The sequence below is a fragment of the Erysipelothrix anatis genome, assembly GCF_009828745.1.
Lineage (GTDB): Bacteria > Bacillota_I > Bacilli_A > Erysipelotrichales > Erysipelotrichaceae > Erysipelothrix > Erysipelothrix anatis.
In genome coordinates this window covers 57,672-288,357 of record NZ_WTSX01000001.1, presented here as the reverse complement: position 1 = coordinate 288,357, position 230,686 = coordinate 57,672, and the positions used below count along the sequence as shown (strand labels likewise).

General features: G+C 38.8%; 186 protein-coding genes, 2 tRNA genes and 1 other annotated feature (1 of these 189 running past the window's edge). Of the genes, 154 read left to right on the top strand and 34 right to left on the bottom strand.

Annotated features, from left to right (window positions below):
* The 3 genes in view from GVV19_RS01235 to GVV19_RS01225 are tightly spaced (at most 48 nt apart) and all read left to right on the top strand, a layout consistent with a single transcriptional unit that may run on beyond the window.
* Window positions 1-1,328, top strand: partial view of a discoidin domain-containing protein gene (locus GVV19_RS01235; RefSeq protein WP_159644945.1) — the 3' end only. It extends 3,730 nt beyond the left edge of the window; only the last 1,328 of its 5,058 coding nucleotides appear in the window; its start codon lies off the left edge, out of view; it ends in the stop codon at window positions 1,326-1,328.
* Between the two features lie 13 nt (window positions 1,329-1,341).
* On the top strand, window positions 1,342-2,235 hold the full coding sequence (locus tag GVV19_RS01230) for an ROK family protein (protein ID WP_159644943.1): 894 nt from the start codon (window positions 1,342-1,344) through the stop codon (window positions 2,233-2,235).
* Window positions 2,236-2,283: 48 nt separating this feature from the next.
* On the top strand, window positions 2,284-3,246 hold the full coding sequence (locus tag GVV19_RS01225; RefSeq protein WP_159644941.1) for a type I phosphomannose isomerase catalytic subunit: 963 nt from the start codon (window positions 2,284-2,286) through the stop codon (window positions 3,244-3,246).
* Window positions 3,247-3,265: 19 nt separating this feature from the next.
* Here GVV19_RS01225 and GVV19_RS01220 read toward each other — a convergent pair whose 3' ends face one another.
* The 3 genes from GVV19_RS01220 to GVV19_RS01210 are packed head-to-tail and all read right to left on the bottom strand — an operon-like array spanning window position 3,266 to window position 6,812.
* Entirely contained in the window at window positions 3,266-4,483 is a 1,218-nt protein-coding gene (locus tag GVV19_RS01220; protein ID WP_159644939.1) for a hypothetical protein, read from the bottom strand.
* Window positions 4,484-4,543: 60 nt separating this feature from the next.
* Window positions 4,544-5,437, bottom strand: a complete 894-nt coding sequence (locus tag GVV19_RS01215) for a carbohydrate kinase family protein (RefSeq protein WP_159644936.1) — start codon at window positions 5,435-5,437, stop codon at window positions 4,544-4,546.
* On the bottom strand, window positions 5,427-6,812 hold the full coding sequence (locus tag GVV19_RS01210) for a glycoside hydrolase family 32 protein (RefSeq protein ID WP_159644934.1): 1,386 nt from the start codon (window positions 6,810-6,812) through the stop codon (window positions 5,427-5,429). Before GVV19_RS01210 ends, GVV19_RS01215 begins: the two co-directional genes overlap by 11 nt.
* Window positions 6,813-6,997: 185 nt before the next feature.
* Between GVV19_RS01210 and GVV19_RS01205 the strand changes: the two genes are divergently transcribed.
* A complete protein-coding gene (locus GVV19_RS01205) occupies window positions 6,998-8,368 on the top strand; it encodes a PTS transporter subunit EIIC (protein WP_159639376.1) in 1,371 nt (456 codons plus the stop codon).
* 70 nt (window positions 8,369-8,438) lie between these two features.
* On the opposite strand, the gene GVV19_RS01200 is transcribed toward GVV19_RS01205, so the two are convergent.
* Entirely contained in the window at window positions 8,439-9,398 is a 960-nt protein-coding gene (locus GVV19_RS01200) for a LacI family DNA-binding transcriptional regulator (RefSeq protein ID WP_159639375.1), read from the bottom strand.
* Between the two features lie 579 nt (window positions 9,399-9,977).
* On the opposite strand from GVV19_RS01200, the gene GVV19_RS01195 reads away from it, so the two are divergent.
* Window positions 9,978-10,553: a hypothetical protein gene (locus GVV19_RS01195; RefSeq protein ID WP_159644932.1), complete on the top strand. Its 576-nt coding sequence runs from the start codon at window positions 9,978-9,980 to the stop codon at window positions 10,551-10,553.
* A 166-nt stretch (window positions 10,554-10,719) separates the two neighbouring features.
* Here GVV19_RS01195 and GVV19_RS01190 read toward each other — a convergent pair whose 3' ends face one another.
* Window positions 10,720-11,370, bottom strand: a complete 651-nt coding sequence (locus GVV19_RS01190; RefSeq protein WP_159639373.1) for a GntR family transcriptional regulator — start codon at window positions 11,368-11,370, stop codon at window positions 10,720-10,722.
* Between the two features lie 131 nt (window positions 11,371-11,501).
* On the opposite strand from GVV19_RS01190, the gene GVV19_RS01185 reads away from it, so the two are divergent.
* The 10 genes from GVV19_RS01185 to GVV19_RS01140 all read left to right on the top strand — a co-directional run bounded on the left by GVV19_RS01185 (window position 11,502) and on the right by GVV19_RS01140 (window position 21,411).
* On the top strand, window positions 11,502-12,404 hold the full coding sequence (locus tag GVV19_RS01185; RefSeq protein WP_159644930.1) for a phosphate/phosphite/phosphonate ABC transporter substrate-binding protein: 903 nt from the start codon (window positions 11,502-11,504) through the stop codon (window positions 12,402-12,404).
* Window positions 12,401-13,174 carry a phosphonate ABC transporter, permease protein PhnE gene (phnE, locus tag GVV19_RS01180; protein WP_159644928.1) on the top strand — a complete coding sequence of 258 codons (774 nt, stop codon included), beginning with the start codon at window positions 12,401-12,403 and terminating at the stop codon, window positions 13,172-13,174. Before GVV19_RS01185 ends, phnE begins: the two co-directional genes overlap by 4 nt.
* The gene (locus tag GVV19_RS01175) at window positions 13,171-14,007 is read left to right on the top strand and encodes a PhnE/PtxC family ABC transporter permease (RefSeq protein WP_159634145.1); all 837 of its coding nucleotides are present in this window, start codon (window positions 13,171-13,173) and stop codon (window positions 14,005-14,007) included. The genes phnE and GVV19_RS01175 overlap by 4 nt, the downstream gene beginning before the upstream one ends.
* Before the next feature lies 1 nt (window position 14,008).
* The gene (gene phnC, locus GVV19_RS01170) at window positions 14,009-14,767 is read left to right on the top strand and encodes a phosphonate ABC transporter ATP-binding protein (RefSeq protein ID WP_159639369.1); all 759 of its coding nucleotides are present in this window, start codon (window positions 14,009-14,011) and stop codon (window positions 14,765-14,767) included.
* Window positions 14,767-15,462 (top strand): tyrosine-protein phosphatase, encoded by a 696-nt coding sequence (locus GVV19_RS01165; RefSeq protein ID WP_159634139.1) that lies wholly within the window; start codon window positions 14,767-14,769, stop codon window positions 15,460-15,462. Before phnC ends, GVV19_RS01165 begins: the two co-directional genes overlap by 1 nt.
* Before the next feature lie 110 nt (window positions 15,463-15,572).
* Window positions 15,573-15,920: a PadR family transcriptional regulator gene (locus tag GVV19_RS01160; protein ID WP_159639367.1), complete on the top strand. Its 348-nt coding sequence runs from the start codon at window positions 15,573-15,575 to the stop codon at window positions 15,918-15,920.
* Window positions 15,917-16,687: a permease prefix domain 1-containing protein gene (locus GVV19_RS01155; RefSeq protein WP_159644926.1), complete on the top strand. Its 771-nt coding sequence runs from the start codon at window positions 15,917-15,919 to the stop codon at window positions 16,685-16,687. Before GVV19_RS01160 ends, GVV19_RS01155 begins: the two co-directional genes overlap by 4 nt.
* A gap of 5 nt (window positions 16,688-16,692) precedes the next feature.
* Entirely contained in the window at window positions 16,693-17,673 is a 981-nt protein-coding gene (locus tag GVV19_RS01150) for a hypothetical protein (protein ID WP_159644924.1), read from the top strand.
* Between the two features lie 181 nt (window positions 17,674-17,854).
* Window positions 17,855-19,969, top strand: coding sequence for an InlB B-repeat-containing protein (locus GVV19_RS01145; RefSeq protein ID WP_159644922.1), 2,115 nt, complete (start codon window positions 17,855-17,857; stop codon window positions 19,967-19,969).
* Between the two features lie 794 nt (window positions 19,970-20,763).
* Window positions 20,764-21,411: a DUF421 domain-containing protein gene (locus GVV19_RS01140; protein WP_159644920.1), complete on the top strand. Its 648-nt coding sequence runs from the start codon at window positions 20,764-20,766 to the stop codon at window positions 21,409-21,411.
* On the opposite strand, the gene GVV19_RS01135 is transcribed toward GVV19_RS01140, so the two are convergent.
* Window positions 21,408-21,659: a hypothetical protein gene (locus GVV19_RS01135; protein ID WP_159644918.1), complete on the bottom strand. Its 252-nt coding sequence runs from the start codon at window positions 21,657-21,659 to the stop codon at window positions 21,408-21,410. The two genes, GVV19_RS01140 and GVV19_RS01135, sit on opposite strands and share 4 nt — an antisense overlap.
* 124 nt (window positions 21,660-21,783) lie before the next feature.
* Between GVV19_RS01135 and GVV19_RS01130 the strand changes: the two genes are divergently transcribed.
* Together GVV19_RS01130 and GVV19_RS01125 are read left to right on the top strand one after the other, a co-directional pair.
* The gene (locus GVV19_RS01130; RefSeq protein ID WP_159639361.1) at window positions 21,784-22,725 is read left to right on the top strand and encodes a LacI family DNA-binding transcriptional regulator; all 942 of its coding nucleotides are present in this window, start codon (window positions 21,784-21,786) and stop codon (window positions 22,723-22,725) included.
* 117 nt (window positions 22,726-22,842) lie between these two features.
* The gene (locus GVV19_RS01125; RefSeq protein ID WP_159644916.1) at window positions 22,843-24,090 is read left to right on the top strand and encodes a hypothetical protein; all 1,248 of its coding nucleotides are present in this window, start codon (window positions 22,843-22,845) and stop codon (window positions 24,088-24,090) included.
* A gap of 29 nt (window positions 24,091-24,119) precedes the next feature.
* On the opposite strand, the gene GVV19_RS01120 is transcribed toward GVV19_RS01125, so the two are convergent.
* On the bottom strand, window positions 24,120-25,139 hold the full coding sequence (locus GVV19_RS01120) for a D-alanyl-D-alanine carboxypeptidase family protein (protein ID WP_159644914.1): 1,020 nt from the start codon (window positions 25,137-25,139) through the stop codon (window positions 24,120-24,122).
* 96 nt (window positions 25,140-25,235) lie between these two features.
* Here GVV19_RS01120 and GVV19_RS01115 point away from each other — a divergent pair, with 96 nt between their 5' ends.
* From GVV19_RS01115 to GVV19_RS00940, 37 genes are all read left to right on the top strand, one after another.
* A complete protein-coding gene (locus tag GVV19_RS01115) occupies window positions 25,236-25,889 on the top strand; it encodes a response regulator transcription factor (RefSeq protein WP_159644912.1) in 654 nt (217 codons plus the stop codon).
* Window positions 25,886-27,232, top strand: a complete 1,347-nt coding sequence (locus GVV19_RS01110) for a sensor histidine kinase (protein WP_159644909.1) — start codon at window positions 25,886-25,888, stop codon at window positions 27,230-27,232. The genes GVV19_RS01115 and GVV19_RS01110 overlap by 4 nt, the downstream gene beginning before the upstream one ends.
* A complete protein-coding gene (locus GVV19_RS10840; RefSeq protein WP_255466684.1) occupies window positions 27,219-27,350 on the top strand; it encodes a hypothetical protein in 132 nt (43 codons plus the stop codon). Before GVV19_RS01110 ends, GVV19_RS10840 begins: the two co-directional genes overlap by 14 nt.
* Before the next feature lie 57 nt (window positions 27,351-27,407).
* Window positions 27,408-27,860, top strand: coding sequence for a hypothetical protein (locus tag GVV19_RS01105; RefSeq protein WP_159644907.1), 453 nt, complete (start codon window positions 27,408-27,410; stop codon window positions 27,858-27,860).
* A 3-nt stretch (window positions 27,861-27,863) separates the two neighbouring features.
* On the top strand, window positions 27,864-28,232 hold the full coding sequence (locus tag GVV19_RS01100; RefSeq protein ID WP_159644905.1) for a hypothetical protein: 369 nt from the start codon (window positions 27,864-27,866) through the stop codon (window positions 28,230-28,232).
* A 240-nt stretch (window positions 28,233-28,472) separates the two neighbouring features.
* Window positions 28,473-30,008 carry a glutathione ABC transporter substrate-binding protein gene (locus GVV19_RS01095; protein WP_159644903.1) on the top strand — a complete coding sequence of 512 codons (1,536 nt, stop codon included), beginning with the start codon at window positions 28,473-28,475 and terminating at the stop codon, window positions 30,006-30,008.
* A gap of 59 nt (window positions 30,009-30,067) precedes the next feature.
* On the top strand, window positions 30,068-30,997 hold the full coding sequence (locus GVV19_RS01090) for an ABC transporter permease (protein WP_159634096.1): 930 nt from the start codon (window positions 30,068-30,070) through the stop codon (window positions 30,995-30,997).
* A 14-nt stretch (window positions 30,998-31,011) separates the two neighbouring features.
* Window positions 31,012-31,893, top strand: a complete 882-nt coding sequence (locus GVV19_RS01085; protein WP_159639352.1) for an ABC transporter permease — start codon at window positions 31,012-31,014, stop codon at window positions 31,891-31,893.
* A gap of 11 nt (window positions 31,894-31,904) precedes the next feature.
* Window positions 31,905-33,344: an ATP-binding cassette domain-containing protein gene (locus tag GVV19_RS10880; RefSeq protein ID WP_159644900.1), complete on the top strand. Its 1,440-nt coding sequence runs from the start codon at window positions 31,905-31,907 to the stop codon at window positions 33,342-33,344.
* Window positions 33,341-34,276 (top strand): ABC transporter ATP-binding protein, encoded by a 936-nt coding sequence (locus GVV19_RS01075; protein ID WP_159639350.1) that lies wholly within the window; start codon window positions 33,341-33,343, stop codon window positions 34,274-34,276. The genes GVV19_RS10880 and GVV19_RS01075 overlap by 4 nt, the downstream gene beginning before the upstream one ends.
* A gap of 117 nt (window positions 34,277-34,393) precedes the next feature.
* On the top strand, window positions 34,394-36,997 hold the full coding sequence (locus GVV19_RS01070; protein ID WP_201288175.1) for a sensor histidine kinase: 2,604 nt from the start codon (window positions 34,394-34,396) through the stop codon (window positions 36,995-36,997).
* Window positions 36,972-37,658 carry a response regulator transcription factor gene (locus tag GVV19_RS01065; protein WP_159639348.1) on the top strand — a complete coding sequence of 229 codons (687 nt, stop codon included), beginning with the start codon at window positions 36,972-36,974 and terminating at the stop codon, window positions 37,656-37,658. The genes GVV19_RS01070 and GVV19_RS01065 overlap by 26 nt, the downstream gene beginning before the upstream one ends.
* Complete coding sequence (gene kdpF / locus GVV19_RS10920; RefSeq protein ID WP_201288174.1) at window positions 37,648-37,833, top strand: K(+)-transporting ATPase subunit F; 186 nt, start codon at window positions 37,648-37,650, stop codon at window positions 37,831-37,833. The genes GVV19_RS01065 and kdpF overlap by 11 nt, the downstream gene beginning before the upstream one ends.
* A gap of 11 nt (window positions 37,834-37,844) precedes the next feature.
* Complete coding sequence (gene kdpA / locus GVV19_RS01055; protein ID WP_159644896.1) at window positions 37,845-39,482, top strand: potassium-transporting ATPase subunit KdpA; 1,638 nt, start codon at window positions 37,845-37,847, stop codon at window positions 39,480-39,482.
* A gap of 9 nt (window positions 39,483-39,491) precedes the next feature.
* Entirely contained in the window at window positions 39,492-41,519 is a 2,028-nt protein-coding gene (gene kdpB, locus GVV19_RS01050) for a potassium-transporting ATPase subunit KdpB (protein ID WP_159644894.1), read from the top strand.
* 9 nt (window positions 41,520-41,528) lie between these two features.
* A complete protein-coding gene (locus tag GVV19_RS01045) occupies window positions 41,529-42,068 on the top strand; it encodes a potassium-transporting ATPase subunit C (protein ID WP_159644892.1) in 540 nt (179 codons plus the stop codon).
* Window positions 42,069-42,182: 114 nt separating this feature from the next.
* Window positions 42,183-42,545, top strand: coding sequence for an iron chaperone (locus GVV19_RS01040; RefSeq protein WP_159639344.1), 363 nt, complete (start codon window positions 42,183-42,185; stop codon window positions 42,543-42,545).
* 321 nt (window positions 42,546-42,866) lie between these two features.
* Window positions 42,867-43,430 carry an alkyl hydroperoxide reductase subunit C gene (gene ahpC / locus GVV19_RS01035; protein ID WP_159639343.1) on the top strand — a complete coding sequence of 188 codons (564 nt, stop codon included), beginning with the start codon at window positions 42,867-42,869 and terminating at the stop codon, window positions 43,428-43,430.
* 2 nt (window positions 43,431-43,432) lie between these two features.
* Window positions 43,433-44,944 carry an alkyl hydroperoxide reductase subunit F gene (ahpF, locus tag GVV19_RS01030; protein ID WP_201288173.1) on the top strand — a complete coding sequence of 504 codons (1,512 nt, stop codon included), beginning with the start codon at window positions 43,433-43,435 and terminating at the stop codon, window positions 44,942-44,944.
* Window positions 44,945-45,161: 217 nt separating this feature from the next.
* Window positions 45,162-46,457 (top strand): hypothetical protein, encoded by a 1,296-nt coding sequence (locus tag GVV19_RS01025; RefSeq protein ID WP_159644890.1) that lies wholly within the window; start codon window positions 45,162-45,164, stop codon window positions 46,455-46,457.
* 36 nt (window positions 46,458-46,493) lie between these two features.
* Window positions 46,494-47,126, top strand: coding sequence for a Type 1 glutamine amidotransferase-like domain-containing protein (locus GVV19_RS01020; protein WP_159639341.1), 633 nt, complete (start codon window positions 46,494-46,496; stop codon window positions 47,124-47,126).
* Entirely contained in the window at window positions 47,123-47,677 is a 555-nt protein-coding gene (locus GVV19_RS01015) for a class I SAM-dependent methyltransferase (protein ID WP_159644888.1), read from the top strand. Before GVV19_RS01020 ends, GVV19_RS01015 begins: the two co-directional genes overlap by 4 nt.
* A gap of 68 nt (window positions 47,678-47,745) precedes the next feature.
* Window positions 47,746-48,165 carry a hypothetical protein gene (locus GVV19_RS01010; RefSeq protein WP_159644886.1) on the top strand — a complete coding sequence of 140 codons (420 nt, stop codon included), beginning with the start codon at window positions 47,746-47,748 and terminating at the stop codon, window positions 48,163-48,165.
* A gap of 528 nt (window positions 48,166-48,693) precedes the next feature.
* A complete protein-coding gene (locus tag GVV19_RS01005; protein WP_159639331.1) occupies window positions 48,694-49,569 on the top strand; it encodes an aspartate carbamoyltransferase catalytic subunit in 876 nt (291 codons plus the stop codon).
* Window positions 49,570-50,826: a dihydroorotase gene (locus GVV19_RS01000; protein WP_159644884.1), complete on the top strand. Its 1,257-nt coding sequence runs from the start codon at window positions 49,570-49,572 to the stop codon at window positions 50,824-50,826.
* A complete protein-coding gene (locus GVV19_RS00995) occupies window positions 50,814-51,215 on the top strand; it encodes a carbamoyl-phosphate synthase domain-containing protein (protein ID WP_159639329.1) in 402 nt (133 codons plus the stop codon). Before GVV19_RS01000 ends, GVV19_RS00995 begins: the two co-directional genes overlap by 13 nt.
* Complete coding sequence (carB, locus tag GVV19_RS00990; protein WP_159644882.1) at window positions 51,212-54,304, top strand: carbamoyl-phosphate synthase large subunit; 3,093 nt, start codon at window positions 51,212-51,214, stop codon at window positions 54,302-54,304. The genes GVV19_RS00995 and carB overlap by 4 nt, the downstream gene beginning before the upstream one ends.
* Complete coding sequence (locus tag GVV19_RS00985; RefSeq protein WP_159644880.1) at window positions 54,295-55,050, top strand: dihydroorotate dehydrogenase electron transfer subunit; 756 nt, start codon at window positions 54,295-54,297, stop codon at window positions 55,048-55,050. Before carB ends, GVV19_RS00985 begins: the two co-directional genes overlap by 10 nt.
* Window positions 55,047-55,970 (top strand): dihydroorotate dehydrogenase, encoded by a 924-nt coding sequence (locus tag GVV19_RS00980; protein WP_159644878.1) that lies wholly within the window; start codon window positions 55,047-55,049, stop codon window positions 55,968-55,970. The genes GVV19_RS00985 and GVV19_RS00980 overlap by 4 nt, the downstream gene beginning before the upstream one ends.
* A 204-nt stretch (window positions 55,971-56,174) precedes the next feature.
* Window positions 56,175-56,915 (top strand): metal ABC transporter ATP-binding protein, encoded by a 741-nt coding sequence (locus GVV19_RS00975; protein WP_159634028.1) that lies wholly within the window; start codon window positions 56,175-56,177, stop codon window positions 56,913-56,915.
* Window positions 56,912-57,751 (top strand): metal ABC transporter permease, encoded by an 840-nt coding sequence (locus tag GVV19_RS00970; protein WP_159644876.1) that lies wholly within the window; start codon window positions 56,912-56,914, stop codon window positions 57,749-57,751. Before GVV19_RS00975 ends, GVV19_RS00970 begins: the two co-directional genes overlap by 4 nt.
* Window positions 57,748-58,659: a metal ABC transporter substrate-binding protein gene (locus GVV19_RS00965; protein WP_159644874.1), complete on the top strand. Its 912-nt coding sequence runs from the start codon at window positions 57,748-57,750 to the stop codon at window positions 58,657-58,659. The genes GVV19_RS00970 and GVV19_RS00965 overlap by 4 nt, the downstream gene beginning before the upstream one ends.
* Before the next feature lie 270 nt (window positions 58,660-58,929).
* Window positions 58,930-72,807 carry a cadherin-like beta sandwich domain-containing protein gene (locus tag GVV19_RS00960; protein ID WP_159644871.1) on the top strand — a complete coding sequence of 4,626 codons (13,878 nt, stop codon included), beginning with the start codon at window positions 58,930-58,932 and terminating at the stop codon, window positions 72,805-72,807.
* A gap of 1 nt (window position 72,808) precedes the next feature.
* Window positions 72,809-80,137 (top strand): cadherin-like beta sandwich domain-containing protein, encoded by a 7,329-nt coding sequence (locus GVV19_RS00955; RefSeq protein WP_159644869.1) that lies wholly within the window; start codon window positions 72,809-72,811, stop codon window positions 80,135-80,137.
* A complete protein-coding gene (locus tag GVV19_RS00950) occupies window positions 80,134-82,605 on the top strand; it encodes a cadherin-like beta sandwich domain-containing protein (protein WP_159644867.1) in 2,472 nt (823 codons plus the stop codon). Before GVV19_RS00955 ends, GVV19_RS00950 begins: the two co-directional genes overlap by 4 nt.
* 9 nt (window positions 82,606-82,614) lie before the next feature.
* The gene (locus tag GVV19_RS00945; RefSeq protein WP_159644865.1) at window positions 82,615-83,103 is read left to right on the top strand and encodes a flagellar basal body-associated FliL family protein; all 489 of its coding nucleotides are present in this window, start codon (window positions 82,615-82,617) and stop codon (window positions 83,101-83,103) included.
* 222 nt (window positions 83,104-83,325) lie between these two features.
* Complete coding sequence (locus tag GVV19_RS00940) at window positions 83,326-84,453, top strand: glycosyltransferase family 4 protein (RefSeq protein WP_159644862.1); 1,128 nt, start codon at window positions 83,326-83,328, stop codon at window positions 84,451-84,453.
* Between the two features lie 67 nt (window positions 84,454-84,520).
* On the opposite strand, the gene GVV19_RS00935 is transcribed toward GVV19_RS00940, so the two are convergent.
* From GVV19_RS00935 to GVV19_RS00920, 4 genes are all read right to left on the bottom strand, one after another.
* The gene (locus GVV19_RS00935; RefSeq protein WP_159644859.1) at window positions 84,521-85,930 is read right to left on the bottom strand and encodes a PTS transporter subunit EIIC; all 1,410 of its coding nucleotides are present in this window, start codon (window positions 85,928-85,930) and stop codon (window positions 84,521-84,523) included.
* A 147-nt stretch (window positions 85,931-86,077) separates the two neighbouring features.
* Window positions 86,078-86,911, bottom strand: coding sequence for a PRD domain-containing protein (locus tag GVV19_RS00930; protein ID WP_159639313.1), 834 nt, complete (start codon window positions 86,909-86,911; stop codon window positions 86,078-86,080).
* 220 nt (window positions 86,912-87,131) lie between these two features.
* On the bottom strand, window positions 87,132-87,677 hold the full coding sequence (locus GVV19_RS00925; RefSeq protein WP_201288172.1) for an NADPH-dependent FMN reductase: 546 nt from the start codon (window positions 87,675-87,677) through the stop codon (window positions 87,132-87,134).
* On the bottom strand, window positions 87,677-88,732 hold the full coding sequence (locus GVV19_RS00920; protein ID WP_159634000.1) for an LLM class flavin-dependent oxidoreductase: 1,056 nt from the start codon (window positions 88,730-88,732) through the stop codon (window positions 87,677-87,679). Before GVV19_RS00920 ends, GVV19_RS00925 begins: the two co-directional genes overlap by 1 nt.
* Window positions 88,733-88,874: 142 nt before the next feature.
* On the opposite strand from GVV19_RS00920, the gene GVV19_RS00915 reads away from it, so the two are divergent.
* The 30 genes from GVV19_RS00915 to GVV19_RS00770 all read left to right on the top strand — a co-directional run bounded on the left by GVV19_RS00915 (window position 88,875) and on the right by GVV19_RS00770 (window position 125,275).
* The gene (locus tag GVV19_RS00915; RefSeq protein WP_159633997.1) at window positions 88,875-89,207 is read left to right on the top strand and encodes a winged helix-turn-helix transcriptional regulator; all 333 of its coding nucleotides are present in this window, start codon (window positions 88,875-88,877) and stop codon (window positions 89,205-89,207) included.
* Window positions 89,208-89,379: 172 nt separating this feature from the next.
* Window positions 89,380-90,849: an LCP family protein gene (locus tag GVV19_RS00910; RefSeq protein WP_159644856.1), complete on the top strand. Its 1,470-nt coding sequence runs from the start codon at window positions 89,380-89,382 to the stop codon at window positions 90,847-90,849.
* Between the two features lie 106 nt (window positions 90,850-90,955).
* The gene (locus GVV19_RS00905) at window positions 90,956-92,059 is read left to right on the top strand and encodes an acyltransferase (RefSeq protein ID WP_328598616.1); all 1,104 of its coding nucleotides are present in this window, start codon (window positions 90,956-90,958) and stop codon (window positions 92,057-92,059) included.
* A 293-nt stretch (window positions 92,060-92,352) separates the two neighbouring features.
* Entirely contained in the window at window positions 92,353-93,804 is a 1,452-nt protein-coding gene (locus GVV19_RS00900; RefSeq protein WP_159644852.1) for an LCP family protein, read from the top strand.
* Window positions 93,805-93,850: 46 nt separating this feature from the next.
* On the top strand, window positions 93,851-94,507 hold the full coding sequence (locus tag GVV19_RS00895; protein ID WP_159644850.1) for a sugar transferase: 657 nt from the start codon (window positions 93,851-93,853) through the stop codon (window positions 94,505-94,507).
* 27 nt (window positions 94,508-94,534) lie between these two features.
* Complete coding sequence (locus GVV19_RS00890) at window positions 94,535-95,581, top strand: glycosyltransferase (RefSeq protein ID WP_159644848.1); 1,047 nt, start codon at window positions 94,535-94,537, stop codon at window positions 95,579-95,581.
* Between the two features lie 8 nt (window positions 95,582-95,589).
* A complete protein-coding gene (locus GVV19_RS00885; protein WP_159644846.1) occupies window positions 95,590-96,873 on the top strand; it encodes a hypothetical protein in 1,284 nt (427 codons plus the stop codon).
* The gene (locus GVV19_RS00880) at window positions 96,830-97,798 is read left to right on the top strand and encodes a glycosyltransferase family 2 protein (protein WP_159644844.1); all 969 of its coding nucleotides are present in this window, start codon (window positions 96,830-96,832) and stop codon (window positions 97,796-97,798) included. The genes GVV19_RS00885 and GVV19_RS00880 overlap by 44 nt, the downstream gene beginning before the upstream one ends.
* Before the next feature lie 21 nt (window positions 97,799-97,819).
* On the top strand, window positions 97,820-98,881 hold the full coding sequence (locus GVV19_RS00875) for a polysaccharide pyruvyl transferase family protein (protein WP_159644842.1): 1,062 nt from the start codon (window positions 97,820-97,822) through the stop codon (window positions 98,879-98,881).
* 354 nt (window positions 98,882-99,235) lie between these two features.
* Window positions 99,236-100,579: an exopolysaccharide biosynthesis polyprenyl glycosylphosphotransferase gene (locus GVV19_RS00870; protein WP_159639308.1), complete on the top strand. Its 1,344-nt coding sequence runs from the start codon at window positions 99,236-99,238 to the stop codon at window positions 100,577-100,579.
* 159 nt (window positions 100,580-100,738) lie between these two features.
* Window positions 100,739-101,932 (top strand): hypothetical protein, encoded by a 1,194-nt coding sequence (locus GVV19_RS00865; RefSeq protein ID WP_159639307.1) that lies wholly within the window; start codon window positions 100,739-100,741, stop codon window positions 101,930-101,932.
* Between the two features lie 11 nt (window positions 101,933-101,943).
* Window positions 101,944-103,557, top strand: coding sequence for a gamma-glutamyltransferase family protein (locus tag GVV19_RS00860; protein WP_159644840.1), 1,614 nt, complete (start codon window positions 101,944-101,946; stop codon window positions 103,555-103,557).
* 423 nt (window positions 103,558-103,980) lie between these two features.
* Window positions 103,981-104,373, top strand: coding sequence for a YxeA family protein (locus tag GVV19_RS00855; RefSeq protein WP_159644838.1), 393 nt, complete (start codon window positions 103,981-103,983; stop codon window positions 104,371-104,373).
* 232 nt (window positions 104,374-104,605) lie between these two features.
* Entirely contained in the window at window positions 104,606-106,792 is a 2,187-nt protein-coding gene (locus GVV19_RS00850) for a SpaA isopeptide-forming pilin-related protein (RefSeq protein WP_159644836.1), read from the top strand.
* 167 nt (window positions 106,793-106,959) lie between these two features.
* On the top strand, window positions 106,960-110,187 hold the full coding sequence (locus tag GVV19_RS00845; protein ID WP_159644834.1) for an endo-beta-N-acetylglucosaminidase: 3,228 nt from the start codon (window positions 106,960-106,962) through the stop codon (window positions 110,185-110,187).
* 123 nt (window positions 110,188-110,310) lie between these two features.
* Window positions 110,311-110,555, top strand: a binding site (T-box leader).
* A 45-nt stretch (window positions 110,556-110,600) separates the two neighbouring features.
* A complete protein-coding gene (locus GVV19_RS00840; RefSeq protein ID WP_159639302.1) occupies window positions 110,601-111,788 on the top strand; it encodes a M20 family metallopeptidase in 1,188 nt (395 codons plus the stop codon).
* A 2-nt stretch (window positions 111,789-111,790) separates the two neighbouring features.
* A complete protein-coding gene (locus GVV19_RS00835) occupies window positions 111,791-112,819 on the top strand; it encodes a methionine ABC transporter ATP-binding protein (protein WP_159639301.1) in 1,029 nt (342 codons plus the stop codon).
* The gene (locus tag GVV19_RS00830) at window positions 112,812-113,492 is read left to right on the top strand and encodes a methionine ABC transporter permease (protein ID WP_159644832.1); all 681 of its coding nucleotides are present in this window, start codon (window positions 112,812-112,814) and stop codon (window positions 113,490-113,492) included. Before GVV19_RS00835 ends, GVV19_RS00830 begins: the two co-directional genes overlap by 8 nt.
* 11 nt (window positions 113,493-113,503) lie before the next feature.
* Window positions 113,504-114,310 (top strand): MetQ/NlpA family ABC transporter substrate-binding protein, encoded by an 807-nt coding sequence (locus GVV19_RS00825; protein WP_159644829.1) that lies wholly within the window; start codon window positions 113,504-113,506, stop codon window positions 114,308-114,310.
* 157 nt (window positions 114,311-114,467) lie between these two features.
* Window positions 114,468-116,732, top strand: a complete 2,265-nt coding sequence (locus GVV19_RS00820) for a glycoside hydrolase family 10 protein (protein WP_159644827.1) — start codon at window positions 114,468-114,470, stop codon at window positions 116,730-116,732.
* A 244-nt stretch (window positions 116,733-116,976) separates the two neighbouring features.
* Window positions 116,977-117,474, top strand: coding sequence for an SWIM zinc finger family protein (locus tag GVV19_RS00815; RefSeq protein WP_159644825.1), 498 nt, complete (start codon window positions 116,977-116,979; stop codon window positions 117,472-117,474).
* A gap of 8 nt (window positions 117,475-117,482) precedes the next feature.
* On the top strand, window positions 117,483-118,721 hold the full coding sequence (locus GVV19_RS00810; RefSeq protein WP_159639296.1) for a M15 family metallopeptidase: 1,239 nt from the start codon (window positions 117,483-117,485) through the stop codon (window positions 118,719-118,721).
* Window positions 118,722-118,850: 129 nt separating this feature from the next.
* The gene (locus GVV19_RS00805) at window positions 118,851-120,335 is read left to right on the top strand and encodes an ATP-binding cassette domain-containing protein (RefSeq protein WP_159644823.1); all 1,485 of its coding nucleotides are present in this window, start codon (window positions 118,851-118,853) and stop codon (window positions 120,333-120,335) included.
* Between the two features lie 37 nt (window positions 120,336-120,372).
* On the top strand, window positions 120,373-120,654 hold the full coding sequence (locus tag GVV19_RS00800; RefSeq protein WP_159639294.1) for a hypothetical protein: 282 nt from the start codon (window positions 120,373-120,375) through the stop codon (window positions 120,652-120,654).
* A 153-nt stretch (window positions 120,655-120,807) separates the two neighbouring features.
* The gene (locus GVV19_RS00795; RefSeq protein ID WP_159644821.1) at window positions 120,808-120,963 is read left to right on the top strand and encodes a hypothetical protein; all 156 of its coding nucleotides are present in this window, start codon (window positions 120,808-120,810) and stop codon (window positions 120,961-120,963) included.
* A gap of 157 nt (window positions 120,964-121,120) precedes the next feature.
* Window positions 121,121-122,266: a hypothetical protein gene (locus GVV19_RS00790; protein WP_159644819.1), complete on the top strand. Its 1,146-nt coding sequence runs from the start codon at window positions 121,121-121,123 to the stop codon at window positions 122,264-122,266.
* A 227-nt stretch (window positions 122,267-122,493) separates the two neighbouring features.
* A complete protein-coding gene (locus GVV19_RS00785; RefSeq protein ID WP_236261755.1) occupies window positions 122,494-122,811 on the top strand; it encodes a thiamine-binding protein in 318 nt (105 codons plus the stop codon).
* Window positions 122,783-123,544 carry an ABC transporter permease gene (locus GVV19_RS00780; RefSeq protein ID WP_201288171.1) on the top strand — a complete coding sequence of 254 codons (762 nt, stop codon included), beginning with the start codon at window positions 122,783-122,785 and terminating at the stop codon, window positions 123,542-123,544. Before GVV19_RS00785 ends, GVV19_RS00780 begins: the two co-directional genes overlap by 29 nt.
* A gap of 10 nt (window positions 123,545-123,554) precedes the next feature.
* Complete coding sequence (locus GVV19_RS00775; protein ID WP_159644816.1) at window positions 123,555-124,529, top strand: ABC transporter substrate-binding protein; 975 nt, start codon at window positions 123,555-123,557, stop codon at window positions 124,527-124,529.
* On the top strand, window positions 124,526-125,275 hold the full coding sequence (locus GVV19_RS00770; protein ID WP_159644814.1) for an ABC transporter ATP-binding protein: 750 nt from the start codon (window positions 124,526-124,528) through the stop codon (window positions 125,273-125,275). The genes GVV19_RS00775 and GVV19_RS00770 overlap by 4 nt, the downstream gene beginning before the upstream one ends.
* A gap of 44 nt (window positions 125,276-125,319) precedes the next feature.
* On the opposite strand, the gene GVV19_RS00765 is transcribed toward GVV19_RS00770, so the two are convergent.
* Complete coding sequence (locus tag GVV19_RS00765; RefSeq protein WP_159639288.1) at window positions 125,320-125,760, bottom strand: putative periplasmic lipoprotein; 441 nt, start codon at window positions 125,758-125,760, stop codon at window positions 125,320-125,322.
* Window positions 125,761-125,919: 159 nt separating this feature from the next.
* On the bottom strand, window positions 125,920-126,333 hold the full coding sequence (locus GVV19_RS00760) for a hypothetical protein (protein WP_159644812.1): 414 nt from the start codon (window positions 126,331-126,333) through the stop codon (window positions 125,920-125,922).
* Between the two features lie 110 nt (window positions 126,334-126,443).
* On the opposite strand from GVV19_RS00760, the gene GVV19_RS00755 reads away from it, so the two are divergent.
* Window positions 126,444-126,998, top strand: a complete 555-nt coding sequence (locus GVV19_RS00755; RefSeq protein ID WP_159639286.1) for a DNA-3-methyladenine glycosylase I — start codon at window positions 126,444-126,446, stop codon at window positions 126,996-126,998.
* 17 nt (window positions 126,999-127,015) lie between these two features.
* Here the strand turns inward: GVV19_RS00755 and GVV19_RS00750 are convergent, their stop codons facing one another.
* Entirely contained in the window at window positions 127,016-127,363 is a 348-nt protein-coding gene (locus tag GVV19_RS00750; RefSeq protein ID WP_159633901.1) for a MazG nucleotide pyrophosphohydrolase domain-containing protein, read from the bottom strand.
* Window positions 127,364-127,527: 164 nt separating this feature from the next.
* Here GVV19_RS00750 and GVV19_RS00745 point away from each other — a divergent pair, with 164 nt between their 5' ends.
* The 9 genes from GVV19_RS00745 (at window position 127,528) to GVV19_RS00705 (ending at window position 140,480) form a co-directional block, all read left to right on the top strand.
* On the top strand, window positions 127,528-128,859 hold the full coding sequence (locus GVV19_RS00745; RefSeq protein ID WP_159633898.1) for a Sapep family Mn(2+)-dependent dipeptidase: 1,332 nt from the start codon (window positions 127,528-127,530) through the stop codon (window positions 128,857-128,859).
* A gap of 22 nt (window positions 128,860-128,881) precedes the next feature.
* Window positions 128,882-130,426 (top strand): YfcC family protein, encoded by a 1,545-nt coding sequence (locus tag GVV19_RS00740; RefSeq protein WP_236262308.1) that lies wholly within the window; start codon window positions 128,882-128,884, stop codon window positions 130,424-130,426.
* Window position 130,427: 1 nt separating this feature from the next.
* Window positions 130,428-130,937, top strand: coding sequence for a GNAT family N-acetyltransferase (locus tag GVV19_RS00735; protein ID WP_159633892.1), 510 nt, complete (start codon window positions 130,428-130,430; stop codon window positions 130,935-130,937).
* Between the two features lie 219 nt (window positions 130,938-131,156).
* Window positions 131,157-131,990, top strand: a complete 834-nt coding sequence (gene licT, locus GVV19_RS00730) for a BglG family transcription antiterminator LicT (protein ID WP_159644808.1) — start codon at window positions 131,157-131,159, stop codon at window positions 131,988-131,990.
* 86 nt (window positions 131,991-132,076) lie between these two features.
* The gene (locus GVV19_RS00725) at window positions 132,077-133,927 is read left to right on the top strand and encodes a beta-glucoside-specific PTS transporter subunit IIABC (RefSeq protein ID WP_159644806.1); all 1,851 of its coding nucleotides are present in this window, start codon (window positions 132,077-132,079) and stop codon (window positions 133,925-133,927) included.
* A gap of 8 nt (window positions 133,928-133,935) precedes the next feature.
* The gene (locus tag GVV19_RS00720; protein WP_159644804.1) at window positions 133,936-135,369 is read left to right on the top strand and encodes a 6-phospho-beta-glucosidase; all 1,434 of its coding nucleotides are present in this window, start codon (window positions 133,936-133,938) and stop codon (window positions 135,367-135,369) included.
* Between the two features lie 170 nt (window positions 135,370-135,539).
* The gene (locus GVV19_RS00715; RefSeq protein WP_159644802.1) at window positions 135,540-139,100 is read left to right on the top strand and encodes a hypothetical protein; all 3,561 of its coding nucleotides are present in this window, start codon (window positions 135,540-135,542) and stop codon (window positions 139,098-139,100) included.
* An 18-nt stretch (window positions 139,101-139,118) separates the two neighbouring features.
* Window positions 139,119-139,718 carry a hypothetical protein gene (locus tag GVV19_RS00710; protein ID WP_159644800.1) on the top strand — a complete coding sequence of 200 codons (600 nt, stop codon included), beginning with the start codon at window positions 139,119-139,121 and terminating at the stop codon, window positions 139,716-139,718.
* Window positions 139,719-139,892: 174 nt separating this feature from the next.
* Window positions 139,893-140,480 (top strand): hypothetical protein, encoded by a 588-nt coding sequence (locus GVV19_RS00705; RefSeq protein WP_159644798.1) that lies wholly within the window; start codon window positions 139,893-139,895, stop codon window positions 140,478-140,480.
* Window positions 140,481-140,547: 67 nt separating this feature from the next.
* On the opposite strand, the gene GVV19_RS00700 is transcribed toward GVV19_RS00705, so the two are convergent.
* Together GVV19_RS00700 and GVV19_RS00695 are read right to left on the bottom strand one after the other, a co-directional pair.
* A complete protein-coding gene (locus tag GVV19_RS00700; protein ID WP_159644796.1) occupies window positions 140,548-141,456 on the bottom strand; it encodes a permease prefix domain 1-containing protein in 909 nt (302 codons plus the stop codon).
* Complete coding sequence (locus tag GVV19_RS00695; protein WP_159644794.1) at window positions 141,443-141,790, bottom strand: PadR family transcriptional regulator; 348 nt, start codon at window positions 141,788-141,790, stop codon at window positions 141,443-141,445. The genes GVV19_RS00700 and GVV19_RS00695 overlap by 14 nt, the downstream gene beginning before the upstream one ends.
* A gap of 140 nt (window positions 141,791-141,930) precedes the next feature.
* On the opposite strand from GVV19_RS00695, the gene GVV19_RS00690 reads away from it, so the two are divergent.
* Window positions 141,931-142,509 (top strand): hypothetical protein, encoded by a 579-nt coding sequence (locus GVV19_RS00690; protein WP_159633875.1) that lies wholly within the window; start codon window positions 141,931-141,933, stop codon window positions 142,507-142,509.
* 19 nt (window positions 142,510-142,528) lie between these two features.
* Here GVV19_RS00690 and GVV19_RS00685 read toward each other — a convergent pair whose 3' ends face one another.
* Window positions 142,529-143,356: a MerR family transcriptional regulator gene (locus GVV19_RS00685; RefSeq protein ID WP_159644791.1), complete on the bottom strand. Its 828-nt coding sequence runs from the start codon at window positions 143,354-143,356 to the stop codon at window positions 142,529-142,531.
* Between the two features lie 81 nt (window positions 143,357-143,437).
* Between GVV19_RS00685 and GVV19_RS00680 the strand changes: the two genes are divergently transcribed.
* Both GVV19_RS00680 and GVV19_RS00675 read left to right on the top strand, forming a co-directional pair.
* Window positions 143,438-145,183 (top strand): ABC transporter ATP-binding protein, encoded by a 1,746-nt coding sequence (locus tag GVV19_RS00680; protein WP_159633869.1) that lies wholly within the window; start codon window positions 143,438-143,440, stop codon window positions 145,181-145,183.
* Window positions 145,167-146,924 (top strand): ABC transporter ATP-binding protein, encoded by a 1,758-nt coding sequence (locus GVV19_RS00675; RefSeq protein WP_159633866.1) that lies wholly within the window; start codon window positions 145,167-145,169, stop codon window positions 146,922-146,924. Before GVV19_RS00680 ends, GVV19_RS00675 begins: the two co-directional genes overlap by 17 nt.
* A gap of 60 nt (window positions 146,925-146,984) precedes the next feature.
* On the opposite strand, the gene GVV19_RS00670 is transcribed toward GVV19_RS00675, so the two are convergent.
* Window positions 146,985-147,779, bottom strand: coding sequence for an ABC transporter permease subunit (locus GVV19_RS00670; RefSeq protein ID WP_159644789.1), 795 nt, complete (start codon window positions 147,777-147,779; stop codon window positions 146,985-146,987).
* Window positions 147,763-148,641, bottom strand: a complete 879-nt coding sequence (locus GVV19_RS00665) for an ABC transporter ATP-binding protein (protein WP_159644787.1) — start codon at window positions 148,639-148,641, stop codon at window positions 147,763-147,765. Before GVV19_RS00665 ends, GVV19_RS00670 begins: the two co-directional genes overlap by 17 nt.
* A gap of 241 nt (window positions 148,642-148,882) precedes the next feature.
* On the opposite strand from GVV19_RS00665, the gene GVV19_RS00660 reads away from it, so the two are divergent.
* On the top strand, window positions 148,883-149,401 hold the full coding sequence (locus GVV19_RS00660) for a DUF308 domain-containing protein (RefSeq protein ID WP_159633857.1): 519 nt from the start codon (window positions 148,883-148,885) through the stop codon (window positions 149,399-149,401).
* A 50-nt stretch (window positions 149,402-149,451) separates the two neighbouring features.
* Here GVV19_RS00660 and GVV19_RS00655 read toward each other — a convergent pair whose 3' ends face one another.
* Window positions 149,452-149,895 (bottom strand): GNAT family N-acetyltransferase, encoded by a 444-nt coding sequence (locus GVV19_RS00655; protein ID WP_159644785.1) that lies wholly within the window; start codon window positions 149,893-149,895, stop codon window positions 149,452-149,454.
* Between the two features lie 233 nt (window positions 149,896-150,128).
* On the opposite strand from GVV19_RS00655, the gene GVV19_RS00650 reads away from it, so the two are divergent.
* From GVV19_RS00650 to GVV19_RS00630, 5 genes are all read left to right on the top strand, one after another.
* Window positions 150,129-150,605, top strand: a complete 477-nt coding sequence (locus GVV19_RS00650) for a GNAT family N-acetyltransferase (protein WP_159644783.1) — start codon at window positions 150,129-150,131, stop codon at window positions 150,603-150,605.
* Between the two features lie 19 nt (window positions 150,606-150,624).
* Window positions 150,625-151,218, top strand: coding sequence for a YczE/YyaS/YitT family protein (locus tag GVV19_RS00645; protein WP_159644781.1), 594 nt, complete (start codon window positions 150,625-150,627; stop codon window positions 151,216-151,218).
* A gap of 277 nt (window positions 151,219-151,495) precedes the next feature.
* Window positions 151,496-154,078, top strand: coding sequence for a calcium-translocating P-type ATPase, PMCA-type (locus GVV19_RS00640; protein ID WP_159644779.1), 2,583 nt, complete (start codon window positions 151,496-151,498; stop codon window positions 154,076-154,078).
* Between the two features lie 129 nt (window positions 154,079-154,207).
* Window positions 154,208-157,231 (top strand): MucBP domain-containing protein, encoded by a 3,024-nt coding sequence (locus GVV19_RS00635; protein WP_159644777.1) that lies wholly within the window; start codon window positions 154,208-154,210, stop codon window positions 157,229-157,231.
* Window positions 157,232-157,456: 225 nt separating this feature from the next.
* Window positions 157,457-157,723 carry a hypothetical protein gene (locus GVV19_RS00630; RefSeq protein ID WP_159644775.1) on the top strand — a complete coding sequence of 89 codons (267 nt, stop codon included), beginning with the start codon at window positions 157,457-157,459 and terminating at the stop codon, window positions 157,721-157,723.
* A 17-nt stretch (window positions 157,724-157,740) separates the two neighbouring features.
* Here the strand turns inward: GVV19_RS00630 and GVV19_RS00625 are convergent, their stop codons facing one another.
* Entirely contained in the window at window positions 157,741-158,493 is a 753-nt protein-coding gene (locus GVV19_RS00625) for an alpha/beta hydrolase fold domain-containing protein (RefSeq protein WP_159644773.1), read from the bottom strand.
* A gap of 158 nt (window positions 158,494-158,651) precedes the next feature.
* On the opposite strand from GVV19_RS00625, the gene GVV19_RS00620 reads away from it, so the two are divergent.
* The 16 genes from GVV19_RS00620 to GVV19_RS00545 all read left to right on the top strand — a co-directional run bounded on the left by GVV19_RS00620 (window position 158,652) and on the right by GVV19_RS00545 (window position 175,344).
* Window positions 158,652-160,283 carry a PucR family transcriptional regulator gene (locus GVV19_RS00620; protein WP_159644771.1) on the top strand — a complete coding sequence of 544 codons (1,632 nt, stop codon included), beginning with the start codon at window positions 158,652-158,654 and terminating at the stop codon, window positions 160,281-160,283.
* A gap of 167 nt (window positions 160,284-160,450) precedes the next feature.
* Entirely contained in the window at window positions 160,451-161,815 is a 1,365-nt protein-coding gene (locus tag GVV19_RS00615; RefSeq protein WP_159644769.1) for a citrate transporter, read from the top strand.
* Between the two features lie 20 nt (window positions 161,816-161,835).
* Window positions 161,836-163,065, top strand: a complete 1,230-nt coding sequence (locus GVV19_RS00610) for an amidohydrolase family protein (protein WP_159644767.1) — start codon at window positions 161,836-161,838, stop codon at window positions 163,063-163,065.
* Window positions 163,066-163,252: 187 nt separating this feature from the next.
* On the top strand, window positions 163,253-165,007 hold the full coding sequence (gene fdrA, locus GVV19_RS00605) for an acyl-CoA synthetase FdrA (RefSeq protein ID WP_159644764.1): 1,755 nt from the start codon (window positions 163,253-163,255) through the stop codon (window positions 165,005-165,007).
* Window positions 165,008-165,018: 11 nt separating this feature from the next.
* Window positions 165,019-166,281 (top strand): YlbE family protein, encoded by a 1,263-nt coding sequence (locus GVV19_RS00600; RefSeq protein ID WP_159633821.1) that lies wholly within the window; start codon window positions 165,019-165,021, stop codon window positions 166,279-166,281.
* 2 nt (window positions 166,282-166,283) lie between these two features.
* A complete protein-coding gene (locus GVV19_RS00595) occupies window positions 166,284-167,093 on the top strand; it encodes a DUF2877 domain-containing protein (protein WP_159644762.1) in 810 nt (269 codons plus the stop codon).
* Window positions 167,094-167,107: 14 nt separating this feature from the next.
* Window positions 167,108-168,040: a carbamate kinase gene (gene arcC, locus GVV19_RS00590; RefSeq protein ID WP_159644760.1), complete on the top strand. Its 933-nt coding sequence runs from the start codon at window positions 167,108-167,110 to the stop codon at window positions 168,038-168,040.
* A gap of 186 nt (window positions 168,041-168,226) precedes the next feature.
* Complete coding sequence (locus tag GVV19_RS00585; protein ID WP_159644751.1) at window positions 168,227-169,249, top strand: metal ABC transporter substrate-binding protein; 1,023 nt, start codon at window positions 168,227-168,229, stop codon at window positions 169,247-169,249.
* Entirely contained in the window at window positions 169,233-169,874 is a 642-nt protein-coding gene (locus GVV19_RS00580; protein WP_159644749.1) for a metal ABC transporter ATP-binding protein, read from the top strand. The genes GVV19_RS00585 and GVV19_RS00580 overlap by 17 nt, the downstream gene beginning before the upstream one ends.
* Entirely contained in the window at window positions 169,864-170,664 is an 801-nt protein-coding gene (locus GVV19_RS00575) for a metal ABC transporter permease (protein WP_159644746.1), read from the top strand. Before GVV19_RS00580 ends, GVV19_RS00575 begins: the two co-directional genes overlap by 11 nt.
* 101 nt (window positions 170,665-170,765) lie before the next feature.
* Window positions 170,766-171,773 (top strand): aspartate--ammonia ligase, encoded by a 1,008-nt coding sequence (gene asnA, locus GVV19_RS00570; protein WP_159639259.1) that lies wholly within the window; start codon window positions 170,766-170,768, stop codon window positions 171,771-171,773.
* Between the two features lie 128 nt (window positions 171,774-171,901).
* Window positions 171,902-173,233 carry a murein hydrolase activator EnvC family protein gene (locus GVV19_RS00565; RefSeq protein ID WP_159644743.1) on the top strand — a complete coding sequence of 444 codons (1,332 nt, stop codon included), beginning with the start codon at window positions 171,902-171,904 and terminating at the stop codon, window positions 173,231-173,233.
* A 196-nt stretch (window positions 173,234-173,429) separates the two neighbouring features.
* Complete coding sequence (locus GVV19_RS00560) at window positions 173,430-173,918, top strand: DUF1307 domain-containing protein (RefSeq protein WP_159644740.1); 489 nt, start codon at window positions 173,430-173,432, stop codon at window positions 173,916-173,918.
* Window positions 173,919-173,965: 47 nt separating this feature from the next.
* On the top strand, window positions 173,966-174,517 hold the full coding sequence (locus tag GVV19_RS00555) for a hypothetical protein (RefSeq protein ID WP_159644738.1): 552 nt from the start codon (window positions 173,966-173,968) through the stop codon (window positions 174,515-174,517).
* Complete coding sequence (locus GVV19_RS00550) at window positions 174,501-175,007, top strand: hypothetical protein (RefSeq protein ID WP_159644735.1); 507 nt, start codon at window positions 174,501-174,503, stop codon at window positions 175,005-175,007. Before GVV19_RS00555 ends, GVV19_RS00550 begins: the two co-directional genes overlap by 17 nt.
* Window positions 175,008-175,268: 261 nt before the next feature.
* A tRNA-Val gene (locus GVV19_RS00545) sits at window positions 175,269-175,344 on the top strand.
* Window positions 175,345-175,833: 489 nt separating this feature from the next.
* Here GVV19_RS00545 and GVV19_RS00540 read toward each other — a convergent pair.
* Both GVV19_RS00540 and GVV19_RS00535 read right to left on the bottom strand, forming a co-directional pair.
* Window positions 175,834-176,796, bottom strand: coding sequence for an ornithine cyclodeaminase family protein (locus GVV19_RS00540; protein WP_159644733.1), 963 nt, complete (start codon window positions 176,794-176,796; stop codon window positions 175,834-175,836).
* A 1-nt stretch (window position 176,797) separates the two neighbouring features.
* Window positions 176,798-178,369 carry a BCCT family transporter gene (locus GVV19_RS00535; protein WP_159644731.1) on the bottom strand — a complete coding sequence of 524 codons (1,572 nt, stop codon included), beginning with the start codon at window positions 178,367-178,369 and terminating at the stop codon, window positions 176,798-176,800.
* 223 nt (window positions 178,370-178,592) lie between these two features.
* Here GVV19_RS00535 and GVV19_RS00530 point away from each other — a divergent pair, with 223 nt between their 5' ends.
* The 8 genes from GVV19_RS00530 to GVV19_RS00495 all read left to right on the top strand — a co-directional run bounded on the left by GVV19_RS00530 (window position 178,593) and on the right by GVV19_RS00495 (window position 189,011).
* A complete protein-coding gene (locus GVV19_RS00530; protein WP_159644729.1) occupies window positions 178,593-179,288 on the top strand; it encodes a TetR/AcrR family transcriptional regulator in 696 nt (231 codons plus the stop codon).
* 43 nt (window positions 179,289-179,331) lie between these two features.
* The gene (locus GVV19_RS00525) at window positions 179,332-179,553 is read left to right on the top strand and encodes a hypothetical protein (protein ID WP_159644727.1); all 222 of its coding nucleotides are present in this window, start codon (window positions 179,332-179,334) and stop codon (window positions 179,551-179,553) included.
* 692 nt (window positions 179,554-180,245) lie between these two features.
* Window positions 180,246-182,903 carry an InlB B-repeat-containing protein gene (locus GVV19_RS00520; protein ID WP_159644724.1) on the top strand — a complete coding sequence of 886 codons (2,658 nt, stop codon included), beginning with the start codon at window positions 180,246-180,248 and terminating at the stop codon, window positions 182,901-182,903.
* Window positions 182,904-182,948: 45 nt separating this feature from the next.
* Window positions 182,949-183,353, top strand: coding sequence for a VOC family protein (locus GVV19_RS00515; protein ID WP_159639244.1), 405 nt, complete (start codon window positions 182,949-182,951; stop codon window positions 183,351-183,353).
* Between the two features lie 221 nt (window positions 183,354-183,574).
* Window positions 183,575-185,362, top strand: a complete 1,788-nt coding sequence (locus GVV19_RS00510; RefSeq protein ID WP_159644722.1) for an EndoS/ChiA family endoglycosidase — start codon at window positions 183,575-183,577, stop codon at window positions 185,360-185,362.
* 253 nt (window positions 185,363-185,615) lie between these two features.
* Entirely contained in the window at window positions 185,616-187,259 is a 1,644-nt protein-coding gene (locus GVV19_RS00505) for a hypothetical protein (protein WP_159644720.1), read from the top strand.
* Window positions 187,225-188,046: a hypothetical protein gene (locus tag GVV19_RS00500; RefSeq protein WP_159644718.1), complete on the top strand. Its 822-nt coding sequence runs from the start codon at window positions 187,225-187,227 to the stop codon at window positions 188,044-188,046. The genes GVV19_RS00505 and GVV19_RS00500 overlap by 35 nt, the downstream gene beginning before the upstream one ends.
* 650 nt (window positions 188,047-188,696) lie before the next feature.
* On the top strand, window positions 188,697-189,011 hold the full coding sequence (locus GVV19_RS00495; protein WP_159644715.1) for a hypothetical protein: 315 nt from the start codon (window positions 188,697-188,699) through the stop codon (window positions 189,009-189,011).
* Window positions 189,012-189,063: 52 nt separating this feature from the next.
* Here the strand turns inward: GVV19_RS00495 and GVV19_RS00490 are convergent, their stop codons facing one another.
* The 4 genes from GVV19_RS00490 to GVV19_RS00475 all read right to left on the bottom strand — a co-directional run bounded on the left by GVV19_RS00490 (window position 189,064) and on the right by GVV19_RS00475 (window position 191,459).
* Entirely contained in the window at window positions 189,064-189,660 is a 597-nt protein-coding gene (locus GVV19_RS00490) for an ABC transporter ATP-binding protein (RefSeq protein ID WP_159644713.1), read from the bottom strand.
* 3 nt (window positions 189,661-189,663) lie between these two features.
* The gene (locus tag GVV19_RS00485) at window positions 189,664-190,317 is read right to left on the bottom strand and encodes an amino acid ABC transporter permease (RefSeq protein ID WP_159644711.1); all 654 of its coding nucleotides are present in this window, start codon (window positions 190,315-190,317) and stop codon (window positions 189,664-189,666) included.
* Window positions 190,314-191,060 (bottom strand): amino acid ABC transporter substrate-binding protein, encoded by a 747-nt coding sequence (locus tag GVV19_RS00480; protein ID WP_159644709.1) that lies wholly within the window; start codon window positions 191,058-191,060, stop codon window positions 190,314-190,316. The genes GVV19_RS00485 and GVV19_RS00480 overlap by 4 nt, the downstream gene beginning before the upstream one ends.
* A gap of 105 nt (window positions 191,061-191,165) precedes the next feature.
* The gene (locus tag GVV19_RS00475; RefSeq protein ID WP_159644707.1) at window positions 191,166-191,459 is read right to left on the bottom strand and encodes a YerC/YecD family TrpR-related protein; all 294 of its coding nucleotides are present in this window, start codon (window positions 191,457-191,459) and stop codon (window positions 191,166-191,168) included.
* Window positions 191,460-191,732: 273 nt separating this feature from the next.
* Here GVV19_RS00475 and GVV19_RS00470 point away from each other — a divergent pair, with 273 nt between their 5' ends.
* The 20 genes from GVV19_RS00470 to GVV19_RS00375 all read left to right on the top strand — a co-directional run bounded on the left by GVV19_RS00470 (window position 191,733) and on the right by GVV19_RS00375 (window position 217,958).
* The gene (locus tag GVV19_RS00470; RefSeq protein ID WP_159644705.1) at window positions 191,733-192,446 is read left to right on the top strand and encodes a response regulator transcription factor; all 714 of its coding nucleotides are present in this window, start codon (window positions 191,733-191,735) and stop codon (window positions 192,444-192,446) included.
* A 4-nt stretch (window positions 192,447-192,450) separates the two neighbouring features.
* Window positions 192,451-194,493: a HAMP domain-containing sensor histidine kinase gene (locus tag GVV19_RS00465; RefSeq protein ID WP_159644702.1), complete on the top strand. Its 2,043-nt coding sequence runs from the start codon at window positions 192,451-192,453 to the stop codon at window positions 194,491-194,493.
* Window positions 194,494-194,577: 84 nt separating this feature from the next.
* Entirely contained in the window at window positions 194,578-195,078 is a 501-nt protein-coding gene (locus tag GVV19_RS00460; protein WP_159644700.1) for a DUF2812 domain-containing protein, read from the top strand.
* A 46-nt stretch (window positions 195,079-195,124) separates the two neighbouring features.
* Complete coding sequence (locus tag GVV19_RS00455) at window positions 195,125-196,114, top strand: LacI family DNA-binding transcriptional regulator (protein WP_159639234.1); 990 nt, start codon at window positions 195,125-195,127, stop codon at window positions 196,112-196,114.
* Window positions 196,115-196,197: 83 nt separating this feature from the next.
* On the top strand, window positions 196,198-197,274 hold the full coding sequence (locus GVV19_RS00450) for a galactose ABC transporter substrate-binding protein (protein WP_159639233.1): 1,077 nt from the start codon (window positions 196,198-196,200) through the stop codon (window positions 197,272-197,274).
* 48 nt (window positions 197,275-197,322) lie between these two features.
* A complete protein-coding gene (locus GVV19_RS00445; protein ID WP_159644698.1) occupies window positions 197,323-198,831 on the top strand; it encodes a sugar ABC transporter ATP-binding protein in 1,509 nt (502 codons plus the stop codon).
* A 1-nt stretch (window position 198,832) separates the two neighbouring features.
* Complete coding sequence (locus GVV19_RS00440; protein WP_159639231.1) at window positions 198,833-199,840, top strand: galactose/methyl galactoside ABC transporter permease MglC; 1,008 nt, start codon at window positions 198,833-198,835, stop codon at window positions 199,838-199,840.
* Between the two features lie 29 nt (window positions 199,841-199,869).
* Window positions 199,870-201,036 (top strand): galactokinase, encoded by a 1,167-nt coding sequence (locus GVV19_RS00435; RefSeq protein ID WP_159644696.1) that lies wholly within the window; start codon window positions 199,870-199,872, stop codon window positions 201,034-201,036.
* Window positions 201,020-201,994: an aldose epimerase family protein gene (locus tag GVV19_RS00430; RefSeq protein ID WP_159644694.1), complete on the top strand. Its 975-nt coding sequence runs from the start codon at window positions 201,020-201,022 to the stop codon at window positions 201,992-201,994. Before GVV19_RS00435 ends, GVV19_RS00430 begins: the two co-directional genes overlap by 17 nt.
* Before the next feature lie 93 nt (window positions 201,995-202,087).
* Window positions 202,088-202,381: a PadR family transcriptional regulator gene (locus GVV19_RS00425; protein ID WP_159633698.1), complete on the top strand. Its 294-nt coding sequence runs from the start codon at window positions 202,088-202,090 to the stop codon at window positions 202,379-202,381.
* A gap of 14 nt (window positions 202,382-202,395) precedes the next feature.
* The gene (locus GVV19_RS00420; protein ID WP_159644692.1) at window positions 202,396-203,571 is read left to right on the top strand and encodes a DUF2812 domain-containing protein; all 1,176 of its coding nucleotides are present in this window, start codon (window positions 202,396-202,398) and stop codon (window positions 203,569-203,571) included.
* The gene (locus GVV19_RS00415; protein WP_159644690.1) at window positions 203,564-204,712 is read left to right on the top strand and encodes a DUF2812 domain-containing protein; all 1,149 of its coding nucleotides are present in this window, start codon (window positions 203,564-203,566) and stop codon (window positions 204,710-204,712) included. Before GVV19_RS00420 ends, GVV19_RS00415 begins: the two co-directional genes overlap by 8 nt.
* Window positions 204,713-204,846: 134 nt before the next feature.
* Window positions 204,847-205,683 (top strand): MurR/RpiR family transcriptional regulator, encoded by an 837-nt coding sequence (locus tag GVV19_RS00410; RefSeq protein WP_159644688.1) that lies wholly within the window; start codon window positions 204,847-204,849, stop codon window positions 205,681-205,683.
* Between the two features lie 125 nt (window positions 205,684-205,808).
* A complete protein-coding gene (locus tag GVV19_RS00405; RefSeq protein WP_236262307.1) occupies window positions 205,809-206,975 on the top strand; it encodes a trans-sulfuration enzyme family protein in 1,167 nt (388 codons plus the stop codon).
* A gap of 45 nt (window positions 206,976-207,020) precedes the next feature.
* On the top strand, window positions 207,021-208,304 hold the full coding sequence (gene celB / locus GVV19_RS00400) for a PTS cellobiose transporter subunit IIC (protein ID WP_201288170.1): 1,284 nt from the start codon (window positions 207,021-207,023) through the stop codon (window positions 208,302-208,304).
* Between the two features lie 148 nt (window positions 208,305-208,452).
* Entirely contained in the window at window positions 208,453-208,998 is a 546-nt protein-coding gene (locus GVV19_RS00395; RefSeq protein ID WP_268891701.1) for a sugar O-acetyltransferase, read from the top strand.
* Between the two features lie 64 nt (window positions 208,999-209,062).
* Window positions 209,063-210,163 (top strand): VOC family protein, encoded by a 1,101-nt coding sequence (locus GVV19_RS00390; RefSeq protein WP_159639226.1) that lies wholly within the window; start codon window positions 209,063-209,065, stop codon window positions 210,161-210,163.
* A gap of 20 nt (window positions 210,164-210,183) precedes the next feature.
* Window positions 210,184-210,789, top strand: a complete 606-nt coding sequence (locus tag GVV19_RS00385; RefSeq protein WP_159644685.1) for an alpha/beta hydrolase — start codon at window positions 210,184-210,186, stop codon at window positions 210,787-210,789.
* 133 nt (window positions 210,790-210,922) lie between these two features.
* Window positions 210,923-212,716, top strand: coding sequence for a MucBP domain-containing protein (locus tag GVV19_RS00380; protein WP_159644683.1), 1,794 nt, complete (start codon window positions 210,923-210,925; stop codon window positions 212,714-212,716).
* An 844-nt stretch (window positions 212,717-213,560) separates the two neighbouring features.
* Window positions 213,561-217,958, top strand: a complete 4,398-nt coding sequence (locus tag GVV19_RS00375; RefSeq protein ID WP_159644681.1) for an endo-beta-N-acetylglucosaminidase — start codon at window positions 213,561-213,563, stop codon at window positions 217,956-217,958.
* A 112-nt stretch (window positions 217,959-218,070) separates the two neighbouring features.
* Here the strand turns inward: GVV19_RS00375 and GVV19_RS00370 are convergent, their stop codons facing one another.
* Window positions 218,071-218,487, bottom strand: a complete 417-nt coding sequence (locus GVV19_RS00370) for a DUF2871 domain-containing protein (protein ID WP_159633675.1) — start codon at window positions 218,485-218,487, stop codon at window positions 218,071-218,073.
* Window positions 218,484-219,401 (bottom strand): Gfo/Idh/MocA family protein, encoded by a 918-nt coding sequence (locus GVV19_RS00365; protein WP_159639222.1) that lies wholly within the window; start codon window positions 219,399-219,401, stop codon window positions 218,484-218,486. The genes GVV19_RS00370 and GVV19_RS00365 overlap by 4 nt, the downstream gene beginning before the upstream one ends.
* A 106-nt stretch (window positions 219,402-219,507) precedes the next feature.
* Here GVV19_RS00365 and GVV19_RS00360 point away from each other — a divergent pair.
* The 3 genes from GVV19_RS00360 to GVV19_RS00350 all read left to right on the top strand — a co-directional run bounded on the left by GVV19_RS00360 (window position 219,508) and on the right by GVV19_RS00350 (window position 221,109).
* Window positions 219,508-219,583 (top strand) — tRNA-Arg (locus GVV19_RS00360).
* A gap of 176 nt (window positions 219,584-219,759) precedes the next feature.
* Window positions 219,760-220,290 carry a hypothetical protein gene (locus GVV19_RS00355; protein ID WP_159639221.1) on the top strand — a complete coding sequence of 177 codons (531 nt, stop codon included), beginning with the start codon at window positions 219,760-219,762 and terminating at the stop codon, window positions 220,288-220,290.
* 66 nt (window positions 220,291-220,356) lie between these two features.
* A complete protein-coding gene (locus GVV19_RS00350) occupies window positions 220,357-221,109 on the top strand; it encodes a helix-turn-helix domain-containing protein (protein ID WP_159644679.1) in 753 nt (250 codons plus the stop codon).
* Window positions 221,110-221,130: 21 nt separating this feature from the next.
* On the opposite strand, the gene GVV19_RS00345 is transcribed toward GVV19_RS00350, so the two are convergent.
* The 3 genes from GVV19_RS00345 to GVV19_RS00335 are packed head-to-tail and all read right to left on the bottom strand — an operon-like array spanning window position 221,131 to window position 223,806.
* Window positions 221,131-222,117: an ornithine cyclodeaminase family protein gene (locus GVV19_RS00345; RefSeq protein WP_159639219.1), complete on the bottom strand. Its 987-nt coding sequence runs from the start codon at window positions 222,115-222,117 to the stop codon at window positions 221,131-221,133.
* A 3-nt stretch (window positions 222,118-222,120) separates the two neighbouring features.
* A complete protein-coding gene (locus tag GVV19_RS00340) occupies window positions 222,121-222,990 on the bottom strand; it encodes a sulfite exporter TauE/SafE family protein (RefSeq protein ID WP_159633657.1) in 870 nt (289 codons plus the stop codon).
* 9 nt (window positions 222,991-222,999) lie between these two features.
* Window positions 223,000-223,806 (bottom strand): TrmB family transcriptional regulator, encoded by an 807-nt coding sequence (locus GVV19_RS00335; RefSeq protein ID WP_159633654.1) that lies wholly within the window; start codon window positions 223,804-223,806, stop codon window positions 223,000-223,002.
* 234 nt (window positions 223,807-224,040) lie between these two features.
* Here GVV19_RS00335 and GVV19_RS00330 point away from each other — a divergent pair, with 234 nt between their 5' ends.
* From GVV19_RS00330 to GVV19_RS00320, 3 genes are all read left to right on the top strand, one after another.
* Window positions 224,041-224,502: an NUDIX domain-containing protein gene (locus GVV19_RS00330; RefSeq protein WP_159644676.1), complete on the top strand. Its 462-nt coding sequence runs from the start codon at window positions 224,041-224,043 to the stop codon at window positions 224,500-224,502.
* A 97-nt stretch (window positions 224,503-224,599) separates the two neighbouring features.
* Entirely contained in the window at window positions 224,600-225,472 is an 873-nt protein-coding gene (locus GVV19_RS00325; protein ID WP_159639216.1) for a diacylglycerol/lipid kinase family protein, read from the top strand.
* A gap of 9 nt (window positions 225,473-225,481) precedes the next feature.
* Window positions 225,482-227,371 carry an LTA synthase family protein gene (locus GVV19_RS00320; protein WP_159644674.1) on the top strand — a complete coding sequence of 630 codons (1,890 nt, stop codon included), beginning with the start codon at window positions 225,482-225,484 and terminating at the stop codon, window positions 227,369-227,371.
* 12 nt (window positions 227,372-227,383) lie between these two features.
* Here the strand turns inward: GVV19_RS00320 and GVV19_RS00315 are convergent, their stop codons facing one another.
* Window positions 227,384-228,361, bottom strand: a complete 978-nt coding sequence (locus GVV19_RS00315) for a hypothetical protein (protein ID WP_159644672.1) — start codon at window positions 228,359-228,361, stop codon at window positions 227,384-227,386.
* A 270-nt stretch (window positions 228,362-228,631) separates the two neighbouring features.
* Here GVV19_RS00315 and GVV19_RS00310 point away from each other — a divergent pair, with 270 nt between their 5' ends.
* The gene (locus tag GVV19_RS00310; protein ID WP_159644670.1) at window positions 228,632-229,903 is read left to right on the top strand and encodes an APC family permease; all 1,272 of its coding nucleotides are present in this window, start codon (window positions 228,632-228,634) and stop codon (window positions 229,901-229,903) included.
* Window positions 229,904-229,914: 11 nt separating this feature from the next.
* Here GVV19_RS00310 and GVV19_RS00305 read toward each other — a convergent pair whose 3' ends face one another.
* Window positions 229,915-230,640 (bottom strand): hypothetical protein, encoded by a 726-nt coding sequence (locus GVV19_RS00305; RefSeq protein WP_159639212.1) that lies wholly within the window; start codon window positions 230,638-230,640, stop codon window positions 229,915-229,917.
* Window positions 230,641-230,686: the final 46 nt, after the last annotated feature.

The following is a 230,686-nucleotide window of genomic DNA, read 5'->3' as shown; positions in this document are numbered from 1 at the left end:
CGACCTTTGAATTTGAGGAACCCTTTGAAGCACGCTACCTTCGAATTTATGGCGATGAGGCAGCTACAAAATATGGATTCTCCCTTTGGGAAGTGGAAGCTTACGGGATAAATATTGACGAAAATCTTGTAGATACGTCCGAACTAGAAGCTTTAATTCATACGTCGATCCTACTGGAATCAAGTAACTATACGACACAATCATTCCAAACATTCCAAAGACATCTGATAGCTGCACAGCAACTTCTAGAAGATGATGTACTCCATCAAGACACAGTGAATGAAATGATTGGCTTACTTTCTAGTGCAATCGATGCACTGGAAGTTAGAGACGATGAAGCACTAAGAATGTTAGTGGCACATGCTCAAACACTAAATCCCCTGGATTATACTGTCGAAAGCTATCAAGAGTTACAAAAGGTTTTGGATGAAGTGATCATACTCATTAAAAATGGCGCATCGACGAATGAGGTTTATGTTATGGCTGTTCAGCAGTTAGAAAACGCCATTGCACAACTAAAAGATTCTGAAGTGAAACAGAATGCTAAGAGTATTGCGGAGCAAATTAAAGGTCTTACCATCCTTGATGGCAAGATAATCCTTCCACAATATGACGGATTTACGATTACGATTGATTCAACATCAAATGTAGACGTGATTGATTCGACAGGTACAGTTACTCAAGGTACCGTAGATGAAATAGTTCAAATTACCATCCAAGTTACTTCACTTAGTGACCCAAATGATAGGGCACTCACAGACGTAATTGAAGTTCCAGTACCTGGATTGCCGTCGGTTAATACGACACAACTTCAGCAGTTGTTGTTGTATGCAAAAACGAAGGAAGCAAAGAATTTCACGAAACAAAGTTATGCGATTTTACAGCAAACAATCGCCAAAGTTGAAATGTATCTTTCTGGATCCAACTATGAACAGATCCAAGTGAATCATCTGTTAGAAGAATTATCAGATGCAATGAGTCAACTAGAAAACCAAGACGAAGTTATCGTGACTAATCCCGAAGTAGAAACTCCTCAAACTGATGAATTTATAGACTATGGGGAATCATTGAATCAGGCAAACACAGCGGATGAGAATTCAGATGTAGACAATTTGGCAACATCTGAATCTGAAATTGAACAGCGTGAATCTAAAGAAACTCTTCAACACGATAATAAAGATAAAACAATAAACGATAAGCACCAAGTCGAAACAGAGACTAACCCAGAACCGAAATCAAAACTAGAGATCCTTCCAATCGTGGCAGGTTTTGGAGTCTTAATAATAATTGGTTATGCAGTATATCGATTTAAAAACTTAAAAAAATAGAAGGTAGAAAAGTATGAAATACGCAATCAGCATTGATATTGGAGGAACAAATACACGTGTAGCGTTAGTTGATGATTCGTTAAAAATCGTTGATAAACAAACTTTCGCAACACATGCAAACAATCCGCAATCAACACTCGATCACATCAAAGTAATTATCGATAGCTTTGCAAAACCCTTAATTGGTATTGGAATCTCATGTCCAGGGCCACTCGATTTAAGGCAAGGTGTTGTGTTAACACCACCAAATCTTCCAGGATGGCATATGTATCCACTGGTAAAATCACTAAAAGACATGATGCAACTTCCAGTATTTCTCGAAAATGACGCCAATCTTGCAGCCCTCGCTGAGTCAACTGTAGGTGCGGGTGTAGATCAGAAGATTGTTCAATACCTGACGGTTAGTACTGGAATTGGCGGCGGTTGTGTAGTTGATGGTGACATTTACACAGGTGCACATGGCTTCGCGCAAGAAATTGCGAATGTCGTTGTATGGCCAAATGGACCTATAATGAATGATTTGAAACCAGGAGCACTTGAAGCAGTATCAAGTGGAACTGCGATAACGTATCGTGCGAAAGCCTTCGGCATGAACGTTGACCATGCAGGAGACGTCAACGATCTCGCAAAAGCGGGGAACGTGGATGCGGAAGCAATCATCAATGATGCCAAAGTCTATCTTGCTAATGCCATTGCAGCGTTATATGCGTTTAATGATCCAAGCATTGTTGTATTGGGAGGAAGCGTTGCCCTAAAGATAGAAGGGTTCATTGAAGATGTGGAAAAACACGTAAAGTCAAATGTTTACGATGTACTTCGTGGCTCAATCCGTATTGTCCCAGCATCATTAAATGATGATAGTGGACTAATCGGCGGTGCAATTTTAGCACTCAAGCACAAAAAATGAAAAACGTCGGCAAGACGTTTTTCTTAATTAAGTAAAAAGGAGTAAAAAATGGCAATATTTAAGTTAAAACCAGCATACAAAGATTATTTATGGGGAGGGCAAAAACTTGGGGAATCATACGGTAAATCGAAAGATTACCCTATTTTAGCAGAAAGTTGGGAAATATCGGTTCACCCAGATGGTCCAAGTATTGTTGCAAGTGGTCCTGACGTCACCCTTACGCTAGAAGGGTATATCGAAAAACATGGTCGAGAAATTTTAGGGACACGTGCTCAAGCATTTGATTATTTTCCCATATTAGTGAAATTTATTGACGCAAAACAAGATCTTTCAATCCAAGTACATCCAAATGATAGTTACGCTCGAGTTCATGAAAATCAATATGGTAAAACAGAAATGTGGTACGTCCTTGATGCGGAACCCAACGCCAGTATTTACTATGGTGTGAAACAAAGCATTTCGAAAGATGCATTTCGCGAAGCAATTGAATCGAACACGATTTTAGAAGTTCTAAATAAAATTACCGTAAAGCCAGGTGATGTAATTTTTGTAGAAGCAGGAACGATTCATGCAATTGGAGCAGGTATCGTTATTTGTGAGATTCAGCAAAACTCAAATGTGACGTATCGTGTTTATGATTTCGATCGTCGTGATAACGAAGGGAATGCACGTGAACTGCATGTCGATAAAGCACTTGATGTGTCTGTTTTGGAACCATTGGATGCGTCATTTGCACCACAATTTGAAACAATCAATCATGAAGAAGCAGCGTCAACAATGTTGGTTAAACATGCTATGTTTAATACTGAACGAATTGATGTTAATGGTGCATACACCTTTCAAGTAGATGACCAAAGTTTCTGTGGTGTCGTGTGTATTGATGGTTCATTGATAGTCTCATCCCCTACAGACACTGTATCTGTGACAAAGGGCGAAAGCATGTTCATAACTGCGAACGAAGGTGAAATTAGGATCTCTGGAAAGGGACAAATTCTAAGTATTCGAATCTAAATACAAAAGCAAACACTGTTTAAGGTGTTTGCTTTTTATGTGATATTTCCTTGGAAATTTTCCACAGGTAAATTGAAATAATACTGCGGTAGGGAGCATAGGGAGAAAGAAGTTGGTTATACTGTGATTCATCAATGGAATCTAATTGGTACCATGTGACAAGACCTCTTCGAAGGGCAACATCAGCGTAACTGGTCATATCCATTCGATCATATCCGTGTAATGCAATCATGCGTGCACTCCAATCGCCAATACCAGGCAAGGCAACCAAAGCACTGATTAGGTCGGCATCATCGAGTGTATCTAAGAACGCCAAGTTAAGTTCTTTTAATTTTATTTTTGTAGCGATAGCATGAATTGCTTTAGCTTTGTTGTTTGTAAGACCAATCTGCTTCAGATTTTCAATACTATCCTTTGCAACAGCTTGATAGCTAGGATACGCATCAAGATAACGCGCGTAGATACTATCAGCAGCTTTCACAGAAATTAGTTGTCCAATAATCGTTGATACGATAGCATCAAAAGGGTCGTTGATTGTAGGGCGTGACACAAAACCATATTGGTTAAAAACTAGAGCGAATCGTTGATCGATTGTGCATAAATGGTCGATGTGATCGGTATTGTATTGAAAGATTGGCTTTGCAAAATGTTCAAGAGGATCAGGGTCACTAACTTTGCGTTTTCCGTAAGCAACGATTAAAGCATGAAATTCTTGATACAAAACGACATCATGGGGAAGATGCGCCATAACGTAGTCTTGGTATTGGTGATATGTGGAAAACTGGGGAAGATGAACGTGCTTGAACAGGCGTTTCAGATAAGTGTCCACTACAAAGAACGGTTGATTAAATGCATAAAGAAGGATGGCATCTGCAGTTTCGAATCCGATTCCTTTTAATGCAAGCAAGTCTTTGCGTAGTACTTCGAGATGGGCGTCATCAAAATCAAAGTTAATGTGCTGAAAATAGTCGACGAGATTTTTAATGGCTATTGATTTGGCACGGTAGAAACCCGCTGGACGAATAAACGTTTGCAGTGTTTCTAGTGACATAGCATCAATCGAAGTAAAGGAAAAATCATTGTTAAAGTTAGACAGTGCTTTCTCAACGTTAGTCCACGAAGTGTTCTGTACGAGTATTGCTCCAAGCATCATTTCTTCACGACTTTTGGCAGGCCACCAGTTTTGAGGACCATAGGCGCTATGTAATGCATTGTAAATATCCATTAATTTCAACATGATTGATACCTCGCTGCCTTAATTATACAAAAAAAGCCCTCCAAGAGGGCATGATTAACATTAATAATTGATATCTGGAATTGCTCCTTGTTTTTGGACAACCTGTGCACTAACAGCACTTGCGTGTGCAATCGCGTCTTCTAGATGAGTTTCTAACCACGTATCAAATGAAACGTTTGAGAGCGATAGCGATGCTAAAATCATCGCAATATAACTATCACCGGCTCCCGTTGTATCGACTTGTTGTGCAATTTCTGGTTTATACGTGATGCGTTCACCATTAGGTTTAAGAATCTCTGACCCTTCAGCTCCAAGAGTACAAATAATTAGCTGCTTGTTAGTTTGTAGCCGTGCCATCCCGATAGTAACGTCTTGAGTTTCCGTTAGCCAAGCTAATTCGGTCTCATTCACTTTGATGATATCTGCATGTGGAACGAGTGCCATGACGGCATCATAAGCAGCGTCTAATGATGGCCACAACCGCTCGCGAAGGTTCACGTCAAAGCTTACAATACCACCTGCGTTTTGACATTGTTGTATTGCGTAATGATGGGCAGCTCGTGTTGTGCTCTCTGCCACAAGTCCCAACGAACAAAAGTGTAAAATATCGGCGGGTTTGAAGACAATAGTGTCAATATCTTTAACGCTTAAAGATAAATCTGCCGTATCGTTACGATAGAATTGGAAACTGCGATCCCCATTTTTATGCGAAACCAAAGCTAAGGCCGTATTCTTGTGACTGCGGGGTAATGGTAGTAAAATATTGTGTTCTTTGAGTGTTGTGTGTAAGAGGTCACCCAAGGTATCCGTACTAATCTTGCCAACAAAGACGGCATCGGCCCCTCGTCGACGGGCATGGGCTGCAACATTTGCCGGAGCGCCTCCTGGATACGGTACATAATGGGAACCTTCTTGCATAAAATCAATGAGCATTTCGCCTAAACTATAGATCATGATTAACATCCTCCAAAGGGTAAAGTATTTTTATTGCTGAATCGTTAAGTGTCTTAATTTTAACATGACCTTCAATATGTTGCGGGAAAAATCGTAGAGACATCGTGTATCGTCCTTGGTTAATAAAAATTTCCAAGGTTGATGTGTCACGGAAAACATGAAGGTCTTTAAGGGGTTCATCGAGGCAAAGTGTTCGGGTTTCGCCACGCTCTGTAGCATATGTGTTTTTAAGTGCACTACGATCGAGAATCAACGTCTGTGTTGCTGTATCATAACGAAGATTAACACACTCATCTTGATAACGATAGAGATCTATGTCCAAAGCACCCTGAATCGTGTCAAGAATCAGCTCGTAGGAGCATAACGAGGAATTAATGGGAACGGCATCTGTACGAAGAGCGACGAGATTAGGGTGGGGTTGTTGATAGAGATGGTTGTCGACCAGCGTGAGTACGCGAGGTAGTGTTAGAACATGAGCCCAGCCATACTTATCGCTTGGATATCCTCCTTCAGCGGCTCCCATCCATGCCATTAGCACCCGCTGACCCTTTTGGTCAATAAAAGTCTGTGCGGCATAAAAGTCGAATCCATAATCGAGTAAATGAGGATGGGTATGATTGCCCATATCAAAATGATCTGTATCATAATTTCCGATAATGTAAGCATTGGGATAGATGTTAGTATTCGATCGTGGTGAATTCATGGCGCCTTGAGGACAAAAAAGCAAAATTCCTTTTTGCTCTAACTCGAAGTAGTCAGGACATTCCCACATGTAACCAAAAGATTCTAATGACGTCGTTAGTTCTTTAGCAAAGTGCCACGCCTTGAGATCTGCTGACGTATATAACAAAGCAGTTCCAGTCATATCTTGGCGTTGTGCTCCGAGAATCATCGCGTATCCGTATGCTGTTGTGAAAACCTTAGGATCACGAAAATGGTCGGTGTATCCTGATGGAATATGGTCAATAATAACTGTTTTGTCCACAATGCCATCTGTTGCTAAGCGTGCGTTGAGTTGGTAAGGAACACGAATATCGTCAGAAGTCCGTGTGTTTCCGGTGTAAAAAAGTTGCAGCGTACCATCGACGACGAGTGCAGATCCTGAATAGGCGCCGTGACTATCATAAATTGAGTCTGGTCGAAGAATTCGTTTATCTGGAGTCCAATGAACGAGATCGATTGATGTAACATGATTCCATGACTTTAAACCATGTGTTGGACCGTCAGGATGCCATTGATAAAAGACATGATAAACGCCTTCATAGTAAATTAGTCCGTTGGGATCGTTAAGAAGTCCAGTTGGTGGCTGAATATGAAATTGTGTGCGCCAATGATTGTTGGTGCTATGATTAAGAGTGTGTTTTGTATTTTTCAATGGATGTACCTCACATGACAATGTATCGTTTTAATGGGAACGATACCGCATATTTAGCCTACCATATCTAGATGGAGAGTGCAATGGCGGTGAAAAAATTGTTGAAAGGGCTTGCTTTATCATAAAAACGGTGGTAATCTGTGGGTGTAAACGTGGTAACGATACCACATTGTAGGAGGAACGATATGAACTATCAAGATATTGCGGCACGCATCCTTGAATCAGTGGGCGGCAAAGATAATATTCAAAATTTTGAGCACTGTGCAACACGTCTTCGTATCATTGTAAAAGATGACACAGCGATTGACGGTGCGAAAGTTGACGCATTAAAAGAAGACATTGGTGGGTACTTTTTCCAGTCGGGACAACATCAATTTATAATTGGAACCGGGAAAGTTAACTATGTCTATGAAGAATTTCAAACGCTCATGGGTAAAAGCCCTTCGGATTCTAACTTTAAAGAAGACGCTTATGCAAATATGAAACCTATGCAAAAACTAATGCGAATCTTCGCTGATGTTCTCATTCCCTTAATTCCTGCCTTAGTTACTACAGGGTTATTAATGGGAATTCGAGGTATGCTTACTAACATGGGTGTCGAAATGTCTGTCGAATTCGCAACCTTGTTTGGAATGTTGACAGATATTGCCTTTGCATTCTTACCGGTATTGATTACTTACTCTGCAACTAAACGTTTTGGTGGAAATCCGATTCTTGGAATCGTTGTTGGATTAATGATGGTTGCACCGCAATTACCAAACGCTTGGGCAGTTGCTACTGGTGGTGCTGAACCAATGGTAGTTTCGATTTTCGGACTATCGATTAATATTGTAGGATACCAAGGTTCCGTGTTACCAGGCATTTTTGCTGGGTGGTTAGTTGCTTGGGTTGAGCGTCATGTTCGTAAATATGTACCTGCAATGATGGATTTGATTATTACACCATTCGTTTCCATTCTCGTATCAATCACAGTCGTACTCTTCGTCGTAGGTCCGCTATTACATGGTGTCGAACAGTATGCTACACATGGGGTTGTATTCTTAACACAAATTCCTTTCGGGATTGGTCAAATCTTCTATGCTGCAATTCAACAAGTGATTGTTATTACAGGAATGCATCATGCGCTTAGCGTTATCGAAATTCAACTGATTACTGAAACAGGTGTTAATATACTACAACCATTGGGTACTGCATCAATGGCCGGACAATTTGGGGCGGCGATTGCTGTAGCAACATTAATGAAGAATAAGAAACAACAATCGAATGCAATATCTGCATCCGCATCAACGTTGTTTGGAATTACTGAACCGTTACTCTTTGGTGTCACCTTGCCCAATCCCAAAGCTTTCGCAATGGGAATGGTTGGTGGAGCAGTTGGTGGGTTCGTAACATATATCCTTGGGGTAGCACCTGCAGGGATGGGTATTACATTCATACCAGGACTTCTACTTTATACACAATCTTTCGGAGCAATGATTGGTTATCTTTTAGTGATTGCAAGTTCATTTGCAACTGCATTTATCTTGACTCGGATGTTTGTGAAAGTAAATCAATAGTAAAAAAAACACCACTCTTTCGAAATGAGTGGTGTTTTAATTTTAATCTTTAAGACCCAATAGGGTCCTTTTATTTACTGGAGTTACGTTCGATCAGTTCCAAATGAACTTGTTCAATCGTGTAGGTGAAGTCTTTTTCTAGCAGAGCTAACATTGCATTCGCTGCATTACGACCTAACGTCTGATAATCAATATGTAGTGTTGTAAGTGTTGGATGGATAAAGTGACTTAAATCATAGTTACCAATTCCCACAACTTTTACAGTTTGAGGAACATTGATTTGTTGATCGTGCAGATAACGCAATGCACCAATCGCAATATTATCTGTTGCTCCAACTATAATATCAAATTTTACAGTTGCAGACTCACGTTGCATAACTTCAAAGGCATCGGTTTGTTGGAATCCCGTAACAAGCGTGCGAACGGGTTTATTTAAATGCTGTAAGAAACCTTGTTTTCGAGATACTCCTACCGCATGATCGCTTTCAGATACAGAGAGGTATAAGACATTTTGAACATCCAATGTATTGACGTATTCAGCAACCTTTTTGCCAATCTCGAAATCTTCTAAAGTAATGGAACGGGTCTGGGGGTGATGCTGTCCCGTAAAGATAATGGGGGTTTGAGATGCTTTCGCAATCGCGACATGATCATCCGTAATGGCATGTGCCATTACAATGATGCCATCAAAGCCTTGGGTTGTAATTCGGCGAAGATATGTAATCTCATCTTCTTCAATCGTATTTTTAGGGACGACAACCATTTGGTAACCGTAATGTGATAAAACAGTATTCATGCCATTAAGTGATTGAATGGATGTAAAGGAATCCAAACGTGGCAAAATAATTGCAATCAATTTACTTCGGTTGGTCTTTAACCCACGGGCAAAAACATTAGTTTGATAGCCTGTTTCTTCGATTGCTCGACGGATTTTTTTACGGTTTTCATCGCTGACATATCCATCATTCAGATAACGAGAAACTGTACTTTTAGATACCCCAGCTACTCGCGCCACATCATTAATTGTCATGCTATCACCTCTTCGTTTAACTCTATTATACGCATCTTATGTTTAAAAAGCGATGTAAAGATATTCAGGTGATCACTTCATTGTGTCCTAATCGACGTCTGAAATTATTGGGAAATAGAGTGCATGCAATGAATATCTATTCAATACTGTCATACGTTTTCAAAAGAGGCCGCCTACAAATTCAATATCGTTAAGTATACGTTCGCAATTCTTAAGAAGGTCTAACTGTCTACCAATAGTTTGTGTTTTACTGTTTAACCTATAGATACCATGTTAATTAATCTTGCATTTTAATTAACGCTATTGAAAGCAATAATATTCATAGTTTATCACGGTTATACATCCTCCGATTGAGAATACTCTAATGAAATGCAATGACCGAGTATTTCTCTTTTGGTCAAAATCCACTATTTCATATTTCAAAAAAGACGCTTATGCGTCTTAAAGGATCATGTAAAGTTACTCATTTTTGCATGTCAAATTTGCCGGCTTCATCTTGAACTAAGTATGTAGAATTCGTATAATTGGCTTATTGAAGGCCGCCTATCCACTAAGCATGATTTTCGAAGGAGACTTTAGATGAAAACAAAAAAAATTTCAAAGCCAACTATTTTAGTAGTTTTAACTTCTGCCGTTATCTTGGTATTAGTTGGAATTAGTATATTCCTTTTTACAAAAAAAGACGCTTCTCATTTTAATTTACAAGTGAATAATAGAATATATTTCGACTACGATGAAGATTATTCAAATAAGCCACAAATAGTTAACCCTATAATATTTAAAAATCTTACTGAATCTGTTTCACGAAATTTAACGTTTGAGTATGATTTTTCTACAGAAACTAAATCATTTAATTATCATTCGAGAGCACAGCGATTAGATTGGGGCAAAAAAGGAAAGGAAATTATTCCAGGGTTTAGAAGCGACGGTACTATTCCCCCTTTTTACGGTACAGTAGACGGAAACAATGTTGTTTTTGATGCTCTAATCGGCGGCAATGAAGCTAAATTTATGCCAAAAGCCCCACACAAGACGGGCCATGTTATAGTTTCTGATGGCGTTAATTCAGAAACCTATGAATTTGACTATTATGTAATTGAAACAACCGAAAGGAATTATCATATTAATGAAAATGACACAAGTCCCAAAAGGTAAATTGGACTTGTGTCATTTATTTTATTTCTTTATCCCCAAAAATAAGAATACGTGTGACTTCAATAACTAAAATTATAAGAAGCCGTGATCCACAATAATATCAAAAGCATGGAAAATCGAGAGTCTCTGTCTTGGTTACTGATTGCCACATTAGGTTGAAAACTGGTTAAATTAGGGATCCAGTTTCTTCAATCTGCGCAAACGCATATGCTTGATATGCATCAAATAACTTCCGGGCACGTTTCGTGTCTTTTGTTTTTAAGGCAGCAATAAACTCAGCGAGTTGTTGAATTGTTGTTTGTGGTTTGGGGTGAATGGTGTTCCGATAAGTTGGGTTAATGTAGACCGCAGATGTCATTGTTTGAAGTGAGACGCGACGGGAGACATTTAAAATGGTTTGGTTATTGAGTGGTTCCATCAATGTAATATAAATTTCGTGGATGGTTTCAGCATAGGCGACGATATCGTTGGCATCGCGATACTGATATCCAAGCGTACATAATTGATTTAGTAATGAAAAGTTAACCGTACCTTTACCAAGAAGTAACGGTTCGATTGCATTTGAAACAAATAGAAGTAGCATTTGAGTCGCATCCTTAACCTCTGAAGGTGTTGCCTGTCGGATGCGAATGCCTTTGTTCCGATGATAAGTTATTAAGCAATCTTGTTCTAACTGTTTTAGTGCATAACGTACGGGTGTACGGCTGATATTTAACTGTTGAGAAAGGGTGACTTCTGAATGATATTGATCCCTTTTTAAATCACCATTTAAGATCATTTGACGTAAAATTTGATAGGTATTTTGTTCAGTATTCATGTATTTTCCTCTTAACTTTCTTTTAACAGAATCATTACGGTGAATCCAAAGACATAGTGTTATGATGACCTCAGTAGTATCCTATTGACAAACAAATACTACACTATTTCCATTATAAACGGGAGGAAAATATGAAGATTTCAAAAATTATTGCGGGTGGTCTTGCACTCTTTGCCCTTGTTGGCTGTAGTTCTCAAGCTCAGGATTCATTTACGATTGCATACTTACCAGTTGAAGACTCAATGGCAGTTCAAGAACTGAACACAGCCTTTCAAGAAGATTTATCGAAAGCAATCAATATGGAAGTTAAATCGTATCAAACAACAAGTTATTCTGCAGCGATTGAAGCTGTTTCAAGTGGCAAAGTTGATATGGTGCAACTTACACCATTCTCATACGTGGTCGCACGAAATAAAGGTGGCGTTTCATTAGTCGCAAATGTGGAGATGCCATCCATGGCTAATGATAATGGATATGTTGCATGCTTCATTACATCTCAAGGTTCGGATATTCAGTCTTTAGATGATGTTAAAGGAAAGACGATTGCCTTTGGTGATCCAGCATCCACAACAGGTCATCTTATTCCTAAATACAAGCTATTGGTTGAATCTGGTGTTCCATTAGAAACATTGGAATCTTCGTATTTTAAACAAATTCAATTTTCAGGTGGACATGATAAAACAGTTATTGGTGTAGCCCAAGGAACATATGATGTTGGCGCAACCTATTGCCAGATGCCACAAATTCTTGAAGAGAATGGCGTGATTGATAAAGATAGCGTGCGGGTTATCGGTGGTGCAGGAAGTGAGCTAGGTGTTGATATTAGTGCAGTACCAGTCGTTGTTCGTGAAGATCTTGATGCCACTGTGAAACAACAAGTTCAGGATTTCTTACTGGCATATTCCAATCCGGATTATTTCAAAAATCTTGGCATGAAAGGTGGTAAGTATGGTGCGCCAAACGATGCATTATATGATGGCCTCGAAACTATGTCGAAAGAACTCAAACTCACTGAAGAAGCGATGTCGCAATGATTCACACACTTAAAGCTAAATGGCAACCATTACTGGGACTGGGCCTCTTTGTAGGGCTATACATACTTGCAAGCCAAGCGATTGATTTTAATCTTGCGGTCTTTCTGACATCGATACCTGGTTTTATTCGCTTTATTATCGTGGAGTTTTTACCACCAAACTTAACCGCATTACCACTTTATGTGGAGCCAATTCTTAATACGATCTTTGTTTCCATTCTTGCAAGTGTCATCGGTGCACTTCTAGCATTTGGATTTGCATTGTTGATTGCGAAACGGACGACACCGTTTCCGAAAGTCGCAATTGTGATTCGCGGGGCTCTTGCCTTTGTCCGAAACATTCCAATGATGGTATGGGCATCATTATTTGTCATCATTGTGGGAATTGGTATAACGGCTGGAGTTGTTGCACTTGTCTTTTTCTCAGTATCGTTTCTTAGTCGTGTCTTTGCAGATGCACTCGACGATATTGATAAAGGAACATTAGAAGCATTGACTTCCAATGGAGCATCCAAGTTAGCATTGATTCATCATGTTATGATTCCGGAGTTTCTTCCAACCTTTTATGGTTGGGTCTTGTTTCTTTTTGAAATCAATATTAAAGCGTCTTCCATTTTAGGATTGGTTGGAGCAGGTGGATTAGGGTACGAACTCAAGAAATCATTGGATTTATTTAAGTACCATGATGCAAGTGCACTCATTCTTGTGATTGTTGTACTCATGATCACGGTTGAAATGATTTCAAACAAAATTAGAAAGGCCATTTTATGAGACCAGAAGACTTAACCTTAACAACATCACAACAGGCCACAGGAAAACGCATTCGCGTGAAGCATGGTCCAACGCAACGGCAAAACCGTCGCTTTATCGTTGGAGCAACAATCCTTGTTATTGTGTCCTTATGGTATGTCAAACTCGATTTCTCTATGTTTGTTGCGAACATTGATAAGACGTATGGGATTATCGGTCGGCTTTTGAATCCAAACTGGACCATGGCGCTTCCGTATTTTACGAGTTTTATCGATACACTTGCAATTGCATTTGTCGCATTATTGACGGCATTATTATTTGCACTCCCCATTGCTTATCTGACAGCATCCAACACTGCACCGTTTCCAAAGTTGGCGCGTGTCTTACTCACACTCTTTTCATTAATTAGAGCTGTACCGATAACAATTTGGGGATTAGTCGGCGCTGCAAGTATCGGATTTGGATCCCAGGCGGGTGTTCTTGGCCTCTTTCTTCCAACGATTTCATACCTTGCACGAATTCTAGCACAGCGTATTGAAGAAGCAGGTTATGACATTATTGAAGCCATGAGTGCCAGTGGAACGCCATGGATTGTAATGGTGTTTCGTGGCCTTACCCAAGAGTTAATGCCGCAATTGATTGCGACCGTTGCACTACGATTCGAATTAACAACATCAGAAACCATTTCACTTGGAATGGTTGGAATTGCAGGCATTGGGTATACCTTAAATATGTCGATAGGAACCTATAACTTCGAGAATGCAAGTATGGGTATTCTAATTATCTTTATGGGAATGTGGATTACTGAATATACGACCCGACGCATGGTGTCGTGGATTAGAAAGGAACGTTAGCATGGAAGCAGTTTTATCAATGCATGATATTTCAATGGTTTATCCGAACGGGACTCAAGCCCTTAGGGATGTAAATCTTACAATATATGAGGGGGAGTTTATTGCGATTATTGGTCCTTCTGGATCTGGTAAATCCACCTTGCTTCGCTCAATTAATCGACTTGTGACGCCAACATCTGGCACTTTAAATGTGAAAGATATCGAAGTGTTAACGGCTTCGAAACAGGAATTACGAAATGTTCGATCACGCATTGGCATGATCTTTCAAAATTACAATCTTGTACACCGATCAAGTGTTCTAGAAAATGTGCTTCATGGCCGTTTAGGTCAGATGTCAACCTTTAAAGGATTTATGGGACTGTATTCCGAAAAAGACAAACGTCATGCCATCCGACTGTTAGAAGATATTGGCTTGGGTGAAAAAGTGTATGCCCGTGCAGATGCCTTATCGGGTGGACAGATGCAACGCGTCGGAATATGCCGTGCATTATCGCAAAATCCCGATTTGATGCTGGCGGATGAGCCCATTGCATCGTTAGATCCGAAAGCATCGAAAGATGTCATGGATACATTAAAACGCGTTAATGAAGCTCAGGGAATTACGACAATCGCCAACCTCCACCAAGTCGATGTTGCGAAACACTATGCAACCCGAATTATTGCACTAAAGCATGGACGCATTGTGTTTGATGACAGTCCGGACAAATTGAGTGATGCACTCATTCATGATTTATACGAAAATATCGAGGAGAAACACTAATGCAAAAACGTTATCGCTTTAAACAGGTTCATAACTTCCGTGATTTGGGAGGTTATCCTTTAGCAGATGGATCTCAAACAAAATGGAATACACTCTTTAGATCTGATGATATGGGTCTTTTAAGACCGGAAGAAGTTATGTATCTTGAAAAGCGTGGCCTTCAAACTGTCATCGATTTGCGTCATCAAGAAGAGCTTGCACAAAGTCCGAATCCTTTTGCGGTTCATGCTACTATTGCATATCATAATCACAGTGTTTCCAACTTGGATTTAAATCCTGATCCAAGTTACAAACTAGGCGATATGTATGTCATGATGATGGATGATCATGCCTTTGTTCGTAATGTTTTTAAAACAATTGCAGAAAGTGATGGACCAGTCGTCTTTCACTGTTCGGCTGGAAAAGATCGCACGGGAATTATTGCAGCAACCCTACTGGGATTAATGGGCGTTGAAACGCGAGATATTATCAATGACTACCAGCAATCTTATATCAACATTAGAGATCGTTTTCAAACCATGGATCCTGAGTTAAATCAACGATACATGAATTTAATGAAATCAGAACCAGAAGCAATAGAACAGTTCCTTCATGCAATTCATGATCGTTATGGCTCCTTTGTATCGTATCTTTCCACTGTAGGCGTGGATGTCAGAGAACAAAATCAAATTGTGAAGAAATTTACCTCAAAATAAGCGAAAGACCACCAATTGGGTGGTCTTTTTTACATCGGAAGAGTCAAAATTGACATACATTGTGAATCTAGGTATAATATACATAGATACACATAGGTAGGAGGGATACGATGAAACGAAATCGAGAATGGTTACGCACGGGTGCAGAATTTATGCTGCTGGCACTCATCCAAGAACAAGATCGTTACGGCTATGAAATCATTAAGGAACTGGAAGCACGTTCTGAGAACACATTCGAAATGAAGGAAGGGACGCTATATCCAATTCTGCACCGAATGGAAGCGTCTGGATATTTAAAATCTTACATGGCAAAAGGGGATAATGAAAAGAAAAGGAAATATTATCGCATTACAACTGCGGGACAGAAACAACTTGAAGAAGAACGCGCTATTTGGGAGCAATTCTCAAATTCCGTCAAACGTGTTGTGAATGCACCGCAAACAATCACGTCGACATGATACCCCGACATGTTTTCTTACAAACCCTTATTGCCCAGGTTAAATATCCATTTGATCGAAAAGCAATCCGTGCTGAGTTTGAAAATCACCTTGATGAATTGACGGAAACTTTTACGGATTTAGGAATGTCTTTAGAAGATGCCGAGCTAGAAGCCGTCCATCAAATGGGGAATCCCGAAACCATTGGAAAACAATTGAATGCGGTGCACAACCCCATCATTGCATGGTTATATTTCGGTTTGAAAATAGCGTTTGTAATATTGATTGTTTATATTCTTACAGCAATTTACCCATCATTAAGTCGCACAGTTGATCTTATTAGAGCACTCAAACCGTCATTAACAGAGGCGTTGGAAAACGAACATCCAAACTTTATCCAGCCGGTCAATGCGTCAATGACAATCGCGAACACGGACTATGTATTTCTTAACTTCGCTCACCTCGATGACAACACGTTAGTCATTACAGTGCGTAAAGAAACGCCACCGTTGACTGTTTTTAGTACGAATATACAATACCTTGATTGGACGATGTCATTCGATGGGAAGCAACTCTATCAAGGAAATCACAGAATCCATACTATGCCAGGAATCCCTGAAGGAGGGTTTGTGGCACTCGATACGCAAGAATCATTGACACTCAAAGTTTACTCGCAAACTGAATTTTATATTATCGTTCGTAACGTGACGGAAGCACCTGAATCCATAAAAATAACGGTTAACCGTGACGATGGCGTTGCGATTTCGACCGTTTTAGAAAGAGAGTAAAACATATGCGCCGAACTCGTAAAATAATAATTATTTTGCTCGTAGGTCTTATCCTATCACTCTCTTATCTCTATTTATCAGGGTGGAAACTATCGGTGAGCGCCTATATCGAAGAATTATGTTTTGGTTTAACGGCACCTCAATGTGAAGTAGTGGTTAAAGAAGACATTAATCAACGTGATACATTATATATAATCGAAACAGAAACGCGATATTTACCCATAATTTTTGAGCAAATGGGTCCTTTGAGTCGTCCAAAAATACTTTCTGGAATGACCTTGTTGGAAGCAAGACCTGTCATTGATTCACTGCGCTTCGCTTCTAAAACCGATACGTATCCCCGAAATGCAATCACATCCCAGCACACACAGACGGTGGCACCTGTACTTGCTTTTCCAGGAGAAACGGATAAATACTACGAAGTCGCAATTAGAAAAGGAGAATACAATTCGGATAATCTTCAACAATTTTCCTTTGATGACATGTACGAACCAGCTCAAACAATCAACAAACATAAGGGATATTACATACATGTACTCCCTAAAAGTTCCGTAAACGGTTCAAGTAACTATGTCGTTACAGAGTATAAAACGGATGGTACAAAGGTAAAGACTACAGGAGATTACTTTATAACTGTGACGGGTACAGTGATGGCATCGAACACCATGGCAAATGGAAAACGCATCACAGAGCCAACCCCCATCTATTTTAATGGACTATTGCAAAACCGTATCCATGATCTAACATTGATTAAAGAGGCTCTTGAAGCCGAACCCCTCACATTGCTTGTATTTGCCGATGCAAAAATTGATGATGTCCCAGTGAATGACTTACAAATAACACGTTATCCACTCAGTGAATGGGAAGCTGTGTTGAAATTGGAATGGACCGACCAGACTACAAATACCAAACAAACAGAATACACTACAACCTGGATTGGATATGATTTTATCAATGAATTATTTGACTTCACGAAAGAAGGATAAGCAAGCATCCTTCTTTTTTTGTGTCGTCATATGTTAACAATATGTAATAAAATCACATAAATGACATAAATTTAACTCTTCGATTTAACACGAATTATCTGAGATGGTAAAGTTTAAGCACATAACATCTTAATGTTGTGCCATTCACGTGTGAGAGCACGTGAGTGACGAGGAGGCAACCATGAAAAAATTAATTACCATGACGGCATGCGCCTTATTATTAATGCCACTATCAGTTCAAGTCACACACGCGGATTCGCAATCCTACAACAATGTGACAAATCCAGATCAAATAAAAGTACCAACACAATTGAGCGATGATGAAATTCGAGCACAGTTAAGCGATGACTTTCTAACACTATATGAAATCGAACGCGATAATCAAATGAGTGGTAACGGTGCAGCAGATTTCACACTGCAAGAGTTTATTGCACTCGAACGCATTGCATTTTACGATGAAAACGAAATTTGGAATTCAACTGAAACAGTTAACGATTATACAGGCGTCTTTGTTGGACGTGATTTAAAAGGAATTGAATTGTTTTCAAATCTTTCTGAGTTTTCATTGATGCTTGTTGGACCACAAGCAAATTACAATTTTGAACCACTGCAAGCAATGACCTCACAAAATGTAAGCTTAACAATTGGTTATGAACCCAAGCTACTATCTGACCATGCAATGGCACCTCATTTTGTAACACAATCCTTCTTGTATGATGAAACGCTAGAACAGGATTTGGTATCATACTTGAACGCAATCAGTGATAACATAATCGAAGGAACGATTACCGATTTACACCTCGGGCATGGTATGAGTCATCTTCCGCGAATGTTTGATTATTCGTGGTTAAAGGGCTTCTTTAATAAAGGAGTCGGCGTAACAATGATGGAACAACGGGGTCCGTTAGCGCCGTACCTTGTTTCTTATACCATTCGCTACATTGAGGCCGATAATAAATATGCATTAGACTTTGAAATGGATAATCCGTATAAAGGCGTCGTGTTATCTGGAAATCAATACGAGACGGTTGATTATTTCCCCAATGTTTATACTCATGAAGCCGATTTGTTTGATACATTAATCGCGATTGATTCAGATGGAAATACATTTGATCTCAAAGCAGATGATGGTCAAGGAATTGATAAGCTAGCCAAGGTACAAGGAACCTTGATTCTTGATGACGTGAAAGATCAATACTACGATGAAGACGGATTACCTTACTCCAGTGGTCCTTACAACATTCTTCCGACACGAATTATGGGATTTGGAATGGATGAAGAGTATATGACGTTGGATGTGGATGGACAACAATCCTTTAGTTTTATCAATTCTGAAGTATCAATGCATATGGACCTACCGTTATACGTAGACTTTGAGAGCAATCCGAATAGCTATAATGTCGATACCAGCGACTTTACAGCACAATCACTTCATCAATTGGTACGTAATGGTGAACTCCTTGAGAAACCTAACGGTAACGAGGTACAGTCTGATTATGTTCTAGAAGGTTGGTATTTTAGTCCAACATTTGAAAGTCAAACCAAATGGGATTTTGACACAGATGTGGTGTCCCACAATGTAACCTATTTTGTCGCAGATGACGCCGATACACCCTATCCAGAAAGAACCCCCGCTACGCTGTATGCTAACTGGGTACCAATTGCCAATTATGCAACGGTTAAATTTGAGAGTAATGGCGGTAGTGCCGTTGAAAATCAATTAATTCTAAAACAAACAGTTGCTATCGAACCCAAAGCACCCACACAATCCGGATATGCATTCGCAGGTTGGTATGCAGATGAAGCCCTCACAACGCCATGGGATTTCACAACACCAATCACTGATGACACAACGCTGTATGCGAAGTGGGACAAAGTAGCCGTAAATTACACGGTATCATTTGAAAGTAATGGCGGTAGCGATATTGAGAGCCAGACGGTGTTAGAAAATACGGTAGCCTTAAAACCAACTGATCCAACACAATCCGGATATACATTCGCAGGTTGGTATGCAGATGAAGCCCTCACAACGCCATGGGATTTCACAACACCAATCACTGATGACACAACGCTGTATGCGAAGTGGGAATATAATGAGAGTGTAACACCGATTGACCCTGAAGACCCAGCGATTCCAGTAGAACCAACTCATCCTGTAGTGCCCGAAACTCTGGAAGCACAATTACCACAAACAGGTATGAATAACATGATGAACAAAGTGGGATTAACAATTCTAACTCTGGGCATTGGCTTGTCAGGAGTCGTTCTAATGAAACGAAAACGTCATCAACAATAATTAAATCGAGAGGGATGAAGGAACATCCCTCTTTTATATGACATTATTAAGTCTATTTCAGTCTGTGAGTCGTCTATTAAGTGTGGGGTGATTGTTTTGAATCAATTTGAAGAGAAGCTGCAACGTTTATTTTGTGCCGATAAACGTGAGTATATTATTCCTAAACGACAGAGTACGAATATTTGGAATAAGATTTTGTTGCTGTATTTGCAACAGGACACAAAGACAATCTCAGAGAAGTCACAACGAAAGAAATGATTCCGCTTCAGTACAGCGATTCATGCTCTGATTACCTTTTAAAATGTGGACTCCCAAGTACTATCGAGGTAAAAACAACGTTGTTTTCTAAAAACTGGATCAGGCACATTTAAAAACTATTCGAGATTTAAAGTTTACTCAGAACGTTGGTTCGAACACTGATTTTAGCCACCTCATTGCAAGGCGTCATTGAAAGACTTGCAGCCACACAAACAATATCAGCTGTTTTGATATAACGATACTTTCTCCATCCCCATTAAGATCAAACCCACGTGGTTCTGATTTGCAACAGGAAGTTATCGTACCGTATTTTGTATCACTACGGGTTTGTGCATAAAATCGACTTTGCAAAACACAGGTTATGCGCACCATGCCGATGTCTATCGAGCACATTAAAAAGGGATCCACATGTGCCAAGGTTATGAGATAACCATGATATGGGCACTGAAAAACACACTCAACGAGTGTGTTTTTTAAATCTAAAGGCGATGGCGTCGTCATGGTATAATGAAATAAATACATGTTAGGGGGAAATTATGGATTCATATATACAATATGTCGACGTCTTTTTGAAGTTAGTAATTGGAATTGCGTATGCCATTCTTGTCATGAAAGTGTCGGGGAAAGCTAATCTTGCACCAATGGGACCGCTTGATCAAATTCAAAATTACATTCTTGGGGGAATCATTGGTGGTGTGCTTTATAACCCTACAATTACGACACTTCAGTTTGTGGTGGTTATGACAATTTGGGCAATTTTATCCATCAGTTTAAATCTATTGCGAAAACATAATATTCTTGTAAAGCGACTTATTGACGGTGATATTATCAATGTCATTAAGAATGGTAAAATTACACGAAAGGGAGTAGAAAAAGCTCGCCTTCCAATCGCTGATTTGTATCTCAAACTTAGACTCCAAGGAATCCAAGATATTGCACATGTCGCTTCTGGACAAATAGAGCAAAACGGTTCGCTCGTAATCACCACGCATGAAAGCGAAACAAAATACCCAATACTTTTAGTTGTTGATAAAGTCATCTATAAAGATAATCTGGAGCGCACTGGGAAAAATACATCTTGGGTATACGAGTACATAAAAGAGCAAGGTTATACTTCATTGGATGATATTGCTGCGATTGAGTATTTTGATGGGAACTATCGAATTATTGAGTGGAACACCTAAATTCCAGGTTTCATTATAAGTGCTAAACGTTCAAGATCATAAGCGATTGAATAGCGAAGTGGATACGAAATCTCAGCATCTTGCGTGTAAACATTACCGTTTGATACTGTGAAAGCAACATCGTGCTTGTTAACGACTTCAAAGTCGTTTACGACATGATATCCATCTTCTTTTAGCCAAGCAACAGCACGTTCAAACCGGTGCATATCTGTGTTGGGTGCGAGTGGTTCAATAACAATATACTTCATAAAATCATCTCCTCTCATCCATACTTTAATGGATGGAACGCGTTTCATGTCAAGTTAAAACTGAAAATGTGGAATCCCTTCCACATGCAAAAATACGATACACTAAGACTAATGGAGGATTACAATGGCAAACATTTATGATATTGCGAAACATGCAAATGTTTCCCCAGCAACAGTTTCTCGAGCAATCAACAAGTCGGGATATGTATCGAAAGAAACCTATGCGATTATTATGAAATCGGTAGAGATTTTGGATTACCGAAAAAATATTCATGCTGTTCACCTTAGTACAGGTTCAACAAAAGTTATCGGAGTGATTATTCCTGATAATACCCACTGTTACGATACATTTGTGAAAGGCGTCCTTCAAGAGGCAATCAACAATGGTTATGAAATCTTACTGATGCCAACCTATTTTGATGCAACCATTGAGCTAGAGCATCTTAATAAACTAAAAGATAAGCGTGTTGATGGCATAATTCTCACATCACGTAGTAATGATATTGAGGTGCTTCAAGCGTTCAATGATGAAGGGTATCGCCTGATTGTTTGCGAGCGAGACCTTCCACAAGGAATTGCCTCCGTGTTTACGAAACGCTATGAAGTCTATCGAGAAATGTTTAAAACATTTCAAGCTAAGGGTAAGAATCGGATAGCGATTACCGTAGCTCGTGAGTCACAGTCACTTAAAGAATTAATGCGAGCCTTTCATGAATTTTATACACCTGAAAACATCGTTTATTATCGCAGTGATGCGCATCATTTCGACGATGGGAAAGCGTGTGCACTTGAGATGTTTCGATCGCAACAAGTACCGGATGCAATCTACACGCACAGTGATGATCATGCAGCAGGAATTATTACAGGAGCATTATCGTTAGGGTATCATGTCGGCAAAGATTACATAATTGTGGGTGAAGATAATTTAACGTTAAGCCAAGTCATGGACTTTTCCACAATTCAATTGAATCTTGATACCGTCGGTGCGACAGCGGTACAAGCATTGTTGAGTGGTGAAACACAATCTGAAGGCATCGAGGCAGAATTCATTCCCCGCAATATTTAAGAGAACCACGCCGAACTCACAAAATGAAAGCGTGTACATTTTCTTGTCATGTGATAAAATAAAGATAGGATAAATAGTTGTTGAAATAATCCACAGTTAGCAAAGGGGGACTAAATTATGGATGACTTCGAAAAACAATTATCACAGAATGAAGAAAAGGCCAAGCAAAAGAAACGTAACACGCGTATCGCGCTTGTCGTTGCTGGTGTTCTTATTGTTGGTATAGGTGTCTGGGCTCTGATGCGAAAGCCTAAACCTGTTGTTCCACCAATCATTGATCCACCAATTGTTGAGCCGCCGGTAGTTGATAATACCGATCCTGTGTATGCGTTCGAGAAACTGTTCGAGCCCATCGCATACAATCAGTTATTCTTCTTTGATCCATCAGGTGGGTCTGTGATTGAAGATAATGGTATGGTAAAAGCAATTGATAAACAAGGGAATGCAACCAATGTAGTTGAAACATCAAAAGTAAATATGTTCAACTACAAGTATGATAATGGTCAGCGTTACCCAACCTTTATACTTAAAGATTTAGAATCACAGTACACTGTAATGTTTAATGATGATGGAACACCACAGGTTCTTGAGGAACCGCTTTATGGTGGTGATTACTATGCAAGTACACAAATATACGCCGTTGAAGATGGTGTTTTGTACCAATACGAATATTCAGTTGACTCGTTGGTTGAAGGCGTAATTCGAACAGAAGTTAATGTTGACTACATTATAGAATATGGACGCTCGAACTTAATACCAATTCATCAAATTGTAGCAACTGAAGGCCAAGCATATCATGAAGACGGCCAAGCGGTTACTTTTGAGTCAATAACTGTCGGCGATAAAGTTGCGATAGCTTTATTACAGGTAGGAACACCTGTCGATATTTCTAAACTAGATTTCAAATATGACATTGTGACAACTCCACGTCATGATTTCCAAGCTGATAATAAAGCTATTGGCGTCATCGAAAATGGCAAGCTTGGATACATCAATACGCAAGGTGAAACAGTTATCGCAAGTGAAATTGATTTACCAAATGGTTATGAAATTGTAGAAAATCAAATTATGCGCTTTAACTGCGATTCAACACCGATCCGTAAGTTTACTTGCTTTGATGGGTTCCCAGAAATTGACGCACGATTTAAAAACTACCGCAAGATTGCGGAACCAGACGTGACACTTTCAACGAATCTGTCATTCCAAACACCATTTATGATTGTTGGGAAATCTGGTAAAACACACCTAATTGATAGAACGGGCAATGTTTCAAAACAAGGTTTCGATAAACTGTATTTACATGATAACTACATTCTAGAGTTCTCTGATACAACGTATACAGTTCATAAAGTTACCGTAAAATAGAGAAAAGGTATCCCTTTGGATACCTTTTTTTATGAATCTTTGAAGACTTTACGGATTAGATACATCAGAAATCCAACCACTGTTGCGAGTGCGCCAATAAGGAAGAGTAAATTTGAGGAAAATAAAGCGGGTTTGTCGGGTGCTTTAACGACAATCGATTCTGAGCGAACATTGGTTGGCGCGGTTTTGCTAGTGGAAGTTGATGCTTCAGGAACGTGAGCATAGAACTTTAATGCATCCTGTACGTTGTAGAAATCAAAAGGACCATAAGGAGCGCCGGCAGAAATGACCATATATGACTTTCCTTGAATTGATGCGGTTGAAGCTAACGCGGAACCCGCCAATTCGGTGTATCCCGATTTTGCACCCGTCAAAGGATTTTGGGGATCAACACGATTCGCAAATTCAAGGTTCTTATCGACCCAAGTATATCCTGATTCTTTGTAATTGGTTGGCGCAGAGTGATACTCAGATGCCGCAAATATTTTTTGAAATGTTGAATTTTTCAGGGCAGCTTCAAGCATGATTCGTAAATCATGTGCAGTTGTTAGATGATTCGGATGATCTAAGCCACTTGTGTTTTCGAAATGCGTATCCTTGAGACCCAATTCATGCGCTTTTTGATTCATCAAGCGTACGAACGCTGCCTCACTGCCACTAATGTAATCAGCAATTGCTCGAGTTGCATCGGCACCTGACGGAAGCATGATGCCATACAAAATATCGATTATTCTAACTGTTTCTCCAGCATCAAACCCTGCGACAGAAGCATCCATCCGGACTAAATCATTAAAGATTTCATGGGTCATCGTATATGTATCTTGTAGTTGTGATTCATCCATCATTTCTAATGCAACATACGTTGTCATAATTTTGGTCATAGATGCGGGATGAAAAGGCTGGTCTGCATTTAACTGTTCTAAGATAGCACCACTTTCTCGCTCAACAAGTAAATAGGTCGTCGAATAATAATTTTGGGATGCATAGACATCTGTTTTCATTTGGAAAAAGACTGCAATAATCAATAAGACAAAACTTAATTTTTTCATAATTGTCACCTCATGCAAGGATGATACCGAAGACTTGTAACCAAAATGTATCCAGCCAGAAAAGACACATGCTATACTAAAACAAAAGGAGCGCTTATGAAGATACTTGTAATTGAAGATGACCCACATATACGTACAATGGTTGTTCAAACGTTAACAGAACAAGGCTATGAAACGGATGGTGCATATGATGGACAGATGGGGGCCGATGCCATCGAGCTTAATGCGTATAACCTAATTATTCTTGACGTGATGCTTCCAATTCATACTGGCTACGATCTCATGCCTATGATTAAAGACTATAATATTCCGGTTTTAATGTTGACAGCATTGGATTCCATCCAAGATAAAATAGCAGCTTATGACCTTGGCGTTGAGGATTACTTGACGAAACCATTTGAGACTCCTGAATTACTCGCACGGGTAAAAGTAATCCTTCGTCGTTATCATAAAGAAGCAGAGCAAATGCAATATTATCATCTCAATATTGATACGTTGGCCAGCACTGTAACAATCGCAGGTGAGGTAATATCACTGACGCCAATGGAATACCGCTTGCTCCTATTTTTAATTGAGAATACTGGAATTGCGCTCTCGCGCGACTATCTGTTAGAGCAGATTTGGGGTGGTGAACATACCGAAACACGAACCCTCGATTTACATATTCAACGGCTGCGTAAAAAACTACAACTCGAAAGGAATATTCGAACGATTTTTAAGTTTGGCTATATACTGGATAAAAGCGTATGAAACCTTATCTTAAAATATTCACAATATTACTGGCGACTTTTGTGACGTTCATTTGTGGTATTGGCCTGGCATGGTTTACAATCGCATCGCAAAGTTTGATGCAACAAGCACAAGAACGTGCTCTCGAGGAACATAAATCTTTGGCATATATAACGACACAACGAATCTCTGACATCGAAAAAGATGCATCTCGAGAACCACTGGAAAACGACCTGCGTCAAACGCTTCAAAGTGAATATGTCATTGGTTCAACTTCGGGTGCGATTTTGCTCAAATCAAAGGACTACGAAGCCTTTGGACATTTAGAGATTATGAATAATGTTCGCTATGATGCGGTATGGGTCAAAACCTACTCGTCATCAGACGAGACAGTGCTTGTAACGCAAGAGTTTATCGAAACAGCATTCAGTCCATTAATAATTAGTTTACGATATGACTTGACCAGCACGATTCAAATTATTGAGACCCTCTTTTTAAATGCTGTCAGTGTTATGGTTTTCGCAGCCATAGGCTCAGCTCTCATATCATGGCTCCTCGCGCGCTATGTCGTCAAACCGACAGAATCGCTAACCCAAGCGATGGCCGAAGTACGCGCAGGTAACCTCGAGACAACGGTACGTGTCGATGCGATAGATAGTGATCGGGTTGCGGCAGTAGCTCATCAATTTAATATTATGATGGCGAGTGTGAATCAACAACTCTCAAGTTTGCATGATACGAATGCCTCACAACAAGAATTCATTAATTATCTGTCTCATGAAATCAAAACACCACTCACCAGTATATTGGGGAATACCAACCGTTTACTATCGCAAAATAAAGACCCAGAAGTAGAAGCAACGCTCGTAGCAATCTACCAGGAAGCATATCGACTAAAATCATTATCAGTGTCACTTCTTAAACTGTATAGCCAAAGTACGGAAGTACTCTCATATGTGACACAGGATACACAGTGGCTATCTGAGTTAATCACCGGTATTGCCGAACCGACCCATCAAGCACTTTCGATTAACCTTGAACCGTCTACACTTGATATTGACGAAGGCCTATTCCATATCGCGATTCTCAATGTGATGACAAATGCGATTGAAGCAACGATGGACCGTTCGATACCGATACATATTTGGGGAATAGATACACCAACGCACTACACGTTACATATTACAAATTCAATCACGCCGATGCGTTCATTCGCATCAAAATCTGAAAACTTTGGAATGGGTTTAGCATTGACAGAAAAAATTATGCACCTTCATAACGGATCACTTACATCCCATCACACAGAAACGCATTATGAAGTGGTACTTACACTGCCACATCGAGGTTACTATGAAACAGTATAGACATTACGTAATCATGCTTTTACTCTTACTTACGCTTTTCGCATTGAGTATTGGTATTCTCAATGAAATTCGACATAAAACAATCGTTGTTGATGAAATTATTACCCGAGTGGAGTGAGCATGTTGCTTGCATGAAATACCGTGGGTGGTATATTTAAAGTCAATGAGGTGACCTATGATACGAAACTACATTACCAACAATAAATACAAATTTTTTGGATTTTTTACTTTCTTTTTACTCGTAAATGTAATTATTGACAATTTAAATACGAGCTATGGTGAAATGCAGTCGCTATATTCACTTGGGCTTGTCATAACTAATATCATCCTAAACATCGTTATGGCAGGTATATCTGCTTACTTAATGATGATTAGTAGTTTGCAATTCAGCATCATCGGTAAAGAGAGTAAAAGTCAAAATTTCAGTTTTGTGTCGATAATTTTTGGCATCTTGACCTATGGCTGTACTCCTTGCGTGATTGCTTTCTTTGCATCTTTTGGTGTTGCATTTTCAGTTTATGCCTTGCCACTTGCGAATTTACCTTATAAAATAATATCATTAGGAATTCTTGCACTGGGTATTTGGTTTACACATCGTGAACTTCATAAAACATGTAAGATTGGGTAAGGTATGAATAAAGATTTAGTTGCTTTTACAGGTGCATATTTCGCAAAGTATATGGATCAACACCAAGATGTTTCAAAAGTGTTTGATAAAACGTATACGACATTTACAGATGCAATTGAGTTTGGGTCGCGGACGTACCGCAATGATTACACATTTTACATTCATGTGGAGATCGTGAACGAAGGGAACGAGATTGTCATGCTGATCCATGATTTCGGTGGTACTGCAGCATACTTTGAGAGCGATGGTTTTTTCGAACTGTTAGTATCTTATTTTAGAGTCCTTAAGAAAATAAGAAACGTGAGCACTGTTCGCTTTACTCAGAACACTGACCATTATTATAGATATGATTTACTTGAAACATTACGCTAATCGGCTTCGGCCGATTTTTTTATTACGATTTTGAATGTGAAAGTTGCTTAACAATTGGTTTGGCTTACAAACTATTGATTGTGAAGAAATCCCCACTGTTCACAGACAAATTCATACTTCGAAATGTAAAACTTTACATTGCCAATATGTAAAACTTTACAATTTGTGATGAAAATGTTTGCAATGGGCTTGCGTTATGTGATAAACTCGAGAAAACCAGTGAAGAGAAGGAGAACAAATATGAAATATCGCAAAAAATTATCGATCATTATGATCGCAGCATTCGCATTATTTTTAACTGCATGTTCAAGTGGATCAAGCCAAGGGGCAAAGGATTCACTGATCATCGCATCTAGTGCTGATGCCGTAACATTTGACATCCAGAATACCAATGACCAAGCAACAACACGAATTGCGCGTCAAATCTATGAAACACTGATTAAACAAAATGAAAAACTTGAGTTAGAGCCAGGACTTGCTGAGTCATGGACAGTCATTGATGATACAACTTATGAGTTTAAACTTCGAAAAGACGTTAAATTCCACAATGGGGAAGCATTTACAGCGAAAGATGTTGCATATACCATGAACCGTGCAGCTGCATCTGAGCAAATTGGACACATTGTCGGTGCCGTTGATCCTGCGAAAGTAAAAGTAATTGATGACCACACGATCCAAATTGGTACGAAAGAACCGTTTGGGCCATTCCTGACACACCTTGCCCACCCAGCAACAGCTATCATGAATGAAAAAGCAGTTACAGATGGTGGTCAAGATTATGGAACACAACCTGTGGGTACAGGACCATACAAATTCACGAACTGGACAGCAGGTAGTGAAGTTAATGTGGAACGCTTTGCCGATTACTGGGGGGAAAAAGGCTTAGCAGAAACCATTACATTTAAAGTTATCAAAGAGAACTCTGTTCGACTCATCGCTTTAGAGAATGGTGAAATTGATATTGCATTTGATGTTGCACCATCAGATATTGCAAAAGTTGAAGAAAATAAAGAGTTAGCACTTTACCGTGACCTTAACTTATCAACAGGATATGTTGGTTTCAACACTCAAAGTAAAACACCAGTCAATGACGTTCGCGTCCGTCAAGCTATTAACTATGCTATAGATGTTGATGCAATCGTTAAAACGGTATATCAAGGTGTTGGTAAAGCCGCACAAGGACCTTTAAACCCACTTGTATTTGGTGCAAATTCAGAATTAGAACCGTACAACTATGATGTAGATAAAGCAAAAGCATTACTTGCTGAAGCTGGATATGCAGATGGTGGATTTACATTGAAACTTTTAGTTGGTGATAACAATGCTGAGCGTATTAAGATTGCGGAAGTTGTCAAAGAAGAACTTTCAAAACTTGGTATTACTGTTGAAATTAGCCAATTAGAATGGGGAGCATACTTAGATGCAACTGGAAAAGGCGAAGGTGATATGTATATCTTAGGATGGACAACTGTCACAACCGATGCTGATTACGGTCTGTATCCATTGTTCCACACATCACAATTTGGTAAAGCTGGAAACCGAGCATTCTATAGTAATCCTAAGGTTGACCAATTATTAGATGATGGTAAAACAACAATTGATCCAGCAGCTCGTGAAGCACTTTATAAAGAAGCACAAGTCATCATTCGTGATGAAGCACCTTGGATTTTCATTCAAGATGGTGAAAACGTCACTGCAACACGTAAAAATGTTCAAGGATTTAAACACCATCCAACAGGTTCATTCTTCTTGAGCCAAGTTAAAGTTGGAGAGTAATTAACACTGAGTGGGGCGACAATCTCCCCACTCTTTTTTTAAAAGAAAGGATGAGTACAATGTACAAATATGTTCTAAAAAGACTTCTGTGGGTCATTCCAATTCTCTTGGGTGTATCATTGATTGTCTTCGCAATCATGCATTATTCACCAGGAGATCCCGCAACCTTAATACTCGGTGAATCTGCAACACCTCAGGCAATTGCTCAATTAAGAAGTGAAATGGGGTTGGATCAGCCCTTCCTCATCCAATATTTCAAATATATTGGAAATGCGTTCTTAAAGTTTGATTTGGGCCGCTCATTTGTCAATAACCGTCCCGTTTTCACTGAAATTATGACGCGTTTTCCAAATACAATGAAACTTGCTGGATATAGTATTTTACTAGCTGCTGCGGTTGGGATCCCATTGGGAGTTCTTGCAGCCCGTAAACCTTATTCAGCTGTGGATAATGGAACAATGTTTGTATCACTTTTGGGTGTGTCGATGCCAACATTTTGGCAAGGACTACTCCTCATCATTGTCTTTTCGTTACAACTAAAATGGTTCCCGTCAACCGGTTTCGAAACCTGGCAGCAAATGGTCCTACCAGTTATTACCCTTGCATCGAGTTCAATTGGATCGATTGCCCGAATTACCCGTTCAAGTATGCTTGATGTGATGGGGCAAGATTTTATTCGTACGGCTCATGCTAAAGGGGTATCTCAACGAGGTGTCATTTATGTCCATACACTACGAAATGCATTACTCCCTGTTGTAACCGTGATTGGATTACAGTTTGGAGCATTACTTGGTGGAGCAGTGTTAACAGAGACCGTATTTAGTATTAATGGTCTTGGAACATTGATGGTTAATGCAATTCGTCAACGTGATCTAATCGTCGTTCAAGGTGGTGTCCTCTTTATTGCCTTTATCTTTACAATTGTGAACTTGAGTGTTGATATTCTTTATGGCTATATTGATCCACGAATTCGTTCACAATACAAATAGAAGGGAGATCCAATATGTTTAAACGTAATAAAAATCAAGACATCGTGGTTGCTCCTGAAGGATCATTTCGCGATATATGGCGTGCATTAATCAAGAATAAACGCGCAGTTATCGGCTTAATCTTTATTGTTGTTCTTGTCTTTGTTGCTATTTTTGCAGACAAAATTGCACCCTTTGGGATGACAGAACAAAACTTATCAAATGCACTTCAACATCCTAACAAAACGCATTTGTTAGGGACTGATGCACTTGGACGAGATGTCCTTAGTCGTATTCTATACGGAGCCCGTGTATCGGTCACCATCGGAATCTCTGCTGTTATTATTTCATTATTCTTCGGTGGTATTTTTGGATTACTTGCAGGTTATTACGGCGGTAAAGTCGATACAGTGATTATGCGCTTTACAGATGTCCTGCTTTCAATTCCATCGATACTACTCGCAATTGCGATTGTTGCCTCGTTTGGTCCGAGTTTGATGAATTTAATTTTAGCAATTGGTATTGGAGGAATTCCGAGTTATACCCGTATCGTCCGATCAGCGGTTATGTCTGTTCGTGAGAAACAATTCATTGAAGCGGCTCATGCGATTGGCTTATCCAATACATCAATCATGATAAAACACATTGTACCAAACGTTTTATCACCGGTTATTGTTCAAGCAACCATGGGTGTTGCTTCCGCAATTTTATCGGCAGCTGGACTTGGATTCATAGGTTTAGGAATCGAAGCATCTGTTGCCGAATGGGGTACCATGTTAAGTTTAGGACGCGAACATATTCGTACACATACTTATCTTACAGTGTATCCTGGACTTGCAATCATGCTAACTATTTTAGCCTTTAATTTATTGGGCGATGGGATACGTGATGCAATTGATCCAAAGATGCGTGATTAGGAGGATTCAAGATGACAACACGACAATTATTTAAAATACAAAACTTACAAAAGTACTACCCTGTCAAAAAATCCAGTGTCTTCCAACGTCACCAAGAGTATGTGAAGGCAAATAAAAATATTTCCTTGGAAATATTTGAAGGTGAAACGTTGGGAATTGTTGGCGAATCAGGGTGTGGGAAATCGACGTTTGGTCGCACACTGATTCAACTTCAGGAACAAACAGGTGGAACAACCATGTTTTATGGCGATACCATCGAAAATCTTATGCCTTCCTACGTCAAGGAAACCTATGATTCAATACCGAAAATATCAGGCTCATATGACAAAGATTTTGCAGAGTTAAAAGCTTTGGAAGTGCAACAAAACGATGAAGCAAGTATCGATATGTACCGTCTTAAGGAAATCGACTTTAATAAGAAGTACGGCAATGTTCTGAAGCTAGCAGGTGGCTTGCTAGTGCATGCTGATCTTAACTTTGTGAGGCAGTTATTGATTAAACGATACAGCGCAGGTTCAAAGTTAGCACAGATTCATCAAGATTTATATATGACACAGGCTCGCTTGAAAATCGTCGGAACCGATGCAAAATTAGAAGCTAATGAAAAACGTCTTCAAGTTCAATTTGATGCTGAAACACAAGTTTTTGAGGCAATCGAAGCTGAAGTTGAAGCTGTGAAAGAAACGTTACGTCATCATGAGCGTTTTGCATACTTTGAATCATTTTTAGATCATGGTATTGACTTAACGTCGTTATCAACGAAAGAGTTACGCGGGTTACGTCATAATATCCAAATCATCTTCCAAGATCCTTACTCATCGTTAAATCCGCGCTTTACAGTCGGAGATATTATCGGTGAAGGGGTGATTACACATGGTGTCTTCGAAAGCAAAAAAAGTGAAGGTTACATCGAATACATTGAAGATGTCATGGAAAAATGTGGCCTCAGCAAATCATTTCGAAATCGTTATCCACACCAATTTTCAGGGGGACAACGACAACGAATTGGAATTGCCCGTGCGGTTGCACTTAAACCTAAATTCATTGTTTGTGATGAAGCGGTTAGTGCATTGGATGTCTCGATTCAATCACAGATCATTAACTTACTTCAGGAGTTAAAAGAGAAAGAAAATTTAACGTATTTATTCATTACTCACGACTTGGGTGTGGTCCGTTATATTAGTGACCGAATCGGAGTTATGTATTTTGGGAACCTTGTGGAGTTGGCGCCTGCAGATGAAATTTTCACCAATCCACAGCATCCGTATACAAAACGTCTCTTAGATGCAATCCCACGCTTAAATGCCGATGAGGCATTGTATGAATCCCGTGAAGATACACGATTTGAATTCTTATTTGATGAAACTGGCGAAGCTGATAAAGATTGGTTTGAAGTATCACCAGGCCACTTTGTCGCATGTCATTTGAAAGAAAGAGGTGAAGCAGCTTGAGTAGCATTTTAGAAGTTAATAACTTGCACACATACTTTACAACCCGTCACGGACTTGTAAAGGCTGTCAATGGTGTTTCATTCAAAGTTGAAGCTGGAAAAACATTGGGAATTGTGGGGGAATCCGGAAGTGGTAAGAGCCAAACTGCGATGTCAATTCTCCAATTGTTTACAGCCAATCAAAAAATTCACGAAGGTACCATAACCTTTGAAGATAAAGCCATCTCGACGATGCCGGAAAAAGAACTCCAACAGATCAGAGGGAATGAAATATCGATGATATTTCAAGAACCGATGACCAGTTTGAATCCTGTTTTTACGGTTGAACGTCAAATTAATGAAGTACTTATCCTCCATCAAGGACTATCAAAAAAAGAAGCGTCGCAGAAATCACTTGAGATGTTGGAAGCTGTCAAGATTCCGAATGCCAAACGCATCTTGAAGTCTTATCCCCACCAACTTTCAGGAGGAATGAGCCAACGTGTTATGATTGCGATGGCCCTTGCATGTAATCCCAAATTATTAATTGCGGATGAACCGACAACTGCATTGGACGTAATTATTCAAGCAGAAATTTTGAAACTGATGAATGATTTGAAACGTGACTTTAAAACATCCATTATGTTTATTACCCATGACTTGGGTGTCATTAGCCAAATGGCGGATGATATCATTGTTATGCACGGGGGAAAGATTGTGGAAGCAGCACCGATTGCGGCTCTCTTCGATAAACCAACCCATCCATATACGAAACGCTTAATTGCGGCATTCTTAAAAACAGATATCGCGGGGAAAAAACATGAACGTCATTCCCTTGACTATTTCTCAGGCGAAACAGATGTGTTTGATTTTAGAGCTTTTAGAGAAGGAGATATCGATCCGGATTGGTATGAAATTGACCCCGGACATTTCGTAGCAGTAACACTTAAATAGTTTATATTTTTCAAGCCTGTACGATGAAGAAGGAACATTGTACAGGCTTTTTATGTGGCGTATCATTTAATACCGTCTTAATACCGTATGTGGTATGTTTGGGTTGAGGTGATACAGATGAAACGTGGAAGTCTAAAAATATTTCTTGGTTATGCCGCAGGTGTTGGTAAAACATATGCGATGTTGGAGGCAGCCCATGCTTTAAAAGAAAATGGGCATGATGTCGTTGCAGGTTACATTGAGCCACACCAGCGTCCCGAAACATCAGCACAAATTAAAAACCTTGAGATGATCGAACCGCAAATAGTGTATCGACAAAACTTAGCATTACAAGAGTTTAATCTTGAAGCTGCATTAGTGCGTCATCCAGAGTATATTCTGATTGATGAGTTGGCGCACACAAATGCTCCAGGGGTTCGTCATCATAAACGATATCAAGATATCGAAGAACTTTTGCATAATGGCATTAATGTGTACACTACGGTTAATATTCAGCACATTGAAAGTCTGAACGATGTCGTTGAAGTTATTACCGGTATCGTTGTTAATGAACGTGTTCCAGATCGAATTTTTGATGAGGCCGAAACAATCGCATTAATTGACATTGCCCCTCGTGATCTTATGGACCGTTTACACGCGGGAAAAATATACCAAACTGAGCAAGCCAAACGTGCATTGGACAATTTTTTTACAGAGGAAAACCTTGTGGCTTTACGTGAAATTGCGTTGCGTAAAGCAGCTGATCAGATTAATCAAAACAGTTATAAGACTTCTCCATACTTTACGAAAGAACATATCCTGGTGTGCCTTTCGGCATCTCCTACGAATGAGAAAGTTATCCGGACTGCAGCGCGAATGGCAGATGCTTTTCACGCAACGTTTACAGCAGTATATGTTGAAGATGAAACCGACGAAATCGATGATGTTTCACGTCAACAGCTCAAGGCCAACATACGTTTGGCGGAAGAGCTAAATGCTCAAGTATCGCTCTTATATGGTGATGATATTGCACTACAGCTTTCAGAGTATGCCAAAATTAGTAATGTATCTAAAATCGTGATTGGCCGCAGTATTCGTAAACGCAGTATCTTTAAAGGACAAAGTATTATTGATCAACTGTCAGAATTTGCGCCAATGATTGACATCTATGTGATTCCTGATCAAGCGTCTTCTTATTACCACCGTCGGTCAAGTATTATCCAAAAAGAATATTTTCAATGGAAAGATGGGTTTGTTGCATTTGGCATCATCGTTCTTGCAACCGCTATGGGTGCTATTTTTGCAGAACAAGGATTCAGTGAATCCAATATTATTGTTGTGTATTTACTAGGGGTGCTCTTCATCTCTATTTTGACGCGGGGTCGTATTTGGTCATCACTAGCATCGGTGGTATCGGTGTTAGTTTTCAACTATTTCTTTACGCAACCACAGTTTTCCTTGCAAGCTTATGATACGGGCTACCCCTTCACCTTTTTGTTTATGTTTATCGCTGCTTTTGTTACAAGCACACTCACGACAAAACTTAAACAGAAAGATATTCAATCCGCTAAGAAAGCCTATCGTACGGATATTTTGCTAGAGACAAGCTTGCGATTACAAAGTGCGTCCAACCGCAGTGAAATCATTGATGCTCTTGGTCACCAAGTGAAGAAACTACTTAACACATCTGTCATCATTTACACTTTGGAAGAAGAACAACTTATTCCAACGGTGTATAGTGATTTGAATTCAGATTATATTCATGATGTGCTCTTAACGCAACAAGAACGTGCCATTGCACAATGGGTATATGAGAATAATAAACGCGCAGGTGCCCAGACTAATACGTTGTCCAATGCAAAAATGACATATCTTGCAATTCGCTCTGTCGACAAAGTTGTCGCTGTTCTTGGTTTTGAGAATCACGAAGAAGGGATGGATCCTTTTGAGAAGAATCTACTTGTATCGTTGATTAATGAAGGGGGTCTTGCTTTAGAGAAAGCTTCGCTCGATGAAGATCAAAATCAGAATGCGTTATTGATTGAACAGGAAAAACTGCGCTCTACAATACTTCGGACGATTTCTCATGACTTACGCACGCCGCTCACTACGATACTGGGAAATATGGATTTGCTCCAACAATCGTCCTTAGATGCAGTTAAAACGCATGCGATTTATGATGATGTCCGAAATGATGCCTTGTGGTTGATTGATTTGGTCGAGAATATTTTAGCAATGACGAAGATTGACCAGGACCACGTGATGTTACATTTGGAGGGAGAAATTCTCGAAGATTTAATTGATGAAAGTGTCCAGCGTGTTCGTACGAAAGCAAAAAACCATGCCATTGAAATTGTGGATTCAGATGTCCTCGCAACTGTTAATGTCGATTCGAAACTCATGATTCAAGTGTTCACAAATATATTGGATAATGCTTTAAAATATACGCCAGATGGTACTTCTATTAAGATAACGACAGAAGTTGTCGATCGTGAATGGGTAGCAGTTCATTTTGAAGATCAGGGCCCAGGGATAGTTGATAAATCGCGGCTTTTTGAGATGTTTTACACGCAAAATCAGGACAGTCGCCGTGGTATGGGTCTTGGTCTCTTCTTAGTAAATGAGATCATTCAAGCCCATAAGGGACGAATTACAGTTCAGGATGTTATGCCCCATGGTGCATGCTTTAGTGTTATGTTAAGGAGGTTTGAAGTCGATGAAACCACAACTATTAATGATTGAAGATGATCCTGTAATACAAAATTTGATGCGGAATACCCTCATCCAAGATGGGTATGCTGTGACCGTAGCGAAAAGTGCTCGCTTAGGTATGAAGTTGTTCCATGAAGCGGTGTTTGATTGCGTGATTCTTGACTTAGGACTCCCGGACAAAGATGGGGTTTGGGTCGTTACGCAAATACGTAACAGTTCGGATATACCCATTATTATTGTGAGTGCACGAGCTGAGGTAAAAGATAAAATTGAAGCGTTGGATGCGGGTGCTGATGATTACATAACGAAACCGTTTCAAGCGGATGAGTTGATGGTTCGAATTCGGGTTTTGCAACGGCGAATGCGTCGTCATGAAGATGAAACCAACATCTATACTAACCGCAATCTTGTAGTTGATAATGATGCGAAAACGGTGAGTGTTTCAGGTCAAGATGTTCACGTAACGCCAACCGAATACAAGTTACTGTTGCTCATGGTTGAAAATATGGGGAAAGTGATTACATATCAAAAAATACTTCGCGAAGTATGGGGAATGTATTCCGACAACATTCCTGCACTCCGTGTTTTTGTAACGACACTTCGTAAAAAAATAGAACAGTATGATCCTGAAACTCGATACCTTCAAACCCATGTAGGGGTCGGATATCGCATGATAAAGTATGAAAAATAAGACCGAAAGTTACGGTCTTTTTTTATGTCAAATTATTAATGTCACCTTAATACCCCTGATGCTAGAATTGGGATACTCAAGAAACGGAGGATTTTCGATGATCTTACTGAGTATTGTAATTATTGCTATTTTTGCATATCTCATTTATGCATTAATTCATCCAGAAAAATTCTAAGGGGAATGGTTATGACCTATACATTATCGTTTTTTATCGTAGCGGCTGCAGGAATTTATTTAAGTGGTCGTTATTTATACACTATTATGAACAATACATCACATCGTGGAAACGTGGTGTTTTCTAAAATTGAAGCGCCACTCCTCTTGTTAAGTGATGGGACCAAGGAGAATATGTCATGGAAGGCATACTTTTGGTCATTGATTAAAGTAAATTTAATTGCTGTTGTGCTTGGTGGTCTTATTTTATGGATAACATCGAACATGAGTTTGACCCAAGTCATTCATACACTATCCAGTTTTATTACGAACACCAACTTACAACATTACACTCCAGAAACAAGTTTGACGTTACTTGGCCAAATGTTTGTCATTATAGTCATGATGTTTCTCTCAAGTGCCTCGGGCATTGCGGTAGGATTTGCGTTTATTCGTGGATTATCCGGACAACCCTTTGGAAATTTCTATAAAGACATGACGCGAGTTCTAATTCGTTATTTAATTCCGGTTGCTTTTGGTCTGGGGTTATTGTTGGTTTGGCAAGGGGTACCACAAACCCTGATTGCAAGCCAAACAGTCCATACAATAAATGGCCAAACTCAAACATTGTATCTTGGTCCAGTGGCTGCATTTGAAGCCATCAAGCATTTGGGAACCAATGGAGGTGGTTTCTTTGCCGCTGGTTCAGCTGTACCGTTTGAGAACCCAACCCTCATCAGCAATCTCATCAATATGGTAACGATGACATTGGTTCCAGGTGGCATGTTATTAGCTTTTGGTTTTAATGTCCGTAAACAACACGGTAAAAAAGGTTGGCTTGAAAGCACACCGATTTTGATTGCATCATTTGTATTCTTCATGCTCGCATTTGTCCTGTTGGTCTATGCTGAGTATCGCGGTAATCCATTGTTTGCGCACTTAGGGTTAGACAGTACCATGAATTTCGAAGGTAAAGAAATGCGTTTTGGAATTGTGCAGTCAGCGCTCTTCACAACTGTATCATCAGCATTTACAACAGGTTCAGTAAATAGTATGTTGGACTCCATGACTCCGTTAGGTGGAATGGTACCAATGGTTCTCATGATGCTTAATGTAGTGTTTGGAGGGTCTGGTGTTGGTCTCATGAATGTGATGATGTATGTGTTCCTAACGGTCTTTATGTGTGGTTTGATGATTGGTCGATCGCCGTCTTATCTTGGTAAAAAAATTGAGAGTCAAGAGATGAAACGTGTTGCGATGGTCATTGTGATTCATCCCTTACTGATTCTCGGGTTTACTGCACTTGCAGTGATGCTTATGCAAGGTTCGAGTACACACCATAGCTTGTCACAAGCCTTGTATGAATTTACATCTGCTGCTGCGAACAATGGATCTGGTTTCGAAGGCTTGGCTGACAATACTGTCTTTTGGAATCTATCGACAAGTTTCGTCATGCTTGTTGGCCGTTATGTCACGATGTACTTGCAGTTAAGTATTGCAGGGCTTATGTTGAAAAAACAAAGTATGAGTGAATCGATTGGAACACTAAACACGAATACACCCCTGTTCACGATTGCATTAATTGTAATTATTGTCTTAATTTCTGCACTTACATTCTTCCCAGCTCTTATTTTAGGACCCATCGCCGAAGCGGTTAGTATGGGATTATAGAGGTATCATATGAATAAAAATATAATCAAACGAGGAATCCTGGATAGTTTTAAAAAATTGGATGTTCGCTACATGATTAAAAACCCAGTTATGTTTGTGGTTGAGATTGGTTTCTTTTTAAGTGTTATTTTAACGGTTGCACCGACAGCGTTTGGCGATCCAGACGCATCGATGCAAACAATTAATGCGATTGTTGCGTTTATATTACTGTTGACATTGCTATTTGCCAACTTTGCGGAATCGTTGGCTGAAGGACGTGGAAAAGCACAAGCTAACACGCTTCGTCAAACGAAGAAAGATATGATGGCAAATCGCATTATGTCTGACGGATCAATTGAGCAAGTTGCTGCAGCGATGTTGCAACGAGGTGATCGTGTCCGTGTCGTTGCTGGTGAAACGATACCGAATGACGGTGAAGTGATTGAAGGTGTAGCAACGGTAGATGAATCTGCAATTACCGGAGAATCTGCACCTGTCGTAAAGGAACCAGGCGGTGATTTTTGCTCTGTGACTGGAGGGACAACGGTTACAAGTGATGCCTTGATTATTGAAATTACGTCAGAACCAGGAGCATCATTTCTCGATAAAATGATTGCGATGGTTGAGGGTGCATCTCGAAAGAAAACACCGAATGAGATTGCATTAAGTACACTTTTGGTTTCTCTGACACTTATCTTTGTGATTGTGATTGTGAGCTTGAAGCCATTAGCAATGTATGTAGGTATCACCATTCCTACGTCAATTCTTATTGCTTTGAGTGTCTGTCTTATTCCAACGACGATTGGTGGGCTGTTGTCTGCAATTGGTATTGCCGGAATGGATCGTGTGACACGCTTTAATGTCATCGCAATGTCAGGCAAAGCGGTTGAAGCTTCGGGTGATGTTGATGTCATGATTTTGGACAAAACCGGAACAATTACCTATGGAAATCGGATGGCACATGAGTTTTTACCTGTGGCAGGTGTTTCCGCTAAGACACTTGCTGAATATGCGATGATTGCATCAATGGATGATAATACGCCTGAAGGAAAATCGATAGTTGCACTTGCTTCTGCACAAGGTATTCACAATGATTCGACTTTACGTGAAGGTGCTACATTTCAAGAATTTACGGCCCAAACTCGTATGAGTGGTTATGAGCGGGATGATCTTACAGTCATGAAAGGAGCAGCAGATGCAATTAAAACGTATGCTCTCAACCGTGGTCAAACAATACCTCAAGATTTAGATGAACACGTTAACGCTATCTCAAAACTTGGCGGTACGCCTTTAGTAGTTATTAAAAATAATGAAATTCTGGGTGTCGTCTATCTCAAAGATACAATTAAAGAAGGGCTTGTCGAACGGTTTGCACGTTTAAGAGCCATGGGTATAAAGACTATTATGTGTACTGGTGATAATCCATTAACGGCAGCAACAATTGCTCAAGAAGCAGGTGTAGATGGTTTTCTCGCAGAATGTAAACCGGAAGACAAAATTGATGTGATCAAGCAAGAACAAGCACAAGGCAAAGTAGTTGCGATGATGGGTGATGGCACCAATGATGCGCCAGCACTTGCCCAAGCTGATGTTGGAATCGCTATGAATAGCGGTACGATTGCAGCGAAAGAAGCAGCGAACATGGTTGATTTAGATTCTGATCCTACCAAAATTTTAGATATTGTTGAGATCGGGAAACAACTACTCATGACGCGTGGTGCTTTAACTACGTTTAGTATTGCGAATGATATTGCCAAATACTTCGCGGTTTTACCAGCTCTTTTTGTGGCCTCAGTGCCAGCGTTGGAAGTCTTAAATATCATGCATTTAAACTCAGCGACTTCCGCAATTCTTAGTGCTCTCATTTTCAATGCTTTAATTATTCCAGCATTAGTACCTATTGCGATGAAAGGTGTAAAGTACCGACCAACGAGTTCAGATGCTTTACTCACACGAAACCTTATAGTCTTTGGATTAGGCGGCATCATTACACCTTTTGTTGCCATTAAACTTATTGACGTAATTATTGCACCCATACTCTTAATAATGGGAATCTAGGAGGGTTGTATGAAAAAAATAATAAAAAATTGGATCTTTGTCATCGTACTTACACTCATGTGTGGGGGTATCTTTCCCTTAGCACTTACTGGTGTTGCGCAACTTACAATGTCGCATCAAGCGAATGGTAGTCTTATGTATGAGGATGGTGTCATTGTCGGATCAGAATTAGTTGGGCAGAATTTTGAAGAATCAACGTATTTTTGGGGACGACCATCCCGCGTCTTCTACAATATGCAGGGCAATGATTTTGGGTCGGGATCGAATAACTACAGTGTTACCGATTCGGAACTGAAAGAGCGCATTGAAACGCGTCTGGTAGCTTTATCACCAGAAAAATTGGTGCCGACGGATTTGGTCACAGAATCGGGATCTGGATTAGATCCACATATTAGTTATGAGGCTGCACGCTTTCAAGTAACTCGGGTGAGCGCGGCAACGGGTTTATCAGAAACGGATCTTCTTGAATTAATCGATACACATACGGATAATCACAAGCTTACGCATGTACTGGCGCTCAATCGGGCTCTATACGAACTGCAAAAATAATAAACATGGTACTATTTCAATGGGCTTTAAAGTATCGAAGTGGTACCGTATTCTAGGGGCATGGTATAATTGGACTATAGATTTAGGCGTAAGCCTTTATAAGGAGATCACCCTATGCATGATGAATTTTTAGCAACAATGGAAGATGTACATCAACGGGAGAAACTGGCGTCAATTCTGACATGGATTCAAACCCGTTATCCACAACTCGAAGCAGTTGTTAAATGGAACCAACCCATGTTTTTAGATCATGGAACATTTATCATCGCTTTTAGTGTGTCAAAACAACACATTGCTGTTGCACCAGAAGTCATAGCGATGAAGCAATTTGAACTCTCCATTAAAGAGGCAGGGTATAAGGCAACAAGCAATCTCTTCCGAATTAAATGGAATGATGCGATTGCATGGGATTTACTTGAAGAGATTATTACATTTAACATCGAAGATAAAGCAACCGTAACATCATTTTGGCGCTAGATTTTCTTAACAAAGCATTTACACAAAAATGATGTCACGAAAACAATAATTATCTATACTTTCAAGGTAGGGATGAACACTACACATTATTCTGGGATCATACCACACGAATCATTGTTTCTCTTCCTTGTTCTCAATTCTGCGTGTGGTTCGAAAAGATTGTTTAATAGCAATCTTTTTTTGTTTGCAAGGAAATCCATGATATTTTCTACGAATCTTACAAAATGTGAGTATTCAATGATAATGATAACTATTATCATTGACTTTGACTAACGAACGCGAGACAATGTTTGTAGCGGGGAAACCCAAGGAGGATAAAGTATGTCATTAATTGGAAAAACAATTGAACCATTCACAGCGAATGCATATCATAACGAAGAATTCATCAGTGTCAGTGATGAAAACTTTAAAGGGCAATGGAGCGTTGTATGCTTCTACCCAGCGGACTTCACATTTGTATGTCCAACGGAACTAGCAGACCTTCAAGATCAATATGAAACGCTTAAAAAATTGGGTGTTGAAGTGTACTCAGTATCTACTGATACACACTTTACACACAAAGCATGGCATGATCATTCAGAAGTAATCAGTACGATTGAATATATTATGATTGGTGATCCATCACATCGTATTTCTCGATTCTTTGATGTCCTTAATGAAGAAGAAGGAACAGCGCAACGTGGTACCTTTATTATCGATCCAGATGGTGTCGTTCAAGCAATGGAAATCAATGCCGATGGTATTGGCCGTGATGCAAGTACACTCATTGATAAAATTAAAGCCGCACAATATGTTCGCAAAAATCCTGGTGAAGTTTGCCCAGCAAAATGGAAAGAAGGAGAAGAAACGTTAACTCCAGGACTTGACCTTGTAGGGAAAATTTAATCATGCTTGATGCCACAATCGTTAAGCAACTTGAAAGTTATGTTGCCTTACTTGAAGGTGATGTTGTCTTAACCCTCAGTGTTGGTAGTGATGAAACGTCTCTCAAATTAAAATCATTTGTGGAAGAAGTTGCTGCATTATCACCACGAATTTCGGTAGTTTCTGATACTTTATCGCGAACCCCAAGTTTTGCGATTGGTGATACAGGTATTGTCTTTGCTGCAATTCCATTAGGTCATGAATTGTCATCGTTTGTCTTGGCATTAATTCAAGCTAGTGGACGTGCTCCCAAAGTTGATGCAAGTCTGATTCAAAGAATTCAAGGTATTACAGATTCATTACATTTTGAAACGTATGTTAGTTTATCGTGTCATATTTGCCCAGATGTTGTTCAAGCGCTCAATATTATGGCAGTACTCAATCCGAATATTAGTCATACAATGATTGACGGTGGTATCTTCAAATCAGAAATTGAAGCGCATAACATCATGGCTGTACCAACTGTCATGTTGAATGGTGAAGAATTCTCTGGTGGTCGTATTACTTTAGAAGAAATTGTGGACAAAGTAGGCGGAAAAGCTGCAATTACTGCAGATTTATCGAAGCCTTACGATATTCTTGTGATTGGTGGTGGTCCAGCCGGAAGTAGCTCTGCTATTTATGCAGCACGTAAAGGACTTCGTGTTGGAATGATTACGGACCGGATGGGTGGTCAAGTCTTAGAGACGCTCTCCATCGAAAACTTAATCAGTGTTCCACAAACTGAAGGACCCAAATTAGCAATGGCTTTAGAAGCTCACGTTAATGAGTATCCAATCGACATTATCAAATCCCGGACGGTTGCGTCCCTTCGTAAAGACGACCTTTCAGTCGCAACGTTAGAAGATGGTACCGAAATACGAAGTAAAATGGTTATCCTTGCGACAGGTGCGCGTTGGCGCAATGTAAATGTCCCAGGTGAACAAGCATTTAAAAATAAAGGGGTTGCTTATTGCCCACACTGTGATGGACCTCTTTTTGAGGGCAAACGTGTCGCCGTTATCGGAGGTGGAAATTCAGGAATTGAAGCAGCAATTGATTTGGCAGGAATTACCAAACATGTAACTGTTGTTGAATTTATGCCTGAATTGAAAGCTGATGAAGTGCTTCAAAAACGTCTTGCAACACTTGAAAATGTAACCGTTGTGACCAATGCTCAAACAATGTCGATTGAGGGTGCGGATAGTGTCAACGGCTTACGTTATAAAAATCGAGATACAGACGTGGAAAGTCATGTTGATCTTGAGGGCGTATTTGTCCAAATTGGGCTAGTACCGAATACAGAATGGTTGGGCGATTTTGTTGAAAAGACAAAACAAGGTGAAATTATTGTAGATAAACATGGTGCAACAAGTGTTCCTGGAATCTTTGCAGCTGGGGACTGTACCGATAGCTCTTACAAGCAAATCATCATCGCGATGGGGTCTGGTGCCACTGCTGCATTGGGGGCTTTTGATGCACTCATTCGCGAATAATTTATAGAGTTCGAAAAGGTGTACAATGTGTGCATCTTCTTTTATTATGTCTAAGTTGTATGTATTGATGTCTAAATGGACAAATATTCTTAAATGCTTGTGAAAATATGAGTTTTATGTGTAAATTATGCATTTATCATCACATTTGGTTTGAAAGACAACGTAACATGAATTAAAATGAAAGTATATGTATATCATGTAACTAGGGGGTAGGAACATGAAGAATTTGTTAAGTGCAAAAACATTACGTTATCTTAAGATTATCGACATCACACGCGAGACCGGTGTTGTGACCTTCGATATGATTCAAACTGTCAATAGTTCTAGTAAAAATACAGTGTATGCCGATTTGGAATTCATGCGTGAGCAATGGGGCGAGTTTCTAGACATTCGCATTAATAAAAATAATATTTTCATAACGAACAATGCAATGCAGGATTTTATTGAGGTGCGAAAGGAACTGTTCCGTAATGAAATCGGAATTCGTTTTTTGCTCAACATTTTTGAAAATCCAACGCATACAATTGTCGATCATGCCCTTGATTTGTCCTACAGTGAATCACATTTGCGAAAAATTGTGATTGAAATCAACAAGTTCATGAAACAGTTTAAAAGTGAAGTGGTTTATAATCAAAACAATGCCCTCGTCTACACGACAACGAGCGAAGGGCATCTTAACTATGCCATCGCAGAGATCATCAAATTTTCGGATTTAGAACCGACGCTTCCTGCAGTTGATCGAAAAGCTTTTGCGGAAGTCCTAAACTACGTTTCGACCTATAAAAATGTAGAGGCAGTACACATTGTTGATAATATTGAAATGATTATTCGCGTTGCGATGTATCGCATTCAAACACATCAAACAACCGAGGCTGCAATTATTGATCAATTCCGTAATACAGTTTTAGCCATTGATCATGAAACGTTCCACCGTGATTATGTTGCCTCAGTCCAACGTAACTTTGATGCCTTATTTGATCGTTCAAAAATTGATGCGGATTCGTACGAAACATTCCTCGAGACCCTCTATATTCTAGTTATTTGGGCACGTACTTTCCCTGTGAAAATCGATACGATCATGAGTCGACATGCAATTTTTTACAAAGAATTTAAACGTCAAAATTCCTACTATGCTAATTATGTTGAATTAGGAACCCAATCGTTAGGAGAAGATTTAGGTATCGATTTGCTACCATTTGTGGATGACATGGTTTTCCACATCTACAACAACATTCCTCATCTGCGCAACTACAAGCGTTTGGACATTGCGATTTACAGTGATTTGGGTTCGCACCATACCCAAGCGATTATTGCATTCTTGACAAAGTATTTTAACACACAACACTTCTTTGAATTTGACCCACACAAAGACTTTGACCTCGTATTGTCGACGACAAGTCGTATTTTCGAAGGTACACCTGTAATCAAGAAGTTGTATCCTATCTCAGATTTACCGAATGATCGTGATATCCAAAATATATTCCGGCTAATTCAATACACGCAAAAAGTTTAAGGTATAATAGGACTAACACCGTTTAAAGGAGATCGCATGAAAAACTTAGTACTCACGTCATCATTTATAGATTTTGCCCCAGAATTAGAAAAACTGGGAATTAAGAGTGGAGACAGGCCCTTACGTGTTGCCTTTATTCCAACGGCCTCGTATGTGGAGACCGTAGACTTCTACGTCGATGACGCAAGACAATGGTTTGAGTCGCATAATATGACACTCACGAATCTTGAAATAGGTGCCTTACAGGAAGCTGAGATTACGTCCATCATTGAGGCAAGTGATATCATTTATGTATCAGGAGGAAATACATTTTACTTACTTCAGGAATTACGTAAGAAAAATATCGATAAGGCGATTGAAAATCATGTTGCACGTGGGAAATGGTACATTGGTGAGTCGGCAGGATCAATTGTATGTACACCGAACATTGGCTACATAACGCTCATGGATAATGAAGCTGCGGCAACAACGCTAACGAGTCATCGCGGCTTAAACTTGGTTGATATTCATATCGTTCCGCATCAAGGGAATGAATATTTTGATGCCGAAGTCGATGAGATTATTGAAACATACAGTGACACTTATAATTTATGTGTTATTGATGACCAACAAGCAGTTGTGGTGATTAATGATGAATTGAATATTATTACGGCCGGTGTTCCAAAGTGAAGGTAATCATTGGCGCTGGAACAACCGATTATCCTGGATGGATTGCAACGAATCACGAAGACTTAGATGTGCTATCATCGGACAGTATGCACGCTTATTTTTCAAATGAAAAGGCTCAAGCATTTCTGGCTGAGCATGTTTGGGAACATTTTACCGAAGCAGAAGGGATTTGTGCTGCAAGGCTTTGCTATGAGTATTTACAACCAGGTGGGTACATTCGCGTAGCAGTACCAGACGGGAATTTGCAAGATGCATCGTTTCTAAAACTCGTTGGGGTCGGCGGTCCGGGTCCCCAAGATCATCCGGCATATACCCATAAAATTCTATATACTTATAAGCAACTTATCGCTGTTTTTGAACGCGCAGGATTTAGTGTCAATCTCTTAGAATATTGTGATGAAAATGGTGATTTTCACTTTAGTTATTGGAACCCTGACGATGGAATGATTGGGCGTTCTTTGCGCTTTGATAGTCGCAACAGTCATGAAAAAATAGGGATGGCGTCTATTATTATAGATGCATATAAGCCGCTAATAATAAAGGCTCGCTAAATAGCGATCTTTTTTTACGGAAAAAATGACTGATGTGTGTATGCTATAATTATTAAAAAGGTGATACTATGTACAAATTCTTCAGTAAACATACAGGATGGCGCACACTATTGGATTGGTGTGTGCTACTCGGATCTGCTCTGGCTATTTTTAGCCTTTTTCCCAATCTAGATTTATCAACCGCATGGTTTGTGCCAATCTATGTTAATCTTTTTGTGATCGTCATGTTTGCGTATGTAGACAGGATCCACGAACCGCCAGAAAATCGCATGGATAGCATCCAATGGCTCAACAATATTCGATGGATAAATGGCATTGCCTTCGTGCTACATATGACTATTGGATTCTACAAGCGGTATACGAATGAGCGTGTTGTTGAACCGTTATGGATGCAAGCTCAGTCAAGTATTGTTGCGACAATAGCAATCTACGTCTGTATGATTGTGGTTCCTTCAGTGCTTATTTATTTTTTAAAACAACATCGTTAGACGCTTGAGTCTCTAACTAAACCGGAAATATCTACACAGCGAGTCCATAAATTTTGGTATGATAATATTTCTTTCCAGTATCTCGTTAGAAATTTTGAAGATTTATATCCAGAACATCGTACGCGATACCAAGCGTTTTAATTTGTACATTTTTATGCAAACCTTTGCTTGTGATTGCTTGACTTAATGCTTCAAATAAATTACGATATTCCTAACAGAAAATCCTTTAAGTAATGTCCAGAGAGGCATTCAAGGAAAGACTTTAAGAAACATCACACGATGAGTCTCTTTCCTTGCACGAAAGAGGCTCTTTTTTGTAAAGATGGAGGCTTAAGATGATGCATCGCTTAGAGACAGTTGATATCAATCTAAAAAATCAAATGCGAATAAAGAAGACATTTTTATTCCACAATAGAGAATATATCAGGTGATTTCACTTTAATTGGATCCAGAGAGACCAAAAGCGAGAACACTTCTTTAAGTCATCTTGCTTGGTCATACGATCAAGCTTTTTTTATGGAGGGACGAATGGGACATTTTGTCAATGTGGAAGATTTATCTTCCAACCAAGTTATGCATTTAATTGATCGCGCTATCGCCTACAAAAAAGGTGAAGTGAAACATGTCACCGGTCATGTTGTGAACATGTTCTATGAAAACAGTACTCGAACTAAACATAGTTTTGAGATGGCACAGTACCGCTTAGGTATGCACATCATTAACTTCGAAGTTCAAACGAGTTCAGTACAAAAGGGCGAATCCTTATACGATTCGTTGTTGACGATGAAAGCATTAGGTGTTGATACAGCGGTTATTCGTCACTTTGATGATAACTACTATGAACCCCTTATGAACCTTGGCATAAATATTGTGAATGCCGGATCTGGTTGTGGATCACACCCATCACAATCGCTTTTAGATATGATGACGATTTACGAAGAATTTGGGAACTTTGAAACGCTAACTGTAGCGATTATTGGTGATTTAGTGCACTCACGGGTTGCTCATTCAAACATGCAACTCTTAAAAGCGTTGGGAGCGCGTGTATTGCTGGTAGGTCCTAAATGGTATTTCAACGAGCGCATGTTGCAATGGGGCGAATATGTAGATATTGAGACTGCGATTGAAATTTCAGATGTTGTGATGATGCTTCGCGTACAACTCGAACGTCATGATGATGTGATGCTCATGTCGGCAGAAGGGTATCATGAAAGTTATGGTTTAAGTCTTGAACGACAAAAACGAATGAAACCACATGCAATTATTATGCATCCAGCACCTGTAAATCGAAATGTAGAAATCGCAGATGCATTGGTTGAATGTTCGCAATCACGAATTGTGCGACAGATGGAAAATGGTGTTTATATGCGCATGGCAATCTTAGAATCAGTGATGGAGGGGTAAATGAGACACATATTAAAAAATGCATGGATAATCACAAAAGGTAATGAGGGCGAACGCCGCGATATTGCGATTGAAAATGGCAAAATTCACGAAATAGGTACTGATTTACACGGGGATGTAGAAACAGATTTAAACGGTCAACTTGTCATGCCGGGTTTAGTTGATGTCCATGTACACCTTCGAGAACCGGGATTTACACATAAGGAAACGATTAAAAGTGGAAGCATGGCTGCGGCATCAGGTGGTTTTACAAGTATTTGTGCAATGCCAAATACAAATCCAGTTCCCGATACTGTTGAAGTGATGAATCAAGTCTGTGAGATTATTGCGCGCGATGCTGTTGTTAATGTGTATCCCTATGCACCCATAACAACTGGATTAAAGAGCGAAACGCTCATTGATTTTGGAGCAATCAATGCTATTGCTTATACCAATGATGGTATTGGGGTTCAAACTGCAGATACGATGTACCAGGCAATGAAAGTTGCATCAGAACAAGATGCGCTCATTGTTGCACATACTGAAGATGAATCCGTGCTTCATGGCGGCGTTATGCATGAAGGAGTCCGAAACAAAGCATTGAAACTACCGGGTATGAGTAGTTTGAGTGAATCAACGCAAATTGCGCGTGACGTGGTGATTGCGAAACATACGGGTGCACGATATCATGTCTGTCATGTTTCGGACACCTTAAGTTTAGAGGCAATTGCGTTTGGGAAACGAATGGGTGCACATGTCACTGCGGAAGTTACTCCACATCACTTAATTCTTAACGAAATGCACATCACAGAAGATAATGCGAATTACAAAATGAACCCTCCATTACGATCTGAGAGAGATCAAATAAATCTCTTAGAAGCACTTCATAATGGAACCCTTGATATGATTGCGACAGACCATGCACCGCATGCATCCGATGAAAAAGCGGGAGGGTTTAGAAACGCACCGTTTGGCATTATTGGAAGTGAATTTGCATTCCCTCTTATGGTCACACATTTTGTAAAGACGGGGAAAGCGACTTACGAAGATTTAAAAAACTGGATGAGCATTCGACCTCAAGAAATCTTTAGGTTACCAGGATGTCAGTTAAGAGTCGGTGATGTTGCTGATCTTGCAGTCTTTAATATAAACGATACGGTAACACTGGGACCTGAACACATTCAATCGAAGTCGCAGAATACGCCATTTCTTGGAGCACGTGTGACCGGAATGTGTACACAAACCTATGTTGGAGGAGAACGCGTATGGAACGCATAATTATACTTGATGATAATACAGAATTTATCGGATTTGGCTTTGGTTCACGCGGAGATGTATCCGGAACGTTCATGATTGACCAAAATGCGTATTCGTATAACGCATCAATGCTAGAAAACGACATAACTATCTTTACGTATCCTGAAATTGGAATTCAAGGAGTTAATGAATCAAAGCTCCAAAAAGGCATAAGTCCATACCGCGCAATTATTGTTTCTGAGTTAAGTGCCGATAGTGCACACTACGAGGCAACAACTTCATTAGAATCATATTGTGATAGGTATCAAGTTATTGGTGTTCGAGGCGTGGATACCCGCGCATTGGTTCGACATATTGAAAAACACAAGAATAAATCATTACGTATTGTTATGAAAGAGGGCCAGGAATGAAACGAATCTTAGTTATAGGATCAGGACCCATTGTAATTGGGCAAGCAGCAGAATTTGACTATGCAGGAACACAAGCGTGTTTAGCTTTAAAAGAACTGGGATATGAAGTTGTTTTGGTTAATTCAAATCCTGCTACAATCATGACGGATGCAGATGTTGCGGACAAAGTGTATATTGAACCACTGACTGTGGAATTTCTAACGCGGATATTAGAACATGAAGCAATTGATGCAATACTTCCAAATTTAGGAGGGCAAACTGGCTTGAATTTAGCGGTATCCTTATATAAAGCAGGAACCCTAGAACAATTCGGTATAACACTTTTAGGAACAAAGGTCGAGGCGATTGAACAAGCTGAAGATCGTGACCTATTCAAACAGTTGATGCTAGAACTTGACGAACCGATTGCGCCCAGTGAGATTGTCCACAAAGTGGACGAAGCAATACAAGCTGCACAACGTATCGGTTATCCAATTATTGTTAGACCAGCCTTTACAATGGGCGGTAGTGGTGGTGGACGGTGTGAGGATGAAGCAGCATTAGTAGATGTTGTGACCCAAGGTCTCTTGCTCTCACCTGTAAATCAATGTTTGATTGAACAAGATATTTCGGGATTCAAAGAGATTGAATATGAAGTGCTTCGAGATAAAGATGATAACTGTATGGTGATTTGCACCATGGAAAATTTTGACCCTGTGGGAATTCATACTGGAGATTCAATTGTCTTTGCCCCTGCCCAAACATTGTCCGGTGACGAACTTGATATGCTTCGCAACTCAGCATTTTCAATCCTTAAAGCCTTGAAAATAGAAGGCGGCTGCAATGTACAATTTGCTTTAGATCCATTCTCCAAACAATACTATGTGATTGAAGTGAATCCACGTGTGTCACGATCTTCTGCACTTGCAAGCAAAGCAACAGGTTATCCAATTGCGAAAATGACTGCGAAGATAGCAGTAGGACTGACACTACCTGAAATTGAACATCCCATTCTCGAAAACACGACGGCATTCCACGAACCGATCGTTGACTATGTCGTCGCAAAAGTACCACGTTGGCCATTTGATAAGTTCCTAAGTGGAAACCGTAAACTGGGAACCCAAATGAAAGCAACGGGTGAAGTTATGGCTCTAGGACGTAATCTTGAAAGTGCCCTACTGAAAGCAATCCGCTCACTCGAACTTGGCATTCACCATATTAAACTCGACAAGCTTGAAGATGTAGATACAAAATCACTTTATGATGGTCTATCCGCTCAAACGGATGAGCGCATTTTCTATATTGCAGAGTTACTACGACGAGCAATCAGCATTGAGACAATTTACGAAATGACACGCATTGATCGCTTCTTTCTGAATAAAGTGGCACATATTGTTGCACTTGAAGCAAGCGAAGATACCCTTCAACAAAAACGTTATGGTTTTAGCGATACAGTCGTCAAAGATCATGCTCATAAACCTGTCTTTAAAGCGATTGATAGTAATGGTGGGAAATCAGAAACAACTGCACCATACTTCTATAGCACGTATGAACATCAAAACGATAGCGTGGTGAGTTCAAGGCCATCCATCGTCGTCTTAGGATCTGGACCAATTCGAATTGGTCAAGGGGTAGAGTTTGACTATGCAACTGTTCATTGTGTCAAAGCCATCCAAGCAAATGGTTACGAGGCGATTGTCATCAATAATAATCCTGAAACGGTATCCACCGATTTTGAGTTAGCAGACAAGCTTTATTTCGAACCACTGACATTTGAGGATGTAATGGCTGTCATCGAGTTTGAAAAACCTGAGGGAGTCATTGTCCAATTTGGTGGACAAACAGCAGTCAATCTCGCCGGTCAACTTGAGCGTGCTGGCGTCAGAATTCTAGGAACACCAGTCCGAGCAATTGATGCAGCCGAAGATCGCCACCAATTTGAACAATTACTCAAAAAACTAAACATTGCCCAACCGCTTGGATCCAGTGCTCAGACTAAAGAACGACTCATCGCAATTGCCCAAGAAATCGGCTACCCAGTGTTGGTCAGACCAAGTTTTGTGCTTGGGGGTCAATCAATGAAAGTTGTTCATACAGAAACTGCGCTTATAGAACATATCGATACTCTAAGCTTTAAATCACCCATTCTTATTGATCGATACATCTATGGTACTGAAATTGAAGTTGATGCCATTTCAGATGGAACTCATGTCATAATTCCCGGCATGATGGAGCACATTGAGAAATCGGGCGTTCACTCAGGGGATTCAATGGCAGTATACCCACCACAATCACTCAGTCAAAAACTTAAAGAAAATATTATTGATATTACAACACGACTCGCATTAGGACTTGAGACGATTGGGTTGATAAATATTCAGTTTATTGTTCAAGATGAAACAGTCTATGTCATTGAAGCAAATCCACGTGCATCTCGAACCGTGCCGTTCTTAAGTAAAGTCACTGGTATTCCAATGACGCGACTTGCTAGTGAAGCAATGCTTGGGAAAATGCTTCCAGAACCCTATGGATATCAAAAAGAAGTTGCGGGTGTTCATGTTAAAGCACCGGTATTCTCGTTTGCGAAACTACGGAGTGTGGATACTGTTTTAAGTCCTGAGATGAAATCAACTGGGGAAGTAATGGGATCGGATTTCGAACTATCACAAGCCCTCTATAAAGCTTTTGTTGCAAGTGGACACACAATTCCATTACGTGGAACGGTCTTAATAACTGTTGCTGATGCAGATAAGCAAGAGGCACTATCACAAGCACGTTTTCTCCAACAACGTGGTTACAAAATCATTGCAACAGAAAGTACAGCGAAGTACTTCAATGAGAACAAAGTCTGTGCAAAAAGCATTGCTAAAATATCCGAGACCTCTGATAAGGGAATCCTTGCAGCAATTCGCAATAAAGAAATTCAAATGGTTATTAATACCGTAAGCGGAGAGTCACAAACAATCACCGACGGTTTCCTTATCCGTCGTGTTGCAACGGAGCAAGGAATTCCACTTTTCACATCATTGGATACATCTCAGGCAATGCTACAAGTCATTGCTTCAAAGATAGTAACGCCTTGGGAATTAGGAGAACGAAGATGGCAATAATCAAAGATATTAGAATTGTTCAAAATCAAGAAATTGCACATAACATTTATGAAATGATTCTTGAGAGCAAGGAACTTGCAGAAACATCAAAAGCAGGGCAATTTCTTCATTTAAAGCTGCATGACCAAGCTAAAACCTTGAGACGCCCAATTAGCATTGCATCAATCGATAAGGAACATCATCGAATCGTGATTCTGTATCGCGTTGTTGGGCAAGGCACATTGGAAATGTCGACGTATACGCATGGAGACTCGATTAATGTAATGGGCCCTTTAGGAAACGGCTTCGATACTTCATCCATTAAAAAAGACTCAAAAGTTTTAATTATAGGTGGCGGTATTGGGGTTGCTCCTTTATATGAATTGGCAAAACAAGTAAGTACGATGACAAACAATGTAACGATGTGCTTTGGATTTACTACACACAGTGATATCTATTATGAAGATGTATTTAAGCAATTTGGTCACGTCATATACACAACTAATGATGGCACTTATGGCCAACAGGGATATGCACTTGATGCTCTGAATAATAAGGAGTCGTTTGATATGATTTACGCATGTGGTCCACATGCGATGAACGTAGCAATTCAAAATCGATTTAAACATCACCAAAATCTATTCTTGTCTTTAGAAGAAAGAATGGCGTGCGGCATGGGGGCGTGCTACGGATGCGAGACCAAAGATAAAAAGCATCGTGTCTGTAAAGATGGACCAGTATTTAATGCGAAGGAGATCCAGTTATGAACCGATTAGAAGTACAATTACCAGGGATAACGTTAAAAAACCCAATCATGCCAGCAAGTGGTACGTTTGGTTTCGGTGAGGAGTTCGCTGATTATTATGATTTGAGCGTATTAGGGGCAATCATGACAAAAGCAGCAACGTTAGAAGAACGTGTGGGAAATGATTTGCCACGCGTTTGTGAAACAACCAGTGGCATGATGAATGCGATTGGTTTAAAAAATCCAGGTTTGGATATTATTATGAAGGAGAAATACCCATTTCTTGAAGAATTTGACGTTCCGCTCATTGCGAATGTTGCGGGATCGACAGAAGAAGAATATGTTGAGGTTTGTCGCCGTGTTGGTAATGCACCAAATGTGAAGGCCATTGAATTAAACATTTCATGCCCAAATGTTAAAGAAGGTGGTGTAGCCTTTGGAACGGATCCAGATACTGCGGCGCGATTAACGCGTAAAGTCAAAGAAGTGGCAACGGTTCCTGTCTATGTTAAACTCTCTCCTAATGTTACTGATATTGTAGCGATTGCGAAAGCAGTCGAAGCAGCAGGAGCAGATGCAATCTCAATGATTAATACATTTACCGCAATGAAAATCGATATTAAAACGCGAAAACCCGTGCTTGCGAATGGAACCGGAGGCCTATCAGGGGCTGCAATCAAACCAATCGCAATCCGAATGATCCATCAAGTTTCACAAGCGGTATCTATTCCAATTATAGGAATGGGTGGCGTTGAAACGGTTGACGATGTGCTAGAAATGATAATGGCAGGTGCGAGTGCGGTGGCCGTTGGAACCGCGAATCTTCATAACCCGATGATTTGTCCGGAATTAATCGAAGCCCTCCCAGATCGAATGGCAACATTGAAAATTGAATCCATAGAACGTTTGATTGAAGAAGTTCGCGCTGCTAAAATCAAATAGAGGACCCGAAAGGGTCTTTTTTTTCGCAAAATTGATTATTTAAAAACAATTGTTGAAAAGTATAAAATGCTTAAATAGAGCGGTTTTGAAACGATGATAACGCTATCAACAAAGGTGCGATAATATATTTTGTTAGGTATACCTAATTTTATATTGAATTGCGCTTAACAAAGTGGTATTGTATAACTACAAAGGAGAGAGATTATGATAAAAATTAAAGATTTGAATGTTGATTATTTCGGAAACCCCGCACTCTCCAATGTTTCAGTAGAGATACCATTTGGATATTCTGTAGGAATTATTGGACCAAACGGTGCCGGTAAATCAACATTTATCAAAGCACTTCTAAATATCGTGAAAGCAAGTTCTGGAGAGGTTACGGTTGATGGAGAACCAATCAAAAACAAACAATCCAAAATTGCATACGTTCCACAAAAAAGTGATGTGGACCTTAGTTTCCCAATTACTGTCGAAGATACGGTCTTAACGGGAACATACCCAAATATTAAACTATTCAGACGCCCTGGTAAGAAAGAACGAGAAATCGTAAAGACAGCCATGGAAATGGTCGATATAACCAATTTAGCAAAACGTCAAATTAGTAATTTGTCCGGAGGACAATTACAACGTGTGTTCATTGCACGAGCACTCGCGCAACAAGCAGATGTATTCTTCCTTGATGAACCTTTCGTCGGAATTGACTTAGTCAGTGAAACGATTATTGTGGATCTTCTCAAAGAACTTCGGGCAGAAGGAAAAACAGTGGTTGTTGTTCACCATGATTTGCACGAAGTCGAAGCATATTTTGACAAACTGATGATTCTCAATAAAGAACTCGTAGCATTTGGTGATGTCAAAGATGTCTTTAATACAGAAAATATTCAGAAAGCATACGGCTCATCACTGGGACGTATCGAAATAAAAGGTTTAGGTGATACATTATGATTGAATATCTATCGCAATTAACCAATATTCCAATCTATATCTTAAATGCTGGACTTTCAGCGATTATTTTAGGTGTTGTATCCGGAATAATTGGTAGTTTTATTGTTTTACGAAAAATGGCATTAATGGGAGATGCCCTTTCCCATGCAGTTTTACCCGGTGTTGCCATCTCATACATGCTTGGTATCAACATGCTCGTTGGAGCATCCATATTTGGATTAATTGCAGCAATCTTAATCCAATTTATCTCGGCACGAAGTACATTAAAAAGTGATACATCGATTGGGATAATCTTAAGTACATTCTTTGCACTAGGAATCATCTTGATTACACGTGCACAAAGTGGTATTGACTTGAACCATGTTCTCTTTGGGAACATTCTTGCAGTACCTAGTTCAGAACTGATGCAATCTTTTTGGGTCATGGTCGGCGTCATTGTGATTGTGGTCATGTTCTATAAAGAATTGTTGATTAGCTCATTTGATCCAATTGTTTCAAAAGCATATGGATTAAATACAACATTCTACCACTACCTATTAATGTTCCTATTATCAATCGTAACAGTGTCCTCCCTATCACAAGTTGGTGTAGTACTTGTTATTGCGATGTTGGTTATTCCAGCAGCAACAGCATACTTGTGGACAAATAAACTGTCGCATATGATTGTTTCAGCATCAGTTATTGGAGCAATTATCGGAATTGTTGGAACATACATTAGTTTCAACTATAACCTTCCTACATCAGCAACAATCGTCCTTGTGGGAGCGACTTTGTTTGCCCTAGCGTTTTTAACATCCCCTAAAAATAACTTCATAAAGAGAGGCGTAAAAGCATGAAAAAAATATTAGTGAGTTTAGTTCTAGCACTGGTGGTGCTAACTGGATGCCAACAAGCATCTGGCATTGAAAAAAGTGATAAATTACAAGTTGTAGCAACATATTCAATTATCGCAGATATGGTAGAGAATATCGCTGGTGATAAGGCAGATGTCTACAGTATGGTACCAATCGGAACAGATCCGCATATGTACGATCCCCTTCCAAAAGATACAGATAAAGTATCTAAAGCAGACTTAGTGTTCTATAATGGTTTAAATCTTGAAACTGGAAAAGGTTGGTTTAATGACCTATTAAAAGTTACAAACAAAGAAGATAAAGCCTTTGCAGTGACTCGTGATGTACAACCAATGTACCTTTCAGAAAAAGGAAAAGAAACTGAAGAAGATCCTCATGCATGGTTTGATGTCCAAAACGCGATTAAATACACAAACGTGATTGCAGAGCAACTCATTAATGCTGATCCAGCAAATAAAGAGACATATGAAGTTAATCATGCAGCTTATGTAAAGGAACTAGAGGCATTGGATACGTATGCAAAAGATCAAATTGCTACATTACCTGTAGATAATCGCACATTGGTAACCAGTGAAGGTGCGTTCAAGTACTTCTCAAAAGCATATGACTTACACGCTGCATATATTTGGGAAATAAATACTGATAATCAAGGAACACCTGAACAATTATCACGTATTATCCAAATTATTAACGATGAAAAAGTACCGGCACTATTTGTTGAAACAAGTGTAAGCCCAAAAACAATGGAAACGGTATCGCGTGAAACAGGTGTAGAAATTTATTCAAATGTCTTTACCGATTCACTTGCAAAAAAAGGTGAACAGGGAGACAACTACATTGACATGATTAAATGGAATGTGGATCATGTTGTTGAAGGACTCAGTCAATAATTATGAAAAGGTGTTGATCTAATCAACACCTTTTTTTTAGTTACATCCTTGCAACGTGATATTACAGATGATTTAAGCTAATTTATTCAAGTATACCCTCAAAAAGCAAATATTCTACCACATTTATATAAATAAACTTAACTATTTGCATAATAACATAGATATATATTAAGTATAGTCATATAATGTTCATTGGAATATCACAATTTCATACAATATATAAAATTTAAACACATTATAAACGTATTTTAACTTTGAGGGAAGATGAATATGACACAATATAAGAATAAACCGCGGAATAGAATCATTCTTTTAACTGCGGCACTCGTACTGACTACTTTAAGTATCTTTACGGTATGGCAGGTTTTTGCTGTAGGAAATCAAAATATATATAATTTCGATTTCACTGGTACTATGGAAACCTTTAAGGTTCCAAAAGCAGGGAAGTATAAAATTGAAGCTTGGGGTGCCGAAGGAGGTACCGACAGCCATCAAGGATCGGGTGGAAAAGGTGGCTATACATCTGGTGAAGTCTATCTCGAAGCCGGTGAAGAACTTTTTGTGACGGTTGGTGGTTTTGGTGACAGTATCGCCCAAGGTTACAATGGTGGTGGAAAAGCCTGGACCAACGTTAGTGGTGGATCTTACGGTGGCGGTGCTACCGATATTCGAGTCGGTGGAACGGGCTATTTTAACCGTATTCTAGTTGCTGGTGGCGGAGGATCAAGTGTCCGCAACTATACTGGTGGCTACGGAGGTGGCGTCATTGGTGCTAGTGGAACGGGTGCTACTGGACAATTCGGAACAGGTGCAAGTCAAAGCGCATCTGGTGGCGGTGGATTATCCGGAAGCTTTGGAGCTGGTGCAAGTGGAGGCCAATCTACTGGCAGCACTGTAGATTATGGAGCCGGTGCCGGTGGTGGTGGCTGGTTTGGTGGCGGAAGTGCTTCCAACTATCGCAATTCGACAGGATCTGGAGCTGGTGGGTCAGGTTATGTCTTAACTGGTGATACGATTAAAGATGGTATCAAAATCAATAAGTCATACCGTCCAACAAACTATGCCCCCGATGCTAAATATGAATTCACGAATACTGAACTCTTATCAGGAAATGTGAGTTTCTTTGGACCCGATGGTGTTCGTGAAATAGGACATTCAAATTCGGGATATGCACGAATCACTTACTTTGGAGAAAATACCCAATCATCAGCGAATCTTGAAGGGATTCGTATTAATGGAAAAGTCATTGATGGCTTTGATCCGGAGGTAACAGAGTATACAATTCCAATTGCCAGCGAATACATAGCGAAAGATGAAATTACAGTTGATAAACGTCACAACAATCAAAAAATTGTGGGCGACGGAAACGTCGAACTTAAATATCACAACTTACAACATAAGGTTACCGTCATTTCAGCTGATGGAACGCATACCCAAGAATATACGCTGAACTTCCAACGTTCTGGAAGTACTAAACTATATAGCCTTTATAGTGATGAGTACACTCATGCATTTACGGAAGCATTTAAGCCTAATGTGTATGAATATGAGTTTAAGTCGTACTTGTATGGTGGGATTAATTTTAAGTTTCAAACTTTTGATTCAGAAGCATCTGTCAAAATCGAAGGGGCTGCAGAAGAAGAACTGTTGCCGGGTGAAAATACAATTCGCATTACTGTTTCAAAACCAGGTCTTGAAAGCACAGTCTATATTATAAAAGCAACACGAAATCGTGATATGGAGTTTAGTTATACTGGTAATATTCAACGTTTCAAAGTTCCTTATACCGGTGTGTATAAATTTGAAGCGTGGGGTGGTGAAGGTGGCACCGACCAGAAAAATGGTACTGGTGGTAAAGGTGGTTACGCTGTTGGAGATGTTTTCCTTGAAGCGGGAACTGAGATGTATGTCACCGTTGGTGGTGCTGGCAATGCTACAAGTCGCGGATACAATGGTGGTGGAAGTGCATGGACCAACGTTAGTGGTGGATCGTACGGAGGCGGGGCTTCTGACATTCGTGTCGGCGGAACCGGTCTTTTCAACCGTATTCTAGTTGCTGGTGGTGGTGGATCAAGTGTTAGGGGATACACTGGTGGCGCCGGAGGTGGCTTAGTTGGAATTAATGGAACTGGCTCTACTGGACAATTCGGAACGGGTGCAAGTCAAAGTGCATCTGGTGGCGGTGGAATGTCTGGAAACTTTGGAACGGGTGCTGGCGGTGGAATTGGAAGCGGTAGCTCAATAGATTATGGCGCCGGAGCTGGTGGTGGCGGTTGGTATGGTGGCGGTGCCGCTGCTAACTATCGCAATTCGACAGGATCTGGTGCTGGTGGATCTGGTTATGTATACAGTGAAAAGTCATATAAGCCAACTAACTATCGACCTTCTCAAAAATACATGATGCATAATGATAAACTACTCGATGGAACCCAATCAATGCCAGGTCATGAAGGGCATACAATCGAAGGAAATGAAGGAGACGGATTTGTACGGATTTCTTTATTGAATAAATACTCATCAGATGCGACTCTCAGTTCTGTGACCTTCAGTGAGGGTACTTTTGATGTGCCGTTCACACCCTCAATTAAAAATTACAATGTTGCGATTGATGCTGATACGACCAAAGTAAAAATCGCAGCAACAACAACAGATCGAAATGCTGTTCATAATTGGGATAATGATCAAGAGATTACGATTCAACCAGGAACTACAGCATACCCAATTACGGTAACAGGTCAGGATGGAACCTTGAATGTCTATACGTTTAATGTACAAAGAAACCCATCAAATAATGCGGATGCATATGCTATATCAGTTAACGATGTAGTACTAGAAGGCTTCAAAGAAAATATCTACGACTATGTCTTAGAACTTCCCTATGATGCAGATCGTGCTGTTGCAATTACGGCAACCACAAATCGTCCCAAACAAACTATAACGGGATTGGGTGATCACATTATTGAAAACGGCAAAACACTAGAAATTAATGTTACATCTGAGGACGGGAACAAACAAAACGTATATCGAATTACACCAAAAATTGAAGATTCAAACCGACTTAAAACACTTGAGTTAGATGAACTAACGTTTGAATTTAATCCGGAAGTTTTCAACTACGATGTGCAAATTCCGAATGCTACCGTTTCGCTGAATATCACAGCAATTCCATTTGATCATGAGGCAACGGTGAGCATCAGCGGTAATGGGTATTTGCGTAAAGGAAAAAATACAGTACTAATTACTGTTGACGAACCAAATATTGGGCAACAGGTTTACACCTTGAACGTTAACCGCGGTGATGCTGGAGATGGCGCCCAAAGCATTGCTACAGATTTTGTTTATACAGGTAAAGCCCAATATTTTACAGCCCCTTATACAGGAAACTATCAACTAGAAGCTTGGGGAGCTGAAGGTGGAAACCGAGGCGGAAGTTCAGGTGGACTGGGCGGATATGCAACGGGTATCGTACCTCTAAAAAAAGGTGAAGAAGTCATAATCTACGTTGGTGGTGCAGGAAATTCGCTAGCGCGGGGATGGAATGGTGGTGCATCATCAGGGACGTCTAATGTCTATGGTGGTGGTGCATCTGATATTCGTGTAGAATCAGATTCACTCTTTAATCGTATTTTAGTTGCCGGTGGCGGTGGGTCTGTTGGTGCAAGTAACAAACCAGGAGGTGCCGGAGGTGGTATCAACGGCGTATCTCGAACAGAATCATATGGTTCGGGTGGTCAAGGCGGAACCCAATCTAGTGCTGGAAACTATGCAAGTTTTGGTGTCGGTGGAGCGGGTAGTTACTACAAAGATGGTCGTGGTGGTGCCGGCGGTGGCGGCTGGTACGGCGGTGGTGGTGTCTATCCGGATTATTCACGTGATGATGATCGTGGAGGTGGTGGTGGATCGGGCTATGTTTATACTGATAAATCATACAAACCGTCCGGTTATGCACCTGCAACACGATTCATGCTAAAAGATACGGTATTGCTAAGTGGAAATCAAAATATGCCGAATAAAGAAAGTGGATTTACACAAGGTAATAAAGGCAATGGATTTGTTCGCGTAACGGCACTTAAAAAAGCTTCGGAAGATAATCATCTATCGCGTCTAGAAGTAAGCAAAGGAACATTAAGTCCTACATTTGTAACAGAAGAGACAGACTACACGCTTCAATTAGGTAAAGATGACACAGAACTAACGATTAAAGGAATTCCGATGGATCCATATGCATCAGTATCCGGAAATGGAACATTTGACATTCCTGCGGGAACGTCGACTTTCAAAATTCCAGTAACAGCTGAAGATGGAACAATCCGGATTACGACTATTAAAGTGAATCGTGATGCGTCTGAAAATTCACTTCCCAAAGATGTTGTGATTAATGGGTTAATACCTTCACTTTGTGGTGTATCTGACGAGTACTGTAAGTTATCACCAACATTTGATCCACATAATGATTTAAATTCGGACGGTGGTCATTATACGATGATCGTACCATCTCGTATTCGTTCACTTGAGTTTTCGGTCATAAAGGATCATGCATACCAAGTCGTTACAGGAGAAGGGGTATTAGAATTACAACCAGGCCCTGACAACACGCAATACATTGATGTTTTAAGTGAGGATGGGTCAAGCTACCATGCATATACGTTCGCCATTGATCGTGATATGACAGGTAATGCAGATTTTGAAGCCTTTGCACTTAACGCGCCGAAACGGGATTTAGAGTTTAACCCAGACATCACTGAGTACTACGTCTCAGTACCTCATGAGTACACAAAATTCTCGGAAATCGATGTCCACTATCAAACGATGGATCCAGAAGCTAAAGTTACCATTTTAAAAGATAAAGATGATTTAGATTTAGGGTTAAATAAAGTTATTTATCGGGTAACAGCAAATAATGGGGAGACGAAAGATTATACTTTAAATATTTACCGTGAGGATAATGCAAATACCTTCTTAAAACAGTTAACTGTGAAGCATAACGATACAATCCTGCCATTGTCCCCGTCTTTCCAAAAAGTAATTTCAAATTATGTGGTAACAGTTGATAATGCTATCGATTTTGTCGAAATTGAGGCATTAGCCGAAGCCGAAGAAACGACAGTTTCTGGAGCAGGAAAGCATACCTTAAGTGTAGGCTCAAATGTTATCAACATTCAAACAAAAGCCCAAGATGGAACTGTACAAACTTACACTCTTAATGTCGTTCGAAAACAATCAAGTAATTCGAAAATAGCGAGTCTTAAAATTTCTGGTGTTGAGATGACCGAGTTTTCATCGGACGCACTTCGTCAAACACTTAGTGTTACAGATACCGTTGTGAAGCCGGAAATTGAGGTAAAACTTCAAAGTGAATTTGCCTCATATTCTATAACTGGAAATACGTCTCGTTTTTATCCAGGAGACAATACCGTGAATGTCCGGGTAACAGCAGAAGATGGAAGTATTAGCCAATATGTAATTACAGTTACAAAACCATTCGCGACAAACAATAATCTAAGTAGTATCACGAGCAGTATGTTTGAAATTGAAGCATTTGATCCAGAGGTAGAAACCTATTCTGTGGATGTACCGTATACAGAAGAAGCTCTCAACCTTGCCGCTACAGCACAACACCCACTCACACGTGTAAGTGGAGTAGGTAAAGTTTATTTGGTTCCAGGTGATAACACCATCAGCATCGTTGCAACAGCTGAAAACTATGAACCTAAAACATATACAGTTCATGTCAATATGGCGAAAAACAGTGATCCATCACTATCCTCAATTACAACAACACCTGCTGCAACATTTGATCCGTCATTCGATGCTCAAACGACAGCATATAAGATTAATGTTGGTAATGAGGTAGAAACGATTACAGTCAATGCAAGTCCGAAGGTTACCTCGACTACGATTCAGGGAACTGGTGAGACGCAATTAGAAGTTGGATCGAATACAATTACGATTCAATCTACTGCAGATAGTGGCGCAAGTGTAGCTTACGTTCTAAATGTTGTTCGGGATGCTTCTACAAATGCTGATTTAGAAACTTTGATTGTTCATGAGGGATCTTTAAACCGCGGGTTTAAACCAGATGTCATTGAGTATGATGTCATGGTACCAAAAGGGACATCGCGAATTAACCTAGAAACAGCAACACAACACCCCGAGGCACAGGTCAGTGTTTTAGGAAATGAGGCACTGAAAACAGGGGCAAATAAAGTAACGGTACGAGTTCACTCGGAGGCAAAAGATACTTTTAAAGACTATACGTTAAATGTATATGTACAAGATGCACCAAGCGAAACAATTCATTTATCAGATTTGACGGTATCATCTGGAAAATTGATACCTGGATTTAGTCCGGATACCCAATTTTATCGTGTTCATGTTGGCAATGACATCGCGACATTCAACGTTAATGCAAAAACAAAAACAGCAGATGTCGTACTTTCGGGTGTTGGGAGTCATCCATTAGAAGTTGGTAATAATTTAATCAATATCCGTGCAACAGCAAAAAACAATATTATACGAGATACGCAGATTTTGGTTTATCGTGCACCATCCAGTGATGCCACATTGAGTCGACTGAATGTGTCAGGATTAAAGAACAACAACATCAATTTTAAACCGAATATATTCACTTACACCGGAACGACTGAAAATACCCAGTTAGGAATCAGTGCAACACCGACACACAATAAAGCGACAGTCGAAATTATTGGTAACCACAGTTTTGTATTTGGTACTAAAAATGTGGTCATCGTTCGTGTAACAGCGGAAGACCGTATTACAGTGGAAGATTACACGTTGACAATCAATAAAGAACCGTCAAAAAATGCAAATCTTCGTAGCTTAACAATTAGTGGTGTTCGTTTGAATCCTAGTTTCTCTGGCAATCAAACAGTTTATAAGGCGAATGTTGGACATGACGTAACGCAAGTTAATGTTGACGCAATCACATCTGATCTAAATGCTACAGCTCAGTATGGACAAGTTCAAACACTCAATGTTGGTGACAACTACGTAGATATCAATGTGGCCAGCGAGTCTGGTCTACGAAAAACATACACAGTAGTCATTCATCGAGAAGGCGCAGATGACAATACATTGACAGATGTATTTGTGAATGATCAACATCAGGAGGATTTCTCAAATGACGTCCGTAGTTATACATACCGTTTCCCTTATGAAGTAGAGACGTTTAAATTGGACGCTCATGCAAATCATGAAAAAGCAACGGTTTCTGGTCTTAAAGAATACCCGTTAACGGTTGGTGAAAATACAATCATCATGAATGTCACAGCAGAGAATGGAGAAGTTGTGACGTTTAAGTATTCAGTGACACGTGATCCAATTAACAGTGCAAAACTGAAACAACTTAAGGTTCAAAATTACCCATTTGAAAATGGATTTGATCCAGCGAGAACCCATTACATGTTGACTGTGGATAATGAAATGACATCCTTACAAATGGATTTTGAGAAAATTGATCCAAAGGCGAAAGTTGTGGTCCGTGGTAATGAAAACTTTATTGAAGGACGTAATGTTGTTGAAATAGAAGTAACTTCAAGTGCTAAAGATAAAGTCGAAACGTATGTATTGGAAGTGTATCGTCAAATCTATGCCAATAACTTCCTTGAGTATCTATCGGTTGATGCTGAGTTGATAACTCCACAATTCTACAAAGGCATCATGGAATATCGTGTTGAAGTTCCTTATGATCAAGAAACAATTACATTTGATGGCGAAGCAACGTTATCAACATCAACCGTGTCTGGTCTCGAAAAATTCGGACTTATGTATGGGGAAAATCGCTTTGTAATTACAGTTAGTTCACGAACCAAGATTGAGCGAAAATATCACGTTGTTGTGAATCGTGCTCATTCAAATGATAACCAACTCACGGACTTGTCGATTCAGCTCAAGGGTGAAAATATGGCATATTCGCCGACATTTGATCCCCAAACTGACGTTTATACCGTGAATGAAGAGGTTCCTGTAGGAACTGAAAGTATCAATATTTCGGCGACAAGTAAAACCGCAACTGTTACAGGTGATGGTCAACAAAAACTTCATGTAGGAGAAAATAGACTACCAATCGTTGTAACTAGTGATTCTGGTATTCAGAAAACATATACGGTTGTCGTGAATCGACCGGCCTCAACGAATAATGCACTTACAAACATTACGCCAAGTAATGGTTCGCTAATACCGAACTTTAATTACACCAAAGACGTCTACAACTTAACGACCGAAAGTACGACGAACTACTTATCCTTTAATGTGAATACAGAAGATCGTAATGCCAAGGTTACAGGTCATACACGTCAATTGTTGGAACCTGGAAAAAATGTTCGTGAAATTGTAGTAACTGCAGAGAATGGTGAAACGAAGACGTACACAATTAATGTTACAAGACCACAAACAGACGAAACGAGATTAAAAAAACTCGCTGTTACTGGCTATGAATTCGAAGAGAACTTTGACGCATCGATTTTTACATACCATCTCAAGGTTCCAAACAGTAAAAAAGTACTCTATGCAAGTGATATTAAATTTGAAACAGTAGACCCTAATGCTCGTGTTGAGACGAGTGGGGATTTAGTGTTGAGTACTACAAATGAAAATATATATGAGTTAAGGGTACGGGCAGTAGACGGTTATACGATTGAAACTTATCGTATCCTGATTGACCGAAGTTCCGGGAATGATTCTACGATTAAAGAATTACAGTTTGAGTCGGGAACCTTGAATCGATCGTTCAATCCAAACGTATTCACTTATGACTTGGAGATGAGTGGTGATGTGAAAACATTTGACCACACTTATATCAAGAAACTTGTTACAGCTGATGATAAAGCAGTCGTAAGCTATGAGCCAAAAGAAGCAATCAACCTCGAAGTTGGAACTGTGAAACCATTTAAAATAAAAGTTACAAGTGAGGATGGAACAACAAGCACTACATACACCTTTAATGTGACTTATGTTCGTTCCCGTAATAACAAGTTATCTTCGATTGAAGTTGACGGAAGTATCTTTAAAATTCCGTTTAACCCAGATGTCTCTGAGTACGAGGTTGGAGTAGAAGCGGGAACAACGTCTGTTGTTATTCGTGCATTTACACAAGATCCTAAAGCGAAAATTCTTTCATCGATTGGAGATAGAGAGTTGATCGGAGATGCAACGAAGGTGACAATTGGTGTCGAGGCTGAGAATGGTGATGTACGTAATTATACGCTTATTATTAAACGTAACTTATCGCGCACACTTGATCTTGAAGATGTAACACTAACTGACTCACAAAATGGTGCCTTAGATCCATCTTATAACAATGCTGCCATTCAATTTGAAGGACAGGTTGCTCGCGAAACAGATCGCGTGGGACTTGTTGTTAAGAAAGGCCATGAATCTCAAACTATTAACGTATATGATCGATTCAACAATCCTCTTGATATAAATAACATTCCGCTTAAAATCGGACGTAATGACATACAAGTTGAAGTTGTTTCACCTTTCGGAACGTCTCGTATCTTTAACATTAAAATAATGCGTGCAGGCAGTGATGATGCAAGTCTCAAATCCTTAAAGATAACAAATCCAAGTATCGAGCTCCCATTCGAATCAGACGTAACAACGTATCGCACAACCGTTGCATCAGAGTTTGACAAATTGGGTATTGAAGCAGAAACAACGGATCCCAAAGCGCGTTATGAGGTACTTAACAATGATTATCTTACTGAAGGAAATAATGACGTAATTGTTCGTGGGATTGCGGAAAATGGGGAGACTAAAGATTACGTCATCCATGTTTTACGTGAGCCGCGTTACAACAATTATCTTCAGACAATTACCGTGAGTGAAGATGGGGTCATTATCAGTAAAGGCGAAGATTTTTCACCTAAATTTAATCGCGCAATGATGAACTACACCGTTAAAGTATCGTCTGCTACGGATAAAGTATTGGTTCAAGGTGTACCCCAAGTTGAAACAACCTTAGTAGCAGGATCATCACCCAACGATACTGGTAATAAGGCAACAAATGGTGTCGAAGTAAAACTCAAACCGGGTATGAATACAGTTAAACTGATGGCAACTGAAGCACAAGAAGGAAATGTCGCAATTTATACGATTTCAATTTTTAAAGAAATGTCAGATGATGCGTCCCTAATTGGTCTAATACCGTTTAGAGAAACACCTTCAGGGCCTGAAAATCTGAATTTCAATGAGGGTTCATTTGATCCACAAAAGCAACACTATTCTATCAGTGTTGGGGAACATGATTCTAAACTGGGTATCAATGCTACACCAGTTTCTCCGAATGCTCGTGTCGTTATTCGCGGTAATGATCCGTTACTGAATGGAAAGAATATGGTAACGATCGTCGTTACGAGTGAAGATCGAACGAAGACTAAAACCTACTATGTCAGTGTGGACAAAAAGTTATCGAACGATACATCACTTGCTTCATTAAGTGCGGAGCATGGCGATATAAGTCATACATTTGATCTGACAGAGAAAAATCTATCCTACACGGTCGACATGGGGGTTGACCATATAAACCTAAAGGCGACATCAATGGATCCTTTAGCAAATGTTGAGGGAATCGGTGAGTATGCACTTGATTTTGGTGCAAATGTCTTTGATATCAGTGTTACAGCACAAAATGGTGACATTGAGAAACGGACTGTCACGATTCATCGTGCATACGATAATCGAATGCAAACGATTCAACTAAGTCATGGTGAACTCATGCCTCAATTTGATATGGAAACGACTGAATACACCGTTTGGGTTCCGGAAAATGTCGAACGGATTTCCGTTAAGGGTGTGGCATTAAATCGTCCAGTCGCGAAGGTGACCGGAGGGGGATGGATTGATCTCGCGCTAGGTGAAAATTCAATTCCGCTCACAGTTGCATCACCCGACGGGTCGTCACGAATTTATACAGTTAAAGTTATGCGTTCAGCGTCCTACAACAACTACTTGTCTGCGCTCGCACTCAGTGAAGGATTACTGAGTCCAGAGTTCGATAAAAATCGTACAGATTATACGACCTATATTTCTGACATTCACGATGTTGTGACATTAACTGTGACTCCAGAAGATGCGAAAGCAACGTATGAAGTTCTTGGATATCCAAGTGTACAAGATGATGAAGGTAATTTAGTTGTCTCTGGTGTTAAACATGGTGAAAATCATTTAACAATTCGTGTCACCGCTGAAAACGGCGATGCACGTGATTATACCTTAAACGTTATTCAACAAGAATCATCAATGTTTAGCAATCGTTTGAAGTCCTTGTCAGTAACGCCAAGTAAAGGTATTGCTCCAAGTTTCAAACCGGATACGACGCGTTATGTTGTAAATGTGGACACATCAACTACTGAAGTTACGATTGACGCTACAAAAGAAAGTGATGATGCGACAATCATTTCAGGACTTGGAACATTCCCAGTTGCATCAGGAAGAAACTCATACAAGGTAGTTGTTCAAAGTAAAGATGGTCTTTTACGAACCTACGAAATTATTATTAATCAAGCATTATCAGGAGATGCGACGCTAAGTAAACTCAGTTTCGAAGAAGGGCTCTTAACACCTATCTTCTCAAAAGGGAGAAAAGAGTATGCATTATATGTAGCAAATGGTGTTAGTACATTGACCCCATCAATTACTCCAAGTGCATTAGGGACAAAATGGGTCATCACGGGAAACGGTATTGATGCACCACTTGGTGATGACAACAATACTGTGACTATTACTACAACTGCTGCGAATGGTAAGAGTACAGATACCTATACAGTAAAAGTATATAAATCTTCACAATCGAGTATTTATCTCGATGCAATTACAGCTAACGTTGGAACCTTCAAAGAACCGTTCGATAAAACAAATGGCGGACCCTATACACTTATGGTTGATCCAAACGTGAAAAGTGTCATGATTGGTGCGAAGCCAGAAGATGAACATGCTATTGCCTCTATTGAAGGTGTTGGAATAGTCGATGTTTCGGACAGTGCTGGAAAGAATGTCGATATTGTAGTAACCGGTAAGTCGGGTGCTTCAATGACCTATACAGTGAAAATTGTAAAGGCACCACGTAACAATGCTCGCTTGTCGTTTATGGCAATTCAACCAGGTAAACTCGAACCTCAATTCAGTCCTTTACGTTCGGCATATGTTGCAAACATTAGTCATGAACAAGAACGTGTTGAAATAAGTGCAAAATCCGAAGATCCAGAAGCGATCATCTCGGGAGCAGGCATCAAGGAAGTTGCCGTTGGCCTCAACGAGTTTGATGTCGTTGTGACAAGTAGTAATGGTGACGTGGGAATCTATGATGTTGATATTACTCGTGAGGCGGAAATCAGTTCAAAAGCAACGTTAATCCGCTTCAAAGAGGCTCTAATCGAAAATCCAAACTTCGACAAAGAAATCGAAAATTATGCACTAACGGTTCCCAACGAAGTAACCAAATTAAATCTGGATACTGTGATTCTTGAAGATCCAACGCGAAGTACTTACGAAATATTTGGAAATACGAACTTAAAAGTTGGTGATAATACGGTTAAGGTTGTTGTCAAAAACAGCGAGAACATTCCGGATACAGTTTATGTGTTTACGGTTAATCGTCAGATTTTTAGTAGTAATTTCTTGAAAAACTTAACGACCAATAAAGGTCATGTCTCACCAAGTTTTGATAAATACATCAACAATTATGATATTACAGTACCTTTTGAGGTTCATGAAATGGATTTAATAGCAACCCCTGAAGATGCGAAATCCATGATAAGTGGAACCGGAACAGTGCGTGATTTAGAAGTTGGCGTGAATGTCCATAAGATTGTCGTAACATCATCGGAAAATGTTTCGCGAACTTATATTGTTCGTATTAACCGCCTACCTAATAGTGACAATACACTTCATGAACTGATCGTGGAGGGCGGGACGCTTGGACAACCATTTGATCCACAAAATATAGGTCCTTACGTGGTTACAGTTGCTGAAGGTCGTGCGACTGTTGAATTTAAAACAGTCTTACCTGAAGGAGCAACAGTTGTTGGAGATGGCATCGTAGAAATTAGTGCTGGTGAAACAAAACATAGAATTACGGTCACTAGTCAAGACGGAAACGAACGTCATTATGAGTTTGTCATTAAGCGACCTGTCGCTCATGATGCATCAATTACGAACATCATACCTCAAACTGGTGTGCTTTCTCCAAATTTTGCTGCAGACATAAGAACATACTATGTTACTGTTCCTGATTCAATTATGGAGATGGGGTTCGATGTCGAAACATCAAATGCGCAAACAACGGTAACAGGTCATGAAGTCCGTACCATACCGTACGGAGAAACTAGCTTCACCGTCGTTGCGACAGCAGAGAATGGGATTACTCAAGAGTCGTATACGATTGTTGTTGTCCGAGAGCGTGATATTCGATCTATTGATGTTGAGTCAGCAACTTTAATTCTTAATGTTGGTGAAGTCAAAGGAATCAAGGCAACTGTAAACCCAGAAGATGCAACACATCAAGGATTGGTGTGGAAAGTATCGGATCCGGAGGTCTTGAGTATTGATCAAAGCGGCGTTGTTACTGCACTTAAGCCAGGTGGTGCAATGATTGAAATAAGCAGTGAAAAAAATCCTGGTATTAAAACACGCATTGGCGTAACGGTGATGAATTTAACTTTATCCAGTGATTCGCTAGATGTTAAACGTATAGATGCAATGGAATCGCCTGTAGAAACACTTAAAGATTTCGTTGTCGGTTCGGAACCATCAACTACGGTTGAATCATACAAACAGATGTTTATTAATGAGCAAGATGCCTTAAAAGTCTATGACAAAAACGGTATTGAACTTACTGATGACAGTCAATTGGTGGGTACGGGTATGGTATTAAAACTTGAATATGGAGAAACCGTGTACGATCAACTTGTCATTGTAGTGATGGGTGATGCGAATGGCGATGGTATTGTTAACGTTTTAGATGAGGGTGATATTATGAACTCTATTCTGAAGATTGTAACATTTGATGATTACCAAGGCATAGCAGCAAACATCAATCATGATGAAGTCGTAAACGTTCTTGATCAAGGATATATCACCAACTATATTTTAAAGAAAATAAGTACATTAAATGGAATAGGAGGATAAGATGAAAAAAGTATTTAAACTGATAATGGTCTTGTTGCTTTTTGGAACGATGTTCGCGGAAAACTATACCGTCTCAGCAGCAACACCTAACAAAGTCAGTCTCAGAACCTATGATGAACAAACTTATCCATATGAAAATATCCAAGATTCCAAGCCGTTACCGGCTGGGTCTACAGTTAAACCTGGAGATGTTTTCCGATTTGACGTTAATATTGAAACGAATGGTGATAATAATATTGCCATGTTTCAATATGAAATCGTTTATGATGATAAATTGGTCGAGCCAATTGTCATCGATAACCAAGAAGTTATCTACCCGCTTGATATTGAAGGTGGTGCCTTTACAACAATCCGTCAAGGTCGAAACGAAATTCTTGGTTGGGTAGTTAATCATAATATTATTGATAGTACGGTCCAGTATACTGGTCAAACAGTTCAGTACCCAGATCGTGCATTAAAAGCAAGTGGGTCAATGATGACCATGTATTTCAAAGTTAAAGCAGATGCTGAAGCTGGAAAAGAAATAAATTTTAAGCTTAACGATTTGATTTTAGCTAATAACTTTTCGAATCAAAGTGTCGTTCCAAGAACACTCGACCCAACATTAAAGCTAACCGTAGCTGGAGAAGCACCCGATTTGGGTGCTACACTCCAATCGGTAAATATTTATGCAGATGGTTCAGATGTAGATGGACATGATTACATGGAGACATCTTTTAAGGTAGAGAACGATAGTTTTGATTTAGTTGTCCCAAGTCAAGTTTCAAAAATTCGTGGTGACATCACCTTGAAAGAAGGGGCACCAAGTGGAATATCGATGGTCCTTGGAAAACAAGGAAATATTAATGATCGAAGTCTTGAACTTGGAAATAATAAATTTGAAGTCGTTATCAAGCACAATGGAAATACGCTAAAAAGTTATGGCGTTAACATTCTCAGACTTTCTGATGATGTGTCCATTAAATCTACGACAGCGATGACGGATGATGGTAGTGTATTAACATTCGATAATACTAATTCAACAAACGTTAAACAAAGCACTAAAACGGTGATGCTCAATACAGTATTGAATGATCCAAATGGAAGCATTAGTTATTTGTCGGAAATTCCTGTAGAAGGAAACATATTGACACTTAATCCAAGTAATGTTCAAAAAACGCAATTGAGTATGAATGTTATGGCACAGTCATCACAACCGCAGTACGCAAAAGTATTTGGAAATAAAGGGTCACAGAAAAAACATGAGTATACATTCAACCGAAACTCTAGTGATGTGACATTGTCTAAATTAATTGTTGGAAATCAGCCAATTGTATTGGAAGAGGGCGTGCGTGATTATACGATTACAGTTGATAATGCAGTGTCAGAAGTTTTAATTGAAGCTACGACTAACTTTGATGCTGCTCGTGTCTACAGTGATACACTCAAAAACACAAGCGAAAACCTTAATACATTTTCGGGATTACTGGAGCTGATACCAGGTTCAAATAAAACAACCCTGGAAGTACGTGCTCAAGACGGAACTCCTGCCAAATATACGATTACGGTAATCCGAGATAGAAAAAAGAACAATGATTTACATTCGCTGAATGCACTTATTAAGAATATGGAGATGATTACTGCTTTTGATGCAAATACGACGTATTATGATTTAGGTTCAGTTCCGTATAGTAAGAATGAGACCATCACAATCACAGCATCAGTAAATCCAGATAATGCTTCCCAAATTGTAAATCAAAGCATGCTCGGAACACATGCATTAGTTACTGGACTGAATTCGTTTGAAATACAAGTTGTAGCAGAGAATGAAAGTATTAAAACATACACAATTCAGGTCACTATGGAAGCAAACACTGCCACGGAGATTACAGATGAAACGGGCGGAACAGACAATCCTTTCACTCCTAAACCAGATAGCGGTATTGAAACGATAAAACCTGATTCAATGGGGCCGGATAATAAACCTTTAGATCCGGATGGTCAAGGTGACGGTATCGCCAAAGATAAGATTATTAGCGATAATACTGCGATATACCGATATACAGTTCACGTGCCCAACGCAGTCACAACATTCGGTCTCGATAACATGGATTTTACAATACCTGAAAATGCGCGAATTGAAGGTGGGGATGCCATCGATTTGAGTACGGGTTTAAATACATTTACTTTTAAGATAGTTTCCAATGTTGAGGGTAGTTTACAATCGCAGTATATCTTTTCAGTGATACGGGCAAAATCTTCAGAAGCAGCACTCAAAACTTTATCAAGTAATGTTGGAACATTGACTCCCGAATTTTCTGAACATACAAACGCATATACATTAAATGTTGGTGCGGATATTAATGCAGTCATCTTTGACGCAACAGCCAAGGCTAATGGTGTGATTCTAGAAACGATTCCGCATACAGTAAATGTCGAGAAGGAAGCAACCCAAGCAACTATTACGGTTTCTTCAGAAGATGGAACGTCACAGCAAGTTTATACAATAATCATTAATCGAGCTAAATCCGATGCCAATGATCTAACGGCGCTTCAAATAGATGGTAAGGACATTTTGAAGAGCATTAAAGACAATGTGTATACGCAAACTGTGGATACATCTCAAGAATCGCTAAATATCTTCGCCGAAAAGCAACATGATGGTGCAATACTTCTAATCAATGGAGAAGTCGTTAACCAGAAAGATGTTGTCTTAGACTATGGTGTGAATACGATACTAGTTGACGTAGTCTCTGAGTCAGGAAAGAAACAAACGTACACCCTGACAATCACAAGGACATTAGATCATAATGCAAACCTGAAGTCTCTCACAATCAATAATGAAGATTTTAAAGGCTTGGATAAGGATGTACTTAGCTATACTCTTGAAGATGTTGAGAATGGAGTGACGCACTTAAATGTAGCTGCACTTGCAGAAAATGCAAATGCAACAGTACAAATTGATGGAACATCAAATCTAAAGGTTGGTAAAAACTACATTACAGTTACTGTCACAGCACATGATGGTAAAACAACTAAAGTTTACACACTTGAGGTATCTCGAAAAGTGATGGACATTGGCGTTGATGGCTTCGTTCCTGGGGATAAAGTTGAACGCATTGAGAACGATGATAGTATTACGAATCCGATTCCTGGAAACTACTATTATGTCGTACATGTTCCAATCAATATGAAAGAATTCAGTAAGAAAGATATTTCGTTGGCCCCAATTGCAATCGAGAGCGGGTATGTGATTTCAAACTATCATAACGATCCCCTCAAACTTTCGCGAACCCAAGACAATATCTACACGTTTGATGTTTCAACACAGAGCGGAGAACTGGCAGGTACCTATCATATCCGCGTTGTTTATCCAGATGTGATGCCACCTCAAATTGAATCACTTAAGATTAATGGAAAAACGGTTCCAGCTTACGCAGGAGAGACTGCATTTACGATTAATCTCGATGATTATCTTGCACATCAAGATACATCTATAACCTTTGAAATTGTACCGGATGTTGCAACAAATATTGCTGAGCCACTTGAGTATACATTTACAATGAAAGGTATTGCTACTAAGCAATTACCAATCACGTTGACTGACTCTGTAACGACATTGGTGAATACATATCAGTTTACCTTTACGCGTTCGTTGTCAAAAGACGTATCGTTGGAATCATTAACAATTGACGGATATAAATCTAATGGAGAAACGCTACCATTAAAACTCAATCATTCGATTCATGATGAACCGTACGACCTCTTTGAAGTTTTAGATGTGCCAGCGGATGTAGATACAATTACAATTCACGCGACTCCAACAAATGCAAATGCACAAGTCCAACAAGGACTCGGTGAATTTGAACTTAAACCAGGTAAAAATGTATTCAGTATTCAAGTTCAGGCAGAAGATCAATCGGTACCTGTGCAGCAGTATCAAATCGTTGTAATACGAAAACTGGGATTGCTTGATTTAAAGGTAGGATCACATGTTATTGATTTATCCAAACCAAGTACTGATTGGGACGGAAGTCAAGTTTACAGAATTAGTGAACCTTTTGATGCGATAGATTTTACGCATGAACTCAAGGCGACGCCAAATCACGCCTCAGTTACGCTCAGCGGTAATATTAATCGTACGTATGAGCTCGAACCTGGGACGCACCGTATTTCGTTCGAGGCTAAAGCTCAAGATGGAATTACGAAGCAACAGTACCACATTGAGTACACCCGAACACCATCTATCGATGCACGATTAAAAACATTGAATCTCAATGATGCAAAAAATAAAATTGAGCCTGCATTCAATCCAGATATTTATGAATATATCATCGATATTCCAAGCTCTAAAGATTTCTGGGATTTAAGTGATTTTAAAGTGGAAGCTATGCATCCTAAAACACGAGTTAAACCAAATGGAATCGTAAAAATCGAAGGTTATGACGAAGTTCTTTATGAAATTCAAACGGAATCCGAAACGAAAGCAACACTAACCTACACATTCAAGATACGAAAGGAAAGTTACAATTTCCTAAGTGACTTGCATATTGGGCAAAATCAAGGACTCATCGAACCAGAATTTAATCCAGAAGTGATGACGTATCAAGCTTCTATTTTCCCAGGAGTGGAAACCTTCAGAGTTTACTACACACTTGATGAACGCTTTGGTGCGACTGTGGAAAATGCAAGTGAGTTGGAATCTATTCCAGTTTCGAGTCTTCCACGTACTGTCGATATCAAGGTTAAGGCTAAAAACGGAGACCGTCGTACTTATCAAATAGATGTTGATCGAGGTTTATCCTCAAGATTGGCATCACTTACATCCGATAGTGCTGACATTCTACCACCATTCGAACCGGGTACTCTTGAATACGATGTTTATGTTCCACAAACAACACATACCATTTCACTGAATCCAACGACAGAGGACCCTAAAGCCACACTAAGTGGGACTTATAAAGATGTTGCACTATTAGATGGCATAACCCCAATAAAAATTACAGTTACTAATGGAAACTACAAAACGGACTACATCGTTCGTGTCCACAAAGTGAAAGACAAGACAGCCCTAGACACAGTTGAAGTTGTATATGGAAGTCAACGTTGGAAAGCATTGTGGAATGAACAAACCCAACAGTATGAGTACACTGTGCCTGCATCGATAGATCTTGAAGCTATCATGATTGCGGCTAAACCACAAGATCAGGAGGCAACGTACGAAGTAAGCAATCCTGTCGATGATGGTGCAATCAAACGCTTCATCATCAAAGTAACGGATTCTTTCAATATTACAAAGACTTACAATGTCGCTGTGGACAAATCATTATCCGAAAACGCGAATTTAAAATTGCTTCAAGTCGATGGTATTGATGTTGTAGGGTTCAATAAAGAAACCCTCTCTTATGCTTACACGATAAACCGTGATACAGCAAATGTTACAGCGATCCCAGAAGATAACAATGCACGCGTTGAAATTACCTATCCAAAATCATTTGCTGATAAGGACGTTATTACAATTACCGTCACCGCATCACAAGGAAATCAGCAAACATATACGATAACACTCGCACGTGATGCAGATAATACTGCGCTCCTGGATAGTTTAAGTGTTCAAGAAGGGGTCATTAGTCCTAAATTTAATCCCCTCCAAACAGATTATTACTTGACGATTCCAAATGAAATTAATCAAGTAACACCGCTTTATACGAATCCTGTAAATAGTCATGTGAGTGTGGAAAATCAGTCAAATATTGAAGTCGGAAACAATCATGTAGTAAACGTTATCGTGACCGCGCAAAATGGTGACAAAAATACGTACCGCATTCATGTTAACCGTCAAGCACCATCTCAAAATTATCTCGAATCGCTGCTTGTAAGTGGCAACAATCACGGCACGTACAATCTCTCACCACAATTTTCAAAGTTCGGAAATACATATCTGATTGATGTTCAAGATGGTGATAGTGAGTTTACATTCGAAGCAACAGCCACGAACAATGCAACTATAACCGGTCTTGGGACAATCCCAGTTGTATCATTCCCATACTCACATGAAATTCGTGTCGTAGGAAAAGACAACTTGCCACGAATCTATACAATCATGTTTCATAAAAAAGCTTCGTCAAATACTGCAATCAGTAATCTATGGACAGATGTTGGTAAATTAGATCCAGTCTTTGACATTAACAAAACTGCGTACAACCTCGATGTTGATGAAAGTGTAGAAACTATCGAAGTATTCGGTACAAAAACAGACGAGAAGCAAGTTATTAAAAATCTTGGAAAACACTCTCTTAAACCAGGGCGTAACACAATTGAAGTTGAAGTAGTTGCTGAAGATGGAACAAAGGTAACTTACACACTGTTTGTAAACAGAGCACAAAGTTCAAATTTTGGTTTAGATACCTTAACTGTAAATGAGGGAACATTGTCTCCATCATTCAGCACAGGTGTCCGCCAGTACTATGTCGATGTTGATGGCAGTGTCGATACTTTAGAGATTAATGCTACATCAGCCTTTGAGGGAGCTTCGGTTGAAGGAACGGGAACTAAAACACTGAAGTTAGGTGTTAACATTTTCGAAATTCATGTAACACGTGAACGAAACGAGAATGCAACATATTTCGTTGTTGTTAATCGTGGAAATACGTCAAGTAATCATCTTTCATACCTTCAATTAGAGGGGCATACAATGGATCAACCATTCGATAAGATGACTCAAAATTACACAACATCAATCATCAATAATGAACCATTAACGCTACCTGTTGTGGCAATATCTGAGGACCCAATGGCGAAGGTCTCAATTTCAGGCAACGAGAACTTGCCCGCTGGTGACCATACCATTTCAATTACAGTTCATCGTGAAGATATGGAAGACAGAATTTACACGATTGCTGTAACAATTCTAGAAATGAAACTTAAGTCCGATATTCATACAGTTGAACCCAAGCATATTCAAACAATTCATGATAACCAATCGGTTCTCGATGTGAAACAACAGATGACGAATCCTCAAGAACACTTGGTCTTCTATCGCAATGGTGCAAAACTTGAAGATACAGATTTAGTTGGAAGTGGCGTTATTATCAAACTAGTTGTGGACAATCAAGAGTACGATGAGAAAACAATTATTGTTAAAGGGGATGTGAACGGTGACGGACGTATTGGAGTTGCTGATATTATTAGCGTCCGTAGCTATGTTCTTGGCGGAACACTTACCGATTGGCAATTACTGGCAGCAGATGTCAACAATGATCAAAAAGTTGGTGTCGCTGATTTAATTGGTATCCGAAGTCATATTCTCGGAAGTAAAAATATATTTGAAAAGAACGAGGATGAACAATGAGAAAAATAGCAACAATGTTTAGAAAAAAAATTAAGGTCATTGCCGTTCTATTCATGGTAGTGACCATGATAACCATGCATTTGGTCATGCCATTATCTGCTAATAGTCCTAAGTTGACTGTCTTACCTTCGACACAGAAGGTAAGTCGGGGTCAGCAGATTACAGTTGAGATTCAAGTCAATCATACGGAATTACTCAAAAGCGGTGTTGATGGCTACTCTGGAACACTAAAATATGATCCATCCGTATTATCGTATGTTGAATCGAAGAATAGCATTAAAGGTTGGGCGTTTTCAAGCACACCTTCAGCAGGTACATTGCGTTTTGTAGGCTACGATGATACTCCACCGTCGCTCGCACAAAAAAGTGATGTAGTTTTATTTGAGGTTGCTTTTGAAGTCCTCGCAGGTGCTCCAGACGGCGATACTGCTGTAACACTGGAAAATGCATCCGTTGCAGACGCTAACTTTAACGAGCAAAATGCAATGGTTGAAGGTGCAACCCTGACAATTGGAGACCCTGAAGTTCCAAGCGAACAATCTAATAACAGTAGTTTGGCGCGGTTAGAAATTAAGAATGGGGAATCCGTAATTCCACTTAATCCAGCTTTTGATCCGAAACATAAAGAATACACGATTACGGTTGGCCAAGATGTTGATACCATTGATATTTCGGCGCTTGTAGATGATGCAAACGGAACAATCTTATCTGGAACAGGTAATCATCAACTCAAAGATGGAGAAAATCTGATTGATATTGTTGTCAAAGCAGAAGATGATTCCACTTCAACGTATACAGTGAAAATTATCAAAGGGAAAAATCCAAATGATAAATCATCGAACATTCAACTGTCGTCACTACTGGTCACAGACAATCAAAAACCTGTCGTTTTAACCCCAACTTTTAAGTCAGATGTCTTTGACTACAAAGCAACGGTCTCTGCAACGACGTCGACTGTAGATATTAAAGCAGTCCCCGTAGATGCTAAAGCAAAACTTATTTCTGGAAATGGCACACATGATCTTAAAGAAGGTATAAACTTGATCAAAGTGATTGTAGAAGCAGAAGATGGTACGCGTCGAACTTATACAGTTGAAATTACAAAAGAGAAGCCAACTGACCCAACAAATCCGATTAAAAAAGACGCACTCATCAATCTTGAAGTATTTAATGCCGACGCAGCGTTACCGCTTAATCCAATTTTTAAATCCGATATAAAATCGTATACTGTCAATGTTGATAAATCGGTTGAGATTGTGACGATATTACCAACCCTTGCAGATAAAGAAAGTAGAATTATCTCAGGTGAAGGGGTTCAAGTGTTAAAAGAAGGAAAGAATACCATTACCGTAGAGATTCTTTCAAAAGAAGGTGTTCGAGATACCTACACTATTGTTGTTAATCGAGAAGTCAAAGGTGACCCAGGAACTGATGGAAACAACGGCAACAACGGAGGCAACACTGGAAACAATGGTGGCAACACTGGAAACAATGGTGGCAATACTGGAAATAATGGTGGCAACACTGGAAACAATGGTGGTAACACTGGAAACAATGGTGGTAACACTGGAAACAACGGTGGTAATACTGGTAACAATGGTGGCAACACTGGAAACAACGGAGGCAATACTGGCAACACTGGAAACAACAGCGGTAGTACCGGTAGCAATGGTGGTAACACCGGCAACAACGGTAATAACGGTTCCAACCCTGGCAACAACAGTGGTAATGCCGGAAATAATGGTAATTCAGGAAATGGTACTCCAGGAGCTAACAACACTGTAAATGTTTCTACAAACAATCATATTAGTGCTATAGAAGGTCTTAATTTAGTGCCTGCGTTTAGTCGTGATGTGACACACTATCAAGCAACTGTTGGAAAAGAAATCGTTAACTTGAATCTAAATGTCATTAGTGAAGATCCAAATTCAAGAATTGTAATCGAAGGTGCAAATAATTTAAAACCTGGTCATAATATCGTAACTATAAAAGTGATTGCAGCAGATCAGTCAGAGCGCTCAATTTCAATTGATGTCATGAAGGGAACCGCAGAAACTAGTGGTAAACTTTCTGCTTTAAGTGTAGGAGCTTACGCAATCAATCCTGGATTCCAAGAAGATGTGTTATACTACACGATGAGTGTTGAAAACTCCGTTACAAGCCTAGCAGTAACGGCAACACCAAAATTTGGAAATACAAGTGTAAATATATCTGGAAACCAAAAACTGTATCCAGGTATGAATTATATTAAAGTTCATGCGACTGGTGCAGATGGTGTGATGAGCACCTATGTTGTGGAGGTAAATCGTGAGGCGTCTCCGTCATCAAATATATCAATACACCCAGCATTTATTTGGTTAGGTTCAGGAATTGTAGTCCTCATTTCTGTAATTATTATATTGGTAGTTACGCGAAAGAGAGAATATTACAACAGTTCGAATCCAGGTGCTAGTAATTCAAAACAATAGGAGAATACAATGAGTAACGAAAATAGCAATGAGAATAAAATTGAAATGAGCAAAAAGAGTAACAAGTTTCAGAAAATTGCAATCACTGTAATTGCAGTACTACTTCTCGTAGTTGGAGGTTTTTCCATCTACAAATTTATGGGCAAACAAGCCAAAGGGAAGGATGCGCTTGAAGCGGATCTAATCAAAATGGGATCAGATTTCTATGAATCATTCTATTATGATAATGTCACGGACGGCAAAACCGATGAAGAAAAAACAACGTTTCTTGAAAAATTTCAAGAAACTGGAATTAAGATTAATTTAGATAACTTGGGTCGTTACAATGACTCCCAAAATGAAGCTGTTATTGCAGGTTTCAAGAACAATAAAACAGATACTATTTGTGATGTAAATAATACACGTGCTGTTATCTTACCGAAAGCACCATTTGGCAAAACTGATTTTGAAGTTAGAGCTGAATTGGATTGTGGATTTGAGGAAGCAGTTACTAATTAAGTAAAGAAAAACTAATGGAGACCATTAGTTTTTTTATGATAAGTCAAATATATTCCTATTATCCAATGTTAAGTGAGTTAATAAAGCACAAATGGTTCGAGATTGAGAAGTAAGGTATCTTCTCAAATAGTAAACTAATAGATGTAAAAACAGTCGCTTGTTTAAGATCAGATGATGCATTAAGATATAAATGTCAATAAATTAATACGAAAGGTGAAATACATGAGTAAAAAAAATGCAAAGAAAGTCTTGTTTGTCGCGAAAGTGGATTCCCATATTAGACACTTCCACTTACCATACCTAGAATGGTTCAAATCCAATAATTACGAAGTTCATGTAGCGAGTGAAGGTAATGATATAATACCTTTCGTCGATGAAAAGCATGATGTTGTATTTGGAACAAATCCGTTCAGCAAAGAAGTGAAAAGAAACAGGTTAAAACTGTCTAAGATTATCGCAGAAAATGAGTACGAAATTATTCATACGCATACTGCTGTAGCAAGTGTACTCGTAAGACAAGTTGTGAAAAAAATGAAAAAAAGACCTAGAGTTATCTATACAGCTCATGGATTCCATTTTTATAAAGGAGGCCCCAAAACAGATTGGATTAAATATTACTTTGTTGAGAAGTACTATTCGAGATTTACGGATGATCTAATACTGATTAACCAACAGGACTATAATCTATCTGTAAAAAAGATGCATGCAAAACGCACTCATTATGTAGAGGGTGTTGGAGTTAATCCAATTATGTTTGAAAATAAATCGTTCGAGAAACAAATGTTGAGAAAAGAGCTTGACATCAGTGACGATACGATTGTTCTTACTTACATTGCAGAATTCAATACCAATAAAAATCAAGAGCTTTTACTAAGGTCATTCAGTAATTTGTTAAAAAATAGAAAAGAGATGCTTGGGAAAATAAAGTTGATTCTGATTGGTGAAGGAAAAACATATTGTTATATAGAAAGCTTATGTATTTCATTAGATTTAACTGATCACGTTGAATTGACTGGGTATGTTACGGATGTTGCGAAATATTTGGCAGTATCCAATATAGCTATATCTACAAGTAAACGTGAGGGACTCCCGATTAACATCGTAGAAAGCATGATGGCAGGGCTACCTATTGTTGGCTGTAAAACACGAGGCATAGAAGAGTTGGTCGTGAATGGGGAAAATGGATTCCTGATCAATCATGATGTTTCTGAGCTTGAAAATGCAATCTATGAGTTGATAACTGATAAAGAAATGAGGTTAAGAATGGGACAACAAAGTAATTTGATGTCAAAGAAATATTCACTGAACAGCGTACTAAAAAAGATGCAAAACATCTATTCAGAAAAGTAAAAAACACAACCGTGAGACGCGGTTGTGTTTTTTGTTTATAAATGTATTAAGAAGAGTTGTTTGGAATTTAATTGTTTTCTACTAAGTCGTCTTTGATAAAGATCATTGTGATAATGAAACCTGCTACATATGAAATAACAAGTCCGATGAAGAAGTTTAACATCATTTGAGGAGATTGCATTAATGGGATAGCAACAAGTCCTGAAGGACCCCATGCTCCAGCCATAACACCTGTTAACATAACCCAAGCTCCACCAAATCCAGCACCAATACCAGCTGTGATAAATGGTTTACCAAGAGGTAATGTTACCCCGTAGATTAATGGCTCACCAACACCCAAGAATCCCGCAGGAAGGGCACCGATGATTGTCTTTTGAAGACGTTCGTTTTTACGACGTTTTGCTTTGATGTAAAGTGCGATAGCAGCTCCAACTTGTCCGGCACCAGCCATAGCAAGTACTGGGAATAGTGAAACACCACCAAGTTGTTCTAGTTGAACAGCGTAGATAGGAATTAATCCGTGGTGTAATCCAAGTAATACCATTGGTAAGAAGAGTGCAGATAAGATGAATCCAGATAAGATACTTACAACTGGGTTTGTTGAGCTAATAAAGATATTTAAGAAGCTTACAAGTCCATCTGATAAGAATCCAGCAATTGGCATAACACCAAGAACAAAGATAATTCCTGTAAGTGTTAGTGTTACAAGTGGTGTAACAATTAAGTCAAGAACATCAGGGACCATTTTACGGACACGACGCTCAATCATTGACATAATCCAAACTCCGAAGATAACACCGATGATTCCACCTTTACCTGTAGTAAGAACAGAATTCAAAGGAACATCTGCATTGTATAATCCGAAGAATGTTGAGATATCAACAATTAAAGGCATGATGCTCATTGCACCAATCATACCACCAAGGGCTTCGGTACCACCGAACACTTTAGCAGAGTTGATACCTGTAAAGATTGCAAAGTAGGATAAGAATGCACCACTGAAAAGTTGGAACATTTTTAGAATTAAGAACCAGAATCCCTCAGTAGGAGCGATTGTTTGACCAATTAAACTTGCAAGACCTGAGAAAAGACCTGCAGCGATGATTGCTGGAATCAATGGAATAAAGATATTTGAGATTGTCTTTAAGCCAGTTTTAAGTTTTGATTCTTTTTGGCCTGATTTCAAGGTTGCTTTGTTATCTTCCCATGAAGAAACATCGCCACCAACAGTTACACCAAAGTCTTCAACGACAATGTCATAGACTTTCTTTGCGCGTCCAGGACCTACAACAATTTGCAATGTGTCACTTTCTACGACTCCCATGACGCCTTCTACCCCTTTGAGAGCGTCAATTTCAACTTTGTCTGCGTCTTTAATGTTAAGACGTAAACGTGTCATACAGTGAGCTGCACGTCCGATATTGTCGGTACCGCCCACGAGATCAATGATATTCTTAGCGAGACCATTGTTATTCATATTGCTTCCTCCTTCTGTGCAAAAGAAAAAGAGCCAAAGCGACATCAAAAAATGTTGCTTTGGCTCTTGCTCCGTTAGATTGCACGCCTAATACAAATATACCACGTTGAAATATAATGTCAATGTAAACGCTTAAAAAACGAAATATTAATTCTCTAAGACATTAACAAGGTGTATTACAAGATATGCTAACTCATCCTCAGCAAGTCCAACTCCAATTTCTTTTTCAATGATTGCGATGATATCTCGTGCATAGTCGGCATAAACAGGATACGTTTCAACAATTGTTGTGCTGACAACTTGGTTCAATGCTTTCTTGTTAGATAATGTTGACTCCACGATAAAGCGAATATGAGTTAGAAGACGGGCATAATGAATAGAATCTTTGTTCAGTTCATGTCCATGCTCAATCAAGTATTGCTCGAGTTCAATAACGACGACATGCAGTTGCTCTAATTGTCGTTTTGCTCCGGCATTTCGTAGATTTTGGATATAAAGTGCAATATAGGCAATTTCCGCATCGGGAATTTCTACGCGATAATTTCTTAAGATGACTTCGCAGAGCTGCTGTGCATGTGCAAATGATTGTGGATAAAGTGCTTTGGTTTCGTGCGAAAAATAAGTAGTTACAGCAACACCACTTTCAATGCGTTGAAACATTGCAGCAAGATGATCTGCTAACGTAATCAATTCTTCAGTTCCAAAACTTCCAAAGTCATGTTTGGTAATCTGCCGAATTGTTTCCATGACCATGACAACAATATCGTCACTATAGCCACTAATAATTCTATGGAACTCATTCTTGTGAATGGTTAATTTGTACGATTTATCGTATTCAGTACCTTTAACTAGTAATTCTCCTGGTTTTTGACCAAAACCAATCCCCCGTCCCATGAAGATGACTTCAAAGAACAAATCCTTGACGATAACAGAACTATTATTTAATACCTTCACGATTGTATAATTTTTTTCGGTCTTCATGTTTCCTCCTCATGTTTAAAGTTATGATACATTAAATTAAGCAATGATGAAACTAAAAAGAGATGAACGTTTGTACTGAACGTTCATCTCTTAGATGGATTGAGCCGCATCGAACCATCAACGCGCTAGCGATTCAACGGCTGTTTTTCTATACTAATTCAAGGGATCATAAGAATTAATTCGGGAAAACATACCAGGAGGTTGGTAGTTGTAATCACCGCTAGAAGTCGTAGCGCGCCTCATATTCTTTTTTTATTTGGTCAACACGATTCTCAACTTGACGTGCAAGATTGCGAAGGCGGAAATGAACATCGTCTTCAATTATATCTTCTTTGAGGAAATCACGTCCTTCGATGAATACATATTTTTCCAACAACGCAGCCTTCATGTATGTTAAGACTGGTTTGAGTTGATATTCTGCAACAAGATAGTGGCGTGGAGAACCAGCAGTTACGACGATTCCGACAACTTTGTCTTTAATCGAATCGACGGGTAAAAGATCAAATACGTTTTTTAAAGCCCCAGGGATAGATGCTTGGAAGACTGGTGTTCCCACGATAATTGCGTCCGCAGCAATAATTTTCTCAACTAATGTTCGCGTATCTCCTTCAAAATCTCGAAAGTCACGTCCATCTGCAAACATGATGTCCAATTCACTCAAGTCAACAATTTCATAATCAACACCATCACTAAATTTGATATTTTGCATAGCGATGCGCGTTTTGGTTCCGAATACAGAACCGAAAATACCTAAAACTTTCATCATTAAGCCTCTACTTTCGCTAATTGACGTTTGGCAATTTCTTCACGTACACGAGGTGCAATGACATTACCAATCACTTCAATGTTGTATTTTACTTGTTCCCAAGGCATGCCCCCAAGATCAAGTTGTAACATGATTCGATCGTTGTTATAAACGTCGTATTGGTACAGTATTTTTTCAATAATGGTTTCAGGGCTTCCAACTAACATTACATTACGTTTATCTAATGCATCAACATATGCTTCGCGGTTAAATCCGTGACCATTTGCACTTAAGAATGTGTGGTTGATGTATTTATAGAAGTTCTTAAACGCTTCTTGATCAGTTTCTGCTGTATGGAATAGATTTGTAACACCAACAATCATATTTTCAGGGTCATGACCTGCTGCGATATAGTTATCGCGGTATGTGCGCACAGAGTGATTAAAGAGCGTTGCTGGACCTCCTAAGGTCGCAAGCATCATTGGAACGCCTTGTTGTCCTGCTAAGACGGCACTGTATGGAGGACCACCGACTGCACGCCAAATTGGTAAACGACCTTTAAGTGGTTTTGGATATAAAACTGCATTTTCTAAGGGTGCACGGAAACGGCCACTCCAATTAACAACACTTTCTTTATTTAGTTGTAATAACATTTCGAATTTTTCTTCAAACAATGCTTCGTAATCACGAACGTTGTAACCTAAGAGACTAAAGAGTCCGATTCTTGATGCACGTCCACCGACAATTTCGGCACGTCCGTTAGACATTAAATCAATTGTGGAAAAGTTTTCGTATACCCGTACTGGGTCAGATGTTGAAACGATTGTTGCAGAACTGGAGATTGTTATGTTCTTTGTTTCGCGCGCTATACCTCCAAGAATAACAGCGTGAGCTTGTGATATAAAATGTTCTTGATGTGATTCACCTAATGCAAATACATCGAGTCCTAATTCGTCAGCAAGTTTAGCTGCTTGGATAATTTCTTCGATGCGTTGTTGCTCCGATACAATCGAACCTGTAGCAGGATCTGATAGATAATCTCCAAGTGAGTAAATGCCAATTTCAAATTTCTTCATAGTGTAGAACCACCTTTCTGATAAGACAAGTATGCTATAATATTTTTAGCTTGTGAAGTAGGCACTTTTAAGTGCACTAGTTCCCAAAAAGATACTATTGACGGTATCAAAAAAGATACTATTAAGTGGAGTGAGGGCGAATATGTCGAAAATTGAAAATGTTGTTTTTTGTAAAGTTGATGATGCTTTATCAATTATTAGTGGTAAATGGAAGCCAGCCATTTTATTGACGTTAATTTCGAAGGGTTCGATGCGTTATGGCGAATTAAAACGTGAACTTGTTGGCATCACGCCTAAAATGCTATCCAGTCAACTCAAGGAACTTGAAGATGAGGGGCTCATTTTGAGGGAGGAATTTCCAGAAATTCCACCTAAAGTTGTTTATTCGATGACACCATATGGAATGACAATCGAACCTATTTTGTCCCAGTTACACGAATGGGGAATCAATCATGTAAAGAACGGTCCAAGATGACCGTTCTTTTTATATGTATCGAATTCGTACCAAACGTAGATCCATTCACAATTTACGCTAATCTTTGTCTAATGTGAAATTAAAGATTGTGAAATTATCGGAAAAACTTTTTGAAACTAATGTTGTGACACGTATTCATGGTAAAATTAAGGTTAAAGTTACGAGGTAACCTATGAAAAGCAAAACAAAAAAAACAAAAGAGTCTATTATAACCCGCAATAAAACGATATTTACAATTCAGCTTATTGTTGGTTTATTTACTGTTGGCTATATTTATTACACAGGCCTATTGCCACTAAAATACAATATCATAATTGCAGTAATACTTTTAGGTGCAATCGCAATCAGTGGTGTTGTGCTATTCAAGTCACGTGGTTGGTTTAATAATTTCGTGAAGATCATGAATATGGCGCTAAGTTTAGTTCTGGTCATTGGCTGTTTCTATGCAAGTAAAGGTGTGTCATTCATAGATGCAATTACCGGAGCTGAATATGAAACGCACGTGGTATCAGTGATTGTTGATGCGAACAGTCAATATATGAAGCTTGAAGACGTTAAAGCATTTCCATTCAGTGCAAATACATCTCAAGATAAAGTCAATGTGGATAAAGCGGTCGAACTATTCGAAAAAGAACACAAGTTCACGCCGTCTATTGATCCTTATGAAACCTACGAAGGACTACAAAGAGACTTATTAAATGGAACGACACAAGTTATGCTTCTCAGTGAGAACCATCGAATGATGGTTGAACAAGTGAATCCTGAGTTTAGTAAACAAACACGCATTATCGAACAGGTAAGTTATACACAAAAAACAAATGTACGAAATACGGGCGCGAATGTTTTAAAAGATACGTTTACGATTCTAATCTCAGGAATTGATACGTACGGACCAGTATCAACCGTCGCGAGTTCTGACGTAAATATGTTAGTTACAGTTGATCCAAAAACAAATCAAATTCTGCTAACAAGTATTCCACGTGATTATCATGTTGAGTTAGGAACAATTGGAGAGATGGATAAACTCACATATTCAGGAATATATGGTATTAATGAGACCGTGACGACTGTCGAGAAATTATTGGACATCGATGTTGACTTCTATGTCAGAGTAAACTTCAGTTCGGTTGAGACGGTTGTGGACGCACTCGGTGGGGTTACGGTTGAATCTAAATTCAACTTCAATTCTACCGTGGATCCATCACTGCACTACAATGTTGGGAAAAATGACTTAAACGGCTATGAAGCGTTAATGTTTGCGCGTGAGAGAAAAGCCTTCCCGCGAGGAGATGAGGATCGTGTCGTGCACCAACAAGAATTGATGAAAGGAATTATTAATTCATTAACGTCGCCATCATTTTTATTGAACTATACTCAGGTATTATCAACAATTGGGGATAGCATAGAAACAAATATGAGTGACGATGACCTCACACGTTTAATCCGAATGCAAATCGACAAGAACCCATCATGGGACATTCAACAAAATCAGCTAGTTGGAACGGAAGCATACAGTATGACGACACATTCCATGACAGGTTGGAACCAATATGTATTTGAACCAATTCCAGAATCAGTCGCTCAAGCGAAAAAATATATTGAAGATATGGAAGCGCACAAAAAAATAGAAGTAAAACGATAAATTAATTCGCATCAATCAAAGTGATGTAAGATACTAACAAATCAATTAATGCAGTAATACTCGCCTGGTTTGGCTTGCAAATTAGGCGAGTATTTACTGTGGATAGATACAGGGAGAATTAAGTGAGAAAAAGAGAAACAGTTCAATCGATATCATTCGATTGGTAGCTTTATTTGGAGTCGTAGGTGTGCATTTTTTCCTAAATACTGGGTTTTATGAAATCCAAGTTTCGGGTGCAAAGTTATTCTTTGCAATTACAGTTAGATCGTTTTTTATGTACTGTGTTCCATTGTTCATAATGATCACGGGTTACTTGATGAATAAAAAGACACTCAGTCGGAAATATTACAAAGGTATCATTCATACTTATATTACATACGTCGTAATTTCGATAATCTTACTAATATTCTCCAATATTTACTTCAAAACGAATTATTCAATTGAAGATGGTTTTTTCAAAATATTAGATTTCTCAGCAGCAAATTATAGTTGGTACATCGAGATGTACCTCGGATTATTCTTACTTATTCCATTTATTAACCTGATGTACCACGGACTTGAAAGTAAGAAACATAAGCAAATCTTGATTTTAACATTTATCGCATTAACAGCACTTCCGTTATTGCTTAATTATAATGAATACAGAAATTGGAGTTGGTGGCTACAACCCGCTAAATCTTATGACTATGATAAAATTGTTCCTCAATTTTGGGAAATTCTTTACCCACTAACATACTACTTTATTGGAGCGTATATCTGCGAGTACCAACCAAAAATTAAAAGAAGTACAAACATCATGCTCCTAATTCTTGCTACTCTAGCAGCAGGAGCAATTGGTTATTATAGAAGTTTTGGGGGCGCATTTAGTAATGGTCAGTATCAAGGATGGGGCTCCATTCAGTATATTCTAATTGCTTATTTTTTATTTGTTCTGCTACTCAATATTGACAGTTCAGGATTGTCACAAAGATTTAAAAATATTTTAAGAATGCTAAGTAACGCATCATTGGGGGCGTATCTAATTTCATACATGTTTGATAAACTCGTTTATACGCAACTCAATAGTGTTGTAACGAATGTAAATCAAAAATACATGTGGTTTCCAATAACGACATTATTAGTATTCTCACTCTCACTTGTATCAGCCTTAATTATAGATTTAGTCATAAAGCGGTTATCTACAATTAATGAAAGAAATAGGATTCAGTAAGACAAAATAGAATGATATTGAAATGGGTTTATCCGAGTGCTTGTTTCCCCTGAAATTGTGTCTAGAATTGAAGTAGTATTTTTAATAATATGGGTTGGATCTAGCTGACAGAGTAGTAATATTGTATGTACGTAAGTTTTTGATTTTGTATAACGGAAATGAAATACATGCGTAATATGTGCGTGCGAATCTATCACGCAAGTCACGCAAGCAAATATTTGCATTTTATGGTATTATTATTAGAGCTAATTTAAAGCAAATATTTGCATTGTAATAGAGAGGTATTTAATTTTATGAAAAACAAAGAATTCATTTTGAGTCGAAAGTGGTTCATTCTCTTGGTTCAGTTTGTTGCGACTGCGGTCACTGTATATTTTATTTATACTATTGGTTTATTACCTATGAAGTTCTTTATACCAATAACAGCGTCGTTATTGGTATTATTTCTATTTATGTCAATACTGGTTTATAAGACTAAAGGAAAACTTCAAGTTTTTTCGAAAATACTTAGTCTGGTACTAAGCTTGTCATTGGTGCTAGGAAGCCGTTATTTGATGAAAGGAGGTAACTTTGTAAATCTAATTACAGGTGCGAATAAAGACACGCATGTAATCTCAGTAGTTGTAGAAAAAGATAGTCCATATAATTCACTCACTGAATTAGCGGGTAAAAAAATAGGGGCAAATACACAAATGGATTCCAAAAATATAGAAAAATCCAAAGCTCTATTTTTAGAAAAAAATCTAAATCTTGATTCTCTTGAAAATTATACTATGTATGATTCTCTTCAAAAAGATTTAATTTCTAATGATTTAGATGCAATTTTACTTAGCGAATCTCATAGAAGTTTAGTTGAAGAAATTAACAAAGATTTTACAAGTCAAACTAGAGTTGTAGGTTATGTTACTTATGAAGTTGAGTCGACTGTCCAAAAAGCTAACGTAGATGTGCTAAATGAAACTTTCTCTATCTACCTAACTGGTATTGATACATATGGTCCCGTGTCATCAGTTTCTAGATCAGACGTAAATATGATAATGACGGTAAATCCAAATACAAATCAAATATTGTTAACCGGAGTACCTAGAGATTATCACGTTGAATTGGGAACTATAGGTGCTATGGATAAACTAACCCATGCTGGAATTTATGGTGTAGGTGAATCAGTTGCTACGTTAGAGAAATTGTTGGATATTCAAATTGACTATTATCTTAAAGTAAACTTTAGCTCTGTAGAAAAAATTGTAGATGCCATGGGAGGGGTCGAAGTTTACTCAAATCAATCATTCAAAACCACAACTAAGCCATTCCCTTACATAAATCAGGGCCAAAACACACTAGATGGTGCCGAGGCGTTATCGTTTGTAAGAGAAAGATATAATCTAAGTGATGGAGATAATGGTAGAGTAAGGAATCAACAAGAATTAGTAAAAGGACTTCTGAATCGTGCACTTTCTCCTTCAATTTTAATCAATTTTGATTCAATACTAGCTTCTGTTGGTGACAGTATGCAGATGAGTATGTCCGACAAGGAGTTCAAAGCATTGATTAGAAATCAGTTGGATACTGGAAATTCATGGGAAGTGCTACAGTATCAACTCGAGGGATATGGAGGAACAAGTAACTCGACATATTCAATGCCTGGTTGGGACCTATATGTTATGAATCCAAACTACGATACTGTAAATAAAGCAAGTGGCATGATTGATTCAATGGAAAAAAATGAACGTATAAGCATGCAGTAAAATGGATAGGGGAAAATAGGGGGAACAGAAGAGGAGATTTATGTTGATGGGTAATAAACAAGAACTAACGAGCACAAATGAGGAAATTTCAAAACTGAATAAAAATAGAGTTAAGGAAAAAAACTTGTACTCGTTTATTAAACCAGTATTAGATTTTGTAGTCACTATTCTATTCAGCCCGATAATTTTAGCAATAATTATTATATTTGCTATTATTGTGAGGTTAGATTCAAGTGGATCACCATTTTATACGCAAACCAGAAGTGGGAAAAATGGGAAAGAATTCAAGATATACAAGCTGAGATCCATGTATACAGATGCTGAAATGGCCACGGGTATGGTGTGGGCAGAAGTTAATGATCCGAGGATAACGCGAGTGGGTAAATTTATAAGAAAAGTACGCATTGATGAATTACCGCAGTTTCTAAATGTAATCAAAGGAGATATGAGTATTATTGGTCCAAGACCAGAACGCCCTGAATTAATTGAAGAATTTGAGAAAACGTTCCCGGGATTCAAAGAAAGGCTTGAAGTTCGTCCTGGTATTACGGGACTAGCCCAAGTAACTGGGGGATATGATAATAAACCGAACGAAAAATTAGTGTATGACTTAGAGTATATAGATACTTTATCGTTTTGGACAGACATAAAAATAGTTGTTAAAACGCTAGGGGTACTAGTTACAGGAGAAGGAGCTCGTTAATATGCCAGTAGTTAAAGAGGTTTTAGTTTGAAAATTCTACATTTATTAAAGTCAAACGAGTATGCTGGCGCAGAGCAAGTCGCACTAACACTAATTGATGAATCGGTGAAACGCGGAAATGATGTTGTGTACTGCTCACCAAATGGTGCAATTAAATCTGTTCTAGTAAATAGAAACATTAAGTATTTGCAAATTAATAAATTTACGCTTAGTGAAGTCAATTCTATCATAAGTGATTTTAAACCTGATATCGTACATGCCCATGATTTTAGTGCTAGTATCATGGCTACATTAGTATCGGTATTTCACAAGTTTAGAATTGTTAGCCATCTTCATCAAAACCCGAAATGGTTACAAACCGTCAATTTTAAATCAATACTACATAGTATATTTTTAAAAAAAATCGATCTAACTCTTGTTGTTTCCAATGCAGTAATAAGGGGTTCTAAATTTCTAAAGAAAACACCAAAAGTAAAAGTCATTTCAAATCCACTTCGTCCAGAATTATTTGAATATTTTCAGCGGGACGAAAATACTGAAAAGGTCTATGATTGCATGTTTGTTGGTCGATTCGAAAGAGAGAAAGATCCCTTTCTGTTTATTGATGTTGTGAATGAGCTCAAAAAAATTGATCCAGATGTAAAGGCAGCAATGATCGGTTCGGGTTCTTTAGAGGAAGAAATGAGAAAACGCATTAGTAAACTAGATTTAACTTCTAATGTTTCTTTACTAGGTTATTTAGAAAATCCGTATTATTTAATGAGTCAAACTAAAGTCGCTTGTGTAACATCTGATTATGAAGGATTCGGTCTAGCTGCTGCAGAATTTGCGGTTCTAGCAGTCCCAATAGTAACCACCGAGAATGTCGGATTTATAGAGTTTATAGATGATAAAAGTTATTTAATAAGTACGAAAGAAGATTTTGTCAAGAGTGTAGTTAGAATTCTAGAGGATGAGAGCACTTATAACGAAATGCTTGCTGCGTCAAAGAAGAATTATCAAAAACTAAGTGGGAAAAATATTGGCGAAGAAATGCAATCTTTATATTTAAATGTAATTGGGAGTAAATTATGAGAAATTTCATGTTAAATAAATCAACTCTAAAAAAACTATTTGTTGTTTTTTTAGCATTCTTCGTGATATATACGCCTAGGTTTAGCGAACTTTTTTTTAACATACCTACGGAGTTATTCGAGGCAATAATTTTCGTCTGTTTAATTTTATACACACTATTCGTAAAAAAAATTAAAGTATCTAGATCAATACTTATTTATTTTCTGGTTGTTATATTTGCGAGCATGTATTTTACAGTTATTGCGTTATTGTCAGATAATCCGCTAAGAATTGTTCAAAATGTATTCATACTCATTAAAGTATCTAATTTACTTTTAGTAGTTAAATTATACGGTGAAATTAGTGGAAAATCCGGTGTAGAGACTCTCGATATTTTCTTTATTACCGCAACCCTTCAGTTTGTGTTTGTTCTAATAACGTTAATTAGTCCTAGTGCTCATAGATTCGCGTTGGATTTATACTATTTAGGAGGCCCAGAAAACCAATATATTTCTAGATCAAGAATATATGGAGTAAGTGGGGACTACACCTTTTTTACACCAATTTACCATGGTATGTTAGTTACTCTGGCTACATTTCTGTATATTTTCAAAAGCAGATTTACGTTGGCGACTTTTGGTGCACTTGTTATATTTCTGCTAACATCAATCTTAACGAACGGTAGATTCGGATTAATAATCGCTCTACTCGGGTCAAGCGTTGTAGGGTTGTACTACGTTATTAAGAATAAAAAGTATAAAATTTTCTTGCTCTTTTTGATTTACAGTGTCTTGTTTTTATTGTGTATCACAATAGTGTTATATTTTTTAAGTCCATATACATTAAGGTGGATATATTTTGGTTTTAAAGAAGTAATATCTGTTTTTACTGGAAATGCTGAAACAACAGGTGGATCGATAGGTGTACTTATTAATGAAATGATACACTTTCCAAAGGGGTTAGATTTAATCTTCGGTGCTGGTCACAGAGTCTACGGTATTGCATTGGCTACATCTCATGGCCTACCTCAATCAGATATTGGATTCGTTAATGATTTGTATATGGGTGGGTTAATCTATGTCTCAGTTCTTTACATAGGAAGTTTCTATGTGATTATAAATAGACTAGGTATTAATAATCGAATTTTGGCAATTGCTTTTATTTTGATATTGTTAGTGGCTAATGGAAAGGGTGAAGTGATGAGAAGTGGTTTGCTCATTCAGTCTATAATTGTGATTTCTGATATCATTGGTGACGGAGGTAATGAAAATGTCGGAAAAAGTTTTAATAAGTATAGTTATTCCAGTTTATAATGTTGAAGGGTATTTAGATCGTTGTTTAGAATCAGTAGTTAAACAAACATATGAAAATCTCGAAATATTGGTTATTAATGATGGTTCACTTGACAATAGTCGAGACATTGCAAAAAAATACGAACAAATTGATGATAGGATTAAGGTTTTTGATAAAGAAAATGGTGGTCTTTCTGATGCGAGGAACTATGGAATTAGCAGGATTAAAGGTAGTTTACTATTTCTTTTGGATAGTGATGATTTTATTGCTCCCACTACTTTAGAAGACTTGTACGACATATATAAGAAATCAAATGCACAAATAGTTGTTGGTAACTATGTAAATCATTATGGGGAGCAGGGCATATCAGTTTTTGACAATAACCCCGGTTTAGACTATCAGGTGTATGAAACTGAAGATGCATTGGAAAAATTACTATATCAAAAGGGAGTGACAACAAGTGCGTGGGGGAAACTCTATGAGTCGAGTCTTTTCACAGATATACAATATCCGTATGGAGCAATTTGCGAGGACCTAGATGTCACTTACAGGTTATTCTCTAAATCAAAACATGTTGCAGTGTCCCCAAATGTATATTTGTTTTATCAGCAACGTGAAGGAAGTATTATTAGATCTAAATTCAATATGAAAAGATTTGAAGCTTTGGATTTTGCAAAAAAGCAGCTTGATTTTATCAATATTAATTTTCCAGCATTATCTGATGCTGCGGTAAATCGATTGATGATGGAAGCGTTCTATATTGCGATTCAATTACCAAAAAATGAATTCGATGATGTGAGAAAAGAAGTGGAAAACGTAATTGAATGGACCGCAAAAGTAGTTTATAAAGATAGTAGCGCAACAAAAAAACAAAGGCTAATCGCGATGGTTTCTCTAATAAGTCCCAAGCTAGGAATAATTGGATATAGGATAAAAGCAAAATAAATAATTTTTAAAGGAGATAATATGAATTTAAAACACAAACTTATACCACTCTACGAGGTTACTAAAACGGCAACATCTAGAAAAAAACTGACCTTATCCTCAAAGGTACCTAATATTATTTTATTTCTAGCTCCCGACTATGGAAATATAGGTGATCAGATGATTCAATCTGCAGAGGTAGATTTCATAAAGGAAATATACGACGACAAAGTCAATGTTATTCAGATTAGAGTATCTGAAACTTATACCTATTTGAAATCGATAAAAAAACAACTAAAAGAAACTGATGTTATCTGTCTAGTTGGTGGAGGTAGTTTTGGTGACCTTTATCCTAAAGCTTACTTTGGTAGAAATTTTTTAGTTAAATACTTTAGTAATCACAAAATTGTTCAATTTCCTCAATCATTAATCTTTACAGATACTGATTATGGAAGTACATTATTGAATAAATCAATTTCTATTCTGGGTGAACATAAAGATCTTACTATGTCAGGTAGAGAATCGAAAAGCTACTTGGAGATGAAAACTTTGTTTGAAAAAAACAATGTACTAAATAATCCTGATATAGTTTTCTTCTATAAAAATAAAATAGATAAATATTTCAACCTTGACGTAAATGTAAAAAAATATGATGTTATGTTTACGATTCGAGAGGATGATGAAAAGAAAATTTCGAATGATAAGATTGCGTCCTTGAAGGAACTTGTTCGTAGTGAAGGACTTACGACAATTGATAAAGATAGCACAGTAAGTGCTGAGATTTACAAATATGAAAACAATGATATGTATATGAAAGAGCATATGAAAATGGCAAGTGAAAGTAAGGTTATAGTTACAGATAGATTACACGGCATGATATTTGCATATTTGGTTGGAACACCTTGTGTAGTGCTACCAAATACAAATCACAAAATTTCTGGAACTTTCAATGATTGGTTATCTAGATCCACTAACATAAAATTTGTTGATGATTTTAATGTTCATCAAGTCAAGCTCTTAATTGATAGTCTGATGGGAGTTGCAGATACTTCAAATATTGAATTTGATTACTCTACACTCGAAAATGCAATAAAAAACAAATGATACATCCGACGGTATTTGTTGATAGTTTTTAACAAATACCGATTTTTTTTATATATTGAACTTATATGCTATAAAGAACTTTAAGTACACAAGGTTGGTCTAGATAATTGACAAATCAGATAATCTTTTCTTAGTAGGAAGAAAATGAATCAAGTTCTATTTGTTAATCCGCTGATAGAATCGTCAGGAGATACTAGACGCTATTTCTACATATCTGTAATTGAAAACTATTTAATGTTAATCCACACATAATTTCTATATTGATATAAAGTATGGTAAAATATAGAATGATTGTAGAACCCATCTACAACGTAGAATATAAAACGTAATGTAACAAACCCGGAAGGATTATTTATGAAATCAAATATTAATAAATTGATAATTGTAGGATTAAAAGCAGTATTGTATGTCTTGTTAGGATATACATTTTTTGAAGTGTTCGCACTTCAAAATGTCGGACTGAATTATATCTCACGAACATTAGGGACAACAATGATGACGTTTGCTGTAGTTGGAACCTTGATGCTCACAGTATATGGTAACTTTGAGATTGGAAAAAAGAAAAGTAAACCCATTATTTTCTCAACAACTGTTGCTGTAATGTTTACTGACTTTGTCTCATACTTACAACTTATGATTATGAACACGAATCCCAACAACAATCATTCATTCCGGTTGGAACAACTCGATCTCTTATTGATTGTACTATTGATTCAAATTATTGCGATAATCATCTTTGCTTATTTAGGAAACTGGATTTACTTCAAAATTAATGATCCAGTGAATGCACTAATCATTTATGATGGGAATCACCCTGAGGTAAGTGTACGAAAAATTCAACGCTATATTTCACGCTTCAAACTTCAATATCGAGTGATTGACACAATTGATGCTTCACAATGCGATTTAAGCAAATATGTGGATAAAGTGGACTATGTTATTTTTTCGGATTTACAAGAGTCAGTGCGTAAACCATTAGTGGATGTTTGCTACGAGCATGCAATTAATTTTACCTTTGCGCCATCAATTACAGATGTTATTCAATTAAGTGGAGAACATATTACCTTTGATGATAAACCAATGGTAGACGTTAATGTATCAGGGCTTACTATGGAGCAACGTTTCTTCAAACGAGTTCTTGATATTGTTGCAGCGCTCGCGGGTATTGTCATTTCATCACCAATTTGGATTGTATCAGCGATTGCAATTAAGCTGGGTGATGGTGGAAAAGTACTGTTTACGCAAGATCGATATACCATTGATGGCAAGATCTTTAAAGTTTATAAATTTAGAACAATGAAAGAAAATGTGGAGAATTTCTCTTCCACAGAAAATGATGATCGAATCACTAAGGTTGGACGTGTTCTACGTAAAATCCGTATGGACGAACTGCCACAACTAATCAACATTCTTAATGGTGACATGAGTCTCGTTGGTCCTCGTCCTGAAATGACGGAAAACGTAGATAAGTATGAATCAGAATTACCTGAATTCCGTTACCGTCTTCGTGTTAAAGCTGGACTTACAGGTATAGCACAAATTGAAGGTAAGTATAATACAAGTCCTTATGATAAATTACTTATGGATCTCGTATATATTGAAAACTACAGCGTTTGGTCTGACATTCGCCTCATTTTAAGAACAGTCATTGTTCTCTTCAAATCAGATAGCACAGAAGGTTTTGAAAGTAACGATTAGCTTAAAACATCACTTAAAAAGTGATGTTTTTTTATGCGTAATTTTAAATAGTCTTCATATAAAACAGTCGGGCAGAAACATTTTCAATTAGTTCCTGTAAATAGTTACATAATGTGTGAAACTATGTTACAATCATACACATTACAAAGGAGAAAGTGTATGCAACAGATTATAAGTAGCTTTACAGAAAACAATAGCTTATTCTATTTTTTTATAATAATGCTAGTGTTTGGGTTCGCCGATTTTATGGGCGTTTTTACGAAGGCTAAGGTATCCTCAGTCTTCGTTGTTATGGTTGTTTTCTTGGTTGGATTTATGACGGGAGTATTTCCAACCGACATCGTTGAGCAAGCGTTTTTGACACAGTTTGCATCAATGTCAGCAGCAATCTTAATTTTCCATATGGGAACAATGATTAACTTAAAACAACTGCGTGACGAATGGAAAACAGTGGTTACAGCCGTCGCGTCAATGATCGTTGTAATTGTGACGTGCTTCATCTTAATACCCATCATTGGAAAAGAAAATGCGATTGTCGCCATTCCTGTTCTAAATGGGGGAATTATCTCAACACAAATTATGAGTAGCAAAGCTGCAGAATTGGGACTCGTAGTTCCTGCCGCTTTCGCAGCCATCCTCTATGCAGTCAAAAAATTTGCAGGATCATATCCAGCATCGTATGTCGGTATGCAAGAAGCGAAAACAGTTCTAGCGGCATATCGTGATGGAACCTATGAATCTAAACAAACGCAAGGTGCTGATAAGAAGCGAAAAGGACTTGCAACCAAGCACACTAAATATTTTACAGATTTTGTATGTTTGATGATTGCAGTTTGCTTTGCTTGGATTGCAGTTTCGCTAGGGAAACTTATACCAAGTATTAACTATTCAATTTGGTCATTGTTATTTGGAGCGATTCTAGGTTATTACGATGTTGTACCAACACGTATTCTTGAAAAAGGAAAAGCATCAGGTGTCTTCTCAATGCTCGTTTATGTCACCATTATTCCATCTTTGGGAAAAGTAACATTTACAGATCTTATGGCGTTGGGCATGAATATCGTTGTGACGTTAGGTGTAACCATTGCGGTTCTATATGTCGTATTTGCTATTTTACCGGGATGGAAACTACTAAAATCTAAACATCTAGCTTTTGGTGTTGCTTTAGCACAGTATCTTGGATTTCCAGCAACATACCTGGTCTCACAAGAAATTTCAAAAGCAATTACTGATGATGAAATAGAACAGCAAATTGTCTTTGACCACATCATGCCAAGTTATGTGGTAGCGGGAATGACAACTGTAACGACACTTTCAATTGTTGTTGCGGGAATCTTTGTCGCATTCTTATAGGAGGAAACATTATGATTAACTTTGATCCATATATGCATCGTTATCCATCGCGTCGTAATCTAATTTATGGGCGCAAGGGAATGGTTGGAACGGCAAGTCCGTTAGCGTCACAAATTGGTTTAGAAATTCTTAAGCTCGGAGGGAATGCGATAGATGCAGCGATTGCGACTGCTGCGGCACTAACTGTAGTTGAGCCTAGTGGTAATGGTTTGGGCGGTGATTGTTTTGCTATTGTATGGCATGAAGGTCAGATGTATGGACTGAATGCAAGTGGTGCAGCTCCTGGACTGATGACGAAAGATGCCATCACTGCGAAAGGGGATGAAGCAATTACATTATTTGGCTTGGATCCAGTGACGGTACCAGGGATTCCCAGTGGATGGGTGGCTTTATCTCAAAAATTCGGTAAACTTCCGCTTGAGACGGTTTTAGAGCCAGCAGCGCGTCTTGCGGAAGAAGGGTTTCCTGTTGCCCCGAATGTCGCACGGTTGTGGGAAAGATACTATAAAATTTATTCCAAAAACGTTGATAAATATCCGGTCCTTAAAACATGGTTTGATACATTTTGTCCTCATGGTCGAGCAATGCGTGTGGGAGAGATTTTTCATGCCCCTGGTCATGCCAAGACCATTCGCGAGATAGCACGCACTGAAGGTGATTCTTTCTACAAAGGAGAGATCGCAGACGCGATAGATGCATTCTCAAGAGAAAATGGTGGATTTATTCGTAAAGAAGATTTAAAGAAACATCAGGTTGAGTGGGTAAGCCCAATGTCCGTCAATTATAAAGGATATGACGTGTGGGAATTACCGCCTAATGGAATTGGTATTATGGTACTTATGGCATTAAATGTACTCGAGAATCTTCCGCTAACGGGTAAAGATGAAGTAGATACGTACCATAAACAAATTGAATCATTAAAACTGGCATTTACTGACGGCATGAAGCACATTGGTGAGCCATCATTCATGCGCAAGGACTGGGAGCAGTTACTATCCAAAGAGTATGGTGCTAAGCGAGCAGCAACTGTAACGGATAGTGCAATGGAACCAGCACCAGGGGAACTTGATAATGCAGGGACGGTTTATTTTGCGACTGCTGATAAAGATGGGAACATGGTTTCATTCATTCAAAGTTGTTATACAGGGTTCGGATCGGGAAGTGTCGTCCCAGGATACGGGATTGCATTGCATAATCGGGGGTCACAATTTACACTTGACGAAGACCATCCGAACTGCTTAGAACCGGGAAAGCGTCCTTTGCATACGATTATCCCAGGTTTCATTACCAAAGATGGCAAGCCAGTAGGACCCTTCGGAGTTATGGGAGGACCATTACAACCGCAAGCACATATGCAAGTCGTAAGTAGTATGATCGACTTTCATCTTAACCCACAAGAAGCATTGGATGCACCCCGTTGGCAGTGGACTCATGGTAAAAAAGTTCAAGTCGAGAATACGTTACCGTTCCATATTGCAGAGGGCTTGATGCGAAGAGGTCACGAAATTGAAATTCTAAACGAGACTATTATGCTTGGTCGCGGTCAAATAATTCTTCGTGATGAATCGGGTGTTTTAATTGGAGCAACAGAGTCACGATCCGATGGTCATCTTGCTGTGTGGTAGCATTTGAAATTATTTACATTTTAGGTTGAAAACAGTTCCATACTCTGTGAAAGTATGTTACAATCTAACAAATCGGTGGGAATCGTTTTGAACAGATTCTAGACTCTACACGATTGCGTCAATTTGTATTTGTAAAATGCATGAAAGGTCGTAGTGTCACTACTCCTTATCATCAATACAAACATCAAACAATTACGGCCTTGCTGAGCACATGTACGGTACGAATGATGGAGGAACAAATTGATAATGTGTGCTATTTTGTAGAGTCTTCTAGATGTAATGAGCGATTGATTAAGGCAGTGTACACATTCACTGCTTTTTTTATTTATCTTACGAAAGTGTAACCCTAGTGTTAGATTATCTGTATTGTTCGTATGATACAATGAGTGTGTTACACGAGGCATACAGCCAAGGAGGATACACATGAAAAAGAATAAATCAGGCGTGTTTTTAGCCGTAGTGGTACTTGCCGTGGTAGGAGTCGGGGGATTCTTCCTTAAAGACTATTATGATGGTCGTTATAAGAAATCCGATACATTTTACGTACTTGTACCCCAATCACAAGAAACAACCGTAATCGATATTAAAGATAGCAACGGAAAAGTTGTGGATCGGGGTCGAGATTATACATTCACTGGATATAACGAAAAAGGGAATACGCGTGAAGTCAGTTTCTCATATCAGACAACCGATGCTTCAAAATTACTGCAACCAGGACAATATCTAGCAGTTGATGTGAGCAAGACAATTGTAATCGGCCAGGAAGTCGTTTCTGAAAGTAGTGTTCCTGAAGCGGTCAAACCATTCTTAAAATAATAAATCAAGGTATGAGTGTGCTCATACCTTTTTTAATGTAAATGTTCATATATTCACAAAGTCATTATAAATAAAATTGTATTTCTTAATTTTAAGGGAAATATCGATTAATTATTTCGGGATTGCCACTTCAAAAAAGTAGAAGTGCTACACTATTAGTATACGAATACAAGGCGAAAGGAGGGGGGGTTCTTGTATTCATACTCACTATATCGAAGAAAAGAGGCATAAAATGAAATACAATAAATTATTAACTGTGATATTAACTATTGCTATGTCGTTTGTTTCTTTTGGAGTTGGACCAAGCACTTATGCAGATACACCAGAGGTTCAAACCGCAGGAAACTTCTATGAAGACTATCCGGAGGCAAATAATCATGTTTTAGGAGCTGCGGGATACTTTCATCTATTTGCACGAGACGTCGTCGCAAATTCACATACAAATGGAAACATTGCTGCAATTCATTTTACAGGACAAGGAGATATTGGTACAAAGCAGTATAACACGACAGGAAACATCGACGTGTCATATCTTAGAAGCTATACTCACTTGCAAAGTGGTTCATTTCCAACACGTGACAAAACGAAATTTGTCGTTGGAAGTGGTATGAGTGTTGATTTAAGCAATGCAAATCAACCACGAATTAATGGTAGTACATTAGATAATCTCAGTGCGGATACAATTTTTCAGGATCCGGCAGATCATTTCTACATTGATATTGAATCAGAACTAAATGCTCTCGCAACTACGAGTGCAGCACTATCTCGTGAAGTTGCAGATCTTACAATTACAAATGATTCATTTCCTGACCGTAATAATCGAGTTATAGATGTAACGGCTATTGATAAAAATCAAATTCTCGTTAATCTTGATGGTAGTGTATTGGACCTTGAAACACCAATCGTTGTGAAAGGTCTTGAAAAAAATACGGGTGGTTCATTCAAGCAGGTATTTATAACCGTTGACTATAAAGGGGCACAATCTGCAACGATTCAGTCAACAGTCTTACTGGAATATGCTGATGGGTCACGTCGTGGTAATAAGGAATCTGTCGATTTTTCGGACAGTACTTTATTATGGAATTTCACAACTAATGGCGCGCCGATGCCAGGAACAATTACATTTAGAGGAACGTGGATTGGTTCAATTCTTGCTCCAAAGGCGCATGTTGTTAATGAAAAGAATATCGACGGATCAATTATAGTTGATTCCTTTACGAGTACTGGAGAAACACACCGTTGGGATTTTCAAGACCCAGAGCCACTCTTGATCCGTTTACGAAAAACAGACGCTGCAGAATCAAGTAAAGTTCTCAAAGGTGCTATATTTAAACTCGTGAATGCGGCTGGAACCGTCATTTACGATAATTTAACGACAGACGTTCTTGGCGAAATCAAAGTGTCGGTTCCTAAAGCAGGAACGTATTGTTTTATAGAGACTCAGGCACCAGAAGGTTATACTTTGGATTCAAAAGAAAAATGTATCACAATTACAGAATCTATGATGTCTAGTGCGGAGATATTAGTAGAAGTTACTAATGTGAAAACACCGGATAAACCCGATCCAAAGCCAGAACCACTACAACTACGTTTACGCAAAACAGATGCTAAAGACTCAAGTAAAGTACTGAAAGACGCGGAATTTAAGTTAGTAAGTGAAGATGGAACCGTTATTGAGGAAGGTCTCACAACAGATGCATTGGGTGAAATCCGTGTAGATGTCTCAGAAGCAGGAACGTATTGCTTTATCGAGACGAAAGCACCAACAGGATACACTTTGGATAAAACAAAAAAATGCATAACTGTGACAGAAACAATGATGACACAACCCGAAGTACTTATTGAAGTAACCAATACAAAGACACCGGATAAACCTGAACCCAAACCGGAACCACTACAACTACGATTACGCAAAAATGATGCTAAAGATTCAAGTAAAGTGCTGAAAGACGCGGAATTTAAGTTAGTAAGTGAAGATGGAACCGTTATTGCGGAAGGTCTCACAACAGATGCATTGGGTGAAATCCGAGTAGGTGTCTCAGAGGCAGGAACGTACTGCTTTATCGAGACGAAAGCACCAACAGGATACACTTTGGATGAAACAAAAAAATGCATAACTGTTACAGAATCAATGATGACACAGCCCGAAGTACTCATTGAAGTCACCAACTCACGAATTCCAGAAAAACCAACACCAGAAAAACCAACACCAGAAAAACCAACACCAGAAAAACCAACACCAGAAAAACCTACTCCCGAAAAACCAACACCACAGGAACCAGAGAAACCTGAAAATGTAATTTTACCAAAAACAGGACAGTCTAATACACTCGTTCAGTGGGGATTAATTATTGCTGGTATTGGAGTTGTTATTGGTGGATTCGTACTCTATAACAAAAAAAGAAATAATGATAAATAATTAAAAACCTTCGAGAGAAGGTTTTTTTAGTATTAGGCATCAATACTCTGAGTGGTTCAAAAAACAATAATCTAAGTAAGGTATAAATCGTCACGATAGACCTATAATTTGTACCTTTTGTAAGCGGTTAACGAAAGCGTACAATAGCAAGGTATAGGAGGTAACACATGAAACGACTGTTACAATGTCTCATGACAATGGGACTTTTGCTTACGAGTTTAGTTTTACCAGTAATGGCAGAAACATCAGGGGAAGATGGATCTGTACAATCAAATGATGGGATTCCGGTAATTGAGGACCGCCCATATTCTTCATTTTTCTTTCCAAATGATTTCTTAGAATGGGATTTTAATACGGATCCTGATGCAATTCATAATGTATCGAAAGTTCCGTTACAAAAACGCGTCAAAGGTACGCCTATCAATCCGGATCAAAATCCAGATGCAAAGGTAGTATCACTACCAATCGCAAACAAAAACACAAGTGGTACACCATCTCAAGGTTCGACAGAGAAAGCAATTTATAACTTTACAAACTGGCAATATGTTGATGCACTTGTGGGCTGGGCAGGCTCTGCTGGCGAAGGAATTATTGTTCCACCAAGTGCTGATTTAGTGGATGTTGCTCACCGTAATGGAGTACCAGTAATGGGAACTGTTTTCTTTCCTCCTAAAGCATATGGTGGTCAAAACCAATGGGTTAGTGAGTTCTTAGTTAAACGTGACGATGGTAGTTTTCCAATGGCAGACAAACTTATCGAAATGGCAGAACTCTATGGTTTTGATGGATGGTTTATTAACCAAGAAACCAGTACAGGAAGCTCTGAACATGGTCAAGGATTCTTAGATTTTTTAGCCTACTACAACAATAACAAAAAAGACCATATGGAACTCGTATGGTATGATTCAATGCTTGAAAGTGGTCAGGTTAGTTGGCAAAATGAGCTGAATGATCGCAACAAGCGCTATTTCCAAAATGATGACCAACGAACATCAGACTATATGTTCTTAAACTTCTGGTTTGGACCACAGATGGTAGCGGGTAGCCGCGATAAGGCAATCTCGCTTAATCGCAGTCCTTATGATGTATTAGCAGGATTCGATGTTCAAGCAAATGGTGTCAATAGCCGTGATAAACTCTCTAATGCAGTTGGAAGTGACAATAAAGTCATGACGTCTATAGGACTCTATGCACCGGACTGGACATTACGCGATGGTGGTCAATACAATGTGGAAAAATATTGGCAAAATGAAAGTGACTTCTGGATTAACAAAGCAGCGGACCCACGAGATACAACTCAGGGTAAAAATACATGGCAAGGAATGTCCCGGTACTTTGTTGAGAAATCACCAGTAACAAGTTTACCATTCCACACAAGTTTCAATGTTGGAAATGGGGATAACTACTATCAAGATGGTGTTATTGCGAAGACAGGAACGTTTAATAACCGTTCAGTTCAAGATATTATGCCAACCTACCGTTGGATTCTTGATCAAGATAATAACGACCTTTCTGCATTTATCGACTATAGCCGTGCGTTTAATGGTGGTTCTTCAATTGGACTAAAAGGTGCAATGACTGAAGGCTCTACAACACGTATGGATCTGTATGCAAGTGACCTCGCACTAACTGCAAACAATAAAGGTATCGTCCGTCATCATGGAAATGCAAGTATCGATTTAGTGTTAGATTTTACGGATGGAACACAAGACGTAATCAAAGGAACACAAAAAACAAATGGTGAATGGATTGAGACATTATTTGATCTTTCAAGTCTAAATGGCAAAACAGTTAATAAAATTGCAATTGATATTATTGCGGATGAAACGATTGCATCGGGATTAATTAATATCGGTTATTTAGGTATTGATGATAATACAACACAAGCAATTTCAGCAGTAAGTGACGTAAAAATTGTTGGTAAAAATGTTACAGATAATGTAAGTGCAAACTTACGATTAACATGGAACCATGACCAAGTAAATACACGTCAATACGATATTTATCGTGTAGAAGATGGTATCCGTTATTATGAAGGAAGTACCGCAAATACAGCATACTATGTTGAAAATCAACGCAGACCAGAGAGTGGAGAACTTCACTATGAAGTAGTTCCAGTCGATGCAACAAATGGCAAACACTTTACGAAAGCTGCATCTGTTGACTTTAAGTTTGAAGCTGTTGGCTTACCTTCTGGTGATTTTAGAATTTCGTCAAGTTTCGTTAAAGTGGGTGAAGATGTAACACTTACTGCAGTACCGTCACAATCGACAAAAACTGTAACATGGCTTGCAGAAGGTGCGGTTACTGACCGTCTCGAAGGTGTTGAGGCAACGGCTTCATTTGACAAAGCAGGTGTCTATAGCATCACTATGTCGCTAAGTAATGAAGCAGGAACAACCGATGTACGCAAAGAGAATCTAATCTATGTTTATGATGATTCTCTAGCAACAAAACCACAGTCACTTTCAAATCTTGCACAAAATTTTAAAGTATCAAATTCATGTGCTCCAAGTGAAGGTGCTGCACAGGCTTTCGATGATTCAAATGCAACGAAATGGTGTGATAATAAGACAGAGAAACCATGGTTGGAAGCATCATTCCCACAAACGGTAACACTCACTGACTTTGAACTGCATCATGCAGAAGCAGGTGGCGAAAATAAAGAATGGAATACACGCGACTATGAAATTCTAACAAGCATGGATGGCGAAACATGGGAAACTGCTGTCACGAGAACATGGAATACAGACGCAATAACTAAAGACGCAATTCCAGCAACTCAAGCAAATCATATTCGTCTTGTGCTGCACAAAGCTGAAAGCACAGGGAATGTTGCGAGAATTTACTCATTTAAAGTAAATGGTATAAATGGTGTGGATATTGAAGTGCTTCCAAATCAAAATGAAATAAGCGCACTTCGAAGTTTGCAGTATGAGACAGATGTCGATTTATCGAAATATACAGATGAATCTGCAAGTGTTCTTGTCAGCGCACGAACTCTGATGGGTGATATTCTTTCTAACAATGGAGTAGGTACTGATAAAGAAACAATTCTGAATGCAATTGCGGCTGTGAAGGATGCATTTGCAGGTTTGAAGTTGAAAGAAACTGATCCAGTTGATCCAGTCGATCCAGTTGATCCAGTTGATCCAGTCGATCCAGTTGATCCAGTTGATCCAGTCGATCCAGTTGATCCAGTCGATCCAGTTGATCCAGTTGATCCAATTGATCCAGTTAAACCTATTGAACCGGAAGTCGTTACACCAAAACCGGAAACGAATGAAGGCAAACTACCAGCTACAGGAATTGGGAATACACTCCTAATTTCAGGAGGATTCTTAACCTTGGTAGGCGTTGGTGTCTACGAAGTAAACCGACGTCGTAAACAATAAAATTAAAAGCATGCATACATAATGTGCATGCTTTTTTTGTATGTTGAAACAGACCGCAACGATGACGTTTTAACAATTATCTTGAAAAGGTGTTGACATTTGAAACATTATTGGTAATAATAGTGAAAAGCGATGAAAAGGAAAGTAACTTCATGAAAGTTCTTACAGAGAATCTACGTATGGTGAGAGTAGACGGACGGAAACGAAGCGAAAATGGCCTTGGAGCAATGATGCTGAAACACGAATAGTGGTTTAGGCACATCGGGAGCGCCCGTTAAAGCGCTAGAGAATGATAGTTCTTGAAGAGGTTTATGATCGTGAGACATAAACGAATTAAGGTGGTAACATGAGCAGCGCTCATCCTTAGGGATGGGCGCTTTTTATATGCTTAGGAAGCAAAAGGGAGAAAGAATATGACACACAAAATTGATGAATACGTAAACCAACAACATGAAGTATACAAAAAAATCGCGTTAGATATTCATGCGAAACCGGAAGTAAGTAATTATGAATTCTTTGCCAGTGAAACTCTTGCAAGCCAGCTTAAAGCAGAAGGCTTTGAGGTCAAAATTGATGTTGCAGGACACCGTACAGGATTTGATGCACGTTATGTTTCAAACAAACCAGGACCTGTGATTGCGTTTCTAGCTGAATATGATGCTCTCGTCGGTATCGGCCATGCGTGTGGGCATAACCTCTTTGGTGCAACATCATCCTTGGCTGGAGCGGCTTTAAAACAAATCGTAGATGAAGTTGGTGGTGAAATTCGAGTTTATGGAACACCTGGAGAAGAAGGTGGCGAAAACGGCTCCGCAAAAGGAAGCTTTGTTCGTGAAGGATTCTTTGACGATGTTGATGCTGCTTTATGCGTTCACCCTGGTCATTTACATGGTGGAACAACATCGGGACTTGCTAATGATCCAGTTGATGTTGAATTCTTCGGACGTGCAAGCCATGCATCCGGCAATCCGCAACACGGAATCAACGCCCTCGATGCCATCATTCAAGTTTTCAATAGTGTGAATGCGCTGCGCGAACACTTAACGGATGATGTTCGAATTCATGGGATTGTAACTCATGGCGGTGATGCTCCGAATGTTGTGCCAGAATATGCGTCGGCACGTTTTTACCTTCGTGCCAAAAGTCGGACAACATTGAATGATGTCTATCAAAAATTTGAGAACATTGTTAAAGGAGCAGCACTCGCTACGGGATGCACTCATAAGTTTGGACTGTTCCAAAATAGTGTTGATAACATCATCCTTACCCCATCATTTGATGCAATTTATGAAGCAAAACTTGGAACATATGGCGAAGTGTTCACACCCCGCAAAGTGACCGGAGGTCAAGGGTCATCAGACGTCGGAAATGTAAGCCAGGTTGTTCCAACAATTCAACCCTATATTAATATCAATAATACACCAATGGCTGGTCACAGTATCGAGTTTAGAGAAGCATCTAAAAGTGAACTTGGACTTGACTCCATTGCACTTGGGGCTAAAGTTCTTGCCCATACGGCTTTAGAGCTACTCACAAATCCTGAACTGCTAGAAGCAATTAAAAAAGAACATCGAGAAAATGTGGTATTGCAAGGAGAATAATAATGATTGAATTTCAAAATGTATCAAAAACATTTCAAACAAAGCAACTGAATGTTCATGCGCTGCAAGACGTCAGTTTCAAAGTCACACCGGGAGAAATTTTTGGAGTTATTGGATTTAGCGGTGCAGGAAAGAGCACGCTTGTCCGCTGCATTAATTTACTAGAACGTCCAGAATCGGGAAAAATTATCGTAAACGGTATTGATGTGAAGTCGTTGAACCCACGCGAGCTTCGAAATGAACGACGTAAAATAGGCATGATATTTCAAGGCTTTAACTTATTAAACTCCCGAACTGTTTATGAAAATATAGCATTCCCATTACGTTACAAAGGTAAGACGAAGTATGAAATTAAAGATAAAGTTGAGTCACTCCTTGAACTCGTTGGAATAGCAGACAAACGCGATGCGTTTCCATCACAACTATCTGGTGGGCAAAAGCAACGTGTAGCGATTGCGCGTGCATTGGCGAATGATCCAGATATTCTTTTATGCGATGAAGCAACAAGTGCTCTAGATCCGCAGACCACCCAGACAATCTTGAAATTGCTGAAGGAAGTTAACGAACGTTTGGGAATCACGATTGTAATTATTACGCATGAGATGGCCGTTGTGAAAACAGTATGCGATCGTGTGGCGGTGATGGAAGACGGTCATATTAAAGAATTGGACGCAGTAACGGAAATATTCGCCAACCCAAAAGCGACAATTACTAAAGATTTTGTGGATACGACGACAAATCTTACCTCACTACAAGCATTGATCGATGAGAAGCCGGAAATTTTAGCACTTGATGCGGAACAACAATTAGTCCGTCTTGATTTCCGGGGGAATATTACGCAAGAAGCGATCATCTCAGAAGTGAGTTTACGTTTCAATGTTAAAGCAAGTATTGTGTTTGCAAATGTTGAGATTGTTCATGAAGAGGTGCTTGGAATTCTCGTTGTTATCCTGACTGGCGAACGTCAAGTTGAAGCCCTAGAGTTCTTACAAGCGACAGGCGTGAAAGTAGAGGTATATGAAAATGACTAACGTACTTGAAACCTATTTACCCAATTTGATGAACTATCAAGATGAGTTTATAAAAGCGGTTTGGCAAACAGTTGAAATGGTGATTCGGAGCGGTGTCATAGCATTTGTAATCGGAATTACATTGGGTGTGATTTTAGTTGTTACCCGTGAGGATGGCATACTTGAAAATAAACTTGTCTATCAAATTTTAGATAAATCAACCAACTTGTTGCGCTCGATTCCATTTGTTATTTTGATCACCTTTATAGCACCATTAACACGAATTATTGCTGGAACTAGTATCGGTATTGATGGTGCGATTGTGCCACTCGTGATAGGATGCGTTCCCTTCCTAATGCGTCAAGTTGATATGGCTTTATCGGATATTGATGCAGGATTGATTGAAGCAGCAACCGCGATGGGAGTGTCACCTTTAGGGATTATCTTCCGGGTTTATCTAAAAGAAAGTATTCCAGCACTTGTTCGTGCAACAACCATTACGATTGTAAGCCTCATTGGCCTTACCGCAATGGCTGGTATTGTCGGAGGCGGCGGTCTTGGAGATTTTGTGACACGCTATGGTCATGCACGTTATATGCATGATATTACCAATGTTTCGGTCCTTGTAATTTTAATTATGATCAGTGTTGTGCAAGGATTAGGAACTATTATTATTAAGAAAACAACACACTAAGGAGAAAAAATATGAAAAAAATTGTAACAATCCTCATCGTAGGATTATTGGTTTTAGTAGGATGCGGATCAAAATCAACGCCAGCAACAGGTGATGAAAATGTCGTTAAAGTGGGAATGATTGGGAGTGATTCGGTAGTCTGGAAACATGTTGCTGAGGAAGCTGCTAAAGAAGGTATCAAAATTGAAATTGTAGCTTTCAGTGACTATACACAACCCAATGCTGCGTTAAATAATGGTGAGATAGATTTGAATGCATTTCAGCATCAAGTCTATTTAGAAAATGAAGTTGAGACGAATAAATATGACCTAGTCTCAATTGCGAAGACATCAATTGCACCACTTGGTCTTTACTCAAACAAAATTACTGATTTGAAAGACGTTAAAGAAAATGATAAAGTCGCGATTCCGAATGATGTCACAAATGGTGGTCGTGCTTTACAACTCTTACAAGCAAATGGTTTTATCAAACTGAATGATGCGAAGTTCCCAACACTAAAAGATATTATAGAAAATCCATTAAACTTGGAGATTATTGAATTGGCAGCTGCGCAAATTCCAGCATCGCTACCGGATGTTGCATTTGCGGCAGTAAACTCCGGAATTGCAGTTGATGCAGGGCTTAACCCGGCAGAGAAAGCGATCGTTTTAGAAGATGTAAGTATCTCGCAAGAAAACCCTTATGTGAACTTAATTGCGGCTCGTAGCGAAGATAAAGATAATCCAACGTTTAAACGTATTGTTGAATTATATCAAACAGATGCTGTAAAACAACTTGTAATTGAAGACAGTAAAGGTGCCTCAATTCCAGTGTGGTAAAATGATAGTGCTTCGGCACTATTTTTTTTTCTGCAAAAGAATCCCTAAAGAGTGACTGAAATGCACTTTGTTAAAAATAATTTCCAATAATTTCCGGAATATAGTGAAATAATATTTCTAATGTGTATAATGAATGTAAGCGCTATAGGAGGAAAATATGAAAAAAACTTTGGTTTTATTTCTAGCACTTTTTTTAGGTTTATCAACATATCAAGTAGGAGCATCAACCTCTGAACCTCTGTACAAGTATAAGAAACTTGCAGATGGAACTATGGGTTATGACAACAATGACCCTGTCATGTATTACAATGGCAGTACGGAACAAATTGAAGTTCCAGTTGCTTACAATCAAGAACAAACACAATTTAAATCATCGTGGATTGGTACGATTTTTAATCTACACTTCCCACAAATAAGTGACGAAACGGCATTCAAAGACATGTATGAATCACGTCTTGATGATTTTGAAGCATGGAATATGAACGCAATGATTTTCCAAGTTAGACCTTTATTAGATGCATTCTATCCATCAACCATTAATCCAACATCAGAATTCCTGAGTGGTAAACAAGGCCAAGATGTGGATTTTGATCCACTCGCGTACATGGTTGATGCTACACATGAACGTGGCATGGAATACCATGCGTGGTTTAATCCATACCGTGTAACAAATTCAGATATCATGTCAGCAGGTGTGCTTACAAAACTAGCTGCCGTTGGTTATAGTAAAGAAGATGTTGCGGTCATGACAACAAGTGAACGTGTCGCTGCACTCAACAAAGCTGGTGTACTAGCCGATACAAACTTCGCAGTTAAAAACCCAGAATACGTTCTAGAGTTTCAAGGAAAACTATTCTTAAACCCAGGAGAACCTGAAGTTATTAATCATGTTGGCGATACCATTCAAGAAGTTGTAACAAACTATGATGTCGATGCCATTCATTTTGATGATTACTTCTATCCATATAAAGGGGCAGTCCTCAAAGATGAAAATGGGGTCGATATTCCCGGTAGTGAAATTTTCGGAAGTAAAGGCGAAGATCGCGCAACATTCGAAAAATATGGAAATGACTACGAAAACTCAGAAGCAGGAATTGAGGCGTGGCGTCGTGATAATGTCACAAAACTCATCGACAAAGTCAATGACGTTATTGGAACACACAATAACAAAACGGAATCGTCAGTTCAATTTGGAATCAGTCCATTTGGAATTTGGGAGCACAAGTCAATTGATGATCGTGGATCAAATACCCCTCAAGGTTCATCCAAGTCATACTCCCAAACGATCTTTGCTGATACTTATCAATGGATTAAAGATGGCAAACTTGATTATGTAGCACCGCAAATTTACTGGGCATTTGGTGCTGGAGCAGCCCCATATGGTGAACTTGCCCGTTGGTGGGACAATGCTGTTGAAGGTACACAAACAAAACTATATATTGGACATGCTAACTACAAACATGTAAATAACTCGTGGGACGGCGATTGGAAGAATCCTGAAGAAATTAACAATCAAATGAAGTTCAATCAAACACTGCCAAATGTTGCAGGGAGTGCGTTGTATGGCTATTCAGACATTATGCCATCAGATTTAGATACCGTTGATCCGGCTAAACGTGATGCACACGCAGTTAAGAATGAAAGTTTAGAAATCCTTCGTAATGATTCATTTGCGAAAGCGTCATTGTCGCCAAGTCATCCTCAGTTATCACATGGCAACGTCGTCCCTTTGGAAACGGTTGAACTCAAAGATAATACCCTTTTATGGAACGAAACGAACAATACAAATGCACGGATGTATGTCATCTATGGTGGCCAAGAAGGTCAAAGTATTGAAGAAATCATGGCGTCGGGTACCATTCTTGGAAAAGTAAATTTTGCAGGAAAACAAGACTATGTATTTGACGTCTCGAATGCTCCGCATGATAAATATGTTGTGAGTGTTCTAGACAAAGCATACGTTCAAACCGAAGGAAAAGTAGCGGAAACATTCGTATTTGATGCGACTGTACAAAATCTTACACTAGAGATTAAAAAAGATACAACATTAACAAAGCAACAATTCTTAGACTTGCTTCAAATTCAGGCAAATGATACCTATCAGGTTGTTACAAACTTTGATGAAATCTTCGATGCAAGCAAACTCGGGACAGTTCAGATTTCAGTCACATTAACTTCAGATAAAACCGGTGCAAGTGTTCCATTTACTGTAAGCTTAAATGTTGTGAAAGCCGATACTAATCCGGAAACAAAACCAGAGCCAAAACCTGAACCTGAAACAAAACCAGACGGAGATAATAATGAATTGCCAACAACCCTACCAGCAACTGGTGTTCAAGAATATCATCTCGGATATAGTATTTTACTCGCTGGATTTGTGCTTGTAATTTTTGGTAAAATACGTCATAAAGACGCAAAATAATCGATAAAATTCATACATTTCTGTAAACAGAATAAGAATGTTTAAAATGTCATAATCCTCATAATGTATTATCGAAAAACCCCTATCCACATGCCAATGGATAGGGGTTTTTATGTGGATAATTTGATATAAAAATCGCTAAAAACCATAGAAAAAGAGTATGTGAGAATCAAAAAGAAAATTAGTGTATAATATTAAAGTAGGAATATTAAGATATTAAACATAATTAGAATTAGGAGTACACATGGAAGTAGGATTTTATTTTAGAGACTATATTTATAACCGCGGTGAAACGCTATTAGAAGAATCAAAAGTTCAGATTATTGAAGATACTAAAGAAGTGATTCGAGCACGCGTACAAGGAAGTGATTTGTACATTGTTCGGATTGAAATTACAGGGAATGCAGTGGATTCGATGTATTGCTCATGCGAGCATGCGAAAAAAGGCAACAACTGTAAACACATGGCTGCAACTATTGCGTCATCGATTAAAAACGGAAACATCCACAATTTTAGTGTTGAAGCACTTGAAACATTTGATGACTATGCTTCAGACTTGGATATGCAGGAAGGCACTTTGACACCAGAATTAATGGTTGAAGTTGGGCACCTCTTATCGCTGTTGTCGCACGATAATTTGATAGAATATTTAATCGTGTTATTTGAACGTTACCCTCAATTAGCACAACAGTTTTCAGAGTTTGATTTTACATTTTATGGACAAGGCGAAGACTTGTCATAGGAGCCAGTATGAAACGTAAAAGTTATATTCAATTAGGAATTGTCGCTATATTCGCGTTATATGCAATTTACTCACTCACAAAGATTAAAACACCTGTGGAGTCAATGCAGGAAAAAATGACGGTTGAGGTGGGAACAATTATCGATATGGATGCCATTGCTAAACAACAGAGTATAGAATTCGGTGTTGTTGAGGTGAATGGAAAAGTCGCTGAAAATAAGCAATATACAATTAGTAAACCAGAAAAAGTAAAAGATAAGAACCTTGCGGTTGTCATCTCATCCAAAAAAGAGAATCGGGTGCATCGTTTTGATATAGCAATCGTTGAAAATCGTGATGTTGCGTTAACTGTACGCAATAACGATCAAGTATTGAAAGATCAAGAGCGTGTTAATGCGACTGAAGGTTCACTCGTTGCAAGCGCAGATTATATTAAAGCGTATGATAAAGTTGCTGCGACGGTGACGTCAAATCTGGATACAGTCGATTGGGACATGGATGGTGAATATCCTGTAACTTTTGAGACAAGTGCCGAAGGGAAAACTCAAACGCTCACTATTACTGTTGTCGTTGGTGAATTGGAAGAACGTGATACAACAGAAGATGTTGCAGTAAAACCCGAACCTGAAACCAATGAAGAAAAACCAAAAGAAGAATCCAATGAAAAACCACAATCAGAACTTGCAAGTGTTACCAATGCAGGTTCTGAACTCGTTTTGGTCACCAAGCAACGAGCATTGCCTGCAGATTATGTACCCCCACTTAAAGACATTCCTGAAGCATATGCGGTAAGCACCGGTTATGAGGCAACGCCTGCTACGGTTGACGCCTTTATTGCGATGGTAGACACCATGAAAAGTGAAACGGGTATGTGGATGTATACGACATCATCATACCGTGATTACGACTTTCAAAATGAGTTGTATACCAATTATGTAGCGCAACATGGTCAGGCGGAAGCCGATCGAATGTCTGCTCGACCTGGGACATCTGAGCATCAAACAGGTCTTGTTATTGATGTTGTAACACCAGGTGGTTATATGTTTGATTTTGCGCAAACTGAGCAGTCAACATGGGTTAATAATAATGCCCACAAGTTTGGATTTATTGTGCGATATCCTGAAGGAAAAGAACACATTACAGGCTATATGCCTGAGGCGTGGCACTTGCGTTATGTTGGTAAAGATATGGCCACAAAAGTTAAGAACTCAGGATTAACCTTCGATGAAGTGTTAGCACAAAGTTAAAAATAAATGATTAAAAAATTTGACATCTTAGAAAAAATTACGTAAGATGGCAATAACGAACGAAAGGCGGTGTGGCAATGTACAACTCATCCTATACAGCATAAATAATCAAAATAGGAGGAGTTTGCCATGCTAAATTTTAATATTGGTGTGAAGTCACCACAAGGGCGCCAACTAGTAGCGCCTTTTTCTATGTCCGTTCACGAGAACGAAAAAATTGCAATTATCGGAGAAGAGGGAAATGGAAAAAGTTTATTCCTGAAAGCCTTACTGAATCATCCGTCTTTAGATACATTGGAAGTAACCCGGAGTGTCTCATCGAAAGTACTTTTCGGTTACGTATCCCAAGATATTGCTGCCGAGGACCTTCTACGTTCAAGTAGAGACTACATCATTGAAGATCAATGGGAGCGTTATGAACCCTTTGGATCGGTACATCAGGATCTCTTACCACATTTTACGGATGATGATTTTGATAGACCGTTACAAAGTCTGAGTGGTGGAGAGCGTGTTCGAATTCAACTTATGAAAATTCTGGTCCAAGATGTCGATGTGTTTCTACTCGACGAGCCAACTAATGATTTGGACATTGAGACATTAATGTGGCTTGAATCATGGATTTTAAGACAAAATAAGCCAATTCTCTATATTTCTCATGATGTTAAATTACTGAAAAATACAGCAAATCGAGTCGTTCATTTTGAACAAACGCATCGAAAAACACGTTCGCATATTACGGTCTTCGAGGGAAGTTACGATGACTATGTAGAAACCCGTAATCTCGAAATCGCAACGCATAATCATCAAGTAGAACGTGATCAAGCAGCACGTGCTAAACGATATGATCGCTGGTTACAATTGTATCAAACGGTTGAGCATCGTCAGCGCACACAAACCCGTCAAGACCCTGCTAAAGGGCGTTTATTGAAGAAGAAAATGAAAACAATTAAGTCAATGGAACGTCGTTTTGATCGCGAAACTCACGAAACTAAAATAGATACGGAGTCTGCGATTTCCATACGTTTTGACAACCAAGAAAAAGTACATCGTAAGAAGATTGCTGAGATTGACGTCGACACCCTTGAGGTTGCGGGTAAGACATTGGGGTATAATTTTTATTTGGATATTTACACTCCAGACAAAATCGCAATTATTGGTCGAAATGGAATTGGGAAGTCGAGCCTCTTGAAGCAGGTGTTCAAAGATCATGATGCAATGATGCATCAAGATTATCGTCTCAATCTAGACTTTGAAAAATCACCGATTGATAATTGTGTACGAGAAGGGTCACGTGAAGAGCGAGGTCTTATCACAAATCGCTTGGGAAGTTTAAAGTTTACTGAAACAGAGATGAATACGCCCATGCGTTTACTCTCTGGGGGACAAAAAGCGAAAGTATCCCTTCTCAAGCTCGTGCTTCAGAAGCCTCAGTTTATTATTTTAGATGAACCAACCCGAAACCTAAGCCCACTTTCTGTTCATGAAATCTATAGTATGCTTCAGGGATTCCAAGGTGCTATACTTTGTGTAACTCATGATCGTTCCTTGATTGAGAACGTATTTGATACGGTCATTGTTATGACCGAAGATGGCTTTGAACCGGTGAGCGAGTAAGGATTTAAAGCTCTGCGAGGAAAGGATATCCAAACCTATGAAAAAGAAACTTAGTCTCTACGGATGTTACTTAGTATTGGTCGGGGTTCTCTATGGCATCGAGCATGGCCTTGGATGGTTTGTTTTCAGTAATTATATTGGAATCGGAATTGGATTGGCACTACTTATAACATTGTTTACATCCGTACCGTTATTCCACAATCATTTTGAGACTGTAGGAAGCATCGCTGATCGAGCAAAAGAAAGTACACCCATTATGTCGATAGGAACGGCGATTGCACTTATCATGCCGCTGGTAATCTACATATATTTATCGTAAAGAACCGACTCAGATCGGTTCTTTTTCTGATTGCAATGCGTAAGTTATGATTAGACGCGTTTTAAGCGTTCAAAACGACAACATAATCACTGTGAGTCGTCCTATAGAAATGAAACGGTATAATAAAAATAGGTTGAAAGGGAGGGGTTTGAAATGAATGTGACACTTATGGTGTATCATTCGCTTCTTGAATTTATACGAAATATAGATCCGGTTATTGTATTTACAATCAAAATACTGATAATCATCATTTTGATACAAACTGTTATCCTTCTTCTAAAAATGAGTAAGAAAATGCATGAATCATAGAAGCGAAAGACACGACAAAACGTGTCTTTTTATTATAAACTAACGAAAAGTGGTTACGAAGCCTTCGTGTTACGGGACTGTTATCCAATGAGACAGGTTCGTCGTATTCACAATGTGGCTGAAGATTTGGTATAATTACATAAAGGTGGTATGGCTTATGTGGGAAATTCTAGGAATCGATGCAACAACAGATATAGAACAAATATTTGAGGCGTATGCTTCGAAAGTAGCAGCAAATGGAGAGTCGGATGAACTAACAAAGGCTTATGAAGATGCGCTTGTTTATGCGGAAGGTACATCCGATACGCGGTTTGACGATCTAATGCAAGAACTATCCTTGATGGATGTTAAAGAGCGCTTTGTCTGGCAAAAATGGTTTGATGCCTTAGATCGGTTAGAAGTGTATGAGCGTTTTGAGGATGTTGAAATGCTCAATGCATCGCTACAACGGGTGGATGTTCGCTTGATTCCAAGTGGTGTCATGTTTGAAATTATCTTACCGCATTTGCGAAAAATAGCACATTACAATAATGATAATGAAACCGAATTAAAAATGACGATGGACCACTTTGAATCCTACGTCCGTTTCCGTGAAGAAAGTCGTATCGGGTGGCGCGATCAGGGGAAATCAAAACGCAAGAATCAGTCGAATGCGAAACAAGTATGGTCCGTTGTTCAGATGATTGTGCAGTTTATCGGATGGGTGACTGTATTCTTGTTGATATTCCAATTGTTAGGCGTTTTTAATATCTTTGGCACACGTCAAGATACACGGAAACCAGAGCAAGAAATTACGCCACCAACCAGTGAGTTTGTGCATTATGACAAGCAGTTTTCTGATGCGTTGGTTGACGCAGTTCAAGAGGGAGTCCGTGATCAGTCACTTCAAGCGTATCTTGACTTTGATTCTTTGAGTCGGTTAGAGACGAGTTCATGCTTCGATCAAGGTGTCGCTTTCGATGCTTGCGAAGGGGCATTTTTGTTAGATCTAACAGAGCGACAATATAAACGAATGATGACAGAATCGTATCTTCAAGAAGGGTTAAATGATGCCTTGTACGATGCTTATCCGGCTGAAAGTATCTTCTATTATGAGACGTATTATGATGCTTTTGCAGCGCATCTTAAGAATAATAAATCCTATACTGTAAATGAAATTACACAGGAGTTGCATCTCAATGAAGCACTCTACGAGGAAGCATACCGGGCACATTCTGATGATGTTTATGACATCTTCTTCAAGCAGCTTGTGCAGGAGAATCACAATATAAACTTGCAAAGATTTACCAAGGATGCATTATAATCATTGACGTTAGGAATATAAAACGTATAATGAAGGCGTACAATTGAATCCATAAATACAAGGGGTGCCCGCATTAGCGGCTGAGACTAAACGCACGTTTTAAACCCTTAAACAGGAAGTCCTGTTTAGCACTTGATCCAGATAATACTGGCGGAAGGATGTATATCGTAGTCGTTTATTAACGTATATACATATACCTCTTTTCGAAATGAAAAGAGGTTTTTTTTATGAAAGATGGAGGATTTGCTATGAATGCAAGTATCGCAATACAAGTATTACCCCACGTAGATGGGAACCAAGAAGTCGTTCGCATTGTTGATGAGGTTATCGACTATATTAAAGGAACAGGACTACATTACACGGTTGGTGCATTTGAAACTGCAGTCGAAGGTGATTATGATACCTTAATGGAAATCGTGAAACAATCGCAAATTATTGCACATCGTGCAGGTGCTGATAAAGTTTCAGCATACGTAAAAATCGTGTATGCACCTCAAGGTGAGATGCTCACAATTGATGAAAAAATTACGAAGCACCAACAATAAGCGTTATGCGCTTATGTCGGTTGGTCTTGTCATAGTACTGTGGCAACTCATAGTATGGAGTGGTATTGTGCCCCAATTCATGCTTCCAGGTCCCGCATCAGTTATTATGGCATTATATGAAGACCGTGCATTGTTATGGATGCATGCTCAAACAACACTTCTAGAAGCGTTTCTTGGGCTTTTAGGCGGTGTTGGGTTGGGAATCACGTTAGCGCTACTGATGGACCGTTACGATCGCGTTTACCGTATGGTTTATCCGCTGATGATTCTCACGCAGACAGTACCAACTGTCGCTATTGCACCACTTCTTGTATTATGGTTAGGATATGGAATCTTACCGAAAATTGTACTCATCGTTTTAACATCATTTTTTCCAATGGCCATTGGATGTTTCCAAGGTTTGCAGGCTGTCGATCGCGACAGTATTCAACTTTTACGAAGTATGGGTGCGAATACGGTACAACAGTACCAGCATGTTCGAATTCCAGAAAGTTTATCGCCATTTTTTGCCAGTCTAAAAATAGCCGTTTCGTATGCTGTTGTTGGTGCTGTTATTGCAGAATGGCTTGGGGGAACAAGTGGACTGGGAGTCTATATGACACGTGTTCGAAAAGCCTATGCCTTTGATAAAATGTTCGCAGTAATTGTACTTATTTCACTATTAAGCCTACTCTTAATGGGGTTGGTCAATATTTTGGAACATAAAACGATGCCATGGAAAGATGTGGAATAAAGGAGATATTATGAAACGAATGGTAGTGAGTTTATTAGCTTTGCTAGTTTTAGTGGGATGCAGTACATCCAAAGATACTCAGAAAGTGCGCTTCGTACTTGATTGGACACCCAATACGAACCACACAGGCCTCTACGTAGCGCTTGAAAAAGGGTACTTTGAAGAAGCGGGGATTGCCCTAGAAATCGTTCAGCCCCCTGAAGATGGTGCTGTAGGACTGGTTGCTGCCAATGGTGCAGAATTCGGTGTCGGATTTCAAGATACTTTAGCACCAGTATGGGCGCGTCCAGAACCTTTACCTGTGACAGCAGTCGCAGCAATGATTCAACATAACACATCTGGAATTGTCTCGTTGAAAGACAAAGGAATTGATCGCCCATCTAAAATGGCAAACCATACTTACGCAACATGGGATATTCCTGTTGAACAAGCAATTTTGAAGTATGTGATTGAACAAGACGGTGGCTCATTTGACAGTGTAGCGTTAATTCCAAATACTGTAACAGATGCTGTGAGTGCACTCCAAAGTAATATCGATGCTATTTGGATTTACCGTGGTTGGGATGGTATTGCGCTCGAAGTAGCGCAACAGGAGATTAACTACTTTGCTTTTGCAGATTATGCGAAAGAATTGGATTTCTATAGCCCTGTAGTCATTGCAAATAATGAGTATCTTAAGGAGAATCCTGATCAAGCAAAAGCGTTCTTAGCAGCGTTGGGTAAGGGATATCAAGATGCAGTTGCGAATCCAGAAGAAGCTGCACAAATTCTTATGAAACATGTCCCTGAATTAAAAAGTAATGAAGCGTTAATCGTTGAAAGTCAAAAATACCTTGCAGGTGAGTATATGCGCGGTGAAGCGCAGTGGGGGAAATTTGATGCAAATCGCTGGAATGCATTCTACAATTGGCTCGGTGAGAAACAATTAATTGAGCAACCGATTCCTGCTGGATTTGGCTTTACTAATGAATTCCTTGCTTCATGAAACCGCTCTTAAAAATTCGCAATCTTAATAAATCATTTGGAAATCACGTAGTCATTGCGGACGTAAACTTTGAAGTGTATCCTGAAGAAACCGTAGCCATTTTGGGGCAAAGTGGTGTCGGAAAATCAACACTATTTCAGATTGTAGCGGGCTTAAGCCAACCAGATACTGGTGATGTGCTGCTTGAAAATGTGTCTATTGTGGATAAACCAGGATCACTTGCGTATATGCTGCAAAAAGATTTATTACTGAATCATAAAACTGTAATGGAAAACGCAGCACTTCCTTTGACCATTCAAGGTATGGATAAAGCCACACGACATGCGAAGGTTATGCCATACTTGGATACATTTGGTCTTGCGCAAACAGAAAATAAATATCCCCGTCAATTATCAGGTGGTATGCGTCAAAGGGTTGCATTTCTTCGTACTTACATGATGAATAAACCGATTATGTTACTGGATGAACCATTTAGTGCGTTGGATCCGATGACAAAGCACCAAATTCATCAATGGTATCAAAATCTAAGTCATCAATTTAAAATTACGACATTGTTTATTACTCATGATGTCGAGGAAGCTATTAAACTCTCTGATCGTATTCTCATTTTGAATGGGGCCCCTGGACGCATTCAGGAAACCATCGATGTTGCATCGATAAAGAAAAGTCATCCTGATTTTTTACAAACGGCTGCCTTCTTGGAATTGAAGGCATCAATTCAGGAAACCTTTATGATGAAACCTTAATAGCGTATTGAAACAAAAGATGAGCCCTAGGGCTCATCTTTTTGTTAGATTATGACACGGTTATTGATGCTAAGATGTAAAATTTCAGCTTGCTCTGCTGAACCATTCCAGAGGAAAATCAACTTGGAAATGTTTGGGCGACCCCGTTGTACGGGTTCTTTAATAATGACAGCAATCTTGTTTGGTCCTTGGTTCTCAAATTGCCATTGACTGCGTTCAGGAGCGGTAAAACCATAATTAGCAAACGTTTGAACGACAAATTCATCTTGTGTTAGACCGACAGGCGTTTCGAGTGGTACTTCTTGAGGTTCCTCAATGGGTGCTTCAACGACTTCAGGTTCTGTAACTTCTGGTTTCGTAGCGGGTTCTTGTACCGGTTCCTTGGGTGTCTCAACGATTTTTTCGACGGGAACTTCAGCAGGTGTCTTTGTACTGCATCCTGAGAGTAAAGCAGCTACGATAAAAAATACTATAATACGTTTCATATTCTATCCTCATTTCTTTCATCGCAAATCACAACCTTTAGGTTGCGCAAGAACATTTACTATACGTGTTTTAATATCAAAACACTCAAGGTGTGCCTAAAGTGCATGATTTGTGTTCCAAAATAAAAGGGCAGTTATTTGTAAGTGCCCTTTTGTCCTTTATTGATCTGAACCAAATTGAGTGGTGTTGTTTATCATAACATGAAGTAATTCGGTAGATTCAGCATCATCATTCCAAAGAAAGACAAGTTTTGAAATATTAGGTTTTCCTTGTCCGACGTTTTCTTTAATAATGACCGCAACTTTATGAGGTCCTTGTTGGTCCACAATCCACTGAGAACGCTCAGGTGCTGTGTAACCATACTGGGCAAAGGTGTCAATGATGTATGCATCTTGTGCAGTGCCATCCTTGGTTGCCCCTTCACGTGTTTCTGTTTCTTTAGCAGGTGTATTATTGGGTGTTTCTTGCTGTGTAATTGGTTCTTTGGATTTCGAATCATCAGCAGGTACGTTCACACTAATACATCCCGTTAGCAAGATTGTAAACAGTGCTAAAGTGATTAGTTTTCGCATGATGTGTGTCCTTTCTAAGAAGCCCTGGACATAGTGATACTATGATTCGACTATTTATAGACTTTATCATATAATTAAGAATGATTAAAGGATAATCCTTAGGAGGCACTATGAAACGTTGTACTTGGTCGACACATACAGAAAATGAAATGGCATATCATGACACAGAGTGGGGTAAGCCAAATCACGATGACCGTTATCTCTTTGAAATGTTAAATTTGGAAGGCCAACAGGCGGGTTTGAGTTGGTCAACCATCTTAAGTAAACGCGATACGATGCGTGCGGCATACGCAAATTTTGAACCTTCAGAATTAGTTAAATTTACGGAAGCGGATGTTGACCGTCTACTCTTAGATGCTGGCATTATTCGTCACCGTCTCAAAATTCAAGCTGTAATCCATAATGCGCATGCATATCAAGATATAGTTGCGAAGCATGGAAGTTTGGATGCTTTTTTATGGGCATACGTTGATAATGCGCCACTTGAAAACAATGTACAACATTACACGGACGTACCTGCAGAAACAGATCTATCGAAACAAATTAGTAAAGACTTACGAAAACTAGGTTTCAAATTTGTAGGACCCACTACGGTGTATGCTTTTATGCAAGCCGTTGGTATGGTGAATGACCACGAGAACGATTGTGCTTTCCGCCACAAATAAAAAATAGGTCAAGCGACCTATTTTTTTTCGTTTTTATGTAATTGTTGTTTGTGAATGTATGCATCGTATCGCGCATCTAATTTGTCCACATGCATTTTGAAGATATCCTCAAATGAAAGATCATAATGATTTGCAATAACCATGAGATTTCCAAGCACATCACCAATTTCTGATGCTAATTCAGCCTTTAAATCTGTATCCACACTTTCGTGATCTTCACGACCAAGTTCAATTGCTCGAACAGAACGGGCAACTTCACCTGCCTCCTCAAATAAAAAAGTAACCCGAATAAAAATATCAAGATCCGACCACCCACGTTTTTTGTAATAGGTATCAACCCATTGTTGGAATAATTCGACGTTCATATATACCCTCACATTCTTTCCGAAATTATACAATTATTTCCTTCTTAAATAAATTAATTTAGTGGTATTTTCACGAGAAACTGATGTCTTCGGTGTTGTTACGGGTCTAAGTTTGATACAATATAATCATAACTTAGCAAAAGTCTAAGCATATAGGAGGTATTATGGATTTAAGAAAAAAAATTGACGACATCTTTGCAGACTATCAAAGAGATTTAGGGCGTCTGGTTTCAATCCCTAGTGTCCTAGAAGAGGGCGGCGATGCACCGTTTGGCGCAAATATCCAACGTGCATTAGAAGAAGTATTAAAAATTTCTGAAGAACTCGGATTTAGAACTTTCATTGATCCAAATGGATACTATGGTTACGCAGAAATTGGTGAGGGTGATGAAATGTTCGGTGTTCTTGGACACATGGACGTTGTGCCTGCTGGTGATGTGAAAGCCTGGGATTCAAACCCATTTGAGTTAGTGGAAAAAGATGGTTTCTTGGTAGGACGTGGATCGTCTGATGATAAGGGACCAACACTTGCAGCTATGTATGCTCTTAAGACTTTATTAAATGAAGGAAAAACACTTAACCAACGTGTTCGATTTATCTTCGGAACCGATGAGGAATCACTATGGCGTTGTATGAACGCATATGTTGAAAAAGAGGAATTGCCAACAAAAGGATTTACTCCTGATGCAGGATTCCCACTCATTTATGCAGAAAAAGGCTTAATCGAATTTATGTTATATTCGCATCAGATGTCTGATGTGCGTCTCGAAGGTGGTGGAGCACTTAATGCCGTTCCTTCACAAGCAACAACGGACTATGATGCTGATGTAGCAGCTGCCTTAGATGAATTAGGATATACCTATACAGTTGATGGTAATGATTTGACTGTTGAAGGGATGGCTATTCACGCTAAAGATGCAGACAAAGGTAAAAATGCTATCGTTTATCTTGCTGAGGCATTGCACAAAGCAGGTAAAACAAATGACATGATTCGCTTTATTGTTGAGAAAATGTCGAATCCAAATGGAACCCTTGTCTTTGGTGAAGTCGAAGATGAAGTTTCAGGTAAATTAATGTTGAATGTTGGTAAAGTCAGTTTCCGCGAAAATGTTCAACAAATTGGTATCGATATTCGTTTCCCAGTAACCTATCCAGTGGAAAACGTCAAAGAACTCTTAACTAAAGATGCACATAAATATGAAATTGTTGTTGAATTGTACGACTATCTTAAATCAATTTATGTTGAAAAAGAATCTGACTATATTCAGTCACTCATGAAAGCATACCAAGATATTACCGGTGATACGGTGTCACAACCAATTACAAGTGGTGGGGCAACGTATGCTCGTGCGATGGATAATGTAGTGGCATTTGGTGCTTTACTTCCAACAGGATTAAAGACAGAACACCAAGTTAATGAACGTATTAGTATTGAAGATATGAAAGTCGCTATGCATGTTTATGCACAAGCATTCTTAAACATCGTCATCAAATAACACGTGAACGGGGGAAATATTGATGGAGAAGAAAAAGAAATTTTCGATGCCGAGTTCATATACGATTGTGTTTATCGCATTAGTCATCACGGCAGCTTTGAGTTATTTTATTCCACAGTCAGTATTTGATAAACAGTCTGGCGAAATTGTCTTTGATGCAATTTTCGGACCACAAGGAGAAATTCTTCAAGGACAAGGAATGCAACCTTTTGGACTGTGGGATGTCTTAATGGCACCAATCAAAGGATTTCAATCAGCAAGTGATGTTGCTATAGGAATTCTATCAGCAGGTGGGTTCTTAGCCGTCTTAAATCATGTTGGCGCGCTGGAAGCGGGAATTGGAAGTCTTCTTTCCAAATTTAAAGGAAATGTACTGATTGCGATTATGATGTTTGTTTTCGCAGTTCTCGGAACATCCTTTGGATTCTGGGAAGAAATTACAGCCTTTGCAGTTGTCATTATACCGATGTTTGTATTAGCTGGTTATGATGTTATGACTGGTCTGGCAGTCCTCTTTATTGGAGCATCAATTGGAAATATGGCAAGTTTGGTTAACCCATTTTCCACCGGAGCTGCTGTTGCAGCAATCGGAAATCCAGATCTTTCAATTGGATCAGGAATTGTGCTACGATCAATTATCTTTGCAGCACTGTATGTCGTTGGAACAATAATGGTCATTGGATATGCATCTAAAGTTAAAAAAGACCCAAGTAAGTCAATAACCGCAGACTTGGACAACGTCAATACACTGGTTGATGCAAAAGAAACCTTGCCTGAGTTTACAACACGTCGAAAATGGTCAGCGTTTGTCTTGATCATGGTTGTTATTATTGTTATTTTAGGGTATTTCCCTTGGGCTGATCTCTTAGGTCAAGGTGTCTCGGATGCAATCAATGCACCGTTTACGATGCTCGCTAAAGTACCGGTTCTTGGAAATCTACTCGGAGCTGGAAACATTACACCCTTAGGAACATGGGGCTTTGATGAATTTGCCTTCCTATTCTTAATGGGAGCATTCTTACTCAAGGTAATCAATGGTTTGGGTGAAATGGAATTTATCAACAAATTTATCGAAGGAATGAAAGATCTCTTCGGAGTTGTTGTAGTTCTTGCGATTGCTCGTGGAATTGCAATCATCATGGGAAGCTCAACTGAGGGGATGTCAATTACCTTCATTTACTGGATTTCAAATGCACTATCAAGTGTACCGTTATGGGTATTTGGAATCTTCGCAATTGCAGCCTACGTCTTAATTGGAATTTTCTTGCAATCCACAAGTGGTGTTGCGGGAATCTCAATGCCAATCTTGGGAGCTGTTGCAGCTGCACTCTTTACTTCAAATGTCATCGGTGCCGAAGGGGGTCAAATTATTCTTATTTCAGCCTTTGCCGCAGGTGTTAACTTTATGTCCGGTGTTTATCCAGGAGCAACCTTGATGGGGACCTTGGAACTTGTTAACGTCCCGTATGACAAATATTTGAAGTTTACATTAAAAATATTAGGAACATTATTATTAGTCGCTGCAGTCATTATTGCAGTCGCACCATATATAGGAATCGTACGATAACATGAACATTACATATAAAAAATTTACACAAGAAGATATACCGTTTTACTACGCATGGCGTAATGATCCAGAAGTTGCACAATACGACCAAAGTGGATTCTTACGTCCAATGTCGTTTGAAGAAGTCGAAGAGTGGAGTCAAATCCTTGTTAATGGGATGACATATACTGTTCTTGCAGATGACAAACCCATCGGAACAGTTGCATTCATGAACCTTGATCAAAGAAATCGCCATGCAGAGCTTGCAATTGTCATTGGTGATAAGAATTATTGGGGACAAGGATTAGGTCCACAACTGATGAAACAACAACTTGAGTGGGGTTTCAATGGTTTAAACCTAAATCGCCTCTATCTTCATGTTTTTGCGTTCAATGAACGCGCCCAAAAACTTTACAAGAAAATGGGATTCAAACATGAAGGAACAAAACGAGAAATGCTATTCCGTGACGGAAAATACCAAGACGTTGAAGTCTATGGCCTCTTGCGTCGTGAGTGGGAAACTCAAAATTAATAAATCAAAGTCTTTTCTATTGTAGAAAGGACTTTTTCTTTTGCTCACGTATTGGTTGAAACTGGGTGTTTTGATCGGCTAAGTAAATGGTTTTGGTCGTCTAAAAAATTTTCTTGCAAACACTTACATTGACAAGTTAAGCACGTTATGTTAATTTTTAGGCAGGATTGTTACCATTTGGGCTATACCTACACACCGTAAAGTAAAGAGGAAATACGTATGATCATTGTAAAAGTTATCAACAATAATCTCGTGATTTCTGAAAATGATGACAAACAAGAAGTGATTCTTATGGGAAAAGGACTGGGCTATCAGAAAAAGATAGGCGATGTCGTAGATCATGAAACCATAGAAAAACGATTCGTTAGTGGTGAAACAGCTAATACAAATAAATTAGTGACACTACTTGCTGAGATTCCTCATGAGCAAATTGCTGTAGCAACAGAAATTATTAGTTTTGCTAAAGTATCGCTGGGGAAAACATTAAGTGATAGTATCTTCATTACGCTAACAGATCATATTAACCATGCAATTGAACGTCATCAAAATGGCTTAGCACTCAAAAATGCACTATTGTGGGAAATTAAACGCTTCTATAATCATGAGTTCCTAATAGGGAAAGAAGCTGTGAACATTATCCATCAACGACTCAATATTACACTCAATGAAGATGAAGCAGGGTTTATTGCCTTACACATTGTGAATGCTGAGTTGGATTTAGATCGTGTAAGTCAAGTTTCGGAAATGACTGAAGTCATTCAGAATATTCTGAATATTGTTAAATATTACTACAAAATTGAGTTGGATGAATACTCGTTAAATTACGAACGGTTTGTTACCCACTTGAAATTCTTTGTTCAACGCTTGATGAGTGGTGTCTCATTAGAAGATGAAAACGATCAATTCATCACTATCTTGAAGGACAAGTACACAGAGGCTTACTCTTGTGCACTCAAAATTCGTGATTATATTCTAAAAAATTTCAATCGTGATTTGACAGAAAATGAAATGATTTACCTCACGATACATATTCATCGTGTGACAACACAATAAAATAGGATTGTTACCTTAAGAGGGCTAGACCGTTATAAATTTTTAATTTATGAGGGTCTTTTTATGTTTAAAAGAAGGAGAAACGTATGAATTACGAAAAACTCGCACAAACTGTGATTGAAAATGTTGGTGGCGAACAAAATATTTCTGGGTTGGTCCATTGTGCAACCCGTCTTCGATTCAATCTTGATGATGAATCAAAAGTAAACGCAAAAGCTTTAAAAGCAACAGCTGGGGTTATGGGCGTTGTTTCAAAGGGGGGTCAATTCCAAGTGATAATTGGAAGTGATGTTGGAAATGTTTATAAAGAAATTACAAGTCAGATTGATATACAAGATGGTGCCCCAAAACCAAAAAATAATCAATCAAAAGTTAGTCTTGTGATCGATACAATTACAGGTATTTTCACACCAATTTTACCAGCAATTACTGCGGCGGGAATGATTAAAGCAATTCTATCGCTACTGATTGTATTCAAAGTCATGACAGCACAAGATCAGTCATATCAAGTACTAAGCTTTATGGCAGATGCAGCATTCTATTTCTTGCCAATTTTACTAGCTGCATCGGCTGCAAGAAAATTTAACACAAACATGTATTTAGCGATGATGTTGGGTGGTGTGTTGTTACACCCTAACTTTGTAGCTATGACAAAGACTGCTGCCGAAACTGGTGGAATTCATTTCTTAGGAATGCCGATCGCTGCTGTGTCGTATGCATCATCTGTTATTCCTATTATTCTCACTGTTTGGTTAATGTCTTTTGTGGAACCTATTGCTGATAAGTTCTCTCCAAAATCCGTTAAATTCTTCACGAAACCATTGATTACTATTTTAGTAGTTGGAACAGCTTCGTTAGTTGTGATTGGACCATTTGGCTATGCAGTAAGTGATGCAATTTCTAATGGAATTAAATACCTTGAAAGTTTTAGCCCGTGGTTAGTACCGTTAATTGTTGGTGGATTTACTCCATTACTTGTTGCTACTGGAACTCACTATGGATTAATCCCAATTGGTATTAATAACCGTATGACGAATGGATACGATACAGTTGTATACCCAGGTATGCTTGCTTCGAACGTAGGACAAGGTGCTGCAGCATTAGCCGTTGCATTAAAAAGTAAAAAATCAGAAGTTAAGCAACTTGCATCTTCAGCTGGGTTGACGGCAATTTTAGGAATTACGGAGCCTGCTTTGTATGGTGTAAACTTACGATTTAAGACACCATTGTATGCAGCAATGATCGGTGGTGGTGTTGGTGGTTTCTTCATGGGAATTATGGGGACTCGCAACTTCACAGGAGGATCTCCAGGCTTGATTACACTACCAAGTTATATTGGAGAAGACACCTTAGTTCATTTCTATTCTGCAATTGCAGGTGCTGCAATTAGTATCGTAATTTCATTTGTTGTTTCCTACGTATTGTATAAAGATGAAGTAACAGAAGCTCCAGTAACGCTAACTGAAATTAATGTTGATGCACTCCATGATACACTGGTAGCGCCTATGGATGGTCATAGTGTTGCATTAAGTACAGTTAAAGACGCTATGTTTTCCCAGGAAATTTTGGGGCAAGGTGTCGGTATTATTCCAAGTTCGAATGAAGTTTATGCACCGGTGTCGGGTGTGGTTAGTGCAGTATTTGAAACAAAACATGCTATTGGAATAACGGATGATGCAGGAGTTGAAATTTTGATTCACGTAGGTATTGATACTGTGCAGATGGGTGGAACTGGATTTGCATATCATGTTGAGAAAGATGCTCGAATCGAAAAAGGTGATCATCTTATGTCATTAAACGTTGAAGTAATTAAAGAACATGGATATGATCCCACAACAATGATGGTCATTACGAATTCAGATAGCTTGGGAGATATCCTTGTTACAACGGATCGTGATGTACATGTTGGTGACGCATTAATAAAAATAGTAAAGTAGGTAAAAAAATGACATTTCCAAAAGAATTTCTATGGGGCGGCGCAACCGCTGCCAATCAATCTGAAGGTGCATATAATTTGGATGGTCGTGGTCTCGCAAATGTTGATGTAATTCCACATGGAGAGAAACGTCGTGCTGTAATGACGGGTAAACTTCAAATGTTTGATTTTGAACCTGATTTATACTATCCAGCCCAAGGCGCGGTTGATATGTATCATCATTACGAAGAAGATATAAAGTATTTTGCAGAAATGGGATTTAAAACATTTCGACTTTCAATTGCATGGAGTCGCATTTTTCCCAAAGGTGATGAATTTGAACCAAATGAAGCGGGATTAGCTTACTACCAACGTGTCTTTGAGACCTGCCAGCGATACAATATTGAACCATTAGTTACCATTACGCATTTTGATGTGCCAATGCACCTCATAACGACATATGGTTCATGGCGAAGTCGAAAAATGATTGACTTCTATGAACGTCTTTGTCGTGTTCTCTTCACGCGATACAAAAATTTAGTAACACATTGGTTGACTTTTAACGAAATAAATATGATTCTTCATGCCCCTTTCTTGGCTGCGGGTCTTACATTTTCAGAAGGTGAGAATGAAGCCGAGATTAAATATCAAGCAGTTCACCATCAACTTGTAGCCAGTGCTCTCGCTACGAAAATTGCTCATGAAGTAAATCCCAAGAATAAAGTGGGTTGCATGCTAGCTGCTGGTCTTTATTATCCGTACACTTGTCATCCAAATGATATCGCAGAAGCGCAACGTATGAATCGTCAAAATTATGCATTTATTGACGTTCAATCGCGTGGAAAGTATCCAAGTTACCTATTAAAATCATGGGAACGCGATGGCATTAATGTGGTGATGGATTTAGCTGATCAAGAAATATTAAAGGCATACACAGTTGATTTCATTTCGTTCTCATATTATGCGTCACGAGTTGCGACGGCAGAACCAAATGCAGGTGAACGAACACAAGGAAACTTGCTCCCAACAATACGTAATCCACATCTTGAGGTTTCGGAATGGGGTTGGCAGATTGATCCCCTTGGATTTCGATCAACGATGAATGAATTGTATGATCGTTATCAAAAACCATTATTTGTCGTTGAGAATGGTTTGGGAGCACATGATGTGCCAGATACTAATGGTTATGTCAATGATGAGTACCGAATCGCTTACCTTGCGAAGCATATTGATGCTATGCGTGATGCGATTCTGATTGATGGCGTTGACGTTATGGGTTACACAACGTGGGGTTGCATTGATTTTGTTTCTGCAAGTACTGGAGAAATGAAGAAAAGATATGGATTCATCTATGTCGATCGTGATAATGCAGGAAATGGAACACTGCAAAGAACACCTAAAGCATCTTTCACGTGGTATAAAAAAGTAATTGCAACAAATGGTGACACATCTTTTATTAGATAAATTAAAGAGCACATTCGAATGAGAATGTGCTTTTCTTTTCCCTAAAAATAGGTGTTCTGGGTTATCTGGGGCATCGAAACCTCATCTTGGAACATTATGTGCCTTATATGAAGATGTGCTTGATAACATTAACGTATAGTTGTGTGCGAGCACAAAGAGAGGAAAAGAATATGAGGAAACATATAAAAAGTATAATTGCGGCGTCACTTGTTGTGGGAGTCACATTGGGGTCACTTCGAATTCACGCTGATGATATTACAACGTCACCAGTTACTCAAACAGAAGTTGCAGATGAAGCATCTGTAATTGATCCTACATTTGATGACATCGTGGATGTTCAAGAGCAAAAAGCAGAAGATAAAGAACGTGATAAAGCAATTTCAGTCGATGCTGATAATCATGACGTTGCACAACGTAACCTTGATTTAAAAAATGAAGACAAAGAGGTAACAACAACTGATGAGCCAGAGCAGGAAAATCAAGTTGCGGTTCCAACGGAAGTTGTGAAGCATACTGCACGGCTTCAAGTGCTTGCTGAAGATACAACCTTAGAGGTTGGGAAGACAGTTTCTTATCGTATTGTGTTTGGCGTCGATGGCGGTAATAACGTGATACCTAATCTTGATTTGACACTGCAGTTACCATCAATTGTTGGGGAGCAAGGTGTCATCTTTAACCAGGACCTTGAAACACTCGCAATTCGCGGTGTTGTTCCAGAATATGATGCGGTTACCAAACAAATTACCTATCATTTCCAAAACATAAGTGGTGGATTTGATACATCAATGATTCTAAAACTTGAAACAGAAAACGGATCTGCACTTAACTTAGAAAATTTGACAGTTACGGCATCCGTTGCGGGTTCAACGATTTCAGAAGTTACAAGTGAGGCAACGACCACTTTGATTGCCAATCAAAACGCTTCAATCAGTAACAAACTTCGTGGAATTATTGTTAATGGAGTTCCAGTAGACCGATCAAGCATTCGCTATTTAGATGATGCAGTATTTGCGGTTGGTTTTTCCATCAGTAGATTTGAAACAGGAACTGTTGCTCCAAGTACTGAGGGTACCATGCGCTTCGATTACACACTCCCTGAGGGTGTAGATTATGTTAGTGATACAAGTGGTGTGACACCAGAAATTAATGGTAAAACAATCACATGGCATTTTGACGCAAATCAAAATGCTGACGAAGAGTATTACTTTAATGTGAACTTTAATATTGTCACTAAAGTGTCTGGTAATTTAGCGCTTTTTAGTACTGTTGATACCGTTGCATCATCTAATGTATCATTCATAGACGGCAGTTCAAAAGCATTCGAAACGAAAGCAAGTGTTATGATTTCACCAAACTTTGAATATGCACCAGATGCACTATTTGGTGGTGGTCCTTTAACATCTGTATTTAGTGGACCTGCGGATGGAATCGGTGGTGTTGGCTGGATTAATAATGATGATCCAAGTGTTACTGATGGTGCTACGCTTGGATGGCGTCTCTATCTAAGTTCGCTTGATGCAACAAGCCCAATTCATGGTATCAATAGTTACGATGCGTTTTTCATGCCTGATGAAGCACTCAACGTCACACAAATTTATACCGGAACATTCTACCAACGTCCATCCAGCGCTTTCCCAGCAGGAATCCCAGTTGAAGAAGATGTCTTCTTTTCATTGAGCTACCGTTATGTTGGTGAAACAGAATGGCAACGTTCTGTTGCTGCCTTACAACCAGAAAGCTACTACCATGCTGAAGATATTGGCATTGATCCAAACAAAAAAATATCTGAGGTTTGGTTTCACTTTTACGACGGTGAGCACAATGTATTTGCCGATACGGTAGATTTTGATCGAGATTCAATCTTTAAACTACCTAAAGGTCTAACGAACATGAACTTAACAATTTTTACATCGGTTGACCAAGGGTATGTGGGTCCGATTCAATCCGATGCAGGTATTGCATATTCAGGGTGGTATCCACAAAAAGATGACTTAACGAACTCATACCGTACCGACCAACAATCAAAATATGTACCTGAAGACGTAAAAGTGAGTTGGTACTCCGACGTGAATAGTCAGTATGAATCACGATTGGCACCGAAGACGGCTCAAGTTGTAACGGCACCTGAAGGCATCAGTCGATACATCAAATCGAATATTTCACTCAGCGATTCAAAATATAATTTGATCAATAGTGGTGATAACTATTTACGCTTGGATATCAACAATGATGTTGCTTCAACACAGGCATTAAGTGGACCATTTACAATGTATGCTCTCATAGACCATGGCGTAACCGTAAAAGATTTGGAAGCAATTCCTAATGCGACTGTCACGGTTGTTGATGAGAACTATCACGATGCAAATAAAACACTGTTAAAAATTGAAATGGCTGTCGATCGTCTAGAAATAAACCGTCGTGCAGTGGTTCGTATTCCTGTTCATATTGCGGAGAATGCGCCAAATAGAATCAACGTTGAACTCTTTGGTTATTTAAATGAAGATTTCTCGGTATCGGATGTTTCAAATGTTGACGGATCATTCACGATTCGCGAATCAGACCGTCACGATTTTAATGGAAACGGAAATGTTGAGGAACTTATCTATACGACCAAAAATACATATACATATCGAAATGCGTATGACTTTGTCGCTACCAATACTGTAGACAGCAACGTTGTAACATCCGTCAATCCGAATTCGACCCAAGTCGTTGATCTCACAGTATTTAACGAGAAAGATACACCGTTTACGAGTTTAGAACTTATTGGTGTCTTACCAAGTATTGAAGATACATTTGTACTCAGTGATACTGAACGTTCATCGAAGTTTGATCTCTCATTATCAGGTCCGATCATCTTACCTGAAGGTTATGAAGATGCTTTCGATGTTACCTATTCAACATCAAAAGAACCGAACATCGTTAATGTACTAGATCGTCATACTGATGCCGATTTAAAACCAATTGATTACCCATCACAAGTAGATGATCAGCCATGGGTCGAAGCATCGGAAGTATCAGACTTTAGTACCATTAAGTCTTTCAGAATAAGTTTGAAAGCGGGTGCTGGACCGATATCACAAGACGCACTTAATTTTAAACTACCAACGCAAGTGCAAACACCGCAACTTACGGGTGATGAAGCACTGAACGACCGTACGGCTTTCTTAAGCTTTGCAGTTGGTGCAAACCAAGCCAATGTCTTTGAAACCCAAGCATTGTCCTTTGTTTATGAAAAAACACCGATTTATACGATTGAGGGCGACAATGTCACGATGTATTTAAAAGATGTGCAAGCACATGTGGCTTCAGGAAACTTGATTTCAAAAATCATTGAATTTGCGAATCCTTTAGTTCAAAAAAATGATATTACGATTCTCAACCCGAATGTCGGTGCAGTCATTATCAATGCACCAGAAGTTTATACGGCAGGAGTTTATGAAGTGCAATTAAGTTATTACGATACTGCACGTGCAGCACGCGTTCAGACTACGATTACCTTAACAGTTCTTGTGGATCCTACTGATCCGATCGAACCTATCGAACCAACAGATCCAACCAATCCAACAGACCCAGTTGCACCAACGCAACCGGAAGGTGGTGAAGATGTGTTACCAAATACCGGTGTCGCATCAAACAATGTGGGTTACATATTGGTTACGCTTGGTTTGGGAATGATTGCTTTCACACTCATTAAACGAAAATATCAGTATCGTCGATTTCAAGCTTAACGATAATAGGAGTTAATTATGAAGAAAAAAATAATGTGTATCGTCGCCGTGGCGATGCTAGTTTTAGCGGGCTGTACCTCGAAAAATATCGGATACGCGATTGCGGAATCGATGAATACAGAAGATTTAGAAACAATCTTAAGGAATTCTTCCGTGACCCCAAATGTTGGAATTTTGGATACCGATTCTTTGAAAGATGTCTACGAAGAACTTGCATTTGAATTGGATATGTTTCAAGACGAACTCCAACTGTTGGATCCTGATGATATGGAAGCATTGGATGGTGAACTTCTAATCGATGTTTTTTCATCATTGGGAGACTATACAGACCATGTTATTCATCTTATGGATTTGGATCCAAGTTTTAAAGCATTTTACCTGGGTGATGATCGTGATATGGATGCAATCTATGGTATTTCAGTCTTTATCTTTTCAGAAGTTATTTCATTCGATAATGACCTTATTGATTTTATGAATGAATTAGCCAAAGAAGAAATCGGTGAAGCTGTATTTGTTAAAGATAACGTTATGGTTATTGCTGAGTCAGATTACATTACGGATGTAGATCAATTTCTGACGCTTGCAGAGAAAGCAGTAACCAAGCATTTAAAATCCTAGTTTAGATACGTAGGTGTTTCTAAGAGTGTCGGCATGTATTGTTGTGTCGACGCTCTTTTGCGTCATTTTTGGATATGCTATACTTTATGAGAGTGTGATGTCTGCATGTAAATGCATAGGAGGACATCAAGTCTAGACCTACTAAAGATTTAGGGGAAAATGGGGGAGTTATTAATGGCATTTTTAATGAGTATTGGTGCATTACTTTTGGCCATGAGTGTGGTTACTTTGTTTTTCTATGGTGTCGTCAATGGCTGCTTATATTTCATGAAAAAGAATACGTCAATGGACCCATCAAATCGCAAAGTCAAAATCCGACAATCCTCGAGTATAAAATGTCTAACGAGTTTCGTTTTATTCGTCTTAATCGCGTTTGGGATCCATCAAACGATGACTTATTACTTGAAATCAGGAGTATATTTTTGGTTTGTTATTTTTACCTTTGGCTTGCTCTTAATCATGTATTATGCGCCGTTAGGAGCAATCTTGATGCCGTTTGTAAAAAAAGAATACAAGACTTGGCACCGTGTGTCCAAGTTCTTTTGGTATTATGTCGGAGGGACGTCGTTGTTTTGGGGAATCTTACTGATTATGGATACAAGCACTAAAATCTATAGTGACGAAAGTGGATCAAATTTTTATTATGGAAACCTTCCATTAAAAGTCATGGGCGGCATCAGCCTAATCATTGTCGCACTCTATATGGCAGTAACCTTGGCATCCATGAAATATACAGTCGACACAAGGGACAACATTCAATAAGTAGCACCTACATAAAAAAAGCCGAACTCGGAAGTCGGTTTTTTTTGATAGAATTCTAAGATTGCGTTTATTCGGCTTTAGTGAAGATTGCTTCAAGGAGTGTCATGAGCAGAGCAACGACGGGAAACATAATCCATCCAATCGCAAAGAAGTCACGATTGACAATACCGATACCTACATAGACCATGGCTGTAAGACCCATAAGAGCACCCGTGATCTTTCCGAATTTTTTTTCTTGTGCCGTTGTGTGCATCGTATCACCGTGATTCTCAGGATTTAAGAATCGGCTTGGCATCTCTGCTTTAATAGGTACTGAGATTAGGAAGAAGACGCCAAGGGCAACAAACAATAGCAGTGCTACGCCCGATATATCATCCTTGATACCAAGTTCTTCCATTACGACGGCGATAAGAACTCCCAGTAAGATCAATGCGATACCGCTTGGAATTGCGATAATCATTTGTTTCTTATAGGGTTCTTTAAAAGCGTTCACACGGTCTCTGTCTTGTGGCGTAAGTTCAGAACCAATGATTTCAATATTTGCTAAACGAAGTCCGTAAACGATAAACAACGAGACGCCAATAATCACGGCGGTTAAGAAAACCACATAACCGATAATTTCAAGATGCAAATACTCGAAGAGTGGAAAGAGTGCCGTTCCAGCGATAATCGTTGAGACCCCACCTGCGACTGCAGTTGCAAATTTCGGAATATAATTTAAATATGTTTCAACAGTTCTTGAATCAAACGCATCAACAGCTGGTTCTTCTAGATTTAATGCTTCTTTTAAGTCATCGATTGAACCAAATTCTCCAATAACTCTACCGATAGCTGTTGCTTCATCCATCCCTTCTTGGTGGTATTGCTCATATTTAGTCTCCATGGAATCTAAGATGTTAGCTTTAATGCTGAGGACCTCTTGTGTTTGCGGTAACGATTTAAACATTACGTCCACATAATCTCTAATTTGTTGCATAATCCTTCTCCTTTGTATCTGTAAAGATATCAATGACTTCTTTTACCAGTTCCCATTCCGCTTGTTTTTCTTTGAAGTATTGGCGACCTGCATCTGTAATACGATAGTAAGTACGAATGCGCCCCTTTGTTTCATCGCCTTCGTACGATGCGATATAGTCATTTTTTTCCAATCGCGTAAATGTTGAGTAAAGTGTTGTCTCTTTGATAACGTATTTCCCTTGACTCATGGTTGCGATACTTTGTCCTATTTCATATCCGTAAGAATCGTTGTTGAGTAAGATGTAGAGCACGATGGTATCGTTGTAACCACGAATAACGTCACTACTGATCATGATTGCCTCCTTTACTTCATCTGTCGTAGTAATCGTAGCACAAAGTACTACGACAGGTAAAGTACTTTTTTTAAAATAGTGATAAAAGGTGCAAAAAGTGAATGTTTACGATAGAATATAAATGGGAAAAGGGGAAGAATATGAAAAAATCTATTATAAGTGTCCTACTTGTGACACTCCTATTATTTGTAAGTGGTTGTACTCAAGCTGGAGATGGTTATAAAGTTGCACGGACAATGAATACTGATGCTTATACTGCAATTGTTGTGGATGATGCAAAACAAAATGTAGGGATTCTTGATAGTCAATCGGTCATTGATGCCTATAAAGAAGCATCGTCAAACCTTGATGATATTTACATGGAATTGGATGACGAAATGATTGAAGAAGGACTTGATTATGTTTTTGCGGCCATGGGCTACTATTATGAGACAGTCTATCAACTACTCATCGGGGATTCCAATTTTGAGGCAGTGTATTTAGGTGATGATTCAAACCAAAATTCAATCGACGGTGTCACCGTGCTTAAATTTACAGAAGCACCAGAAATTGAAGTAGAACTTATCGAAATTATGAATGACATCGCGCGTGAAGAAATTGGCGAAGCTGTTTATGTCCAAGATAACTTCATGGTAGTTGTTAACGCGGAATACATTAATGATGTTGATGCATTTTTAGCATTAGCGAAAACGGGCGTTGCAAGCGTCATAAAAAAATAACCTCATTGAGGTTATTTTTTCAATCAAACGTTGGATAATTAAGAATCCGAATGGAAAGTTCTACGACAAAATCATCGACACTTGAGACGGTAATCTCGTTTAGAAGTAAATCTTCATAGAAATAAGCATCCAATTCGAATTGTCGACTTTGAGCATATTCCAAAATTGCATCATAGCCCACATAGAGCGTATCGAAATCTCCGTGGTGATAATAGGTGATGTAGTGGCCTTCAGGTTTTGAAGTGATGTTTGGTGTTGATTCAGGATCAAGCGCGATAAAGTAGAAATATGAGTGATTGCGATAGTTACCATTGGTAATATCTTCGAGACTGGTCATTGTTCCGATAGAGTTTACAAAAGTAATATTCTGTTCTTGGGCAAACTGCGTGTACTCAGAAACAAAACTACGATGACTTCGTGTTGGAGACGGGTCACTTTGGACAAGCCATTCCTCATGAAGATAGGTGACACACGGTGTATTCGCTGGCGCATTCGCTGCCACATCAAGATTCGCTAAGGTTTGATCAATATAACGTTGACTTAAAAGAAGATGATGAATTTGATCTTGAAGTGACTGGCGTCGTTGGGCAAGAAGATCGGTAAGATGTTGTGGTGATCGATGATCAAGATAATTCTGAATATCACTCAATGACATACCCATCTCTTTAAAAAAAGAAATAACTGAAAAGGCATAATATTGGTGATATGCGTAGTAGCGATAGCCATTCTCAGCAATGACTTCAGGCTGAAAAAGTCCGATTTCATCATAATAAAATAAAACATGTTTTGGGACCCCGGCAAGCTTTGCAAATTGTCCGGTTGTTAATTTATCATTAATTCTATTCATAATGCATTAATCTCCTTGACTATAAGGTTACCTTATACTTTATTATAATGCAGTTATGAGTTTTCGTACAGGAGGAAAAATATGAAATTAATCATTAAATATTTAAAAAAGTATAAACTACTATTTATCCTCAATCTTATTGCGATTATTGCTTTCTCTATCACAGAGTTAGGTATGCCGACAATCATGGGAAATATGATTGATGAAGGTGTCGGAAGCGGTAATCTTGATATCATCAGAAATCAAGGTTTGATACTGCTCGGTGTCGCATTTATTGGGGGATTGGGTAATATCTTACTTGGATTTACGTCGAGTCGTATCGCGACATGGATGACACGTGATATCCGTAATGACTTGTTTAAAAAAGTTCAAGAGTTATCTCATTCTGAATATAATGAAATTGGAGTATCATCATTAATTACACGTATCTCAAATGATGTTTATCAACTTCAATTGTTTGTACAAATGTTTTTAAGAATGGGTTTAAATAGCCCAATTATGATCGCTGCTTCAGCGTGGATGATCTATGATACCAACCATGCACTTGCATTGATCGTTGCAGCAAGTATTCCGTTTATTCTTATTGTTGTGACCTATACAGGACTGAAATCAGGTCCGATCAGTCGCGCCCAACAAAAACTAATGGACGTTCTAAACCGAATTACGCGTGAGAATATTACGGGTGTTCGTGTTATTCGCGCATTTAGAAAAGATAAGCATGAAACAGAACGTTTTGAAGCGAAAAATGATGACTATACCCGTACCTCGAAGAAACTATTCTTTATGATGTCACGTGTTGAACCAATTTTCTTCTTCATTCTAAACGTTGCCGTACTCTTTACAATTTTTGTAGCCGCACAAATGATCGATATCGGTGCGCTTGAAGTCGGTAGTTTGGTTGCATTCTTGGAGTATCAATTCCATGCATTGTTCTCCTTATTACTCTTCTCAATCGTATTCGTAATGTATCCACGTGCAGCAGTTAGTGCTCGTCGTATTCAAGAAGTTCTCGACAAAGAACCCCTCATTGTGAATCCAGAAAATGGAGTTACTGAAGGAACTGAAGACACAAGCATTGTCTTCGAAAATGTTGACTTTGCGTATCCTGATGGTGAAGCAAACGTTCTAACAGATATTTCATTTACAGCCAAAAAAGGTGAGACAATTGCCTTTATTGGATCAACTGGATCGGGAAAATCGACACTGATAAACCTAATCGTTCGTTTCTATGATGTGACCAAGGGTCGTGTCTTAGTGAATGGTGTTGATGTGCGTGATTATGATATGTATGCACTTCGTGACAAAATTGGCTTTATCCGTCAAAAAGCATTGCTCTTTAGTGGTAGCATCAATGAAAACATTCGCTATGGAAAAAAAGATGCCGATTCAACGGAAATTATGGCCAGTGCTGAAATGGCAGCAGCCCGTGACTTTATTGAAAAGAAACCTGATCAATATGAAGAATGGTTAAGCGAGGGTGGAAGCAACGTTTCTGGAGGACAGAAACAACGTCTATCCATTGCACGTGCATTAGTCCGTAAACCAGAAATCTATATCTTTGATGATAGTTTCTCAGCACTAGATTATAAAACCGATGCACTCATTCGTAAAAACTTACGAGAAGAAGTGCAAGATTCTGTAATGTTGGTTGTCGCACAACGTGTTAGTTCAATCGTTGATGCCGACCAAATCATTGTTCTTAATGAAGGAAAAATTGTAGGAAAAGGAACACACCTTGAGCTTATGAAATCTTCCCCAATCTATGTTCAGATTGCAGAATCTCAACTCAGTGAAAAGGAGATGGCAAAATATGAGCAGCTTGCGTAAAATGTGGCGTTTTTTAAAGCCCTATAAAATTAAATTAATCCTTGCAATCACATTCATCTTCATTGCCGCTATCTTAACTGCAGCAGCACCAGCGATTGAAGGTTTCGCAACAACCCAACTTGCAAAGGACGTCGCAGCAATCAATGCTGGCGTTGCGGGTGCACATATCCAATACGATATCATTTGGAAAATCATTTTTATCTTACTTGGAATTTACATTGCGAATGCAGGTTCGCGAATGCTTTATCAATATCTTATTACAGAGTCTATTCAATCTTCAGTTTATGATTTACGAATGGCTGTCAAAGAAAAAATGGTTCGACTCCCAATTCGTTATTTTGATGAACATGCGGCTGGAGATTTAATGGCACGTATGACGACCGATATCGAAGCATTATCAGCAGCCTTGCAACAAGCCTTTGCGCAAGTTGTAATGGCAGCCTTAAGTCTAACCATGGCTGTCATCATGATGTTTGTAATTGACTGGCAAATGGCTCTTGTAGGGTCCTTAATTATTCCAATTAGTTACTTCTTTGCACGCTATATTATTAAGCAGTCACAATCACTGTTTGATGTACAACAAAAAACATTGGGAGATATGTTTGCGGTTGTTCAAGAGAAACTCACTGGATTCAATGAAATTAAACTGTATAACTATCAAGAAAATGCAATTGAAGAATTTAAAGAAACCAATAGCAATCTCTCTGAAGCAGGTTTCAGAGCCAACTTCATCTCAGGACTGATGAGTCCTGGTGTAACACTCGTAACGTATATTGTTATTGCGATTTCTGTCTTCATGGGTGCAATGAAAGTGGCTCAAGGCGTCATGGCTGTTGGGGCACTCCAATCGTTTGTTCGCTATATTTGGCAAGTAAACCAACCTTTAGCACAAATTACACAATTAGCACCAACCATTCAGTCAAGTATTGCTGCAATGGACCGTGTTTTCGAGTATCTTGAAGAAAATGATGACGTCGCTGACGTTGCGAATCCCGTTGTTATTGATTCCTATCAAGGAGCAGTTTCGTTTGATCATATTAACTTTGGTTATGGCGAACGTCCGATTATTCAAGATGTTAGTGTTGAAATTAAACCGGGTGAAATGGTTGCGATTGTTGGTCCAACAGGAGCTGGTAAAACAACCATTATTAACTTGCTCATGCGTTTTTACGATGTTGATTCAGGATCAATTCGTATTGATGGCGTCGATATTCGTGATATGAAACGTGATGATTTACGTTCCTTGTTTGGAATGGTACTTCAAGACACATGGTTGTTCAGTGGTAAGATTAAAGAAAATATTGCTTATGGAAAACCGAATGCTAGTGATGAAGAAATCATTGATGCAGCAAAACGCACGAACGTTCACCACTTTATTACAACATTACCTAATGGTTATGATATGGAACTCAACGAAGAGTCATCAAACATTTCCAATGGTGAAAAACAATTGATAACGATTGCTCGTGCCTTATTGAGTGATCCTCGTATATTAATTCTTGATGAAGCAACAAGTTCGGTCGATACCCGATTGGATGCGATGATTCAAGAAGCGATGGCGGAACTTATGAAAGGTCGTACATCATTCGTAATTGCCCACCGTTTATCAACAATTCGGAATGCTGACAAGATTCTTGTCATGCGTGATGGTAATATTATTGAAACAGGAAACCATGATGAACTTATGGAACAAGAAGGCTTTTACGCTGATCTTTACAACAGTCAATTTGCAGAAAACTAAACCAGCTTCGGCTGGTTTTTTTCTATTAAGATTTGAAAAAAGCCAGAGGATTCTCTGGCTTTATATGTTGATGTCACGCGTTTTAAAGTGATGAAGACCGAAACTAAAGATTCCTATTGTAAGGATTGTCCAAAGACCAATTGAGAGACTGTTAAAAGTTCCGGCATAGATTTGATCAGGCATGGTAGTATGCAAGATGGAAATAAACTTAAAGGATGAAAGTGCATCGACCATTTGTGCCATCATACCGAGTACATAGGGGATAAAGACAATTCCCATGGCAATACCCATTGTTGATAATGATGTGGGAAGGATTAAGGAGAGTCCGGTTCCAAGTACTAAGAACAATAATGCAAGCAACCAAAAGGATGCGAAGACAGGTAGCGATCGGATTAGTAAATCACTGAATACTGTTCCAGCAGGAAGAAAAACCCCCAATGCGAAACAACTGACAAGAATCATGACACACGACACGCCGGTTAGAATCAAGATATTTGCGCTCAATTTTTGTACGATAAGCTCTGTTCGTGTTATAGGCTGAGCGTAAAGGAATTCAATGGTTCCATCAGTAACTTCTTTGCTAAATGTATTCAAACCTAAGACAATCGCAAAAACTGCGATACCCATCATGATATACTGCATGATGTAGCCGTAAAAAACATCAATTCTACTGAAATCTGGAAAATGCTCAAAACCAAGGACTTGCAGCATCGAGTCAGGAACACCTTGAATTAACGCTTGCATTGATGTGTTGGCCATGGTTGGGTAGAAGGCCATGAAGCCAATAATCATTGTCGATAATGTAACCATCCATACGATCATACTCTTATAATTAAGTTTAACGTGTAGTTTCATGAACATCCTCCTTATAGTACTCAATAAACTGGTGTTCAATGGATACATCTTCGATGACTAAATCATCAATCGTACGATTTTGAAGAATCTGGATGAGATCGGGTAGTGGTATCGTGAAAATCGCTGCAATGCTATCTTCAGTTAGTGATAGAACTTGGGATGCGAGGTGTTCAAGCCCATGAATATCGCCCTTAAGCTTCACAAATTTTCCCGAGAGTTGCAACGTGTTTAAATCTATTGATTGAATGATTTTTCCTTGTTTAATAAAAATAGCACGGTCACAATGTTCTTGGATTTCTCTCAAGTTATGACTTGAAATAAGAATGGTCGTTTTGTTTAGGGCTGCTTGCTTTGTATATTGAAACAACACTTTTTGGATCAGTGGATCAAGTCCATTGGTAGGTTCATCCATAATAAGGACTCGAGGTTCAATCACCAAGGCACTGACAATAGCCACTTTCTTTTTGTTGCCAAGAGATAGTTCTTTCATTTTCTTATGTTGATCTACGTGGAAGTCTGCACATAAGGTGTCTCGAAATACAGTATTGGTGCAGTTGTGCATTTGCATCGTGTAGTTAATGACTTCTAATGCGGTGAGTTCTGGGTAGAAATTAACTTCGCTTGGGATATAACCTAAAGTACGTTTGATGTCTTTGGTATGCGTGATGCAAGACATGCCTTGTATTGAAGCTTCTCCCTGATCGGCGAAAATGTAATTGAGTAAAATTTTAATAGTTGTTGATTTACCAGCCCCATTAGGGCCTATGAAACCAACGATTTCGCCAGGTTTTACATCAAACGATACATTATCTACTGCTTTCACTGACTGGTACGACTTGGTAATGTTTTGAATTGAAATCATGCGCGTTCCTCCTGATATTTTCATTATAGTCCTACGTCCATTTTTTACAATCAATTTCGTGTTTTGAGGCATAACGGAAATGATGGATTTTTATTAAGAAAACGTATACAAAGATGTAGTTTATGCAGTTAAATACAATTACCTAAGAATAATGTGATATTTATGTGAAATTAGATGTGATTTACTGTGAATCATAAGGGTTTGGGTTTATGATAGACATATATAAAAGGGGGAAAACAAAATGGAATATACAAATGAAAAAGATAACAAATTGAAAAGTGTTATTGTTGGTATCTTATATGTAATCTTCGGAATCATCGTCGTGATGAACCCAATGACAACACTCTTATCAATTTCACTTATTATCGGGTGGGGAATGCTTGCAGTTGGAGCAGTCCTAGTATTAAACGGAATTCGCTTACGTGCGTTCCCACAGATTTCAACAATGAATACAATTGAAGGAATCTTGTTATTACTCTTGGGGGTTATGTTCTTATTTACAGACTTCATTAAGAGTACACAAATTCTTGCATACCTTATGATGTTCTGGATTATTACAGATGCTGCTTTACAATTACAGTTTGCATCCATGATCCGCACAGCATGGGCACGCTATGTTGTAATTATTGTGGATATCATCGTGATTGTTTATGCTGTTTCAATGTTATTCAATCCATCAGCAGTTGAGAGCTTCATGGTTCTAATGCTTGGATTTGGATTTATTGTTCAAGGTGTGAACCGCGCATTATCATCACTTTAATCGATAAAATAAAAGAGGAAGTACATTCGTACTTCCTTTTTTTTGTGGATTCATTCAAAGAATTTCTGGAACTTCAGCTGTTTCTTATTAGAAAGATAACCATTGTGCTGATAAAAACCGTGTGCGTTAATCCGGTTTTCTGACGATAACAAACGGACGCCTTGCGTATGTTGTTCTTGTGCCCATTGCTCTGCAGCATCAAGTAGTATCTTCCCGATACCTTGACCTTGGTAGTTATGATTAATCGCAATAGCCATGATATTAGTCATTGCAGGACCAAGCAATGAGTAATAGCGGTTCACATGAAGATAACCGACCACCTCATTTTCAAGTGTTACGACCTGAATCTTATGATTTGGATCATTTCGTAGCATTTGGAAGGTAGACTGAAGGGTATCAAAGTCATGGTCGTATCCGAGTTCAACTCGCGAGAGATTGTGAATGGCTGCAAGATCTTCCGGGGTTGCGGGCCGTAGAAGTACTGTATTATTCATTGATAAGCCTCCATATTATGTATTACTATTGTAACCCAATTTGGTGTGAATCGCGACCCTAACAAAACGGTAACTTTCTGAAATCATTTCACGCAATACTCACATAAAGCGGTTACAATTGAACTTGCAGAACAAACTTGTTAAAATGTATGAGCATTAAATACACAGTTTAATACAGAAGCGATTTACGCAGAGCTCAAGTAGTTCTTTTTCAGTCATAAAAGGAGAAAAATATGATTAGACAAGCAACGAAGCAAGATGCAGAAGCCGTTAAGCTTATTGTCATGCTCGGATGGGAACAAGCGTACAGCGACCTCATTCCCCAAGATGTGCAAGAAAAATTTATGGAACGATTCTATACAATCGAAGCCATCAAAGAGCGCATTGAAACTCAAGAATTTATCGTAGCGACCCAAGACGACTATGTTGTGGGATTTGCGAACTATGATATTCGTGAGGAAGACACCCGTCTTTTATCCCTTTATGTGTTACCGACCCACCAAAAAGATGGCATTGGAACACAACTTATGAACTATGTTGAAAATGACCCCCGCGTTCAACATCGAATCCTTGTAGTAGAACTCGAAAATGGTAATTTTATCGGTGAAACGTTCTATAAACGTAAAGGCTTTGAAGAACTTGAATATTTAGCAGATGATGTTTTCGGACATCCTGTTAAAACGATTATTCTCAAGAAAACAATTAAATAACTAGAAACTAGAGGAAACTATGAACAAATTGGTTCGATATGGGTGGCTCGCTTTAGGGGCCTTTTTGTCTGGATGTGGTATTGCGATTGCAATGAATACAGGTTTGGGTGCGGATCCAATTACTGTATTCTTTGATGGTTTATCCAAAACGTTTGGGATAACGGTTGGCATGGCCAGCAATTTTACGATGATGGGTATGGCACTGATTGCGCTTATCCTTGATCGTAAACAAGTAGGGCTAGGGACCCTGATGACCCCATTCTTTGTTCAAGCGGGTATTGATCTTACCATGCCTCGTTTTCCTCAAGTTCAAATGTTACCGTGGAATTATGTCATGATGTTTACAGGGTTGGCGGTATGTGCATTTGGAATTGCGATGGCCATCTATGCGAATGTCGGACAACAAGGGACAGATGCGATGATTTTGTCTTTGAGTCATCGCCTCAATCAACCGTATCATCGGATTCGATGGGGAACTGATTCGAGTCTTTTGATTATTGGTGTGTTGTTAGGTGGGCATTTTAACCTTGCAACCGTGTTAGCGACGTTAAGTCTTGGAAAAATGATCAGTTTCATCTATTCTAAAGTTTTTGATCGAAATCATACAATTTAAGCACGTCCACAATAAGGCCGTGCTTTTTTATGTGTGGAAACGCAACAAACGTTAACGCAGAATTATCAATGTTTTTTCTTTGTATTCTTTGACTATACAAGGTTCATTTGATAGAATTATAGACATAAAGGGAGTAGAAGCCTGTCATACAGGTCGCGTTGTCGTCAATACGACTGAGAAGTCCGGGAGCGCGTTCAATTCGAGACTTTATCCATGTATTAAGGGCGCGGATAGAGTTTTTTTTATTGCTATCCAAGTTGAAAGAAGGAGGTTGCCCATGGAAGATAAAAAACTATATACGAAATCCTTAGACGAATTGTCAAAAGAGATGGATCTCGTAAACGGTTTGACTGAACAACAAGTCATTGAATCCCGCGAAAAAAACGGTGAGAACAAACTTGTTGAGCCAAAACGTCGTTCACTAGCAATGCGTTTTATAGATCAGTTTAAAGATGTGATGATTATCATCTTACTTGTTGCTGCTGTAATTAGTGGTATTGCAGGTGAAGGTGCTGATGCAATCATTATCATCGCAATTGTTGTGCTAAATGCAATTATTGGTTTGGTACAAGAGGATAAAGCAGAAAAATCATTGAAGGCACTACAAGATATGTCGACACCACATGCGAAAGTCATTCGCGGTGGACACGAACAAACGATTAGCTCACCAGAATTAGTGGTTGGTGATATACTCGTTCTCGATGCAGGGGATTTAGTTGCAGCAGATGTTCGCGTCATTGAATCGAACTCATTACAGGTGCAAGAAGCATCCCTTACAGGAGAAAGTGTTCCTGTAGAAAAAGAAGAAGATATTGTACTTCCAGAAGATGCCGTTTTAGGAGATCGCAAGAATATGGCGTACTCATCAGGAACGGTAACTTATGGTCGCGGTCGTGGTGTTGTATCCGCCGTTGGAATGAATACCGAAGTTGGTAAAATTGCGACACTTCTAAACGAAACAAAAAATGACCCAACACCGTTACAAGTTCAACTGAACCAATTAGGTAAAGTACTGGGTATTGGTGCTGTGATTGCATGTAGTGTTATTTTAGTTGTTGGGGTGTTGAATAATCATGACCTACTCGAAATGTTCCTTACAGCTGTTTCCTTAGCGGTCGCGGTTGTTCCTGAAAGTTTACCAGCTGTTGCGACAGTTGTCTTAGCTTTAGGTGTTAACCGTTTGGTTGAACGTAATGCTATTGTTCGTAACTTACCATCTGTTGAAACACTAGGGTCTGCAACAGTTATCTGTAGTGATAAAACAGGAACGTTGACACAAAATGTCATGACCGTTCAAGAGTTTTGGACTGAGAACACGCAAGAAGAACTATCGCGTGGATTACTCCTTTGCAATGACTCACGCAAAATTGATGGAAACTGGGTCGGAGATCCAACTGAAACTGCACTTTCTGTATGGGCAGAAGCAGTTGGTCTCGATGCTACTGGACTTCTTGCAAAACATACACGTTTAAATGAAGTACCGTTTGACTCAGGACGTAAACGTATGAGTACCATTAACGATATTGACGGTGTTAAAACAGTCTTCGTTAAAGGTGGAGTAGATGAAATTTTAAGTGTTGTGAAGTACATGGAAGTGAACGGAGAAGTTCTTCCAATTTCCGATGACTACATTGCACGTATTCAAGAAAATAATAAAGCAATGGGTAGCAAAGCACTCCGTGTTCTTGCACTCGCTAAAAAAATTGTGAATGATTCAGACCTTGAAGCATCCGCAATCGAGTCTGACCTTGTCTTTGTAGGGATTGTGGGAATGATTGACCCTCCACGTCCAGAAGTTACAGAAGCTATCGCATTAAGTAAAAAAGCTGGAATCCGTGTTGTCATGATTACCGGAGACCACGCAACGACTGCGGAAGCAATTGGTCGTGACATAGGCTTATTAGAAGATGGCCAAATGGTTGTGACAGGTAAAGAAGTTGATGAAATGTCAGACGATGACTTATTCAATCAAGTACAACACATTGGTGTTTATGCTCGTGTTTCACCAGAACATAAAATGCGTATTATCTCAGCATGGAAACGTCATGGCGATATCGTTGCGATGACCGGAGATGGTGTTAACGATGCTCCTGCATTGAAACGTGCTGATATTGGTGCGGCAATGGGCGTTGTTGGAACTGAAGTTGCGAAAAGTGCAGCTGATATGGTCTTAACAGATGATAACTTTGCAACCGTTGTTGTTGCAGTTGAAGAAGGTCGTCGTATTAAAGACAATATTATCAAATCAATCGCTTATCTCTTATCATGTAACATGGGTGAATTAATCTTACTCATGGTTGCAATCTTAATGAACTGGGATTCACCATTATTACCAATTCACTTATTGTGGATTAACTTAGTAACCGATAGTCTTCCAGCATTAGCACTTGGTGTCGATGAAGCTGAAGATGATATTATGGATCGTGCTCCTGACCGTAGTAATTCAATTATGTCAAAAGAGTTAATGTGGCGTGTTGCATACCAAGGTATCGTAGTCGGTGGGGCAGCATTGTTTGCATACATGTACGGTGCTGGCTTACTTTGGGAAGCAGGTAATACGGAAATGGGACGTACAATGGCATTTATCACATTGGGATTCTCTCAATTAATTCATGCATTTAGTGTCCACTCAAAATCAAAATCAGTATTTACATCATTCTGGAAAAACAAATACCTCATTGGCGCAGTTATCTTAAATGCCGCAATGATGTTAGGTGTTCTCTTTATTCCAGCAGTTAATGATATCTTCTCATTGGGTTACTTAGATGGCCATCACTGGCAAGTCGTTCTTACAATTATGTTTACACCACTCGTAATTGTTGAGATCATGAAGTTACTCAAATTAAACGGAAACAAATAATCAAACCAAAAACACCGCGTAAAGCGGTGTTTTTATCATACTTAAGAGACTTACACGGATTGTTCATTCCAAAATATGTGATTCTATAGTATAGTGTATGTTCATATAGAATCCTGGGGGGGAAACAACATGAAAAAAATATTACGCAATTTTCTGTCATTTTTTCTTGTAACGTTGATTGCTGTCTCATCACTGAGTGGTGTTGCAGCAGAGTCAGCAGCAACAAAAGATACAACTGTTAATGTTCGATTTACAATACCATCGGACATTGCAAAGAAAAAAGCAAATTATACATTCTCAATAAGAGAAAAAGGTACAGCAACATGGACAAACCATGGCTTGTATGATATTGAAGGTGGCATTCAAGTTAACTTGAAACTAACACCAAAGACTGATTATGAATATGTTGTAAACTATTTCGATAACCGAACCTACTACAAAGTTATTGGTGACAGTTTAAGCATCAACAGTAGTAACGAACTCACGCATGAAACCCAAGAGGCTTCGCTTGTGACATCAGAGTATGTGACCAATCAAAATGAGTCTTACTGGAATCTGACGCAAGTCAAACATCCTGAAATAAATCAGTTTGATGCAAAGAGTACAGTGTTCTTTGGGGTCGATCCAGATAATGTCCAATCATACTTCAATCTATTTGATTATGATGGTACTTTAATGCCACTCGAAAAAGAATTCCGATACACATTCTATAAACCACTATATCCAAATATGACGGATGGTGTCGATTTCAAGTATGAAATAAAAGCACCGGGATATACCGAAGCTACGGGTACATTACACTACGATAAAGGCAGTGATGGCAATGGTTCATTCATTGATGTCGTTGGCCATGAAGCAAAACTCATGGGACCTTTCGCAACATTAACATTGCAAAGAGGTCATGAGAGCGTGGATGTTATTGTGCCAAACTTGATAAATAATACAACAGTAACTACAGCGACCGGTAAAGATACCACAACAGTTATTTTTGAACAAGACCGTTTTAATATTGATTTAGGTGGTGAAGCTGAAGATCGGATTACGATGCGCTTTACACTTGAAGGGTATGTTCCGGTTGAGGTGGTTGTGGATGTAACAGCGGACGGAACCGTTACCGTTGTCAATCAAACACTCTTAGAGACAATGGTCAAAAATCTAACTATTGACGCAAATACCATCACCTTTAATCAATTACGTCAAAGTCCAATTACGAAACATGAAGATGGATCAGGGTATGCAGATTTTGGGAGTCTGAAAGAAATGTTTGGACATCTTGGAAGCGTTACTCCTGGTGAAATTCGCTCACATCAATTCCGTATTACGAATCCATCTGAATATCGTTACCGCATTATTGGCGCGGAATTGATTCCTAGCATTGAAAGCATTAGTGCAAACGGTATGTATCGTACCGGTTCTGAAGTCATCAAGTCATACTATGAACATTTTAATCCATCGTATGAAATAAAAGCAGGAAGTGCAGCCTATCTCTTTGACTTTGAAGCCGTGAATGGGATATCGCTCTATGATGGAATTTTGAAAGAATACCAACGTACGATGCCTGAATTAAAACGTCTCGAAGACTTACCAGCTTCAGAAATGCTCAAAATATTTACCATGGAAGATGGTTTCAATACGGAAAGTTGGGAAGGGGATCCTAATGCTGACTATGCCGTTCAATTATCGCCAAGTCGTTTCGCGATTCGTGAACAAGATCCCAAAATGTTAGCGCTTGGTCAACACCACCTCTTCAATAATGCGTTATACCTTTCATTTGATAAAGATGCCTATCCATTAAGTCCAGTAGGTGAAAACATGTCACGCGCATTACAATTTACATCCTATGTTGAACGAACATCTGAAAATACAGCCATGCTGCAGTCAATTTTTGATGAAGTGGGTATTATTGATGGGGAATCATATATTGATTTTGATGCCTTTGGATATGTACTTGATGGAAACATGGTACCGAATGCTTATAAGCCAACATTTAATGCCTTTGACTTTGGTTTTAAACTTAAATTAGGCATTGTTGGTATCGACGGTTATGCGTTCCATGACCTTGATCGTGATGGATACCATGATGATGTTGAAACAGTTATGGCGGGTGTCGATCTTGAGTTACTTGCGAACGATACCGTCATTGCAACAACTCGAACATCTGAGAATGGTTATTATGCATTCCCAAATGTTGATCCAAGAACGTATCAAATTCGTGTTAAAATTCCAGCAAATTATGCAGTGACGACTCAGGTGAATGATTTACTTGGGAACCGTTTTGATGCTTCTGGGCTAACACAAGCGTTCACAGTCACGGATGATGGAAATTATCATTACCGCGTTGGGTTTGTGCAATCTGAAGCAGCGGTAGAAAGTAATGTCGTAGCCAAACATGTTCTCGTGGATCAAGAGGGGACTGTTACTATGACATTGGATACTGAAACCATAACGGGTAAAGTAGGAAGTAACTATACACTTTCTGCAAAAACGTATCCATTATATGAATATGTACGCCATGAAGGAGCACCTGCTTCGGGAACGTTCATTGAAACAGACCAAAGCATGACGTTCATCTATCGTACAAAAGACGCAGTCTTAAAGGTTAATTATGTTGACCGTGATGGGTATGCTGTTGCACCATCCACATCCAATGTTTATCCATTAAATGAAGCTTACAATGTGACGCCATTAGCGATTGAAGGGTATACATACAAAGAACTTCAAGCTGGATCAGCGCCAATGAGTGGAACATTGAGTGCCTTGGAAACAAGTGTTACGCTTGTTTACGATAAGAATGAAGGTCCAGTTATTTCTGAAAAAGTCGTACTTGAAGTGAACTACGTTGACGAAGACGGCGCCGTGATTGCACCACAAAAAACAACGTCTCATGAGATTAACGCAGCATATACGGTAACACCAATTGAAATTAAGGGGTATACTTATAAAACGGTTAATGTGTCGAACGATCCATTACAAGGAAATCTTACAAAACCGAAGACTGTCGTAACGTTAATTTATACAAAAAATTCAACGACCCCAGAGGGTGAACTCCCAAATACAGGAGTTGCCGCATCAACAATTGGGCATGGAATCCTACTCATAGGAGTGATGTCATTGGGGGCTGGCTACATTTTTAAACGTCGCCAACAATTCTAATCACTGGAAACAAGATTAAATCTATAATCTACTTGCTCAAAAAAGTGTATCGATGCGATACACTTTTTTTTATTTGAAAGCTGAATAAAGTCATAATACCAATCATAAATAAACCCGAAACTTCATATATAAAGTCTTTATAAAATAGGAAATTTTGTTCAAATCATAATTTGTGGAATTCACCAAATTCGCATATAGTTTATATATAAAGGAACTGGTGAAAATATGAACATGCAAAGAAGTAAACATGCACGTCAATCTGGTTTACTGACTATCGTATTGGTTTGGGTTGTGCTTCTTACGTATCATTATTCATCAGTTTCGGCTAAAGGATCTGATTCGAGTAATGTTACGGTTTACACCATGAATAATCCCAATCAAGACGAGGACCCGCTTGAGCTTGATCGCATTGTCATTATTGTGACGCTTGGTATTGCCATGATTGGCGTTGGTCAGTATCTCATTTCTCATGGTAAATATCGGATTCAATAAACAAAAACATAGCAGTGCTATGTTTTTTTGTGCTCATGAAGAAATGTAGTGAGTGGTGTTTCAATGTCTTTGAAAGCGATCGTATCAATTTCATGAATGCGTTGGGTGCTGTGATGCAACTCGGCTTGGGGAGCATGGTCAACGATGTATTTCGATTCACGGAATGGTACATCGGGGTCGAAGATACTGTGCCAAAGAAAGGTTGGTGGCAAGTCTGTGGGGTCAATGGATGAGGGTGTAGTTTGGAGTTGTTGTAACCATGTGCCAGTTTGTCGGGCATTCACATACAACGCATATCTCGATTCAATGGTTGATCGATAGGGCGGAATCGTTTGAACCATACGTGCTAATGATGCGGGGTTTAACGTTGGGTATTGACTGTAATGTTTGTTAGGCTCTAGGAGCCATTGACGATCACTAATCGTATAGCCGTAGAATGAAATAATAAATTCAGGGGCAAAATAACGGTGTAATTGAAAGGCGAGAAAGGCACCGGCAGAACGCCCAAAGAAACTATAATGTGTGAGGGCATAGGTATCGATACATAATTGGATCGTATTTCGTAATGATCGTATGATGTCATCGAGCGTTGCTTCAGGTGCAAGCGGATAATCTACTGCAAGAATGTTATATCCTTGATGATGCCAATAGTCCCGAATCTCTTGGGGTAAATCATCGCGATTACCAAACATCAGTCCACCACCGTGAAAGTAAAACAGCGTTGCGTGTGCATGAGGTGCACGATCATATGTTGTGTGATTGAGTATCATAATCCAAAACCATCCTTATACCCGTTATCATAATCTTAATAAGAGTGAATGTCCTTAGCCATTTAAGGGAAAATTTGGGGAGATATTGCATATTATGAGCAATGACAGCATGATTTTTTAGCACTAGTGTATAATAAAGACTAAGGACAGGTGATTGTATGATTTATAGAGTCAAAGATGTACTTGATATTCCATCACTCAAAACCGCAACGTTACTCTCGGGTAAAGAAGGTTTATACAATGAAGTTAGTGATGTGATTGTCATGGAGGCGCATGATATTGATAACTGGCTAAAACCCGGGCAACTTGTGTTAAGCAGTTTGTATTCGTTGCAAGAAAGTACACGTCAGGAATATACTGATTTTGTTGCGGGATTGCGCAAACATGGTGCAAGTGGCATTATCGTTAAGATGGGTCGTTTTATCGATGAAATTCCTGCAGGGCTCATTGAAGGGTGTTCAGATCAAAACCTTCCATTAATTCAAATTGATGCAACCGTGTCATATCGCAACATTATTCTGGAAATCATGCAAAACTTGATAAATCAGAAAGCAGATATGCTGGATGTATACCAAAATGTCCATCATGAGTTCAAATCGCTCGCAATGAAAGAACCAGAATATGTTGATGTTATTAAAGTACTAAAGAAAATAATAGGGCGTGATGTTTCAATTTATGATGAAAACAATCATTGTCTTGCATCGACGGAACTTCACCCCATTGACTTCGAAATCACCAACGCTCGTGAACTATTCCCAGAAAAATACATGCATTACGATTACTCACGTGAATTGGTTATGGTATCGGATACCTTGCAATCACGTCTAATCTGTAAAGTTCCGGGCATGGACGGGCATACTATCTTTTTAGCCATTCGAGAAGCTCAAACTTTTGTGGAAATGATTGATTATATGGCGATTGAAAATGCCGCAAGTACCCTTCAGTTTGAAAGTATCAAGCAGGTTGCGTTGTCACGAGAAAAAGAAAGCCATATTAACGATGTGGTCGATCATATCTTAAACGGTAAGTACAAAAATACAGAAGAATTGAATGAAAATGCACTAATTCTCAAATTATCGCTGGATAAAAAATATCGAGTTGTAACATGGCAACATTTCCAAGGGAAAGTTGCCAGTGGTAAACGTTCCTTCCAAGAGCATACCGATTATATGGCATGTACGACAGGACTCATTCATGCCATCAGTTCAATTTGGCCCAAAAATGCATATCGCATCTTCTCGAATCGGATTACGTTAATTGTCGAGGATAATTTTACGACTGACCAATCCTTCAAAGATTATGTTCAAGAAACGCTTAAACCTATTTATGAAAATCATAATAAGGGAGATCTTGTATTACGGGTCGGAATAAGTGATCAAGGACAACTGATAGATATTCCTAAACTTGCAGCACAACCGTTGCGCGTCGTACAGTTATCAAACATGATTAAACAAGATGCCTTTGTCATGCTCTATAAAGATCTTGGTATTTATCGAATCCTACTGGAACTATCGAAAGAAAATGACCTGAACGATTATATTTCCGATAAGATTCGGATGCTTCAAGAATATGACCCAGAATACTTTGAGACGGTTCGTGTGTTCTTGGATTCGAATCAAAACTATAAACAAACATCAGACATTCTCTTTGTCCATCCAAAAACGGTACGTTATCGTATCGAGAAAATTAAAGAGTTAACCCAACTCGATTTTGATAATCCTGATGAAATGTTGCAAGTGATGATTGGTATTCGCATCTCTCAACTTTTAGGTAATTACAATAAAGACTGAACTGTTCATGATTGAACAGTTTTTTCACATTATCCATAATGGACAAAAAAGAGATTTTTTTTATCTTAATACGGAAAAGCAATAGACCAGTACCTAGGATAGAATAAAAATACAGAACAAACACTATGTCTCTGTAGCGTTATGAACTCATAACAAAGGAGGAATTTATGAGACTCAAAGGGAGAAAGTTATGGATGTCTTTAACTCTTGTCTTTGCATTAACTTTAATTTCGATGCAAAGTGTGCTCGCACTTGAAATTAGTGAAATCGGTGCACCTACAGGAATTCAAGCATTCCTAGTATTAATACCACTTATTCTGGTATTGGTGCTACTATTTTTAAAAGTTGATATGGTACTTGCGGGTGCGATATCAGCAGGGGTAGCGATGCTAATTGGGGGAATTACAATAGCCCAAGTGAATAAAGAGGTATTGTCAGCCATTCCAACCATGATGACAATTACAGTTCCAATTATTAACTCTGCTGTCGCGATGGCAGTCTTTACAGCTGGTAGTTACACATCATCATTGGAACTTGTTAACCGTGCTACAAAAGGAAAAGTGGAATATGTTTCCGCATTCTTAGTTATCTTAGTCGCTGCCGCAACTTATATGTCAGGTATTGGTGGTGGTAGTGCAATGGTTATCGCACCGCTTGCTTTCGCAGCTGTTGGTGCTGTACCAGAGCTTATTGCTGCGATGTCTATCGCTGCTGCTGTATCGTTCACAACATCACCAGCGTCGCTCGAATCAAGTATTACATCACAATTAGGTGGCTTTGAAGTTTCGACATATGTTAGCACCATGATGCCATACTGGTTGCTCTTCTTAGGACTTGCTATTGTCTTAGCATTCTGGGGAGCAAAACGTCGCAAACTGGGATTCCGTAAATCTGAAGACGAAACGTATGCAAAAATGTCAAACGGTCAACTCTTCAAAAATACTATTCCTGCAATCTATTTACTCTTTGCCGTAATCTTTGGACCGCTCGTTGATAAAGCTACAGGGTTCCCACTATTCTCACCTGTCATGTATATGCTTGTCACAGTTATCCTAATCTTCGTATGTACGGATACAGGGATTAATAAAGCATTTAGCTCAATGATTGACGGATCAAACTATATTCTGACACGTCTTTTCCAAGTGGGTATCTTCTTAGGATTTATTAATGTTATTGCAAGTACTGGTACGTTTGCCGTTATTGCTAACGTTGCATCAGCAGCCCCTGCTGCATTGGTGGTTCCAGTTGCGGTACTCACAGGGATTCTTATTGGTATTCCTGCCGGTGCGTACGTTGGATCCATTCTAACCTTGGTACTACCAGTTGGTATTGCACTTGGATTCTCTCCACTCGCGCTTGGTTTTGTAACCATGGGTGTTGGACTAGGAAGTCAAATGAGTTTTGTTAATATTACGATGCAAGCCTTGTCATCAGGATTCCAAATTCCGATTCTTGATGTTGTTAAAGGAAACGTTAAATGGGTATCAATTGCTGCAGGGATACTCATGGTTATTTCATTTATTGCAGTTTAATTTAGAGGAGGACATGAAACATGGATTTAATTTTTAAACAAGTTCGTATTGATCAAGATGGTGCATTGAAAGATGTTGCAATTGAAAATGGTAAAATTGTTGCGATTGAAGATACAATCGATGCTACCGCAACACGTGTGATTAATGGTGAAGGCCGCGTACTCGTTCCAGGATTTGTTGAAAGTCACATTCACTTAGACAAAGCCTTGATTGCAAACCGCAAACCCAATTTATCCGGTACCTTAAAAGAAGCTATCGAAGTAACGGCATCACTCAAGCCAACATTCTCAGCTGATGATATTTATACACGTGCTAAAACAGCACTTCAAGAGCTCATCATTCCGAATGGTGTAACATTTATGCGTACGCATGCAGAATTCGACCCATCCCAAGGATTTACAGGATTCGAAGTTATCATGAAACTCAAAGAAGAGTTTAAAGATTACATTGATATCCAAGTTGTCGCATTCCCACAAGAAGGTATTTTTAAAGCACCAGGAACAGAGGCAATGATGGTTGAAGCAATGGAACGTGGCGCAGATGTAGTCGGTGCAGTTCCTTACAACGATCGTGATGCAAAAGAGCATATCGACTATGTCTTTGAACTTGCGAAACGTTTTGATAAACCACTAGACTTACACCAAGACTTTGCTGATGATGCTGATAAAATTTCAATTGAATACCTTGCGAAGAAAACAATTGAAAATGGTTATCAAGGAAAAGTATCAGTTGGTCACTTAACCGCTATCGCAGCGTTACCACCTGAAGAACTACAACCAATTCTTGAATTAATGGCTGAAGCAGGGATTAGTGTTATGGCCCTTCCTGCAACAGATTTACACTTAGGTGCTCGTAATGATACTTACAATGTACGTCGTACCGTAACGCCAATGCGTAAACTTCGTGATGCAGGGGTCAATGTATGTATTGCCACAAACAATATTCGTAACGCTTTTACACCTTATGGAACTGGCGATATTGTCCAAACCGCAATGTTAGCAATTCCAGTTGCACACCTAGGTGGTGCTGCCGACTTACCAACAGTCTTACCAATGATCACATCAAACCCAGCGAAAGCATTGGGTCTTGAAGGATATGGTATTGCAATTGGCAATAATGCCGATATGGTGCTTCTTGATACAACATCATATGGTGATGCAATTATCGATTTACCCATTAAATCGGTCGTTGTTAAATCAGGTCGCGTCACAGTTGAAACAGAAAAAACTGTTCGATTCGGTCTTCAATAATCAAAAGAAAAAGACGTTCTCGATTTCCGAATCTGAGCGTCTTTTTCTCATTTTAGATAGCCATATTTTCTAAACAAATCGTCGATTTCGGATAAGAATTGCCCATTTGTTTATCTAGATTGGATAATGACTCATGTGCATTGACCGATTAAGATTAAAGTACATAAAGCAGGAAAGGACATGTGCTATGTTAAAAACAATTATTAAAAAGAATGCATATAAAGATTCAGTTGTACTCATGTTGTTGACGAATGAAATTGCCGCACTTGAGGGTGTCAATCGTGTGTCAATCATGATGGCCACAGCTGCCAATAAAGATATCTTTGGCCAAGCTGATCTCTTAACAGAAGATGTTGCGAGCGCTGCAGCAGATGATATCGCAATTGTTATGGACGTCAATGAAGCAGAAACTGTGGATGTTGTCATGGATGCAATTGAAGAATTTCTCAACAAAAGTGATAAAGAGGATGGCGCAACGCAAACGACCGTTGTTCGTAATTGGGACAATGCACTCAAAGCGTTACCGGATGCAAATTTAGCCGTATTCTCGATTCCAGGGATATATGCTGCCGACGAAGCGGATACAGCTTTAGACAAAGGTCTTAATGTATTTTTGTTTAGTGACAACGTTTCGCTCGAAGATGAAGTGCGACTAAAAGAAAAAGCACACCAATTGGATCTGCTTGTTATGGGTCCAGATTGTGGAACGGGAATCATTGCTGGTGTTCCTATCGCCTTTACAAATAAAGTTCAACAAGGGACAATCGGCGTTGTTGGTGCATCAGGAACGGGAATTCAAGAAGTAACAACTCTTATCGATAAAGCGGGCGAAGGTATTTCAAGTGCTCTTGGAACCGGGGGTCGTGACCTTAATGAAGCTGTTCAAGGTATTACAATGCTGGATAGTATACACCATCTTCAAGCACAAGCTGATACAAAGGTGATTATGGTAGTATCCAAACCACCTTCAAAAGTCGTTCAAGAAAAAATTGAAAACTACTTACGTACGTTAGACAAACCGGTCGTCACACTATTCTTAGGTGCGAAGCCAACGCATCATGAACGTAATATCTATCATGCGTATACCTTGGAAGAAGCTGCAAAAGCAGCAGTTGCTTTGTCTGAAGGTAAAAATCCACGTGAATTGGATATGAACCGTCCTGCTGTAGCACCGATCGCAAGCTTAGAAGGATCTGTCATCAAAGGTTACTATTCTGGCGGAACGTTAGCATCGGAAGCAGCAATGCTAATTGAAGAAGCACTCGAGTTACCAAAAGGTGGTAAAAAACCACACGGATTCATGCTGAACCATGATGGCTTTGAAGTTATCGACCTAGGGGATGATGAATATACCCAAGGGCGTCCGCATCCAATGATTGATCCAAGTAAACGGATTGAATTAATGAAAGAAGCGGCTAAAGATCCACGAACAGGTGTTGTATTGTTTGATGTGGTTTTAGGGTATGGATCTCATGCCGACATGGCTGGTTCACTTGCACCAACCATTCTTGAATTAATGCAAGAAGCACGTCAAGCAAACCGTGATTTACAGTTTGTTGCAACAATTTGCGGTACACAACGTGATCCTCAAGACCTTGCTGCCCAAACTCAAATTCTTCAAGATATCGGTGTCTTTGTCGCAGAAAGTAATGCTCATGCAGTCTTGACATCATTACAATATCTTGGCTTTAACGTTCAATATACACAATTACCAGTCGAAGAGAACGCAATTACCGAAAAGATTGAGTTACCATATTCAGAAGCTATCACTGACCTTATTTCAGCATCACCTAAAATTATTAATGTTGGACTAAAAAGTTTTGCAGATAATCTCGAAGATGCTGGCGCAACAACCATTCAATTTGATTGGAGACCGTTAGCTGGTGGTAATCCCAAAATGATTAAAGCACTAAAATTCTTAAATTCATATCACTTTAACTAAGGAGGCCTCACATGACATTTAAAACAATTGAAGATGCAAACCAGGCAGTTATCGATCGTATTAAAGCAGGAAGTCCTGTCTTAGTCGATGTTGTACCTGCTAAATCAGTAATTAATGAACTAAACGGAAAAGTACTCTTACATGCGGGTCCTCCAATTGAGTGGGCAAATATGCCTGACCCAATGCAAGGATCATGCGTTGGTGCTGTTCTCTTTGAAAAATGGGCAGAAACTGAAGCTGAAGCACGTGAGTTATTAGCAACAGGACGAATTGCCTTTATTCCATGTCACCATGTGAATGCAGTAGGTCCAATGGGTGGTATTACTTCAGCAAATATGCCAGTGCTTGTTGTTGAAGATCGAAAACATGAAACAACAGCATACTGCCAAATGAATGAAGGAATTGGTGCTGTCTTACGTTTTGGAGCGTATTCCGAAGAGGTTATCACACGTCTTGAATGGATGCGTGATGTTCTCGGTCCAGTTCTTGGTAAAACGATTCGTGCGATGGAAGATGGTCTCAGTGTAAACCCAATGGTTGCACGTGCGATTGCGATGGGTGATGAGTTCCACCAACGTAACATTGCAGCATCACTAATTTTCTTAAAAGAAGTAACACCTGTTATCGCAACACTTGATATTACAGAAACAGAACGTGCCCAAGTGCTCAAGTTCTTAGCCGATACCGATCAATTTTTCCTAAATATTATGATGGCATCTGCAAAAGCTGTAATGGACGGTGCCCGTCAAATTAAAGAAGGCACAATCGTTACAGCAATGTGCCGTAATGGCGAAAACTTTGGTATTCGTATTGCTGGAATGGGTGACGAATGGTTCACAGCACCAGTTAATACGCCACAAGGTCTATACTTTACAGGATATTCTGGTGATGATGCGAGCCCTGATATGGGAGATAGTGCGATCACAGAAACATTTGGTGTCGGTGGAATGGCCATGATTGCAGCCCCTGCAGTTACCCGTTTCGTAGGAACTGGTGGTTTTGATGATGCACTTCGTATTTCAAATGAAATGGATGAGATTGTCATGGATCATAATCCTAACTTTATTATTCCAACTTGGAATTTCAAGGGAACACATTTGGGTATTGACGCACGTAAAGTCGTTGCCACCGGTATTACACCAGTAATTAATACAGGAATTGCGAATAAGAAAGCAGGCCTTGGTCAAATCGGTGCGGGAACAGTACACCCACCAATCGAATGCTTTGAAAAGGCAATTGCTGCATATGCACAAAAATTAGGAATGGAAGGATAGTTATGATTCGCTTAAAGGCACAGTCAGTATCACAATCTGTGGCTATTTGGTTAACACCAATCCCACTCAAAATAACGGTACACAGTGTTTTTAAGCATGGTTTTAACCTTCTTGTGAATGAACGTTTAATCTTTATCAGCGAGGCATCCGTGCCTCATGGCATCACGCTCATGAAAGGGTCGATGTCAAAACTTGCAACGGTAGATCTTCAAACTGTGGTCCTTTATACCCACAACAGCCTTCACTTTCGTAACATGCTTACACCGATTGTGATTGACTTGCAAGATGTACCAATTGAAACCTATAATCCACAACCGTTTGTACCAGCGCGTGCCACGCTAAGACAGCGGTACCAACAAATCGTGCATTACCCATCAATGACCGGATTTGACCAAACAATAAACGATACATTACATATACCCAAACTCCAATCGATAGCTCCAGAAACTTTTGATGATGTTATTGCATGGCTCCTTGGTAGAGGGCGTGGTCTAACACCAACTGGAGACGATATTCTCTTAGGTCTATCTATAGTCCTACATACTTTCAATAATCCGTATCGTAACGCATTTGATGCAGCCTTAACATGCCAATTAAGTCCCTCTGCAACAACTGCTGTCTCGTTTGAATATTTAAGCCATGCGTCAGAAGATATGTTCAGTCATAGTCTCCTTAACTTTATATCAATCATGAACGATGATGATGACGCTGCGTTCCAACGTGCCCTTCTTAATCTCAAACATTATGGTCATACATCCGGCATTGATACACTGACAGGCATTGCAATAGGACTTGCAATGCTCTTATTTTAGAAGAGGTATTTATTGTGAAACAAAAAATAGTTATAGCATTAGGGGGAAACGCCCTCGGGGATAACCCTCAAGAACAAAAAGATGCGGTTGCAGTTGCAGCGCAAAGTATTGTTGATTTAATTGCAGGTGGTGACGAAGTCATGGTGGTTCACGGGAATGGACCACAGGTAGGAATGATTCATCTTGCATTTGATGAAGCACACCATGCAAACAATGCCGTACCAGAGATGCCATTTCCTGAAGCTGCTGCAATGTCGCAAGGTTATATCGGGTATCATCTTCAAAACGCGATTGCGAATGAGTTACGCCGTCGCGATATTCAAAAAGATGTTGCAACTGTATTAACACAAGTAGTTGTTGATGCAGACGATCAAGCATTTACAAATCCAACCAAGCCAATCGGACCATTCTATACCGAAACACAAGCACAAGCATTAGCCACTGTGAATGGCTACACGTATGTAGAAGATTCAGGACGTGGATACCGTCGTGTTGTACCATCCCCCCAACCAGTAACTGTCGTTGAGCGTGGTGCCATCAAAGCCTTGATGGATGCTGGAACACTAGTCATTTCGAATGGTGGTGGTGGAATTCCAGTCCTTGATCAAGATCGCAAATATGTTGGTGTTGATGCAGTGATTGATAAAGATAACTCAGCAGCTAAAGTTGCGGATGAAATTGACGCTGACATTCTAGTTATCTTAACTGGAGTTGACCAAGTAGCCATTAACTTTGGGACACCGGAACAAAAATGGTTAGAGACATTAAGTATTGCTGAAGCAAATCAATATATTGGAGAAGGACATTTTGCGCCAGGATCAATGCTTCCAAAAGTTGAGGCATCAGTCCGCTTTGCGGCATCGAAACCATCTCGTAAAGCAATCATCACATCTTTAGAAAATGCTCATCTTGCAGTTTCTGAAGGAAAAGGAACCATTATTCAATAAATATTTTAGGAAGCAATCACCCAGATGGTTGCTTTTTTTGTAACATTTCATATACTTGTTGCAAAAGTTTCGCAACAAGTATTGACAAAACCAGGGTGAATTTGTAATACTGTTGTTGCGAAACTTTTGCAACTAACTGAAGAATCGATAGGATAGAGCTCATTCTACCGATCTAAAGGAGTCACTATGAAACGATTATTTGCCCTTCTTGCAACAGCATCCCTCATGCTTATGACGGGTTGCCAAGCACAACAAAAGCCGGATATTACGGTCACATCTTTTATTGGATACGATATTGCACATGCGATTGTCGGTGACAAAATGACGGTTGAAAACATGATGCCATGGGGATCTGAAATGCATAACTTCGAACCCTCTGCACGAAATATCACAGCCATCAAAGACTCAAAACTCTTTATCTTTGTAGGAGAAGAACAAGAGCCATGGGTTAAAACACTTGGAACACAAGACCACGCCCTAGACTTATCAAAGTCCTATGAATTAGCAGCTCATAATCATGGTGGTGTTGAAGCTCATGAGGATGAGGAACATCACCACGATGAAGAAAGTCACACACATGAAAAGGAAAATCACACCCATGAAACTACGGACGCTAACCATTCACACGAAGGAGACCATGCACATGATGACCACGATCATGACCATGGAAGTCTCCATTATTGGACCGACCCCACTACATATGTCCAACTTATCGAAAGTGTTAAACAAGAAATCATAAAAATAGATCCTAGTAATGCGACGTATTATGAAACCCAAGCTGCTGCATACAGTACCCGAATTATGACACTGCATACAGAGTTTGATCGTTACATGCAGCGTCAAGATCATCCTACGGTTTATTTTTCGGGACACAATGCAATGGATGCCTTTGCCGACCGCTACCATTTAACGATTGTCTCTTTAACCCAAGATTACCGACCCAATGCTGATTTAACCGCACAACAAATTCTTACGCTTAAAACAGCTTTAAAAGAAGCCAATGCGGAAACATTATTCATCGAAGAATTAGTAGAACCACGTGTTGCGAAAACAATTCAAGATTCCCTAAAGCAAGACGGGATGGCACTTGAAATCAAAGAATTACACGGGTATCACAACATCAGTCAAGATCAATTCAAAGCGAATGTAAGCTACGCTGATCTCATGCAACAAAATATCGAGAACTTAAAACATGCTATCAATCATTGAAGTTGATAATGTTTCGTTCTCGTATGGCAAAACGTGTATTCTTCATAATGTAAGTTTTTCCATTCAACAGGGAGCGTATGTCTATATTGTTGGCGATAATGGTGCAGGGAAATCGACCTTAGTCAAACTATTTATGGGAGTATTGGATGTGTCGAGTGGTCACATCAATCTCGGATCGCGTACCGTAGCTTATGTACCACAACTCAATACAGAGACGAAAATACCATTAAGCGTTTATGATGTTATTGCATTGGGCCTGAAACCAATGTCCTGGTTTCTGAGCAAAAATGCGAAACAACGAATTGTTGATGTTGCCCATCAGTTTGGGATAGAAAACTTATTGCATCGTAAATTTAGCGATTTATCAGGCGGTCAAAAGCAACGCGTATATCTTTCCCGTGCTATGATTTCAAATCCTGATATTTTGATTCTTGATGAACCCTTATCGGGATTAGATAAAGCATCTCGGGCTCAGTTTGAAACGATAATCGATGGACTTCACCAAGCGGGCACCACGATTCTCAATGTTACCCACCATTTAACCGATAATCCCCATAAACATCGGAGTATTTTAGATGTTGGAGAAGGCCATTGTGTCTTTAGAAAGGATACTTATGTTTCATGATCCATTTTTAATGAATGCGATGGTTGTAGGACTGCTGCTTGGAATTAGTGCAGCCCTTATGTCTCCATTTCTCGTTTTCAACAATAAATCGATGATAGCGGATGGACTGTCTCATGTTTCCTTTACTGCCATTATTTTAGGATATCTCTTTTCAAATCAACCATTACTCTTTTCGATTCCATGTGTCGTGATCGTCTCATTCCTCTTAACACTGCTTATAGAAAAAACAGCGATCGAAGCAGACGCTTCAATTGCAGCTGTCTCAGCAGTAGGTCTAGCGATTGGGTTAATTATTGCAACGGTCATGCCAGGCTTTAACCAATCCATCGAATCACTACTCGTGGGAAATATTCTTACCGCTAGTGCCGATGATCTGATTGTGAGTGTATTCATCGTGGCCGTAACCATAACGTTTGTGTACACCCACTATTGGCAACTTATTGCGACCGTCTTTGATACGTCGTATGCGAAATCACAGGGGATTCGTACCTTTCGAATGAATGCTTTGATTAATGCGATGATGGCGATTTTTATCGTTGTAGGAATTCGAATCGTTGGAACACTCTTAATTTCATCGCTCGTTGTTTTTCCGGCATTGATTGCCTCTCGCGTTGCCCAAGATGGCAAGACGACACTCATGGTGAGTGTCATTGCATCAATCTTAGCTGTTATTACAGGAATGATTTTATCCTTTCAAATTGGGTGGCCAACGGGTCCAACGATTATTGTGGTTTTCGCAATGTTATTCATAATAGCAATGCTCTACAGTCAAAAACAAGGATTAGAATAAAGGGACTACAATCCCTTTATTTTTGATTTAAAGCCTTTAAAGACCCTTAATATGAGCATCTAAATATGATATAGTAAGAGAAACACATTTTGAGGTGAAGTATGAAAAAAACTAAGGTTCCACACGGATATCAATCAACATTAGGAATTTATGAAACACAAACGGCTATTGGATTTATTAAGCGTTGGTTCGAAGAAGCATTAACGGGTTCTTTAAAATTGAAGCGGGTCTCAGCACCATTATTCGTTGCAAACAATTCTGGTTTAAACGATGATTTAAGTGGTGTCGAACGAGCAGTTCGATTCGATATACCGGCTATTTCCGGTACAGAAGGTGAAGTTGTTCACTCTTTAGCGAAATGGAAACGCAAAGCATTGCACGATTATGATTTTCATGAAGGCAATGGATTGTACACCGATATGAATGCGATTCGTCGCGATGAAGTACTGGATAACTTGCACTCAATCTACGTTGACCAATGGGACTGGGAGCGTGTCATAAATCGCTCACAACGGACGGAAACTTATCTACGAGAAACAGTTCAAGGATTGGTGAATGCGATTGTAGAGACATCCAGTCGTATTCGTACGAAGTTTCCCGATGTTGACGTTATTATCTCACCAGAGGTAACATTTGTGACCAGCCAGGAACTCGAGGATCTTTATCCAAACTTAAGTTCAAAAGAACGCGAAAACGCATTCGTTAAAGAACATCCAACAACCTTTATTATGCAAATTGGTGGTAAACTAAAAAGCGGACAACCGCACGATATGCGTGCTCCAGATTACGATGATTGGAGTATGAATGGGGATCTCATGTTCTGGCATGAACCACTTCAAATGGCAATGGAATTATCAAGTATGGGTATCCGTGTTGACCGCGAAGCTATGCTAGAACAACTCGAACTTGCAAATGCGATGCACCGTTTGGATTTTGATTTCCATAAAGGTGTCGTTGATGGCACATTACCACTCACAATAGGGGGTGGCTTGGGTCAATCAAGAATGTGTATGTTACTTCTTGGTAAAGCTCATATTGGTGAAGTCCAAGTATCTTTATGGGATGATGAAACCTACGAAACCTGCAAGGGAAACATTGAATTATTGTAAACACAAAACACGACGGGAGCTCCCATCGTGTTTTTTTAGAGCTGAAATGTGGGAATACTGTAAATGCGAAAGTTTCTCATTTACATTTCACGTTGGTCTGTTATAAAGATACGGAAGGGAGTCAGATTATGACCAAACGAATCCGTTATCTCGTAATAATGGCATTGTTGATTGGAATTATTTCCATGATGGATAATCCTACAACCATCAATGCTGAGGGCGCCTATGCCGCTTACTGTGAAAGCAACAGTACTGATGCAAAGTGCCAAGATTTTGAATCCTTAAAAAATACGAAAGCCAGTCTTGCAGATATTACTGCGAAAATTGATGATTATGCATCATCTTTAAATGAGTACCATTTACTAGTTGCAGATTTAAATCATAAGATTGAACAGACAGCTACTGATATATCTACATTGGAAACAAAGGTAGCATCACTTCAAGTTAATATAAACGAGCAGGAGCATGCAATCACGAATAAACAAGATGATATGAAAAACTACATGCGTGCAAGTCATGCTACAATGCGACTTAATGGATATATTGATTTTATCGTCAATGCTAAAGACTTTTCCGATATTTTCCGCCGTGTTGAAGCGGTAAAGGTAATTCGTAAGTCCAATGAAAACACTATTAATGAATACCGTACCTTGGTAACACAGTTGAGTCAGGACAAAACTGAGATGGAACAAACATCACTGGATCTTAAATCAAAACAAGATACGTACCAAAAGGAACTTCGTGAAGCTACAATTGCTCAAGACAATATCAATGCTATCATGAGCGTCCTCCAACAAGAAAAAGCACACCTAATGATTGAAGAAGAAATGGCGGTCCAAAAAGTTGCAATCGCCGAATCTAACTTCGCAGCAATTACACCCCCAAGCAATCCTGGAAGTTTAGGCTATCCACTTGCCGCTAACTATTGGGTATCGGCAGGAACTTGGTCTTATCCCTGGGGTGGAACGCATCTTGGCGTAGACCTTGCCCCAACAAATGGAACGGTTGGAATGCCATTGCTTGCACCGCAAAATGGCCTGGTTGTCGCATATCAAGGGGGATGTCCCACATGGGGAGGATATGGTAGTGGCTGTAATGGCGGCTATGGAAATTATATGAATCTAATCGTGACAGATGGTACAACGGTTTATGGAATTCTTTATGCTCATCTACATCAAAATGGTGCGGTCGCATCAGTCGGTGATGTCGTAACAATGGGACAGACAGTCGCAATTCTCGGGTCATCGGGAAGTTCGACAGGACCTCATGTTCATGCGGAAGTCTACAATCTTGGAACCGGTACGATTCAGTCTGCCTATCAGCAATGGAACGGCAGTAACACCTTTGGTACGCTCAGTGCATCCAGTGGTGGCATTCAAGCCATATGCGAAGTTAAAGGCGTGCCTTGTCGTGAAAATCCCGCAACGATTTGGGGTTATCAATATGGAATTCGCTACTAAAAACAAGTATCAAATTTGTGCATACAGAAACGAATTTTTAGCCGATGTTTGTGAGAAATTATCCATCTCGTACAATATACGATAATATTCGGATATTATTAATGCAATGTTAGCATTGTTTGTTTGTGATGAAGACGAAAACCTCAAATACTAAAGATAACTTCTATAAAGTATAGGTATACGGGGGGAATACAGTATGAAAAAATTATTAGTTGTATTTGCAATGGGGATGCTATTCATCACAGGATGTACATCTACAGGTAAAGAAACAGTATATGAATGCAAAGGTGCTGATATGCTCGGACTACCAGCAAAAGTAACACAAACGATCACAACAAACGGTGATAAAGTTAAGACTCAAAAAATTGAAACAGTCTTAGACATTAAAGCTCTTTCGGAAGTTGCAGGATTACCAGTTGAAGATACAAGTGCATTAATGCTTGAACAAGTCAAGACTGTTCATAAAGAACTCGAAAAAATTGAAGGTCTTGAAGTTTCCATTGATGTTAAAGATGCAACACTCACTGAAATCAATATCATTGACTACTCAAAAGCTGACTTGAAGAAACTTCAGGAATTACAATTGGTTGAAGGTCAAAAGGATAAAGAAGCAAAATTTGTAAGTTGGGAAGCAACGCAAAAAGTACTTACTTCAAATGGCTTTACATGTTCAGAGAGTAAATAAAGTATAAAGCTCACGAAAGTGAGTTTTTTTTCTAGGAGGAGACAGGAATGAAAAAATGTATTATCTTTGCAACGTTAGCACTCGTATTGTTGAGTGGTTGTACGAAAGAACCAGAAGTAAAACCTCAAGAGGTTGCAACACAACAGGACAAGGTACCAGAAGAGAAAATTGAACCCGTCGAAATTATAGAAAACTATGTTTGTAAGGTCGAAGTTCCCGTAGATGATATTCAAAGCCAAGTTACAACTGAATATGAAGTTAAGGGCGGTTTTGTAACGAAACAAAAGACCACAATATCAATGGATCTTTCACCAATTCAAGGGGATTCAGACATCCCTGTAGAAGATGTGATTGCTGAAATGAATTTGGAAGAGATTTATGATGATAATGAGTACCCAGGAATCACAACTACAGCTTTCTTTGAAGGAACGATTTTTACATACGTGATGTCAGCTGATTTTGAAATTGCGAGCGCAGATGATTTAGTGGAAATTGGCCTGTTTAATGAAGGTGCTACTGATTTTGATCGAAAACAATCTTGGATTAGGACACTCATGTCCGAAAAGCAAGAAGGAGCGACTTGTGAAGCGGTTCAGTAGAAACTATAAAATATTCGCAATTGCAAACATGTTTGTAATCTTAATATTTTTACTTATAAATGCAATCCTTGATAATCGTCAGGTAGCACTAAGAAGTACGTATGCTAAACTGCATATTGGTTTTATGTTTGTACCACTTATGGTTTTAGTTGGATGGACAATTTTTAGTCTGATCAACACGAGCCAGAAATTACCAAAAATGATGGGATGGCTTCTCAAAAGTTTCGGGGTTTTGGTTGTGCTCGGTTTCTTAAGTACTTTTAGCCTCTATTGCATTTATTCGATAGAAGACCCAGAAACGATTGACGGCGAGCTCTACGTCACAGACTACTATTCAATGTACGAACGTACCCAAGTCCCGCGTTTTTACACAAAAGTCATTAATACTTATCTAAAAGAAAACACGTATTCGTACTACTATTGGCCCGATCAACCGGAAAAGATTGATCAAGGGCAAACGCATGCGCCATCCGTACCCAACAATGAATAGTTAACTAAAAAGGATACTCACAATCGGTACGTTAGTTAAATAAAATACACCTTCTATAGAGGTGCATTTTAAATATTTCAAAGATACTAACAGTAAAAATTAGGGATTAAGATTGGAAACATAAAATCACCAATAGACGCTCGTAGAAATGGATGTTCAGTGTAAAACGAATCAATTCCCGAATAGATTTCAAGATTCTTAAAATTGTTGCAAATTATCATTGAGTTAGGCATTCGGCTATGGTATCATATGAGAGCAAATGGACCATTAGCTCAGTTGGGAGAGCGCATCCTTGACGTGGATGAGGTCAGCGGTTCGAGCCCGTTATGGTCCACCATTTATTACAAATGCAAACGTTCTATGTAGGAACGTTTTTTTTATATTTTTTATATGTACTCTGATTTTTAAGAAACATGGAATAATGTTTAATCAACTTAAAATTGATTAGGCAACACAAGAAGCCCGTAAAGAGTTGAATTCCTTACTTTCGACCATTTATGAGAACCATGTTTATCCACACGAATATGAGCAATCGAAATCGAGAATCATTGATAATAGAACTATAGGAGTTCTTTAAAATGGTTAATATTCATATAAGCCACAAATTCGCTAGTATCGAGGATGCTCAAAGTATTGTAAACAGTCTTATTGAGCATATTAGCGATGCATATATATAGAGCATGAGCTTTTCCGATTGAGGATTATTGGTGCTAGTGAAATTAAAAGTCGTTCCGTAGAAACAGTAGCTACTGAGGCTACTAAAAAGATTGGTTCCAGGGAACCAATCTTTCTTTTTTATACGTAACACAATGTAAAACTGCTAAGACTATTCATTCGTAATCGCTTCATAAGAAGCAATTGCAATGGCAACGTCAAGGACACATGATCCGACGCTTTCGTACAATGTTGTTTCTTTATCGTTTTCACGTGCGATAACATTACCAGCAAGAACATCACCGACGGATCCGACGACTTTTTCCTTACTTATGAGTCCTTTTTCGACAGGTATGATGACATCCCCAGCGGCGGCCCACAATCCATCAACATGTTCAGTAATAATGCGGCTTGCTTTGACAACAACATCTTCCTCAATCTCTTGCATGTATGGTGTAAATGATCCGATTGCATTTACATGAGCACCTTCACGAAGCGCTTGTGCGCTGAATACTGGTGTATGTGAGGTTGTACATGTACAAATAATATCAGATGCTGCGACACAAGCATCGGCACTTTCTGCAGCGATAATTTGGTAGGGTCTGTTCTGAACAGTACGAATGCGCTCAATGAAGGCATTGATATATTCTTCCTTAATGTCATAAACATAGACTGCTTCAAGTTCACGAACTTCTTGAATAGCAAGGACTTGCGTAAATGCTTGTAATCCAGAGCCGATGATTCCCAATGTTCGAGCATCTTTACGTGCCATTACATCAGTAGCAACACCAGCGCTTCCGCCAGTCTTAATTGCAGTGAGATAGTTAGCTTCAAGTAATGCTTCCAATTCCCCCGTTTGATTGGAATAAAGACTTATCGTAGAAATTACACTAGGTAATCCCTTATTCAAGTTTGCTGGAAAGACTGAAGAAAACTTAGAGCCAAAGTAGGGTTTTGTTTTGCTAATAGCTGTGAGCCATTGTGCACTGTTTTCAACATCAATAATCGGCATGACAATACGATCCCCCGTATAAATAAGACCTTGTACATTTTCTAAATAGGCTTGACGAAAGATATCAAGTGCCATCGGCATTGTAACAATTTCTTTAATTTGAGCTTCTGTGATATATTTCATGTTAGTTCTCCTTAGCATTGTTTTCTAATGCGTCTAATCGTTCGTTACGTTCCATATATTCATCCCATTTCTTACCGTCATGTTTAAAGAAGGCAATGAAGATTATCACAATAATAACCATCGTTAAGATTCCGGTAGAGAGACTGATAGTTTGAATAGGTCCCAAACCACCAATGAAAATAAGAACAAGTCCTAAGGCCCCAAGTGCAATTGCCCAGAATATTCGGTTGGTACGTCCAGGTTCCTCATTGGCAGGAAGATCGTTCGTTGATACGATTGCGAGTGTATAGGCAGCACTGTTAATAACTGTGACGGTTGATACGGCCATAACTGCGAGCATCACTACGAGAACGACCGTTGCTAGTGGCATTGTTTTAATAATGGCGATAATAGCATCAGTAATTCCTTGGGTTTGGAAAATTTCAATGACATTTACGAGTCCTGTTTCATAAGCATTCATGCCATAGTAACCAAGAATAATGAAATGCAACCAGCAACCAACGCAAGAAGCACCAGTCGCACCAAGAACAAGTTGTTTGATCGTACGGCCACGTGAGATGCGAGCTAAGAAAATACCTGTGTTTAAGGCATATGCTGACCACCATGCAAAGAAGAAAATGGTCCATGATTGCGGGAATGTACCAGCAGAGTGTGGCTCAGTAGTCATCATCATGCGGAAATAATCACTGACAAAGGTTCCCATACTATCTGTAAAGTTGTTTAACATGTATGATTTTGGACCTATTAAGAATACAAAAGCTAGGAGTCCGATGACCATTGCAAGTTTGATATTACTGATCAATTTCATTGATTTTTGTAACCCACCATAAACTCCAAATACAAAGAAAATAGTAAAGAAAATTAGAATTCCGGCATCAATCCACAACGTATATTGAATGTTGAAGAGATCAACAATGATTGCACTGATTAAAGGTGTTGAAAGTCCAATCGCTGCCGATACAGCACCAATGATCCCCATCATATAGACGATATCAATTACTTTTCCGAGTAATCCTTTAGCGTTTTTCTCTCCAATAACGGATGCACAAGCAGTACTCGGACGGTTTGTGTTTTCGCGTTTAACAAAGAAGAAAAACCCAAATACAACTGCTACAGTTGCATATAGACCATATGCTGAAGGTCCCCAGTGGAAAAAGCTGTAGGTTGACGCATAGGTCATTGCTTCACGTGACAGTGGCACAATGTCGAAAGGTGGTGCCGTTGCGTATTGGAACCATTCGCTAAATCCCCAATAGATAGCGACCCCCGAAGTTCCAGCAGCAAAGAGCATTCCGAGCCAAACTGGTGTGCTAAACTCTGGTTTTTCGTTTCCGAGTTTCTTGTTGCCATATTGGCTGAATGCAAGGTAAACCATAATAAAAGTATTGGCTAGGAAGAACCATTGCAGTGCCCAACCAAAATTACCCGTAATGACTCCAAATATTCCGTTAAAAGCATTTTCGGATGCTTTTGGGAATAGTGCAACTAATGCACAAAATACAATGACGATAGATAAAGGTATGAAAAATAGACCTTTATCGATACTCGCCTTTTTCTTGGATTGTGTATCCATATCTTCCTCCTTGATAGTTTTCTCTCAAACTAATCACATGACCATTATATAATCAAGTGATTATAATTTGAGACAATATTCAAAAAATAGTGAAATATATCACATGTTTTTTGAAAAAACGACGATTTAGGAGGGCGTTTGTTTGAAAACCATAAGATTTCACACTGTTTTTGTGTTTGCATGCATTCAACTGCTATAATTAAACAAAGAAAGAGGCTGATTTATGAATCCGAAAATTAAAGTGAGTAAGCAAAAGTATCGAACGATGCGCTATTTCATTGATGCCACAAAAGAAATTGCGGCCGTCGAAGGAATTGATAAACTTACAATTCGCAATATAGCCGACCGGGCTGGCTACAACAGTGCCACAATATATAATTATTTTGAAAACCTGGATAGCTTGGTTGCACTTGCAATGATTGATAGTGTGACTGATTATCTCTATGGATTTGATCGAATTCTTAATAGCGATTATGATCCGATTATGGCACTTTTATTATCGTGGCGAGTCTATGCTGAGTGCTCATTTCCAAATCCAGAAATCTATGAGTATGTCTTTGCTTCAAAACACTCCGATTATGTATTATCAAAACTGGAATTGTATTTTGATACTTTCCCAATTGAAACACATCATGTTAATACAATCGTCACGAATCAAGATATGCTGACGCGAAATCGTTTGCTTTATGCACCATGCTTTGAATTGGGTTATTTTAATCCGGAAAAAGAAGATTATATCATCGATTTTTGTTATATTCTCCATGGTGGATTTTCCAAGCGTATTTTTACAAAAAATCAAAGTACTGAGCAAGCGGTGATGCTTATGCTAGAATATTTAATTGAGTTTCTAGCACACCACATTGAACGAGACGACATCCAATGCCCGACGCTTGATGAAGTTTTAGCGATTGAATACTAATCCCATTTTTAGTTAAGAGCTCGCACGTTACTCTGAACGAGCGATGCGGTATTATACTGTGCAATATGCACACAAACAGAGGAGGAACTTTATCAAGATTAAAGTAATTTCGATTTACGATTTGTTTAAAGATTATAGGGGTGGCTCATTTGAGTCAGAACTCATTGATTTTGGTGAGGACGTTGGCAATGAAATCATTGATTTTGGAAGTGATACCAACAATGAAATCACAAAAGATCAGGTTGATAAGAAGAAAGACTGCTAATATTCTTGGCAGTTTTTTTTCTTGCTTAAGAGTTCAAAATAGTTGCAGTATTATTTAAAATGCATAATTTTTCGATCAAGGTTCTATTCTCCCATGTATGTATTTCAGTATGTACGAAGTGATAACATAAGCATAACTAAAACCAGAATAACAGAGAAAGAAAAAGAATGGATATAAGCTTAGTCACAATGACGAAGAATGCAGTTCAATGTTTATATTGAAAAGGGCACAATTCGATGATGTCGCAATTATCAAGTTGGAGTGAATGCCAATGATGAGTGAGTTGCGAATTATAGCTGTGCAACTCCCTTACAAATTGATTGGTGGACATCATAAAGATAACCATAAGGGGTGGACTAACTTAATTCGTGTTGATTTTTCTATGTTTAGGATATTTCATAGTTTAGTATATGGCGAATATGAGGTTTAACCTAATAACTGAGAGAACTTCAAAACGAGTGTGTATATCCAACCAAGACTGCTACGTTATGTAGCGGTTTTTTTTATCATATAAATAAATACGAAATATACAGCCGAATTTATGGAACGTCATTCTATGTATTTTAATAAAACACCCATATTTTAATTCTCTGGTACACTGTTTCATTCTTCTGTAACACTGACGAGATCTCATTCTTTGCTACATTTTATAATTTAGGTAGATTCATAAAGAACATTGAAAGGAGATTATGATGAAAAACGTCAAACGAAATACATTTATTGCTGTCGTTATGTCATTCTTATTGGTATTTGGATTAACACCAATTCATGCGAATGAGAAAAGTACAATTCAGACTGTGGATGCTTTGAAAGAAGCAATTGCAAATGCAGACGATGGCACGATATTGCAACTTGATACTGCATTTGTTTCAAGTGATGTAGATATCGTTCTTAATGGTAAAACAGTAACAATCGATGGTAATCACGTCGTATGGGATACGGGAGGTATTACTATAAGTGGGAATGGCTCACTAACAATTACTGACCTAGATATGGAAGGGAGCGCAATTCCTAACCGCCTTATTACAAATAAGTTAACCAGTGGAACGTTAACACTTCAAGGATTAACCCTTCAAAATGCAACACAAGGTGCATTAAACATAGACACCCAAGCAGATGCAAAGACAGAAATTGTGGATACCCATATATTTAATAATACTGCCGGAAGTGGGCCTGCGATGTACTTAGGAACAAACTCCAATGTCTTGATTTCATATTCGACGATTGAGAATAACTCAGGAACTGCAGGTGGATATGAAGCAGGAGCGATTGCTTCAAAAGGATACAATGCAAACCTTCAAATTCAAAATACAGTATTCCGCAACAATATTAACAAAGCTGCCTTTACAGGAGTGTTTGGCGGTGGTGGCGGGGCAATGTCGTTACACTACCTAACAGGTAATGTCTCAATTGATCAGTCATATTTTATTGGTAATGAGACAAATGGAAATGGTATAACCCCTCAGAAGACATTTGACGGTGGTGCAATTTATGTTTTTGATGGCCGTGATGGCGCTGAGTTTACGATTTCGAATTCTACGTTTGCCTATAATATCGCCTATGATGATGGTGGTGCAATCATGTTTCAAGGAACAGGTAATCCTGGTCTGACAACAACAATTTCCAACAGTACGTTCTACGAAAACAAAGCATATGGATTAGATGGTGCTGGTTATAGTGGTGGAGCGATCCAATATTTTAAAAATGGTGGTTCATCTCGAATGACGAATACGATTCATGGGTCAACGTTTGTCGGTAATCAAGGGGGAGACGAAAACTCGTCACTTGAACAACGTGGTGGTGCAATTGGCTTAAGTGGTGCAGGGACATTTGCGACAGCAACCGTTTCAAGAAACAATAGTTTATTCCTTGGTAATAGAGTCTACAATAATGATGGAGTTTTAAATCATTCTAGTAATTACAAAGATATTTCAAACAATCAAACTACTCAAAACGGCACTGATAACATTATAAATGTGGATAAAGGAGTAGACTCAACCCAACTCCTTCAAGACATTTTGGGTATTAACGGGAGTTTACTTGTACCGAACCAAACAGAAATAACTGCAGGAGTAGAGCGTAGTGCAGTTCCTACAGTGCCATATAAACCAGAAGGAATGGCGGATAATACGTATACCGGTAAAGGTGAACTCTTATTAAACGATCAACGTCTTAATGATCGGTATAAAGCACATGGTGCGGTTCAAGCATCATGGATTAAATACGATGCGAATGGCGGAGCTTTTGGATTAATGGCGATGGATTCCTTTGATGGTACAACGTACTATGAGGCTGATGATTCATCTGTCGTATCAAGCTATTATAAACTAGGGTTCATTCATAAATTGGGTTCAATCATTGATGATGAATCTGTGAACCTTAGTCGTGAAGGCTATACCTTTAGGGGTTGGTCAACTGATGAGAATGCCACGGAAGCGGATGTGATATATGATCCGTTTAATGAAATTATCTATCCCCAACAAGGGGTAACCTTGTATGCGGTCTGGGATGAAGTTGTGCCTATTGAGTCGTATACAGTTACGTATACCGACGGAGTTGCTGAAGCGGAGATATTTGAAGATCAAAGCTATACAGTCGATGCCGGTACCACAACACCTGCCTATCAAGGAACATTTAAACGTGAGGGCTATACCTTTACAGGATGGTCCCCACTTCCAGAAGATACAGTCACCCAAGACCAAGTCTATACAGCTCAATGGGCAATTAATAAGTACACGATTTCATATGAAGCAAATGGTGGAACGCCAGTTAATGAAGAAACGGTTTCTTATATGGATGTGTTTAAGGAACCTGTAAACCCAACCTTATCAGGGTATACGTTCGAAGGGTGGTATCGTGACGAAGCCTTAACGCAACGTTACAATTTTACGGCCCCAGCAATTTCTGATGTTCACCTTTATGCCCAATGGATTGCGAAAGAAGAACCAATCACTGTTTATACCATTATTTATGAAGATGGTAGTGCTGACGCATCAATATTTGAGCGTCAGCAATTCAAGGCAGCAATGGGTGATCCTATGCCACAGTTTGTCGGCACACCCATCCGCGAAGGTTACACATTTATTGGATGGGATCCAGTGCAAACAGAAACCGTGCAAGGGAACGTAACGTATCGTGCACAGTGGAAAGCGGACGTACTTCCAATCGATCCAACTGACCCTGTGAATCCATCTGAACCCCCTAAACCAGAGAGTCCGCACGAATCAGAAGATGCGTTACCATCTACTGGCGTTGCAAACAATCCAATAGGACTTGTTTTGATGATGAGTGGTCTTGCATTATGTGGAGTATCGATTCTTATCTGGTTTAAATCAAAGCATGAGAGATGACGCCTTTTTATCTTAGGATTATAATAAGAAAAAAGGAGGCCTATTATGCCAACAATGGTATTTGTTAATTTTCCCGTAACACAACTGGACCGTTCTATACACTTTTATACATCCCTTGGTTTTAAGCAAAATTTGGAATTTTCAAATGATCAATCTGCCGCAATGATGTGGGATGATAATTTTTGGATCATGCTTTTGACGCATGAATTCTATAGCAAATTTATTGGTTCACGTGCGATAGCGAATACCCAAACTCATAGCGGTGCCCTCATTGCTTTTAGCCTTGAAAGTGCCAATGCGGTCAAAGAATTTGGTAAGTTAGCAGAAACCAATGGTGGAACGGTATATCAAGTTGATATGGGCATTCCGGAATCAGTCATGTTTGGATTAGAAGTTCAAGATCCTGATGGTAATATGCTCGAACCATCTTGGATGGACATCAACGCTTAAACTAAGCAACAAGAGTTATTGCAAAAACACCCTACTCAGATTTAAGGCACAATGAGTTAGGGTGTTTTTGCTTTACTTACTAAATGTACCTTCGATGTTAGTACCGATAAACAAGTGTCTTCAAATTATAGGTCTTCTCTACTTTCTATAGCACTTTATCTGAAACCGTTTACAGTGTTCGGGGAGGGGTGTACGATTATGATAAACAATAGGAGGTAGTTATGAAAAAACTAGTAAAAAGATTTTCATTGATTATGTTTATTGTACTGATGGGGATGGGGAGTTTAATTCCAATACATGCACAAACCCGTGGGGTGGGTCCAGAAATGAATTACGACGAACCAATCATGATGGCTTACTATCGAACATGGCGTGATGCTGCAATGCCACACGACTCTAACTCTAACTTACCAGACGAAAATGTCATTAAAATGACAGACTTGCCCGCAGAAATTGATATCGTATCGGTCTTTCACTACGTTAATCCAGGAACAGACCAAGACCTTTTTTGGGAAACATTAAAGAATGAATATGTACCAACACTACATGAGCGAGGTCAGCGTGTCGTCCGTACATTAGATTATAAAGAATTACTGAAAATCAAGACGACAACGGGAAAAGACAGTACAACCTTAACTGATGCAGATTATCATGCATTTGCCCAATCGTTAATCGATACCTATATGACACCATGGAATCTTGATGGACTTGATGTTGACATGGAAACAAATCTTAACAGCGAAGAGGTTGCGGTTATATCCAACGTCTTTATCCAACTCTCAGATATCCTTCAGATTAAAGAAGGCAGTGATAAACTTTTGATTTATGATACAAATAAAGATAACCATGACCTTTTCAGAGAGATTGCACCGCATATTTCTTATTTGTTCATCCAAGCATATGGTCGTAATCCTCAAAGTTTAGATCGTACATGGGAAACCTACCAGTCTGACATTAGTTCGACGCGTGTTCTGTTTGGAGTTTCGTTTTACGAAGAACAAGATAATACCAATTGGAATGATGCTCTGGGTAAGTTTAGCGAAGAAAAATATCTAGCAAGCCGTGCATATCAATATGCAAAATGGCAACCTAAAAATGGCGAAAAAGGTGGTATGTTTGTCTACGCAGTTGATCGTGATGGTAAAGACTACCGAGAAAATACAATCAGCGAAACAGATTTTGCATGGACCAAGCGTATGATGCAAACACTCGACGAAAGTCGTGTTGAGAAAATTGAAGACATTACAATCGAATTTAGGAATTCACAAAATGAACTTCTTAAATCGGAAACATTAAAAGCGGCTTACAATTCAGAGATATCAATCGAGATTCCGACCCTAACAGGATATGTATTCAACGGGGATTTGGCTTCCTTGAAATACACTGTTAAACAAGGTCCACAAACGGTTGTAGTCAGTTTATCACAACTATTTGATGTAACGTTTGAGGTTAATGGCGGTTCAAATGTATCAAGTCAAAAAATAGTTGAAGATGGCGTGGTGACAATTCCAACAGAACCAACACGTCTGGGATACACTTTCGATGGATGGTATACCGATGTGGCATTCGCCAATCGTTTTGATTTTGATCAAAAAATGAATCAAAATACGACGCTATATGCGAAATGGAACAAACAAGCAGTTTCCTACACATTGTCATTTGAAACGGGTGAAGGAAGCAAAGTTTCACCACAAACAGTTTTAGAAAATACAACTGCATTAGTACCAGCGAATCCAACACGTGAAGGATATACATTTGACGGTTGGTATACAAGTGCGCAATTTACAACTAAGTTTGACTTTGGAACGCACCTGACTGCGGATACTACAGTCTATGCGAAATGGCAAAAAGTCACCCCAATTGGTCCAGTGACTCCAACGAAACCAAAAGAAGTGCTTCCAGCAACAGGAGCATCAAATACATTGATGAATTTCGCCGTTGCAACGAGTATCATTGGTGGGTCGTTACTAGCGATCAATATGTTATTAAAACGTAAATCAGAAAATTAAAAACTAAAAGCCAGACAAATGCAAAGGTGTCTGGCTTTCTAACGATGTATACGTTTGCTTCCAAACTTGAGTAAAGAAGTATAACTTTAGAATTTTAAAAATAGAAGAGTATATCACATAAAATGTACACATCATCTAATTTAATTGTCAATTCTTATATAAATACATGTTTAGAGGATAAGTTAGTGTATAGATTCACATTAATTTGCTACAATGCAATTACTAATACATTTTGGGGGTGTATAAATTGAGAATGAAAGTAAGAAAGTCCTTACTTTTTTTATGTATGATTGTGATTCTGGTTGGATGTGGTGCGGTAACCAAATATAAAGTTACAGTGGAGCCAGAATCAAAAGAAATTGTACTCGCTGTTGAAGTGGAAGTGGCACATGATGACTACAAATATTTAACAGGTGGGAAAGAGTCATTGTTATCTATTATTTCATCAGAAATGCCTTTAAACTACACGTTTGCACAGGTAGATGAAACGAGTAAGGATATTTATAAATTTACCGTAAAGTATTCGACTTATGCAGAATACATCAGTACATACGAAGCGCTAAGCAATAAGAAATCGCAAAATGAAGCAGTTGTAGAACCATATTCAAATAAACATCCTTTTCATTCGTATTTTAATATAAAATTTAAAGATAATCCGGATGTATTTATGTCTTGGTTAAAAGATGGCATCGTTAAATCAGGAAAGTTAATCAATACTACAGAGTCATCCTTGATTTCGTCATCTTCCACCTCTTATTCTATCTCGGGAAGTAATAAACAATCGTTTGATACTCGAATCGATATTGATCAAGTTCAGAACATCGACGCTGTAGTTTTTGAAGTGACTGCCAAAAGGGATAATCGAGTCGATTTGAGTTTGGCATTTAAAACTACTGATCAATACACTGATTTCGATGAAAATCTGAATGGATTTCTTAAGGACAAACTAAAATTGGTTACATTCCAACATCAAAGCAATGGGGAAAACCACTCAATTTACATAGAAGATGTTGATTTGTTAAATCCAGAGATGATGTCGGAAGTAATGTCTGTATATGGATCATCATTTATGACAGTTGATCATAAAAGTAATTTCGAATCATCGTTCTTTTTTGACGAACATTACCAATCTACCATTATAAAGTTGAACTCTGATTCGTTATTTAATTTAGAAGGTACGATGCCAATTAAAACTGAGGCCAATTATGAAGGTGTTGAGCGCGTGTTAGAAAATTCTAAAAATGAGAAAAACTCTAATGATATTTTCAACTCAATTACACTTACATCTTCCTATAAATCATTTAAGGTTGTAGCACTCGCTTTGATTGTTGTTGCCGGAATATCACTAATTGGTCTAACTGTCGCAATATGGTTAGTAATTCGCAAATATCCGGAAGAATCTAAAGCGTTGTGGAAAAAGGCGAAAGAACAAGCAATCAGGAGCTTTAGATGGTTGAAGATGAAAATTGTTGAGGGACTTAACAGACTCGAATCAAAGCAACAACAGAACTATAATCCAATTTTCTCGTACGACAGTTCATGTTTATCAGTTCAGGGTCAGCTAATTCATAGCAAAACAATAACATGTACATCAATGACAAGACGTGGTTTGGTATGGTCAGAAATATTTGAAAGCATCCTAGTTATGCTCATAGCGCTTGTGTTTATGCAAAGAGGCAATATGATTGCGTATGGCGCATTATTGCTGGGTATAATCGGATTATTTAAGACGATTAGAGAAAGGACCCTTGTGGTTATTATGATTGAAACGACTTGTGCAACAAGGAGTTTTTATTCATTTACCAATGATAAGGTTGATGGCGAATACCGTAGACTTGTAGAACACATCAAAGGAGAAGATTATGAAATCAAACATAAAACGACTAAAACAGTCTAAATTTTTAATTAACGAAGGTGTAATTGAGTACAACAATCATCTGATTCAAATTCGTAATATAACCCGGATAGCTTGCGGTAAACTAGATATTTCCATCCCATACTTCCGAATTATTTTAGGGGTGATTTTAGGAATCGCATTGGTAAAAATGCCAACACCTTTTAGTGTTGCTGGATTCATGCTAATGGTAGTATCCAGTATGATTGCTGGATACTATGCTTATATGAGGTCATTCTCGTCCTTAAATTTCCAGCTTGCCTCAGGTGATATAGTAGCATTTGAATCTCAAGATTTAAATTTCCTGGAAAAAAGCTATAATACAGTGAAAAAAATTATTGAAGAAGGGGGTAGGTCAGTTCAAAAAGTAGAATTCGACTTTACTAATGCAACAATAACGAATTCGAATATTGCAGCGGGAGATGTAACAGAGTATCGTGACATTAAAGGTTCAACAATAAACTCAACAGTTAAGGATAGCGTCGTATCGAATGTGGGCGGTGATGATAAATCTAACCACGGTACTATCATCACGGAATCAAGTATTGGCAGTATGGGAGACATATCCAATATAAATATAGATTATGTGCAAGTGACACATGATTTAGAGTTATCATTAGAGCAAATAACGGATTCTGAAGAAAAAAAGAAAATTGAAAAAGCAATTGCGTTCTCAAAAGCAAATGATCAGAAAGGTTTATTAAATGCAATGAAAAATCTTGCAAAACCAACAATAGAAGTATTGAATGGTTTGGCTTCGCTAGCTACAATTTTATCATTCACAATGTAGCTATCTAATCAATAAAAAAAGTGATACATGGGGGATGTATCACTTTTTTTTGTAAGGGCTATGGGGGATAACTCTTACAATGAGGAAATAATATCTCGAGGCTCTTGAAATGTATTGGTAGTGTAGATATGGGGTTCATTTCAATTAATTTGAGGTTTCGGATTACAGGGGTATGCTCCGATGTGTTAATAAGCTGAGTGCTGAAACAGTGTGTAAGCAAAGTTCCAACATATTATTGAGCCGAAGATAAATCTATAAGTATAGATATTATAGCCGAGATATTATTAGGAGTTATAAATGCTGAAGCAAGCGAATACATGAAATGTTTGGGGCATCTAAATGTAATGATAAATTTAAGTGCTTGCTTCAACAAGGACATCATACCAATCCAATCGGATGCTGTGGTTGATTTGTCATGAACCAAGCCCATTTTGTCATGAAATAAAGATGTTATAAATATATGAAGTGTATATGTATTCAAATTAAGAATTATTAATTAAATCTTAATAAACACTTCGAGAATACTTGTTTTAGCTCGTAAATCGATATTTATGAAATGTGAAAGTGTCGTAAAAATCTTGTGTTATCACAGGTGAGTTTATGCATGTGTTCGAGAAAAGTGTTAAGATTAAATCACAAGGAGGGTAATCATGAAAAAATTAGGATACGTAGTTTTGGGTGCAGTTGCGGGTGTCGCAATTTATGAAACACTACGCCAAGCAGGTTATTTAGATGAAATAACCGGTGCAGTGAAACGCACAGCAGGAGAATACCTTGATGATCCAATGATGCAAGTTGATGGTTGGATTGACACAGGAAAAGGAAATATCAAGAATGCAATTCACAAAGCGGATGATTCCATCTCTGACTTTGTAGAGGACGTTAAAGATACAACTGAAACCGTTCAAGAAACAGTTGAAGACGCTGTTGAAGAAACTGTTGAAGAAACATCAGATGCTGCATAATTGCATTTCAAAAGTTGGCGCTAAATTTATGAGTCGCCAACTTTTTTTGTGCCTAAATTGTAGTAAGGTTAATGATTCTTTTGGCGTATTGCTTCATCAAAGCATCATTGTGAGAGATAAAAATGATTGTAATTCCAGTATCATTTAATGCTTTTAAGTGATCCATAAAGGATACAGCACGAGCCTCATCAAGAGCACTCGTAGCTTCATCAACGAGTAGCAAAGTTGGATGAAGCATTAAAGCGCGCACAATCGCAACACGTTGTTTTTCACCGCCACTCAAGGTTTGAGGGAATTTATCAGATAGATTAGCAATAGCGTAGTGATCCATCAATGAACGTGCTTGCAATTCAATTTCTTGGATGTTTCGATCCTTCTTATGTAATGGCGCTAAGATGATGTTTTGCCAGACATTCAAGTGTGGAAAGAGTTGATAATCTTGAAAAATCATACCTGTGTGTTCAAAAGAATTAGTATAGGATCCGGAGGTGGGGGTCTGTAGCGATGCAATAATCCGTAAAAGTGTTGATTTTCCAACGCCACTTGGACCTGCTAAAGCTACAAAGTCCCCTGGTTGGACCGTCAGATTTAGCCCTTCGATCACTTTATTTTGGTGATACGAAACACTGAGATTTTTTATTTGAATCATTGTTTAGACCTCGACCTTCCATTTTTGAGAGAGTGATTTTACCGAAACTACGACGATTAAAGTAAATAATAAATAGAACACACTACTGAAAACAAGAGCATCTACACGTGCATCACGGGAGAGTGCTTCTTTGGATACCATGAGTAAATCAGGTAAGGCAACGGTGGCAAGGAGTGCGGTATCTTTCACCAGTGTGATGGCTTCATTTCCGATGACATAAATTGTATTTGCAAATACTTGCGGAATAATGACTGATTTTAATGTTGTCCATCGCGAAAGCTCAAGCATCAAAGAGACATCCCATTGCCCAGGGTCAATACTTGCGAAGCCGCCTTTAAAAATTTCGATAAAATAAGCCGCATAATTAATCGTAAACGTCAAAATAGCGAAGAGAAGCCGTTTGTCTCGAATGGTAATTTGAAAAAGAATGGGTAATCCATAAAACACAAAATAAAGTTGAAGCAACAAAGGTGTACCTCGAATTATCCAGGTAAAGACATCGATAATTCGGGTTAGACCCTTAATTTTCGATTGTGTCAATAATGCACCAAGAAAGCCAAGTGGAATCGAAAGCAAAAGCGTTGCTACATAAACAATCAGTGTTAATTGGATGCCGGACAAAAGTATAGGCAGCAAATTTGAAAGGTATGCCATCATAGGCTAAGGTCCTCGCCAAACCACTTTATACTTAAATCACGCAACGTCCCATTTTGACGTAATGTTTCGATTGCTGTATTCAAAGATGTCTGAAGTTCGGTGTCGCCCATTCGTAATCCGATACCATATTGTTCGGCTGTGAGTTTAATGCCTTCGACAATCCTGTAATCATCACTTTGGTTCATGACATAGTTAGCGTAAATAGCATCAGTTACAACAACATCAATGCTTTGTGCCTTTAAATCCAATAATGCTTCATTAATCGATGTGAACCGGCGAATGTCTAAAGTATTGATATCAAATAAAGACTCTAACGTGTGATAACCACTGCTTTCTGATTCGACACCTATGGCGACAGTAGATAAATCATCAAGAGATTGAAGTGTCGTGTTATCTTTGTTGGTGATGAGAACGATCGCATTATCAATGTAGGGCTGTGTAAATAACACTTCTTTTTGTCGTGACGGTGTGATGCTAAAGCCATTCCAAATTGCATCAATATTACCGCTGTTTAATTCTAAAATTTTAGTGTCCCAGTTAATGTATTGGAATTCAATAGTGATCTCCATTTCATGCGCTACAGCACGTGCTAAGTCGATATCAAATCCGACAGCTTGCCCCGATTCATCACGGTAGCCCAAGGGTGGAAAATTTGTGTAACCAATCGTTAGGGTATCGCTTTTTGTCTTAGCGCAACCGGATAAGACTATTAAGACTGAAATCATCAGTAGTAGTTTTTTCATAAGTAGTATCTCCTTGCAGCTATCATACACCAACACTTTACTTCAGTAAAGTGTTGAAGTGAAAAAAGCAAAATAAAACGTCGCAAAGGACGTTTTTTCCATGTCTTATTTCGAAGTGTTTGATTTCGGATTGAGGACTTTTTGGTATCCACCTGTACCATAGTTTAGGGCTTTGTTGACACGTGCGATGGTTGCGGTACTCATTTTGGTTTGTTTGCTGATGGCATCATAGGTTTGATTTTCATGTAACAATTTCGCAACAAACAAGCGTTCCGAAAAATCTAATAATTCTTTGATGGTGCATAAATCAATAAGAAAATTGCGGACATCGGTCTCATTATCCAGTGATGCCAATACGTTTACCAATTCATTAAATTTTTCGTTATCCTCAAATACCATACTATTGACCTACCTTCATTTATAGTCAAATTGTACTGAATCCAGCTTGAATAATCAATAGAATCCCTTGGTTGCCTCCTAAAGTAAGCGTTCTTAAGAAAATCTTAAGAATTGTCATAGCCGATTCCTAAGAATCCTTTGCGATAATAACAATCGAAAGGGGAATGGTATGGATACACTATTTTTAGTTCTATGCTTAGCGCTTACTGTATTTGGCGCAATTGTACATTCTGATCAATAATAACTATAATATTTATAATGGAGGCAACAGTAATGACACATACTTTATTGGTGGTTGAAGATGATTTGGGAATTCGCGAGGCCATCGCAATTAATTTAGAGAAACAAGGGTACACGGTACTGCAAGCATGCAATGGTAAAGAGGCATTAGACATCGTTACCAAAGAAACCATTCATCTAGCAATCGTAGATATTATGATGCCAGAAATGGATGGTAGTACGTTTACGATGCATGTTCGCATGAAACATAACTTTCCCATCATCTTCTTAAGTGCAAAGTCAGAAGAAGTTGATAAAGTTCAAGGGCTCAATCTTGGGGCCGATGACTACATGACAAAACCATTCAGTAGTATAGAGTTACTTGCCCGGGTGCGCTCGCACTTGCGTCGGTATGAGCAGACACTGGATTTACATGCACAACTAAGTCGTAAGACGAATCCGAAATTCTACCAAGTTGGTGGTCTGGTACTCATGCCTGAATTGAAGCATGTCGAGGTGGATGGAGAGTCGGTTCACTTAACACCAAAGGAATACCAAATCTTAGAACATCTTATAAAGCATCCAGGACATGTTTTTTCAAGTGATGCGCTGTATGAAGCAGTATGGCAAGAAACCGCAATTTCAAGTGAGACCATCATGGTTCACATCCGCAAGATACGCGAAAAAATTGAAATTGATCCGAAAAATCCACGCTATCTCAAAGTAGTTTGGGGTGTAGGCTACAAAATAGAAAAAGATACCGAGTAAACTTATGAAAAAGAAACTATTATTTACAACATTGTTATTAATTTTAATCGGAGCGTTGGGATACGGTTCAAACGTCTTAATCCAACCCAATGCCACCATCCGTCCGATTGCGACCAATGAGTTGATGAGTCGTTATCCACATTCAATGACGATAGTAGCGGCGACCTATTCACATGCAAATGATACACAGACTGAGGTACTTCATGATGTGAAGGCTGCGAGCCAAGATTCCAATTTTGAACGTATTGTCTATAAGAGTATGGAAGATGTATCCAAACAGTTTGTGAATGACCCTGCCATCCGTTTTTGGCTGGTAGATAAAAACACACAAGAAGTGGTTGCAGGTTCAAATGCGGCTGATTTTGCGAAAAGAGATGATAAGGATTTGTTTCAGTGGTCATTGACGGTCTATGCACCTGAAGATTTCCAACCGTATATGGATACGGCACGGTTTCCATACGAACGTTTAGGTGTTCGATATCCAGATAATCCAGAATTTCAGGGTTCCTATACATTCAGTGATAAATTCGATTATGTATTCGCATTATCTGCTAATCAGACAGAACTTAAAGAGTCCGAAATCGCAACTACTATAGCGTCCAATTACCGAATGTATCAAAACACTGCAGCAACGATTTTGGTTGCTGGCATCATGATTTTGGCGGTGTTCTTTCTAATTTACCCAATTAGCATCTCCAGTTCAGTTTCGCCATTCAAGAATTTGTGGAATCTCAAGCTTGAACTTGTGGTAATATTCTTGGGAATATTGGTGAGTTATGCGACAGTTTTCATATTATCAATAGGTTCTATCTATGCGTATCGTATGGATGACATATTTTTAACACTTTCTATGGGTAATGCGATTTCATATGGTCTTATTGCATCACACCTGTACCTCGCATGGGCGGCTGTCTATGCTATATATGCGCTCTTACTATTTTATGTGAAACGCGTTCTAACATTCGGAATATTTAGAACCTTAAAAGAAAAATCCTATACAGGTCGTATCTTATGTCGGTTAAAACAAAATTCGGATGAGATTTTAACATCGCCTCTTACACCAAAATTCAAAAATCGAATTATGGCTTTAGTGGCAATTAATACTCTAATTATTCTAATTTTAATTGGTATGGGTTCGGTAGGAGTCGTGTTTGCACTCATCTATGGCGTCGTCTTGGCGTATTACAGTATACGTTTGTTGAATGGTGTGAAACGTGATTATTTAGCACTGCAAGCACAAGCTGCGCATATTGCACGTGGTGATTTCGATACCGTCGAACCAATGCAAACAACGATATTTAGGCCAATTCTGGATGAATTATCAACCATTAATAAAGGCTTCGATCATGCCGTTAAAGAAGCAATGCAATCACAGTTAACGAAAACAGAATTAATTACAAATGTCTCGCATGATCTAAAAACACCACTAACAGGCATTCGTAATTATAGTGAACTCTTGCAGGACGATACATTGGATAATGCCACACGTTTGGAGTACACAATGCGCCTTAACAGTTATACCGAACGTCTTACAAAACTGATTGAAGATTTGTTCGATATCAGTAAAGCAAGCTCAGGAGAAATTCGATTGGAATTCCAAGAACTGGATATCGTGTCTCTGGTTGAACAAGCACTTATTGAGCATCAAGATACACTCGAAAATCGTGATATTCAAGTTGTAACGGAAATCGCGGATCAACCATTAATGGTTAATTTGGATGCCGACAAAACTTTTAGGATTTTCGATAACATTATTCAAAATGTTGTGAAATATGGAATGGAGCATACGCGTTTCTATGTCGATGTATCAGTCCATGAATCAAATGTACGCGTTTCAATGAAGAACATCTCTGCATCACCCCTTAACTTGAAACCAGATGAAGTTGTTGCACGGTTTGTCCGTGGCGATAAGTCTCGAACGGAAACGGGAAGCGGGCTTGGACTAGCAATCGCACAGAGCTTTACACAAATTCAAGCAGGACAATTTACCATTGAAATTGATGGCGACCTGTTCAAGGTTATTATTGAATTCCCATGTAACCACTAGAAACCACCATAAGGTGGTTTTCTTTTGCTATCTTGACGAGGGCGTCATTTATGACTAAACTGAAAGCAATTGGAGGAAGTACTCATGATTGAAAAAAAATACTTTGGATTGGATCAAGTTGCTGATGAAATTCGCTATTTGGAAGCTAAAGAAGGGTATATCCTCAAAACATTTGATGGTGAACGCTATACGTTTGAGCCGACCGATAAAGGCCCATTAACGTATGCGGTCCATTTCTCGGTAGAACCTGCGTCACTTCAGGATTATACTGATGCTGGATTCGTGATGTGTTGTGAATATTTGGGGAGTCAAGGAGGCTATTACTACTTCTTTGCTCGCCCACAAACGATAACACTGCCAGTTCCCCAAAATTATGATGATCGCAAAGATGCGATTCAACTTAAAGTGAATCGTGTTGACCGATTCGTAGGTGTTGTGTTGATTGCAGTCATCTTTCTATATGCCTATTTCTTTATGAAAGATTTGAATGGCTTGTATCTGCTAGTCCTGATTCCAACACTGGGATTGGCTGCATATGTCTACATTGTACGCCAACGTTATCAACGTTTCATTAAAAACAACTAGATATTTTACTAAAAATTTACTATAGTGATATCAGGAGGCATAATTTATGGCTACATTAAAAGATATCGCAAAATTAGCGAAGGTAAGTACATCAACCGTTTCACGAATTTTAAATGATGATCCAACGCTAAATGTAAAAGAAGAAACACGAGAAGCAGTTTTACTTGCTGCACAATCTCTAGAATATAATACAAAGTCAAACATGATCAACAATTCGATCGCTATTATTCAATGGATATCGAGTGAAGAGGAAGAAGAAGATCCGTACTATTATGCATTGCGGAAAAGTGTGGAAAGCTTTTGGATTAAAGAACGCTATCGCGTACATCGATTTTATAAAGATAATATGGAAGATGTCTTTACCCAACAATTTGATGGCTTAATTTGTCTTGGGAAGTTCTCGATGGAGCAAGTAGAGTCGCTATCACAAGCTAATTCAAACCTTATCTTTGTTGATTCGAATCCAGACGAAACACGATTCACCTCGGTGGTCCAAGATTTGGAAATGGCTTCAAAACTGGCTCTACAACACCTGTGGTCGCTTGGACATACAACAATTGGATATATCGGCGGGAAAGAGTTTATGGGGCCAGAACAAGCACCATATCAGGATAAACGAGAAAAACATTATATCGAAATGATGGACCAAAAGGGACCATCCAATTATAAAGAACACATTCATTTTGGAACATTCAATGCGCGTACAGGATATGACGCAATTATTGATGCAGCTAAAACCAACCGGTTAGCGACTGCATATTTTTGTGCATCTGATACGATTGCGATGGGTGCCATTCGCGCGCTGGGCGAACTAAAGAAATTGGATGTGGTATCGATTGTTGGTTGCAATGATATCGCAACATCACGCTATTTGAATCCACCACTTACCACCGTTCGTTTAAATACAAAGTTGATGGGAGATATCGCGTCATCACTTCTGTTAATCCAAATAAACACTGGACATAACACCCCAAGTAAAACCCAAATAGTTCCGAAACTCATTAAACGTGAATCCGCGAAATTGGTAAACGTTTAGTAAACTTCGTTGACAAAAGCGCTTACATTGCATATTATGAACGTACACAAGCAATATACTTTTGTCAAAGGGAGGACAATAGAATGAAGCAATTGAAAAAAGTACTCGTCATATTATTTGCGTCTGTACTGCTCGTAGCGTGTGGTGCAAACAATGCCAAGACCGATGGGTCTTCAGGTTCTGGAAAAACATATAATGTTGGTGTTGCGATTTATCGATTTGATGACAACTTCATGACACTCTACCGCCAAGAGCTAGAAAAATACTTTGGTGAGCTGGGTGCTAAAGATGGTAATACTTATAAATTAGACATCCAAGATGGTAAACAAGACCAGTCAACACAAACCGAGCAAATCAATAATTTTATTGCTCAAGGAAAAGATGTCATTATTGCTAACTTAGTTGATCCAACTGCGGCAGCATCTGTAATTAATGCAGCCAAAGCTAAAGAAATACCTGTTGTCTTAATTAACCGTGAGCCAACCCCTCAAGACTTAGAAATTTGGCCAGGTAAGACAACCTATGTTGGCGCTGATGCAACACAATCAGGAACAATTCAAGGTGAAATGATTGCAGGACTTCCAAACAAGGGAGATATCAACGGTGATGGTAAAATCTCATATATTACATTAATGGGTGACCCTGCAAACGTTGATGCACAGCAACGTACTGAATATTCAATTAAAGGATATGAGGCAAAAGGTGGAACTGTAAACCTACTCGCACAACCTTACCAAGCAAACTGGGACTCCGCTAAAGGGCAAGAATTCACAGCGAGTGCGTTGGAACAATTTGGTAAAGATCTTGAAGTAATCTTTGCAAACAACGATGGTATGGCAGTTGGTGCGGTTACTGCAATTAACGCTGCTGGACGTAAAGTTGGCGAAGATATCTATATTGTCGGTGTTGATGCAATTCCTGATGCACTTGAATTGCTGAAAAATGGACAATTGACAGGAACAGTCCTCAATGACCACTTTAACCAATCACACACCGCTGCAGATGTTGCTGTTGAATTAATGCAAGGTAAAGATATTGAAGCATACTACTGGCATGATTACGTTGGTGTAACGAAACCTGAAGATGCAGAATTGAAACGTGTGGATGCACGTAAAGAAACGATTGCAGAAATTAAAGTACGTTACGCGGAGCGCGGATAGAAACATTAAAGTGTGCTTCGGCACACTTTTTTAATAGGTAGGTAAATTATGGAAACAAACATACTCGAAATATCAAACTTAACAAAATCATTTCCTGGTGTTAAAGCTCTAGATAACGTTCAACTGGCACTTAAGCCTGGGACCGTGCATGCCTTAATGGGTGAAAACGGAGCGGGTAAATCAACGTTGATGAAATGTCTCTTCGGGATTTACCATCGCGACGCTGGAACGGTTATCTATAATGGCCAAGAAGTTGAGTTCAAAAATGCTAAAGAGGCCATGGATGCAGGATTAGCAATGATTCATCAAGAACTTCAACCGATTCGTAAAATGACGATTGCAGAAAATATATTTCTTGGGAAATATCCATTGAATCGTTTTGGCTTAGTTGACCATAAAAAAATCAATGCTTGGACTAAAGATTTACTTGAAGAGGTTGGTTTAGACAAAAAGCCAACGGCACTTTTAGAGACGTTAACTGTTTCGCAGATGCAGTCGGTTGAGATTGCAAAAGCGATATCGCACAATGCCAAAATTGTCATTATGGATGAGCCCACATCATCGCTAACAACATCAGAAGTTGAAATGCTCTTTAGTATTATTGATCGTTTAAAGAAAAAGAATATTGCGATCATCTATATTTCTCATAAGATGGATGAAATCTTACGTATTTCAGATGAAATTACCATTATGCGTGATGGACAATATGTTAACACATGGTCCAGTTCTGAAATGAGTGTTCAATCCATCATTAAAAATATGGTTGGTCGTGAACTGACAAGCATGTTTCCCGAAAAAACCAATGTGCCACATGAGAATGTCATTCTACGGGTTGAAAACCTTACATCAACCGATCCTTTATCCTTCAAAGAATGCTTCTTTGAACTACAACAGGGTGAGGTACTGGGAGTTGGTGGACTTGTTGGGGCACAACGGACTGAGCTGATGGAAGCGATCTTCGGCATCCGTCCTATTGAGCAAGGCTTAATCAAAATTAATGGAACCCAAACGATTATTAAACATCCAAATGATGCCATCGCCAATAAAATAGCGCTGGTAACAGAAGATCGCCGCAGTACTGGAATATTTGGGGTTTTGTCTGTTGAAGATAACATCGCAATTACATCCATTGATGATCATATTAAATACGGAATAATTAATGATAAGAGTGTGAATACGATGGTTACGGATTCAATTGAAAAACTCAGAATCAAAACCGCATCGAAACGTACTAAAATCGAAAACTTGTCTGGGGGAAATCAACAGAAAGTTATTTTAGCCCGATGGCTTGCAAATAATCCAGACATCTTAATTTTGGATGAACCAACTCGAGGGATTGATGTTGGCGCTAAATTTGAAATCTATCAAATAATCAACGATTTAGCAAGCCAAGGAAAAAGCATCATTATGATTACATCTGAAATGGCGGAGTTACTGAACGTATCCGATCGAATTATGGTTATGTGCGAAGGCCGTATATCTGGATTCCTTGATAGCAAAGATGCTACGCAAGAATCTGTGATGACACTCGCAACCAAATTTATGCAGGGAGAATAGTATGACAACTAAATTATTTAAAAAAGATAAAAAAATAGATATTCAAAAAATACTTACCGATTACTCAATGTTCATCGTGGTAGCGGTTATGATTATTTTCACGGGGACTACCCAAAGTAATTTCTTTACCATTGGAAATGCATCAAACATTCTCGCTAATACGTCAGTACGGTTTATCATTGCGCTTGGTATCTCGGGAACATTGATTATCCGTGGAACCGATTTATCTGCAGGACGAATTGTTGGATTCTCCGCAATTTTAGCAGGAACATTAGTACAGCAACCTGATTTTGTTGGGAAGTTTTTTCCGAATTTACCAGATTTACCAATCTTTGTGCCACTGCTAATCGTTATCGCAGCATGTGCATTGTTAGGATTAATGAATGGTATCATTATTGCGTATTTCCACGTTCCACCATTCTTGGCAACTTTGGGAACACAAATTATGATTTATGGATTCAATATGCTCTATAGTGGTAACCAACCAATTGGAACATTTAAAGACTCGTACATTCAAGTTGGTCAAGGGAAACTGTTTGGGACCATCCCATACTTGGTAATTATTGCAGCGATTGTCGGTATCGTCATGTGGGTTCTTTATAATAAAACCCGTTACGGGAAAAATATGTACGCAATTGGTGGTAACGAACAAGCAGCTGAAGTTTCAGGAGTTAACGTGCCACGCACTAAAATCAAAATCTTTGTACTTGCAGGGGCACTTTATGGACTGGCTGGTTACTTACTATCCGCAAAAACAGGATCCGTAGGACCTTCATCAGGTACAAGTTATGAATTAGAAGCAATTGCTTCTGCTACTATTGGTGGGGTATCAACAACAGGAGGACAAGGGACCGTTCCTGGAATCTTACTTGGGGTCTTTGTCTTTGAGCTATTGAAAGTGTGTTTAGCATATTTAGGGGTTAAACCAGATATGACAAACGTTATCCAAGGAATTGTGATTGTTATTGCAGTAGCGTTAGATATTCGTAAATCAATGCGTAAAAAATAAGCTTAGGGAGTCTTTTTAGGAGGGGCATTATGGAATTATTAGAGAATAAATTTGAGTCGGTTTTTGGGAAAGAATATGATTACGCATTTTTTGCACCAGGTCGGATTAACTTGATTGGTGAACATATTGATTACAGTGGCGGTAACGTATTTCCATGTGCAATTACAAATGGTACCTACGCTTTGGTGCGTATCCGCGATGATCATAAATTTCGCTTTGTATCACTCAATGTTTCGGATACAGAGATCTTAGAAATTGACGCATCAGACTTAGCATATGATGAAAATCATGGTTGGGTAAACTATGCTAAAGGGATCATTGCAACCATTGCACAAAAAGGACTATCAATCGATACGGGATTTGAAGTACTTTACTATGGTGATATTCCAAATGGTGCGGGATTGTCCAGTAGTGCGTCGCTTGGGATTGTGACGGCAGAATTTATTCGTAAAATTAATCAATTGCCATTAAGCGATCTCGATCTTGTGGTTGTTACCAAAGATTCTGAGAATCAGTATATTGGGGTAAATACGGGAATTATGGACCAATTTACGGTTATGTTTGGACAAAAGGATACAGCATTGCGTCTTAACACCGAAACACTTGATTATGAACGCGTACCGGTGCAATTGGAAGGTCATAAAATCGTAATTATGAACACGAATAAACAACGGGCACTCGCTGATTCAAAATATAATGAACGTTTGGAGGAATGTGCACGCGCTTTATCAATCATTCAGAATCATTACGATGTCAGTGAACTATGCCAACTCAACCGCGAACAATTAGAAGCTATTGTGGATGCCTTTAGAGATGATATGGTTGCATACCGACGTGCCCGTCATGCCATCAGTGAAAATGATCGTGTTCATCGTGCGGTTCGTAAACTGCGTCATGGTGAACTTCTTGCATTCGGTAAACTGCTCAATGCAAGTCACAAAAGTCTTAAAGATGATTATGAAGTTACAGGTAAAGAGCTTGATTCCATTGTTGAAGCAGCATGGGACGAAGCATCATGTATTGGTGCCCGCGTAACAGGTGCTGGTTTTGGTGGGTGTGCAATAGCAATTGTTACTACCGATGCCATTCCAACATTTATCAAAAACGTTGGAAACAAATACAAAGAAGTTATTGGTTATGAAGCAAACTTTTATGTCGCAGAAATCGGTGACGGTTCTCATGAAATTAAACGTTGAAGTTTTTCATGAGGCATTTACGGATGTTATTGCATTATCCAATGGTATCATCGATATTCGTGTGTTATCGTACGGTGCAACACTAATTCACTTTGGATTTGTGAATGAGCCTAACTGTGTTGTTCGTTACCAAGACCTCGATTTGTATGAATCCAATCCAGTGTATCTTGGAAGTGTTGTTGGTCCAACCGCAGGACGCATCAAAGACGGTCACTTATGTGTGGATAAAAAAGAATATGCACTTTCAATCAACAATCATCCGAACCACCTTCACGGTGGTTACCAATCACATGCTTTTAAAACATTCTCATACACAATAATAGAGGATGGCATTCGGTTTGAGTTGGAGGATACACCACATGATGGTTATACGTTAACATTCAAGACGACAGTAACCTACCAACTCCAAGATGCACAACTCATTGTTACAACATCTGCCCTTCCGAGCGAACCGTTTCCAGTCAACATTACGACACACAATTACTTTAATTTAGATGGAAGCAATTCTCTCGCAAACCATTCTTTAAAAGTTGAAGCTAATGAAATTTACACGGTTGATGCGAGTTTAGCGAATGATGGTGTTACGCTCAATGTTGCGCATACCGCATTTGATTTTAGAGCTTGGAAATCAATCGAAGAAGCATTAACACAGAAGCATCCAGAATTTAAAAAAACACGCTTTATTGATCACGATTATCGTCTTGATGGAAAACTCTATCTAAAAACGCAAACGCGGATGTTGGTGTGTGAAACATCACTACCAGTTTTACGTCTTTACTTTGCGAATTATTTTGATGAAACCTTTAAACAGGAACATGGTGAGGACGCACACAATTTTAGTGCCCTTGCAATCGAGCCGCAGTTCCCTGCGAATGCGATCAACTTTGGACAAGGCGACATTTTTTCCGCAGACACTCCTTATACCTCACGGTCGTCTTATACGTTGTATCGCCTTTAAAAGTCACTTTGTGACTTTTTTTATTTGGTAGGTTAAACAGACTGTGCTATAATATCGATAGATGATATCGTTGGTCGATATTGGGGGGTGTACATGACAGAAACAATGATTTATGTTCTTATGGCACTGCAACATCGTGATATGTTTGGGAAAGAAATTGTAGACTGGGTAGCAGAGAAAACGAACCGTCGTGTTGTCTTGGGACCAGGAACGCTGTATACAATACTTGCGAAGTTCGAGAGTGATGGCTATATTTATGAAACGAACCGCGAAGGACGTGCTCGTACCTATACAATGACAACTAGAGGAACCTCTGCGCTCCATAATGCGATTGATAATTACAAGCAAATAATACTTGATGCTCAAGAGGTGCTCAAAGAAAATTAGAAAGGAGGGTTGAAATGCTTGAATTTCGAAATGTAAGTCCTTCTGCATACGTAGCGTATGAGGCATACTTGAATGAGATGGTTACGAGAGGGTATCATCTCAAAAGTTTCAATTCACTCTATCAACGATTTGAAAAAAATAGTGACATTAACGTTCGATATGAAATCATTCCCAAAGCCCACCGAAGGTATAAAGGATTTCTAGAAAATAATCGTGAGTTTAAAGCATTCATTGAATCATTTGATCGTAAATTTATCGCTTGGTTCGGTCCTTTTGCTATTTTTGAAACATCGATATCAAACATTTCAACACGCGACATTTCGACGGACTTAGACCTTGAACCACTTCAAAGACACATTCGCCAAATGCGATGGAATGGAAGAGTGCAGATCGGAGTCGTTGTACTTATATTGATTCAAATTGTACTTGCGACAGATCTCAACATTCTCACCAATTCCCTAAAAGTTTGGTCGCTATTTCTATTCTCGTATACATCCATTACTGGTTTTAAAACGCTAAAAGATACGCGACACGATCTCGAACGGCTTCAAAATCGGCAATTTGTTCCCTTTGTACCTGGTTATCGTTATGAAGGGATTGCTTCAGTACTATCTTTTATTACTTTTGTAGGGCTCTTGGTTATTGGAATGTTCAACTTAGCCAATCAGTGGGAACTAGTATTGGGTCTTTGGCTTTTGATAGGTGTGCATACTTTCGACACTATTTACCGTTTAAAATTTTCGTCCCAACAAACAACGTCAAAACGCACCAAGTATATTGGTGTCAGTTGTATTGGTTTTATACTTGCAATCGGAATACTCTTGGGGATGCAACCCTATAAAGAAAAAGTTGTTCATGCACACCCAAGCTATTATGAAACGGAATCAGTCGTTGCTACGTATAGTGAATCGGTGTTTGCATCACGATACACATTGCGCGACATGCAATCTAGAGAGAGTGGGGAAGCAATACTTGAACCAACTTCAACGGTTATCGTGATGCGGTTGCATGCGCCGATGATGCGTCCATTATTAGATTATGAGATGTTGCGCTATTCAACGGAGCATGATTTCACCATCATTGAAGCATCGACGGATGTCTATGTGCTTCACAACAGCACTGAACCAAATCAAGAAATGATAACAATGTTAGCCCAAGAGGGAATCTCAATGGAGGAAAGTTATGATTGAATTCAGACGTATCAAATTGTCCCAGTATAAGCATTACGAAGCCTATCTTAATGAAAAAGTACAAGAAGGGTATCATTTAAAACGTTTTACGCTCTTCTTTCAACAGTTTGAATCTAGTGATGATAAGACCCTTCGGTACGAATTGATTCCGATGCCATCACGTAATTCTAAAGGTTGGGGTAATAATGAATATGCATTTCGTGAATTTATGAAGACGTTTGGTCGAACTATCGTGGGCTGGATTGAACCCATTGCAATCCTCAAAACGCACGAACCAGCATTCGAAGAGGCTCATAATATGCAAGAGCTAGAGCTTGAACCGATTAAAAAGCGCTTAAAACGGAACGCACTATTTTACTTAATGTTAATTGGAATGTGGATGTATACGATGTATAACTCAACCCAAGCAAAGTACATGACGATAACAAGTCAGGCAAGTCTTGGAACATTTATACTCTATCCATATTTGATTTTGACGTATTCAATCTATACCTATTCTTATTTTAAGGAGTATCAAAATTTGAAACATGGTCGATACTCTGATTTCAAACCAGGTAAAAAATATACGAACTTGATCAACGTATTCGCAGCACTTACCATCTCACTGTTAATTATTAGATGGAGTGGCCTGTTTGAGAATATAGTCAGCATGAAAGGAATCTTATGGGTAATCATCATTTCCGCAGTCGTTTTAGGAGTTGTGAAGATTATCAAACATACCAAGATTCATAAATACCTGAAATATCTAGCGGTTGCTGTCTCTGTATATTTGATATTCGTGATTTCGTTTAACGTGTTGTTTATGAGCACCTTGACATCACTTGGAAACCCACGTGAACCCAATCCAGAGCATTCTGAAAATATCGGAAGTTGGTTCGAGGAATCTGTAATTGCCTCGGAATATCGGGTTTACGATATTCTAGAAAAACCGAGCCCAGATGATAGATCATATAGTGCCGTTGTCCTTCATTTGAAAACACCATGGATGCGTCCGATTTTTGACTACCAAGCGAATCGTTATGCAGAATACTTCAACTATAATCTGAAGAAAGTCGACGATACGCACTATCTTCTTGAGAGTGGTGAGAATCCAACATCTGAGATTCGAGCGCTCATTGATAAGAAACTTTCAATAGACTAAACAAAGTATCTCTTGATAATTGCTATCGCATTTTTCGTTCGAATTGATAAGTACCTTGTTGGAAGTACGGACTCTGAGGTAAGGGTTCGTATGTAGCGTATAAGAATTGTTGATTCTAAATAAAGGAGTTCGTAATGGTTTACAGTAAATTACAAAAAAAAGAGGGTCTTTCACCGGTACAAAGCCACATTGCCGATTATGTCTTAGAACATACAGACCGCGTATTAACAATATCAATGCATGAGCTTGCTGAAAGTACGAATACATCGACAGCTACAATAACTCGTTTCTGCAAAAAACTTGGTGTAGAAGGGTATAAGGAATTTCAAATCAGTTTATTGCGATCTGTGAATGTTCACATGATGATGACAGAAGAGCAGATAATTATTAATGAGAAGAGCAATGAAGTGGAACTTGTGGATAGTATTGGAACACTTCAAAAAAGAGCCATTACCGCGACCCAAATGTTATTAACGAAAGAATTAGTAAGTGAGACAATCGCGGAAATAAACAAGGCAGAAAATTTATATGGCGTTGGAATTAGCGATAGCTTTATCAGCGTGCATGACTTTCAAAATAAACTTTTGAAAGTATCGAAGTTTGTACGGATAGCATTTCTTCAGCCAGAGCAGACATTTCTTTGTGCACAAGCAACACCCAAGGATGCAGCAATCATAATATCTTATAGTGGCAAAAGTGCAGAAGTCGTGAATGCATGTCAAATTCTAAAAAAACGAGGAGCTAAAATTATCGCTATGACGTCCGACGAATCAAGTCCCGTGGGTCGTCTTGCAACCCATATTATTCCATTGCCACCGCTGCGTGAAGAAGATGAATTGGTTCGAACTGTATTCTCGTATGCCGCAATATCTTATGCCATCAATCTCATATTTGCGAGTATGTATCGTTTTGAGTACAGCAAAAATCAGGATTACATTGTTAAAGTAAAAGATGAATATTTAAACAAATAGTCGAAAATTACCGCAATTTAAGCACAAATTCTTAAAAGAGCGGTAATTTTTTTCTCTTTACGAACAAATTGTTGTTAAGTAAGCGGTTACTTGGTACGGTTTATGTAGTTCAGAGCGAGGTTGAAATGATTATGATAAAAGATAGATTGATTAAAACATGTTTAGCGGTGATTCCGGATGAACAATCGCACTACGCAATTTCTCCTGAGATTGCGATGACATCCTCTTTCTATTCAAAGAGCTATGAAGCATATGTTGCTGCAAGCAAGGATGAATTTAACAACTATGTTTATACACGTGGTTCTAATCCTACAACGCATAAACTTGAAGTGCTCCTTGCAGAGCTAGAAGGCGCACAGCGATGTAAAGTTTTTGCATCGGGAATGGGCGCAATAAGTGCAACATTGCAGTCCTATGTTATGAATGGTAGTCATATTGTTGTTGTTAACTCTATTTACTCGACTGCCATGAAGTTTATCAAAAGTCTCGAAAAATTTGGAGTATCTCATACTGTTGTTATGTCAGTTGATACCCAAGAAATTGTAAGCGCAATTCAAGACAATACCGACGTAATCTATCTAGAAAGTCCTTCAAGTCAGAAATTTGAGATTGTTGATTTAAAAGCAATCGCAGATATCGCGAAATCGAGACAGATTACTACAATGATAGACAATACGTGGGCAACACCTATGTTTCAAAGACCTCTAGAGAGCGGGATTGATCTGATTCTACACTCTTGTTCAAAATATATCGGTGGGCATTCTGACATTGTTGCAGGTGCAGTATTGGGAACAACTGAGGGTGTAGGCAAAGTGGAACAAAATGGATACCTAATGATGGGATCAACATGTAGTCCTATGAATAGTTTTCTAGCAATACGTGGAATCCGAACACTCCCCATTCGTATGGAAAAACATAACAGTAACGTCAAAGCGGTAATTGATGCACTCAAGGATGACCCTCGTATTGAGAAAATATATCATCCATACATTCAACAAGCTGAACGCAGTGAAAAATATTTAGATGGGTATGGAAGCCTACTTGCAATAACCTTTACGGATAAAGATACTACCAAACTTCAAACCTTTATTAATACATTGGAAACATTTTTAATAGGCGTGAGTTGGGGTGGTTATGAAAGTATGGTTCTTCCAGGATACAAGTTTGATAATCTTGAGACAATGAAGGCCAGGGGATTGGATATCACCCATACGAGATTGTTTATCGGGTTGTTGGAAGCTCAGATGACAATCACAGATCTTAAGCAGGCACTATCAATTGCATATGATTAAAGTATTGGAATACCATTTAAACTTAATATAGAAGGGGTGATTTAAGTGGGAAGTAAGATTAGTAATTTTATGGATAATAAGGTTTTACCGTTGGGGATCAAAATAGGTGGTCAAAGACACCTTCTCGCTATTCGGGATGGTATGGCCGCTTCAATTCCATTGATAATTGTTGGATCAATATTCTTAATTATAGGTAATCTACCAATTCCAGGGTATACAGAATTTGTGTCTGGAATATTCGGTCCGGATTGGGTTACGAAACTAAATTATGCTGTGGATGCTACATTTAGTATTATGGCCTTGATTTGTGTGTTTGCAATTTCTAACAGCCTTGCGAATAAATATGCAGTGGATGGTGTGTCAGCAGGATTCATCTCACTCGCAGCTTTCTTGGTGGTAACACCCTTAACAGGAGACGGTGGAATTCCACTTGGTTATTTAGGAAGTAAGGGACTCTTTGTAGCGATTATCGTTTCATTAATCAGTACGGAAATATTCCGTATTATGGTCCAAAAAGATATCGTCATAAAAATGCCGGAGAATGTTCCGCCAGCAGTCAGTAAATCATTTGTTGCCCTAATTCCGTCGATTCTGACGATTACGTTATTTTGGGTGCTGAGATTGGTAATCGAATTTGCTGGTTTTGGAAACATGCATGAAATTATAGCGGTAATCCTTGGGAAGCCATTGTCTTATCTCGGGGGTGGATATGTTGGTGGTTTAGTCGCAATATTGATTACATCGTTATTTTGGACAGTAGGTATTCACGGTTGGGATCTTGTCTTAAGTGTGATGCAACCAACTTATATGCTCATGCTTGATCAGAACAGAATTGCATTCCAAGCAGGCCAAGAAATTCCAAACATCATTAACTATTCATTCTTCAATGTCTTTGTTTGGATGGGAGGAAGTGGTGTGTTAATTGCAGTCGCCATCTTGCTGGTGCTTCGTAGTCGCAGTAAGCAAATGAAAGAGCTGGCGAAAATTGCCGTTCCACCAACTATTTTCGGTGTCAACGAGCCGGTTATGTTTGGGTTCCCGATTGTTATGAACCCAATCATGCTTATTCCATATGTACTTGCTCCACTGGTTGTTTTCACTGTTTCGTATGCAGCGATGTACTTCAAGATTGTTCCAATGACAAACGGTGTCATGGTTCCATGGACAATGCCACCACTTATTGGTGGGTATCTTGCCACAGGTAGTATCATGGGATCTATTTTGCAACTCGTAAATATAATTATCTCAGTCGCAATCTACTATCCGTTCTTCAAGGCAGCAGATGATAATGCTTATCGTGGAGAAAATCCCGACAAGACGACCTCATAATCAAAACTACAAAGCGGTGTCTTATTAAGATATCGCTTTTATGTTAGTTTGATATTTTTAAACTTTTTAGAATGTCCTGTGAAGCACTAAAAACGGCATAAAAAAATGGGGTCAATGTGATAGGATAAGTGTATAAGTGAGGTTTATTATGACAGAAAAAGAAAAAATGATTCAAGGTTTGCTTTACGATGCAGGTGACCCTGAGTTGCAACGCGATACAACGCGTGCACGCGAGATTGTGATTGCTGCTGCACAGATTGCAGATAATCACAAACGCAGTGATTTATACAAACAGATTATCAATGCAAAAGGATATGCCAGCTTTGGCGTTGGACTCAAATTAGACTATGGCTACAACGTAACTGTAGGCGATAACTTCTACTGTAATTATGATTGCGTGATGTTGGATGTGTGTCCGATTACGTTTGGTGATAATTGTATGCTAGGACCTGCTGTTCAGATTTACACGGCAACGCATCCACTCGACGCAACCGAACGCAACAGTGGTCTTGAATTAGGTAAACCAATTACGATTGGTGACAATGTTTGGATTGGTGGTGCTGCGGTTATTTGTCCTGGAGTGACACTTGGAGATAATGTTGTCGTTGCTGGGGGAAGTGTCGTCACCAAGTCATTCCCTAATAATGTGTTAATTGGAGGAAACCCTGCCAAAGTGCTTAAAGAGGGTATCTAAGCATATAAGTTGAGAACAAAAATCATAAAATATATAATAACATGGTAAGGAGGTAGGTTATACTATGGAAAGAATTTTAGGACTACATCATGTTTCTTCAGTCGTTAAAAACGCACAAGAAAACGTTGATTTTTATGCAGGAATGCTCGGAATGCGTTTAGTTAAAAAGACATTAAACTATGACGATATTGAAGAGTACCATTTCTATTATGGTAATCATGATGGCAGTACAGGCTTATCCACCTATTTCCCAATTTCAGATTCTAAAGAAGGCGATATTGGAGATGGTCAGGTTGGATACGTTACTTATGCAGTGAATACAGGAGCACTCGACTTCTGGAAAGAAAGACTTGATCACTTCGATATTTTCAATTATTCCTATGAAAGATTTGGTGAGCGTTATTTAGCATTCTCAGATCGTCATGGATTGGATATTGAGTTGGTAGAAACACCGTTAGGTCCAAACAGTCAATGGGCATTCAATGGTGTACAACCAGAGACAGCGATTAAAGGTTTGTATAATGCAGCTCTCTTCTCAGAAAGACCTGCTCAAACGCTTTCGTTGTTTACCGATCTCTTCGGATACTCGGTTGTTGCGGAAGACGATGAATATTATCGACTCCGAATCCACGAGGGATTAGGCGGGTTAATTGACATCCGTAAACATACAACAACAATCGGCACCAAAGGACACGGAACGGTTCATCATATTGCATTTGCAATTGAACGTGGAACCGAAGAGGCATGGCGTGAAAAATTGCTCAGTGCAGGATACTTCCCAACAGAAGTTAAAAATCGCAAGTACTTTAATGCCATTTACTTCCGTGAGCGTGGTGGGATTCTAATTGAATTATCAACTGTTACACCAGGAGTCACTGTTGACGAACCTGTAGAAACATTAGGTGAAGCGTTCATTATCCCAGAACATTTTGAGGCACAACGACTCATTATCGAAAGTAAGTTTATGCCAGTATTCGTTAAAGAAATAGATACCCTTGAAACATATGGATATCGAAACCGATACGAGTACGATATGATTACCAAACGAAATGAAATCCGTGAATCGATTAATGCGATAAAAGCATTTGAAAAAGAACGACCATTGACAGATGATGAGCAAGAGCAACTCAAAGCACTTCGCAAAGCATTTATCAAAGTACGTTAAGATTTAGAAAGAGGACAATTATGATAGTACATGCAAAACATAATGGTTCTACCGATCGCGTTATCTTTATGCTCCATGGAACTGGTGGTAATGAAAACGATTTGGTAAACCTTGCACGATATATTGATGAAACAGCAACACTGATTGGTATCCGCGGTGCTGTGGAAGAACAAGGAATGCTTCGTTATTTTAAACGCTATGCGGATGGAAGCTTTGATTTAAAAGACTTAGCGAAACAAACAACAGCACTTCACGAAGGAATGCTTCAACTCTTGGAGTACTATAAACTCGGTGATGCTGTAGTATCCGTTATTGGTTATTCTAATGGATCGAATATTGCGATCAATCTTTTCAAAGAGTTTGAGACTGACTTTACGAGTGCAATGCTTTTTCACCCCTCATCAGTAAGACCGGGTGTTCCTTTCAAAACACAACCGAGTCTTAATGTCTATACAACAGGTGGTAAAATTGATCCATTCATCGCGTTTGAAAAGTTCGAAGAAGCTGTTAAGGAGTTTGAAGATGCAGGGATTCCTGTAACAACAAATATACAACCCGGTGGACATCAACTTGTTGATGCGGAAGTCATTGAAGCAAAAAAATTCTACGATACTATTACTCAATAAGGTTTAAGAAAGAAGTAGCGACAATTACACGTTTCTATTTCTTTTTTATCGATGTAAAGACTTAGGTTAATATATATGCGTATACATGCATAATGTGGTAAAATGAAAATAAATTAATAAAGGGTGGGGAATTATGAAAAAAATTAAGAAAATAGTAACGGGACTCATAGTCGTTGTGTTACTTAGTGTGAGTGTAAACTTACCGATCTATGCTGAGCAAGGACTCAGTCAACAAGAGAATGAGACGTCACTACTTCGTGCAAGCACAGAGTCCACATTGCTTTTTAAATATGTGAATAAATATGGTGAAGAACTCGGTCAACAACAAGTGACAGGCAAAAAAGGAACGTCTAAGTTAGTATTACATTTATATTTTGATGGATACATGTTTATCAATCCAGAAAACTATACATTGCCAGATGAAGACAAAACGGTCGAAATTTTGCTTGAATATGATACAAGTTATCTATCGTGGCTTAGTATAATTCCTGTTGATGAATCCGGGAAGCAATTAACAAGACCGGTATTGATTACCGGTGAAAATGGATCGACTACGGATATTCAATATCCTAAGATAAAAGGCTATAAAGCACCCCAAGAGTCATTTACGCATCGATTTAAATATGCACCTTACGAATATCAACCTGATGAAATGAAAGTTGTTTATGAACAAATTCCATCGACAGTGACCATCGATTTTTACGATGAGATTTCTAATGAAAGCATCATCACAGTAACGAAACAATTCTTTGCAGATCCGTCTAAAGTCATTCAAATCCCATTTCCGGAAGTACCAGGTTATGGGCGATACAGTGATAGCATTTCTTTGATTATAGCAGGCGATCACTTTGTGCGTATTCCATACTATCGAAAAGATATCAATATTAATGTAAATTATGTTTTAGAGAATGGTGTTCCAATCCAAACTCAGATGATGACATTACTATACTTGGATCCTTATGAGATTGAATTAGAAACATTTGATGCATACGATGTAGTTTCTGTTGATACCAACGGTTTTGGGCTCGTCGGTACGACGCCACCAGAAAATCAAACATTCACGGTCACACTGAAACTCAAAACGATTACCAATACTGTAGTGTTTCACGATGATCAAGGTAATGAAATCTATACAACAGAAGTAACCGGTAATTATGGTGAGACTGTTGAGGTTAAGGCTCCAGAAATTGCTGGGTATGACACTTCATCATTAATTGAAACAGTAACGTTTAAGGAACAAGGAAAAGTTATTCAAGCATCTTCGGTTGCACAGCGGAAACCATTTACGATTCTAGTTGAATATATTACAAAAGCAGGAAACGTTATTCAAAGTAGAAGCTTTACGACGACATTCCTAGATGCATATGCAATTAATATTGAATCTGTCGTAGGGTACAAGTTTGATAAAATTTTAGGTGATCGTTTATTAAGTGGAACGATGCCTGCAGAAGATTTCAAGATTCAAATACTATTAGAAGAGGTACTTCCCGACACCTATCAAGTCGTGTTTGATACGCAAGAAGGATCTGCTGTAGAAACGCAAAGCGTTGAGGCACATCAAAAAGTAGTGAAGCCTCAGGATCCTGTTAAAGATCAGTATCAATTTGCTGGTTGGTATCGCGACCCTGAAATGAGTGAAGCATGGAACTTTGATACACCTGTAACGCAGGATACAATCCTTTACGCAAAATGGATCAAACACAATATTGAAAAACCCATCGAACCTGCGAATCCAACGGAACCAACGAGTCCAGTTACATCAGATAAAACAGACACACTACCAAAGTCAGAAAGTCAAACACTTCCTGCAACGGGATTGTCAAATAACAATAGTTTTATGATCGTGGCAGTTGCTTTAGTAAGCGTGGGTCTCTCATTCATGTTTATTGATGTACGAAGACTGTTCAACAAGCTCATTAAAAAATAACTATCCGTTTTCAAAAAGAAGAAGATGGTGACCAAAAATCAATCGATAATTAAAACCGCAAATTTTGCGGTTTTTTTATGTATTGCTGAAGAATAACCAAAAGGTTAATAAAAACAATAAAGTGTCGATTGAACTTTAATGGCAGCTTAAACATCAAGAAACACCATCTAAACCCAAAAGAACGAAATTAGCCCTAGATATGGTATTTTAGAATAAAAGGGAGCTATTATGAAACAAAAAGAAAGTATACCGAATTTCTTAATTATTTTCGCAGGGAATTTACTGATGTTTTTAATCTTGTTTTATAGAAGTATGTCTTTATCAGAAATACTCATCAAGGCATTGATTATCACCGTTGTTTATATGATACTTAAAAAATATATTTATTCTAAAAAGAGATAATACTTTTGAAAATACAGACAATCTATGAAATCAAAACTTAAATTAGTGCTGTGACATCTGATATTTTAAGGGTGCAATAAAATATGCACTATAGGTTCATGTTCTGAAATTCTTAAATATTATGGAAATCACGATCAGGTTTTCCATTAATAAAGATGATATGAAATAAGCAAATTTCTTATAAATTTTGTCATGAATGCTTCCTTACTACAAGAAGCGAGTGACGCTCATATTTTGAGATTATCAGTAAAATATCTGAGTGAAAAAGCTAACCTTATAGAAGTGTTGAGTCTAAATATTCTTAAACGAAATTGTATTGTGTGTGAAATGAAAACTATAGTATGTGGATAATGTACTATAGTTTTTACCTTAAAAAATAAATCATATCCTCTATAATAATATTGTAAGCGTTTACCAATTTATTGTTTATTGAGGAGAAAATATGAAGAAAAATGAAAATACACGATTTGTAAAATCGCTTTTTCGTAGTGCATGCATTGGTCTAACAGCAACAACACTTGCCTTCACAATGTTCGCAAGCAATATGACAATTCAAGCTGCAATTACCGGTGATGGTACCGATGCAGTGAATGAAAACTATGAAAATGGAAAATCACTACAACCACTCGCACCAGCGTTTCGTCTGGAAACATTATTAAAATGGTCACCCGAAACAGACCCGGATGCAAAACTTAACCGTTCAACAGTACCTTTAGAATCACGTCGATTCCAAGGTCAACAAATCAATAAATTGGCAAATCCTGAGGCAAAGATTACATCTGCAGCAATCTCGAATGCAAATCATGATCAATCGCCTTCAACAGGAGGGGAAGACTTTAATATTTATGCATTTGATAACTGGCAATATCTTAATTCCATGATCTATTGGGCAAGTTCAGAAGAAGGTGTTATTGCGGTACCTTCACCAGATATCGTTGATGCAGCACACCGAAATGGTGTTCCTGTCTATGCAACACTTCATTTCCCATGGGGAACGGGTCATTATGATTCACTTGAAGAACTTAAAAATATGTCTGTTCAAGATGAGGAAGGTAATTACCCTGTTGCGGATAAACTCATTGAAATCGCACAATACTTTGGTTTTGATGGCTACTTCTTTAATCAAGAATCATATGGTTCTACCGAAAAAGTAGCCCAAAGTACGCACGACATGCTTGTCTATGCACGTCAAAAATCACGCGAAATGGGATATCCAATTAATATTGGATGGTATGACGCGATGGCTAACAATGGATCAGTGTCACACCAAGACGCCGTTAATAGCAAAAATGACATTTGGTTAAAACGTGGCGCAGATAATGACTATGCCGTGGATGAGTTCTTTATGAACTTTAACTGGAGTGCACAAAAAATAAAAGGTACGAACGATTATATGCGCAATACATTAGATCGTAATCCTTTTGATGCATATGCAGGATTCGAAATTCAACAAAATAGTTATAAAACTAACATCAATACGAAAGCATTGGTAGACGAGAATGGTCAAGCATTGAGCTCTATCGCACTTTATGCACCAAACTCGACTATGGGATTCGCGGCCAGTGCCGAAGAATTCAACAAGCATGAGCAAATTCTTTATACTGGTCCTCAAGGTGATCCAAGTTTAGCGGATGACTCAGCGGATTGGAAAGGAATGTCTCGTTTTGTAACGGATAAATCAGTCATTGAAGGAACATCCTTTGGAACAAGCTTTAATGCAGGTCATGGTAAAAAATGGTTTGTTGATGGTACAGAAGTTCGTGATCGTACATGGAACTACCGCTCAGCACAAGACATTATGCCAACCTGGAGATGGTGGATTAAAGATCAAGTTGGAACACGTTTAGACGTAGATTACGACTTTAACGATGCCTATAATGGTGGTAACTCTTTGAAATTATCAGGTAATTTAGCTGGCGGAAGTACCAACAATGTCATGTTATATAGCACAAAACTAGACGTGACTCAAGATACCGAACTTGCGGTTACTCTAAAAGGAAATACAACAGCTAAAATTGAACTCGGCGTTTCGTTTAACGAAAACTATGTAGACAATGATTTGACGTATTTCCCAGTTACAAGCAATGACGCGTGGAGTACTCAAACGGTAGATTTAGGTGCCCATGCAGGCAAAACAATCTATGCAGTAAGTGTGCGAGTAACGAATACGGATGCAGAAACCCTTAATCTAAATATTGGACAACTTACAATTGATCGTAAGAATGCAGGTGTCCTTGCGAATACCGCTAATGCCCGTGTGGATGAAACGCTCGTTAAAGATGCACGAGAAGCAAGTGCACGATTATCATGGGACGCAGTTGAAGGAACAGACGTATACGAAGTTTACCAAGTTAACAACGATGGTAAAGAAGTATTGTTAGGGGCAACACCAAATACAGCTTTCTACGCTGACAAGATTACCCGTACCGATGCCAACGCAAAAGCCGATGATACAACTACAATTCGAATTCGTACACTTGATGCAAGCAACAATCGTTCAGAAGGTAAAGACATCACATTTGACTGGGGTGTTTCACTAGACGGAAGTGATGAAAATAACGAAGTTGCACCCGTTAACGTTTCCTTGAACGCGCAAGTTACAGCTGTATCATTTGAAAACGATGCAGAACCAGCATCTAAAGCATTGGATGGAACAGCAACTGGAAATAGTAAGTGGGCCGCAACTAATAAAAAATCTGGATACATGGATATCAAATTAAGCGAACCGCAACGTGTTTCCAGATGGCGTGTTGAACATGCTGAATATGGTGGTGAAGCAAACAACATGAATACGGTTGATTTCTCATTGCAATATAAAGATGAAAACGGTCAATGGCAAATAGCAAAAGCAATCAAAGGAAATACTAAAGCAGTAACAGATGTATTATTGGATACACCAATTACAGCTCAAGAATGGAAATTAGATATCACCAATTCAGGTACATCACCTTGGGGTGCTATTCGTATTTATGAATGGCAAATGTTTGATGGTGGTTTCACCAAAACTCCAATGGTATCCCAATATCAAATTAAAGCCGATTTTGAAGGCGAAAAAGTAACAGTATCAGAAGTTGAACCCAAAGCAACAGTACGTCTATACGATGCAATTGCTGCAACTGAAGCAGTTTTAACAGGTGTCGCAAATGATAATGGGGTAGTGACCTTTGAAGATGTAGACTTTACTAAATTTGGTGAACGCATCTATGTTACAACCCAAAATGAAGGTATTGAAGAAAGTCTGAAAAATAGTATTCAAAACTATGTTAGCCGTAAATCAGAAAACATGTACATCCATGCTTATGTTGGTGAAATGGGCTTGAACACAACTTTTGATGTAATTGACGTAATGGGTAAAGTTAGAAATCTTGGTGGAACATCCGATTCAGGACTTAACACACAATTACCGGTCGGTACATATGATCTTGTTCTAACATCAATCCCAGTGGGTGTTAAATATGATGGTCTACCTATTCCATTCACAGTCGTGGAAGGCGAAACAAATGAATTAATAATTCGCTTAAACTACTTCGACAATTATGAAGCACTCGGATTACGTATCTATCAAGCAGGTTCATTGAAAGAGGCAGATTACTCAGCATCATCCTTTGCAACCTTAAAAGCAGCAATCGAAACTGCAAAAGTAGTTCATCAAAATCAAGCGATTGAAGATAATACGTATACCGATGCATTGAGTGCATTGAATGAAGCTATTGATGGGCTTGTACCAACTGTCGATAAAGCAAAACGTGACTTGGATGCTGCTGTGAAAAATGCAGAAAAACTCAAAGAAAAAGATTATTCAAAAGCAACATATGCAAATCTTGTAGCAGCAATTACAGATGCTAAAGCAGTACTTGCTGATGAAAATGCAACACTTGAAATGATTCAAAACGCACATACTGCACTCGATCATGCCATCGATGCTTTAGAAGCGAAACCTGAATTGATTGATAAAAAAGAAGTTGTTGCACTCCTTAACACTGTGGAAGCATTAGATAAAGAACAGTACAATGAAGCATCACAAGCACTTCTAGAGACATTGATTACCGATGCAAAAACAATCATTGCAGATGATGAAGCAACACAAGAAGCGGTTGATGGAATCATCGTACGTCTTCAAACGATTGAATCACAACTTGTTAAGAAAGTTGACAAGTCACTTTTAGTATCGTTAATTGCTTCAATTGGTGATGTTGATGCAACACAATATACAGAAGCTTCTTATGGAGTTTTCAGCACACAACTCGCAAATGCAAATGCCGTATTGGCGAATGAAACAGCAACCCAAGCGGAAATCAATCAAGCGTACGATGCACTTCACAAAGCCTTTACTGGACTTGTAGATGTGAAGACACCACAAGCAGATTCTATTGCACTTTTAAAACAAAAACTTGCAGATGCAAAAGCAATTGAAACTGAAAAATATACTCAAGAGACTGTCTTGAATCTTGAAACAGCAATTGAATTTGGTGAGAATGTTGTTAATAACCTGCCTGCGGATGTTGCGGAAGATGCAACTATGTTCCGAGTAGCAGTTCGCACAACAAGTACCCAACAAGATGTCTTAGATGCCATCGAAATGTTAGATAAGGCAGTAGCTGGACTGAAGGAGAAAGACCCAATCGATCCTGTAGATCCGGTCGACCCAGTTGATCCGGTCGATCCAGTAGATCCAACAAATCCAGTCAAACCAACAACACCTGATAAGACAACGGATAAAGATAAACTACCAGCAACAGGTGTTGCAGACAATAATACAATGATGCTTTCATCATTAATTGTCGGTGCCGGACTTGTTACTGTGCTTGTATCAAAACGTAAACGCAAAGAAACAGAATAAAAATTTGAAATAACGTTTTATCCATATTCTAAAATAAAAAGGTTCTAAGCTATCGCAGCTAGAACCTTTTTAATGAGTAGATAATATTGTTAAGCAAATCTATGTGATGATGTTAGGCATCATGGGTGTTGTCACGAAGCATCATAAATAAGTAAACGAGTCCGATTGTTAAAATAATATGCCCAAGTCCTGCCATTCCGGAAATTGCTGCATTCATGCCTTTGGATAACTCGGTGCCAAGAACTTGTGTTGTACCACGCGTTAGCATCATCAAAATTGTTAGATGAAGACCACCATTGTAAAATCCCATAAACTTCTTGAAGTTCTTATGACGGTGAATTTTAAATGTCTTCGCAAGGACTAACACCATCAACATCATAAACATACCCAACATTAAGATGTGCGTATGTAAAATGGAAAGTTGTGTTGTACCTGTAAATGCCATATATTTCGTAAATTCGCGGTAGAATACACCCGCAATTAATCCTAAAGCAAGGTAAATTGTTGCTTGTCGTAAAATCTTTTTCATGCTTTCTCCTTTATTGTTTCATATATATCATGAACGAGTTGGTGGGTGATTAATGCATCATCCAAGGTAAATATGTCGGATTGCTTCCCAGTTTTGACACATTCAATGAAATGGTCAACAATTTGCACAAATCCCCGTTTTTCTAGCGTTGGGACCCAATCCCCAAATCGCTCTGTATGGTGCCCTTGATCTGAATGGATCAGTAACTCATTCATATCCACGCAGCGGTAAAACCCAGTGGGTGACATTACTTCCACAACTTCACTGCGACCACCAGAATGCATGTTAATGGTTGCCATGCCTGTGACATGGTCACCGTGTAATTCAAGGTGTGCGTGGCTTAGAATGCCTGCTTCAGTTACACCACGGATGTGATGGGACACGATGGGCGTGTCCATGAGATAAACCAACGTATCAACAACGTGAATCATCATATCGAAGAGCGCAAATTTTACATCTTGATCTGCATGTTCTCGATGCTTTTGCACAAGAATCATATTCTTTTGTGCGATATCTTTTTGTTGTTGATAGAGTGGTGACATCCGACGGTTGAAACCAGTCATTAGAACACATGATTGCGCTTGGGCAAGGGCGACAAGTTCTCTAACTTCAAGAATATTTTCGCTAATAGGTTTATCCACATAAACATGGATACCATGGTTAAGAAATTTGCGTATCAAATCCCCATGAGTTTGTGTCGGAGTGTGAATAAAAACTGCTTGAATACCGCTCGCTATCATGGCATCAATATTGGTATGTGTGTTACTAAAGTTATACTGACGGGATAAAGCATCAAGCTTTTCTTGGCTGCGTGAATAGAGATGCCATTCGACATCATGATTTCGTGCAGCATAGACAGGAATATAGGCTTTTTGCGCAATATTACCAATCCCGAGGACACCTACTTTTATCATAATATAATCTCCTTGTGAGCTAATCATAGCATATTCGCAAAAATAGGTTAAATTATGTAATTAAAACTTAAATAAATGTGTCAAGCGTGGTATGATAATCGTGCATACGCCCGTGGCGCAACGGATAGCGCGTTTGATTCCGGTTCAAAAGGCTGCAGGTTCGATCCCTGTCGGGCGTGCCAAATTAATGTAGAAGACCAGTGGTCTTTTTTTTTACTTTAACGTCTTGTCGTTTTTAGATAAATCATGTAATGCCGTGATCCTAAAAATAGTTGAGATTTCAAAAAAACAAAGGAGAGTCGTATATCTTTACGATTAACATGATATTATTTAATTAGATAAGAAAGCAGGGAAGCTTATGGGGCAAGATATTCAGAAAATAGAAAACAATGCATTACTGGGGATATTGGTAGGCGTGGTCATCATGTCATTACCAATTACGAACTCTACAATTATATTAGTAGGGTCGTTGGGGTTACTACTGTATTCCTTGTACATGCTCAGAAAAACACCGTTGTGGAATCGATACTTTAAGATGGCGCTAAATCTTCTAGTAATTTTAATCGGGTATACAACATTGGGAATGCTAGGTCTTATGTATATAGTTGTTATTATTCGACCAGAAATTATTGCAGTAATTTATGCTGTTATTGGACTCATCATTTCATTTGCAATGTTCTACTACATTTATCTTGCAGGTGATTATGATTTCGTTGTGCAGACAAAACAAACAGTTGCAATTATCCTTAGCATCATTATCGCAATTAATTTATTGAGTACGCTAAGAATTGGCTTTGGTGGATCATTCCTCGCTATGCTGTCACAAATTGTCTTTAAAATTTTTGTGATACTTAGTATTTATAAGTTATATCAGAAAAATCACGGATAGAAACCACACGTTGCGTTACAAAATGTAGAAAGTTGACTATGCTTTAGATAGAAAGAGGTGGCACATATGTTACTGAACGAATATCTAAAATACTACCGTGAAGTGAATGGCTATACGCAAGAAGAACTCGCCGAGAAATTGATGATCTCACGTCAAGCAATCTCAAAATGGGAACGCGGGGAATCAATGCCAGATATTGAAAACATCATTATGCTTAGTGATTTGTACGATGTTTCAATTGATCAACTATTGCGAGGATCCAAGCACTTGATGAAGCCCTATCAAATTGGGGAACGTAAATTGGGGCGTCATACGCTCATTGGATTTATACTTGCACTCTTCTTCGGTGCGACAATGACGATACGTCCTTACATCTGGACATTCTTCATCTTCTTTGGTTTCTTTATGTTTCTGACATTAATTGTTGTGAAGGAAGGTCGGATTGTCATCGGTAAACGGGATATTGTTGCGACCAAGTATCATTCATGGTGGGAGCGCCTAATTGCAATCTTTAAACCTCAGCAATTCAAGAAAACATATGCATTTGATGATATTGATGTCTTTAAAATTAACTATATTTCACGACCACGAATCGGAATTGGTGATTGGGGACCCGATAGTTTCAATATTTCGCTCGTAACAAACGATGGTGCTGTGTATACGCACGATGTTACTGCAACGCTATCCAAGGATCTTCCAATCCTGTGTGATTACCTTGGCAAAAAAGGAGTAGCAATTGAAGATAATGACGATATTATAACGATGATTGTAACTGGAAAAAGTATTTATGATGAACAACAAAAAAAATACCGCTCATAGAGTGGTATTTTTGCGTTTTGATTATAAATTGATGGAATCACCAGCGTTATGTGCTAGGGCTTTTTCGTAAATGCGACGTGCATTCACAACATCCATAACTGCAGACCCTGTTGATTTAAAGACGGTGATTTGTGAAGCGTCTTTACGTCCAACAACTGTGCCGTTGACAACATCGCCTAATTCACCTGTGATAATTTTGTTGGTGAACATACCTTCTGAAATTGGTTTTATGAAATCACCAGCTTCGTTCAGAACACCATCAAATGTATCAACATAGACGCCATCAGCATTTAAAATTGCTTCAGCAGGAATTTCTTGCATTTCTGGTGTGTACGATCCAATGCCGTTAACATGCGCACCAGCTTTGAGCCATGAGGCATCAAAGAGTGGACGACGGGTTGTAGTAACACACGTAATGATATCTGATTGACGAACAGCATCTTCTGCTGATGCAGCAGCTTCTGCTTTCACGTGATGCTTTTCAGCAATGTGGGCAGCAAATGCTTCACGACGGGCTTCGTCAAGATCACAGACATAAACCTGTTCGATATCACGAACTGCTAGAACTGCATCAACTTGACTCTCAGCCTGACCACCAGCACCAAAAATTGTAAAGACCTTACTGTCTTGACGGGCTAATAAATCTGTTGCAGCACCCGCAACGGCACCCGTACGTACTTGTGTTAAATACGTACCATCTAATAAGGCAATAACTTGACCGGTTTCGTCATCAATTAGGACCATTGTTGAAGGGACACTTGGGATGCCCTTCGCAATATTGTTAGGATAAACTGAGACAATCTTTACACCCAATGCATGTGCATCGGCAGCATAACCAGGCATGTATAGACTTTGCCCTTCGAATGCAGTTACGTCAATGTTAGTCCGTAATGGAATGATAGACCCATTGCGTGAATAAATTGCAAGTGCATCTTTATTAGCTTGAATTGCATCAAGCATTGTATAAACGTCATCGATAATTGCTTTGTTAATAACTTTGATTTCCATGTGTTAAGCCCCCTTACGAACAGATAGAATCATCTGTGTAGCACTGAATAATACAACTGCAACAACGACCCATTGAAGTAATGCGACATCTAAGCTTTGAACAACAAAGACAGCAACGAGAACGCCTAATGAACCAAAGATTGCAGCAAACAGTGTAATTTTACGTGAATAACTGTCAAGTTTAATAAATTGCATTGAACCAATAGGAACTGAGAATGTACATGCACCCATCATGATTGGGAAAGCAACCAGTGGGCTCATTCCTAAGGCATAAACAGTTGCAGAAGTAAGGGCATAAGAACCGATACCAATGTTATTGACAGCACCATATACAAATGAAAGAACGCCTAATAAGACAAGTTTGAATCCTGAAAGACCGGTTGCAGTTCCTCCAGCAGGGTAAAGTCCAACTTTACCTGCAACAATTAGGCCACCTGCAATAATGAGTCCTGTTGCAACAAACTTTTTAATTGTATTAACGGGTAATTTAACGACATAACGTGGTGAGATATAGGCACCAAGTACTTGTGCAAAAATAGCAACAAGTAATGTTGTGAGGTCAACTTCAATGACAGATATGTAGGATAAAGCCATAACCGCAACTGGAATAACACATTGTGTATTAAGCGTTCCAGGAAGTTTTTCATCACTAACCCATTTTGATTTCGGATAAATAGCTGCCCCAATTGCAAAGTCAGAAATACCAAAAGTAGATAATAAGAACATAAAGAATTCGGTGATTGCCATTACAATGGGATTTCCCGGTTCCTTCATGACGGAATCTTTATTTTTTGCTAAGTCACGTACTAATGTAATCGCAAAAATTCCATTCACGACAGCGATTAGTACTAAAATTGTTGTTACGATATTCATAATTTCCTCCTATTGGAGTGTGTAAATATCACGAAGTTTCGCAATCTTAGGACCGTATAGTGTGTGTGCGAGTTCACCCATATCATCAATCAGTCTTAAGCAGAAAACATCATGTTTCACATATTCAGTTGAGAACCAAATCATACTCTTGTTTGTGGTATGAATTGCGGTTGCTTGCTGAATATTAGGAATGGTAACATATATCATTTCCGAAGCATCTTTAACGCACGTTAACCACCGTGCATTATTCTCATCCAAGAGATTATCTTCGAAACCGTGTTTATAGACATTTTTAACATCAGTTTGATACGTTTGCGTTTCATCGTATAAAATAACCGCAATCTTAATCGTACCTTCGGCTGCAAGAATCGCTTGCTCAATACGAGGCATTAACTCGGGTTGCCATATTTGAATTAATAACTCGTGCTCAGCTGTGCGAATCATTTCCTCAACACGCAGCAGAATATTATCGTATCCTGATAAATGCCAAATCTGATCGTCGTCTCCAGTTTCACTTATTTTGCTGGTCTCTTTTCGTAACGCTTGAAGGTTGCGTTGGAGATCCAAGGTTGCCATATCTTCTAGGCGGGATACAGGTTCAGCTTTGTAAATGACATTTTTGCCATTATGAGAACTTGTTAGTATGCCACGTTGTAATAGACGTTCAAGTAGGACGTAAATTTTACTGCGTGGAACACCGCTTGACTTGCTAATTTCATAACCGTTTTGCGGCCCTGTCTTTAACAATGAGATATAGATCTTTGCTTCATTTTCTGTGAAACCAAGAGAATTCAAGACTGTAATCAAATTTTCCATGTTCGACTCCTTCAATAACAAATCGATATTTGTCATCTCCACTTCTAGAATATCGTGGAATTTGAGAAAAAGAAGGGTAAATTTCACAGATTTAGATAAAATTGAAGTAAAAATTAAGTATTAGTTACTCGGGGTAACCACGCTTGATAAATTAGTGATATATTTCACATTGTTTCTTCAAGTTGATATTCGAATTGAATCGTACTATGATTATTTCACGAACTGGGAGGGACTATGGATAAATATTTTACAGCACGCGGTGCGACGATGGGACTAATCGTTAGACACCAGCAGGAAACGATAGAACTATTGCTTCAAAAAAGAATGAATACAGGTTTTATGGATAACCATTGGGATTTTGCGGCAGCCGGACATATTGAAGCACACGAATCAGCAACGATGTGTATGCGTCGCGAATTCATGGAAGAGATCGAAATTGATGTCTTAGAGAAAAATATGAAATTTGTCCACCTTACGCATTTATATGACCCAGATCACGATAACACCTATTTTAATTGCTATTTTTGGATTGATACGTTTTCGGGAACCCCACAAATTAAAGAGCCACATAAAATAGCAGAACTTGAATGGTTTAAAATCAACGAATTACCAGAAAGTATGATTCCGTCACGTTATGATGTACTTCAAGCAATCCTCACAAACACTTGCTATTCCGAGCAAGGCTTTCATATATGAAATTTTAACGAGGAATTGTGAAGAAAATTGAAAAAAAGTGAAATAACGGTATACTGTACATAGATATAAACAAGAATGATAAGAATAGGTGATGATTATGACCCCTCGTATTTTCTTTATTGGTAATACAGAATCCGGTAAGGGGATTCCAACGATCAATGATGCTTCATACGCCCACCTCAATATTGTTTCGAAAGAATCCATTCAACAAGATCCAGAAGCCTTGATGGAGCGCATCAAAACTACAGACTTTGATGTCCTAGCGGCTATGGGTGGTGATGGAACCATCAGTGCGGCATTTACAATGGCAGCAGCGTTAAATTTAAAACAACCAATTCTGATGCTTCCCAGTGGTACAACGAATGATATTGCAAAGAACTATTATGAAACCGTCAATATTGAAGAAATACTTACAACAACAGACTTTACAACAACAATTACTACGGACTTAGGTGTTGTTAATGATAAAGTATTTTCGTATGCATTAACCTTTGGTTACTTGTCCAATGTACCCTATACGACTGATCAAAAACTGAAGAATAAATTTGGCTACTTTGCCTATATGTTGCGTGGTTTTTGGGAAATTTGGAAATTAAAGAAATACCGTCTTGACGTTAACGTGGATGATGAAATTGTAAAAGGGAAATTCAGTTTTGTATCCATCACCAATACAAAAAAGATGGCAAACTTTGTCCGCTTTCCTGATTCGACCGATTTAGCAGATGGCTTGTTTGAAGTGATGCTTGTTCGAACACCCAAAACACCGGTTCAACTCGTAAAAGCACTTCATCAAATCAATACTCAGAGTTTTGAAGATGATAGCATCATCTTTAGACGTGCAAAAAAAGTTACAATCAACAGTGAGTCAACGGTCGAATACGGACTTGATGGCGAATTTGGAGGCAAGACCAAGCATATTCAGTTCGATGTAGAACCAGAACCTATTACGCTTGTTGGCCCCTTGAAATGAGGAAATTAAATGTTAAAAAATAAAAATTGGAAACGATGGCTAGCCTATAGCGCAACAATTATAGTAACTGGAATTATTATGAGTGTAGTCTTTCAACTCGTAACGACAGCAAGTTTATTTAAATTTGACTATGATCTCGTTTTTGAATCAATTGCATACTCAACACCCGCATATGTGTTTAGTACTTTAGTGTTGTTTATTGTGTTTATACTGCTGGTACTAATCTTTAATAATATTCTTTTTGTAAGTATTGGATATTTAACGGTAACTGGTATTGTTGCTGTTTTAAATTATATTAAATTAAATGTATTAGTCGAACCTATATATCCAGCTGATGTGAGCTATCTTCGTAATACCAAAGATCTTCTCTCAATGATTACGTCACGTCAACTTAAGATGATCATCCTAAGTGTGATAGTACTTGTGGTTCTTGTTGTTGTGATGGTCTTCTTAAACCGCAAAATCGGTATTTTCAAACCTGTCTACAACAAACACATTCGTGTAGTGACATTAATCTCAGGACTTGTGATATTAATGTTGGGGTCATCATACATGATGTCTTACAATAAACATGACTCACGTTTTAGAAGTTATGCTTTAAATAATAATTTCTTTCCGGAGTATTCAATTTGGAATCAAATCGATAATTATCAATATTACGGTTTTCTGAATGGATTTGTTGTAAACATACCGGGTGATAATATGTATAAACCGGATTCGTATTCAAAAGAAACTGTCGATAAAATTATGGACCATTATACAAAAGATGCGGATGCAATCAATGCAAGCCGAAGTCGTGAAAATTTTGAATATATCAATGTTATCACTATTCTTAGTGAATCGATGAGTGATCCCAGTAACTTGGATGGTTTTATACTTGCAGAGGAACCACTTGAATACTTAAAAGATTCATCTGATAAGGTAGCAGTGGGATCGATCATTTCACCAACTTACGGTGGCCAAACACCCAATACCGAGTATGAACTCATAACAGGAATGAGCTATGGATCACTAAGTCCAGCAGTTGCGACCGCATTCCAGTCATTCACATCGACCAATGATCATCTGCCATCAATTTTTAAATCGATTCAATCTGATGTCGAACGCGATACGCTTGCAATCCATAGTTATGGATCACAGTTCTTCAAACGAGTTCCGACATATCGAAACTTTGGAATTGATACAAGCATCTTTGAAAATGATATGCAGCATAAAGGGCTGCTGGTTATGTATGGATATATCTCGGATGAGTCTGCCTACAATGAAGTTCTTGACCATTATCGAACCAATGATAATCCAATGTCGATTCACTTAGTAACGATGCAAAATCACGCACCGTACCCTAACGATTTCCCAGATAGTATTTATGAGGTCGAGAGTGAACTATTATCAGATGGTTATAAAACAGTCGTCAAAAATTATAGTGAAGGAATTCATCGAACAGATGGCTATACGAAAGAATTTGTAACGGCTTTGAATGAAGAAGAAAAACCATATATTCTCTTTTTCTATGGGGATCATCTTCCGGGAATTTACAACAGTATCTTAAACGTCAATACACCTATCAAAAAATATCAAACCAATTACTTTATTGCGACAAACCTTCCCGATGCAAGTTTGGAAGCTTACAACACAGACCTAATCTCTTTAACAAATGCACAGAATTTAATTTATGCAGTTGGAGATGTCAAAATTAGTCCATATCAAGCTTTGGTTCAAGAGGTCAACGAAACATTTATTAGTATTCATAGTACTGGTTATTACTTGTATGGTGATACAAGTCCACGAAGTTATGAGCAATTGACTCCCTATCAACAAAAACTACTGACAGCTTATGAAGTGATTCAGTATGATTTAATTGATGGTTCAGGTTATGCATTGCCCTATCTCAATCAATAAAAAAATGTCTGATTAAAACTCAGACATTTTTTCTTGGCTTAACTGATACACACGTTCAGCTAGCGTGCGATAGTGCACTGAAATGGCAGTGTTCTCGATTGAAATATCGAGAGTTTGTTGTTGCTTTACGGCATCTTTTAGTGCAGTCACATCCTCGCGGAAGGGTTGTTGAGTAACGGCTTCAAATTCACGGGCGTGGTACTTTGATTGACGGTAAAACTGTTGCAATGTTGGGTCGGTAATTGCCGCAGGATTATCATCGAAATATTCATCATAGATGACATCATAGATTGACTGATCCTGTTTATTATAGATGACACCAAGACGGGCATAGAGGCCATCACCTATAGATTCGGTAACCCCAATATAATATAAATTGGATGGCTTTTCGACGCGAGGTGCGATTTTTTCGGCAACGGGCTCAAATCCACCACGAAGACTGGTTGAAGAACCCGCAGGTGCATTGAACTCACCTACAAGGCTGTTTTGGGTCATCATTTGATACTCAAGAAACGTCATCGCATTGACAATGGTAACAAGCGTCGTATCGGTACGACCATTATCCATTTGCCAATTCGCATACCCGGAGGTACGTTTCGTACGGTTTGCCCATTCAGGCGCATAGTAGTTTTGTGGTGAGATTTCATCAAATTCAACAAGTTGCAAAGCATTGTTTTCGGTGACAACTGTCACAGTTGCAATATAGCCACCATTGAAGTCGAGGGAATCAAAATAATAATCCCCAGTAACAACACCAATTTCAGGGCGTCCTGACCACATCATACGTTGCCATTTTTCATCACCTGTATAAGCGGTCCCTTCATGCCTTCCATTCGTAGCTCCGGATACAACATCAAACGTATAATCATGATTGTTGCGTGTCATCGTATTGGTTGTTGCGGTTGGTGTTTTGGGTTCTTCGGGGGTGTTAACACTACACCCAGTAATAAACAAAAGACATAGATTTAGTATCATTAATTTTTTGAACATAGGAATTCCTTTCGTTGCTTCGCACTTTCATACTTAAAAAGAAAGTGATTAAGCGGTAACTATTTATATTTAGTTTACGGTATTTAGTCATGTTCAGACAAGTAATGTAACCGCTACAGGTGACGTAAAATAGCGATTTAGACAGTTTGGCTAATTTATCGCTTCGACATTAGCCAATAAAAACGAAAGATTCACGCCTTGTTTCGCACAAGCTGTTTCTGTAAAATAACTCCATCTACAGGAAAAAAAAGAAATTAAGGAGTATTTATAATGCAAAAGAAACTTGGATTTACGAGCATCGTATTGCTTGGTATTAATTCGATTATTGGTTCTGGCGTCTTTTTCTTTCCACATATAACGAGTAAAGAAATTGGCCTGGGAAGTCTTTGGACATTACTTTTTATCGCGATTGTGGTGATGTCGTTGGCAGCATGTTTTGCTGAAGCAGCCGGTATTTATTCACAAAATGGTGGGCCCTATGTTTATGTCCGTGACGCATTTGGAGAATTTCCAGGATTTGTTGTTGGCTTTAGTAAGTTAGTGGTTCAAATAATAACATGGGCTTCGACAGCATGTGCCTTGAAAGTTGCTTTGGGCGCAATATGGAGTCCAGCACGTACGGAAACAGGTGGTGCACTGATTGTTATCGGGACACTTGTTGGATTGGGTATCGTAAATTATCTCGGAGTTAATTTTACGAAAGTCTTAAATAATGTTGTAACTGTTTCAAAAATTATTCCAATCCTTATATTTATCGTTGTGGGTGTTTTCTTCGTGAAGGGATCTCACTTTGAACTTGTCATGACAGATACGGCATTCAAATGGAGTAAATTTGGTGCAATTAGTTTGATGTGGTTCTATGCGTTTCAAGGATTTGAATCATTAGCAATTGCATCTGAGGATATGGAAAATCCAAAACAAAATCTACCACGTGCAATTATGATTGTCATGTCGGTCATTACCGTATTCTATATTGGCGTTCATGTTCTATCAATCGGAGTATTGGGAAATGATTTAAAGACGGAAACAATGCCTATTCAAGCCGCTCTATACCGTATGATTGGACCTACAGGCCTGATGATTGCTTGTACTGGTACTTTGATTTCAATTGCTGGTATTAACATTGCCAATTCATTCATTACGCCACGATGTATGGTCGCCCTAGCTGAAGATAAGCTTTTACCATCGTGCTTTGCGAAGGAGTCACGTTTTGGTACCCCTGGCTTTGCGATTGTTGCCTCAACAATCATTGCAATACCGGTTGCCTTATCTGGTAGTTATCAAATGCTCGTAACGCTCGCTGTAGTTTCAGGCTTTATTCAGTACATTTCGACAGCGATGGCAGTGATTCGATTGCGAAGTACAAAAAAAGACGTTGTACGCCCATTCCGATTACCTTTTGGGATCTTGATTCCGGCATACAGTATTGTGGCGTCAATATGGCTTCTTTTACAAGCACCACCGCTTGAGCTTGTTGCGGGTCTAGCGGGTTTACTTTTAGCTGTGCCTTTTTATCTCGCAATGAAGTATCAGCAGTCATAAAAAAAGCACGATTAACGTGCTGTAGCAAAGAGTTCAGTTTCAATTGAAGTCAAGGTATCCAATTTTTCTTGGACCAATTTATGTTTTGATAGAGTGAGGAGTTTGTAGACAAATTTGCCATTTTTCTCGTTGGAAAATTCAAAATTCCCCAGTTCACGGATTATCGCAAATTCCTCGCTATTCAACTTACGATCAGCCACGATTACAAGACTGATGGCCTTCGCAACATCTATTGAGTTGGTAGAGTCTAAAAGCGGTTTGAATACCGTTTTATAGAATGCACGATAACTGACAAAGCGGTGCAATAAAAATAAGAAAATAACAAGGAACAACCAGCCCGTTAAAGCAGCCGGAATGATATTTAGGAACATGAGCGCATACAAACCAATCATGACGTAAATGCTTAAACGCAACGAAACATGACTGTACAGAGATTTTTGATGTTGATAATAATCAACAAGTAAAATGTCAGAAATAGTATCTTGTTTCTCATCAACACCCAAGCAATAGGTTACAGTAACATTGGGTTGGGTAAATACGGTTTTATCGACGAGATACTTGCGTTCTAAAGCAGTTTCGCGCTCAACAAGGTATGCCGCAGCTTTGGGAGTTTCTTCCTTTTTAAAAAAGCGAAACCCAAACTTTACTTTATTTAACGTATAGCCTTTCGCGAAGGCTTTATCCAATTTTGATTGGACTTCTTGGGGTGAATTAAGGTAATTGATTAACTGAATCATAAGGATGCCTCATTTCTAGTAAACTCAACATATCATAATAAAGGAT

Coding starts and splice junctions, on each gene's coding strand:
- GVV19_RS00495 (WP_159644715.1), top strand. CDS start 188,697: ATGAAAAAATTAGGATACGTAGTTTTGGGTGCAGTTGCGGGTGTCGCA.
- GVV19_RS00565 (WP_159644743.1), top strand. CDS start 171,902: ATGACCAAACGAATCCGTTATCTCGTAATAATGGCATTGTTGATTGGA.
- GVV19_RS00380 (WP_159644683.1), top strand. CDS start 210,923: ATGAAAAAAATTAAGAAAATAGTAACGGGACTCATAGTCGTTGTGTTA.
- kdpF (WP_201288174.1), top strand. CDS start 37,648: ATGAAAAATAAGACCGAAAGTTACGGTCTTTTTTTATGTCAAATTATT.
- GVV19_RS00390 (WP_159639226.1), top strand. CDS start 209,063: ATGGAAAGAATTTTAGGACTACATCATGTTTCTTCAGTCGTTAAAAAC.
- kdpB (WP_159644894.1), top strand. CDS start 39,492: ATGAATAAAAATATAATCAAACGAGGAATCCTGGATAGTTTTAAAAAA.
- GVV19_RS00845 (WP_159644834.1), top strand. CDS start 106,960: ATGAAACGACTGTTACAATGTCTCATGACAATGGGACTTTTGCTTACG.
- GVV19_RS01005 (WP_159639331.1), top strand. CDS start 48,694: ATGGGACATTTTGTCAATGTGGAAGATTTATCTTCCAACCAAGTTATG.
- GVV19_RS00850 (WP_159644836.1), top strand. CDS start 104,606: ATGAAATACAATAAATTATTAACTGTGATATTAACTATTGCTATGTCG.
- GVV19_RS10840 (WP_255466684.1), top strand. CDS start 27,219: ATGAAACAGTATAGACATTACGTAATCATGCTTTTACTCTTACTTACG.
- GVV19_RS01120 (WP_159644914.1), bottom strand. CDS start 25,139: ATGAAAAAATTAAGTTTTGTCTTATTGATTATTGCAGTCTTTTTCCAA.
- GVV19_RS00685 (WP_159644791.1), bottom strand. CDS start 143,356: ATGAATAGAATTAATGATAAATTAACAACCGGACAATTTGCAAAGCTT.
- GVV19_RS00450 (WP_159639233.1), top strand. CDS start 196,198: ATGAAGCAATTGAAAAAAGTACTCGTCATATTATTTGCGTCTGTACTG.
- GVV19_RS00430 (WP_159644694.1), top strand. CDS start 201,020: ATGAAATTAAACGTTGAAGTTTTTCATGAGGCATTTACGGATGTTATT.
- GVV19_RS00790 (WP_159644819.1), top strand. CDS start 121,121: ATGTGGGAAATTCTAGGAATCGATGCAACAACAGATATAGAACAAATA.
- GVV19_RS01215 (WP_159644936.1), bottom strand. CDS start 5,437: ATGATCTATAGTTTAGGCGAAATGCTCATTGATTTTATGCAAGAAGGT.
- GVV19_RS00535 (WP_159644731.1), bottom strand. CDS start 178,369: ATGGATACACAATCCAAGAAAAAGGCGAGTATCGATAAAGGTCTATTT.
- GVV19_RS00480 (WP_159644709.1), bottom strand. CDS start 191,060: ATGAAAAAACTACTACTGATGATTTCAGTCTTAATAGTCTTATCCGGT.
- GVV19_RS00820 (WP_159644827.1), top strand. CDS start 114,468: ATGAAAAAAACTTTGGTTTTATTTCTAGCACTTTTTTTAGGTTTATCA.
- GVV19_RS00700 (WP_159644796.1), bottom strand. CDS start 141,456: ATGCAACAAATTAGAGATTATGTGGACGTAATGTTTAAATCGTTACCG.
- GVV19_RS00355 (WP_159639221.1), top strand. CDS start 219,760: ATGGGGCAAGATATTCAGAAAATAGAAAACAATGCATTACTGGGGATA.
- GVV19_RS00395 (WP_268891701.1), top strand. CDS start 208,453: ATGACAGAAAAAGAAAAAATGATTCAAGGTTTGCTTTACGATGCAGGT.
- GVV19_RS00810 (WP_159639296.1), top strand. CDS start 117,483: ATGAAACGTAAAAGTTATATTCAATTAGGAATTGTCGCTATATTCGCG.
- GVV19_RS00795 (WP_159644821.1), top strand. CDS start 120,808: ATGAATGTGACACTTATGGTGTATCATTCGCTTCTTGAATTTATACGA.
- GVV19_RS00425 (WP_159633698.1), top strand. CDS start 202,088: ATGACAGAAACAATGATTTATGTTCTTATGGCACTGCAACATCGTGAT.
- GVV19_RS01070 (WP_201288175.1), top strand. CDS start 34,394: ATGAAACGTGGAAGTCTAAAAATATTTCTTGGTTATGCCGCAGGTGTT.
- GVV19_RS00370 (WP_159633675.1), bottom strand. CDS start 218,487: ATGAAAAAGATTTTACGACAAGCAACAATTTACCTTGCTTTAGGATTA.
- GVV19_RS01115 (WP_159644912.1), top strand. CDS start 25,236: ATGAAGATACTTGTAATTGAAGATGACCCACATATACGTACAATGGTT.
- GVV19_RS00870 (WP_159639308.1), top strand. CDS start 99,236: ATGAAATCAAATATTAATAAATTGATAATTGTAGGATTAAAAGCAGTA.
- GVV19_RS00840 (WP_159639302.1), top strand. CDS start 110,601: ATGACACACAAAATTGATGAATACGTAAACCAACAACATGAAGTATAC.
- GVV19_RS00440 (WP_159639231.1), top strand. CDS start 198,833: ATGACAACTAAATTATTTAAAAAAGATAAAAAAATAGATATTCAAAAA.
- GVV19_RS00970 (WP_159644876.1), top strand. CDS start 56,912: ATGATTGAATATCTATCGCAATTAACCAATATTCCAATCTATATCTTA.
- GVV19_RS01200 (WP_159639375.1), bottom strand. CDS start 9,398: ATGACAATTAATGATGTGGCGCGAGTAGCTGGGGTATCTAAAAGTACA.
- GVV19_RS01090 (WP_159634096.1), top strand. CDS start 30,068: ATGTACAAATATGTTCTAAAAAGACTTCTGTGGGTCATTCCAATTCTC.
- GVV19_RS00745 (WP_159633898.1), top strand. CDS start 127,528: ATGGATTTAAGAAAAAAAATTGACGACATCTTTGCAGACTATCAAAGA.
- GVV19_RS00595 (WP_159644762.1), top strand. CDS start 166,284: ATGATTCGCTTAAAGGCACAGTCAGTATCACAATCTGTGGCTATTTGG.
- GVV19_RS00875 (WP_159644842.1), top strand. CDS start 97,820: ATGAATTTAAAACACAAACTTATACCACTCTACGAGGTTACTAAAACG.
- GVV19_RS00620 (WP_159644771.1), top strand. CDS start 158,652: ATGATTTATAGAGTCAAAGATGTACTTGATATTCCATCACTCAAAACC.
- GVV19_RS00705 (WP_159644798.1), top strand. CDS start 139,893: ATGGCATTTTTAATGAGTATTGGTGCATTACTTTTGGCCATGAGTGTG.
- GVV19_RS01145 (WP_159644922.1), top strand. CDS start 17,855: ATGAAAAAATTAATTACCATGACGGCATGCGCCTTATTATTAATGCCA.
- GVV19_RS00645 (WP_159644781.1), top strand. CDS start 150,625: ATGAACAAATTGGTTCGATATGGGTGGCTCGCTTTAGGGGCCTTTTTG.
- GVV19_RS01165 (WP_159634139.1), top strand. CDS start 14,767: ATGCAAAAACGTTATCGCTTTAAACAGGTTCATAACTTCCGTGATTTG.
- GVV19_RS00510 (WP_159644722.1), top strand. CDS start 183,575: ATGAAAAAACTAGTAAAAAGATTTTCATTGATTATGTTTATTGTACTG.
- GVV19_RS00350 (WP_159644679.1), top strand. CDS start 220,357: ATGTTACTGAACGAATATCTAAAATACTACCGTGAAGTGAATGGCTAT.
- GVV19_RS00675 (WP_159633866.1), top strand. CDS start 145,167: ATGAGCAGCTTGCGTAAAATGTGGCGTTTTTTAAAGCCCTATAAAATT.
- GVV19_RS00560 (WP_159644740.1), top strand. CDS start 173,430: ATGAAAAAATTATTAGTTGTATTTGCAATGGGGATGCTATTCATCACA.
- GVV19_RS01100 (WP_159644905.1), top strand. CDS start 27,864: ATGAATAAAGATTTAGTTGCTTTTACAGGTGCATATTTCGCAAAGTAT.
- GVV19_RS00740 (WP_236262308.1), top strand. CDS start 128,882: ATGGAGAAGAAAAAGAAATTTTCGATGCCGAGTTCATATACGATTGTG.
- GVV19_RS01040 (WP_159639344.1), top strand. CDS start 42,183: ATGCATGATGAATTTTTAGCAACAATGGAAGATGTACATCAACGGGAG.
- GVV19_RS00940 (WP_159644862.1), top strand. CDS start 83,326: ATGAGTAAAAAAAATGCAAAGAAAGTCTTGTTTGTCGCGAAAGTGGAT.
- GVV19_RS00985 (WP_159644880.1), top strand. CDS start 54,295: ATGGCAATAATCAAAGATATTAGAATTGTTCAAAATCAAGAAATTGCA.
- GVV19_RS00455 (WP_159639234.1), top strand. CDS start 195,125: ATGGCTACATTAAAAGATATCGCAAAATTAGCGAAGGTAAGTACATCA.
- GVV19_RS00785 (WP_236261755.1), top strand. CDS start 122,494: ATGAAAGATGGAGGATTTGCTATGAATGCAAGTATCGCAATACAAGTA.
- GVV19_RS00655 (WP_159644785.1), bottom strand. CDS start 149,895: ATGAATAATACAGTACTTCTACGGCCCGCAACCCCGGAAGATCTTGCA.
- GVV19_RS00930 (WP_159639313.1), bottom strand. CDS start 86,911: ATGAAGACCGAAAAAAATTATACAATCGTGAAGGTATTAAATAATAGT.
- GVV19_RS01190 (WP_159639373.1), bottom strand. CDS start 11,370: ATGAATACTGAACAAAATACCTATCAAATTTTACGTCAAATGATCTTA.
- GVV19_RS01125 (WP_159644916.1), top strand. CDS start 22,843: ATGGATGACTTCGAAAAACAATTATCACAGAATGAAGAAAAGGCCAAG.
- GVV19_RS01095 (WP_159644903.1), top strand. CDS start 28,473: ATGAAATATCGCAAAAAATTATCGATCATTATGATCGCAGCATTCGCA.
- GVV19_RS00640 (WP_159644779.1), top strand. CDS start 151,496: ATGGAAGATAAAAAACTATATACGAAATCCTTAGACGAATTGTCAAAA.
- kdpA (WP_159644896.1), top strand. CDS start 37,845: ATGACCTATACATTATCGTTTTTTATCGTAGCGGCTGCAGGAATTTAT.
- GVV19_RS01185 (WP_159644930.1), top strand. CDS start 11,502: ATGAAGATTTCAAAAATTATTGCGGGTGGTCTTGCACTCTTTGCCCTT.
- GVV19_RS00980 (WP_159644878.1), top strand. CDS start 55,047: ATGAACCGATTAGAAGTACAATTACCAGGGATAACGTTAAAAAACCCA.
- GVV19_RS00610 (WP_159644767.1), top strand. CDS start 161,836: ATGGATTTAATTTTTAAACAAGTTCGTATTGATCAAGATGGTGCATTG.
- GVV19_RS01175 (WP_159634145.1), top strand. CDS start 13,171: ATGAGACCAGAAGACTTAACCTTAACAACATCACAACAGGCCACAGGA.
- GVV19_RS00520 (WP_159644724.1), top strand. CDS start 180,246: ATGAAAAACGTCAAACGAAATACATTTATTGCTGTCGTTATGTCATTC.
- GVV19_RS00900 (WP_159644852.1), top strand. CDS start 92,353: ATGAAAAACAAAGAATTCATTTTGAGTCGAAAGTGGTTCATTCTCTTG.
- GVV19_RS00975 (WP_159634028.1), top strand. CDS start 56,175: ATGATAAAAATTAAAGATTTGAATGTTGATTATTTCGGAAACCCCGCA.
- GVV19_RS00825 (WP_159644829.1), top strand. CDS start 113,504: ATGAAAAAAATTGTAACAATCCTCATCGTAGGATTATTGGTTTTAGTA.
- GVV19_RS00405 (WP_236262307.1), top strand. CDS start 205,809: ATGATTATGATAAAAGATAGATTGATTAAAACATGTTTAGCGGTGATT.
- GVV19_RS01160 (WP_159639367.1), top strand. CDS start 15,573: ATGAAACGAAATCGAGAATGGTTACGCACGGGTGCAGAATTTATGCTG.
- GVV19_RS00475 (WP_159644707.1), bottom strand. CDS start 191,459: ATGGTATTTGAGGATAACGAAAAATTTAATGAATTGGTAAACGTATTG.
- GVV19_RS01130 (WP_159639361.1), top strand. CDS start 21,784: ATGGCAAACATTTATGATATTGCGAAACATGCAAATGTTTCCCCAGCA.
- GVV19_RS00410 (WP_159644688.1), top strand. CDS start 204,847: ATGGTTTACAGTAAATTACAAAAAAAAGAGGGTCTTTCACCGGTACAA.
- GVV19_RS00830 (WP_159644832.1), top strand. CDS start 112,812: ATGACTAACGTACTTGAAACCTATTTACCCAATTTGATGAACTATCAA.
- GVV19_RS00320 (WP_159644674.1), top strand. CDS start 225,482: ATGTTAAAAAATAAAAATTGGAAACGATGGCTAGCCTATAGCGCAACA.
- GVV19_RS00915 (WP_159633997.1), top strand. CDS start 88,875: ATGTCGAAAATTGAAAATGTTGTTTTTTGTAAAGTTGATGATGCTTTA.
- phnE (WP_159644928.1), top strand. CDS start 12,401: ATGATTCACACACTTAAAGCTAAATGGCAACCATTACTGGGACTGGGC.
- GVV19_RS00710 (WP_159644800.1), top strand. CDS start 139,119: ATGAAGAAAAAAATAATGTGTATCGTCGCCGTGGCGATGCTAGTTTTA.
- GVV19_RS00540 (WP_159644733.1), bottom strand. CDS start 176,796: ATGAAATATATCACAGAAGCTCAAATTAAAGAAATTGTTACAATGCCG.
- GVV19_RS01105 (WP_159644907.1), top strand. CDS start 27,408: ATGATACGAAACTACATTACCAACAATAAATACAAATTTTTTGGATTT.
- GVV19_RS00420 (WP_159644692.1), top strand. CDS start 202,396: ATGCTTGAATTTCGAAATGTAAGTCCTTCTGCATACGTAGCGTATGAG.
- GVV19_RS00690 (WP_159633875.1), top strand. CDS start 141,931: ATGAAAAAATCTATTATAAGTGTCCTACTTGTGACACTCCTATTATTT.
- GVV19_RS00995 (WP_159639329.1), top strand. CDS start 50,814: ATGGAACGCATAATTATACTTGATGATAATACAGAATTTATCGGATTT.
- GVV19_RS01230 (WP_159644943.1), top strand. CDS start 1,342: ATGAAATACGCAATCAGCATTGATATTGGAGGAACAAATACACGTGTA.
- GVV19_RS00805 (WP_159644823.1), top strand. CDS start 118,851: ATGCTAAATTTTAATATTGGTGTGAAGTCACCACAAGGGCGCCAACTA.
- GVV19_RS00660 (WP_159633857.1), top strand. CDS start 148,883: ATGGAATATACAAATGAAAAAGATAACAAATTGAAAAGTGTTATTGTT.
- GVV19_RS00630 (WP_159644775.1), top strand. CDS start 157,457: ATGAACATGCAAAGAAGTAAACATGCACGTCAATCTGGTTTACTGACT.
- GVV19_RS00375 (WP_159644681.1), top strand. CDS start 213,561: ATGAAGAAAAATGAAAATACACGATTTGTAAAATCGCTTTTTCGTAGT.
- GVV19_RS00865 (WP_159639307.1), top strand. CDS start 100,739: ATGCAACAGATTATAAGTAGCTTTACAGAAAACAATAGCTTATTCTAT.
- GVV19_RS00345 (WP_159639219.1), bottom strand. CDS start 222,117: ATGGAAATCAAAGTTATTAACAAAGCAATTATCGATGACGTTTATACA.
- fdrA (WP_159644764.1), top strand. CDS start 163,253: ATGTTAAAAACAATTATTAAAAAGAATGCATATAAAGATTCAGTTGTA.
- GVV19_RS01020 (WP_159639341.1), top strand. CDS start 46,494: ATGAAAAACTTAGTACTCACGTCATCATTTATAGATTTTGCCCCAGAA.
- GVV19_RS00885 (WP_159644846.1), top strand. CDS start 95,590: ATGTTAAATAAATCAACTCTAAAAAAACTATTTGTTGTTTTTTTAGCA.
- GVV19_RS01155 (WP_159644926.1), top strand. CDS start 15,917: ATGATACCCCGACATGTTTTCTTACAAACCCTTATTGCCCAGGTTAAA.
- carB (WP_159644882.1), top strand. CDS start 51,212: ATGAAACGAATCTTAGTTATAGGATCAGGACCCATTGTAATTGGGCAA.
- GVV19_RS00835 (WP_159639301.1), top strand. CDS start 111,791: ATGATTGAATTTCAAAATGTATCAAAAACATTTCAAACAAAGCAACTG.
- GVV19_RS01195 (WP_159644932.1), top strand. CDS start 9,978: ATGAAAACAAAAAAAATTTCAAAGCCAACTATTTTAGTAGTTTTAACT.
- GVV19_RS01135 (WP_159644918.1), bottom strand. CDS start 21,659: ATGAAGTATATTGTTATTGAACCACTCGCACCCAACACAGATATGCAC.
- GVV19_RS00715 (WP_159644802.1), top strand. CDS start 135,540: ATGAGGAAACATATAAAAAGTATAATTGCGGCGTCACTTGTTGTGGGA.
- GVV19_RS00525 (WP_159644727.1), top strand. CDS start 179,332: ATGCGGTATTATACTGTGCAATATGCACACAAACAGAGGAGGAACTTT.
- GVV19_RS00935 (WP_159644859.1), bottom strand. CDS start 85,930: ATGAATAACAATGGTCTCGCTAAGAATATCATTGATCTCGTGGGCGGT.
- GVV19_RS01220 (WP_159644939.1), bottom strand. CDS start 4,483: ATGTTGAAATTAATGGATATTTACAATGCATTACATAGCGCCTATGGT.
- GVV19_RS01000 (WP_159644884.1), top strand. CDS start 49,570: ATGAGACACATATTAAAAAATGCATGGATAATCACAAAAGGTAATGAG.
- GVV19_RS00415 (WP_159644690.1), top strand. CDS start 203,564: ATGATTGAATTCAGACGTATCAAATTGTCCCAGTATAAGCATTACGAA.
- GVV19_RS00635 (WP_159644777.1), top strand. CDS start 154,208: ATGAAAAAAATATTACGCAATTTTCTGTCATTTTTTCTTGTAACGTTG.
- GVV19_RS00315 (WP_159644672.1), bottom strand. CDS start 228,361: ATGTTCAAAAAATTAATGATACTAAATCTATGTCTTTTGTTTATTACT.
- GVV19_RS01150 (WP_159644924.1), top strand. CDS start 16,693: ATGCGCCGAACTCGTAAAATAATAATTATTTTGCTCGTAGGTCTTATC.
- GVV19_RS00680 (WP_159633869.1), top strand. CDS start 143,438: ATGAAATTAATCATTAAATATTTAAAAAAGTATAAACTACTATTTATC.
- GVV19_RS00305 (WP_159639212.1), bottom strand. CDS start 230,640: ATGATTCAGTTAATCAATTACCTTAATTCACCCCAAGAAGTCCAATCA.
- licT (WP_159644808.1), top strand. CDS start 131,157: ATGATCATTGTAAAAGTTATCAACAATAATCTCGTGATTTCTGAAAAT.
- GVV19_RS00310 (WP_159644670.1), top strand. CDS start 228,632: ATGCAAAAGAAACTTGGATTTACGAGCATCGTATTGCTTGGTATTAAT.
- GVV19_RS00445 (WP_159644698.1), top strand. CDS start 197,323: ATGGAAACAAACATACTCGAAATATCAAACTTAACAAAATCATTTCCT.
- GVV19_RS00910 (WP_159644856.1), top strand. CDS start 89,380: ATGAAAAGCAAAACAAAAAAAACAAAAGAGTCTATTATAACCCGCAAT.
- GVV19_RS00670 (WP_159644789.1), bottom strand. CDS start 147,779: ATGAAACTACACGTTAAACTTAATTATAAGAGTATGATCGTATGGATG.
- GVV19_RS00775 (WP_159644816.1), top strand. CDS start 123,555: ATGAAACGAATGGTAGTGAGTTTATTAGCTTTGCTAGTTTTAGTGGGA.
- GVV19_RS00855 (WP_159644838.1), top strand. CDS start 103,981: ATGAAAAAGAATAAATCAGGCGTGTTTTTAGCCGTAGTGGTACTTGCC.
- GVV19_RS00470 (WP_159644705.1), top strand. CDS start 191,733: ATGACACATACTTTATTGGTGGTTGAAGATGATTTGGGAATTCGCGAG.
- GVV19_RS00575 (WP_159644746.1), top strand. CDS start 169,864: ATGTTTCATGATCCATTTTTAATGAATGCGATGGTTGTAGGACTGCTG.
- GVV19_RS00580 (WP_159644749.1), top strand. CDS start 169,233: ATGCTATCAATCATTGAAGTTGATAATGTTTCGTTCTCGTATGGCAAA.
- GVV19_RS00945 (WP_159644865.1), top strand. CDS start 82,615: ATGAGTAACGAAAATAGCAATGAGAATAAAATTGAAATGAGCAAAAAG.
- GVV19_RS01225 (WP_159644941.1), top strand. CDS start 2,284: ATGGCAATATTTAAGTTAAAACCAGCATACAAAGATTATTTATGGGGA.
- GVV19_RS01010 (WP_159644886.1), top strand. CDS start 47,746: ATGTACAAATTCTTCAGTAAACATACAGGATGGCGCACACTATTGGAT.
- GVV19_RS00880 (WP_159644844.1), top strand. CDS start 96,830: ATGTCGGAAAAAGTTTTAATAAGTATAGTTATTCCAGTTTATAATGTT.
- GVV19_RS00505 (WP_159644720.1), top strand. CDS start 185,616: ATGAAAGTAAGAAAGTCCTTACTTTTTTTATGTATGATTGTGATTCTG.
- GVV19_RS00665 (WP_159644787.1), bottom strand. CDS start 148,641: ATGATTTCAATTCAAAACATTACCAAGTCGTACCAGTCAGTGAAAGCA.
- phnC (WP_159639369.1), top strand. CDS start 14,009: ATGGAAGCAGTTTTATCAATGCATGATATTTCAATGGTTTATCCGAAC.
- GVV19_RS00385 (WP_159644685.1), top strand. CDS start 210,184: ATGATAGTACATGCAAAACATAATGGTTCTACCGATCGCGTTATCTTT.
- GVV19_RS00755 (WP_159639286.1), top strand. CDS start 126,444: ATGAAACGTTGTACTTGGTCGACACATACAGAAAATGAAATGGCATAT.
- GVV19_RS00725 (WP_159644806.1), top strand. CDS start 132,077: ATGAATTACGAAAAACTCGCACAAACTGTGATTGAAAATGTTGGTGGC.
- GVV19_RS00330 (WP_159644676.1), top strand. CDS start 224,041: ATGGATAAATATTTTACAGCACGCGGTGCGACGATGGGACTAATCGTT.
- GVV19_RS00920 (WP_159634000.1), bottom strand. CDS start 88,732: ATGAAGAAATTTGAAATTGGCATTTACTCACTTGGAGATTATCTATCA.
- GVV19_RS00650 (WP_159644783.1), top strand. CDS start 150,129: ATGATTAGACAAGCAACGAAGCAAGATGCAGAAGCCGTTAAGCTTATT.
- GVV19_RS01140 (WP_159644920.1), top strand. CDS start 20,764: ATGGATTCATATATACAATATGTCGACGTCTTTTTGAAGTTAGTAATT.
- GVV19_RS00490 (WP_159644713.1), bottom strand. CDS start 189,660: ATGATTCAAATAAAAAATCTCAGTGTTTCGTATCACCAAAATAAAGTG.
- GVV19_RS01045 (WP_159644892.1), top strand. CDS start 41,529: ATGAAAAAAATAATAAAAAATTGGATCTTTGTCATCGTACTTACACTC.
- GVV19_RS00365 (WP_159639222.1), bottom strand. CDS start 219,401: ATGATAAAAGTAGGTGTCCTCGGGATTGGTAATATTGCGCAAAAAGCC.
- GVV19_RS01085 (WP_159639352.1), top strand. CDS start 31,012: ATGTTTAAACGTAATAAAAATCAAGACATCGTGGTTGCTCCTGAAGGA.
- ahpC (WP_159639343.1), top strand. CDS start 42,867: ATGTCATTAATTGGAAAAACAATTGAACCATTCACAGCGAATGCATAT.
- GVV19_RS00960 (WP_159644871.1), top strand. CDS start 58,930: ATGACACAATATAAGAATAAACCGCGGAATAGAATCATTCTTTTAACT.
- GVV19_RS00485 (WP_159644711.1), bottom strand. CDS start 190,317: ATGATGGCATACCTTTCAAATTTGCTGCCTATACTTTTGTCCGGCATC.
- GVV19_RS01110 (WP_159644909.1), top strand. CDS start 25,886: ATGAAACCTTATCTTAAAATATTCACAATATTACTGGCGACTTTTGTG.
- GVV19_RS00735 (WP_159633892.1), top strand. CDS start 130,428: ATGAACATTACATATAAAAAATTTACACAAGAAGATATACCGTTTTAC.
- GVV19_RS00340 (WP_159633657.1), bottom strand. CDS start 222,990: ATGAATATCGTAACAACAATTTTAGTACTAATCGCTGTCGTGAATGGA.
- GVV19_RS00515 (WP_159639244.1), top strand. CDS start 182,949: ATGCCAACAATGGTATTTGTTAATTTTCCCGTAACACAACTGGACCGT.
- GVV19_RS00435 (WP_159644696.1), top strand. CDS start 199,870: ATGGAATTATTAGAGAATAAATTTGAGTCGGTTTTTGGGAAAGAATAT.
- GVV19_RS00800 (WP_159639294.1), top strand. CDS start 120,373: ATGAAAAAGAAACTTAGTCTCTACGGATGTTACTTAGTATTGGTCGGG.
- asnA (WP_159639259.1), top strand. CDS start 170,766: ATGAAAAAAACTAAGGTTCCACACGGATATCAATCAACATTAGGAATT.
- GVV19_RS00895 (WP_159644850.1), top strand. CDS start 93,851: ATGGGTAATAAACAAGAACTAACGAGCACAAATGAGGAAATTTCAAAA.
- GVV19_RS00465 (WP_159644702.1), top strand. CDS start 192,451: ATGAAAAAGAAACTATTATTTACAACATTGTTATTAATTTTAATCGGA.
- GVV19_RS00760 (WP_159644812.1), bottom strand. CDS start 126,333: ATGCGAAAACTAATCACTTTAGCACTGTTTACAATCTTGCTAACGGGA.
- GVV19_RS00965 (WP_159644874.1), top strand. CDS start 57,748: ATGAAAAAAATATTAGTGAGTTTAGTTCTAGCACTGGTGGTGCTAACT.
- GVV19_RS00860 (WP_159644840.1), top strand. CDS start 101,944: ATGATTAACTTTGATCCATATATGCATCGTTATCCATCGCGTCGTAAT.
- GVV19_RS00530 (WP_159644729.1), top strand. CDS start 178,593: ATGAATCCGAAAATTAAAGTGAGTAAGCAAAAGTATCGAACGATGCGC.
- GVV19_RS10880 (WP_159644900.1), top strand. CDS start 31,905: ATGACAACACGACAATTATTTAAAATACAAAACTTACAAAAGTACTAC.
- GVV19_RS00765 (WP_159639288.1), bottom strand. CDS start 125,760: ATGAAACGTATTATAGTATTTTTTATCGTAGCTGCTTTACTCTCAGGA.
- GVV19_RS01205 (WP_159639376.1), top strand. CDS start 6,998: ATGAACTATCAAGATATTGCGGCACGCATCCTTGAATCAGTGGGCGGC.
- GVV19_RS01025 (WP_159644890.1), top strand. CDS start 45,162: ATGAAGAATTTGTTAAGTGCAAAAACATTACGTTATCTTAAGATTATC.
- GVV19_RS00695 (WP_159644794.1), bottom strand. CDS start 141,790: ATGATCAGTAGTGACGTTATTCGTGGTTACAACGATACCATCGTGCTC.
- GVV19_RS00720 (WP_159644804.1), top strand. CDS start 133,936: ATGACATTTCCAAAAGAATTTCTATGGGGCGGCGCAACCGCTGCCAAT.
- GVV19_RS00950 (WP_159644867.1), top strand. CDS start 80,134: ATGAGAAAAATAGCAACAATGTTTAGAAAAAAAATTAAGGTCATTGCC.
- GVV19_RS00555 (WP_159644738.1), top strand. CDS start 173,966: ATGAAAAAATGTATTATCTTTGCAACGTTAGCACTCGTATTGTTGAGT.
- GVV19_RS00955 (WP_159644869.1), top strand. CDS start 72,809: ATGAAAAAAGTATTTAAACTGATAATGGTCTTGTTGCTTTTTGGAACG.
- GVV19_RS00815 (WP_159644825.1), top strand. CDS start 116,977: ATGGAAGTAGGATTTTATTTTAGAGACTATATTTATAACCGCGGTGAA.
- GVV19_RS00600 (WP_159633821.1), top strand. CDS start 165,019: ATGACATTTAAAACAATTGAAGATGCAAACCAGGCAGTTATCGATCGT.
- GVV19_RS00585 (WP_159644751.1), top strand. CDS start 168,227: ATGAAACGATTATTTGCCCTTCTTGCAACAGCATCCCTCATGCTTATG.
- ahpF (WP_201288173.1), top strand. CDS start 43,433: ATGCTTGATGCCACAATCGTTAAGCAACTTGAAAGTTATGTTGCCTTA.
- GVV19_RS00615 (WP_159644769.1), top strand. CDS start 160,451: ATGAGACTCAAAGGGAGAAAGTTATGGATGTCTTTAACTCTTGTCTTT.
- GVV19_RS00335 (WP_159633654.1), bottom strand. CDS start 223,806: ATGGAAAATTTGATTACAGTCTTGAATTCTCTTGGTTTCACAGAAAAT.
- GVV19_RS00460 (WP_159644700.1), top strand. CDS start 194,578: ATGATTGAAAAAAAATACTTTGGATTGGATCAAGTTGCTGATGAAATT.
- GVV19_RS00770 (WP_159644814.1), top strand. CDS start 124,526: ATGAAACCGCTCTTAAAAATTCGCAATCTTAATAAATCATTTGGAAAT.
- GVV19_RS00780 (WP_201288171.1), top strand. CDS start 122,783: ATGAAAAAATTACGAAGCACCAACAATAAGCGTTATGCGCTTATGTCG.
- GVV19_RS00500 (WP_159644718.1), top strand. CDS start 187,225: ATGAAATCAAACATAAAACGACTAAAACAGTCTAAATTTTTAATTAAC.
- GVV19_RS00625 (WP_159644773.1), bottom strand. CDS start 158,493: ATGATACTCAATCACACAACATATGATCGTGCACCTCATGCACACGCA.
- GVV19_RS00750 (WP_159633901.1), bottom strand. CDS start 127,363: ATGAACGTCGAATTATTCCAACAATGGGTTGATACCTATTACAAAAAA.
- GVV19_RS00325 (WP_159639216.1), top strand. CDS start 224,600: ATGACCCCTCGTATTTTCTTTATTGGTAATACAGAATCCGGTAAGGGG.
- GVV19_RS00925 (WP_201288172.1), bottom strand. CDS start 87,677: ATGATGAAAGTTTTAGGTATTTTCGGTTCTGTATTCGGAACCAAAACG.
- GVV19_RS01065 (WP_159639348.1), top strand. CDS start 36,972: ATGAAACCACAACTATTAATGATTGAAGATGATCCTGTAATACAAAAT.